Here is a 223319-nt window from a genome sequence, read left to right as displayed (position 1 = left end):
GCTGGCATGCCGGGCCGGGACTGACCACGGCGCTGGCCCGGGTCTTCGCCCTCAGCCAGGGCGGCATACTGCTGGCAGGAGCCCCCTTCGCCGCGGCGGCCGCGGCCTTCGGCTGGCGCGGCGCCTATGCGCTGTCCGGCCTGCTGAGCCTCGGCCTCGCCGGGCTGTGGTGGGTCTGGGTGCGGGACGACCCGCCGGACCGGCCCGCGCCGGTGCGCCCGGCGGAGACCTTGCTGGGCGCGCTGCGCGGCCAACTGACGGTCTGGAAGACCCCCGGCCTGCCGCCGGTGCTGGCGATGCACTTGGTCGGCTATGCCGCCATGGCCACCGTCATCGCGGTCTGGGCCGGCCCCTACCTGTCCGAGGTGCATGGCCTCGCCCCCGGGCCCCGCGGCGCGGTGCTGTTCGGCATGGGGCTGGCGCTGGTCGCCGGGCTGCTCGGCGTCGGGCCGCTGGAGCGGCGGCTGAACACCCGCAAGTGGCTGGTCGCCGGCATGGCCAGCGGCGCCGCGCTCACCCTGGCGGCGCTGGCCTGCTGGCCGCAGCCGCCGCTGGCCGTGGCCGTCACGCTGCTGGTCGGTCTCTGCCTGTTGTCCTGCTACCCGGTGGTGGTGGTGGCGCATGGCCGGTCGCTGTTCCCGGACCACTTGGTCGGGCGCGGCGCGACCACGGTGAACCTGGCGCAGACCCTGGGCAGCGCTGCCTTGCCCGCGCTCACCGGCTGGGCGGTGGCCTTCGCCCCGGCAGGCGCGGCCTGGCCGATCGCCTTCGGCACCCTGGCCCTGGCATTGCTGCTCGGCCTGGCGGGCTACCTCACCGGCCGGGACGCGCCGCCGCGATAGGTGTCATGCCAACGGTCCTTCCCGGTGACCGCCGGCATGGCTCGCCGTGCCCCTGGCGCCGGGCGGCCGCGTCCGTGGTCCCGACGCGCCGCGCCTGCGGCGGGCTTCGCCCCCTGAAGGTCACGCAAGCGGGGCGTTGGTATCATTCCTCCTCCGCCTCGCCGTCCAGCACCCGCTCGATCCGCGGCCAGACCCGGGCGAAGACCTCGGCATGGGCGGCCTGCCGGGCCGGGTCGCCGGCTGGCGCGGCGGTATCGGGATGGAGCTCGCGGGCCAGCAGGCGGCGCAGCGCGGCGATCCGCTCGCGCGGCGCGGTGGCCGCGGCGAGTTGCGCCTCGGCCGCCGCCGCCCGGCGCGTGGCGGCTTCCGCCTCGGCCCGCAGCCGGGCGCACTCGGCCCAGGGGTCGGCCGCGGCCGGTGCCGGTTCGGCCCAGCGCCGTCGCCGCTCGCCCAGCACCGGATGCGCGCCGTCCGCGCCAGCCGGGCCGACCACGCCCTCCGCCTCCAGCCGCCGCAGGAAGCTCGCCGCCGCGGTCGGGGTCGCGTCCAGCCCGCGCACCATGCCTTCGGCCGTCAGCCGTGCCTGGCCGCGCACCCAGGGCAGCGCATCCTCGTAGCGCAGGAAACGGGGCATCGGCGGGCCGGCCTTTCATTGGCAGTCTGGTCAATCCCATGTCCTATAGCGGTCCGATGATGACCTGGACGCGAATCTGGCTGCTTGTTGTTCTGCTGGCGATCGCATCGCCTGGTGCCCGGGCGCAGGATTGGGGCGCCTGCCGCGACGCGGTGGAGGCCGCCGAGCGCGAGGCGTCCTTGCCCACCGGCCTGCTGCACGCCATCGCCCGCACCGAAAGCGGCCGGCGCGACCCGGCCAGCGGCCGGATCGAGCCCTGGCCCTGGGCGCTGAATGCCGCCGGCATGGGCATGCATGCGCCCAGCCGCGCCGAGGCCACCGCCACCGTCGCCGCGCTGCAGGCCCGCGGCATCCGCTCGATCGATGTCGGCTGCCTTCAGGTGAACCTGCTGCACCATCCCGGCGCCTTCGGCTCGCTTGAGGAAGCCTTCGAGCCGGTGGCCAATGCCCGCTACGCGGCCCGCTTCCTGCGTGAATTGCACGGCCGCGCCGGCGGCGAATGGGCCCAGGCGGTGGCCTGGTACCATTCGGCGACGCCGGAGCGGGGCGAGGCCTACCGGCTGCGGGTGATGGCGAATCTCGGGGGCGGCCTGGCGGCGGGGCCGGCTGCCCTGCCGCGCCTGCCGGTCGTGCTGCGGCCGGACCCGGTCGCGCCGCGGCTGTCCCCGGTCGCGCTGCGCATCCCGGTCATCATGCCGCAGGCTTTGGCCCGCCCCGTCGCGGCGCAGGGTGCCGTTGCGCCGCGGCCGGTGCCGCTGCTGGGTACCGGGCCGCGGGTCATCACTCCGCGGGGCGGCTGACCGATACTCGTCATGGTTGATAAAGACATCTCATCACAAGGTGTAAATAGTTAATCACAGTCTCAATTACATAGCCAATGTAGAAAAAAGTACGACCTTCCCAGGCTCCTGGTTGATCCACCAGGGCCGGACGGCCCGGGCATCCGCCGGGCCGCCATCCAGCCGAAGGAAGGTCCCATGTCCCTGACGTCCCTGTATCTCTCCGCCCGTGCCCTGGTCACCGACCGCAAGGGCGTCACCGCGCTGGAATACGGCCTGATCGCGGCGCTGATCGCCACCGTCATCATCGGTGCCGTCACCGCGCTCGGGACCAATGCCTCCGCCATGTTCCAGAACATCGCCGACAAGATCGCCGGCAAATGAGCCCGTCCGCCGGCGGGGCCCCAAGCCCCGCCGGCGTCCCGGCACGCCGCGCATGATCCTGGTCCTGGCCGGCCTCACGCTGGCGGCGGCGGCGCTGCACGACATCGCCGCGCGCACCATCCCGAACCGGCTCAGCCTCGGCATCGCCGGCCTCGGCCTGCTGGCGCGGGTGCTGGCGGATGAGGCGCTGGCCGGCCTGCTCGCCGGCTGCCTGGTCTTCCTGCTGGCCTGCTTCGCCTGGCGCTGCCGGGTGATGGGGGGCGGCGACGTCAAGCTGCTGGCGGCCTGCGCCCTGCTGCCGCCACCCGCCGCGGTGCCCGGGCTGGTCCTGGCCGTGGCGCTGGCCGGCGGGGCGCTGGCCCTGACCTATCTCGCGCTGCAGCCGCTGCTGCCCGCCCCGGCTTTGGCGCGGCCCGGCGCCCTGCCCGCCCGGGCGCTGCGCGCCGAGGCCTGGCGCATCCGCCGCCGCGGACCGCTGCCCTACGGCGTCGCCATCGCCCTTGGGACTTTCTTCACGCTCCTCGGCTGAAGGTGCCGCCCATGGTCCTGCGCATCCTCCTCTTCGGCCTTCTCCTGCTCGGCCTCGCCGGCTTCGGCGGCGTGGCCTGGTACAGCCTGCAACCCGGCCAGGCCCCGGTGGCCGAGGCGCCGCCGCCGCCCGCCCGCGCCACCTTCCTGGTCGCCGCCCGGCCCTTGCGCGCCGGCACCCTGATCAAGCCCGAGGATTTCGCCGGCCAGGAGCTGGAAATCGATGCCGCCCCCGCCGGCGCCCGCCGCGACACGCGGGAGGCGCGGGCCGAGATCTTCGGCGCCATGGTCCGCCGCAGCCTGCCGGTCGGCGACCCGATGCTGGCCGAGGACGTGCTGCGCCCGGGCGACCGCGGCTTCCTCGCCGCCGTGCTGGGGCCCGACATGCGGGCCGTGTCCGTCGGCGTCGATGCGGTCTCCGGGACCGCCGGGCTGATCTGGCCGGGCGACAGGGTCGATGTGGTGCTCACGCAGCAGCTCGCCGACGACAACCTGCCCGCCTATCGCCGCGTGTCGGGGGAAACCGTGCTGCCCGACATCCGCGTCATCGCCATCGACCAGGCCCTGACCCAGGGCGCCATGGGCGAGGGGCCGGAGGGCAATCGCCAGGTTCGCACCGTGACGCTCGAGGTCACGCCGAAACAGGCGGAGCGCGTCGCGGTGGCGACCCGGCTCGGCCGGCTGGCGCTGGTCGTCCGCTCCGCCAGCGGGGCCGAGGCGCCGGTCGACTCCGCTGCGACCATCACCTGGGGCGGCGATGTCTCGCCGGCGCTGCGCGCCGGGCGCGGCGCCGCCGAAGCCCCACCCCAGACCCTGCAGATCTTCCAGGGCGCCGCAAAACGCGAGGAGTTCCGCTTCTGATGCGCATCGCCGGTCTTCTGGCGCTGCTCCTGCCCGCGCTCGCCGCGGCGCAGGACGCACCGCCCCCCCGCCCCGCCGCGCCGCCCATGCGGCAGCTGACGCAGGAGAACAGCGTCACCCTGCGCGCCGGCATGCCGCTCTCGATCGAGGCTGGCGCCGGCCGCATCCTGCAGCTCAACCGCGCCGCCGGCTCGGTCTTCGCCGCCGATCCGCGGGTGGTGGAAGTCAGGCCGGCCAGCCCGACCAGCCTCTTCCTGTTCGGTGTCGCGCCCGGCCGCACCACGATCGCCGCCATCGACGGCCAGGGCGCCGCGGTCGCGCAGTACGAAGTCACGGTCCGCCCCTCCGGCTTCGGCGCGGGAGAGGCGCAGTCCACCCTCTCCCGCCTGCTGCCTGGCCACCGCATCCGCACCGAGCAGCGCGGCAACGGCATCGCCCTGCATGGCGAGGTCGGCACCGCCGCCGAAGCCGAGCAGGCCGCCGCCATCGCCCGCGGCTACCTGGCGGAGGGACAACAGCTCGACAACCGTCTCTCGGTGCTCGGCCAGGTGCAGGTGAACCTGCGCGTCCGCATCGCCGAGGTCTCGCGCGAGGTGACGCGGCAGCTGGGCGTCGACTGGCAGGCAGTCGGGCGGTCGGGCAATTTCGCGCTCGGCCTGCTGACGCGGAATGCGCTGTTCGACGCGATCAACCCGTCCAGCTCGATCGTCGGCGCCTTCAGCGACGGCAAGTCCGACATCAACGGCATCATCGACGCGCTGGCGCAGGACCGGCTGATCACCGTGCTGGCCGAGCCGAACCTGACCGCGATGAGCGGCGAGACCGCCAGCTTCCTGGTCGGCGGCGAATTCCCCATCCCCGTCGCGCTGCGCGACAACGTCGTCACCGTGCAGTTCAAGCAGTACGGCGTCAGCCTGGCCTTCGTGCCGACGGTGATGTCGCAGGGCCGCATCAGCCTGAAGGTCCGCCCCGAGGTCAGCGACCTGACCGAGCAGGGCGCGGTGCGGCTGAGTTCGGGCAATTCCTCCATCCAGATCCCGGCGCTGACGGTGCGGCGGGCGGAGACGGTGGTCGAGCTCGGCAGCGGCCAGTCCTTCGCCATCGCCGGCCTGCTGCAGGACAATGCCCGGACGCTCGGCCGCGCCCTGCCGGGGATCGGCGAGGTGCCGGTGCTCGGCGCGCTGTTCCGCTCCGACCGCTTCCAGCGCAACGAGACCGAGCTGGTGATCATCATCACCCCCTACGTCGTCCGCCCGGCGAACGAGGCCGTGGCGCTGCGCGCGCCGACCGACGGCTACGTCCCGCCCGACGACGCCGACCGCATCCTGCTGTTCCGCCAGATCGCCCGCCAGCGCGGCCTGCCGCCCCGCCTGCCCGGCGCCACCGGCTTCGGCCTGAACTGAGGACGCCGCCATGCGCATCCGCCTATTGCTGGCCCTGCCGCTGCTGGCGGCGACCGCCGGCTGCGAGATCTTCGACCCCTACAAGCGGGCGGGCACCTGGCGTCCCAACGCCGCCAACGAGCAGAACCTGGCGACCATGGCCGTGATCCCGGCCGAGCGGGTGCGCGGCACCGGCGCCTAGGGCGCCCCGGGCTCCACCGCCGCCGGCGCCATCGAACGGTTGCGGGCCGACCGGGTGAAGCCGCTGCCGGATACCGGCATGGCGCGGATCATCACCGTCCCCGGCGGGGGCAACCCCTGATGCCCGACCACGCCTTCCCCGACGCGCCCGAGGAGTCCCAGCACCGGCCGGAACGCAAGCCGCTGGTCTGCTTCGCCGCCGATGCCGAGACCGAGGAGGCGCTCCGCGCGGGCCTGTCGGATGCCGTGCGGCAGGAAGGCGAGTTCCGCCGCGCCGACATCACCCGCGCCATCGCCGCCCTGCGGGAGATGCCGACGCCCTGGACCCTGGTGGTCGACGTCGCCGGCCACAAGCAGCCGCTCGCGGCGCTCGAGGACCTGTCGCAGGTGCTCGAGCCCGATGTGCGCGTGCTGGTGGTGGGGGACCGGGAGGATGTCGGCTTCTACCGGCAGCTGACGCGGGGCCTCGGCGTCGCGGACTACCTCTACAAGCCGCTGACCGCCGCCATGGTGGCGGAGAATTTCGGCCCCGTCGTCACCCGCCGCCGCTTCACCGCGGCACCGGCGCGCGGCGGCAGGCTGCTGAGCGTGACGGGGGTGCGCGGCGGCGTCGGCGCCTCGACCATCGCCGCCAATCTCGCCTGGTACCTGGCCAATGTCGCGCACCGGCACAGCGTGGTGCTGGATGCCGACCTGCATCGCGGCACCCAGGCGCTGCTGCTCGCCGCCCCGGCCGGGCCCGGGCTGCGCAACGCGATCGAGCATCCGGACCGGGTCGACGAGTTGTTCGTCGAGCGCGCCGCGGCGCCGGCCGGCGAGCGGCTGCATTTGCTCGCGGCCGAGGAGGCATTGGGCTCGCCGCTCGCCTATGCCCCGGGTGCGGCGGAACGCCTGGTCGCCATGCTGCGCCGGCGCTACAATTTCATCCTGGCCGACGCGCCCTTCGCCGCGGACGGCATGGGCCGCGAATTGCTCGACTTGGCGCAGCACCGCATCCTGGTGCTGGAACCGACCCTGGCCTGCATCCGCGACACGCTGCGGCTGCTGCAGCTGGAACCCGGCCCGGGCCAGGCCAACCGCCCGCTGCTGGTGCTGAACCGCGCCGGCCGCAAGGGCGGCCTCTCCGCCGGCCAGGTGGGGGAGGCGCTGAAGCTCGACCCCGACATCCTCCTGCCCGACCTGCCGAAGCGGATCGAGGAGGCGGCGACGCTGGGCCAGCCCGCGGCGGCCGCCGGCGGCCCGTTCCGCGCCGCGATCGCCCGGCTGGCCCGCGCCGCCGGCGGCGTCGGCGAGGATGCGCCGGTGCGGCGCGGCCTGCTGGCACGGTTCCGCCGATGAGCAACGCCCTCGTCCCCAGCTTCGGCCGCCGCCGGCCGGAACCGACGCCGAGCCCGGCCGGACCGGTGGTGCGGCAGATGCCGGAGGCTGCGGCGCCGGCCGCGCCCGCCGCACGGCCCAATGCCGGCGCCGGCGCGCCGCTGGCCGAATTGCGCGCGCTTTGCCTCGCCCGGATCGACCCCGCCACCGTCGCCACCATGGCGCCGGACCGCCTGGCCGCCGAGGTCGAGCGGCTGCTAGCCGAGGTGGCGACCGAGCAGCGCCTGCAGCTGAACGCCCGCGAGCAGCGCCAGCTGGCACTCGACCTGGTGGACGACATGCTCGGCCTCGGCCCGCTGGAGCCGCTGCTGGAGGACGAGGGCATCACCGACATCATGGTCAACGGCCATGACAAGGTCTTCGTCGAGCAGCGCGGCAAGGTGGTGCTGTCCGGCATCCGCTTCCGCGACAACCAGCACCTGGCCAATATCGCCCAGCGCATCGCCGCCGCGATCGGCCGCCGGATCGACGAGTCCAGCCCGATGGTCGATGCCCGGCTGGCCGACGGCAGCCGCGTCAACATCGTCTTCCCGCCGCTGGCGATCGACGGGCCGGCGGTCTCCATCCGCAAATTCGCCCGCCGGGTCATCGACTTCGACAAGCTGGTCGAGTTCGGCGCGCTGTCCCGGCCGATGGCCAGGGCGCTGCAGGTCGCCGCCCGCTGCCGGCTGAACATCGTCATCTCCGGCGGCACCGGGTCCGGCAAGACCACCATGCTGAACGCGCTCAGCCGGATGATCGACCTGGGCGAGCGCATCGTCACCGTCGAGGACGCGGCCGAACTGCAATTGCAGCAGCCGCATGTGGTGCGCCTGGAGACGCGGCCACCCAGCCTCGAGGGCCGCGGCGAGGTGACGCAGCGCGACCTCGTCCGCAATGCGCTGCGCATGCGGCCCGACCGCATCATCCTCGGCGAGTGCCGCGGGCCGGAGGCCTTCGACATGCTGCAGGCGATGAACACCGGCCATGACGGCAGCATGAGCACGGTGCACGCGAACACCTCGCGCGATGCGCTGATCCGCATCGAGAACATGGTGATGATGGGCAGCTTCGGCCTGCCGACGCGCGCAATCCGCACGCAGATCGCCAGCGCCGTGGACCTGATCCTGCAGGTGGAGCGCCAGCGCGACGGCTCCCGCCGCCTGGTCCAGGTGACCGAACTCGTCGGGCTGGAAGGCGACGTCTTCACCCTGAACGACATCTTTCAGCTGGAGCACGAGGGCGAGGACCAGGACGGACGGCTCCGCGTCCGCTGGAAGGTCAGTCGGGCCCGGCCGGCCTTCCTGCCGCGCCTCGCCTATTTCGGCCAGGACCGCGCCTGGGCCGCGGCGCTGGAGGAGGCGGAGCGGTGAAAGGGCTGCTCCTCGCCGGCGGGGGACTGCTCGGCCTCGGCCTGCTGGTCGTGCTCGGCCTCGGCGCGGTGCAGCGGCAGGACCGGCGGCAGGCCCGCGTCGCCGCCGTGGTCGGGCCGCACTGGCGGGCGGGCCTGGTCGCGCCGCCGCGGCGGAACTGGCTGCGGGACGCGGCGGAGGGGCCCTGGCTGGCGCGATTGGCCGGGTTCTTCGGCTTGCGGCTGGACCGGGTGGCGGAATACCCCGTCCGCTGGTGGATCATCCCCTTGGTGGCCATGCCCCTGGCACGTGCCGCGGCGGGCCTGGCGGCGCTGCTGGGCGGCGACCTGCTGCTTCTGGCCACGCCTGTCTTCTGGTTCTTATTCTGCCGCTGGGCCTTCGGCTGGCTGGATACGAGGCGGATCGAGACGCTGTTCCGCCAGTTCCCCGACGCGCTCGGCATGGTCACCCGCGCCGTCCGCGTCGGCATCCCGGTCAGCGAGGCGATCCGCAGCGTCGCCCGCGAAGGTCCGAAGGAAACCGCGGCCGAATTCCAGCGCATCGCCGACCAGCTCTCGATCGGCCTGCCCATCGACCAGGCGCTGGCGGAAACGGCGCACCGCAACGGCGTGCCGGAATACCGCTTCTTCGCCACGGCGCTCGCCTTGCAGAACCAGACCGGAGGCGGCCTGGGCGAGACGCTGGAGAACCTGGCCGAGGTCATCCGCAAGCGCGTCGCGTTGAAGGAGCGCGGCTATGCCCTGGCGGCGGAAGCCCGTACCTCGGCCGGCATACTGGCCGCCCTGCCCTTCTTCACGGCCGGCGTGCTGGCGGTGCTCAGCCCCGGCTATGTGGCGATGCTGTTCACCGACCCGGGCGGTCAGCGCGTGCTCGCCGCCGCCATCGGCCTGCTGCTCATCGGCATCCTGGTGATGCGCGGCATGATCAGGCGGTCGCTGTCATGACGCCCGCCCTGCTCGGCGCCGGGGCGGCGGGGCTGCTCGGCTTCGGCCTGGCTGTCGCCTGGCTGCTGCGCGCCATCGGCCGCGAACAGCGGGTGGGCGAACGCCTGCTGGCGGTGCAGCGCAGCGCCGGGATCGACCAGGTGGCGCTGCCCTGGTCGCCGCAGCGGGTGGCGCTGCGCGGGCTCGCCGGCATCGGCCGCCTGCTGACCGGCGGCGGGATCCTGTCCGGCCGGACGGTGGAGGAACTGGAACAGACCCTGATGGCCGCGGGCTTCCGCGGCGACCGGGCGCTGGCCATCTTCGTCGGCGCCAAGGTGGTGCTGCTGCTCGGCCTGCCGCTGGCCGCCGCCGCGGCGCTGCAATTCCTCGGCGCCGGCCAGCAGGCCTGGACACTCGGCCTGCTGGCCGCGGCGATCGGCGGGCTGCTGGCGCCGGACCTCGTCGCCCGCCGCCTGCGCCGCCGCTACCTGCGGGAACTGGAACGCGGCCTGCCCGATGCGCTCGACCTCATGGTCATCTGCTCGGAAGCCGGGCTGGCGCTGGAAGGCGCGGTGGACCGCGTGGCGGTCGAGATCCGTCCCGCCAACCGCGCCGTCGCCGCCGAATTCGCCGTCTGCAGCAGCGAGCTCCGCATCCTGGCGGACCGCCGCACCGCGCTGATGAACATGGCGGACCGCACCCGGCTGGACCTGCTGCGCCGGCTCGGCATGACGCTCGCGCAGACCCTGCAATACGGCACGCCGCTGACCCAGGCGCTGCGCACCCTCTCGGCCGAGATGCGGCAGGACCAGCTCGTGCGGTTCGAAGCCCGCGCGGCGAAGCTGCCGGTGCTGCTGACCGTGCCGATGATCCTCTGCATCCTGCCGACCCTGTTCCTCGTCGTCGCCGGGCCGGCCATGCTGCAGGCGTCGCGGCTGTGGTGAGGCGGCTGCACCGCGACGCGCGCGGCGCCACGGCGGTCGAATTCGCCCTGGTCGGCTCGGCCTTCTTCGCCGTGCTGCTGCTGATGATGGAAGCCTGCTGGCAGGTCGCCATCGGCGCCGCGCTGGATGCCGGGGGCCGGGAGGCCGCGCGCTGGGCGGCCACCGGCCAGGCGCCCCCGGCCGGCTTCACCGTCACCGGCCATGTCGCCGACACCATCCTGAAGACCTCCGGCCTGCCGCTTGATGCCGCCGGGCTCAGCGTGACGGTGGAAAGCTTCGCCGGCTTCGGCGCGCTCGCCAACCCGGCCGCGGCCAGGCCGGGCACCGGCGGGCCGAGCGACGTGGTGCGCTACACCGTGGTCTATCGCGGCCGCGGGCTGACCCCGCTCGGCCGTTCGCTGCTGCCGCTCGGCGTGCAGCAGATCCAATTCGTGATCCTGGCGAAGAATGAGCCTTTCCCGGCGAGCTGACCCCCGGCGCGGCGCGGCGGCGGTGGAGTTCGCCCTGCTCGTGCCGCTGCTCATCCTGCTGTTCGGCGCGACGGCGGAGATCGTCATCCATGTCCGCACCTGGTTCCGGCTGGAACGCACGGCGGCCGAGACGGCGAACGTCGCCACCCAGTTCGATGCGCTGGCTCCGGCCGATGTCGCCGGGCTGTTCGACGCGGCCAAGGCGATCGCGGCCCCCGTGCTGGCCTGGTCGGACGGCGCCGGCACCGGCCGCGCCCGCACCGTCATCGGCGTGGTCAGCGGCACCGCCGGCGGCAATGCCCTGGCCTGGTCCTGCTCGCGCGGCGATGCCGGCCTCGCCACCCAGGTCGCCGGCCGCGCCGCGCTGCCGAACGGCTTCACGGTGCCGAACGGGCAGAGCGTCCTGGTGGTCGAGGTGATCAATGCCGCCACGCCCTGGTCGGTGATGGCGGCGCCGATCTTCTTCGGCACCACGGGGCCGGGCCCGGTGCGCACCTATGCCATCGTGCGGCCGCGCACCGCGGCGCTCACCACCATCGGCGGAGCCTGTCCATGAAGCGCCTCGGCCGCCGCGGCAACATCGCCATGCTGGTGGCGCTGCTGGCGGTGCCGCTGGTCGGCATGGTCGGCATCGCCACGGATGGCGCGCGGGCCTGGCTGCTGCGGTCGCGGATGCACACCGCGCTCGATGCCGCGGCGCTGGCCGGGGCGCGCAACATCGCCCTGCCGGCGGCGCAGCGGGATGCCGAGGTCGCGGCGATGTTCTGGACCAATTACGGCGTGCGCGGCACCGGCTACACCCCGGCCCAGGCCACCGGCCATGCCTGGCGCGGCTTCCTCGATGCCTCGACCACGCTCGACCCGCCCATGGCGGTGGACGCCAGCACCATGCGCGTCTCCGCCCGCGCCGTGCTGGACACAACCTTCGCCCGGGTGATGGGCTTCGGCACCCTGACCGTCGCCGCCTCGGCCGAGGCACGGCGGGCCGACATGGGCATGGAATTGGCGCTGGTGCTCGACGTCACGGGATCGATGGGCTCGAACAAGACGCCCAGCCCGGTCGGCAGCGCCACCACCAACGGCACCAACATCGACGCGCTGCGCCTCGCCGCGTCCGACCTCGTCACCATCCTGTACGGGACGCGGGAGACGGTGCCGAACCTCTGGGTCTCGGTGGTGCCCTACACCACCACGGTGAACATCGCGCCGCAGCGCACCGGCTGGCTCGACCCCGGCAGCCGCGACCTCGCCCGCTACGCGCCGCGCGGCTGGATGGGCTGCGTCGAGGCCCGCGCCGCGACCGGCAACGACCAGACCGACGCACCGCCGGGCGTGGAAGCCTTCAAGCCGTTCTTCTGGGCCTCGACGCTCGGGAAATACACGCTGCGCACCGGCGGGGCGGTGCCGGGCGACAACGACTGGGCGGCGTCGCTGACCGGCACCAACGGCATCACCGAGATGTACCAGGACGTGCGGGAGAACAACACTGCGGGCCCCAACACCGGCTGCCCGCAGGCGCCGATCCTGCCGCTGACCGCGGCCCGGACCAGCGTGCTGAACCGCATCATGGCGCTGCGCTCCACCTTCAAGGGCGGCACCATGCACAACACGGGCATGCAGGCCGGCTGGTTCACCCTCAGCCCGCGCTGGCGCGGGCTGTGGACCACCGGCGCGCTGGATGCCGGCGCCGACAGCAGCCCGGCCACCTTGCCGCTGAACTACGGCACCCAGTACATGCAGAAGGTCGTCGTGCTGATGACCGACGGCCAGGCCAATTGGAACGACTGGAACGGCGGCGCGCCCGGCGATTGCAGCGACACCAGCACGAGCAACGCCGCGACCCCGGCCGGCGCCCCGCCGCTGCGCCCGCTCGGCTGCCCGCGGAACGGCTACCCCGCCAGCGTCACCGTCGCCGCCGGCGCGCCGCCGATCCAGGACGCCGCGGGCAACAACAACTCCGACTATTCGGGCTACGGCAGGCGGCTGGAGAACCGGCTCGGCATCGCGCCGCCGCTGACGGCGGCACGGATGACCACCGAGCTCAACACCCGCATGACCAACCTCTGCACCGCCATGAAGCGGCAGGGCATCGTAGTCTACACCGTCACCTTCAACCTGGCCGATGCCGCCACCCAGGCGCTGTTCCGCGGCTGCGCCAGCCAGCCGGACTACTGGTTCAACAGCCCGACCCAGGCCGACCTGCGCAACGCCTTCCGCCAGATCGGCTCGCAGCTGGCCAACCTGCGGCTGGTGCAGTGAGCCATCTTCACCGCCCGGCAAGACCTGCCGCGGTAATCCAAGGGGGAAAAGGACCCGTGCCGAAAATGGTACCCACCGCCCTGCCGCATCGCCGCGCCGTCGCCGCCCTGCTTCTCCTGCTGCCTCTGCTGGCCGCATGCCAGCCGGCGCGCAAGCCGGACAGCCTCTCGCTCGAAAGCCGGCTGCGGCTGGCAGCGACGCTGGACGGTCCGCGCGGCGGCGCCGCCTCGGCCGAGGTGCTGCGGGAGGCCGTGCGGCTCTCGCCGCAGGACGGCGCGCTGCGCGAGAAGCTCGCCCTGGCCGCCGAACGCGCCGGCCGGGACGGCGAAGCGGCGCAGGCGCTGCGCGAGGCCATCGCGCTGCTCGGGCCGAGCGCGCCGCGGCTGCTGGCGCTCGGCCGGCTCGAACTGCGCGCCGGCAACACCGCCGCGGCGGCCGAGGCCTTCGCCCAGGCCGATGCGCTCGCGCCCGGCAATGCCGCGGCGCTCGGCTTCCTCGGCCTGGCGCAGGACCTCTCGGGCGATCCGGCCCGGGCGCAGGACGCCTACCGCGCCGCGCTCGCCCTGGCGCCGCGGGACTGGGGCATCCGCGCCAACTACGCCATGTCGCTGCTGCTGACCGGTCAGGCCCGCAGCGCGGCGGAGGCCCTGGCGGAGGCCGAATACGCCCCCGACGCGCCACGCCGCGCCCGGCACAACATGGCCCTGGCGCTCGCCGCCACCGCCCAGCCGGACCGCGCCGTGCGGCTGCTGCGGCTCGACATGGGCCCGGCCGAGGCCGCGGCGATGGGCCAGGAGCTCACCGCGATCGCCGCGCAACTCGACCCGATGCCAGTGCCTCCCCTGCCGCCGGTGGCGCGGCGGGCCGCGAGCCGGGTCGCCAAGCCGGCCCACCTCGCCCAGGCCCGTCCCGACATCGTGCGGGAGGAATTGCCGCCCCTGCCCCGCCCGCCGCAGGCCCCGGCGCCTGCGCCGGAAGCCGCCCCCGCGGTGCAGGCGCTGTTCCAGCCCGGCGAGGACCCGCCGGCCTGAAGGTCAGGGGCGGCCGCAGGCGCTGGCGACGATCTCGCAGCTCGTGGTGCGCTCGCGCGCCCGGCATTCCCCCAGGGCGGCGGTCTCCGCCGCCTCCTGGGTCGGGCCGGCGCCGGCGGCGGCGTAGCTGACCGAATAGGTCCGCGGGTCGGCGGTGCGGAACAGCCCCAGCGTCCGCCGCGCCTGGGCCACGGCGCCGCAGCGGTCGGCGAATTCCAGGGCCGGGCGGCAGGCGGCCCCACGCGCCCCGCAGGCCGACTGCGCCTGGGCATGGGCGGCCACCCGGTCGGCAAGGCCCACGGTCAGGCCGAATTCGGTGGCCGGCGACGGCGCCAGATAGGCGGCGCCCCAGCGCCGGCCGGCCGGGACCGCGACCGCGCCGCCAGCCGCCGCGGCCAGTTGCGTCGCCCGGACAGCCGGCGGAACGGCGACAGCAAGTGACGCCGGCGGGACGGCAACGGCGGGCGCCGCCGCCGCAGCGGGATGGGCGGCACCGCGCGACGCAGCCGCCGCGGGCGGCGGCAGCATCGGCGCCTGATAAGGGGCTGGCACGGCCCGGGCCTGCAGCGCCGCGACCCGGCGCGTCTCGGCCTGCACCGCCTGCCGGCTGCGCGTGCGCGGGGCCGGTGACCCATGCTGCACCCGCGGCGCGCCCGTGCTGCGGTCGTATTCCTGGATGGCGTTGCAGCGGATCAGGCAGGACTGGACCTCCGGCCGGTTCGCCCGGACCAGGCGGGAGGCCGCGCCGCATTGCTGGGCGCAGGCCCCGCTCACCTCCAGTGTCTGCGCCCGGGCCGGCGGGCCGCCCGCCGCGATGCCCAGCAGCAGCGCCATGGCCAGCAGGCCGCGGCGGACCTGCCACCGCGCCCAAGCGCCTGCCGAGAGCGATCGCCGCCGTTGCACCATGGCTTCCCCGGGCGGGCCGGGCATGCCGAAGCAGCCCAACCCCGAGTTGATGACGCTTCCATACCGATCACGAGCCCGTGCGGCAAAGCCTCCGGGCGCGAATAGTCACGATATTGTGCGCCAGCGCACGCGATGGCACCGGCGGCGCCTCAGCGCCCGAGCCAGGCCGCCAGCCGCGCCGGCGCCGCCGCCATGTCGGCCTCCGGCCCGCAATAGCTGAAGCGCAGGAAGCGCCCGCCGCGTTCGCGGTCGAAATCCACGCCCGGCGTCGCGGCGACCCCGGCCTCGGCCAGCATGCGCTGGCAGAAGGCCACCGAGTCGTTGGTCAGGTGCCCGACATCGGCCCAGAGGTAGAAGGCGCCATCGGCGCTCGCCAGCCGGTCGAACCCGGCCCCCGGCAGCGCCCGCAGCAGCGTGGCGCGGGACCGCCGGTAGGCGGCGATATTGGCCTCCAGCTCGTCCCGGCAGTCGAAGGCCGCCTCGGCCGCCACCTGGGCGACGTGCGGGGCGGAGATGACCATGTTCTGCGCCAGGCATTCCACCGGCCGGACCAGGTCCTCCGGCAGCACCAGCCAGCCGATCCGCCAGCCGGTCATCGAGAAGTACTTCGAGAAGCTGTTGACCACGATGGCGGAGCCCGAGGCCGCCGCCGCCGTGCTCTCCGCCACCGCCCCGTAGCTCAGCCCGTGGTAGATCTCGTCCGAGATCAGCCGCACCCCGGCCCTGTCGCACCAGGCGGCGATCGCGGCGAATTCGGCCGGCGGCAGCATGGTCCCGGCCGGGTTGCAGGGGCTGGCGAGGATCAGCCCGGCCGGCGGCGGGTCGAGCGCCTCCAGCATCGCCACCGTCGGCTGCCAGCGCGTCTCCGGCCCGCAGGGGATCAGCTGCGGCCGCATGCCCAGCGCGGTCAGGATGTTCGCGTAGGGCGGGTAGAAGGGCGCCGCCATGGCCACCCGGTCGCCGGCGTCGAAGGCCGCCAGGAAGGCCAGCGGGAAGGCCCCGGAGGCCCCGACCGTCACCGCCACACGCTCCATCGGCACCGCGGCGCCGTAGCGCTCGGCATAGTGCCGGGCGATCCGGGCGCGGAGCGAGCGCAGCCCGAAGGCCTCGGTATAGCCCATCGGCGCGCCGGCCCGCAGCGCGCGGATCGCCGCCTCCGCCGCGCCGCGCGGGGCGCCGGTGCCGGGCTGGCCGACCTCCATGCGCAGGATCCCGGGCGCGCCGGGCGGCAGCGCCGCGGCCTGGGCATTGGCGGCGCTGATCACGTCCATCACCAGGAAGGGCGGGGCCGCCGCCCCCCGGCCGGTCTTCAGGGCCATGTCTTCGGCGCCATCCCGCTACTGGTCCATGGCGCCGAGCGCGACGCCGCTGCCGCGCGGGTCGCTGGCCACCAGGCAGCGGTCCGGCCGCCCCGGCAGGTAGCTGGTGCAGGCGGCGAGCTGGGTCCGCGCCATCCCCGGCGCGCCGCCCTCCAGCGCCGCATCCACCGGCAGGGCGCGCAGCAATTGCAGCGCCGCCGGCCCGGCCACGCCGATCGGCGCGGATTGCTGGCCGGAGGCCGCGGCGGCCAGCCGGAAGCCGGACAGGTTCGGGTTGTAGGCGATGGCGGCCGAGAGCAGCGGCGGCTGCACCGCGCCGATCCCCGGCGCCGCGGCCAGCAGGAAGCCCATGCCCGGCACCACGCGCCCGGTGCCGAACAGATTGTTCATGGTGAAGGCGCAGGACACCGCGATGCCCCGCCGGTCGAAGGCGACCAGCCCGGCCGAGGCCGGCAGCGTGGCGAAGCGGCCGGGCGGCAGGTCGGCGGCGGCCAGCACCGCCCTGGGATCGCCGCCGCGGGCGCGCCAGGCGGCCGCCGCGGCCAGGCCGCGCGCATCGCCCTGGGCGATGTCGGCGCCGCCGCGCAGCGCCTCGAAGGCCGCCGCCGCGGCGAGGCCGCCATCGGCCGGCGGCGGCAGGAAGGCGATCCGGTCGCCGCCGCGGCTCGCCACGTCGAGCGGCGCCAGCAGGTCCGGCAGCGCCGCCCGCAGTTCGTCGAGGCTCAGGTTGCCGCCGACGGCGCGGGAGCTCTCCTCCAGCCGCCGCGCCAGCGTCCCCTGGTGGATGTCGCCGACGCCGGCCAGCCGCAGCTGGCCGAGGGTGCCCGCGAGCTCGGCCTGGACCAGGGTCTCCCCCGCCTGCTTCGGGCCGCCGCCCGGGCGGCCGAAGATCGCCTGCGCCGTCGGGTCGGCCAGCAGCGGGCCGGACACCGCGGCGAGGTCGGCGGCAAGCCCCCGGCTGACCTCGGTGCCGAACCGGGCGCGCTGCTCGGCCGGGGCCATCAGCTCCTCGAAGGGCCGGGTCGAGCGGCGGGTGTGCAGGGCGAACAGGCCCCGCGCCAGCAGCGGCACCGCGGCCGGCCGGTCGGCCCCGGCCGGCACGCCGCTGCGCGCGCCGGGCAGGAACATGATGGCCTCGACCGCCGCCTTCTGCGGGTCGAAGACCAGGCAGGCGCCGCCGCCGCCGATCCCGACCCGGGACGGCAGGGTGACGGTCATCATGAAGGCCGCGGCCACCGCCGCATCCACCGCGGTGCCGCCGGCCGAGAGCACCTGCCGGCCGGCCAGGGCCGCGGCCGGGTCCTCGGTGGCGATGCCGCCCAGGAAGCCGCGGACGAAGCCGGGCTGGCCCTCGGCCGGGCCGCCCGGGCCGAACGGGTTCAGGCCGGACAGCGTCTCGCAGCCCGGCAGCGCCAGGGTGCCCATGGCGAGCAGCGCGGCGCGCAGCCGGCGGCGCGTGGCGCCCCGCCCGCTGCCCCCTGGCCCGTTACCCCCTGGGCTCGCCTCGTCGTGCCGGGCTATGACGCCCGGCATGCGGAAGGCGTGGGCCCTGTTCTCGGCGCTGCTGGTCATGCTGGCGTCCCTGGTCCCTTCTCTCGCGCCGGTCGCGGCGCGGGCCCAAAGCGGCGCGACACCGGTGATCACGATCCGCGATGCCGAGACGGAGGCCTTCCTCCGCGGCATCGCGCATCCGCTGTTCCGCGCCGCCGGTGTGGACCCCGCTCTGGTGCGGATCACGCTGGTGCAGGCGCGGCCCATAAACGCCTTCGTCACCACCGGCAACCGCATGTTCATCAACACCGGGCTGATCCAGCAGTCCGACAGCGTCGCCGAGCTCGCCGGGGTGCTGGCACACGAGACCGGCCACATCGCCGGCGGCCATGTCACGCGGCTGCCGGAGGAGATGCGCAACGCCTTCATCCGGTCCATCGCCGGGCTGCTGCTGGGCGGCGCCGCGGCGGTGGGCGGCGGCCGCCAGGTCGGCGGCAATGCCGGCGCCGCCATCATGCTGGGCAGCCAGACCATGGCGATGGGGGAGCTCTATGCCTTCACCCGCGCCCAGGAACAGGCGGCCGACCAAGCCGGCGTCGCCTACCTGGACCGGCTCGGCTGGTCCTCCCGCGGCCTGGAACGCCTGCTGGGCCGGCTGCAGGCGCAGGAGATGCTGGTGGCCGGCCGGCAGGACCCCTATTTCCGCACCCACCCGCTGTCGCGCGACCGGCTGGAATTCGTCGCCGGGCACCTGGCCCGCAGCCGGCTGGCCGAGGCGCCCTGGCCGCCGGCGCTCGAATCCGGCTACCGGATGGTGCGCGCCAAGCTGGACGGCTTCATCGACCCGCCGATGACCACCTGGAAGCGCTACCCCGAATCCGATGCCGGCGCGCCGGCCCGCTATGCCCGGGCGATCGCGCAGTACCGGTCCGGCCGCACCGACCAGGCGGTCGGGCTGCTGGCGCCGCTGCTGGCGGAGCAGCCGGGCAATCCCTGGCTGCGCGAATTGCAGGGCCAGATCCTTTTCGAGGCCGGCCGCCCGCGCGAGGCCCTGGCGCCGCTGCGCGAGGCGGCCCGGCTGGCGCCGTCCGAGGCGCTGATCCGCACCGCGCTAGGCCGGGCGCTGATGGAGGCGGGCGAGCCGGCCCAACTCCACGCCGCGGCGGCGGAATTCGAGGCCAGCCTGCGGCTCGAGCGCGACAATGCCTTCACCTGGCGGCAACTCGGCATCGTCCAGGGTCGGCGGGGCCTGGCGCCGCAGGCCGACCTCGCCTTGGCGGAGGCGGCGATGCTGGCCGGCGACTACCCCGATGCCCGCCGCCTCGCCCGCCGGGCGGAGGAGGCCTTGCCGCCCGGCCCGCTGAAGTTGCGCGCGCAGGATTTGCGCGAGGCGGCGCGGCGGGACAACCTGACCCAGGAACAGCGCGAGCAGGACGACGCGATGCGCAGGAGACAGACCCGGTGATACGCCCCTTCCTGCTGGCTCTCGCGGCCGGCCTTGCCTTCGTCCCGCCGGCCATCTCGCAGGGCTTGTCGCCCGAGCAGCGGCGGGAGGTGGTGGAGGTGCTGCGCGATGCGCTGAAGCAGGACCCGACCATCCTGCGCGACGCGCTGATGGCGCTGGAACAGGCCGAGGCCGCCGCCAAGGCCGGCGCCCAGCAGGCGGCGATCCGGGCCCAGGCGGAGGCGCTGTACCGCACCGCCGGGGACCCGGTGAAGGGCAACCCGCAGGGCGCCGTCACCGTGGTGGAATTCTTCGATGCCCGCTGCGGCTACTGCAAGCAGATGGAACCCGTGGTGGACCAGATGCTGCGCCGGCAGAAGGACGTCCGGCTGGTGCTGAAGGACCTGCCGATTCTCGGCCCCAACAGCGTGCTGGCCAGCCGGGCGCTGCTGGCCGCCCAGCGCCAGGGCAGGTACGCCGAATTGCACGACGCGCTGATGAAGCTGCGCGAGGAACCCGCCGAGCCGGTGCTGAAGCGCGAGGCCGAGAAGCTCGGGCTCGACTGGGCGCGGCTGCGGCGGGACATGGACGACCCCGCGGTCGGCCGCCGGCTGGAGGCGAACAGCCGGCTGGCCGGGGCGCTGCGGATCGAGGGCACGCCGGCGCTGGTCATCGGCGATGCGTTGGTCCCGGGGGCGGTCGACCTCGCCACGCTGGAGAAGCTGGTGGCCGAGGCGCGCGAGAAGCGCGGCGGCTGAGCCATGCCGCATTTCCTCTGCCAGACCTGCGGCATCCAGTTCGCCGACAGCCCGGCGCCGCCGGCCGCCTGCCCGATCTGCACGGACGAGCGGCAATATGTCCCGGCCCGCGGCCAGTCCTGGACCACGCTGGACCGGCTGCGCGGCGGCCATGCCAATACCTGGCGCGCGCTGGAGCCCGACCTGCTGGCGATCCGCAGCGTCCCGGCGGTGGGGATCGACCAGCGGGCGCTGCTGGTGCGGACCCCGGCGGGGAATGTCCTGTGGGATTGCATCGCCCTGCTCGACGAGGCGACCATCACCCTGGTCCGGGCGCTGGGTGGGCTGGCCGGCATCGCGCTGTCCCACCCGCACTACTACTCGACCATGGTCGAATGGGGCCGCGCGTTCGGCGTGCCGGTCTGGCTGCATGCCGCCGACCGGCAGCACGTGACCCGCCCCGATCCCTGCCTGCGCTTCTGGGAGGGCGAGACCCAGACGTTGCTGCCGGACCTCGCCTTGCACCGGCTGGGCGGGCATTTCGCCGGCGGGGCGGTGGCGCACTGGCGCGGCGGCGCCGGCGGCAGGGGGGCTTTGCTGTCCGGCGACATCCTGCAGGTGATGCCCGACCGCAGGCATGTCGGCTTCATGCGCAGCTACCCCTGCCTGATCCCGCTGCCGCCCGCCGAGGTGCGGCGGATGGCGGACTATTGCGCCGGGCTGGACTGGGAGGCGATCTACGGCGCCTTCCATGAGCGGGAGATCACCACGGGCGGCAAGGCCGCGTTGGCGGCAAGCGCCGCGCGCTATTGCGCCTGGGTGGAGCGAATGGTGGAGCCCTGAGTCGGCCCGCCGGAATTTCAGGAATTGAGCCTCAATCCGGCTCAGGACCGCTCAATCCGCCTCAATTTTCCTGAGGCCGATCCGGGCCTTTCCCGGGCTCCGCCAGGATTTCCGCGGCTTTCGGCCGGCGCCGCTTTTGGCTTTCTGGAATTTCGCTTTTAAATTCGGCCTCGCGACGACGCTGCATGCCCGGTGGTTCCACGCCGGCTGATCGCCGGTCCGGCAGGCGGACAAGGCTGCGCCGCTGATTGTTTTCCTATAGCGCGGACCCGCCGGGAAATCCAGCGCCATCCGCGCCGTCACCCGTCCCAGGCCGCCGCCGCATCCAGCGGAAACACCGGCCGCGGCAGCCGCGACCACGAAAAATTCGCGAGGACCGGGCTGGTCAGGCCGGGCGCGTCCACCTCGACGATCCGCGCGTCGGGGAAGTACGCGTCGAAGCCGGCGCGGAAATGCCCGCGGCTCTTCACCACCAGGCAGCGCGCCGCCGCGATGTCGATGCCGTGCAGTTCCAGCATCGCGGGTTCATGCAATTGCCGCCGCAGCGAGCCGACCACCACCCGCAGCCCCGACCCGGCCAGTTCCAGCAGCGCCGAGGGGCCGAGGCCGAAGCGCCGCCCGGCCATCACCCCGCGCCGGCCCAGCCCGGCCCCGTCGCGCAGCGCCAGCACCCGGGCCGGGGCGGCGAAGCCCGCCGAGAATTCCGACGGCACGCGGTTGAACACGGCGTCGAAGGCGGCGCCCTCGCCCAGGGCATGCGCCTCCGCCGCCAGGGCGGGATCGACGAAGACGCCGAGCACCACGCCCTCGGCGCCGGCCGCGTGCAGCGCCCGCAGCAGATATGTGGTGCTGCCGCGCCCGCCGCCGCCCGGGTTGTCGGCGACATCGGCCAGCAGCACCGGCGGCGCCGCGCCCCGCCCGGCCTCGACCGCCAGGGCCACCGCAGCGTCCAGCGCGGTGAGTGCCGGCACGTGCCGCGCCCGCTGGCCCCAGGCATGCCGCGCAAGGCGCTGCGCCGCGGCCTGGGCGAGCGCCGCGTCGCCGCCGCGCGCGGTGACCGTCACCGTCATCCCGCATTTCGGCAGGTCGGAGAAGACGAAGCCGGCGGCGACCGAGGCATTGGCGATGCGCGGGTCGTCCCGCATCAGCGCCTCGGCCTCGGCGATGCGTTCGGCATAGGGGCCGGCGGCGGTCAGCAAGGTGACGGAAGGCGGTACCAGCGGCAGGCGGACGAAGCCGCGCGCCATGCGTTCGCCGGCCAGCAATTCGCGCAGCAGGTCGGCCGACTCGGCGGCGCGCGCCGCCATGTCGACATGCGGGTTGGTGCGGTAGGCCACCAGCGCGTCGACGGAATCGACGAGCCGCTCGGACACGTTGCAGTGAAGGTCATGGCTGCAGACGATCGGCACGGCAGGGCCGACGACCTGGCGCAGCAGCGCCGCGATGGTGCCGTCGCTGTCCTCGTCACCGGTGGCGGAGGACGCGCCGTGGCTGGCGAGATAGATGCCGTCGATCGGCAGCGCGGCGGCCAGGCCGCGCCGCATGGCATCGAGGAGATCGAGGAAGACCGCCTGCTCGATCGGCCCCCCGGGCGGTGCCGCGGCGATCAGCAAAGGCACGGGACACCAGGGGCCGGTCGCATCCATGCGGCGGTAGAAGCCGGGGATCTCGGCCGGCAGGTGGCTGCTCTCGGCGCGCGCCAGCGCGGTGATCGCCGCGCCATTTTCCAGGCATTGCCGCGCGAAATCCTCGCGCCGCGTCGGCGGCGCGAAGGCATTGGCCTCGAGATGCAGGCCGAGCACCGCGATGCGCGGCCCGGCCGGTGTATCGGAAATGCGCATACCGGTCGCGGTTCCCCTTGCACGGATTGCCGCGCTCACCACCCCGTATAGACTGGCGGCGGGAGACAAAGGGAATGATCGAGGCGGCAGTCACGCTGCTGGAGCGCCTGGTGTCCTTCGACACGACCAGCAGCCGCAGCAACCTGCCCCTGATCCGCTGGGTGGAGGCCTGGCTCGCGGCGCAGGGCGTCGAGAGCCGGGTGACGCTCGACGCGTCCGGGGAGAAGGCGAACCTGCATGCGGTGGTCGGCCCCCGCGTGGCGGGCGGCATCGCGCTGTCCGCGCATGTCGACTGCGTGCCGGTCGATGGCCAGGCCTGGCTGGCCGATCCCTTCACCCTGCGGCGGCAGGACGGCAGGCTGATCGGCCGCGGCACCGCCGACATGAAGGGCTTCGCCGCCTGCGCGATCGCCATGCTGCCGCGGATCGCCGCGATGCCGCTGGCCCGGCCGGTGCACCTGTGCCTGACGCATGACGAGGAAACCACCGCGGCCGGCGCCCGGGCGCTGGTGCCGCTGCTGGGCGAAGGCCAGCCGCCGCCGGCCGCCTGCATCGTCGGCGAGCCGACCGGCATGGCGCCGGTCATCGCGCAGAAGGGCTATGCCAGCTGGGAGGTGACCGTCACGGGTCTCTCGGGCCATTCGTCGCGCACCACCGAGACGGCGAATGCGCTGCAGGCCGCGGCCGAGGGCGTCGCCTGGCTGTCGGCGCAGGCGCGCGGCTTCGCCGCGACCGGCCGCCGGGCGGAGGGCTTCGAGCCGCCCTGGACCACGGTGCATGTCGGCCTGTTCCAGGCCGGCACCATCCTCAACATCGTGCCCGACCGCGCCGAGTTCATGTTCGAGGTGCGCAGCGTGCCGGGCGATGATCCCGTCGCGGTGCGCGACGGGCTGGTCGGCTTCATGGAGGCCACGGTGCTGCCGCCGCTGCGCGCAGTGGCGCCCGACGCGCGCATCGTCGTCACCGAACGGTCGCTGCTGCCGGCCTTCGACCTGGCGGAGGATGCGCCGCTGGCCCTGCTGGTGCAGCGGCTGACCGGGCGCAACAGCGTCGCCCGCGTCAGCTACGGGACCGAGGCCGGCTTCTTCGAGGCGGCCGGCATCGCCACCATCGTCTGCGGCCCGGGCCACATCGCCCAGGCGCACCAGCCGGAGGAATGGCTGGCGGAGGACCAGCTCGCGGCCTGCCTCGATGCCCTCGACCGGCTGGCGGACACCCTGGCGGCGCGCTGATGACCGAACAGGATCAGCTCCCCCCCGCGCTCGCCGCGATCCTGGCCGGCGGCACCCTGGCCGGGCCGCCGCGGCTCGACGTGCGGATCGACCGGCCCGACCTGCGCGGCTGGCTCGGCGGCAACGTCATGCCGGGGGTCTGGAGCTTCGCGGCGGGGGCGGCCGGGCCGCATGTCGCGGTGGTCGCGGCGACCCACGGCAACGAGATCGGCGGCGCCGTGGTGCTGGACCGCTGGCTGCGCGCCGGGCTGCGGCCGGTCCAGGGGCGGCTGACCCTGGTGATGGCCAACCTGGATGCGCTGGGCCGGTTCGATCCGGACGACCCGACCGCCAGCCGCTTCATCGACGAGGACCTGAACCGGGTCTGGGACGAGGAGACGCTGTCGGGCGGCCGGCGGTCGCGCGAACTGCACCGGGCCCGGGCGCTGCGGCCGCTGCTGGACCAGGTCGACGTGCTGCTCGACCTGCATTCCATGCTCTGGCCGTCCGACCCGCTGGTGCTGGCCGGGCGCTCGGCCCGTGCCGCGCGGCTGGCCCAGGCGGTCGGCCTGCCGCCGCTGGTGGTGGCGGATGAGGGGCACGAGGCCGGGTTGCGGATGATCGACTACGCACCCTTCGCCGACCCGGCCGGCAGCCGCACCGCGGTGCTGCTGGAGGCGGGCTCGCACTGGGAGACGATGACGGTCGCCACCATGGAGGTGGCGGCGGCGCGGCTGCTGCGGCTGGTCGGGACGGTGGCGGCCGACGACGCGCGGCTGGTGCCGGCCGCCGACCCGCTGCCCGCGTCGCGGCTGGCCCGGGTGACGCGGACGGTGACGGTGCGCAGCCCCGGCTTCGCCTTCCTGCGGCCCTTCCGCGGCGGCCATGTGGTGCCGCAGCGGAACACCCTGATCGCATTGGACGGGGAGGAGGAGATCCGCACCCCGCACGACGACTGCCTGCTGGTGATGCCGAGCCTCAGGGCGATGCCGGGGCAGACGGCGGTGCGGCTGGCGCGGTTCGTCGAAGGGTAAGGCAAGGGAGGAGGTATCCTCCCTGGACCCTCCCCTGTTGCTCCGGGTCGATACTCGCGGCGCGGCAGGTGCCAAGCCCACAGGAAGGAAGGGTGGGGCTTGGGGAGGGAACGCTTTTCCCTCCCCAAGCTTGCCTATTCCGGCGCCGGCTCGCCCTCATGCGCCGTGCCGAACCCGGCGAGCAGCGCGAGGCATTCGGCCGCCGCCTGGTCCACCGCCGCCGCCTCGGTGCCCTTGGCGACGAGTGCCACGCCGCCGCCCTTGCCGCGGTAGTAGGGATAGCTGCCGAGGTCGAGCGCCGGGTACCGCGCCTGGATCGCCGAGAGCCCGGCGGCGATCTGGCCTTCGTAGACATAATCCGCATGCACGGTGTGCGAGAGGATCGGCGCGCCCCCCTGCAGCGTCGGGGCGAGGGCCTCGAACATGCCGCGCATGATGCGCGGGACGCCGGCCATCACATGGACATTCTCCATCGAGAAACCGGGCGCCATGGTTTCCGCCGAGACGATCGGCACCGCGCCCTCCGGCAGGGTGGCCATGCGCAGCCGGGCGGCGTTGAATTCGACCGGCGGGTCGCGCCGGGCATATTCGGCGGCCATGGATGTGCGGGTGGGCTCGTGCACGGCCCAGGCCACGCCGAAGGCCCGCGCCACGCATTCGCTGGTGATGTCGTCGTGCGTCGGGCCGATGCCGCCGGTGGTGAAGACATGGGTGAACTTCGCTCGGCATTCGTTGACCGCGGCGATGATGGTCTCCGGCACGTCGGGGATGACGCGGGCCTCGCGCAGCGGGATGCCGATCTCGCCCAGCCGGGTGGCGAGGAATTGCAGGTTGGCGTCGCGGGTGCGGCCCGAGAGGACCTCGTTGCCGATCACCAGCAGGCAGGCGGTGGGATTGCTTGTCATGGCAGTTCCTGGACGCGGTCGGGGGACCAGAGCGGGATGGCGAGGCTTTCCGCCAGGGCAGCGAGGCGGAGGTCGAAGGTGGCGAGCGGCAGGCCGCGGCGCTGCGCGACGAGGAGGTAGAGGCAATCGTAGATCGGGTGGCGGCGCTGCAGCGAGAGCGCGGCGGCCTCCCGCAGCAGGGGCCCGTGCGGCACCGCTTCCACCCGCAGCGCGGCCAGCATGCCGAGCGCCTGGGCGGGGAGCCCGTCGGCCACCTCCCGCCGGCGGTGCTTGCGCAGCAGGGCGCCCATCGTCTCCAGAGCCAGGATGTCGGGCGCCACCATGGCGAGGTCGAGCGCCAGCAGGCGGCGGGCGGCGGGCCAGTCCGCCTCGGGCACGAACCACTTCACCGCCACGCTGGCATCGACCACGACCATCAGTCGTCGTCGCGCTCGCCGTCCCGCCAGCGCCGGATGAGATCGGTGGAGTCGGAGGTCTGCGGCGGCTGGGCGGCGCGCAGCGCATCGAGTTCGGCCAGCAGCGCCGCGCGGTCGTCCTGCGCGTCGCGGTTCAGCAGGTCGCGCACATAGCCCTCGAGCGAGGCGCCGCGCGCCGCGGCCTTCCGCTTCAGCCGTTCGACCACGCCCTCGTCGAGCTGCCGTACCAGGACCTGCGCCATGGCCGCCTCCGGTGCTATCAGCCAGTGATAGCACGCCGTCCCCTCACAGGAAATCCCGCAGCATCGCCACCAGCGGCTTGTCCGCCGGCGGCATGGCATAGCCGCCCAGCTGCTGGGGCCGCACCCAGGCCAAGGCCTGGCCCTCAACCGGCCGCACCGCGCCCTCCCAGCGGCGGCACAGGTACAGCGGCATCAGCAGGTGGAATTTCTCGTAGGCGTGGGAGGCGAAGGTGAAGGGGCCGAGGCAGGCGGCCGAGACGTCGATGTCCAGCTCCTCCTTCAGCTCGCGGATCAGCGCCGCCTCCGGCGTCTCGCCCGGCTTCACCTTGCCGCCGGGGAATTCCCACAGCCCCGCCAGCGGCTTGCCCTCCGGCCGGCGGGCCAGCAGCACGCGGCCGTCGGCGTCCACCAGGGCGACGGCCGCGACCAGCAGCACCGGCAGGCCGCCGGCCGGCGCTGCGACGGGGACCGGCACGGCGTCGCCGGTGATCGCCTCCCGCCCGCCCTCGAAGAGCAGCACGGGCATCTGGCCGCCGCGCGACAGGAAGGTCTGCACCCCCTCCCCCGCCGGCCGCAGCCCGATGCGCGCCAGCACCGCCTGGGACCGCGGGTTGTCCTTCAGCGCACTGGCCCGGATCGCCGCGATGTCCAGGTTGGCCAGGGCCCAGCGGCAGAGCCGCGCGGCGGCCTCCGGCGCCATGCCCCGGCCCCAGAAGCGGCGGCCGAGCCAGTAGCCGAGCTCCGCCGTCCGGCCGTCCCGCGCCATGGTCAGGCCGATGCAGCCGACCAGGTGCTCGGCGCCGTTCTCCTCGCCGATGATCGCCAGGTGCCAGGCCTCCCCGGCGGCGATCTGCGCCCAGGTCGAGGCGATCCAGGTGTCCGCCAGCTCGCGCGGATAGGGGAAGGGCACGCGCGCTAGGGTCTTCGCCACCTCCCAGTCGTTGACCAGGCGATGCAGCGCGGCGGCATCCTCCGGCGCCAGGGGACGCAGCGTCAGCCGCTCGGTGCGGAGCGGGGCGAAATCGGGCGGGGGCAGGGTCACGGGGGGCGGCAACTCGTCGAGGAGGGACCGCCAGGAACGGCCAGCGGCGGCCCGCTGTCAACGCATCGCGGATCGGCACGGCAGGGCCGGGGAGGAGATCCCCATCCCCTCCCAACCTTCCTACCCCGGCCTGCGCGCCACCAGCATGACGTCGATCGGCGCCGCCCCCCGCGGCAGCCCGGCCACCGCCGCCGCCAGCCCCGCCGCCTTGAAGCCGAGCCAGACCGCCGCCAGGGTGAGCCAGCCGCGCCGCACATGCCGCCCCGGCCGCGGCAGCGGGCAGAGCCGCGCCATCCACTGCATCCGCGCATGCATGCGCGAGCTCGGCACCGGGCCGATCGACACCGGCTCCAGCCCCAATGCCTCGCACAGCGCGGCGCAGGCGCCTTCGGTCCACCAGCTCAGGTGGTGCGGCGGCAGGTTCAGCAGGTTGTTCGGGAAGGCCGTCAGCGGCGAGGGATGGAGCGGCATCGCCGCCACCAGCAGCCCGCCCGGCGCCAGGCAGCGCAGCATCGCCCGGGCCAGGGCCAGCGGGTCGGCGACATGTTCCAGCACCTGGAAGCCGGCGACCAGGTCATAGGCCGCCGGGTGGCTTTCGGCATGCGCCTCGATGGTCTCGGCCAGGATGGGCGGGCCGCCGGGCCGCCGCAGCGGGTGCAGGTCGAGCCCCTGATAGGCCGCCTGCGGCACCAGCGCGGCGAAGCCGCCGTCGCCGCAGCCGACATCCAGCACCCGGTCGCCCGGCCGGACCAGCGCCGCCGCGGCGCGGAAGTCGCCGCGCTCCGCGGCATGCGCCGAGAAGTACTCCCGCGCCCGGTGGCGGCCGTAGAAGGCGCCGTAGAAGGCGGCATCGCCGGGGATGGCCGGGTGGAAGAAGCGCAGCCCGCAGGGCGAGCGGTACAGGCCGAGCGGGCCCGCGCCGCGGTGCAGCGGCGTCGGCGCCACCCCGGCGCCGAAGCGCCAGAGATCCGTCAGCAGCTTGGAAGAGACCGCCTCGAGCCGCTCCGCCGCCGCCTCCCCGGTGATGGGGCACGCGGGCAGCGGGGGCGGCAGCGCCGGCTCAGCTGCGGTAGGAGCCGTTGATGTCGATGTAGCCATGCGTCAGGTCGCAGGTCCAAACCCGGGCGCGGCCGCGGCCGAGGCCGATATCCACCGTGATCTCGACCTCGCGGCCCTTCATGTGGGCGACCACCGGGGTCTCGTCGTAGCCGGGGATGACGCCGCCGTCCTTGGCCATCCAGGTGCCGCCGACGGCCACGCTGAGCAGGTCGCGGTCGGCCGGCTCCCCCGCCTTGCCCACCGCCATGACGATGCGGCCCCAATTGGCGTCCTCGCCGGCGATCGCGGTCTTGACCAGCGGCGAGTTGGCGATGGTCATGGCGATGCGGTGGGCCGACTTGGCGCTGACCGCGCCGGTGACGTTGATCTCGATCAGCTTCTGCGCGCCCTCGCCGTCGCGGGCGACCATCAAGGCGAGGTCGTGCAGCACCTCCTCCAGCGCCCGGGCGAAGTCCTTCAGCACCGCGCCGCCCTCCTTCGGCACCCGCGGGTGCTTCGCCTGCCCCGTGGCGAAGACCAGGACCGTGTCGCTGGTCGAGGTGTCGCTGTCCACCGTGATGCAGTTGAAGGTCTTCGCCGTGCCCTTGGACAGCAGCGCCTGCAGCGCCTCGGCCGGGATCTTCGCATCCGTGGCGACGAAGCTCAGCATGGTCGCCATGTCCGGGGCGATCATGCCGCTGCCCTTGGCGATGCCGGCGACGGTCACCGTCGCGTCGCCGATGGTCGCGGTCCGCACCGCCGCCTTGGGGAAGGTGTCGGTGGTCATGATGCCGCGGGCGGCCTCGGCCCAGCCTTCCGGCGCCAGCGCCGCGTGCAGCCCGGGCAACGCCGCGGTCAGCTTCTCGTGCGGCAGGGTCTCGCCGATCACGCCGGTCGAGCAGAGGAAGACGTCGGCGGGCTTGCAGCCGACCAGCCCGGCGGCGGCCGCGGCGGTCGCCCTGGTCGCCTCCCGCCCCGCCTTGCCGGTGAAGACGTTGGCATTGCCGGCATTGACCACCAGCGCCCGGGCGCGGCCCCCCTTCAGCGCCTGGCGGCACCAGTCGACCGGCGCGCCGGGGCATTTGTTGCGGGTGAAGACACCAGCCACCGTGGTGCCCGGGGCGAATTCCATCATGGTCAGGTCGGCCCGGCCGACATAGCGGATGCCGGCGGCGACCACGCCGAGCCGGACGCCATCGATCGGCGGCAGCTCCGGCAGCGGCCGGGCGAGCGGGGAGACGGGGATATCCTTGCCGGCCATGCGGCGTTCCTCCTGGGGCGGACGCGCCCGTCCCCGCGCCGGCTGACCCGGCGCGGGCGGCGCGCGAAGTCTCTAGCGGCGCGGCTGGGCGGGGCGGGCGCCACCCGGCGAGGCGGCGGGCGGCGCGGCGTTGTCCAACAGCGAGCCGCCGGCGGCCGGCTGGTCCAGCCGCTCCACCTTGGCGGTGGCGCGGACCCGCTGCACCACCGCGTCCACCTGCTCCTGCAGCATCTGCTGGCGGAGCTGCTGGCGGCTCTCCTCGAAGCTCGGCACCGGCGCGGCGCGGCGCTCCTCGGCGCGGATGACGTGCCAGCCGAAGGGGCTCTTCACCGGCTCGCTCAGCTCGCCCGGCTTCATCGCGAAGGCGGCCTCGGCGAATTCGGGCACCATGTCGCTGCGCTTGAAGAAGCCCAGGTCGCCGCCGTCCTTGGCGCCGGGGTCGATCGACAGGCGCCTGGCCACCGCGGCGAAATCCTCGCCGCCGCGGATCGCGGCCAGCGCCGCCTTCGCCTCCGGCTCGGTGCGGAGCAGGATGTGGCGGGCATGCACCTCCTCGCCACCCTGCCGCTTGCCGCTTTCCTGGTCGTAGCGGGCGCGGAGCGCGCTGTCGGTGACCCCGGCGGCGACTTCCCGCGCCAGGAAGACCTGCTGCAGCTCCTGCTCCTCGGCGCGCTGGATGCGGCGGCGCACCGCTTCCTCCTTGTCGAGGCCGGCGGCCCGGGCGGCACCGGTCAGGGCGCGCTCGGTGATGGTGCGCTCGACCAGCTGGCGGCGGACATCGGCGGGGATGACCTGCATCAGCATGCCCGGCGGCAGGTCGCGCATGTCGGCCGGCAGCACGTCCTGGGCGGTGGCCAGCACGTCGGACAGGCGGACCGGCTGGCCATCGACCCGGGCGAGGACCGGGTCCTCCGCCGGGACGGCAGCCGGGGCCGGGGTCGGGGTCGGGGCCGGCGCCTGGGCCAGGGCCGCGGCAGGGGCCAGCGGCAGCAACAGGGCAGCGGCCAGGGTCATGGAACGGACGCGCATGCGGAACGGTAACCTTCGGACGGCGCCGGACAATGGCGGAAGCCCCTCGCGGGGGCAACCGGCGCGACCCGGGGGGGGCGCCCGGGGCAACCCGGGAGGGCGCGACGTTGACCTGACCGCGGCGCTTGCCTATCTCTCGCGGCGCGCCGGGGTCGCGCAGAACCCGCCGCCCGGATCGGGTGCGGGGCCTTGCCTGGCTCCTCCCGCTCCCGTTACGACCCCGCCTCGCCTGCGGCACCGATGCGCCCGCGGCCCGCGCGGGGGCCGGCGCCACCCCGGAGTAGCAAGGCCCGCATGTTCGGACGCATCGCCCGCGCCATCCTCGGCACCGCCAACGACCGGGCGCTCAAGCGCCTGCAAGGCCGCGTGCCGCAGGTCAACGCGCTGGAACAGCAGACCGCGGCACTCGACGACGCGGCGCTGCAGGCCCGCACCGCCCAGTTCCGCGAACGCCTGGCCAAGGGCGAGACGCTCGACGACCTGATGCCCGAGGCCTTCGCCACGGTGCGGGAGGCGGCGAAGCGCGTCCTGGGCCTGCGCCACTTCGACGTCCAGCTGGTCGGCGGCATGGTGCTGCACGACGGCAAGATCGCCGAGATGAAGACCGGCGAGGGCAAGACCCTGGTGGCGACGCTGCCGGTCTACCTGAACGCGCTGTCGGGGAAGGGCGTCCACGTCGTCACGGTGAACGACTACCTGGCCAGCCGCGACGCCGAATGGATGGGGCGGATCTACCGCTTCCTCGGCCTGACCACCGGCGTGATCGTCCACGGCCTGTCGGACGAGGAGCGCCGCGCCGCCTATGCGGCGGACGTCACCTACGGCACCAACAACGAATTCGGCTTCGACTACCTGCGCGACAACATGAAGTACCGGCTGGAGGAGATGGTCCAGCGCGACTTCAACTACGCCATCGTCGACGAGGTCGACAGCATCCTGATCGACGAGGCCCGCACCCCGCTGATCATCAGCGGCCCGTCGGAGGACAGCTCCGACCTCTACCGCCGGGTGGACGAGGTCGTGAAGCGGCTGGTCGAGGACAAGTCGACCTTCGACAAGGACGAGAAGCAGCGCACCGCCAACCTGACCGACACGGGCTCCGAGACGGTCGAGGAGATGCTGCGCGCCGAGGGGATGCTGGAGGAAGGCAACCTCTACGACTTCCACAACGTGACGCTGGTCCACCACGTCAACCAGTCGCTGCGGGCGCATGTGCTGTTCGCCCGCGACGTCGACTACATCACCCGCGACGACAAGGTCGTCATCATCGACGAGTTCACCGGCCGCATGATGGAGGGCCGGCGGTATTCCGACGGCCTGCACCAGGCGCTGGAGGCGAAGGAGCACGTGACGGTCCAGCCCGAGAACCAGACGCTGGCCAGCATCACCTTCCAGAACTACTTCCGGCTCTACCCGAAGCTGGCCGGCATGACCGGCACGGCCTCGACCGAGGCGGACGAGTTCGCCGAGATCTACAAGCTGGAAGTGGTCGAGATCCCGACCAACGTCCCGGTCGCCCGCAAGGACAGCGACGACGAGGTCTACCGCTCCGCCACCGAGAAATACGCCGCCGTCGCCACCCTGATCGACGAGGCCCGCACCCGCGGCCAGCCGGTCCTGGTCGGCACCACCAGCATCGAGAAGTCGGAGCTGATCTCGGCGCTGATGAAGCAGCGCGGCATCCCGCACAACGTGCTGAACGCCCGCTACCATGAACAGGAAGCGCTGATCATCTCCCAGGCCGGGCGGCCCGGCTCGGTCACCATCGCCACCAACATGGCCGGGCGGGGGACCGACATCCAGCTCGGCGGCAACATCGAGATGCTGGCCCGCCAGGAAGCGGGCGGCCAGGGCGAGGGCCCGGAATTCGAGGCCGCGCTCGCCCGCCACAAGCCGGAGGTCGAGGCCGGCCGCGCCACCGCCAAGGCGGCCGGCGGGCTCTTCGTCATCGGCACCGAACGGCACGAGAGCCGGCGCATCGACAACCAGCTGCGCGGCCGCTCCGGCCGCCAGGGCGACCCGGGCGCCTCGCGCTTCTTCCTGTCCCTCGAAGACGACCTGATGCGCATCTTCGGCAGCGACCGCATGGGCGGCATGCTGCAGAAGCTCGGCCTCAAGGACGGCGAGGCGATCGTCCATCCCTGGATCAACAAGGCGCTGGAGAAGGCGCAGAAGAAGGTCGAGGCGCGCAACTTCGACACCCGCAAGAACCTGCTGAAATACGACGACGTCATGAACGACCAGCGCAAGGAGGTCTACGCCCAGCGGCGGACCTTCATGCAGGCGGCCGAGGTGGCGGAGACGGTCGCCGAGATGCGCCGCGAATGCATCGGCGACATGGTCGACAAGGCGATCCCCGAGAACGCCTACCCCGAGCAGTGGGACCTCGAAGGGCTCGAGGCCAAGGTGCGCGACCAGCTCGGCCTCGACCTGCCGGTGGCGGCCTGGGCCAAGGAAGAAGGCATCGACGAGACCCAGGTGCGCGAGCGCATCGAGGCCGCGGCCGAGCAGCATCTCGCCGCCAAGTCGGCCAATATCGGCCCCGACCTCATGCGCATGGTCGAGAAGTCGCTGCTGCTGCAGATCTTCGACGCGGTGTGGAAGGAGCACCTCCTCGCGCTCGACCACCTGCGCCAGGGCATCGGCCTGCGCGCCTATGGCCAGCGCGACCCGCTGAACGAGTACAAGTCCGAGGCCTTCGGCCTGTTCAACGGCATGCTGTCCGAGCTGCGCGAGCGGGTGACCAGCATGCTGATGCGGATCGAGCTGCGCCCCGATGCGCCGCCGCCCTCGCCCGACCCGGTGCGGGTGATGGACATGCGCCACCCCGACCCGGCGATGGCCGAGCTGGAAATGGCCGGCGCGGCCGGCGGCTACGAACCGGTGCCGATGGGCCTGCCGGATGCGGCCCGGCGGGCCGAGGCGGTGGATCCGAACGATCCCGCCACCTGGTCGCGCACCGCGCGCAACGCGCCCTGCCCCTGCGGCTCGGGCAAGAAGTACAAGCACTGCCACGGCCGGGGCTGAGGCAAGGCCGGGGAGAGGGCATCCCTCCCGGCCCCCTGCCCCGTTGGTTCGGGTCGGCACCCGCCGCGCGGCGAATGCCGGCCGGCGACAGACATGGCCGGGGGGTGGGGGCGAGCGGCCCTTTCCGGGCCAGCCGTGCCGCCGTCCCTGGGCCCGGGCCGTGGTAGCGCAGCGCGCCCCCCGCCCCGCGGCCGCCGCGGACCCCGACCCGCTCGCCCGGCTGCTGCACCAGGACGGCGAGATGCTGATCCTCGACAAGCCCGCCGGCCTGCCGGTGCATCGCGGCCCGCGCGGCGGTGCCTCCCTGGAGGACTGGCTGCCGGCCCTGGCCCTGGGCAAGCACCGGCTGCCGCAGCCGGCCCACCGGCTGGACACCGACACCGCCGGTTGCCTGGTGCTGGGCCGGACCAGGCCCATGCTGGCCGAATTGGGCGCGCTGTTTGCCGCCGGCCGGGCGGCGAAGACCTACTGGGCGGTGGTCCGCGGCGCCCCGCCGCGGCCCTCGGGCACCGTCGATGCCCCGCTCCTCAAGCGCAGCACGGCGAAGGAGGGCTGGTGGATGGCGGTGGACCCCGCCGGCCAGCCGGCCCGCACCACCTGGCGGGTGCTGGGCAAGGCCGCCGGGCTGACCTGGCTGGAATTGCGCCCGAAGACCGGCCGGACCCACCAGATCCGGGTGCATTGCGCCCATCTCGGCTGCCCGATCCTGGGCGATGCGCGCTACGGCGGCGGCGAGGGCCGGCTGCACCTGCTGGCCCGCGCCATCGCCCTGCCGCTCGACCCGCCCCGCGGCGCCACGGCACCGCCGCCGCCGCATATGCGGGACGCCCTGGCGGCCTGCGGCTGGGCATGATCCGGCGGATCGCCCTGGCCTTGCTGCTGGCCGCGCCGGCCTTGGCGCAATCCCCGCGCTGCGGCTTCGGCTTGGGGCTGGAAGCGCTGCGCGGCGCCGAACGGCCGCTGCAGGCCGGCATCGCGGCGGCCGACCTGCTGCCCGGCCGCGACGCCGCCGAGGCCGCGGCGGCCGCCCTGGCCGAGGCCGCCGGCCGCTTCGAGGGCTGCGGCTGCCGCCAGGCCGCCGAACTGGTGCGGGAGGCGACGGGCCTCGCCGAACAGGCCCGGTCCGAGACCGGCCTCGACCGCCTGCGCCGGGTGCTGGAGCGGGCGCGGTTTTCGGCCGGCCGCGCGCGGGACGGGCTGGGCCGGCGCGGCTGCGGATAAGCGAAGGCCAGGGAAGAAGTATCCTCCCTGGACCCTCCTCTATTTCTGTGGGTCGGCACCTGCCGCGCGGCCGGTGCCAAGCCTCCTACGCGAAGCTGACCCACGCCCGCGGCGGCGGCCCTGCCTTGTCGCGCTTCGCCGCAGCGATCTCGGCATCCAGCGCCGAGAGGAAGCGCGACCGGTCGGCCGGGGTCAGCGGCGCCGGGCCGCCGGTCTGCATGCCGCGCTCCCGCATCTCGGCCGAGACCGCCCGCCCGGCCAGCGCCCCGCCGATATTGTCCGGCGTCCAGGGCCGCCCCTTGAAGCCCAGCGCCCGCGCGCCCTTGGCCAGGCAGCGGGAGGCCAGCGGGATGTCGGCGGTGATGCAGACATCGCCGCGCTCCGCCCGCTCGGCGATCCAGTCGTCGGCGGCGTCGGCGCCCTCCCGGACCAGCACCATCTCGACATTCGGCAGGCCGGGCGGGCGCACCGGGCGGCTGCCGTTGCTGACCACCTTGACCGGCAGGTCGAGCCGGGTGGCGACGCGGAAAACCTCCTCCCGCACCGGGCAGGCATCGCCGTCGACATAGAGGATCGTCATCGCACCCTGACCTCCGCCCGCGCCGCGGCACCCGCCGCGTCCAGCACCGTCACCCGATAGAAGCCCGGGCCGGGTGGCGTCCAGGCCGCCTCGCGCCGGGACGGCTCGGTCGCGACAGGCATGCCGTCCACCAGGAAGGTCAGCGGCCGGCGCCCGCCGGCGGCGCGGAGCGTCACATGGCCGGCACCCTCGCCCAGCACCGCCCCGGGCGGCGGGAAGGTCAGCCGCAGCCGGTCGAGCGCCTCGGCCCCGGCCATGGCGGTGGCGCGGACCGGCAGCGCCTCGCGCGGGGCGGCGGGCAGGCGTTCGAAGACCCGCGCCAGGATCGGCAGGGCGGTCCGCGCCCCGGTCGCCCCCGGCAGCGGCGTGCCGTCCGGCCGGCCGACCCAGACGCCGACGACGTGCCGGGCATCCAGTCCCATCGCCCAGGCATCCCGGCCGCCCCAACTCGTGCCGGTCTTCCAGGCGATGCCGCCCGGCCCGCCGGCGGGGAAGGGCTGCACCAGCACGGCGGTGGTCAGCGCCGCCGCGCGCGGCTGGAAGGCCGGGCGGCGCGCCTCGGCCGGGCCGGGGGTGAGCCGCAGCGCCGCCCCCGCCCCGCCATCGCCGAGCGCGGCATAGAGCGCCGCCATCTCCCGCAGCGTCGTCCCCATCCCGCCCAGCGCCAGCGGCAGCGAGGGATCGGCCCCCGGCGGCAGCCGCGGCGGGCTGCCGGCCAACTTCAAGGCCGCGGCGAAGCGGAAGGGGCCGAGCTCGGCCAGCAACGCCACCGCCGGCAGGTTCAGCGACTGCCGCAGCGCATCCGCCACCGTGATCCGCCCGGCGAAGCCGCGGTCGAAATTCTCCGGCGCATAGGCGCCGAAGCGCTGCGGCAGGTCGGCCAGCAGGGTCTCGGGCGCCGCCAGCCCGGCCTCGAAGGCCAGGGCATAGAGCGCAGGCTTCAACGCCGAGCCGGGCGAGCGCACCGCCCGCGTCAGGTCGAGCGACCCGGCCCGCCCCGCCGCGCCGAATTCGCCGCCGACCAAAGCGCGCATCTCCCGCCCGCGCAGTTCGGCCACCACCAGCGCGAGCGAGGCACGGTCCGGCAGGTCGCGCAGCGCCGCGGCGGCGATCTCCTCCGCCGCGCGCTGCAGGGGCAGGTCGAGGGTGGAGGCGATCCGCGTCCCTTCCGCCCCGCGCGCCAATTCGCGCACCAGATGCGGCGCCCAGCGGGGCATCGGCCGCCGGGCGCGCGGCACCGGCGCGGCGGCGGCGAGGTCGCCGGGGCCAATTACCCCGGCGGCGCGGCGGGCCAGCATGGCGTCGCGCGCGGCGCGGGCGGCCGCCGGGTGGCGGTCGGGCCGCAGCGTCTCCGGCCGGCGCGGGATGGCGACCAGCAGCGCCGCCTCGGCCGCATCGAGCCGCGCCGCCGGCCGGCCGAACCAGGCGAGCGCGCCGGCGCGGACGCCTTCGAGGTTGCCGCCCATCGGCGCGAGGGTGAGCCAGATGCCGGCGATCTCGTCCTTCGAGAAGCGCGCTTCCAATTGCAGCGCGCGGAGGATCTCGATCGCCTTGCTGCGGAGGGTGCGCGGCCGCGGCTCCAGCAGCCGCGCCGCCTGCATCGTCAGCGTCGAGCCGCCGGAGACGACGCGGCCGGTACGCGCCCATTGCAGCGCGGCGCGGCCGAGGGCGAGCGGATCGACGCCGGGATGCCGGCGGAAGCGGCGGTCCTCGGCGGCGATCAGCATCTCCAGCAGGTGCGGCGGCACGTCGGCGGTGGTGGTCGCCAGCCGCCAGGTGCCGCCCAGGGCGGGCAGGACCGAGAGGGTGCGGCCCTCGCGGTCGAGGATCTCGGTGCCCACCGCGTGCAGGCGCGACAGGTCGGGCGGGTTCAGCCGGTCGAGGACCAGGACCCCGAGCGCGCCGAGGCCGGCGGCGGCCAGCACCGCCCGCCACCGGCGGCGGGGCGCCGCCGCCGAGGTTCCGGCGGACCGGAGCGTCGGCACCGGCCCCGCCTCAATCCACCGGCAGCACGGCGACCCGCCCGCCGTTCTGCCGCGCGAAGATCGCCGGCCGGTACATGTCCTCGACCTGCGCACCCGGCAGCTCGAACCGCCCCGCGGTCACCGCGCGCAGCCGCACCGCGAGGCGGAAGTCGGGCGCCTCCGGCGTCAGCTCCAGCGCCGCGGCGAAGCGGTCGTCGAGCGCCGGCGTGGCCAGGGTCTCGGTCAGCGTGCCGAGCCAGGGCATCCCGGCCACCTCGCCGGCCGCCAGCCGGCCGACGATCTCCCAGCCCGCCGGCAGCCCCTGCTGGACGAGGGCCCGCTGCGCCTGGCCGCTCTCGGCCCGGCCTTCCAGCAGCAGGACGAAGACTTGGTTCTGCCGCAGCGTATCCAGCTTCACCGGCTGGCCGGACAGGTCGAGGAACTTGCGGCCGACCCGCATCCCCGCCCGCCCGGCCGGGGCCGGCTGGGCCGGGATGCCGGTGACCGAGACGCTGGCCCATAGCGGCGCATCCCCCAGGTTCCGCGCCGTCCCCGCCGCGGCCAGCGCCACGGCGAGTTGCGGCGCCGGCGGCGCCTCCTGGCCGTTCACCGCGACCCGCACCGGGCGGCCGTCGCGGCCGAGCGTCGCGGCGGCGGCCACTGCCCAGGCCTGTTCCTGGGTATTGGCCAGGGCCGGCGTCAGCTCCGCCCCCGGCAGCCGGCCGAGCGCTTCCGGCAGCCGCTCGGCCAGCAGGCCGCTCTCCTTCAGCAGCACGGCCACCGCCAGCGCATCCCGCGCCGCGCTGCCGTAGTCGTACAGCCAGGCCTGCCGCGCCGGGGCGGCCAGCGCACCCGAGAAAGCCTGCTCGGCCCGCGGCCGGTCGCCGGCCCGGGCGAAGGCGGCGCCAAGCTGGGCGCGTGCCAGCGGGGTCGGCAGCTCGTCCAGCTGTTCCACCAGCCGCCGCGCCGCGCCCAGCCGCGGCTTGCCCGCCAGCGACAGCACGTGCAGCCGGTAGGCCTGGGCGGCGAATTCCTCCGCCCGCTCGGGCGAGACGTCCTCCGCCTGCTCGGCGATCGCCTGCAGCGCCTGGTCGAGCGCCGCGTCCGGGATGGCCGCGCCGGCGCCGCGGGCGCGCAGCAGGGCCTCGGTCGCATAGGCGCCGGTCCACCACTCCGGCTCGCCCTGCGCCGACCAGAGGCCGAAGGTCCCGTCGTAGCGCTGCTTGCCCAGCACCGCCTCCGCCGCCCGTTGCAGCCGGGCGGCGCGCGCCTCGGCGACCTCGCCGAAACCCGGCATCAGCGCGAGGGCGAGCAGCTGGGAGGCCGACTGCTCCAGGCAGCCGAAGGGGTAGAGCTCAAGCTGCCGCAGCATCCCCTGGGCGTCGAACCGCACCGGCGCGCCGAAGCCGGCCGAGGCCAGCCAGGTGCCGGCGACCCAGCGCGCCGGGTCGAGCGGCAGCGGCCGCTCCGCCCCGGCGGGGATCTCCTGCGCCGCGACCTCGGTGGTGACGGGGCGGGAGGAGCGCACGGTGATCCGCGCCTCCCGCGTCGCGCTGAACCCGTCCGGCCCGGTGATGGCCAGCCGCAGCACGCCCTGGCCGGCGCCGGTGGCGCGGATGGCGCTGGCGGGCAGGACGCGCGCGCCCGGCGCCAGGGTGGCCGCCAGCCGCGCCGGGCCGGCCAGCGCGATGGCGCCTTCGGCCGAGAGGGTGGCGCCGACCTCGCCAGCCGGCAAATCGAGGTTGTGCAGCAGCACCGGCAGCCGCGCCTCGTCGCCCGGGGCGAGGAAGCGCGGCAGCAGCGCCTCGGCCACCACCGGGTCGCGCACCGTGAGCGGCTTGCGCGCGGCGCCGACCCGGTCGCCGGCCCAGGCCACCGCCATCAGCCGCAATTCCCCGGCGAAGTCGGGCAGGTCGAGCGTGACCGTCGCCGTCCCGTCCGCCGCCACCGCGACCGGGCCGGAGAACAGCGCGAGGGTGCGCTGCGGGATGTCGATGGCGGCCATGGCGAGGTCGTCGCCGCCCTGGCGCAGCACCGCGGCATCGCCCTCCGGCGGCGGGATCAGCCGGCCGTAGTCGTCGCGGATATCCGCGCCGAGCCGGCGCTTGCCCATGAAATGCCCGACCGGGTCGGGCGAGGCGAAGCGGGTCAGCCGGAGGATGCCCTCATCCACCGCGGCAAGGGTCAGGGTCGCGCCCTCCCCCGCATTGGCCAGCCTGATCGGCACCTCCAGCCGGCGCGACGACCGGACCCGGTCCGGCGTGCCGATCGCCACCTCGATCCGGCGCGAGCCGGGATCGACCTGCAGCCAGGCGAGGCCGAGCGCCCGGCCGGGATGGCCCTGGCGCGCCTCGCCCGGGCGGAAGGCGGTGACGGCGACATAGGCGCCCGGGCCCCAGGCGGCCTCCACCGGGACCTCGACCTCGGTGCCGCCCTCGGCGACCTCGATCTCGCGGATCGAGACCAGCCTATCGGTCAGCACGGCCAGGCTGGCCGGGCCCGAGAAGGGCGGGGTGATGCGCAGCGTCGCGCTCTCGCCCGGCGCATAGGCGCGGCGGTCGGCGGCGACGTCCACCTTGTCCGGCACCTCCGCCGTCTCGCCCCCGGCCCAGCCCGAGCGGAAACGGAGGGAGGTGATCGCCATGCCGCCGGGCTCGGCGACTTCCAGCCGGTAGCGGCCGAAGGGCAGCGCGCGGGCGAAGCGGGCGGGGCCGGCGGCGGTGACGGCGAGGTCCGCGCTGTCCACCGCCTCGTCGCGCCAGACCGTCTTGTAGCGCGCCTGGCCGCCGCGGGTGACGATGCGCCAGTCGGGGCGCTCGCGCACCAGCCGGGCGCGCAGCCGGGCGGCGACCGGGTTGGCATCGCCATCCAGCGCGATGACCTCGAAGGCGGCTTCCGCCCCGGCATCCACCGCCAGGTCGGCGAACAGCGGCTTCACCCCGATCAGCCGGCCGGCGGCCCGCACCGGCAGGGTCAGCGTGGCGCGGGAGGCGCGGCCGCCCGGCTCGTCGATGGCGACGGCAAGCTCCGCGGTCAGCGGCCGGGTGGTGTCGGGCGCCTGCGGCAGGACCAGGGTGAGGCTGCCCTGGCCCTTGGCGTCCAGCGGCTCGATCTCGAAGGGGAGCAGGTCGGGGGCGAATTCCTCGTCCACCAGGCCGAAGACGGTGTCCTTGTACTGGGCGAAGGGGGCGCGCTGCGCCTGCAGGCGAAGTTCCGCGCTGCCGGTCAGCCCGGCGCCGGGCGCGCCATAGAGGAAGCGCGCCGCCACCAGCACCGCCAGCGGCTGGCCGGGCACCAGCGGCCCGGGGGCGGGGCCGGCGGTGACCTCCAGCCGTTCGGGGAGGAAGGCATCGACGCGGAACTCCGCCCTGCCGATCGGCGGCGCGGCCGGGTCGGCCAGCACCTCCAGCGTCCAGACCCCGGCCGGGGCGCTGCCGGGCAGCGGGATCGGCCAGAGCACTGCGGCGCCGCGTTCCCGCGCCGGGACGGCCTCGGCGAAGGTGCTGCCGTTCGGCCGCTTCACCCGCAGCCGCGCCGGGATGTCGACCGGCGCGCCGCCGCCGTCGCGCAGCAGGACGGCGGCCTGCACCGTCTCGCCGGGGCGGTAGATGCCGCGGTCGAGCCAGGCGAAGGCGTCCAGCGGCCCCGGATGCGGCGCGCCGGTGGCGCCGCGGTCGGACAGGTCGAAGGCGGTGGCGTCGAGGTCGAGCGAGACCAGGTCGTCGCCCAGCGTCGCATGCAGGGCGCGCGGCGCCATCGGCCCCTGGCCGTGCAGCAGCGGGGCGGCGAAGCGGACGGTGCCGTCGGCCGCGGTCACCGCCTCGGCCAGGATGTCGTTCGAGGTCGCCAGCAGCCGGACCTGGACCCCGGCCAGCGGGCGGCCTGCGCCGAAGCCGCGCGCCTGCACCGCCAGCCCCTGCGGCCCGCGCCAGGCGGTCAGGCCGAGGTCGGTGACGATGATGGGCAGCGCCGCCGCCACGCCCTTGCTGCCATCGGCCGGCCGGGCGATCAGCGCATAGAGGCCGGGGCCGGCGCCCTTCAGCACCTCGGGCAGCGGCAGGGCGCTGCGCTGGACGCGGTTGGCCTGCAGGGCCGGCAGGTCCACCGGGCCCTCCCAGACCGTGCGGCCCCAGCTTTCCGGCAGGTCCTCGGCCGCCCAGCCGGAGATCGCCTCCCCCACCGTCCAGGTGTTGCGGACGAAGGGGACCAGGTTGCGCTCGGTCACCCGCACCACCCGCAGCGCCAGGGCGGAGAGGTTGACGGTGGCGAGGCCGACCTGCTGGGCCTGGCCGCGCGGCAGCAGGAAGCGGCTGGCGTCGAAGACGATCCGCGCCGCGCGGTCCGGCATGGCGACGCGCAGCACCGCCTCCCGGTTCAGCCGCAGCCCGTCCTCCCCCGGCAGGCCGGCGCGCAGCACCAGCCGGGTGGCCTGGCCATGCGGCAGGCCGGCGACGCAGAGCTGCTCGCCCTCCCGCAGCACCGCCAGGCCGGGGACGGGTGGGTCGGCCCGCACCCAGTCCTGCGGCTGCCAGTCGGTGCGCTGCGCCAGGGGAACGGTGAAGCGCAGGCAGGCGCGGGCCGGCTCGGCCTCCGGTTCGGTGTTGATGCCGGCGACCAGCAGGCCGGCGGCGCGACGCGCCTCGGTCAGCATCTGGCGGTAGCGCAGGTTGTCGGGCGCCCGCTGCAGCACCGCCTGCAGGGCCTGCAGCTGCTGCGCCGGGCGGTCGAGCCGCTGCAGGGCGTCCGCGATCAGCAGCAGCCCGGCGATCTCGGGCGGGCCGGCGGGGACCGACTGGAAATTCACCCAGGCCGCCTGCAGCGCCCGGGCGGCGTCCGGCGGGGTCTTCTGCAGCAGCGCCCGGGCCAGGGCCAGCCAGTGCTCCGGCCGCGCCTCGCCGCCGCCGACCCGTTCCTCCCAGGCCTGCGCGGCGGCCGCCCAGTTCTGCTGCCGCTCGGCCTGGACGGCGCGGGCCTCGGCGGTCGCGCGCTGCTGCGGCGTGGCGCCGGCGGGGAAGCGGCGGCCGAGGTCGCGCTGGTAGCCGGCGGCCTCCCCGGCCAGGCCGGGCAGGTCGAATTCCTGGGCCCGCGCCTGCGGCAGGGCGAGCAGGAGGCCGAGGAGGAGGAGGAGCAGGCGCATGGGCGGGCAGCCTCGGGACAGGAGTCGCCGGGCAGGATGCCACAGGAGCGTCAATGGGGAGATGACATCCCGCCGGTCGACGACCCTTGCAGGAGCAGGATAAAGAAATATTTTGGCATGGTCGTTGCAGTGATCAGACGGTCGCGGCTTATCGTTTTGCCACGCCACCGATCGCATGGGACGCTCCGGCGTCTTGCGTATGAAATGGGATGCCGGCCCCACGACATGGGCGGGCCAGGGTCGGCCTTTTGGGAACGGAACGGATGATGCCAAGCCTGCCGCCGCGGTTGCGGCGCATCCTGTGTGCCGCCGTGCTGGCCGTGCTGCCGGCCACCGCGGCCCTGGCCCAGGGCGGCGTGCCCGTGACCACCGATCCGGTCCGCATCGGCCCGGTGCCGATCGAGATCCTGGCCAACGGCATCGTCGCCTCCGAATCCGTCATCACCATCCGCGCCCGGGTCGATGGGCAGATCGAGCAGGTGCTGGTCGAGGAAGGCCAGCTGGTGAAGAAGGGCCAGCCGCTCTTCGTCCAGGACAGCCGCTTCAACCGCGCCCTGCTGGCGCAGTTCGAGGCGACCCTGACCAAGAACCGGGCGCTGCTGACCCGCTACACCGCCGACCTGCTGCGCTACCAGCAGCTGGGCCGGGAAAGCGTGGCGTCGCAGCAGCGGTTCGAGCAGGCGCAGTCGGATGCTGCCTCGGCCGCCGCCCAGGTCAAGGCGGACGAGGCCCTGGTCGAGCAGGCCCGCGTGAATGTCGGCTTCTCCACCATCGTCGCCGAGATCGACGGCCAGCTCGGCGCCATCCCGCTGCGCGCCGGCAATTTCGTCCGCCAGGCGGAGAACACCGCGATCACCACCCTGACCCAGCTCGATCCCATCCTGGTGCAGTTCTCGGTGCCGGAACGCTGGCTGGGCGAGATCCGCGGCGCGATGCGGCGCGGCACCGCTTCGGTGCGGGCTCGGGTGGAGGGCGACGGCCAGCCGCCGGCCCAGGGCAAGCTGGTCTTCGTCGACAGCGCGGTCGATGTCGCCACCGGCACCATCTCGCTCAAGGCGCGGTTCGAGAATGCCGACCACCGGCTCTGGCCCGGCCAGTATGTCCAGGTGGCCATGGTGCCGCGCGACGAGGACAACGCCATCTCGGTCGCCGGCCCGGCGCTGCAGACCGGGCAGGACAGCCGCTACGTCTTCGTGCTCGGCGCCGACGGCGCGGCGCACCGGCGGAACGTGACGCTGGTCCGTATCGTCGGCGACCGCGCCGTGGTGAAGGGCGAGCTCGCGGCCGGGGAGAAGGTGATCGTCGACGGCGCCCAGCGGGTCACCGAGGGCACCAAGGCGATCGAGCGCGCGCCGCAGCAACGCGTCTCGAGCAATTGAGCCGGCACGGGGCAGCGCGATGAACATCTCCGAACTCTGCATCCGCCGCCCGGTGATGACCGGGCTGCTCTCGATCGCCGCGATCGTCGCCGGCCTGCTGGCCTATACCAGGCTGCCGGTCGCCGCGGTGCCGCGGGTCGACTTCCCGGTCATCACCATCTTCGCCAATTTCCCCGGCGCCAGCCCGGAGACCATGGCCACCAGCGTCGCCCTGCCGCTGGAACGCGAGCTGAGTACCATCGCCGGCGTGGACAGCATGTCCTCGATCAACGGCCAGGACACCTCGCAGATCACCGTGCAGTTCCAGCTCAACAAGAACATCGACGCCGCGGCGCAGGACGTGCAGGCGGCGCTCACCCGGGCGCAGCGCCGGCTGCCGGTCGACATGCTGGTGCCGCCCAGCTACCGCAAGGTGAACCCGGCGGATGCGCCGGTGGTGCTGCTGACCCTGTCGGGCGGCGACAAGCCCTTGTACTACCTGAACGACATCGTCAGCACGATCATCAGCCCGGCGCTGTCGCGCGTCATCGGCGTGGCGCAGGTGCAGGTGTTCGGCGAGCAGCTCTATGCCGTGCGGGTGCGGCTCGACCCCGACCGCATCGCCGCCATGGGCCTGGCCTTCGACACCACGCTGCAGACCATCGCCCAGGCGAATTCCTCGACCCCGGTCGGCGTGCTGAACGGCCAGCGCCAGCAATTGACGCTGCGGGCCAACGACCAGCCGCAGGATGCCGCGGCCTTCGGCAACCTGGTCGTCGCCGGCAAGCCGCAATCGCCGGTCCGGCTGAACGAGATCGCCAGCGTCGCCGACGGCGTCGCCAATACCCGCATCGCCGCCTGGCGGAACGAGGACCGCGCCCTGGTGCTGGCGGTGCTGCGCCAGCCGGACGCCAACACGGTCGACGTGGTGGACGGGGTGCGGGCCAGCCTCGACGGGCTGCGCGCCGCGCTGCCGCCGGGCGCCAAGCTGGAGGTCTTCCTCGACCGGTCCAAGTCGATCCGCGCCGCGGTGCACGACGTGCAGGAATCGCTGGCGATCGCCATCGGCCTGGTGGTGCTGGTCTGCTTCCTGTTCCTGCGGCGGATCAGCGCCACGCTGATCCCGACCATCGCCGTGCCGATCAGCCTCTGCGTCGCCTTCGGGCTGATGTACCTGCTGGGCTACGGCATCGACAACGTCACCCTGCTGGGCCTGACCATCGCGGTCGGCCTGGTGGTGGACGACGCCATCGTCGTGCTGGAGGCCATCGTCCGGCATATCGAGGAGGGCATGGCGCCGATCCCGGCGGCGATCCGCGGCGCCAAGGAAATCGGCTTCACCGTCCTCTCGATCACCCTGTCGCTGGTCGCCGTGTTCCTGCCGATCCTGCTGATGGGCGGGGTGGTCGGCCGGGTGTTCAACGCCTTCGCCGCGACCGTCACCCTGGCCGTCGTCGCCTCCTGCGTCGTCTCGCTCACCCTGACGCCGCTGATGGCCTCCCGCCTGCCGGCCCATGCCAAGCCCTCCTGGCTGGAGCGGGTGCTGGAGCGGGGTTTCGTCGCGGTCGAGCGCGGCTATGCCTGGCTGCTCGACCTCGGCCTGAAATTCCGCCTCGTCGTCTGGGTGCTGTTCTTCGCCTCGCTGGGCGCCGCCGGCTACATGGCGGTGGTCATCCCCAAGGGGTTCTTCCCGGTCGAGGATACCGGGCTGCTGGTGATCAACACCGAGGGGCCGCGCGGCGCCTCCTTCGAGGCCATGGGACAGATGCAGGGCCGGCTGACCGAGATCCTGCGCGAGAGCCCCCATGTCGCCAACGTCGTCTCGAACATCGGCGCCGGCGGGCCCAGCATCTCGATCAACCAGGGCCGCGCCTTCGTCGAGCTGAAGGAACGCAACGAACGGCCGGCCATCCAGCAGGTGATCCAGGGCCTGCGGCGCGACGCCAGCCGCATCCCCGGCCTGCGGGTCTTCATCAACCCGATCCAGAACCTGAATTTCGGCAGCCGCATCACCCGGACGCTCTATCTCTACACCCTGCAGGGGCTGCGGCTGGACGAGCTGTACGACTGGGCGCAGCGGCTGGAGAAGAAGCTGGTCGAGCTGCCGCAGCTGCAGGACGTCAACACCGACCTGCAGATCGACGCGCCGGTGGTCCAGGTCAACGTCGACCGCGACCGCGCCACCTCGCTCGGCGTCTCGGTCGACAATGTCCGGCAGGCGCTGTTCTCCGCCTTCGGCAGCCGGCAGATCTCGACGCTCTATGGCCAGGCCAATGCCTACCAGGTGATCCTGGAAGCCCTGCCGGAGGACCAGCGGGACGAGACGGGGCTGGCCAAGCTCTACCTGCGGTCGGTCACCGGGAAGCTGGTGCCGCTCTCGGCCGTGGCGCGGATCGAGCGCACCACCGGCCCGCTGAACGTCAGCCACCAGGGCCAACTGCCGGCCGTGGTCATCGGCTTCAACACCCCGCCGGGCGTGGCGCTGGGCGATGCGGTGAACGCGATCCGCGCGGTGGAGCGCGAGATGGGCCTGCCGCCGACGGTCGTCACCGGCTTCTCCGGCGCGGCGCAGGTCTTCCAGCAGGCGCTGGCCGGCCAGGGCGCCCTGGTGCTGGCGGCCATCCTGATCGTCTACGTCGTGCTGGGCGTGCTGTACGAGAGCCTGATCCACCCGCTGACCATCCTGTCAGGCCTGCCGGCCGCGGCGCTCGGCGCCTTCGCCACGCTCTGGCTCTTCGGGCTGGACCTGTCGGTGATCGCGGTGATCGGCGTGCTGCTGCTGCTCGGGCTGGTGAAGAAGAACGCCATCATGATCGTCGACGTGGCGTTGCAACGACAGCGCGGCGGGGAGGACCCCTTCACCGCCGTCCGCACCGCCTGCCTGGTGCGGTTCCGGCCGATCCTGATGACGACGCTGGCCGCCGGCGCCGGCGCGGTGCCGATCGCCGCCGGCTGGGGCGCCGCGGCCGAGCTGCGGCAGCCGCTCGGCCTCGCGGTCATCGGCGGGCTGGTGGTGTCGCAGATGCTGACGCTGTTCGTGACCCCGGTGCTGTACCTGGGCTTCGAGGGGCTGGCGCGCCGCTTCACCCGGCAGCGCGCCGTGCCGCCGCATGCGGCGCCGGCGGAATGAGGATCCCCCCGCTTCCCTTCACCGTCACCGACTGGTCGGGCGTGCCGGAAACCCGGCATCCCGGCGAGACCGGGGAGGCGGTGTGGCGCACGCTGACCATCGGCGACCTGCGGGTGCGGATGGTGGACTACTCGCCGGGCTATCTGGCGGACCACTGGTGCGACCGCGGCCATGTCCTGCTGGTGCTGGAAGGCGAGCTCGAGACCGAGCTGCGCGACGGCCGGCGCTTCACCCTGGTGCCGGGCGTCAGCTATCAGGTCTCCGACTTCGGCGATGCGGCGCATCGCTCCTCGACCCGGACCGGGGCGAAGCTGTTCATCGTGGATTGAGAGGAAAGGCCGGGGGAAGGCACGCCGCCGGACCCCCATCCATTTCTGGGAGTCGGCACTCGCTGCGCGGCGGGTGCGGGACTCACAAAAGACAATGGAGGGGTTGGACCCATGCGTCCAACGGGAGGAAATGCTTTCCTCCCCAAGCTTCCTCACTCCGCCGGCACCCGCTTCACGGGACTGACCCCGTGCCCGCTCACCGCCTCCCCCGCATCGGGCGCCAGCCGGGTGAAGAAGGGGGCGGAGGCGGCGACCACCGCGGCCGCCACCAGGAAGGCCATGGCGAAGTCGTGCACCTGCGGGGTGGGATGCCCGGCCAGCAGCGCGCTCGTCTCCAGCGTGGTCGTCGCCAGCACCACGCCGAGCGCCGGGGCCAGCTGCTGCGCCGTGCCGGCGAAGCTGGTCGCGGCGGATAGCCGCGCCGGCGGCACGTCGGCGAAGGCGAGCGTGTTCAACGCGGTGAATTGCAGGCTGCGGAACAACCCGCCCAAGGCGAGGACGGCGAAGATCAGCGGCAGCGGCCAGGCCGGGGTGAAGGCCGCCGGCAGGGCGACGCCCACCGCCGCGACCAGGGACGCCCCGATCAGCGCCCGGCGGAAGCCGAAGCGCCGCAGCAGCGGCCGCGCCAGCGGCTTCATCGCCAGCGCGCCGAGCGCCGTGGCGAAGGAGACCAGCCCGGCCTCGGAGGCCGACTTGCCGAACCCCACCTGCAGCAGCATCGGCACCAGGAAGGGCGAGGTGCCGGCGCCGACCCGGAACAGCGTCCCCGCCAAGGTGGACTGGCTGAAGGTGGGTATCTTCAGCAAGGAAAAGTCGAGCGCCGGGCGCCTGGCCCGCAGGCAGTGCCGGATCGCCGCCCAGCCGAACATCGCGCCGAGCACCAGCCCGGCCTGCGGCATCCCCTGCGGCACCACGCCGCGGCCGATCGTCTCGAGCCCGAACATGAACAGCGCCAGGGCGGCGCCGATCAGGAAGAGCCCGACCCGGTCGGGCGGGCCGGGATCGCCGGGCGGGATGGCGGGGATCTTCCACGCCACCAGCGCCAGGCCCAGCGCGCCGATCGGGACGTTGATCAGGAACACGGATTGCCAGCCGAAGGCATCCGTGAGGAAGCCGCCCAGCGGCGGGCCGCTGATCGGGCCGATCATCGCCGGCATGGTCAGCCAGGCCATGGCCGACAGCATCTCCTCCTTCCTCACCTGGCGCAGCAGCAGCAGCCGGGCGACGGGGACCATCATCGCCCCGCCGACGCCCTGCAGCACGCGGGCGGCGATCAGTTCCGGCACGCCGGTGGCCCGGCCGCACAGCACGGAGGCCAGGGTGAAGACCACGATCGCCAGCATGAAGACCCGCTTGGCGCCGAAGCGGTCGGCCACCCAGCCCGAGACCGGGATGAAGACGGTGAGTGCGACGAGGTACGACGTGATGGCGGCGCCGAGCCGGGCGGGCTCCACCGCCAGGTCCCGCGCCATGGCCGGCAGCGCGGTGGCGACCGCGCTGCTGTCGAGGTTCTGCATGAACAGCGCGCTGGCGACGATGGCCGCGATCATGCGCGGATCGGCCGTCTTCGCGGGCAAGGCCGGGGCGGTCGGGGGCGCGGGGGGCGGCCCGCCGGTATCGCTCATCCCGGCAGGCTAGGCCTCGCCCGGCCGCAGCACCACCCGGCCCACGGCATTGCGGCCGCGCACCTCGGCCATGGCCGCGCGGAATTGTCCGAGCGGAAAGCTGGCATGCACTTCCGGCCGCAGGGCGCCGGCGGCCCACCAGTCGATCAGCTGCTGCCAGAGCGCACGGGCGCGCGGTGCATGGGCATGCCGGTTGTCGCCCGGCGACCAGCCGACATAGGTGCCCCAGTTCAGCCCGGCGACCGCGATGTTCTTCAGCAACAGCAGGTTGATCGGCAGGGTCGGGATGCCGCCGGCGGCGAAGCCGATGGTCACCAGCATGCCGCCATCGCCGAGGCAGCGCAGGTTGTCGTCGAAGACCGGCCCGCCCAGCGTGTCCAGCACGGCCGCGACGCCGGCGCCGCCCGTGGCCTCCCGCACCGCCTCGCGGAAGGGCAGCGCGCTGTCCAGCACCCGGTCGGCGCCGCGGGCCTGGGGGACGTGCCGCTTGGCCGCGCCGCAGCGGGCGATGACCCGGGCGCCGAGCGCCTTGGCGATCTCGACGCCGGCCAGGCCGACGCCGGCCGCGGCGCCGTGCACCAGCACCCATTGCCCCGGCTCCAGCCGCGCCCGCCACAGCAGGGCGGCACCCGCGGTCGGGTAGCTGATCGGCATGGCGACGGCGGCGTCCGGCGGCAGCCCCGGGGGGATCGGCATGACATGGATGCTGTCCGCCACCGCTTCCTCCGCCAGCCCGCCCCAGTCGAGCACGGCGAAGACCCGCGTCCCCGGCGGCAGCGGGTCGGCCACGTCGGGCGCCGATTCCAGCACCGTGCCGGCGATCTCGGTGCCGGGGACGAAGGGCAGCGGCGGCTTGCGCTGGTACTTGCCGGCGACGACCAGTTGCGTGGCGAAGCTGACGCCCGAGGCCTCGACCCGGATGCGCACCCCGCCCGGCCGCATCGGCGGGGCCGGGATGTCCTTCACCTCCAGCGCGTCGAATTCGCGCCAGCTCTCGCAGACCAGGGCACGCATCAGCGTCTCTCTCGGCAGGGGATCGGTCGGGATGGCAAGGCCGCGCCGCGGGCGCTCAATCCAGGGTCACGCGCGCGTCGCGCACGAGCCTGCCCCAGCGGTCGTATTCGCGGGCGCAGAACTGGGCGAATTCCGCCGGCGCATCGGCCACCGGCTCGGCGCCGAGCGTGGCCAGCTTCTCCCGCACCTCCGGCGCCGCGACGGCGGCGGCGACCGCCTGCTGCAGCCGGGCGACGATGGGCGCGGGCGTCTTCGGCGGCGCCCAGATGGCATACCAGGTGGCGATGTCGAAGCCGGGCACCCCGGCCTCGGCCACCGTCGGCAGGTCCGGATAGGCGGCGACGCGCTTCGCGGTGGTGACGGCCAGCGGCCGCAGCAGCCCGGCCCGCACCGCGCCGGCGCTGCTGGGGATGCTGTCGAACATCAGCTGGATGTTGCCGGCGATCAGGTCCTGCACCGCCGGCCCGGCGCCGCGATAGGGCACGTGCACCATCTCGGTCCCGGTCATCAGCTTGAACATCTCCCCCGCCAGGTGCAGCGCCGAGGCATTGCCGGACGACGCGTAGGAGACCTTCCCGGGATTGGCCTTCAGGTAGGCGACCAGCTCGGCGATGCTGCGCACCGGCAGGCTCGGGTTCACCACCGCCACCAGCGGCACCGTGGCCATGTTGGTCACCGGGGTGAAGTCGGCCAGCGCATCGAAGGGCATCGCCCGGTTGAGATGCGGGATGATGACATGGATCGAGGCGTTCATCAGGAAGGCCTGCCCATCCGGCGCCGCCCGGGCGATGACCTCCGAGCCAATGACGCCGGAGGCGCCGGCGCGGTTCTCGATCACCATCGATTGCCCGAGATCCTGCGCCAGCCGGGCGGCGACCACGCGGCCGAGGATGTCGGTCGGCCCGCCCGGCGGGTAGGGCACGACGAAGCGGACCGGGCGGCCGGGCCAGTCGGTGCCCTGGGCAAACGCCGCCGGCGCGGCCAGCATCCCGCCCAAGGCGAGCCGCCGTGTCACTCCCCTGCCGGTCATCCCTTCCCATCCGCGCGGTTCCGGGCAGGATAGGGGCGGAACCGTCCGGGGGAAACGCCATGGCCGACAGCTTGCAGCCCTATCGGGGCCTCTTCGTGCTGGATGCAAGCCAGGGCATCGCCGGGCCCTATTGCGCCAGCCTGCTCGCCGCCTGCGGCGCCACGGTGGTGAAGATCGAGCCGCCCGCCGGCGACTGGTCGCGCGGCCTTTCCACCCGCGAAGGCACGCAGAGCGTCATGCATGTCAGCTTCAACCGCGGCAAGCGCAGCGTCATGCTCGATTTGCAGGAGGAGACCGGGCGGGCGGCGATGCGCAAGCTCGCGGCCAGGGCCGACGTGATGCTGGAGGCCTTCCGCCCCGGCGTGGCCAAGCGGCTCGGCATCGTGCCGGAGGCCGGCAAGCCGGACGTGGTCTTCCTGTCCATCTCCGGCTTCGGCCAGCAGGGCCCGAACGCCGAACGGCCGGCGACCGACGGCGTGGTGCAGGCCTATAGCGGCATGGTCTCGCTCAACATCGGCGCCGACGGCATCCCGCACCGCACCGGCCAGATCATGGCGGTGGACATGACCACCGGCCTCTCGGCGATGATCGCGGTGCAGGCCGCGCTGGCCGGCCAGGCGCAGGACCGGGCGGCGGGCACGCCGCCGCAGCGGCGGGTGCTGGACGTCTCCCTGATGCAGAGCGCCGCGGCGCTGATGGCCTTCAACGTCGCCGAGGCCGGGCTGCTCGGCGGGGTGCCGCCGATCGCCAACACGCCGTCCGGCACCTACCAGGGCAGCGACGGCCGCTGGTTCATGATCGCCATGCTGCGGGAGCCGGAATTCCACCAGTTCTGCGGCATCATCGGCCGGCCCGACCTGGCGGAGGACCCGCGCTTCGCCGGCTTCGCCGCCCGGCACGAACACCGCGAGGCGCTGCTGCCGGCGATCCGCGCCGCCATCGCCACGGCGCCGGCGGCGGAGTGGGTGCGGCGCTGCCAGGCCGGCCGGATGCTCTGCGACCTGGTGAACACGCCGCTCGACTGGCTGGCCGACCCGCATGCCCAGGCGGTCGGCGCCGCGGTGCCGCTGGACCAGCCGGGGCTGGGCACCCTGCCCTTCCCCCGGCTGCCCGGCCTCGGCTCCTGGAGCGTGCCGGCACCCGGCCTCGGCGAGCATACCGAGGAGGTGCTGCGGGAGATCGGGCTGTGAGCCGCGTCCTCGCCGAGGCCGTCGCGGCGCAGGCGCCGCTGTTGCAGCGCCTGCTGGACGGCCTCGCCGCCATCGGCGCCGACCCGCCCGGCATCACCCGCGACGCCTATGGCCGGGGCGAGAACGAGGCCCAGGCGCTGATCGCCGCTGCCGGCGCGGCGCTGGGGCTGGAGGCGCGGACCGATGCCGGGGCGAACCTCACGCTGCGCTGGGCCGGCCGGGATGCGGGGGCGCCGCCGATCCTGATCGGCTCGCATCTCGACAGCGTGGTGCAGGGCGGCAATTTCGACGGCGCGGCGGGGGTGGTCGCCGGCATCGCCACCATCGCCGCCTTGCAGGCCGCCGGCATCCGGCCGCGCATGGATATCGAGGTGCTGGCGCTGCGCTGCGAGGAGGCGGTGTGGTTCGGCCTCGGCCTGATCGGCAGCCGCTGCCTGCTGGCCCGGCTGCCGCCCGGGGCGCTCGACCTGCCGCATGCCCGTACGGGGCTCACCCTGGCGGAGAGCATCGCCGGCTGCGGCGGCGACCCGGCGGCGCTGGGCGTGCCGCTGCGCGACCCGGCGCGGCTCGGCGCCTACCTGGAAGTCCATATCGAGCAGGCGCCGCAGCTGGTGGAGGCCGGCGCGCCGGTCGCCATCTGCCTCGCCAATCCCGGCAATGTCCGCCACCCCTTCATCCGCATCACCGGGGAAGACGCGCATACCGGCCTGCCGCACCGCTTCCGCCGCGACGCGGCGCTGGCCGCCGCCGATTTGGCGTTGTCGCTGGAAGCCATGTGGCTGGCGGAGGAGGCCGAGGGCCGGCCCATGGCGGTGACCATCGGCCGCTTCCACACGCCGGCGGAGCGGCACAGCCTGACCATGGTCTCCGGCCGGTTCGAACTCAGCCTCGACCTGCGGGCCTATTCGGCGGCGCATCTGCAGGCGCTGGAGGCAAAGCTGGGCGCGGTCGTCGCTGCGGTCGCGGCGCGGCGCGGCGTGCGGATCGACCTCGGCGAGCGCAGCGCCGCGGCGCCGGGCCTGATGGACCCCGGCATCACCGAGGCGCTGGCCGCCGCCGCGGCCCGGGCCGGGCTGCCGGCGCCGCGGCTGAACAGCCCCGGCAGCCATGACGCCAACAACTTCGCGGCAGCGGGCGTGCCGACGGGCATGCTGCTGGTGAGGAACCGCAACGGCAGCCACAACCCGGACGAAGCGATGGAAACTGCGGACCTGATGGCGGCCGTCGCGGTGCTGACGCAGTGGCTGGCGGAGCGCGCCGGGGCCTGAAGGCTGGGGAGAAAAAGCATTTCCTCCCCAGACCCCACCTTTGCTTTTTCCGGGTCTGGCATTCGCCGCGCGGCCGGTGCCAAGCTCGGAGAAATAGAGGCGGGTCCAGGGAGGATACATCCTCCCTGGCCTTCTTCACGCAGGAGGAAGCATCCCATGCAGCAGGACGCCCAGGGCAACGCCCTTTCGACCGCCGGCGCCGATTCCGCCCGTGCCTTCGACCATGTCGTCGCCGGCTATCTCGGCTACCGCTTCGACACCGCGCAGCGCATGCAGGCGCTGCTGGCGGCGGACCCGGATTGCGGCATGGCGCATGCGCTGAAGGCCGCCTTCCTGCTGCTCGGCTACAAGCAGGGCTTCGTGCCGATGGCGAAGGAGGCGATCGCCACCGCTGGCCGGCTGACGGCGCGCGCCACGCCGCGCGAGCAGGCGCATGTCGCCGCGCTGACCGCCTGGTCGGAGAACGAGATGGACCGGGCGATCGCGGCCTGGGAGGGCATCCTGGCCGACCACCCGCGCGACATCCTGGCCTTCCGCCTGCATCACTTCTGTTCGTTCTGGCTGGGCCGGCCGGAGACGATGCTGGCCTCGGTCGAGAAGGTCCTGCCGGCCTGGAGCGCGGCGGTGCCCGGCTATCCCAGCGTGCTCGCCTGCCGCAGCTTCGCCAACGAGGAGGCCGGCAACTACGTCGTCGCCGAGGCGGCCGGCCGCGCCGCCATCGCGCTCGACCCCGGCGACCTCTGGGCGGCGCATGCGGTGGCACATGTGCTGGAGATGCAGGGGCGGCGCAGCGAGGGCATCGCCTGGATCGCCGGCCTCGAGCCGCACTGGGAGGGCGGCAACAACATCATGCACCACCTCTGGTGGCACCGCGCGATGTACCACCTGGAGCAGCGCGATTTCGATGCGGTGCTGGCGCTGTACGACACCCGCTTCCGCAACCTGGAAAGCGCCGTCACCCAGGCGCAGCCCGATCTCTACATCGACGTGCAGAATGCGGCGTCCATGCTGTTCCGGCTGTCGCTGCACGGCGTGCCGGCCGGCAAGCGGTGGGAGGAACTGGCCGACAAGGCCGAGGCGCGGATCGGCGACACGCTGTCCGCCTTCACCCTGCCGCACTGGATGATGGCGTTGTGCGGCGCCGGGCGCTGGGCCGCGGCGGACCGCCTGCTGGCGGCGCTGCGCGACGCGGCGCGCAGCAATGCCGGCACCAACGGGCCGCTGATCGCCCGCTATGCGCTGCCGGTGGCCGAGGCCGTGCTGAAGCATGCGCGGGGCGACCATGCCGGCGCGGTCGCGGTGATGCGGCCGGCGCTGCAAGGGATGTACCGGCTCGGCGGCAGCCATGCGCAACAGGATGTCTTCGAGCAGCTGTTCCTGCATGCGGCGATGAAGGCCGGCCAAGCCGGCGATGCGCGGATGCTGCTGGAACGCGTCGCCGGCCGGCATCCGGTGCCGCCGGAGCGGCGCGTGGGCTATGCCGAGGCGGCGCGCGGCGTGGCGCATTGAAGGCAAGGTTGGGGAGGGAAAAGTATTCCCTCCCCAAGCCCCTCCCTTCCCTTTTGTGAGTATGGCAGCCGCCGCGCAGCAAGTGCCGAACTCACAGAAATAGATGAGGGGTTCGGGGAGAATACCTTCTCCCCGATCTTCCTTACTTCCGCCCGGCGGCCCAGGGATAGAGCGTCGGCAGCACCAGCAGCGTCAGCAGCGTCGCGCTCACCAGCCCGCCGATCACCACGGTGGCCAGCGGCCGCCGCACCTCCGCCCCCGCGCTGGTCGAGATCGCCATCGGCAGGAAGCCGAGGCTGGCGACCGTCGCCGTCATCAGCACCGGGCGCAGCCGCAGCATCGCCGCGTCGCGCGCCGCCTGCATCGGCGATTTGCCCTCGATCCGCTGCTTGACGATGGTGCTGACCAGCACCACCCCGTTCAGCACGGCGATGCCGAACAGCGCGATGAAGCCGACCGCCGCCGAGATGCTGAAGGGCAGGTCGCGCAGCCAGAGCGCGAGCACGCCCCCCGTGGCGGCGAAGGGCACGTTGACGAAGATCAGCGCGGAGAGCCTGAGGCTGCGGAACATCACGAAGAGCAGGCCGAAGATCAGCGCCAGTGCCGCCGGCACCACCACGGTCAGCCGCGCGGTGGCCTCCTGCAGGTTCTGGAACTGGCCGCCCCATTCCATGGAATAGCCGGGCGGCAGGCGGACCTGGCGCTGCACCGCGGCCTGTGCCTCGCCGACGAAGGAGGCGATGTCGCGGCCGCGCACATTGGCCTCCACGGTGATGCGGCGGCGGCCCTTCTCGCGGCTGACCTGGGCCGGGCCGTCCTCCATCACCACCCGCGCCAGCTGGGTCAGCGGCACGGCGCGGCCATGCGCGTCGGCGATGCGCAAGGCGCGGATGCGGTCGGGATCGGCGCGGTCCTCCGGCCGCAGGCGGACGCGGATGTCGAAGCGGGCATTGCCCTCGACCAGCGTGCCGACGGTCCGCCCGCCCAGCGCTTCCACCACGTCCAGCACGTCGGACGCATTGAGGCCGTAGCGGGCCACCGCCTCGCGGTCGATGATGATGCGGAGATAGGGCTGGCCGGCGGTCTGTTCCGCCTTCACGTCGGCCGCACCCGGCACGCGGGCCACCGCCTGCACCATGGCCTCGGCCGCCTGCCGCAGCGTCGCCGGGTCGTCGCCGTAGATGATGACGGCGACGTCGGAGCGCACGCCCTGCAGCAGGTCCTGCATGCGCATCTCGATCGGCTGCGACCAGGAGAGCTGCAGCCCGGGCACCTCGCGGTCGAGCGCCGCGGCATAGGCGGCGATCAGGCCCTCGCGGTCGGGTGCCGTCGTCCATTCCTCGCGCGGCGTCAGGATGATGAAGCTGTCGGACTGCTCGACGCCCATCGGGTCGGTCGGGATCTCCGAGCTGCCGGACAGGCTGACGACGGTCTTCACCTCGGGGAAGCCCAGCAGGGTCCGCTCCACCAGCGTGGTGGTCTCGATGGCGGTCGAGAGGCCGATGCTCGGCAGCTTGGTGATCGTGACGGCCAGCGCGCCCTCGTCCAGCCGGGGGATGAATTCGGCGCCGAGCCGGGTCGCCAGGATGCCGCTGCCGACCAGCAGCGCGAGGGCGATGCCGATGGCCGGCACCGGATGCCGCTCGGACCGCTCCAGCAGCGGGGCATAGGCGCGGCGGAGATGGGCGATGACCCAGCTGTCGTGCTCCGAGATCTTCCCGCGCAAGGCGAAGGTCGCCAGCACCGGCATCAGCACCAAAGTCAGGACCAGGGAGGCGACGAGCGCGAAGATCACCGTCAGCGCCATGGGACGGAACAGCTTGCCCTCGACCCCCTGCAGGCTGAGCAGCGGCAGGTAGACCACGGTAATGATGGTGACGGCGAAGAGGATCGGCCGGCCGACCTCGTGCGCCGCCTCCCGCACCACCTGCTCGACCGGGCGCTGCGGCGCCTCGCCGCGGCGGCGGACGACGTTCTCGATCATCACCACCGCGCCGTCGACGATCAGGCCGAAATCGATGGCGCCGAGGCTCATCAGGTTGCCGGAGATCCCGGCATGGACCATGGCCGTGGCGGCGGCCAGCATGGAGAGCGGGATCGCCAGCGCCACCACCAGCCCGGCGCGGATGTTGCCGAGCAGCACCAGCAGCACCACCACGACCAGGACGGCGCCCTCGATCAGGTTCTTCGCCACGGTATGGATGGTGCGGGTGATCAGGTCGGCGCGGTCGTAATAGGGCGCGATCTCGACGCCCGGCGGCAGGCTCCGGCCGATCGTCCCGACCGCCGCCCTCACCCGCTCCCCCACCTCCCGCGTATTCTCGCCGAGCAGCATCAGGGCGACGCCGACCACCGCCTCGCCGCGCCCGTCGCGCGTCACCGCGCCGAGCCGCGGACGCGGCGCCTGGGTGACCTGCGCGATGTCGCGGACATAGAGCGGCACGCCGCCCTCCCCGGTCCGCAGCACCACGCGGCCGATATCCTCGGGGTCGGCGATCAGCCCCTCGCCGCGGATCACCGCCTGCTCGCCGTTGCGCTCCAGCGTCGCGCCGCCGCGGGCACCGTTGTTGCGCTCGATCGCGGCGAAGACCTCGGCGAGCGACAGGCCGTAGCGGGTCAGCGAATCGGCGGCGACCTGGACCTCATACGTCTTCAGCTCGCCGCCATTGGCATTGACGTCGATGACGCCCGGCACCTGGCGCAGCCGGGGGGCGATCTGCCAGTCGAGGAGGGTGCGCAGCTCCATCAGGCTGCGGCCGGCGCCGCGCACCTCGAACTGGAAGATCTCGCCGAGGCCGGTCGAGACCGGCCCCATCTGCGGCGTGCCCGCCCCGGGCGGCACCTGCACCGCGGGCAGGCGGGAGAAGACCAGGTTGCGCGCGGCATAGATGTCCATCTCGTCGGCGAAGCGGACATAGACGACCGAGAGCCCGTAGCGGGAGACCGAGCGCAGGGTCTCCATCCGCGGCAGGCCCTGCAGGGCGAGCTCGACGGGGAAGGTGATGAAGCGCTCGACCTCCAGCGGGCCGAGGCCGGGCGCCTGGGTGATGACCAGCACCTGGCGCGGCGAGATGTCGGGCTGCGCGTCGATCGGCAGCCGCCGCAGGTCATAGAGGCCCATCGCCGCCAGCAGGCCGACCAGCATCAGCACGACCGCGCGGTTGGCCAGCGCCGCGTCGACCAGGCGGGCGATCACCGCCGGTCAGTCCTTGGCATCGACGCGGCTCTGCAGCAGCAGGGCCTTGAGGCGGAAGCTGCCCGCGGCGGCGACGACGTCGCCGGCCGCCAGCCCCTCGGTGATCTCGGTCATGCCGTCCTGCCGCAGGCCGGGCCGCACCGGGCGGGGGGCGAAGCGCGTCGCGTCCAGCGCCAGGAAGACCACGGGCTGGTCGTCCACCGATTGCAGCGCCGCATCCGGCACCAGCAGCCCGTCGCGTCCCAGGGGTGCCGCGATCTCGACGATGGCGAACATGTTGATCTTCAGCGCGCCGTCGGGGTTGGGGATCTCGCAGCGCACCCTGGCGGTGCCGGTGCGGACATCGAGCTGGTCGGCGACATAGGCGACCCGGCCGGGGAAGCGCCGGCCGGGCCAGGCCTCGACCGCGATGGCGACCGTGGCGCCCGGCGTCACCGCAGCCAATTCACGTTCGGGCACATCCGCCATGACCCAGACCACGGAGAGGTCGGCGAGGGTGAAGATCTCCCGGTTGGTGTCGACCAGCTCGCCGGGCGTCGCGCCGATCGCCAGCACGGCGCCGTCGAAGGGCGCCAGGATGCCGCCGCGGGCATCGCTCGGCGTCGGCGCCGAGAGCCGCACGGCATCGGCCGGGTCCTGCGCCATCGGTCCGGCCGGGCTGTAGCGGGACAGCATCTCCCGCCAGTGCTCCACCTCGGTCGCCTTCGTCTGCACCGCGGCATCCGCCCGGGCCAGGTCGGCGCGGCGGCGTTCCAGCTCGCTCTGCGCGACGGAGCCGGCGCGGACCAGCTCCGCCGCGCGGTTCAGCGCGGCGCGGGCGGTCTGGGTCTCCGCCTGGGCCTGGCGCAGCGCCGCCTCGCCGCTGGCCAATTGGTGCCGCGCCTCGGCGAGGTCGAGCGCGTCGAGGATCGCCAGCCGCTGGCCGGTGCGGACCCGCTCGCCGATCGCCACCTCGATCGCCTGCACCCGGCCGCGGGCGAGCGGCTGGATATGCGCCAGGCGCAGCTCGTTGAAGCCGACGCTGCCGGTGACGCGGACGGTCCGGACCAGCGGCCTGCGCTCCACCGGGGCGGTGCGCAGGCCGAAATTGCGCGCGGCCTCGGGGGAGAGCGTCACCTCCTGCGGCAGCGGCTGGTCCGGCGCGGCAGCCGCGGTCTCGGGCGGCGACGGCGCGGTACCCTGGCCCAGCAGCCAGCCGCCGGCGCCGGCCAGGATCCCCGTGCCGCCGAGCAGCATCCATTCACGCCGCGTCATGGCGCGCCGGCCGTCCTGCCCGTCATGCTCGAACCCCTCCGCGGCGCGCCCGGGCGGCGACGCGCGCCTTCGGCATCCTGCACCCCTGGCAAGTGCGGCCGCGCTGTCCTATATCAAGCGCGTCGTCCGGGAGCGATCCCGACCGACTATGGTGATAAACACGGTTCGGGATAAGCGTTGCGGACCCGGGGGCAGTGCCCGGCGCCTCCACCATCCTCCTGCGGGAGTTATGGGGGCGAAACAGGCTCGACGCGCGTGGTAAGGGGACCGTTTTTGCCCGGCATGGTTCCGCCGTCATCGGGCCATTGATAAGTGCGAACGATAACGACGCACTCGCTGTTGCTGCGTAAGCAGTAAACAAGCGCGGTTCGGGGGGCACCGGGCAACAGAAGCCCCCCACTCACCGATTCCGCCGCGGGCGTTAACAAACCCTCCCACTTCCGTGAGTTGATGTCCTCGCCTATTTATAGGGGATAGGGTTGGACCATGAACGAGACCACAGCGCCCGTTGACAGCCTGCTGCCCTACGCCGATTGGGCCGAGGAAGCGTTGCGCGCCGTCGCGGTCGAGGCGCTGGAGCATGCGGCCCGCCGGGGCCTGCCGGGCGACCACCATTTCTACATCACCTTCCGCACGGAAGCGCCCGGGGTCGCCATCCCAGGCCACCTGAAGGCACGCTACCCGCAGGAGATGACCATCGTCCTGCAGCATAAATTCTGGGACCTGAAGGTGGACCGCGCTGCCGGCAGCTTCTCGGTCGGGCTGTCCTTCGGCGGCGTGCCGGCGATGCTGGTGGTGCCGTTCAAGGCGCTGACCGCCTTCGCCGACCCCGAAGCCCGCTTCGGCCTGCGCTTCCCGGCACCCGAGTCCGCCGCCGCGGCGCCCCTGCCGGTCGCCGAGGCACCGGCCGCGCCATCGGCCGATTCCAAGCCGCAGGTCGTCAGCCTGGACGCCTTCCGCCGCAAACGCGACTGAGCCACGCCGGCGCCGGTTGGCTTGACGCCCATGCTGGGGTAAGCGGGCCGAGGATTGACGGCGTCGCCCGGCCGCCCCTGCACCCGGCAGGGGCCCCGCGGCGCCAGCGCGCGGAGACCGCCCGTGACCCCACCCCTCGACGTCGATGCCGGCCCGGTGACGCAGCCCAGCCGGCCCTCCGGCTTCCTCTACAGCCCGATGTTCCCGCTGGCCGAGGACACCACCCCCTATCGCCGCCTGCCCATCGAGGGCGTCTCGACCATCCAGGTCGAGGGCAAGACGGTGCTGAAGGTCTCGCCCCAGGCGCTGGAGCAGCTGGCCTTCCAGGCCTGCCGCGACGTCTCCCACCTGCTGCGCCCCGGCCACCTGCAGCAGCTGGCGAACATCCTGAAGGACCCCGAGGCCTCGGCGAACGACCGCTTCGTGGCGCTCGACCTGCTGAAGAACGCCTCCATCGCCGCCGGCGGCAAGCTGCCGATGTGCCAGGACACCGGCACCGCCATCGTCTTCGGCAAGAAGGGCCAGCGGGTCTGGGTCGAGGGCGACGAGGAGGAGGCGATCAGCTACGGCGTCGCCCGCACCTATACCGAGACCAACCTGCGCTATTCGCAGATGGCCCCCTTGAGCATGTTCGAGGAGGTCAACACCGGCAACAACCTGCCCGTCGACTTCTCGATCATGGCGGCGCCCGGCGAGCACCACGCCGACGAGCTGCATTTGATGTTCGTGCTCAAGGGCGGCGGCTCGGCCAACAAGACGTTCCTGTACCAGCAGACCCGCGCGGTGCTGAACAAGCCGAAGCTGCTGGCCTTCATCGAGGAGAAGGTGAAGACGCTGGGGACCAGCGCCTGCCCGCCCTACCACCTGGCGGTCGTCATCGGCGGCACCACCGCCGAGACGGCGCTGAAGGCGGTGAAGCTGGCCAGCACGCGCTACCTGGACGGGCTGCCGACCGAGGGCGACCGCTCCGGCCACGCCATCCGCGACACGGCGCTGGAGGCCGAGGTCCACAAGCTGACGCAGAATCTCGGCATCGGCGCGCAGTTCGGCGGCAAGTATTTCTGCCACGACGTGCGCATCGTGCGGCTGCCGCGGCACGGCGCCTCGCTGCCCATCGCCATCGGCGTGAGCTGCTCGGCCGACCGGCAGATCAAGGCGAAGATCACGCCGGAAGGCGTCTTCCTCGAGGAGCTCGAACACGACCCCGCCCGCTACCTGCCGGAGACCACCGCCGACATCCTGGGCGGCGAGGTGGTCAGGATCGACCTCAACCGACCGATGGCGGAGATCCGCGCCGAGCTGTCGAAGCACCCGGTGAAGACGCGCGTATCCTTGACCGGCACCGTGGTGGTGGCGCGCGACATCGCCCATGCCAAGCTGCAGGAACGGATTGACGCCGGCCTCGGCCTGCCCGACTACATCAAGGACCACCCGGTCTACTACGCCGGCCCGGCCAAGACGCCGGAGGGCATGCCGACCGGCAGCTTCGGCCCGACCACGGCCGGGCGCATGGACAGCTACGTCCAGGGCTTCCAGGCGGCGGGCGGCAGCCTGGTGATGCTGGCCAAGGGCAACCGCAGCAAGGCGGTGCTGAACGCCTGCAAGGCGCATGGCGGGTTCTACCTGGGCAGCATCGGCGGCCCGGCCGCCCGGCTGGCGCAGGACTGCATCCGCAAGGTCGAGGTGCTGGAATACCCCGAGCTCGGCATGGAGGCGGTCTGGCGGATCGAGGTCGAGGACTTCCCGGCCTTCATCGTCATGGACGACAAGGGGAATGATTTCTACGAGGGTCTGGAATAGGCCCCCACATGGGGAGAGGCGGCGATGGCAGGATTTCGCGTGCGCGTCTGGTTCGATCCCGACGGTCTCGATGTCGGGCAGCCCGCCAAGGATGATGGCCTGATCGAACTGCCCGCCATCCCGCAGCCGGGGATGGAATTGGCGGACGATACCGGACGGGTGGCGATGATCCGCCGCGTCGTCCTGCTGCATTCGCCCGGCCCGGACGGCGCCGTTGCCGTCCTGGTCTGCACGCCATCCTGAGGGGTATCGCATGACCGAGCGCCGCCTGATCTCCTCCGGCTCCCGCTTCGAGGACGAGATCGGCTACAGCCGCGCCGTGGTGGATGGCGACCATGTCTGGGTCTCCGGCACCACCGGCTACGACTACGCCGCGATGACCATCGCGGACGACGTCGTCGCCCAGGCCGGCCAGTGCTTCGAGAACATCGCCGCCGCTCTGGCCCAGGCCGGCGCCAGCCTCGACGACGTGGTGCGCGTGCTGTTCATCGTGCCGCGGCGGGAGGATTGGGAGCCCTGCTGGCCGGTGGTCAAGCGCTACCTCGGCAAGGCGAAGCCCGCCTCCACCCTGATCCATGCCGGTTTGCAGACCGATGCGATGCGCATCGAAATCGAAGTGACGGCCCGTCTGCCAAAAGGAACCGCCGCCCGATGACCGGAGCGGCGAAGCTGCACAGGTCTGAATCGGTCGGCTGCGACCACAGGGAGCAACAGTGACATGCGCTTCGCCGTCGATCGCCTCGACCACCTGGTCATCAATTGCCGCGACATCGAGACCATGGCGAGCTGGTACCAGCGCGTCCTTGGCATGGAGCGGGAGGATTTCGGCAGCCCGTCCCGCGTCGCGCTGAAATTCGGCGGGCAGAAGCTCAACCTGCGGCCGCATGACCACCCCAAGGAGGACTGGCTGGCCGCCGAGGTCTGCACCCCCGGCACGCAGGACCTCTGCTTCATCGTCGCCGTCGCGGTGGACGACATCATCGGCCAGTTCCACAGCTGCGGCGTGATGATCGAGCTCGGCCCGGTGACGCGGCAGGGCGCGCTCGGCGCCATGGGCTCGGTCTATTGCCGCGACCCCGAAGGCAACCTGATCGAGGTCTCCTCCTACTCCCCCTGATCGCCGCGCACCTTCCCGGCCGCCGGGCGTTCTGCCGCCGACCACCTTGCAGGAGGGCGCCATGGCCGACGAGACCCGCACCGAAACCGACAGCCTCGGCAGCATCGACATCCCGGCCGGGCGCTACTGGGGGCCGCAGACGGAGCGCGCCCGGCTGCTGTTCCGTATCGGGACGGAGCGTTTCTCGCCCGGGCTGATCCGCGCCGTCGGCCTGCACAAATGGGCCTGCGCCGAGGCCAATGGGCGCCTCGGCGAGCTGCCGGCCGAACTGGTCGGGCCGATCCAGCAGGCGGCGCAGGAGATCGCCGACGGCACCCGCGACGCCGACTTCCCGCTGCCGGTCTGGCAGACCGGATCGGGCACCCAGACCAACATGAACGCCAACGAGGTGATCTCGAACCGCGCCAACGAAATCCTCGGCCAGCCCTTGGGCACGCGGAAGCCGGTGCATCCGAACGACCACGTCAACCGCGGCCAGTCCTCCAACGACAACTTCCCGACGATGATGCACATCGCCGCCGCCGAGGCGGTGGAGGGGCGTTTGCTTCCAGCCCTGGGCCGGCTGCATGCGGCGCTGTGGCGGCGGTCGGAGGAATGGGCGGACATCATCAAGATCGGCCGCACCCATATGATGGATGCGGTGCCGGTCACGCTCGGCCAGGAATTCGCCGCCTGGGCGCGGCAGGTGGAACTCGGCCAGGAACGGCTGCGCGGCGTCATGCCGCGGCTGCTCTCGGTGCCGCAGGGCGGCACGGCGGTCGGCACCGGGCTCAACCGGCACCCGGAATTCGACGTGGTGTTCTGCGGGATTCTCGCCGCGCGCAGCGGGCTCGCCTTCACCCCCAACCCGAACAAGTTCGAAGGCATGGGCGCGCACGACGTCTTCGTCGAGCTGCAGGGGGCGATGAACGTCATCGCGGTGTCGCTGACCAAGCTCGGCAACGACATCCGCCTGCTGGGCAGCGGCCCGCGCTCGGGCCTGGCCGAGCTGATCGTGCCGGCGGACGGGTTGTCGAGCAGCATCATGCCGGGCAAGACCAACCCGACCCAGGCCGAGGCGCTGACCATGGTCTGCGCCCAGGTGATGGGCAACACCACCACGGTGACCATAGGCGGCGCGCAGAGCTTCCTCGAGCTCAATGTCTTCAAGCCGGTGATCATCCAGGCGGTGCTGCAATCGGCGGCCCTGCTGGCCGATGCCGCCGAGTCCTTCGCCGAGCACATGGTGGCCAAGCTTGAGCCGAACCACGAGAAGCTGGCCGAGAACCTGGCCAAGTCGCTGATGCTGGTGACCGCGCTGAACCCGCATATCGGCTACGACAAGGCGGTGCGGATCGGCAAGAAGGCGCTGGCGGAGAACCTGACGCTGCGCGACGCGGCGCAGCAGCTCGGCCTGGTCAGCGGCGAGGACTTCGACCGCTGGGTGCGGCCGGAACACATGGTGGCGCCCGGCGCCTCGCTCGGCGATTGAGGTGGCGGCGGCCCGGCATCTGCGGAAGCGCAGCTTCCAGTTGGCGGGCCACCGCACCTCCGTCGCGCTGGAACCCGAATTCTGGACGGTGCTGGACGCCGCGGCGCGGCGGCAGGGACTGAGCCTCGCGGCGCTGGTCACGGCGATCGACACCACGCGCGAAGCGGCAGCGCATCCGCTCGCCAGCGCGTTGCGGTTGCACGCGCTGGCGGAGGCAAGCCGCCGCTGATCTGGAAGACTGATTATTATCGCGCCACACCCTGCATTCAAAGCGCGGAAATAAAGCATTAAAAATGGCTTGCCGTACAACTGCCTATGTGGTGTTCAATTGCTGCGCTGCGCAAGGACGTGGCGTGGAGCAGGAGCCCCCATGCAGATCGGCGTCTTCATCCCCATCGGCAACAACGGCTGGCTGATCTCCACGACGTCGCCGCAATACAAGCCGAGCTTCGACCTGAACCGCGCGGTGACCCAGGCGGCGGAGCGCTACGGCTTCGATTTCGCCCTGTCGATGATCAAGCTGCGCGGCTTCGGCGGACCGAGCCGCTACTGGGACTACAACCTGGAAAGCTTCACCCTGATGGCCGGCCTCGCCGCCGTCACCACGCGGATCAAGCTCTTCGCCTCGGTCGCCGTGCTGTCGATCCCGCCGGCGCTGATCGCCCGCATGGCGGTGACCTGCGACAGCATCAGCCATGGCCGCTTCGGGGTGAACATCGTCTCCGGCTGGCAGAAGGCCGAATACACCCAGATGGGGCTCTGGCCGGGCGAGGAGCATTTCGCCCGCCGCTACGAGTACTGCGAGGAATACGTCACCGTCATGCGCGACCTCTGGTCGACCGGGGTGTCGAACCACCAGGGCCCCTATTTCAGGATGCACGACTGCCGGCTGGACCCGCAGCCGGAGGCACCGATCGAGATCATCGCCGCCGGCCAGTCCAACCGCGGCATGCGCTTCGCCGCCGAACATGCCGACTACAACTTCCTGTCGGGCGGCGGCATCAACACGCCGCAGTCGTTGGCCCCGCATGTGGAACGCCTGCGCGCGGCGACCGCCGCATCGGGCCGCAGATGCGGCGCGCTCGCGCTGACCATGATCATCGCCGACGAGACCGACGCGCTGGCGATGAAGAAGTGGGAACACTACGTCGCCGGCACCGACCTGGAAGCACTGGCCTGGCGCGACGGGCAGGCGGCGCAGGATGTGCAGGCCGAGGCGCATTCGACCGTCGGCCGCATGGTGCGGTCCGACCGGGTGCCGACCAACATGCTCCGCCTCATCGGGTCGTATGAGACGGTGGCGCGACTGCTGGATGAATGCGCCGAAATCGACGGCCTGCAGGGCGTCATGCTGACCTTCGACGATTTCCTCATTGGCATCGAGCAATTCGGCACCCGCATCCAGCCCTTGATGAAGAGCCGGGCCAACCTCTCCATCGCGGCCTGACCGCGATGGAACGCCTGCCGCAGCTCGACCTCGAGATCCGCGGCCTGCGGAAGCGCTACGGCGGCTTCACCGCGGTGGACGACGTCTCCCTGCAGGTCGGCCAGGGGCAGTTCGTCTGCCTGCTCGGCCCCTCCGGCTGCGGCAAGACCACCACGCTGCGTTGCGTCGCCGGGCTGGAAGACCCCGACGACGGCGACATCCTGATCGGCGGGCGGGAGGTGACGCGCGACCCGCCCTGGCAGCGCGACATCGCCATGATGTTCCAGGATTTCGCGCTGTTCCCGCACATGACGATCGCCAGGCAGGTCGGCTTCGGGCTGGAGATGCAGAAGCAGCCCAAGGCGGTGATCGCCCAGCGGGTGCGGGAGGTGCTGGCGGCCTTCGAGATCACCGCGCTGGCCGACCGCAAGCCGGCCAGCCTGTCCGGCGGCCAGCGGCAGCGCGTGGCATTGGCCCGCGCCATGATCACCGAGCCGCGCATCCTGCTGCTGGACGAGCCGATCGGCGCGCTGGACTACGCGTTGCGCGAGACGGTGATGATCGAGCTGAAGCAGCTGCAGCGCCGCACCGGCATCTCCTTCATCTGGGTCACGCACGACCAGAACGAGGCCTTCTCGCTGGGCGACCTCGTGGTGGTGATGAACCATGCGCGGATCGAGCAGCAGGGCCCGCCGGAGGCGATCCTGCAGCGCCCGCGCACGCCCTTCGTCGCCGGCTTCGTCCAGGGCAACAACGTCTTCCACGGCACGCTCGCCGGACAGCGGGACGGCATGGCGCGGATCGAGACGAAGCTCGGCGCCTTCCTGGTCCCCGCCCCGGCGCCGCGCGCAACGGGCGCGCCCGCATCCTTCTCCATCCGCGCCGAGCGCATGGGCCAGGCGCGCGCCCAGGACAGCCGGATCGAGGCGCGCTGCGTCACGGTGGAGTATTTCGGCTCGATCCGCCGCTATATCCTGGAACGCGGGGATGGCGAGGTGCTCAAGCTCGACCAGTTCGGCGCCGAGCCGGGCTGGCTGCAGGCCGGCGAGACGGCGACCATCGGCTGGGACAGTGCCGATGCCGTGCTGCACGACGACCCCGCCGCCGCGCGCGTGCTGCAGCCGGCATGAGCACCATCCGGCCCCGGTCCGCTGCCGCCTACTGGCTCGCGCTGCCGGCGGCCTTGTGGATGCTGGCGGCGGTGGTGGTGCCGGTGGGCATGATCGTCTGGGTGTCCTTCTGGGGCGGCCGCGCCTTCTCCCCCGACAGCCCGCTGACCTTCGCCAACTACACGCGCTTCTTCTCGAACCAGACCTACCTGGCCCTGGTGGGCGAGACGCTGCGGCACGCCGCGACGATGATGGCGATCTGCGGCGTGCTCGGCTACTGCATCGCCTATTTCCTGGTGGTGAAGCTGCGCAGCCCCGCCTGGCGCACCGCGCTGTTCCTCGCCTTCGTCATCCCCTTCTGGACCAGCGCGCTGATCCGCGCGATCGCCTGGGTGCCCTTTCTCGGCGTGAATGGCGTGATCAACCAGGTGCTGCTGGCGCTGGGGCTGGCGGATAAGCCGGTGGAGGCCTTCCTCTATTCCCGCGCCGGGATCTCGATGGCGCAGGTCTCGCTCTACACGCTGATGGCGAGCGGCCCGGTGGTCTACATGCTGGCGCAGATCCCGCCCGCGCTGCGCGAAGCGGCGATGACCCTGAAGGCGCCGCCGATCACGGTGTTCCGCCGCGTCATCTTCCCGCTGACCCTGCCCGGCGTGGTGATCGGCCAGGTGCTGGTCTTCCTCAACGTCATGGCCGACTTCGCCACGGTGCAGACCATCGGCGGCAACAAGATCGCGCTGCTGCCCAACCTGGTGATGAATTTCTACGAAGGCTCGCAGATCCGCGCCGCCGCGGTGGTGGCGGTGCTGCTGATGCTCTGCATGCTGGCCGGCGTCGCCATCGCTATGCGCGTGGTCGACGTGCGGCGGCTGGGGACCAACTGAGATGGACGGGTCCGCCGGCATCCCCTGGGCCCCGGCGACCACGCGGCGCCGCCGCTTCGGCCACCGCGCCCGCTCGCGCATCACCGCCTGGGTGCTGGGCACGCTGACCGTCATCTTCCTGCTGTATCAGTGGCTGCCGATCTTCACGCTGTCCGTGCTGTCCTTCAGCGGCGAGAATGGCGGCACCACCTTCCCGATGAACGGCGTCTCGCTCCACTGGTACCGGGAGCTGTGGGAGGCCTCGGTCATGGGCGACTTCAAGCCGCCGCTCGGCCGGTCCTTCCTGCTGGCGGTGGCCTGCGCGGTGACCACTTGCTTGCTCTCGGTCGCCGCGGCGCAGGCGATGCGCGGGCGCTTCCGCGGCCACGACGCATTCTTCTACCTGATCCTGCTGGGCATCATGGCGCCGGGCCTGCTGGTCGGCTTCGGCTTCGCCCTGTTGTGCCGCATCCTGGGCATCGAGACGGCCTGGAACACCACCGCCTATCTCGTGCATGTCTCCTGGGCGCTGCCCTTCGGCTTCCTGACCATGCTGGCGATCTTCAACCGCTTCGACCCCAGGCTGGAGGAAGCGGCGCTGACCCTCGGCGCCAGCCGCTGGACCGCCTTCCGCCGCATCACCCTGCCCATCGTGCTGCCGGGGGTGATCGGCACGCTGCTCTTCGGCTTCTCGCTCTCATACGACGAATTCGCCCGCAGCATGTTCACCACGGGCGCCGACATCACCCTGCCGCTGGCGGTGATGGCGCAGCTCGATAGGCAACTGACGCCGGAGCTCTACGCCATCGGCACGGCGACCACCGCCGCCTCCCTGCTGGCGATCCTCGGCACCACCGCCACGCTCTGGCTGCTCCGCCGCCGCTGACCTGAGAAGGGAGACCGGGACCATGCCGATCCGCCGCCGCCACCTGCTGGGAGCCGCGGGCCTTGCCGCGCCCGGCCTGATCCTGCCCCCCGCCGTGGCGCAATCCCGCGCGCTGAACCTGGCCGGCGCCAGCTTCGACATGCGCGAGCCGATCCTGAAGGAATTCCAGAAGCGCAGCAGCGGCACGCCGCGCCCCTGGGTCAATCCCTCCACCCAGGCGCGGGTGGACCGGCTGCGCGTGGCACAGGTGGATTGCGTCACCATCGACGCGCCCTTCGCCGCCTTCGCCGCCGAGGAGAAGCTGATCCAGCCGATCGACACCAGGCGCCTCAAGCACTGGGACAGGCTGCACCCGCTGCTGCGCGAGGGCCGCGCTTCGGCCACCGCGCCGCTCGGCCTCGGCGCCAATCCGGGGAAGATGATGTACCTGGACGAAGGGCGCACCAGGACCAGCTTCGCGCCGATGTTCTTCCAGATGGATTCCATCGGCTACAACAGCAGGCATGTGCAGGCCGAGGACAACACGCTCTCCTGGGGCGAGCTGTTCAACCCGAAATACCGCGGCCGCGTCGCGCTCTTCGGCATCGACTGGCTCGGCATGCTGGATGCGGCGCTGGGGATGAAGGCGCTCGGCCTGCTGCCGCCGGAGACCGACCCGACCGGGCTGACCGACAAGGAGGTCGATACCGTCGTCCGTTTCCTCAAGGAGAAGAAGAAGGAAGGCCATTTCCGCGCGCTCTGGAAGGCCTATGGCGAGCTGGTCAACCTCATGGCCTCGGAGGAGGTCTGGATCGCCGATGCCTGGTGGCCGGTGGTGGTGGAGGTCGCCGGCAAGGGCATCCCCGTGCGCTATGCGGTCGCCCGGGAAGGCTATCGCGCCTGGTGCGTCGGCCAGGCGATCTCGGCGAACTGTCGCGATCTCGACCTGGCCTATGACTGGCTGAATTTCTGGATGGAGGGCTTCCCCGGGGCGCGGCAGTCGGAGATCGGCTATTTCTCCGCCGTCGACACCTATGGCCAGTACCTCGCGCCGGATCTGGTCAGGTCGGTCTATGGCGGCGAGGGCCGCGACGGCGGCTCGCTCGAGGAGCGTGCGGCCAAGGTCTATGTCTGGAACACCCGGCCGAAGAACCTGGAATACTACACCGAGAAATGGAACGAGTTCCTGGCGGCGTAGGAACGATCGTTCGAGGCTGGAAGCCGAAGAACGTGGATCGCCCGACCGGAGATGGAGGGACGCGGCCGATGATCGAAAGCCCGCTCACCGCGCGGCAGCTCTGGGCCGCGTTGCAGGCTGCCCCCCCACGACGGCGCTTCGGCTTCGGCCGGCGTGCCGCGCTGGTCAATGTCGACCTGCAGCGCGCCTATACCGACCTCGCCGCCTTCCCCGCCTCGGCCTACGAGACCGACCCGCGCCAGGCGGAACACGTCAACCGCCTCGCCGCGCTCTGCCGCGCCCGCGGCTTCCCCGTGGTCTGGACCCATGTCGCCTACCTGGCGGACGGCTCGGATTGCGGCGTCTGGGGGACGCGCAGCGACACGCCGGACAGCCTGCAGAACATCAAGGAAGGCTCGCCCCGTGCCGAGCTCGACCCGCGGCTGGAGGTCGCCGCGGGCGATGTCCGGCTTCGCAAGCGCATGGCCTCCGCCTTCTTCGAGACCAATCTGCGCTCCCTGCTGACCTTCCACGGCGTCGACACCATCGTGGTCACCGGCGGCTCGACCTCAGGCTGCGTCCGCGCCACGGCGGTGGAGGGCCTGTCCTGCGGCTTCCGCGTCGTCGTCCCGGTGGAATGCACCGCGGACCGGCACGAAGGCCCGCATTTCGCCAATCTCTACGACATGGCCGTGAAGTACGCGGATGTCCTGCCGGTGGAGGAGGTGCTCGCCGGCCTTGCCGCCATGCCCGCCGCCTGAGGAGGAAAGCCCATGGAACCCTGGCAACTCACTGCGTCGGCGGCGGCCGCGAGGCTGCGCGACGGCACGCTGACGGCGGAGGCGCTGACGCGGTCCTGCCTTGAGCGCATCGCCGAGCGCGAGCCCGTCACCAAGGCCTTCAGCTACATCGACCCGGTGCTGGCGCTGTCCAACGCCCGCAAGGTGGACAAGGCCTATGCCAAGGGCATCCTCCACGGCCTGCCCTTCGGCGTGAAGGACATGATCGACACCGCCGACATGCCGACCAGCCACAACTCGCCGATCTACGAGGGCCTGCGGCAGGGGCGCGACGCCGCCTGCGTGGCGGTGGCGCGCGGCGAGGGTGCGGTGATCCTCGGCAAGACGGATACCGTGGAATTCGCCGCCGGCGGCCGCCGTGCCCTCACCCGCAACCCGCACGACCCGGCGCGGACGCCGGGCGGCTCCTCCTCCGGCTCGGGCGCGGCCGTCGCCGACGGCATGCTGCCGTTGGCCTTCGGCACCCAGACCGGCGGCAGCCTGATCCGCCCGGCCTCCTTCAACGGCTGCTACGGGATGAAGCCGACGCATGGCGTGGTGAACTCCGAAGGCGCCAAGCGCTATTCCCATACGCTCGACACCATCGGTTGGTATGGCCGCGCGCCGGAGGACCTGCGGCTGGTGGCCGAGGCCTTCCGGCTCTTCGGCCTCGACATCCCGCTCGGCAAGCCGCTGCGGCAATTGCGCATCGGCCTTTGCCGCGGGCCGAACTGGGACGTTGCCGCGGCGGAATCGCAAGCCGCCCTGCTGCTGGCCGGCCAGCGCCTGGACGCCGCCGGCGTGGCGGTGGAGGCGCTGGAACTTCCCGCCCCGTTCCGGGACATCACCGAGGCGCAGCGCATCATCCTGCTCGGCGAGGGCCGCGGCGCCTTCCTGGGCGAATACCTGGCCGCCCACGGCCTCCTGCACCAGGACTTCCGCGAGCGGGTGGAGAATTTTGCCGGCATCACCCCGGCGGCCCAGGTCGCCGCCTACGACCTGGCCGGCGAATGCCGCAAGCTGTTCGACGGGCTCTTCCCCGGCCTCGACGCCGTGCTGACCCCGGCGGCGAAGGGCGAGGCGCCGGTCGGCCGGCAGGATACCGGCGACCCGGTCTTCAACAGCATGTGGACCCTGCTGCACGTGCCCTGCATCGGCATCCCTTGCACCACCGGGCCGAACGGCATGCCGGTCGGCGTGCAGATCGTCGGCCCGCGCTTCGGCGATGCGGCGCTGCTGGACGTGGCGGCGCTGGTCGCGCCGGTGATCGATCCCGCACGCTGACGTGTAAGCGCGGCGCCTCGCGCGCCCCCACGCCGCGGCCCATCATCCGGCAGCCGTCCCTGCCGAATGCCGGCGATCGCGTCCGTTCAGCCAATGGGCGGGTCGTTGCGTGATTTTCGGTTGTGGGGCAAGCTTCGACCACCCGAAAGGGTGTGGGAGGAACGTAACGCCATTCGGGGTCACCTGGTCCGTCCTGGGCCAGGCACCCAAGCTGCGGCTTACGTCCACGCTGCAAACGATCCCCGTAATGAGGGAAGATTCCGCTTGAAGCCGACCGACATCCGCGATCCGGACTACTTCCACAAGGTCGTCGATTGCCAGTGGGCCTGCCCCGCCCACACCCCGGTCCCCGAATACATTCGGATGATCGCCGCGGGACGGTACAGCGACGCCTACATGGTCAACTGGCACTCCAACGTCTTCCCCGGGATCCTCGGCCGCACCTGCGACCGGCCCTGCGAGCCTGCCTGCCGCCGCAGCCGGGTGGAGGACGAGCCGGTGGCGATCTGCCGGCTGAAGCGCGTGGCGGCCGACAACAAGGCCGATATCCGCGGCCGGCTGACCCCCATCCCGGCCGTCGGCAACGGCAAGCGGGTCGCCTGCATCGGCGCCGGCCCGTCCAGCCTGACCGTCGCCCGCGACCTCGCCCCGCTGGGCTACGAGGTGCATGTCTATGACGGGGAGCAGCAGGGCGGCGGCTTCATCCGCAGCCAGATCCCCCGCTTCCGCCTGCCCTCCGAGGTGATCGACGAGGAGGTCGGCTACATCACCGACCGCGGCGGCGTCACCACCCATTACGGCCAGCGGGTCGAAAGCCTGAAGGGGCTGCTGGCCGAGGGCTACGACGCGGTCTTCGTCGGCTCCGGCGCCCCGCGCGGGCGGGACCTCGACGTGCCCGGCCGGGCCGAGGCGGCGGCCAACATCCATATCGGCATCGACTGGCTCTCCTCGGTCTCCTTCGGCCATATCAAGGAGGTGGGGAAGCGCGTCATCGTCCTCGGCGGCGGCAACACGGCGATGGATTGCTGCCGTTCCGCCCGCCGCCTCGGCGGCGAGCAGGTCTCGGTCGTCGTCCGCTCCGGCTTCGAGGAGATGAAGGCCTCCCCCTGGGAGAAGGAGGATGCGCTGCGCGAGGGCATCCCGATCCGCAACTTCCTGGTGCCCAAGGAAGTGCTGCACCAGGATGGCCGGCTGACCGGCATGGTCTTCGGCAAGGTGCGCGCCGAATACGACGCCCGCGGCCGCCGCCAGCTGGTCCCGTCCGGCGAGCCGGACGAGGTGATCGAGGCCGACGAGGTGCTGGTGGCGATCGGCCAGGAGAATTCCTTCCCCTGGATCGAGCGCGACATCGGGCTGGAATTCGACAAGTGGGGCCTGCCGCAACTGAATGCGGAGACCCACCAGTCCACCATCCCGAACGTCTTCTTCGGCGGCGATGCCGCCTTCGGCCCGAAGAACATCATCTGGGCCGTCGCGCATGGCCATGCCGCCGCGATCTCGATCGACCTGTTCTGCCGCGGGGAGGACGTGGCGCAGCGCCCGCCGCCGGAGACCGCGCTCATCAGCCAGAAGATGGGCATCCACGAATGGAGCTATGACAACGACGTCTCGCTCGACCTGCGGTTCAAGGTGCCGCATGCCGAGGACGAGACGGCGCTGCGCGACATCACGCTGGAGGTCGAGCTCGGCTACGACCGCGAGATGGCCTTCAAGGAGGCCGAGCGCTGCCTGAACTGCGACGTGCAGACCGTGTTCAGCGCCAGCCTCTGCATCGAATGCGACGCCTGCGTCGACATCTGCCCGGTCGACTGCATCACCTTCACCCCGGATGGGGAGGAGGCCGAGCTGCGCGGCCGGCTGAAGGCGCCGGCGCAGAACCTGACCCAGGATCTCTATGTCCAGGACGGGCTGAAGACCGGCCGCGTCATGGTCAAGGACGAGGATGTCTGCCTGCATTGCGGCATGTGCGCCGAGCGCTGTCCGACCGGCGCCTGGGACATGCAGAAATTCCTGCTGGAAGCCGCCAAGGCCACGACGAGGGTGCACGCATGCGCAGCGGAGTAGGGTCTTCCCCGGGGGCGACGAACGACTTCGTCGTCAAATTCGCCAATGTCAACGGCTCCGGCTCGGCCAGCGCCAACCAGCTGTTCGCCAAGTCGATCCTGCGCATGGGCATTCCCATCGCCTCGCGCAACATCTTCCCCAGCAACATCCAGGGCCTGCCGACCTGGTTCGAGGTGCGGGTGAGCGGCGAGGGCCATCTGGGCCGGCGCGGCGGCGTGGATCTCATGGTCGCCATGAACCCGCAGACCTGGGACCGCGACATCGCCGAGATCGATCCCGGTGGCTACCTGGTCTATGACAGCACGCGGCCGATGCCGGCGTCGCGCTTCCGCAGCGACATCAACGTCATCGGCGTGCCGCTGACGCAGATCTGCAACGCCGCCTTCACCGATGCGCGGCAGCGCCAGCTGCTGAAGAACATCATGTATGTCGGAGCGCTCTCCGCCCTGCTGAACATCGAGCCGCCGGTGGTCGAGCAGCTGCTGGCCGAGCAGTACAAGGGCAAGGAGAAGCTGGCCAAGCCGAACCGCGACGCCTTCCACATGGGCCGCGACTGGGCGCTGAAGAACCTCGACTGCCCGCTCGGCCTGACCCTGGAACGGTCGGACGCGGTCGGCGACCGCATCTATGTCGAAGGCAATGCCGCGGCTGCGCTCGGCGCGGTCTATGGCGGCGCGACGGTCTGCGCCTGGTACCCGATCACGCCCTCCACCTCGCTGGCCGAGGCCTTCGAGCGCCAGTGCAAGCGCTTCCGCACCGAGCCGGAGACGGGGAAGAAGCGCTACGCCATCGTGCAGGCGGAGGACGAGCTCGCCTCGATCGGCATCGTCATCGGCGCCGCCTGGAACGGCGCCCGGGCCTTCACCGCGACCTCCGGCCCGGGGATCTCCCTGATGCAGGAATTCGTCGGCCTGGCCTATTTCGCCGAGATCCCGGCCGTCATCTTCGATGTCCAGCGGGCCGGGCCCAGCACCGGCATGCCGACCCGCACCCAGCAATCGGACGTGCTGTCGGCCGCCTATGCCAGCCATGGCGACACCAAGCAGGTCGTGCTGCTGCCGGAAGACCCGCGCGAATGCTTCGACTTCGGCGCCAGCGCCTTCGACCTGGCTGATAGGCTGCAGACCCCGGTCTTCGTGCTGCTCGACCTCGACATCGGCATGAACGACTGGCTCTGCGAGCCCTTCGCCTGGGACGACACGAAGCAGCTCGACCGCGGCAAGGTGATGACCGCCGAGGAGCTGGAGGCCGGCCGCACCTTCGGCCGCTACCTCGATGCCGACGGCGACGGCATCCCCTTCCGCACCTATCCCGGCACCCATCCGCAGAAGGGCGCCTTCTTCACCCGCGGCACCTCGCGCGACCGCTTCGCCAAGTACACCGAGGTCGGCAGCGCCTATGTCGACAACATGGAACGGCTGCTGCGGAAATTCGACACGGCGAAGCAGATCGTCCCCCACCCGGTCGAGCGCCGCGCCGCCGAGCCGACCCGCACCGGGGTGATCTACTACGGCAGTTCCTCGGCGGCGATGAAGGAAGCGCTGGGGCAGCTGGAGGCCGACGGCATCCACCTCGATGCGCTCCGCATCCGCGCCTTCCCCTTCCATGACGACGTGCTGGACTTCATCGCCCGGCACGACAAGGTCTTCGTGGTCGAGCAGAACCGCGACGCCCAGCTGCGCACCCTGATCATGACGGAGGGCAATGTCGATGCCTCCCGCCTGATCCCTGTCCTCCACTACGACGGCACGCCGATCACCGCGCGCTTCATCCGGGCGGCCATCGCCGACCGCGCCGCGGCGCTGAAGGTCGTGCCCTTTGCCGGAGCCGCCGCGGAATGAGCTTCCTCCCCAAGCCCAAGCTGCACCACCCGAAGCTGCCGGTGAACGCGCTTGGCTTCACCCGCCGCGACTACGAGGGCGCGATCAGCACGCTCTGTGCCGGCTGCGGCCATGACAGCATCTCGGCCGCGATCATCCAGGCCTGCTTCGAACTGGACATCGAGCCGCACCGCGTCGCCAAGATGTCCGGCATCGGCTGTTCGTCGAAGACGCCGGACTATTTCCTCGGCGCCAGCCACGGGTTCAATTCCGTGCACGGCCGGATGCCGAGCGTGCTGACCGGCGCCAACCTGGCGAACCGGGAGCTGACCTATCTCGGCGTCTCCGGCGATGGTGATTCCGCCTCGATCGGCTTCGGCCAGTTCGCGCACAGCATCCGCCGCGCCGTGAACATGACCTACATCGTCGAGAACAACGGGGTCTACGGCCTGACCAAGGGCCAGTTCTCCGCCACCTCCGACAAGGGCTCCAAGGCCAAGAAGGGCGCCATCAACAACGACGAGCCGATCGACCTGGTCGGCATCGCGCTGCAGCTCGGCGCCACCTTCGTCGCCCGCAGCTTCTCCGGCGACAAGACCCAGCTGGTGCCGCTGATCAAGGCGGCGCTGCGCCACCCCGGGCCGGCCTTCATCGACTGCATCAGCCCCTGCGTCGCCTTCAACAACCACGAAGGCTCGACCAAGAGCTACGACTTCGTCCGCGAGCACAACGAGGCGATGAACCAGCTCGACGTCATCCTCGGCCGCGACCCGATCAGTGCCGAATACGCACCTGGAGAGATGCGGGAGGTGACGCAGCACGACGGCAGCATCCTCCGCCTGCGCAAGCTGCACGAGGAGTACGACCCGACCGACCGCGTCGCCGCCATGCACCACCTGCACGAACGCAAGGCGGCCGGCGAGATCGTCACCGGCCTGCTCTACATCGACCCGGACCCCGAGGACCTGCACGACCACCTCGACACCGTCGCCCTGCCGCTGAACCGGCTGGACGACGCGTCGCTGGTGCCGGGCTCGACGGCGCTCGCCAAGGTCAACGCCGCGCTGCGCTGACCCGGCCGGGGGAGCCGCCGCCTCCCTTAGCGCCGCGTGGCGCAGCCGTTGCGCACATGCGCCTGTTCGGCTGGCGACAGCGGCAATCCCTGCTGGAAGCGGAACACCGCCTGGGTGCAGGCGCGGTCGATGCGCTCGGGTGGCCGCGCGGCGCGCTGCACCGGCGCCTTGGGGGCTTCCGGCGGCAGCGGCAGGCCGAGCGAGGCGACTTCCATCGGCTCGCCGGTATCGGCACCGGTGGTGGCCTCGGCCATGGCGGGCGGCTCCGGCTCGGCCGCGGGCGGCAGCGGCGTCACCATGGCCACCGGCGGCGGCGCGGGTGGCACGACGACCGGTTCCACCGACCGCGGGGCGATGGCGGCCACCACGGGGACTGGTGCGGCGGCCTCGCGCACCGGCTCCGGTTGCGCCAATACCGGCTGTGGCGCCGCCGCCGGCGGCAGGGCTGCCAAGTTGACCAGCGGCGCGGCGACCGGCGCGGGCGGCTCATCCGAAAGCAGCAGCACCCCGCTCGCCAGCCCCACCGCGAAGGTCGCCACGAAACCCAGCACCAGGCCGAGCCGCCCCTGCCAGGGCCGCCGCCCGACGGGGTCGGGCCCGTCGTCATCCGGATCGTCCAGCAGGGCGGCCACCGGCATCGCGCGCGCCCCGCGTGGCGCGCCGGGCACGTCCCAGGCGCCATCCTCGGCCAGCGCGTCCCGGGCGGCGGCGATCCAGGCGCCCTTGCCCGGCACGGTCAGCGGCGGCAACTCGGAAAACCCCTCGGCCATGATGCCGGGCAGCGACCGCCAGGCGGCCAGCTCGATCCGCCCGTGCCAGACCGGCAGGTAGCCGGGGAAGGCCGGCCAGAAATTCGCCGCCCCCAAAGCCCGGCGCAGCCGCGCCTCGGCATTCGGCGTGGCATCGGGTGCCACGTCGACCAGCGCCACCCCGGTGGTCGGATGCGCCAGCGCCCAGCAGCCGGTTGGATAGCCGACCGGGCCGGCCGTGCCGGTGCGGCAGCGGCCCAGCATCGCCCAGCCTTCCGGCAGCGCCCCGAGCAGGCCGGATGCGGCATCCTCGGCCGCGGCGGTCGGCCAGGCCCCGGTGGGGTGCAGTCCCGTTCCTTGGTTCACTATGGGCTCCCCGTTTCCCGTCCCTGTGCTTTAGGGAACGAAACCGCGAAGCGGGGGTTGCAATCTCGTGATGGTGGGCCTTTCCACGTCGATTACAGATCGGCGCGCCAAATCCACAACCCGGTTAGCGCACCCACCACGGCACCACTCACCAAAGACGCGAAATATCCAAGCCCGAGATCGCGCGCCAAGGCCTGCCACAGCACGAAGACGCCGATTGCCACGGCGATCCCGCCGATCAGCGAGGCCCGCGACGTCTTGATACCGCCGCCATCGAGCGGCGTGAGCGCGGCCATCGCCGCTATTCCGCCGCGACCGCTTGCGGCCGCGGCAGGCCGGCGCGCGGATCGTCCAGCGTGTGCCGTACCCGCTTGAGGTCGCCGCGCACGAAGCGTGCGTCATACCCGTTCAGCAGATGCCCGAGCAGCCCGCGCTTCAGGTCGCTGGTGCCGAAGAACCAGTCGGCGATCGGGTAGGTCAGGTTGAAATTCCGCTCCATCATGATGGCCGTGTTGTGGTGCGCGGCATGGTGGCGGCGGATGGTGTTGATGAAGGGGACGTGGCGGACCAGCCGGTCGTCCTTCACATGGCAGCAGAAGTGGAAGAATTCGTAGTTCAGGTACAGTGCCGTGTTGGTCATCAGCAGCAGCCAGCCGGCATCCGGGAAGCCCAGCCCCTGCAGCAGCAGGGCCGGCACCAGCGACATCGCCAGGAAGGTGATCAGCGCATAGGGCGGGAAGAAGACGATGCGGAAGTCCCGCGCATCGTCGATGGTGTACTCGTTCTCGGTGAAGAACTGGTGGTGCGCCAGGGTGTGCCGCTTGTAGATCCCCATCAGCCCCTTCAGCGGCCGATGCATGACATACTTGTGGATCCACCACTCGAAGACATTGGCGCCGAGGAAGGCCGCCGGCACCACAAGCCATTCATACCAGGCGGGGGCGCCGAGCTGCCGCGCGCAATACCAGATCGCCGCGCCGCCGATGGCGTAGATCAGCGCGACATGCGCCCAGCCATGGTACAGCCGGCCGATCCTGGCACGGAAATCCGCCCGGAAGGCCTGCTGCCGGCGGGACAGGCGTTCGCGCTTGAGTGCCGCCGTCGCGGTGCCGTCCATGGCGCATCTCCCCGGGAAGCCTGACGGCTGATATATCAGCGCGCTGCGCGCAGGGTCAAGGTTGGGCCAGCGTACGCCTGGTGAAGGCTTCGATGAAGTCGACCAGCGCGTCGGAGGCCGCAGCGGCGCGCGCCGCATCGCCCTCGGCGATGGCCCGCGCCAGGGCCGCATGGACGGCGGCCGAGGCCTCGAGCCCGGTCGCCTGGCGCCAGTGCAGGAACCAGAAGCGGCGCGACAGGCCGTGCATCAGCGCCATGGTCGCGGTGGCGAATTCGTTCCTCGCCGCCTCCAGCACCAACAGGTTCAGCGCCCGGTCGAGCCGGAGGAAGCCGGTCTCGTCGCCTTCGGCGGCGACCTGCTCCATCCCCGCCGCGATCTCGCGGAACCGCGCCCGCTGCGCCGCATCGGCGCGCCGGGCCGCGGTCCGGGCGACCAGCCGTTCGATCTCCCGCCGCACCTCCAGCAGGCGCAGCTGCTCCCCCACATCCACCGCGGCGACGACGATGCCGCGCCGCGGCAGGATGCGCACCAGCCGTTCCCGCGCCAGGCGCTGCAGCGCTTCCCGCACCGGGGTCCGGCCGAAGCCAAGCTTCGTCGCCAGCTGCGCTTCGCTCACCACCTTGCCCGGCGCGACATCGAGCGTGACGATGGCTTCCTCGATCGCGCGGTAGGCCTGCTCGGTCAGCGTCGCGTCGGCGTCCGCCACGGGGCGGCGGCGAACAGGTGTGGTGTCAGGCATGCTGCGGCTTCCACGGGAGAGTTCGATTTGTGTACCCGTCATGGATTGACAGGCGACGGGCCATGCGACACCTTTGCCGGGCGGGAGATATATCACGCCCGCCAGAAAATGCCGAGTTTGGGGAGGTAGGTGGCGGGCTGCGCAAGCGGGGTCTGACGGGGAATTCTGTTCCCGTACCGCCGGCATGTGCAGTCCGTTCGTCCCCTCAGCGCTGGTTCGCCAGCGCCGCGTCGATCTCCTCGGTCGTCAGCACCCAGGCATTGTCCAGGTCCGCCACGACGTCGCGCATGAAGCCTTCGGTCAGCGCCAGCGCGCGCACCGGGTCGCCGAGATGGTCACACAGCAACGCCAGCGCCAGTTGCCGCGGCCCGTCGCCCTCATAGGTCCACTCGAACCCCATCGGCGAGAAGCTCCGCACCTCGAAACGCGGGTCGAGCGGTTCGCCGTCCACCGTCACCTGCGCCCCGGCCAGGCCGCGGCCACCCTCGTAGATCTTCATGCGAACATCACCACGCTGCGGATCGCCGCGCCCCGCTTCAGCGCGGCGAAGCCCTCGTTGACCTGGTCCAGCGATATCCGCTCGGTGATCAGGCTGTCGAGGTCCAGCCTGCCGTCCAGCCAGGCCCGTGCCATCGCCGGGAAATCCTCCGCCGGACGGGCGCCGCCATAGCTGCTGCGGGTGATGCGCTTCTCCTGCATCAGCGCGCCCCAGCGGAAGGCCACCTCCTCCTGCACCCCCACCTTGCCGAGCCAGACCACCTGGCCGCCGGCCCGCACCGCCTCGACGCTGGTGCGGAAGCCGGCGGGGACGCCGGCCGCCTCGATCACCACGTCGGCGCCGCGGCCGGCGGTCAGCGACCGCGCCAGCGCCGCCGGGTCCTCCGCCCTGGGGTCGCACAGCACCGCCGCGCCGGCGCGTTCCGCCATCGCCCGCCGCGCCGGGTTGGGATCCACCGCGATGACCCGCCCGGCGCCGGCCAGCCTGGCGCCCTGCACCGCGGCGAGGCCCACGGCACCGGTGCCGATCACCATCACCGTCATGCCCCACTCGATCCGCGCGACATGCGTCGCCCCGCCGAAGCCGGTCATCACCGCGCAGCCGAGCAGGCAGGCGCGGTCCGGCGGGATGGCGGCGGGCACGCGGATCGCCTGCTGCGCCGGGACCACGACATATTCGGAGAAGCCGCCGAGATACATCAGCTGGTGCAGCGTCCCGCCATCGTCGCAGGCCAGCCGCGGGCGGCCGTCGAAATGCAGCGCCTTCGGCCCGTTCGCCAGGAAGGGCTCGCAGAGGATCGGCTGGCCCCGCGCGCAGTGGAAGCACTGGCCGCAATGCGGGTTCCAGGACAGCACCACCGGGTCGCCAACCGTAAGCGAGGTGACGCCCTCCCCGACCGCGGCGACGTGCCCGGCGGTCTCGTGGCCGAGCACCGCCGGAAGCTGCAAGGCAAGCTGGCCCTCGATCACCTCGAGGTCGGTGTGGCAGAGCGAGGCCGCGGTGACCCGCACCAGCACGTCGCCAGGCTGCAAGGGGCCGATCGCGATGCGCTCGATCGCCATGGGGCGGCCAATCTCGCGCAGGACGGCGGCGCGGGCTTGCAGCATGATCCGCTCTCCAGGGAAGCAAGCAGCGGGTGGAGGTATCCACCCGCACCCTCCTCTATTTCTCCGGGTCTAGTCCGCGCACTTGATCAGGCCGTCGACCGCGAGGCAGCCCCAGTCGCCGGCGATCAACGGGTTCACCTCGGCTTCCTCGATGCGGCCGTCGGCGGCGGCCAGCAGCACCGAGAAAGCCGAGACGGCGGCGGCCACCGCCGCCACATCCGCCTTCGGCGCGCCACGGAAGCCGTCGAGCAGGGCGAATCCCTTCAGGCCGCGCAGCATCGCCTCGGCCCGCGCCGGGCTGACCGGGGCGATGTCGAGCGCCACGTCCTTCCACAGCTCCGCCTGCACGCCGCCGCTGCCGACCAGCACCATCGGGCCGAACTGCCCGTCCTGCCGCCCGCCGAGGATCAGCTCCACCCCCTTCCGCGACATCCGCTGCACCAGCACGCCGTCGATCCGCGCCGTCGGCGCATGGTGCTTGGCGGAGGCCGTGATCTCGGCGAAGGCCGACCGCACCGCGCCGGCATCGCCGAGGTTCAGCTTCACCCCGCCCACCTCGGTCTTGTGCGCGATGTCCGGGCTGTCGAGCTTGAGCACCACCGGGAAGCCGGTCGCCGCCGCCGCCTCGGCCGCGGCTTCCGCGGTCGTTGCCCGGCGTTCCTCCACCACCGGCACGCCGACCTTGGCGAAGAGCAGCTTCGCCTCCGCCTCGGTCAGTACCGCGCCGCCGCCGGGCAGCGCCGCCAGCGCCGCCTCCAGCCCGGCCGGCCGCGCCACCGCGGCATCCTCGCGCTCGGCGTAGTATTGCAGCCAGAGCCGGATCGCGTTCATCAGCCGCCGCATCGACCGGAACAGCGGCACCACCGGGGAGGCATCTGCGGCGATGGTACCGGGCGCCTCGAGCTGCTCCGGGATCCAGGCGACGATGATCGGCTTGCCGCCCTGCTCGGCCAGCTCGGCGATCTCCTTGATCCGCCCCGGCGTCGTCTGGAAATGCGAATAGACCTGCGGATAGACGATCACCCCGTATTGCGGGTCCGCCATCATCGCCAGGACGCATTTGCCGAAGCTGGCCGGATTGCCGGCCGCCTGGGCGGTCAGGTCGCAGGGGTTGCGCGCCGCGCCGAAATCCGGGATCGCCGCTTCCAGCACCGCCCGCGCCGCATCGCATGGCTGCGGCATGTCGAGCCCCAGCGCCTCGGCATGGTCGGCCGCCATGATGCCGGCGCCGCCCGAGGCGGTGACGATGGCGACGCCCGGCGCCTTGGGTTTGCCGGCCTTGGCGAACAGCGCCGCGGTCTCCAGCAGCGCGTCGAAATCCTCGACCTCGACCATCCCGGCGCGCTTGAAGGCGGCCGACCAGGCGAGCGCCGAGCCGGCGAGCGAGCCGGTATGCGAGGCCGCCGCCGCCGCCCCGGCAGCACCTCGGCCGAGCTTCAAGGCGACGATCGGCTTGCCCGCGCGGCGCGCCGCCTCGCCCAGCAGCAGCAGCCGGCGGCCGTCGCGCAGGCCCTCCACCGCCAGCGCCACCGCGCGGCATTCCGGCATCGACAGCTGGTAGGCCGCCAGGTCGCAGACATCGAGGTCGGTGGCATTGCCCGCCGTCGTCATGTGGCAGACCGAATAGCCGCGCTCCGCCGCCTGCATCAGCGCATAGCCCAGCGCGCCGGACTGCGAGGTGATCGCCACGCCGCCCGCCGGCGCGGTCATGCGGACATATTCCGGCATGAAGGTCACGCCGGCCTTCAGCACATGGTCGACGATGCCGAGGCAGTTGACGCCCACCAGCGGCAGCCCCGCCGCGCGGCAGCGGTCGCGCAGCCGCGCCTCCTCCGCCAAGCGGTCGGCCAGGCCGGTCTCCCCGTAGCCCGAGGCGAAGGCGATGATGCCGCCGGCCCCCTTGGCGATGCAGGCCTCGACCGCCGGCATCATCTGCTCCCGCGGCAGGGCGATCAGCACGCAGTCGGGGCTCTCTGGCAGCTCGTCCAGGCTGGCGTAGCAAAGCCGGCCGTGCAGCTCCTGGCCGGCATATTTGGGGTTCACGCCCCAGACCGGGCCGGCGAAATTCACCAGGTTGGTCACGGTCCGGCCGCCGAAGCGGGTGGCCTCGGCCGAGACGCCGATGACGGCGACGCTGCCCGGCGAGAGCAGGCGCCGCAGCGATGCGGGATCGCGCAGCGGTTCCGGTCCTGGCCTGCCGGACCCGTGCCCAGTGCTGCGTGGCTGCTGCAATCGCCCCTCCCACCCCCGCGCTTCGGCGCGGCGTTCTTTCCCAAAGCGTCAGCCTAGACGCGGTACCCCGGCGGTCAACCCGTTGCCGAAGGTCGGCGCCGGCGGCACATCTGCGGCAAAGCGGGAGGGACGCGATGCAGGACCAGGGCTGGCCGGTGGCGGATGCGCCGGGCTTCCTCGCCGCCTGGCAGGCCGCGACGGCGGGGGATGCGCGGCTGCGCCACGCCGCCCGGCATGCCGCGGTGCGCTTCCGCTTCGAGAGCGGCGGCGGCGTGGCCGACTTCGCCTTCGACGCCCCGCCGGGCGAGCCCGCCTTCACCCTCGCGGCGCCGGCCGCGGCCTGGGCCAAGGCGCTGCAGGCGGTCCCGCCGCGGCACCACCACAGCCTGTTTGCCATGCGCATGCGCGTGCCGGGCTTCGCCCTGCGCGGGGCGGAGCTGGCCTTCGTCCAACACTGCCACTTGGCCCGGCGGGTGCTGGAGATCGGCCGCTGGGTTGCCGCGGGACATGGCACGCCGGTGCCCGACAGCCTGCGCCCGGCCCTGGCCGAGCCCGAGCCGGCCGGGATCACCGGGCGATACCTGCCGGTGGTGGCGGACGGCACCGCCTACCGGATCCATGCCGAGCAGGCCGGCGAGGGCCTCGACCTGCTCTGCCTGCACACCGCCGGCGCCGACGGGCGGCAATTCCACCGGCTGATGGCCGACCGCGGCATCACCGACCAGTGGCGGCTGACCGCCTTCGACCTGCCCTGGCACGGCAAGTCCCCGCCCCCGCCCGGTGCGCTGCCCGGCGACTGGGCGCTGACCACGGACCGTTACGTCCAGCTCGTCATGGGCGTCATCGCCGCGGCCGGTCTGCGCCGGCCGGTGGTGCTCGGCGCCTCGATGTCCGGCGAGATCTGCCTGGAACTGGCCCTGCGCCACCCGGAGGCCTTCCGCGGCATCGTCGCCTGCGAGGCCAGCGACCATGTCGAGGGCCGCAAGACCCCCTGGGCCGACCACCCGCAGGTCAACCAGGCGATCTTCGTGCCGGAGTGGATCGAGGGGCTGATGGCGCCGCAGTCGCCGGCCGCCTGCGCCGCCGATGTCTGGTGGGGCTACAGCCAGGGCGGCCAGGCGACCTTCGCCCGCGACATCGACTTCTACTCGGGCGAATGGGATGCGCGGGACCGGGTGCACCGGATCGACACCGCCCGCTGCCCGCTCTTCATGCTGACCGGCGAATACGACTATTCCTGCACCGCCGAGCATTCCGCCGCGACCGCCGCCCGCATCCCCGGCGCCCATTTCGCCATGATGCCCGGCATCGGCCATTTCCCCTTCGCCGAGAACCCGCCGCTGTTCGCCCAGCACCTGCGGCCGATCCTCGATTCGCTGCGCGCCCGGCCGTAACGCCGGTTGACAGGCCGGCCCCTGTCATGCGCCGATATAGATAGCTAGCAATCAATGGCCCGAAGCGGCCCGGAGACCCGGAATGCCCGAGACCAAGACCCTGCCCGAGACGCTCGATGCGGTGATCGTCGGCGCCGGCTTCGGCGGGATGTACATGCTGCACCGTCTGCGCGGCCTGGGCCTGACTGCCCGCATCCTGGAACAGGCGGACGGCGTCGGCGGCACCTGGTACTGGAACCGCTACCCCGGCGCCCGCTGCGACGTCGAGAGCATGCAGTACAGCTTCTCCTTCGACGAGGGCCTGCAGCAGGAATGGCAGTGGTCCGAGCGCTTCGCCGCCCAGCCGGAGCTGCTGCGCTACGCCAACCACCTGGCCGACCGCTACGACCTGCGCCGCGACATCCATTTCGAGACCAGGGTCGCCAGCGCGAGATTCGACGAGGCCACGGAGCGCTGGACCGTCGCCACCGACAAGGGCGAAGTGGTCTCCGCCCGCCACTGCGTCATGGCGACGGGGTGCCTCTCGGCTGCCCGGCTGCCCGACATCAAGGGCATCGGCGACTTCCGGGGCGAGACCTACCACACCGGCTACTGGCCGCACGAGAAGGTGGATTTCACCGGCAAGCGCGTCGCCGTCATCGGCACCGGGTCTTCCGCCATCCAGGCCATCCCGGTGATCGCCGCCGAGGCCGCGCAGGTCACGGTGTTCCAGCGGACGCCCAATTTCTCCATCCCGTCCCGCAACGCGCCGATGGACGAGGCCTACGAGCGGTCCTGGAAGTCGGACTATGCGGCCAGGCGGCAGCAGGCGCGGATGATGCGGACCGGCATCCTCTATGCGATCAACCCGGCCTCGGCGCTCGAGGTCGACGCGGCGACGCGGACGGCGGAATACGAGCGCCGCTGGGCGAATGGCGGCACCGCCTTCATGGGCGCCTTCAGCGACCTGATTCTCAACAAGGCGTCGAACGACACCGCCGCCGAATTCGTCCGCGACAAGATCCGCGGCATCGTCAAGGACCCCGTGACCGCCGAGGCCCTGGCGCCGAAGGACCACCCGATCGGCACCAAGCGCATCTGCGTCGATACCAACTACTACGAGACCTACAACCGGCCGAACGTCGCCCTGGTCAACCTGCGCGAGACGCCGATCGAGACCATCACCGCCGGCGGCATCCGCACCAGCGCGCGGGAGTTCGACTTCGACGTCATCGTCTTCGCCACCGGCTTCGACGCGATGACCGGCGCGCTGCTGAAGATCGACTTCGAGGGCCGCGGCGGCCGGCGCCTCTCGGCCGAATGGGAGCACGGGCCGCGCAGCCAGCTCGGCCTGATGGTCGCCGGCTTCCCCAACCTGTTCATGATCACCGGGCCGGGCAGCCCCTCGGTGCTGTCCAACATGATCGTCTCGATCGAGCAGCACGTGGACTGGATCGCCGGCCTGCTCGGGCACCTGCAGGCGCGTGGTCTCACCTGCGTGGAGGCGACGGAGGAGGCCCAGGCCGAGTGGGTGCGGCACGGCATGGAGGTGGCGCAGAAGACGCTCTATCCCTCCGCCGCCTCCTGGTACATGGGCGCCAACATCCCCGGCAAGCCGCGCGTGTTCATGCCCTATATCGGCGGCGTCGGGGTATACCGCGAGACCTGCGACGCGGTCGCGGCGAAGGGCTACGAAGGCTTCCGGCTGGCCGGGCCCCGGGTGCGGGCCGCCGCCGAATAGCGGTTCAGAAGCGGATGCGCCCGGCGGCCTGCAGCGCCAGCAGCAGGCCGCCGAGTTGCACCGCATGGGCAAACATTCCGCGCACCACACCGGCGATCGCCTCGGCGACCGGCATGGTCAGCGTCTCCAGCTCCTCGCCGTCATCGCGGTCATGCGCACTGGTCGGCACCGCATCCTCGGCCAGCACGACATGGACGCGGTTGGTGTTGTGCGCCGGGTCGGACCAGAGCGAGCCGACCAGGCGCAGCCGCGCGGCGGCATAGCCGGTCTCCTCCTGCAGCTCGCGCGCCGCGGTGGTGCAAGGGTCGGCATCCTCCGGGTCCATCACCCCACCGGGCGGCTCCAGCACCCAGGCCTTGGCGCCCTGGCGCCATTGCCGCACCAGCACCAACCGGTCGTCCGGCGTCAGCGCCACCACCAGCACCCAATCCGCATAGTCCATCACCCAGTAGGGGTCGAGCACCGCGCCGGCGCCGGTCCGCACCGCCTCGGCATCCAGGTTGAGGTGGCGGTTGCGCACCACCTCCCGGCGCGAGAGGACCGTCCAGGGCCGCTCCGCCTCGGGCAACGGACCCGCAGGCCAGGATGCCCGGTCGCCGGATGCACGCCCTTCGGCCGAAGCAGCCTCGGGCGATCCTGCTAGCCGCTGGTCGCCGGATTCACGCCCTTCGGCCGGAGCGGCCTCGGGCGATCCTGCTCCGCTCACTCCGCCGCCTGCAACTGCATCGCCTGGGCGTATTCCTCCAGCGGCGCGCAGCTGCAGATCAGGTTGCGGTCGCCGTGGACGTTGTCCACCCGCTTCACCGGCGGCCAGTACTTGTGCGCGCGGACGAAGGGCAGCGGGAAGGCGGCTTCCTCCCGCGTATAGGCATGCCGCCACTCGGTCGCCATGACCTCGGCCGCGGTATGCGGCGCGTGCTTCAGCGGGTTGTCGGCGCGGTCGGCACGGCCCTGCTCCACCGCGCGGATCTCGGCGCGGATGGCGATCATGGCGTCGCAGAAGCGGTCCAGCTCCTCCTTCGGCTCGCTCTCGGTCGGCTCCACCATCAGCGTGCCTGCGACCGGCCAGGACATGGTCGGCGCGTGATACCCGTAGTCCTGCAGGCGCTTGGCGATGTCCTCGACCAGCACGCCGCCGCCCTGCTGGAAGCCGCGGCAATCGAGGATGCACTCATGCGCCACCATGCCGCGCACCCCGCGGTAGAGCACGGGGTAATGCGCCGCCAGCCGCTTCGCCACGTAGTTGGCGTTGAGGATGGCGACCTGCGTCGCCCGCGTCAGCCCCTCGGCGCCCATCATGCGGATATAGGCATAGGAGATCGGCAGGATCGCGGCGCTGCCGAAGGGCGCGGCGGAAACCGGCCCATAGCCCGTCGCCGGCCCGGCGCCTGGATGCAGCGGATGGTTGGGCAAATGCGGCGCCAGATGCGCCGCGACGCCGATCGGCCCGACGCCCGGCCCCCCGCCGCCATGCGGGATGCAGAAGGTCTTGTGCAGGTTCAGGTGGCAGACATCCGCGCCGATGGCGGCGGGGCTGGTGAGGCCGACCTGCGCATTCATGTTGGCGCCGTCCATGTAGACCTGGCCGCCATGCGCATGCACCAGGTCGCAGATCGCGCGAATTTCCTCCTCGAACACGCCGTGCGTGCTGGGATAGGTGATCATCAGCGCCGCCAGCCGGTCGGCGAACTGCCCGGCCTTGGCCTTGAGGTCGGCGAGGTCGACATTGCCGTCGCGGTCGCAGCCGACCACCACCACCTTCATCCCCGCCATCACCGCGCTGGCCGGGTTGGTGCCATGGGCCGAGGACGGGATCAGGCAGACGTCGCGGCCCTCCTCGCCGCGCGCCCGGTGCCAGGCGCGGATCGCCAGCAGCCCGGCATATTCGCCCTGGCTGCCGGCATTCGGCTGCAGCGAGGCCGCGGCGAAGCCGGTGACGGCGCAGAGCCAGCCCTCCAGCCGCCTGATCATCTCCAGGTACCCCTCCGCCTGGTCGGCCGGCGCGAAGGGGTGGATCTCGGCGAAGCCGGGGAAGGTGATCGGGATCATCTCCGCCGTCGCGTTCAGCTTCATCGTGCAGGACCCCAGCGGGATCATGCTGCGGTTCAGCGCGACGTCCTTGTCCTCCAGCCGCTTGAGGTAGCGGAGCATGGCGTGCTCGGAATGGTGAGTGTTGAACACCTCCGCCGTGCAGAAGCCGCTGCGCCGCGCCAGCGCCGCGGGGATGCCGCCGCGCGGGGCAAGGCCCGCCAGCTCGCCGCCACCCAGCAGCTCGGCCAGCGACGCCAGCTCGGCCCGCGTCACCGTCTCGTCGAGCGCGATGCAGACCACATCGCCCTCCCGCCGCAGGTTGAACCCGCGCGCCAGGGCGCCGGCCACCAGCGCCCCGGCGCGGTCGCCGGCCTCCAGCGCGATGGTGTCGAAGAAGCCCTCGTGCCGCAGCGCGAAGCCGCCCCGCCGCGCCGCATCGGCCAGCAGCCGCGCCTGCAGCGCCACCCGCCCGGCGATACGCCGCAGCCCGTCCGGCCCGTGCCACACCGCATACATGCCGGCCATCACCGCCAGCAGCACCTGCGCGGTGCAGATGTTGCTCGTCGCCTTCTCGCGGCGGATATGCTGCTCGCGCGTCTGCAAGGCGAGCCGCATCGCCGGGCTGCCCGCCGCGTCGATCGAAACACCCACCAGCCGGCCCGGCAGCAGCCGCTTCAACCCGTCCTTCACCGCCATATAGGCCGCATGCGGCCCGCCATAGCCGAGCGGCACGCCGAAGCGCTGGGTGCTGCCCACGCAGACATCGGCCCCCATCTCGCCCGGCGGCGTCAGCAGGCACAGCGACAGCGGATCGGCGGCGACGATCGCCAGGCCGCCGGCCGCCTGCACCGCGGCGATCTCGGGCGCCAGGTCGCGCACCTCCCCGGTGGTGCCGGGATATTGCAGCAGCGCCGCGAAGGGCTTGTCCGCCGTGGCCGTGGCGGCGATCTCGGCCGGCGGCACCACCAGCACGCGGATGCCGACCGGCTCCGCCCGCACCCGCACCACCGCGAGGGTCTGCGGATGCAGGTCGGCGGCAACCAGCAGCGTGTCGCCCTTGGCCTTGTGCGCCGCATGCGCCAGCGTCACCGCCTCGGCCGCCGCCGTCGCCTCGTCGAGCAGCGAGGCATTGGCCACCGCCAGGCCGCACAGGTCGGCGACCATGGTCTGGAAATTGACCAGCGCCTCGAGCCGCCCTTGGGCAATCTCCGCCTGGTAGGGCGTGTAGGCGGTGTACCAGCCCGGGTTCTCCAGCACGTTGCGCAGGATCACCGGCGGCACATGGGTGCCGTGATAGCCCAGGCCCAGCAGCGACTTCACCCGGACATTGCGCTCGGACAGGGCACGCAGCTCGGCGATCGCCTCGGCCTCGGTCGCCGGCGGCGGCAGGGCGGAGAGGTCGGCGCCGGCAATGGCGGCCGGCACGGTGCGCGCCGCCATCTCGTCGAGGCTCTTCGCGCCAACCACCTGCAGCATCGCCGCGATGTCGTCGGGGCCCGGGCCGATATGCCGGCGGCTGAATTCGGCCTGGTCCTCCAGGGCCGTGAGCTGGTCCAGCACGCTCACGCCTCGCTCTCCACCAGCGCGGCATAGGCCGCCTCGTCCAGCAGCGCGGCGAAGGCGGCGGGATCCTTCGGCTCGATCCGGAAGAACCAGCCCTCGACGGTCGGCGCGCTGTTGATCAGAGCGGGGTTCTCCGCCAGGTCGGCATTGACCTCGACCACGCGGCCGGCGATGGGCGCATAGACGTCGGAGGCCGCCTTGACGCTCTCGACCACGGCGCAGGCCTCGCCCTCGGCGACCTCGCGGCCGACCTCCGGCAGGTCGACGAAGACCACGTCGCCCAGCGCGTTCTGCGCATGGTCGGTGATGCCGATGACCAGGGTATCGCCGTCCTGGCGGACCCATTCATGGTCCTTGGTGAACCGCAGCTCGGGCATGGGTCGGGCTCCTGGATCAGCGCTTGTAGCGATGGGGGACGAAGGGGGTCGGGGCGACGCGGGCGGCCAGCGCCTTGCCGCGCACCAGCAGCGCCAATGCGGTGCCGTCCGCGGCATGGGGATGGGCGACGTAGCCCATGGCCAGCGGGCCGCCCAAGGAGGGGCCGAAGCCGCCCGAGGTGACCTCGCCGATCGGCGTCCCGTCGGCCGCCTGGATCGGGGTATGGCCGCGGGCCGGCTGGCGGCCCTCCGGCAGCAGGCCGACGCGCAGTCGCTTCGGGCCGTTGGCCAGTTCCTCGCGCACCCGCTCGGCGCCCTGGAAGTCCCAGGCCATGCGGCGGCGCTTGCCGATCGACCAGACCAGGGCGGCCTCGACCGGGCTCGTCGTCTCGTCGATGTCGTTGCCGTAGAGGCAAAGCCCGGCCTCCAGCCGCAGCGAGTCGCGGGCGCCGAGGCCGGCCGGCAACACGCCGGGCTGGGCGAGCAGCAGCTTCGCCAGCGCCTCGGCCTGCCCGGCGGCGACGCTGATCTCGAAGCCGTCCTCGCCGGTATAGCCGCTGCGGCTGGCCAGCACCGGGATGCCGCCGATCTCGGCCTGCGCCACGCCCATGAACGACAGCGCGGCGAGGCCGGGCGCCAAGGCCCCGGCCAGCGCCGCGACGCCGGGGCCCTGGAAGGCCAGCAGCGCGCGGTCCGGCAGCGGCCGCAGCGTGACGCCGGCGGGCAAAGCCTGCTCGATCAGCGGGAAGTCGAGGTGCTTGCGGCTGGCATTGGCCACCAGGAACAGCCGGTCGCCCAGATTGGCGACCATGAAGTCGTCGAAGATGCCGCCGTCCGGGGTCATCAGCAGCCCGTAGCGCTGCCGCCCCGGCTTCAGCCCCTGGACATCGGCCGGCGTCACCCGTTCCAGCGCCGCGGCGGCGCCCTCACCCACCAGTTCGGCCTGTCCCATGTGGGAGACGTCGAACAGCGCGGCGGCGGTGCGGCAATGCAGGTGCTCGGCCATGATGCCGGCCGGGTACTGCACCGGCATGGCATAGCCGGCGAAGCCCACCATGCGCCCGCCGAGCGAACGGTGCAGCCCGCCAAGCGGGGTCTCAGACAGCGATTCGGTTTCGGCCACGGGTCCCCCGGCCACGGAACCGTGGCGTGAGTTGATAGTCCGTGGCCCCCCTCTGTCCGGTGACCTGAGAGATTCAGCCGGGGCGTTGCCGGCCTTACTCCGTCGGTGCCGCGGCCTCGCGGCCGCAGGCTTTCCAGAGGTCCCTTCTCCGCGCGGCCCTTTTGCCTGAGCGTTTCCGGGGGCCGGTTGCGCCTTCGGCGGGGACGGCCCCGGATGGGGGTCGTCCCTCTCTCCCGCGCGGTATCAGCGGGTACACCGGTCTACCGCGGACCGCTCGTCCAGCGCAACCGCTGCGCCGCACAAGGCGGTCGTCGCACCGCCTCCTTGTTCCGGGCGGGCCGGTCCGGACCTGCGCCCGGCGGGACGCCTCAGCGTGGCCCGCGGCGGATATTGAAGGCCAAATCCTCCGGGCTCAGGTCGAAGGACACGTAGATCCGGTAGTCGCTGGCGCGGCGCTGCTCGCCAACCGGCAGGGACAGGCTGATCGGCCCGCTCTCGACATTCGTGCGGGTCTCGTTCCGGGCGAAGGTCACCCGTTCGGAGAAGGCCCGCCGGTTCAGGATGCGCTCGTCCCGGTTGTCCACCACCGCCACGAACCAGGGCAGGTCGATGACCCGCCCCTCGGTCCCGGCACCGCGCTCGATGCTGAAGCTGGCCGTCAGCGTCACGTCGATGCTGGCATTCCTGCGGCCAGGGTTGCAGCCGCCGTTGATGCCGGCGATCCGGGCATCCCATTCCAACGTCGTGAGATCCCGCACCGCGCCGGGCCGGTAGCGGGTCAGATCCGCCCCCTCCGCCAGGATGCCGGGCCGCGGGCAGGCCACCGGAAGCCGGGTATTGGTCGTGTTGCTGCACGCCGCCAGCGCCAAAAGCGGCAGCGTGACCAGGACAAACCTCCAACGCATCCCCATCTTCCCCCTTGAGCCCGAAGCCGCGGCGGCTAGTGTGCGCGCTTGCGCACCCTGCCCGCCGGCCGGCCGGCACGGCAACCCGCGGCCTGCGAGCGAATCCGAACGATGAACCAGATCACCAGCCCAGCCGGCGGCGGGAAAGCCCGCCTGAATGTCCTGCTGGCCGGCCCCCGCGGCTTCTGCGCCGGCGTGGACCGCGCCATCAAGATCGTCGAGGAGGCGATTCGCCGCTACGGCGCGCCTGTGTATGTCCGGCACGAGATCGTGCACAACCGCTTCGTGGTCGAAAGCCTGGAACGCCAGGGCGCCATCTTCGTCGAGGAGCTGGACGAGGTGCCGGACGATGCCCCGGTGGTCTTCTCGGCCCATGGCGTGCCGAAATCGGTCCCGACCGAGGCGACCCGGCGCAACCTCTTCTACCTGGACGCCACCTGCCCCCTGGTCAGCAAGGTGCACCGGGAGGCCGAGCAGCATTTCGCCCGCGGCCGGCACATCCTGCTGATCGGCCATGCCGGGCACCCGGAGGTGGTCGGCACCATGGGCCAGCTGCCGGAGGGCACCGTGACCCTGGTGGAGGACGAGGCCCAGGCCAGGCTGGTCGCCGTGCCGACCGAGCGGCCGCTGGCCTTCATCACCCAGACCACGCTGTCGGTGGACGACACGGCCGGGATCGTCGCCGTGCTGCGCGACCGCTTCCCGGCGATCCATGCCCCGGCGAAGGAGGACATCTGCTACGCCACCACCAACCGCCAGGCGGCGGTCAAGGCGATCGCCCAGCGGGTCGAGCTGATGGTGGTGGTGGGGGCGCCGAACTCCTCCAATTCCCTCCGCCTGGTCGAGGTGGCGGAGCGCGCCGGCTGCCCCAAGGCGGTGATGGTGCAGCGCGGCCGCGACCTCGACCTTGGGCTGACCGCCGGGCTGGCCAGCGTCGGCATCACCGCCGGCGCCAGCGCGCCCGAGGTGCTGGTCGAGGAGGTGCTGGCCCGGCTGGCCGAGCATTTCGACATCACCATCGAGGAGGTGGTGGTGGCCGAGGAGCGGATCACCTTCAAGCTGCCGGCGGGCCTGCAGCAGGCCTGATCCGGCACCAGAGGGCATGGGCGCGGACGCAACACCGCGTTAGAAGCGCCGCATGGCCGTCTACACCGAAGTGACCGACGAGGCGCTGCGCGCCTTCCTGGCCGACTACCCGCTCGGCGGGCTGCGGGCCTTCCGCGGCATCGCCGAGGGTGTCGAGAATTCGAACTACGCGCTGAAGACCGCCTCGGGCGACTTCATTCTCACGCTCTACGAGAAGCGGGTGGACCCGCAGGAACTGCCCTGGTTCCTAGCCCTGATGGAGCACCTGGCGGCGCAGGGCATCGACTGCCCGCTGCCGGTCAAGGCGACGGACGGCATGGCCTTGCGGACGCTCGCGGGGCGGCCGGCGGCGATCTGTACCTTCCTGCCCGGCGTCTGGCCGCGTCGGGTCCGCCCGGAACACTGCGCGCCGCTGGGCGCGGCGCTGGCCCGGCTGCACTCGGCCGGCGCCGGCTTCACGGCGGTGCGGCCGAACGGGCTCGGCCCGCCGGCCTGGGCGCCGCTGCTCGACCGCTGCCGCGCGGGCGGCGACGCGGTGCAGCCGGGCCTGGTCGCCGAGTTGGACTCGGCGCTGGCCGGCATCCTGGCGGCCTGGCCGGCGGCGGGCAGCCTGCCGACCGGGCAGATCCATGCCGACCTCTTCCCCGACAACGTCTTCTTCCTGGATGCCACGGGCGGGCCGCGGGTCTCGGGGCTGATCGACTTCTACTTCGCCTGCACCGACCTGCTGGCCTATGACCTCGCGGTCTGCCTGAACGCCTGGTGCTTCGAGACGGACGGCGCCTACAACGTGACCAAGGCGCATGCCCTGCTGGCGGCCTACCAGCGGTTGCGGCCGATGGCGGCGGCGGAATGGGCAGCGCTGCCCGTGCTCTGCCGCGGTGCGGCGATCCGCTTCCTGCTGACCCGGCTGTACGACTGGATGATGACCCCGCCCGGGGCGCTGGTGACGCGGAAGGACCCGCTGGAATACCTGCGCAAGCTGCGCTTCTTCGCCAGGGCGGAAGGGCCCGCCTCCCTTGGCCTCTGACGAGACCCTGTTCGTCGAGATCTGGACCGACGGCGGCTGCAAGCCGAATCCCGGCCCGGGCGGCTGGGCGGCGGTGCTGAAATACGGCGAGGTGCTGCGCGAGCTGTCCGGCGCCGACCCGGCCACCACCAACAACCGGATGGAGCTGATGGCGGCGATCAGCGCGCTGGAGGCGCTGAAGCGCCCCTGCAAGGTGGTGCTGAACACCGACAGCGAATATGTCCGCAACGGCATCAGCCGCTGGATCAACGGCTGGGTGCGCAACAACTGGCGCAACGCGGCGAAGGACCCGGTGGCGAACATGGAGCTCTGGCAGCGGCTGCTGGCCGCGGCCAAGCCGCACACGGTGGATTGGCGCTGGGTGCGCGGACATTCCGGCGACCCGATGAACGAGCGGGCGGACGTGCTGGCGACCGAGGCGCGGCGCAGCCTGGGGTAAAGGCTGGCGCGCCGCTTGCTTGCCACCCGGCGTGCCTCGTCTCCTCCTCGAACGCGTCGGGATGGCCCATCCCGGCGACGTCTCCGCCATCGCCGCCCTGCTCGATTCCGGCCGCCTGGCGCCGGGCGAGATCCGCGCCGTGGTCGGCAAGACCGAGGGCAACGGCGGGTTGAACGACTTCACCCGCGGCTATTTCCTGCAATCCCTGCTGCATTTGCTGGCCGCGCGCACCGGCGAGCCACCCGCCGCCCTGGCCGCGCGAATCCCCTGCCTGCTGTCCGGCGGGACGGAAGGCGTGCTCAGCCCGCACGCCGTGCTCTTCGCGGTGCGCGAGGAGCCGGCGGCCGGCCGCGGCCTCGCCCTCGGCACCGGCTTCGGCCCGCGCCTGCCGCCCGGGGCGGCGGGGACCGAGGCGCATATCGCCGCCGTCGAGGCCACGGTGCGCGCCGCCATGGCGGCCTCCGGCATCGCCGATCCAGGCCTGGTCTTCGTCAAGACCCCGGCCGGCAGCCTGGCCGGCATGGCCCGCGCCCGGGCCGCCGCCGCGCTCGGCGCCGCCCGCGCGCTGGGCGACGTGCCGCAGGCGCAGGCAAGCCAGGCCGCGCTGCTGCGCGACCTGTCGCTGTTCTCCGACCGCGTCGCCGTTTCCGCCGGCATCGAGGTGCCCTGCGACGAGGTGATCCTGCTGGGCGAGGCGCCGGGCTGGGCGCCGGGCCTCGCCCTCGCGGTGCGGCCGATGCGGGACGTGCTGGACATCGCCGCGGTGCAGGGGCTGGCCGCGGCGCTCGGCGGCCCGGCCCGGCTGCGCGCGGTCTTCGCCAAGGGCGAGCCCGACGTCACCGGCCATATCCGCGGCCAGCGCCACACCATGCTGGGCGATACCGACCTCGACGCGCAGCGGCACCTGCGGGCGGCGCTCGGCGCGGTGGTCGCCGCCGTCGCCGGGGACGGCCGGGTCTTCGTCTCGGGCGGCGCCGAGCACCAGGGGCCGGCCGGCGGCGGCCTGGTCGCCGCCATCGCGGAGCAGGACGCACCATGAGGATCGGCATCATCGGCACCGGCGTCGCCGGCAGCGTGCTGGCGGAGATGCTGGCCGGCGCCCCCGGCATCACGGTGCAGGCCTTCGACCGGATGAGCGAGGGCGAGGCGGCCGAGGCCGGCACCGGACTGAATGTCGGGCCGAATGCGATGCAGGCGCTGCGCATCGGCCTGCCGGCGCGGCATGCGGCGGTGCGGGCGGCCTCGCTGCCCTGGTCGCTCTGGTTCATCGACACCGCCTGGGGCGAACGGCTCTTCGACCTGGACATGCTGGACGTGGCGGCGGAACCGGGCATCCGACTGCGCTGGTCGGAGCTCTATGGCGTGCTGCGCGCGCCGGTGGCCGGCGTCACCCGGCGCGGCCTGGTGCTGGAGGCGCTGGAGGAGGATGCCGCCGGCCGGCTGGCGCCGGTGCTGCGCGACGCGGCGGGCGGGCTACACCGGCCGGGCGGCTTCGACCTGCTGGTCGCCGGCGACGGCCGCTATTCCCGGCTGCGGCAGCTTGCCGCCGGCGTGCCGGTGCCGCGCCTGCACGGCGTGGCGCTGACCCGGCTGCTGGTGCCGGATGCGGCCGACTGCCCCTATGACGACTACGGCCAATGGTTCAACGGCCATGCCCGGCTGCTGTCCTACCGGTTGCCGGGCGGCGCCGCCTATATCGCCGGCGGGGTGCCGCTGGCGGATGCGGCGGCCGAGGTGCCGGAGGCGGCGAGGACCGCCGACTACCAGGCGGCGCTCTATCTGCCCGCCGACCGCCCGGCCTGCCCCGCCGTCGCCTGGATGGTGGGGTGCATCCGCCGGCAGATCGGCGAGCTGCACTGGGCCAGGCTGCAGGATTCGCCGCTGCTGCGCGGCGCGCTGGACGGGCGGGTGCTGTTCCTCGGCGATGCGGCGCATGCGATGGTGCCGACCCTCGGCCAGGGCGCGACCCAGGCGATCGAGGATGGCGTGGTCGCCGGCGCCGTGCTGCGGCGCGGCGGCGGCGTGGCCGAGATCGGCGCGCTGCGCGACGCGCGGGTGGAATTCGTCCGCGAATTCAGCCTGGATTCGACGGATACGATGCTGCCGGGCAGCGACCCGATCGGGGATTCACGCGGCAAGATGGCGGCGGAATACCTGGCCAAGCTGCGCCGGCTCTACACCGAGATCCCCGGCCTTTAGCGCCCGGCCCAGTGCACGAAGCGCTTCTCCAGGATCAGGAAGCTCAGGTTCAGCAGGTAGCCGACCGCGCCGGCGAGGAAGATGACGCCGTACATCAGCCCGCTCTCGAACAGCGACTGCGCCACGATCACCCGCTGGCCGAGCCCATCCGTGCTGCCGATGAACATCTCCGCCACCACGACGATGACCAGCGCGAGCGAGATGCCGGCGCGCATCCCCACCAGGATCTGCGGCAGGGCCTCCCACAGCAGCACGTCCCAGAGGATGCGCGTCTCCCCCGCGCCCATGACGCGGGCCGCCAGCACCCGGGTGCGGCGGGCGTTGATCACGCCATAGGCGGCGTTGAACAGGATCACCAGCGCCGCGCCGAAGGCGGCGACCGCGATCTTGGTCCCCTCCCCGACCCCGAACAGGATCAGGAACAGCGGGAACAGCGCCGAGGCCGGGGTGGAGCGGAAGAAGTCCACCACGAATTCCACCGCGCGATAGATGCGCTCGCGCGCGCCGAGGGCGATGCCGAGCGGCACGCCGATGGCGGTGGCGATGACGAAGGCCTGCACCGTGCGCAGCACCGTGCGGACCAGGTCGTGCAGCAGCGGCCCCTGGGCGAAGCCCTCCCGGGTCGCCAGCAGCGTCTCCCAGGGCGAGGGCAGCAGCACCGGGTCGGCCAGCCGCAGCACCGTGGCCAGCCACCACAGCAGCACGAAGCCGGCGGCGCCGGCGGCGGGGGCGACCAGCGCCCTCATGCCGCCACCGCCGCCTCGAAGACCTCGAGGCAGCGGCGCTTCAGCGCGACGAAGGCCGGGTCGGACAAGGTCGCCGTGTCGCGCGGCCAGGGCAGCGCCACGGCGATGTCGTCGGCCACCGTGGTCGGCCGCCGGGTCAGCATCAGCAGCCTGTCGGCCAGCGCGATGCTCTCCTCCAGGTCGTGCGAGACCAGCAGCGTGGTGACGCCCAGCCGCTTCAGCACGGATTGCAGCAGCGCCCTGAGGTCGAGCGTCGTCTCGAAGTCGAGCGCCGAGAAGGGCTCGTCGAGGAACAGCACCTCCGGCTCCACCGCCAGCGACCGCATGACCGAGACCAGCTGCTGCTGTCCGCCCGAAAGCTCGTAGGGGTAGCGCGCCAGGTCGAAGCGGACGCGGAAATCGGCCGAGAGGCGTTCCAGCCGCGCTTCGATCTCCCGCTTCGGCAGGCCCATGCGGCGCAGCGGGTAGCGGATGTTGTCGGCCGCGCGCAGCCAGGGGAACAGCGCCTCCCGGTAGTTCTGGAAGACGTAGCCGATGCGGATCTCGCGCACCTCCCGCCCGTCGTACAGGATGCTGCCGCCATCCACGGCCAGCAGCCCGGCGGCCATGTTGATCAGGGTGGACTTGCCGCAGCCGTTCGGGCCGAAGATCGCCAGGATGTCGCCGCGCCGGACATCGAGGTCAAAGCCGGAATAGACCGGCTGGCCGCCGAAGGCCTTGCGCAGCCCGCGCACCGACATCGCCGCGTCGCGCGGCGCGATCGCGGCATCCAGCGCCACCTAGAGCGCCTTCAGGAAGCGCTCGACATCGATCCTCTCGCGCACCACGCCCTGCTGCACGGCGAGGTCGACGAAGCGCTGCATGTCGGCGCGGTCGGTCAGTGTCAGTTCCTTCACCAAGGTGAAGGCCTGCAGCGGCATGATGGCGGCGAGCTCAGCCGGGGTGTTGAGATGGCTGGTCAGCACCTGCCGCGTCGAGGGATCGCTGCGGATCGCCTGCACCGCGCGGCCCCAGGCCTCGGCATAGCGCTTCGCCACGTCGGGGCGGGCTTCGAGGAATTTGCCGGAGAAGCCGGCGCCGGACGCAAACGCCTTGGCCTCGGTGCGGCCGAGCATGTGGGTGGCGATGACGCCGGCCTCCAGCCGCTGCATGGTGCCGGCGCGCTCGCCGATGGTGGCCACCGGCTCCAGCGTGTAGGCGGCGTCGAACTGGCCGGACTGCATGGCGCCGACATGCATGCCCATGGGCTGCTCGACCAGCGTGTAGTCGGCCCCCTCCTTCAGCCCGACCGCGCCCAGCACGCCGCGCGCCGCGGCCATGTTGCCGGGCCCGGGGGCGGAGACGATGCGGGCGCCCTTGAGGTCGGGCAGCGCCTTCGCCGTGCTGCCCGGCCGCACCACGAACTGCTCCATCCGGTGCTGCGCATTCTGCCCGTTGACCGAGAAGAACAGCACCGTGTTGGCCCGGCGCACGTTGATGTTGGCGGCTTCGAGCGTGACCAGGTTGGTGCAGGCCTCGGCATCGCCGGTGACCAGCGACTGCACGATCAGCGGATGGGTGGTCAGCGGGAAGCCCTGCGGCGCGATCCCGGCATCGGCGAAGAAGCCGCGCGTGACCGCGACGAAGTAGGGCAGCGTGGACGCGGCATCGAAGGTGGCGACCTTCACCGTGTCGGCGGCGCGCGCCGTGCCGATGACGAAGGGCGCGGCCACGCTGCCGAGCAGCAGGGAACGACGGTGCATCGACGGTGCCTCAGGCCAGGGTCGGGTAGGTGGCGGGATCGAAGAAGCTTCTGCCGGCGACATAGGCGCGGCCGGGCGACATGTCGGGGGCCGGGCCGCTCTCGCCCGTCCCCTCGAAGGTCAGCTCGCATTGCAGGCCGGATGGGTCGTAGACGAACAACTGCCAGAGCGTGGTGCCGGGCACCAGGAATTCGCGCCAGTCCAGCCCGGCCGCCCTGAAGCGCGCCACGTAGCCCTGGAAGCCGCGGCAGGCGAGCGAGAGGTGGTCGATCGCCGCGGTGCCGACCGGGGCGCGGCCCTCGGCGCCCAGCGCCGGGCCGCCGGCATAGACGTGCATGATGGCCGGCCCGCCCGCGACCGGCACATAGAGCCAGGCGCCGGGGAAGCCGAAATCCGGGCGGAAGCCGTTTCGCAGGCCGAGGATGCCCGTATAGAAGGCGACCGTCGCCGCCAGGTCGTTGGTCTTCACTGCGACATGGAAGAGCCCGGCGACCATCGGCTCGGTAGGTGGCGTTTCTGGCATCGCGGCGTCTCCCTGGGCGCTCCCGGGGCTAGCAACTCACATGCCATTCCCCGCCTGGTGCTGGCGGCCCTGCCCGGCCAGCCAGCGGGCCGTCCGCGGCAGCGACATCCGCCGGTCGGCGAGCAGCGCCGGATGGTCCGCCCCGGGCGGCAGACGGGCCCGATGCGCGGCGGCCGCGGCCAGGGCGCGCGCCGGGTCGAGGGCCAGCAGCTCCGCGCAGAAGGCGTCCGGCCGCAACGCCCGCAACCCGAGCGGCGCCAGCAGCCGGCGCGGGAAATCGGCGGTGTTGTCGGTGACGATCCAGCGTGCCTCCGCCGCCAGCGCGGTGGCGACGACATGCGCATCCTTGCGCTGCGCCGCGCTGCGGCAGAGCGCCAGGACCGCCTCGGTCCGCGCCGCATCGGGTTCGCATGTGGCGCCGGGGAAAGCGCGGTCCAGCAGCCGCTGCCGCGCCTCCACCACCTCCCGGGCGATGCCGCGCCGACGCTGCAGGCCGCGCATCCACTCCGCCGCGATCGCCGCCGACCATGCCGGGTCGAACAGCCCGGCCTCGGCCAGGCGGAGCAGCAGGTCGGTCAGCCGGCCGCGGAACAGCACGCAGGCGTCGAGCACGGCGATGCCGGCCGAGGCGGGGTCAGAGGTCATGCGACTCGGACAGCTGCGCGAGCTCGGCCAGGGCGCCGCGCCGGAGCCCGGCCTGCCGGTCGCGGTAGGCGATGAGCGCGGCATACGGGACCTGCATGGCGCCGGCCGGCCCGTGGGCCGGCAGTTCGCCGCGCCTGAGCAGGCGACGCAGGGTCGGCCGGGCAATGCCGAGCAGCCGGGCGGCCGCCTCGGACGGGAGGGCGACGGGCTCCGCCGTCATCGCGGTCTGGCACCCGCGGCGCGGCGCCCGCGTTGGCACTGCGGCAAGAGGAGAATGCACATGGCCGAACCACCCAAGGGCAGCAGCGAACGGATGAATTCCGCCGATCCGGCCGCCAAGACCACAACCGAGATGGTGCAGGACGGCAAGACGACGCACAACCCGCAGGCCAAGGTCCCGTCCGACCTCTACCCGGACCCGCCGGGGGTCACGGACCGGACGCCAAGCCCGCCGGACGATTGATCCGGGACTTTCGCGGCTGCTGCGTGGATACCGGCCGGGGCGGAATGGTGCTGCCAGAGAGGATTGAACTCTCGACCTCTCCCTTACCAAGGGAGTGCTCTACCACTGAGCTACGGCAGCCACCGGCCCGGAAGCCCGCGCTGTCTAACGGGTCGCCCCCCGCCGCGCAACCCCTTCCCAGGCGGCTCCAGCACACCCCGCGGCACGGCGTTTCGTCGCCGGAGCAACCAGCCAGTAAGGATTTCTCGGCCATCTTCCGCCCCCTGGATGGATGGCACCGCGCCGCCCATGGAGCAGGAGCCAATACGGCCCATGGCCCAACGATCCGCGCCGCGGCGCAGCCACGCATACGCGATGTGTGACCGGTCAGCCGCCGCGCAGCTGGCGCACCACCGTGGTCAGGCGCGACACGCAGCTCAGGCGTCCGTCGCCGCGGCGGATCTCGACCTGCCAGACCTGCACGCTGCGCCCGAGTTGCAGCGGCCGGCAGATTGCCTCGACCGCGTCGCCCTTCGGCACGGCCGCCAGATGGTTGGCGTTCACCTCCAGCCCCACCACCGTCCAGCCCTCCTCCAGCGCCATCACGCCGCAGATCGACCCGATGGTCTCGGCCAGCACCACGCTGGCGCCGCCGTGCAGGATGCCGGCCGGCTGGATATGGCGGTCGTCCACCGGCATGGTCGCCCGGGCGAAATCCTCGCCCACCTCGGCGATCCGGATGCCGAGCAGCGCCGGCAGGGTCGCCGCATGCCGTTCGACCAAGCCGTCGGGCGACCAGGCCCGTTTCCAGATTCCCATGCGGCTGCGCTCCATCCATCGCCGGGGCCAGGATGGCGGCCCGCCCCATTGTGTCAAATCGCGCAGTCCGGCCAAGCCGACCATCGCCTTATGGTTGACTTGGACAATGCTGCTGCGCACATAAACCCGTGAGGCGCTCGGAAGGTCAGGGCGGGCCGGGGGCAACGAACCCGCCCCGCACGCCGCCCGGGTGGACCGACGCAACCTTGCCGAGCGGCGCACACCCTGGGGGCCAAGTGCACGTCATCCTGGACGTTTCGCGCCTGCTCAGCTGCGTCCACCGCACCTCCCCCTCGGGGATCGAGCGGGTGGAGATGGCCTATGCCCGCCATTGGCTCGCCCGTCCGGACAGCGCGGCCACCTTCACCGCGCAAAGCCTCTGGGGCTGGTTCGCCGCCCTGCCGCGGGACCGCGTCGCCGCCCTGCTCGACGCGTTGGAGGAGGTCTGGGACCAGGGCGTGCCAGCCGGCCGTGGCCTGCGCCGGGCGCAGCGGATCGCGCTGTCGCTGCAGGCGGGGCTGGCCCATGGCGCCGGGCGCGCCGCCCTGCGCGGCCGCCTGCGCGGCCCCCGCCAGGCGGTCTTCCTGCTGGTCTCGCACCGCTCGCTCGACCGGCACGGGCCGATCCAGGCGCTACGCCGCGCCGGCGCACGGTTCGTCCCGCTGATCCACGACCTGATCCCGCTCACCCATCCGGAATATACCAGGGTGCCGCAGGTCGGCCGCCATGCGGCGCGGATCGCCACCACCGCCGCCCTCGCCGACGGCATCATCGTCAATTCCGCAGCCACCGAAGCGGTGCTGCTCGAACACCTCGCGCCGCATGGCCGGGTGCCGCCGATCACCGTCGCACCGCTCGGCACCCGGCCGATGCACGGCCCCGCCGCCGCCCTGCCGACCGAGCCCTACTTCCTCTGCCTCGGCACGGTGGAACCCCGCAAGAACCACCAATTGCTGCTGCATCTCTGGCGCGACATGGCGACCGAAGGCCGCGACGGCCCCCGCCTGCTGCTCTGCGGCCGCCGCGGCTGGGAGAACGGGAGCGTCCTCGAGCTGCTGGAACGCTGCGCGGCGCTGCGCGGCCTGGTGCTCGATCTCGGCACCCTGCCGGACACCCGGGTCACCGAATTGCTGGCCGGCGCCCGTGCGCTGCTGTTTCCCAGCTTCGCCGAAGGCTACGGCCTGCCGGTCGCCGAGGCCCTCTCGCTCGGCGTGCCGGTGCTGTGCAGCGACCTGCCGGCGCTGCGCGAGGTGGGCGGCGACGTCCCCGAATATCTCGGCCCGCTCGACGGCCCCGGCTGGCGGCGCGCCATCCTCGATTACGCCAGGCCGGACAGCCCGGCCCGCGCGGCGCAGCTCGACCGCCTGCGCCACTGGCACACCCCGGGCTGGGAGGCGCATTTCGCCGCGGTGGATACCCTGCTCACCCAGGTGACCGGCGCCCCCATCGAGGTCCCGGTGCCGGGCCTCCGCAAGCTGCCCGCCCCGGCCCGTGGCGCCCGCGCGGCGCAGCCGGCGCCGGCGGGCGCCACCCCGGCATGACGGTGGCCGCACGCCGCCGCCCCAGGCGGCGGCCGGAACGGGCGATCGCCATCGTCGGGGCCGCCTGCCGCTTTCCCGGCGCGCCCGACCTCGACGCCTATTGGCAACTGCTGGCGGAAGGCCGCGATGCGGTCACCACCCTGCCGGCGGATCGCTTCTCGCAGCCCTACTACGCCCATCCGCGGCGCGGCGAGCCGGGCAAGTCCTACAGCTTCGCCGCCGGCACGCTGGGCGACGTCGGCGGCTTCGACCCCGGCGCCTTCGGCATCTCCCCGCGTGAGGCGGTGGAGATGGACCCGCAGCAGCGCCTGCTGCTGGAAGTGGCGGCCGAGGCGCTGGAGGATGCCGGCCTGCCGCCGGGGGCGCTCGCCGGCAGCGCCACCGGCGTCTTCGTCGGCGGCTCGTTGACCGACTACAACGACCTGCGGCTGGGCGACATCGCCTCGGGCGACCGCTACTTCATGACCGGGGGCGCGCTGTCGATCCTGGCCAACCGGATCGGCAACGTCTTCGACCTGCGCGGCCCGGCCCAGACCATCGACACCGCCTGCTCCTCCTCGCTCGTCGCCCTGCACTATGCGTGCGAGGCGCTGCGCGCCGGCCGCATCCCGGCGGCGCTGGTCGGCGGGGTGAACATGCTGCTGTCGCCCTATCCCTTCATCGGCTTCGCCCGGGCCGGGATGCTCTCCCCCAGCGGCCGCTGCCACGCCTTCGACGCGCGGGCGGACGGCTATGTCCGGGCCGAGGGCGCGGGGATGGTCCTGCTCAAGCCGTTCGAGGACGCGCTGGCCGCGGGCGACGCCATCCGCGGCGTCATCCTGGCCAGCGGCGTCAATGCCGCCGGCCGGACCATGGGCCTCTCGCTGCCCAGCCAGGCGGCGCAGCAGGCGCTGCTGGAACAGGTGCTGGCAGAAGCATCGATCGATGCCGACCGCATCGGCTACTTCGAGGCGCATGGCACCGGCACCGCCGCCGGGGACCCGATCGAGGCCGCCGCGATCGGCCAGGCGATCGGCCGGCACCGGACCGGCGCGGCGCTGCCGATCGGCTCGGCCAAGACCAATATCGGCCATGCCGAACCGGCCTCCGGCATGGTCGGACTGCTCAAGGCCATGCTGGTGCTGCAGGAAGGCAAGGTGCCGCCCTCGCTGCACCATGCGACGCCCAACCCGGCCATCGACTTCGCCGGGCTCGGCCTGCGGGTGCCCACGAGGCTGGAAGGGCTGCCGCAGCGCCGCCGCGCCGTCGCCGGGGTCAACAGCTTCGGCTTCGGCGGCACCAATGCCAGCGTCCTGCTCGGCGCCGCCCCGGCGGCGCGGCCGTTGCCCGAGGCCGGCGGCCCGCTGCCGCCGTTGCTGCTCTCGGCGCGCAGCGCGCCCGGCCTGGCGGCGCTGGCCGCCCGCTGGCAGGCGACGCTCGCCGCCACGCCGGCACCCGCCCTGCCGGCGCTGCTGCGCGGTGCGGCCAGCCATCGCGGCCCCTGGCCGCACCGCCTGGCGCTGCGCGGCGGCGATGCCGCGACGCTGGCCGCCGGCCTCGCCGGCGGGCCGGCCGGCGCGACCCAGGCCTCCTCGGGTCAGGGCGTCGCCTTCGTCTTCAGCGGCAATGGCGCGCCCTTCGCCGGCATGGCGCAGGCACAACTGGCCGCCAATGCCGACTTCGCCGCCGGGGTGGCCGAAGCCGATGCCGCCCTTGCCCCGCTGCTGGGCTGGTCGACCAAGGCCCGCCTCGCCGCCGGCGTGACCGCCGCCGAACTGGCCGCCAGCGACATCGCCCAGCCGCTGCTCTTCGCCGTGCAGCACGGCATCGTCGCGGCGCTCGCCGCCCAGGGCATCCGGCCCGCGCTCTGCCTCGGCCATTCGGTCGGCGAGGTCGCCGCCGCCGCCGCCACCGGCATGCTGGACCTCGGCGCCGCCGCCCGGCTGGTGGTCGCCCGCAGCCGCCACCAGGCGGCCACCGCCGGGCAGGGCCGCATGGCCGCGCTCGGCGCGACGGCAGAGGCCGCGCGCCCGGTGCTGGCGGCGCTCGGCACGATCGAGGGGCTCGGCGTCGAGATCGCCGCGATCAACGCGCCGGAAAGCCTGACCGTCGCGGGCCCGGCGGCGCTGCTCGCCCGGCTGGAAGCGGTCGCCGCCGGGCAGCGCTGGAGCTTCCTCGCCCTCGACCTCGACTATGCCTTCCACAGCGCCGCGATGGACGGTTTGCGGGACGGGCTGCTCGCCGACCTCGAAGGCCTCGCCGGCCAGGCGCCCCAGGTGCCGCTGGTCTCCAGCGTCACCGGCGCGCCGCTCGCCCCGGCGGCGTGCGGCCCGGCGCATTGGTGGCGCAACCTGCGCGAACCCGTGCAATTCCAGGCCGCCGTGCAGTGCGCCGCCGGCCTCGGCCCCTGTCTCTTCCTCGAGATCGGCCCGACCCCCGTGCTGCAGGGCTACCTGCGCGACACGCTGCGCGCCGCCGGGACGGAGGCGGCGATCCTGCCCAGCCTGTCGCGCCGCGACCCCACCGCCGACCCCTTCCCCGGCATCGCCGACCGCGCCTGGACGGCCGGCGCCGATCCGCGCGGCGGCCCTGCCTTCGCCGGCCCGGCCCGCCGCCGCGGCCTGCCGCACACGCCCTTCGACCGCCAACCCATCTGGTACAGCGAGACCTCCGAAGCCAACACGATCGTCACCCCGGTCGAGCAGCACCCGCTGCTCGGCTTCCGTCACGGCGCCGAGCCGGGGCTCTGGTCGCGCCACGTCGACACCGCGATGGAGCCCTGGCTGGCCGACCACCGCCTGGCCGGGGAGCCGGTGCTGCCGGCCGCCGCGATGTGGGAGATCGCGCTGGCCGCCGGCCTCGCCCGCCACCCGGATGCGGCGGCGATCGAGTTGCGGGAGGCGGCGATCCACCAGGCCCTGCCGCTGGAGGAGGGCCATGCGCGGGAGTTGCGCGCCAGGCTCGACGGCGCCGGGCAATTCACCCTGGAATCCCGCCGCCGCCTGGCGCAGGAGCCCTGGACCCTGCACCTGGAGGCGACCGTCGCCACCCTGCCGGCGCTGCCGGAGGCCACCCCCTTCGCGCCGCTGCGCGGCACCCCGCTGGAGGGCGAGGCGATCCGCGCCCTCGCACGATCGGCCGGCCTGCATTACGGCCCGGCCTTCGAATCGCTCGACCATGCGGTGATCGAGGGCGCCTCCGGCCGTGCCGCGGTGCGGCTGCGCCGGCCCGAGGCAGCGCCCGGCGATGCCGGCTTCCTGCTGCATCCGGTGCGGCTGGACGGCGCGCTGCAGGGGCTGGTCGGCCTGCTGGCGGACGTGCCGGCCGAACCCGGCACCGGCCTGGTGCCGGTGCGCGTCGCCCGCCTGGCCTGCCGCATCGGCGCCGCCCCGGCCGCGCATGCCGAGATCCGCCTGGCCAGCCGCGGCGAACGCAGCGCCAGCGCCGACCTGCTGCTGCGCGACTCCGCCGGCCGCGGCGTGGCGGTGCTGGAGGGCTGCACCCTGCAGCGCATCCGCCTGCCCGGCCGGACCGACCCGGCCGAGGGCGCGTTCCATGTCGCGCTGGTCCCCGCCGCCCCGCTGCCGGGCCAGGGCAGCGTGACCAGGCCCGGCCTCGCCACCTGCCTGGATGCCGCGCGGCGGCAGGATGAATCGCTCGATCTTGGCGATGCCGCCATCCTGCTCGAAGGCTATTGCGCCGCCGCGGCGCATGCCGCGCTGTCCGCCACGCCCGGCGCCGGGCCGCAGGCCCGCGCCCTGCTGGAGGAATTGGCCAAGGGCGGCCTCGCCGCGCCGAGCCCGGCCGGCCTCCGCCCGATGCCCACCGCGGACCTGCCCCCGGCGGTCGAGATCTGGCGCCAGGTGCTGCTGGAACAGCCCGCCCTCGCGCCCGACCTCGCCTGGGTCGCGCTCGCCGCCGAACGGCTGCCGCAGGCGCTGCTCGACTGGCAGGCGCCGGCCGAGCCCGGCCTGGTCGCCGGGCCGCCCGCCGGCAGCGCCGGCCAGGCCCGGCTCGGCGGCGTCCTGGCCGAGGCGGTCGCCGCCTTCGCCGCCGCCTGGCCCCGCTTCCTGCCGCTGCGGGTGCTGGAGGTCGGCGCCGGCCCCGGCCCGCTGACCGCACGGCTGGCCGCGTCGCTCGCCGCCTCCGGCCGGCAGGTCCGGTTCACCGCAGCCGCCCTGCCCGGCCGGCCCGGCCCCGCCTCGCCGGCCGCGGCCGCGGCGCTCGACTATGCCGTCGCCAGCTGGGACCCGCTGGGGACCGAACCGCCGCCGGTGGCCGCCGACCTGGTGGTCGGGCTCGGCCTCGGCGCCCGGCTGCGCGCCGGCGCGCTGCTGCCGCAGGCGCTGCGCCAGGCCGCCGCCCCCGGCGCCGCATTGCTGCTGGCCGAGCCGCTGCCCGGCCCGCTGCTGGACTTCTGCTGCGGCCAGGATGCCGCCTGGTGGGCGGCGCCCGGCGGCGCCTCGCCGCTGCCGGGGCCGGAGGCCTGGGAGGCCGCGCTCGCCGCCGCCGGCTGGTCGGAGGCGCGGACCGCACCGCTCTCGGCCGCGCCCTGGCCGGCGCTGCTGCTGGCCGCCCGGGCGTCGGAAGGCGCCGCGGTGCTGGCGGCGCCGAAGCTGCGGCGCATGGCGATCTTCGCCGATGCCGCGGCGGGCCCCTTGCCGCCGACCCTGGCCGCGGTGCTGCAGGCGCGCGGGGCGAGCGTCGCCCGGCACGACCTGGCCGAGGCGGCCCGCACCCCGCCCGCGGCGCTGCAGGGCTGCCTGGTGGTGGCGCTCGCCGGCGGCGGCACCGACCTTGCGGCGACGCTGACCGCGCTCGGCCGGCTGGCCGCGGCGGCGGACGGCGCGGCGGCCGGCTTCCGCCTGGTCACCCAGGGCGGCCAGCAGCCGGACGCGGGCCGGCACGACCCCGCCGCCGCCGCCTGCTTTGCGCTCGGCCGCGTGCTGGCCAACGAGCATCCGGGCCTCAAGCCGCGCCGCATCGACCTCGACCCCGGCCTGGCGCCGGAAGCCGCGGCACATCGCCTGGCGGCCGAATTGCTGGCCGAAGGCGATGCCGAGGCCGAGGTGACGCTGACCCGCGCGGCGCGGCTGGTGCCGCGGCTGCGGCCCGGCCTGCCGCCGGCCGCGCCGCCGGCCGGGCCGGCCCGGCTGCAGGTCGGCCAGCCCGGCCAGCTCGGCAGCCTGCACTGGGCGCCCTTGGCCCTGCCGGCGCCCGGCCCGGGCGAGGTGCTGCTGCGGATCGAGGCGGCGGGGGTGAATTTCCGCGACCTGATGTGGGCCCAGGGGCTGCTGCCCGAGGAGGCGCTGCTGCCCGGCTTTGCCGGCCCCGGCCTCGGCATGGAATGCGCCGGGGTGGTCGAGGCGGCCGGCGAAGGGACCGAATTCCGCCCCGGCGACCGCGTCTTCGGCGTCGCCCCGCGGGCCCTGGCGACGCAGGCCCTGACCCGGGCCGAGGCACTGGCCCCGCTGCCGGCGGGGATCGACCCCGCCGCCGCGGCGACGGTCCCGGTCGCCTTCCTGACCGCGGTGCATGCGCTGGAGGAATTGGCGCGGATCGAGCCCGGCGAGCGGGTGCTGGTGCATGGCGGTGCCGGCGCGGTGGGCCTGGCCGCGCTGCAGGTGGCGCTGGCCGCCGGCGCCCGGGTCGCCGCCACCGCCGGCACCGCCGCCAAGCGCGCCTTCCTGCGCGCCGCCGGGGCCGAGCTGGTGCTCGACAGCCGCGATGCCGGCTTCGCCGACGCGCTGCGGGCAGAGTGGGGCGGGCCGGGCGCAAGCGAAGGTTGCGTCGACGTCGTGCTGAACTCGCTGGCCGGGGAGGCGATGGAACGCTCCATGGCCCTGCTGCGCCCCTTCGGCCGCTTCCTCGAGCTCGGCAAGCGCGACTTCGCCGAGAACCGCCGCGTCGCGCTGCGGCCGATGCGGCGCAACGTCACCTGGTTCGCGGTGGATGTGGACGAGTTGCCGCGGGCCCGGCCGGCGGTCGCTGCCCGGCTGCTGCGCTCGATCGCCGAGCGGCTGGGCGACGGCCGCTTCCGGCCGCTGCCGGCCACCGAATACGCGGCGACGGAGGTCGAGACCGCCTTCCGGACGCTGCAGGCGAGCGGCCATATCGGCAAGCTGGTGGTCCGGCCGCCGCCGCCGGCCGCCACGCCGCAGCGGCTGCCGGCCCTGCGGCAGGCGGCGCGCGGCACGGTGCTGGTCGTCGGCGGCACCCAGGGCTTCGGCCTGGCCACGGCGCGCTGGCTGGCCGACCAGGGGGTGCGGCACCTGGCGCTGCTCTCGCGCCGCGGGGCGGCGTCGCCGGGGGCCGAGGCGGCGGTCCGTGACCTCGCGGCGCGCGGCGCCACCGCGACGCTGATCGCCTGCGACGCGACCGATGCCGCGGCACTGGGCCAGGCGCTGCGCGGCATCCGGGCCGCGCTGCCGCCGCTGCGCGGCGTGGTGCATGCCGCCGCGGTGATGGCCGATGGCGCCGCCGGCGCGCTGGAGACGCCGCGGGTCGCGCGCGTCCTGGCGGCCAAGCTGGCGGTGGCGGAGAACCTGGACGCGCTGACCGCGGAAGACAGCCTGGCGCTGTTCCTGCTGTTCGGCTCGGCGGTGGTCGCGGTCGGCAATCCCGGCCAGACCGCCTATGTCGCCGCCAATGCCGGGCTGGAAGCATTGGCCAGGCGCCGCCGGGTGGAAGGCCGGCCGGCCATGGTCGCCGCCTGGGGGCCGATCGCCGATGCCGGCATGCTGGCCGGCGATGCCGGGACGGCGGAGATCCTCCGCCGCCGGCTCGGCGCCGCGCCGCTCTCGGCCGAGGCGGCGCTGGCGGCCCTGCCGGCACTGCTGGAGGCCGGCCCGGCGGTCATGGGCCATGCCAGGCTGGCCTGGGGCGAGGCGCGGGCGGCGCTCGCGGTGCTGGCCGAGCCCTGCTTCGACGCGGTCCGCAGCGCCGCCCCCCCGGCCGGCGACGGCGCCGGGCTGCGCGCCCGGCTGCGCGAGGTCTCCGAGGCCGAGGCGCTGGCCCTGCTGCGGGAGGCGCTCGCGGCCGAGCTCGGCCGCATCCTGCGGCTGCCGCCGGCCGCGGTGCCGCTGGAGGCGCCGCTCGCCGGGCTCGGCCTCGACAGCCTGGGCGGGATGGAGTTGCGGCTCGGGCTGGAACAGCGGCTGGGCATGACGGTGCCGCTCTCGGCGGTGACCGATACGCTGACCGTGGACAGCCTGGCCCGGCGCCTGGCCGAGTCGCTGCACAGCGCCCCGGTGCCGGAGGACGCCGTGGTCGCGGCGCTGCTCGCGGCGCATGAGCCGGCCGCCCCGGTCCAACAGGCGGTGCGGGCGGCATGACCCAGGGCTTCGGGCTTTCGGTCGCCGCCCGGGCGGCGCTGCTGCAGCGCCTGTCGCGCCGGCGCGGCGAGGCGGAGGCGCCCGGCCCGGCCGAGAGCCCGGGCCGCGACCTGACCACCCTGCCCGGCCTGCGCGACATCGAGATGGTGCGCGAGGCGGGCCAGGCGCTCGGCTTCGAGAACCCCTTCTTCCGCCAGCATGAGGGCGTGGCCGGCGCCCGCACGGTGATCGGCGGCAAGCCCTACGTGAATTTCGCCTCCTACAATTACCTCGGGCTGAACGGCGACCCGCGCATCGCCGCGGCGGCCAAGGCGGCGATCGACCGGCACGGCGTCTCCGCCTCGGCCTCCCGCCTCGCCTCCGGCGAGCGGCCGGTGCATGGCGCGCTGGAGGCGGCGCTGGCGGCGAATTACGAGGCCGAGGCCTGCCTCGCCTTCGTCAGCGGCCATGCCACCAACGTCACGGTCATCGGCCACCTGCTGGGGCCGCGCGACCTGGTGCTGCACGACCAGCTCATCCACAACAGCGTCGCCGAGGGGGCGCGGCTGTCGGGGGCGCGGCGGATCGCCTTCCCGCACAACGACTGGCAGGCGGCGGAGCGCGAACTGGCGGCGCACCGGCGCCGGCACGGCCGGGCGCTGCTGGTGCTGGAAGGCCATTACAGCATGGATGGCGATGCGCCTGAACTCGCACCCTTCGCCGCGATGGCCCGGCGGCACGACGCGTTGCTGATGGTCGATGAGGCGCATGCGCTGGGCGTGCTCGGCGCCACCGGCCGCGGCAGCTTCGAGCATTGCGGCGTCGCGGCCGGCGCGGTCGATATCTGGATGGGCACGCTGTCGAAGACGCTGTCCGCCTGCGGCGGCTACATCGCGGCCCGCCGGCCGCTGGTCGACCTGCTGCGGCATTCGGCGCCGGGCTTCGTCTATTCGGTCGGGCTGGCCCCGCCCCTGGCCGCCGCGGCGCTGGAATCGCTGGCGGTGATGCAGGCGGAACCCTGGCGGGTGACGCGGCTGCAGGCCAATGCGGCGCTGTTCCTCGGCCTGGCGCGGGAAGCCGGGTTCGATGTCGGCAGCTCGGCCGGCATCGGCATCGTGCCGGTGATCCTCGGCAGCTCGGTGGCGGCGGCGCGGATGGCGGCGGCCTTGTTCGAGGCCGGGGTGAATGTCCAGCCGATCCTGTTCCCCGTGGTGCCGGAGCGCGCCGCGCGGCTGCGCTTCTTCCTCTCGGCCAAGCATGCCGAGGGCGAGATCCGCCAGACGGTCGCGGCGATGGCCGCGGCGCGCGACGGGATGGCGCCGGCCCGGGTGGCCTGACCACCGGTGCGGCCCGGCACGACGCAGGACCCGCTGACCCGCCCGGCCCTGCGCATCGCCCTGTTCACCCTGGAGGCGGCGCCGAGCGGGGAGGCCGTCGCCGGCTTCCTGCGGCGGCATGCGGCGGAGGTGGTGCTGATCGGCCGCTCCGACCCCTACCGGCCCGGCGCCGGCGGGGCGCTGCGGCAGGGCTGGCGGCACTGGCGGCGGTCCGGGCCGCGGCTGCTGCCCTATCTCTTCGCCAATTATGGCCTGCCGGGGCTGCGGCCCGGGCCGACCCGGCTGGCCCGGCTCGCCGCCGCGCGAGGCATCCCGCTGCACGCGGTGCGCGACGTGAACGGGAAGGAGACCGCGGCGGCGCTGCGCGCGGCACGGCCCGACCTGATCCTGTCCTGCCATTTCGACCAGATCTTCACGGCCGGAACACTGGCCCTGGCGCCGCGCGGCGGGATCAACCTGCATCCCTCCCTGCTGCCGCGGCAGCGCGGCCCGGTGCCGACGATCTGGGCCCTGGCCGAGGACGCCCCGCGCTTCGGGGTGACGGTGCACCGCCTGGTACCGCGCATCGATGCCGGCGGCATCCTCGGCCAGCGGGAGGTCGCGTTGCCCGCCGGCACCACCGCCAGCGCCGCCGCCCGCGCCCTGCACCTGGCCGGCCTGCCGCTGCTGGACGAGGTGCTGGCGGCGATCGCGGCCGGCACGGCGCGGGAGACCGCGCCGGGCCTGCTGCCCTATTGCCCCTTCCCGCCGGCCGCGCTGCTGCGCGCCATCGCCGCCCGCGGCCGCAGGCTGGTCGACACCGCGGACCTGCGCGCGGCCTGGCGCAGCCTCGGCGCGGCTTGACCGCCACCGGCCGGACCGGCCATCAACCCGGCATAAAGGCGCGCCGGACCATACGATACGCATGCCGCTCCTCCCGCCCGCGCCGCCGCGCCGGTTCCTCTTCCTGCAGGGTCCGATCAGCCCCTTCTTCGCCGAGCTGGCCGCGGGACTGCGGGCGCTCGGCCATGCGACGCGGCGGATCAACCTCTGCCTCGGCGACCGGCTGTTCTGGGACGGCAGCGGGGCGACCGACTATCGCGGCCGGGTCGCGGACTGGCCGGATTTCGTCGCCCGCTATCTGGAGCGGGAACGGATCACCGACCTGGTCCTGCTGGGCGAGCAGCGGCCCTACCACAAGGCGGCCATTGCCGCGGCCCAGGCGCGCGGCGTCGCGGTGACGGTGACCGACTACGGCTACCTGCGGCCGGACTGGATCGTGCTGGAACGCGACGGCATGGGGGCCGAGAGCCGCTTCCCGCGCGACCCCGCCGCCATCCTGGCCCTGGGGCGGGACTGCCCGGAGCCCGACCTGGCGCAGTACCACGGCGATGATTTCTCGCTGCAGGCGCGCTGGGACGTAGCCCACCACCTGGCCTCGCTGCTGCCCTGGCCCTTCCCGCATTACCAAAGCTACCTGCTGCACCATCCCATTCCGGCCTATCTCGGCACCGGGCTGCGGCTGCTGCGGCGGCGGGCGGACACCGCCCGGGCGGCGGCGGTGCTGGCGGGGCTCGCGCCGCGCGGGCCGCTCTATCTCTTCGCCATGCAGATGGAGAACGACTACTCCATCCGCGCCTATTCCGACTTCCCCGACAACGACGCGGCGCTTCGCGTGGTGCTGGGCAGCTTCGCCCGCGGCGCGCCGGCCGGGGCGCGGCTGCTGGTGAAGGTGCATCCGTTGGATCCCGGGCTGAAGCGCTGGGGCGCCCGGCTGGCACGGCTGGCGGCGGAAGCCGGGGTCGCCGGGCGGGTGCACCTGCTGGACGGGGCACTGCCGGCCGACCCGGTGATCCTCGGCTGCCAGGGGGTGGTCACCATCAACAGCACGCTCGCGGTGCAGGCGATCGTGCTGGGCCGGCCGGTGCTGGCGCTCGGGCGGGCGATCTACCAGGTGCCGGGGCTGGCCTGGCAGGGCGCGCCGGACGCGTTCTGGCAGCAGGCGCCGCCGCCCGACCCGCTGCTGGCGGCGGCCTTCCTGCGCGGCATCGCCGCCTGCCTGCATGTCCGCGGCCGGTTCTACGGCCGGCCGGGGCTGGACGCGGCGGTGGCCGGGGCGGTGCGGCGGCTGCACCTGAACCTGATCAACCAGCCGCTGCCGGACCCGCCGGGGTGACCGGCCGGCTGGCCGCGGTGCTCTTCGTGCCGCTCTGGAGCTCCGGCATCCTCGGCGGGGCGATGGCGATCCGGCATGGGCCGCCCTTCGCGGTCACCGGGCTGCGCATGGCGCTGGCCGCGCTGGTGCTGGCGCTGCTGGCGCTGGCCTGGCGGGCGGACTGGCCGCGTGGCGCGGCGCTGGGCCATGCCGTGGTGGTCGGGCTGCTGCTGCAGGGCGCGCATTACGCCGGGATCTATGCCGGCTTCGCGCTGGGGATGCCGGTCGGCGTCGCCGGGCTGGTGGTCGGGCTGATTCCGGTGGCGACGGCGCTCGGCGCGGCGCCGCTGCTGGGGGAGCCCTTCACCCGGCAGCGGCTGGCGGCGGCGGGGCTCGGGCTCGGCGCGGTGCTGCTGGTGGTGGGCGGGACGCTGGCGGGCGGTGCCGGCGGGGCGGCGCCCCTGGCGTTGGCGGCGGTCGCGCTGGCCGGCGGGGCGGGCGCGGCGCTGTGGCAGAAGCGGTTCGGCGGCGGCGGCCAGGGGCTGGGCGCGGCGGCGGTGCAACTGGCCGCGGGCACCGCGGTGATGGGGCTGTGCTGGGCGCTGCTGGAAGCCGGCGTGGCGCGCGGGATCGACTGGAGCCCGGGCTTCCTCGCGCCCTTCCTCTGGACGGTCCTGGCGAATTCGGTGGGGGCGACGCTGCTGCTGCTCTGGCTGCTCGGCCGCGGCGCGGCGGGCCAGGTGACCGGCCTGTTCTTCCTGGTACCGCCGGTCACCGCGCTGGGCGCGGCGCTGCTGCTGGGGGAGGCCCCGAGCCCCCGGCTGTTGGCCGCCATCCTGCTGGGCGCGGCGGCGCTGTGGGTGCTGCGCGAGCCTACTGGTCGTCGAAGCCGCGCCGCTGGCTGAAGCGCATCAGCCAGACCAGCACCCCGGTGATGCCCAGCGTGAAGAAGATGCCGAGCAGCAGGGCGACGACGCCGTGGAAGCCGATCTCGGCCCCGGCGATCGCGTGCCAGCCGGTCCAGGCGGCGTAGGCCGCCAGGCCGAGCACGAGCAGCAGCAGGCCAATGGTAAGGGCGCGGGCCATGCCGGCTACAGCATCGCCAGCCCGCGCTTGCGTTTCGGCGGCGGGAAGGCGGCATCCAGCGCGGCCAGGTCCTCGGGCGTGAGGCGCAGGTCGCGCGCCGCGGCATTCTCCCGCAGGTGCCCGGGATTGGACGCCTTGGGGATGCTGATCACCCCGGGCTCGCGCAGCGTCCAGGCCAGCGCGACCTGGGCCGGGGTCACCCCGTGCCGCGCCGCCACCCGCGTCAGCGTCGCATCGCGCAGCAGCGCGCCGCCCTGGCCAACCGGCGAATAGGCCATCACCGGCATGCCCCGCTTGCGGCAGAAGGACAGCAGGTCGTATTCGATCCCCCGCGTCCCCAGGTTGTAGAGCACCTGGTCGGTGGCGCAGTCGGCCAGCGCCGGGCCGAGTTCCTCCAGGTCGTCCACATCCAGGTTGGAGACGCCCCAGCGGCGGATCTTTCCGGCCGTGCGCATCCGTTCCATCGCCTCGACCGTATCCTCCAGCGGGACGGAGCCACGCCAGTGCAGCAGATAGAGATCCAGCGACTCGACCCGCAGCCGCTTCAGGCTGCGGCCCAGCGCGGCGTCCAGCTTCCGGCCCCCGGCATTGTGCGGATAGACCTTGGAGACCAGGAAGACCTCGTCCCGCCGCCCGGCGATGGCCTCGGCCACCACCTCCTCGGCGCCGCCCTCGGCATACATCTCCGCGGTGTCGATCAAGGTCATCCCGAGGTCGAGGCCGAGCCGCAGGGCCGCGGCCTCCCGCGCCCGGTCGGCGCCGCGTTCCCCCATGTGCCAAGTGCCCTGGCCGAGCGCGGGGACTTCCCCGCCATCCGGCAACCGCACAAGTGTCATTCCGCCACCTCCCGTCCTGCCGGTATCATCCGGTCCATGCTCCGCACCGCAACCCTCGTCCTCGCCCTGCTTCCCATCGCCGGCCTGGCGCAATCCCCGGCCCCGGCCGACCAGGATATCGGCACCTGGCGCCTCGGCTGCATCCAGGACCGGATGACCGACCGCGCCGCCTGCGCGCTGCGGCACCGCGACTGGGTGGACAAGCCGGCCGCCGGCACGCCGGGCCTGGCGCTGGAGGTCATCGACCGGCGGGGCCGGCTGGTTCCCGCGGTCACCGCGCGCGACCTGACGATCGAGGGCGCCGGGCGCGGCCTGCTGGCGCTGACCGGCACGGCGCAGCTCCGCTTCCCCCCCAACAAGCTGTTCGAGCTGCCCTGCGGGTTGGAAGGCCGCAGCGTGGTCTGCGCCCCGCGGCCTGAGGATGCGGCGCGGGCCGAGCAGGAATTGCTCGCCGCCGACCGCGCTTTGGTCCGCATCGTCGGCGGCACCGGCCAGAGCAGCACGGCCGAGCCGGTGGAGCTGCGCCTGGCCGGGACCCGGGACGCGCTGGCCCGCTTCGCCCGGGAGGCCCCGCCGGATGCGACGCGGGAGCCCGAAGGGTTCGATGGGCGCGAGATGATGCAGCGGCTGTTCCGCTTCTTCGGGACCAATTAGGCGGTGCGGGCCGAACCCACCTTGGCCACGCTGCTGGTCGCGGTCGCCGGCGGCGACCGCGGCGCGCTGCGCGCGGTCTACGACCGGCAATCGGTGCGGCTGTTCGGCGTCGCCAACGCCATCCTGCGCGACCGCGACGCCGCCGCCGATGCCCTGCAGGACGCCTTCCTGCGGGTCAGCGAGCGGGCCGGCCAGTTCGACGCCTCGCGCGGCGAGGCCTCGGCCTGGCTGGCCGGCATCGTCCGCCATGCGGCGCTGGACCTGGCGCGGAAGCGCGGCCGCGAATTGCCCACCGACGACCCGGCGCTGGGCGACATCCCCGTCGCACCCGAGGCGCTGGAGGCGGTGGCGGCCAGCGCCGAGGGGCGGCGGCTGCGCGACTGCCTGGCGGCGCTGGAGGAGAAGAACCGGCGTGGCATCGTGCTGGCCTTCGTGCATGGGCTGTCGCATGCCCAGGTGGCAGCAAGGCTGGAATTGCCGCTCGGCACGGTGAAGGCCTGGATCCGCCGCGGCCTGGCCCAGTTGCGGGAGTGCCTGGCATGATCCCGACCGATCCCGTGGAGCGCGAGGCGCTGGCCGCGGAATACGTGCTGGGCACGCTGGATGCGCGCATGGCCGCGGAGATGGCGGCCGCCCTGCCGAGCCAGGCCGACCTGCGCGCCGCGGTCGAGGCCTGGGAGGCGCGGCTCGCGCCGTTGACCGAACTCGCCGTGCCCGAGGCGCCGCCACCCGACCTGTGGCGGCGGATCGAGGCGGCGCTGCCGGGCGCCGAGCCCGAGGAAGAGCCCGCGCCGCGGCGGCGCTTCGGCCTCTGGCAGGGCTGGGCGATCGGGGCGAGCGCGGTGGCGGCCGGCCTCGCCACCTTCATCCTGCTGCAGCCGGCGCCGGAGCCGCCGCTGATGACCGTGCTGCTGACCAGCCGCGACCAGCCTGCCTGGGTGGTGGAGGCGGAGCGCGGCGGCACGCTGCGGCTCGCCTCGCTCAACCCCCAGCCGGTGGATGCGGACCGGGTGCTGCAGCTGTGGGCGCTGCCGGAGGGGGCGACGGCGCCGACCTCGCTGGGGCTGATCCCGGCCTCCGGGCGGATCACGGTGACGCCGGAGACGATCCGGCCGCAGCCGGGGATGCTCATCGAGATCAGCCTCGAGCCGCCGGGGGGGTCCACCACCGGGCGGCCGACTGGGCCGGTGCTGTTCATCGGTCGATTGAGCGCGGCCGGGGCGAGTTGATCGCCATGCTGTGACCGGCCGGCCGCATCCGCTGGCGCCGGCGCTCCGTAAAGCCGGCAGCGGGGCCGAGACGGTCCCGTTCGCCGAACGGAGAGACCTATGCTTCGCACCATCCTGCTTGCCGGCGCCGCCTGCCTGGCGCTCGGCGCGACCGCCCGCGCCACCACGCTGGTCAGCCTGACCGCCGACAACCACCTGGTCCGCTTCGACAGCGAGACCCGCCGCGCCATGCCGGCGGTGAGGGTCAGCGGGGCGGAGGGAAGGCTGCTGGGCATCGACGTGCGGCCGGCCGACGGCAAGCTCTACGGGCTGACCGATACGGGGCAGATCGTGACCATCGACGCCGCGACCGGCCGCGCCATGGCGGTAAGCCGGCTGGGCGAGAGGTTCGAGAGCGGCGGCCGCGCCACCATCGACTTCAACCCGGTCGCCGACCGCCTGCGGGTGATGGGCATGAATGGCACGAACCTGCGGGTGAATGTCGAGACCGGCGCGGCGACCAAGGACGGCACGCTGAAATATGCCGCCGGCGGGCCGATGGCCGAGACCGCGCCGCGCATCGTCGCCGGTGCCTATACAAACAGCATGGCCGGCGCGAAGGAGACCATGCTGTTCACGGTGGACTCGCTGTCCCGCTCGCTGAACCTGCAGGCGCCGCCGAACGACGGCGTGCAGCAGCCGAAAGGCGAGATCGCGGCGAGCCTGCCGGCCGGCGTGGCCTTCGACATCCTGAGCGACGGGCAGGGCGGCAACGCCGCCTGGCTGCTGGCCGGCGGGATGCTGCACACGCTCGACCTGGCGAGCGGCAAGGCGATGCCGGGGATGGTGGTGACGGGCCTGCCGCAGGCCGAGGTGATCGACATCGCCGCGATGCGGTAGCCGAAGCGCGCCCCGGCGCGGCCAGGGTCGAGATGCGGGCCGGCCGCGCCCCCCACCGCCGGCCTGCGTCGCCGTGCCGGGGAAAGCGGGGGGCGGGGATCGCCATCCCCGCCCCTTCCGCCTCAGAACTTCACGCGGTCGCCGCCCTTCAGCGCCAGCATCTCCCGCGCCTCCTTCGGCGTGGCGATCTCCAGGCTGAGGTCTTCCAGGATGCGGCGGATCTTCGTCACCTGCTCGGCATTGCTCTTCGCCTGCACGCCCTTGCCGAGCCAGAGCGAATCCTCGAGCCCGACCCGCACGTTGCCGCCGAGGATGCCGGCCATGGTGGTGAAGGGCATCTGGTTGCGACCCGCCGCCAGCACCGACCAGACATAGTCCTTGCCGAAGAGCCGGTCCGCCGTCTCCCGCATGAACAGGAGGTTGCGGTGCTCGGCGCCGAGGCCGCCGAGGATGCCGAAGATGGTCTGGGTGAACAGCGGCGGCTCGACGATCTTTTTGTCCAGCATATGGGCCAGGTTGTACAAATGGCCGACGTCGTAGCATTCGAATTCGAAGCGGGTGCCGTGGCCCTTGCCCAGCTTCTCGACGATCTGCTCGATATCCTTGAAGGTGTTACGGAAGATGAAGTCCGTCGTGCCCTCCAGGTAGGGCCGCTCCCACTCGTACTTGAATTTCGGGATGCGCGCCGCGCTGCCGGAGATGTTGAAATTCATGCTGCCCATGTTGAGCGAGCACATCTCCGGGCTGGCCTGCAGCGGCGCGGCGAGGCGCTCGTCCACCGTCATGCCGAGCCCGCCGCCGGTGGTGATGTTGATCACCGCGTCGGTCGACTGCTTGATCACCGGCAGGAACTGCATGAACACCGCCGGGTCGGGCGTCGGGCGGCCGTCGTTCGGGTCGCGGGCATGCAGGTGGATGATGGCGGCGCCGGCCTCGGCCGCGGCGATCGACTGCTCGGCGATCTCGGCCGGGGTGATGGGCAGGTAGTCCGACATGCTGGGCGTATGGATCGCCCCGGTGACGGCGACGCTGATGATGACCTTGGCCATGGCCGGTCTCCTCCGATTCAGGCGGGGAATCTGCCCCGGCGGCGGGGCGGCGTCCAGGTATCGCCGGCCTGGACGCCGCGGCAGGACGCGTGGCCTTTCCGCCCGGGCCGGCACGGGCGAGGATGCCGGCGATGGATATCGCCCTCGCGCTGCCGGTCGGCCCCGCGCTTGCTTGGCTGCTGGGCGCGGCGCTGGCGGGCGGGCTGGCGCGCGGCTTCTCCGGCTTCGGCGCGGCGCTGATCTTCGTGCCGCTGGCCGCGGTGGCGCTCGGCCCGCAGCGGGCGGCGCCGCTGATGCTGGCGCTGGAGGTGCTGGCGATCGCCGCGCTGACGCCGGCCGCCTGGCGCATCGCCGACCGGCGGGAGGTCGGCTGGCTGGCGGCGGGCGCCGCGGCGGGCACGCCGCTCGGCGCCGCGGTGCTGGCGCTGGCGGACCCGCTGGCGCTGCGCTGGGGCGTCGCGCTGACGATCCTCGCGCTGCTCGGGCTGCTGGTCTCCGGCTGGCGGTTCCGCGGCGTGCCGTCGCGCCCGGTGACGCTGGGCTTCGGCCTGGCGGGCGGCGTGCTGGGCGGCATCGCCATGGTCAGCGGGCCGCCGGCGATGGCCTACCTGATGGGCCGCGACGGGCCGGCGCGGCAGCTGCGGGCGGATTTCGCGCTGTACCTGGCGGCCGGCGCGGTCTTCGCCGGCATCGCCTATGCGGCGGCCGGATTGCTGGATGCGGCGCTGCTCGGGCCCTTCCTGGTGGCGGCGCCGGCCTATGGCCTCGGCATCTGGGGCGGTGCCAGGATGTTCGGCCTGGCCAGCGAGCGGGTGTTCCGCCACGCCTGCTTCGGCATGATCGCGCTGGCGGCGCTGCTGAGCCTGCCGGCCTGGGACGGCGTGCTGCGATAGGAGGGGACGATGGGGACCTATGCACCGGGCAGGTTCCGCGCGCTGACCTGGCACGACGCCGCGCCGGCCTTCCGCGACGGCACCGACACGCCGCGCGCCTGGCTTGAACGCTGCCTGGAGACGATCGCGGCGCGCGAGCCGGTGGTGCGCGCCTGGGTGGTGCGGAACGAGGCCGGGGCGCGCGCCGTGGCGGATGCGAGCACGGCGCGCTGGCGGGCCGGGCGGCCGCTCTCGCCGATCGACGGGATGCCTGTCGGCATCAAGGATTTGCTCGAGACGCGCGACATGCCGACCGAGATGGGCTGCGTCGGCTACAAGGGGAATTTCCCGCGGCGCGACAATGCCGCGGTGACGGCGCTGCGCGCGGCCGGCGCGGTGGTGCTCGGCAAGACGGTGACGACGGAACTGGGCGGGGCGCATCCGGGGCCGACGACCAACCCCTTCGATCCAGGGCGCACGCCGGGCGGGTCGTCCTCGGGCTCGGCGGCGGCGGTGGCGGCGCGGATGGTGCCGGCGGCGATCGGCACGCAGGTGGGCGGCAGCATCATCCGGCCGGCGGCCTATTGCGGCAACGTGGCACTGAAGCCGAGCCAGGGTGCGATCAACCGCGGCGAGAGGCAGGCGACGAGCCAGAGCACGCACGGCGTCCATGCCGGCTGCATCGAGGACATGTGGCTGGTGGCGGTGGCGATCGCATCGCGGGTCGGCGGCGATCCCGGGCGGGCGCCGCTCTCGGGCCCCGCGGCGCCGCCGGCAGCGCGCCGGCCGGAACGGCTGGTGGTGATGGAGACGGAGGGTTGGGCCGAGTTGGACGCGGCCAGCAGGGCGGCCTTCGGCGCGCTGCTGGCGCGGCTGGAGGCGGCGGGCGTGACACTGGTCCGCCGCGGCGACCATCCGCTGGTGGAGCGCTTCGAGCAGGGCATCGCGGAGGGCCGCAGCATCTGCGGCGCGGTCACGGCCTGGGAGAACCGCTGGAACACCCGCAACCTGCTCGACCAGAACCCGGACGGCATCAGCGCCCGGGCCAAGGCGGTGCTGGCGCGGGCGGAGGCGATGACGGTCGGCGACTACCAGGCGGCGCTGGCGATGCGGGAGGAAGCGCAGGCGCGCCATGCGCGGATCGCGCCGCTGGCCGATGCGGTGATCGCGCTGGCCTGCCCCGGCCCGGCGCCGCTCTGGAACGGCGAGACCGACACGCCGCGCCCGACCGGCGACATCGCCTTCAACGCGCCGTCGAGCATGCTGTTCGCACCCGCCGTGACGGTGCCGCTGCTGGCGGTGGACGGCATGCCGGTGGGCGTACAGGTCATGGCCCAACCCGGCCAGGATGCCGGCGCGGCCGCCATCGCACGGTGGCTGCAAGACTCGGGAAAATAGAGACCGCGCAGGGGGTTGCCCCCCCTGCCCTGGCGGCCCGCCGGCCGGCTTCGCCGTGCCCGCAGCCGCACCATTCCGCATCCCAGCCGCTTCGCCATCGAACCGCAAGCGATGTCGGGTGTTCGAAGCGATGGTCTCGGAAACGGATGGAGAAGAATACGCCATGGGTCGCACGAGGTCATGGGTGGCGCCGCTGCTGGTGGCGGCCTGCCTGTCCACGCCCGCCTGGTCGCAGCAGGCGCCGGCGCTGCTCTACACCCAGCCGCTGGCGCCGGCCGCGGTGACGGCAGTGCAGGAGAAGCTGCGCCAGGCCGGCGCCTATACCGGCCGCGCCGACGGCGTCTGGGGGCCGGACAGCCAGGCGGCGCTGGAGCGCTTCCAGTCGACGCGTGGCCTGGTCACCTCTACCCAGCTCAACCCCGCCACCGCGGCGACGCTGGGGCTGAGCCCGAGTGAACTGCTGGCGGCAGGGCCGGGCGCCGGCCCGGCCCCGGGCACGCCGGCGGCGATCGCGACCGAGCCGCTGAACCCGGCCGCGGTGCGCAACATCCAGACCCGGCTGAAGGCGCTGGATTTCTATCGCGGCGAGGTGGACGGCATCTGGGGCGCCAGCACGCAATCGGCAATCGAACGCTTCCAGCAGGGCCGCGGGCTGCAGGCGACCGGGCAGATGAACCCCGTCACGGCGCGGGAGATGGGGCTGGACGCTGCCAACCTGGCGGCGCCGATCCGCTAGGGCATGATGCGTCGGGCTTTGCTCACGCATCGTGATCTAGCGCCTGTTCGGTCGCGCGATTCAGGCTTTTCGGCGATGCCGCCCCATGCCATCGCGCTCCAGCGTCTGTCCGGCCGCGCGATTCAGGCTTTTAGGCGATGTCGCCGCAAGCCATCGCGCTCTAGTCGGCCGGGCGCACGCCCATGGCGATGGTGCGCTCGTCCATCCGCGGGTCGTGCTTCAGGCCGCGGCGATGCGCCCAGGTGTTCACGTATTGCAGGAGCTGGATCATCGGCTCCTGCCGCGCGTAGGTGGCCACCGCCTCGCGCCAGATCGCCTCGCGCGCCTCGTCGTCCATGCTGGCGGCGCCGCGGGCGAGGAGATCGTCGATCACCGGGTCGGAGTGCCGCGTCATGTTGGACGCGCCGGTCAGCTTCGCGCGGTCGTAGGTCGAGACGATGGCGAGCAGGTAGTTCGAGGCCTCCCCGGTGCTGCTGCCCCAGGCGCCCAATTGCATCGCGTGCTCCTGCCGGGTGCGGCGGGGGACGAAGGCGGCGAAGGGCATGGCATCCACCTGGGTCCGCACGCCGATCCGCGTCCACATCTGCGCCACCGCCTGGGACAGCCGCGCATCGTTCGGCCAGCGGTCGTTGGGCGTGGCGAGCGTCAGGCGGAAGCCCTCGGGGTAGCCGGCCTCGGCCAGCAGGCGCCGGGCGGCGTCGGGGTCAAAGGGCGCGGGGCGTACCTCCGGATTGTAGCCGAAGGCGCCGCGCGGCAGCCATTGCGCGGTCGCCTCCGCCGCACCGTCCATGGCGCGTTCCACCAGCGCATCGCGGTTGATCGCCTGCGACAAAGCCTTGCGGACCCGCGGGTCGAGGAAGGGATTGCGCGGCAGCGGCGTGCCGGCGTTGTCGGTGACCAGGGGCGTCGCGCCGCTGCGGGAATAGTCGGGCGACAGGAACACGGTGCGCAGCGAGGCGATCTCGGTGACCACCAGCTTCGGCTCCCGCTTCAGCCGGGCCAGGTCGGTGGTGGGGATCTGCTCGATCAGGTCGACGTCGTCGGCCAGCAGCGCCGCGGTGCGGGCGCCGTCGTTCAGCAGGAAGCGGAGGGTGACGCGCGACCAGGGCTCGCGCTCGCCCCAGTAGGCGTCGTTCCGCGCCAGCTCGACGCGGTCGCCGGAGCGGTAGGCCGCGAGCCGGTAGGGGCCGGTGCCGACCGACGCGCGGCCGCTGTTGTAGTCCTCGGGCTGCGCGCCTTCCGCCGCATGGCGGGCGATGATGTTGACCGAGGCGAGGTCGAGCGGCAGCAGCGGGTGCGGCTGCCTGGTATGGATGCGCAGAGTATGGGCATCCACCACCTCGGTCCGGGCGATCGACCGCAGGAAGCCGCCGAAGCCGCCCGGGCTGTTCGGCACGTTCGGGGCGCGCTCGAAGGTGAAGACCACGTCGTCGGCGGTGAAGGGGCGGCCGTCATGCCAGGTGACGCCCTGGCGCAGCCGAAACTCCCAGACGGTGTCCGAGACGGCGCGGTAGCTCTCGGCCAGCGAGGGGTGCGGCCGGGCGCGCGAATCGCGTTCCACCAGGCGGTCGAAGATGTGCTGCCCCAGCGCGTTGTTGGGGCCGAGGTTGTGGTAGTGCGGGTCGACCGTGGTGACCGCCGCGGCATTGCCGACGACGAGCGTGTCAGCCGGGCGCTGGGCGGCGGCGGGCAGCGCCGCGAACAGCAGGGCGAAGGCGGCGTGGCGAAGGCGTGGCATCGTCTGTCTCCCGGCGGCCTTTTCGGCTTCGGGAAAAGGTTAGGGAAGCGCCGCGCGCCTGCCAAAGAAAAACCCCGCCGGGCTCGCGCCTGGCGGGGCTTTCAGGGATGGCGGCGGGGGATCAGGTTTCCCGCTCGACCAGCATCTGCTTGATCTTGCCGATGGCCGCCGCCGGGTTCAGCCCCTTCGGGCAGGTCCGGGCGCAGTTCATGATGGTGTGGCAGCGGTAGAGCCGGAACGGGTCCTGCAGGTCGTCGAGCCGCGCGCCGGTCGCCTCGTCGCGGCTGTCGGCGATCCAGCGATAGGCCTGCAGCAGCACGGCCGGGCCGAGGTAGCGGTCGCCGTTCCACCAGTAGGACGGGCAGGCGGTGGAGCAGCAGAAGCACAGGATGCACTCCCACATGCCGTCGAGCTTGGCGCGCTCCTCCTTGCTCTGGCGGCGCTCGGCATCCGGCGGCGGCGGCGTGTCGGACTTCAGCCAGGGCTCGATGCTGCGCAGCTGCGCGTAGAGCTGCGACAGGTCCGGGACGAGGTCCTTCACCACCGGCAGGTGCGGCAGCGGGCTGATCTTCACGTCGCCCCGCACGTCATCGATCGGCTTGAGGCAGGCGAGGGTGTTCAGCCCGTCGATGTTCATCGAACACGACCCGCAGATGCCCTCCCGGCAGGAGCGCCGGAAGGTCAGCGTGCTGTCGACCTCGTTCTTGATCTTGATGATCGCGTCGAGCACCATCGGGCCGCACTTGTCGAGGTCGATCTCGAAGGTGTCGGTGCGCGGGTTCTCGCCGCTGTCGGGATCGAAGCGGTAGATCCTGAAGGACTTGACGTTCTTCGCGCCCGGCTCGGCCTTGTAGGTCTTGCCCTGCTGGATCGTCGAGTTCTTCGGCAGCGTAAAGGTAGCCATGGGGGCGTGCTTCCTTAGTAGACCCGCGCCTTGGGCGGGAAGACCTGGACCTCGTTGGTCAGGGTGCGCATCTTGACGTCGCGGTAGTCGAGCTTGACCGCGCCCTTGTCGTCGACCCAGGCGAGGGTGTGCTTCATCCAGTTGACGTCGTCGCGCTCGGGGTAGTCTTCCTGCGCATGGGCGCCGCGGCTTTCCTTGCGCGCCTCGGCGCCGACGATCGTGGTCAGCGCGTTGCCGATCAGGTTGTCCAGCTCCAGCGCCTCGACCAGGTCGCTGTTCCAGATCAGCGAACGGTCGGCGATCCTGATGTCGCCATAGCCGGCATGGACCTTGTCCATCTTCGCCACGCCCTCCTTGAGCAGGTCGGAGGTGCGGAACACCGCGGCATGCGTCTGCATGGTCCGCTGCATGTTCAGCCGCAGCTCGCCGACCGGGGTGGAGCCCTTCGAGTTGCGGACGCGGTCGAGCCGATCGAGCGCCGCCTGGCCGGCATTGGCCGGCAGGGCCGGCTGGGAGGCACCCGGCTTGATCGTCTCGGCGGCGCGGTGCGCCGCGGCGCGGCCGAACACCACCAGGTCGAGCAGCGAGTTGGTGCCCAGCCGGTTGGCGCCGTGCACGGACACGCAGGCCGCCTCGCCCACCGCCATCAGGCCGCGCACCACGCGGTCCTGGTCCTTCGCCGTCGGGTTCAGGACCTCGGTGTGGATGTTGGTCGGGATGCCGCCCATGTTGTAGTGGACGGTCGGGAGCATCGGGATCGGCTCCTTGGTCACGTCGACGCCGGCGAAGATCTTCGCGGTCTCGCTGATGCCCGGCAGCCGCTCGTGCAGGATCTCGGCGCCCAGGTGTTCCAGGTGAAGGTGGATATGGTCCTTCTCCGGCCCGACGCCGCGGCCTTCGCGGATCTCCACCGACATGGCGCGCGAGACGACGTCGCGCGAGGCGAGGTCCTTCGCGGTCGGCGCGTAGCGCTCCATGAAGCGCTCGCCCGCCGAATTCGTCAGGTAGCCGCCCTCGCCGCGGGCGCCTTCGGTGACCAGGCAGCCCGAGCCGTAGATGCCGGTCGGGTGGAACTGGACGAACTCGTTGTCCTGCAGCGGCAGGCCGGCGCGCAGCACCATCCCGCCGCCGTCGCCGGTGCAGGTATGCGCCGAGGTGCAGGAGAAGTAGGCGCGGCCGTAGCCGCCGGTCGCCAGCACCACGGACTGCGCGCGGAACCGGTGGATGGAGCCGTCCTCCAGGTTCCAGGCGGTGACGCCGCGGCAGACGCCGTCCTCGTCCATGATGAGGTCGAGCGCGATATACTCGACGAAGAACTCGCAGTTATGCTTCAGGCTCTGCTGGTACAGCGTATGCAGGATGGCGTGGCCGGTGCGGTCCGCCGCGGCGCAGGCGCGCATCGCCGGGGTCTTGCCGTAGTCCTGCATGTGGCCGCCGAAGGGGCGCTGGTAGATGCGCCCGTCCTCGGTGCGGCTGAACGGCACGCCGTAGTGCTCCAGCTCGATGATCGCCGGGATCGCCTCGCGGCACATGTACTCGATCGCATCCTGGTCGCCCAGCCAGTCCGACCCCTTCACGGTGTCGTACATGTGCCAGCGCCAGTCGTCCTCCCCCATGTTGCCCAACGCGGCGCCGATGCCGCCCTGCGCCGCGACGGTGTGGCTGCGGGTCGGGAAGACCTTGGTGATGCAGGCCGTCTTCAGGCCCGATGCGCCCATGCCGAAGGTGGCGCGCAGCCCGGCACCGCCGGCCCCCACGACGACGACGTCATAGGTGTGGTCGACGATGCGGTAGGCACCGCGGGAGGGTGAGGTGATCGCGTTCATGGTCCGTATCCCTATCCGCGTCAGACCGCGATCCTGAGGACCGCGAGCGCCGAGGCGATGGCAAGCAACCAACAGATGGCCTTGATCGCCAGAATGGAACCCATCTTGACCCATTCCTGATTCGCATAGTCCTCGACGATCACCTGCATGCCTGCCGCCGTGTGGTGGAAGGCAAGCGCGATCGCGGCCAGCAGCAGCACCGCATTGACCGGATGGGCGATCCAGGCGCGGGTTTCCACATACGGCGCGCCGGCGAGCGAGGCGGCCGAGAGGGCGAACCAGAGGGTCAGCGGCAGCAGGGCGGCGGAGGTGACGCGCTGCATCCACCAGTGATGCGTGCCGCCCTTGGCGGAGCCGAGCCCGCGCACCCGGCCGAGCGGCGAGCGGAGCACGGTGTTCTTGGCATATTCATTGGCCATGGGTGTGGTTCCTCAGCTCGCCCAGGCGATGATGGCGACCAGCCAGGTCAGCACCGTCATCACGGCGGTGGCGATCAGCACGGCACGGCCGGACTTGTAGGTGGACGGCAGGTCGTAGCCATAGCCGGCATCCCAGGCGAGGTGCCGGACGCCGTTCAGCGTGTGGTACCAGGCCGCGGCGGTCAGCCCGACCATGCCCAGCACGCCGAGCCAGGAGGTGAGGAACCACGAGACGGCGTCATAGGCGCCCGGCCCGGCGGCGGTCGCCACCAGCCACCAGACCAGGATCACCATCCCCACGGTCCAGACCACGCCGGTGATCCGGCCGGCGATCGACATGGCGCTGGTCAGCTGCATCATGTCGTACACCTGCAGGTGCGGCGACAGGGGCCGGCGGATGGGCGTGCCATCCGTTCGGCGACCTTCCATGGTCGCCTCGCGCGAGTCCTGCATGATGGACATGGATGTATTTTCACTCCTGGGATCGGCCGCCCGCGGCGCGGCTTCCATGTGACCGGTCTTCTATTGTGCCCTGCGGCAAAGCGTCAATTGCAGCTGGGCATGCAAGCAATCGTAGACAAGGGGGTATTAGGAATAATATCCTTGCAGCATGTCCCATCCCTCCCCGCCGGACCCGCCCCCGCCGCCGCGCCCGCCCTGGCTGCAGAAGCTGCGCCCCTGGGCGGAGCTGCTGCACCGGCTGCTGGCGGCGGTTGCCGCGGCGATCGCCATCTGGAAGGGACTGGGATAAGGCCACGAGCCTGCTTGACGAGACCCTAAGGCCGCGACGGGCGCGGCGGTTCATTGCCCCGCCGGTCTTCCATCGGCGATGGGGGCCGCCGGTCGGCCTCGGGAAAAAGTTCCGCATGGCGGAAAGGTCGGTGCGACAGGGTTCCGGGCCGTGCCGACTCCGGCATCGTCACCCCGCCAGCTTCAGCCCGGCCACCCCGGCGAGGATCAGCGCAAGGCAAAGCACCCGCGCGGCGGTGGCCGGGTCACCCTCCATCCCCATGCCCCAGAGCGCGGTGCCCAGGGCGCCGATGCCGACCCAGACGGCATAGACCGTGCCCATCGGCAGGACCTGCAGGGCGCGCGACATGCAATAGAAGCTGACCGCCATGGCGCCCACCGTGGCGGCGCTCGGCCCCAGCCGGGTGAAGCCTTCGGTATACTTCAGCAACACGGCCCAGACGATCTCGAAGCAGCCGGCAACACCCAACCAGACCCAGGCCATTCGGTACTCTCCCGGCTTGACAGCGGCGGGTTTCCCCGGCGCGGTGACGGTCAGGGAACGCAGCCAAGGGCCGGATGACCAGCGCCATTCTCTTCGCCCTGCTCTGCAACCTGCTCTATGCGGTCGGCTATGCCCTGGCGAAGCTGCTCTCCGGCAGCCTCGACCCGCTGGAGATCACCTTCCTCCGCAGCGTGCTGGTGCTGGTCGCGGCGATGGGCGTGACCGGCCTGCGCCCCGGCACGGCGGCGGCCTGGGGGCATGCGCTGGCGCCGCCGCGGGCCCGGGACCAGCGGCTGGCGGCCCTGGCCCTGGTCGCCTCCACCACCATCAGCGTCTTCGGCTATGCGCTGCTGCCGGTGACCGAGGCCTCGGCGCTGGGCTTCACCGGCCCGATCATCCTGACCGCCTGCGGCGCGCTGCTGCTGCGGGAGAGGGTCGATGGCCGGCGTTGGGCCGCGCTATGCTGCGGCTTCGCGGGGATGCTGGTGATGCTGCGGCCGGGCGGCGGGCTGTTCGCCCTCACCTCTCTGGTGCCCATCGCCGCGGCGCTGGCCTATGCGCTGTACCAGGTGCTGGTGCGGCGGCTGCGCGGCGTGGCGGATGCCAAGGATGCGCTGGTGCAGGGTGCCTTGTGCGGGACGCTGCTGCTGGCGCTGCCGGCGCTGGTGGTGTGGCGGATGCCCTCGCCCGCCGTGCTGGCGCTGGTGCTGCTGTTCACCGCGGTGCAGACCGCGGCGCTGGCGGCGCTCGCCGCCGCGGTGCGGCGGGCGGAGGTCTCGGCGATCGCGCCCTGGCACTACTCGCGGCTGGTCTTCGCGCTGGCGATGGACGCGCTGCTGTTCGGCCGGGTGCCGCCGCCCGAGGCACTGGCCGGCGCGCTGCTCATCGCGGCAGGGGGGCTTGTGCTGCTGCGGCGGCCGCCAGGCTGACGCCGAGCGCCGCCAGCGCCACCAGCGAGGCGCCGAGGAAGCCCACCGCCGCCAGGATCGGCGTCGCCGGCGCCCCGGTCACGTCGCGCAGCAGCCCGGCCAGCGCCGGCAGCACCGCCATCCCGGCATAGAACATCATGTAGTGGATGCCGACGCCGAAGGGCCGGCTGCCGGGCGACAGCACGCGGCCGAGGCAGGCCATGATCAGGCTCGCCGGCGGCGCCGAGAGCAGGCCGCAGGCGACCAGCATCGGCACGGCCGGCCAGCCTGCCACCAATCCCAGCAGCGCCGCCGCCATCCCGAGGATGCAGCCGGCGCAGGCCAGCAGCGGCCGGCCCAGGCGCTCGACCAGCGCGCCGCCCAGCGGCAGCAGCGGCAGGATCGCCCAGCCGACCAGGGAGGCGACGGCGCCTGCCTCGGCCGGGCTGGCGCCCTGCGCCACCAGGAAGGCCGGGGCGAAGCCGAGCAGCACGGCGAAGGCGGCGTTGTAGAACGCCCAGAGCGCGCCGACCGCGAGCAGCCCGCCCCATTCGCCGGGCAGCAGCCGCGCCATGCGGGCGACCGGGCCGCGCTGCCCCTCCGGGTCCGCTCCCTTCGGCACCGCCCAGGCCAGCAGCGGCAGGGCCAGGCCACAGAGCGCGGCGGAGCCGGCCAGGCCGAGGCGGAAATCCTCCCCCGCCAATGGCAGCAGCAGCAGCGCCGCGGCGATGCCGACCGGCCAGGCCGAGAGCATGACGCCCATCGCCGGCGCCAGGGCCGGGCCGGCGAAGCGGTCCAGCACCCGCTTGGCACAGGCGATCGTCAGCAGGGCCGAGCCGCCGCCGGCGACCAGCCGCCCGAGCAGCGCCATGCCGAAACCCGGCGCCAGCGCCACCACCACCCCGCCCAGCGTCATCAGCGCCACGCCGGCCAGCAGGATCCGCCGGTCGCCGAAGCGGGCCAGCAGCCAGCCGGCCGGCAGCGCCACCGCGACGCCGGCCAGCGAATAGGCACCGATCAGCGTCCCCAGCGCGGTCCAGTCGGGCACCAGATTGCCCACCAGCAGCGGGCCGAGCGCACCCACCGCCTGGAACTGCACCCCCATGGCGATGCGCGCCACGCCGATCAGCAGCAATTCGAGCCAGCGGTTGCGCGGGGTCATCGGCAGGCTGCGTCCCGGCGGGCGCGGTCGGCGGCGTCAGGCAGCGACCGTGTCCGCGCCGCCGAAAGCCTGGGTCCGGACCAGCCGCGCATAGAGCCCGTCCTCGGCCATCAGCGCCGCATGCGTCCCCTGCTCCACCGCCCGGCCATCCTGCATCACCACGATCCGGTCGGCCTCCCGCACCGTCGCCAGCCGGTGGGCGATGACCAGCGTGGTCCGGCCCTGCCGCAGCCGGGCCAGCGCCGCCTGCACCAGCGCCTCGTTCTCGGCATCGAGCGCGCTCGTCGCCTCGTCCAGCAGCAGCACCCGCGGGTCGCGCAGCAGGGCGCGGGCCAGCGCCACGCGCTGCTTCTGTCCGCCCGAGAGCCGCCCCCCGCCGGTGCCGAGCGGCGTTCGGTAGCCCTCCGGCAGCGCCGCGATGAAGTCGTGCGCGGCGGCCGCCCGGGCGGCGGCCTCGACCTCGGCCGCGGTCGCGCCGGGCCGGCCGCAGGCGATGTTGGCGAAGGCGGTGTCGTCGAACATCACCGCATCCTGGCCGACATAGGCGATGGCGTCGCGCACCGAGGCCAGCGTCGCCGTGCGCAGGTCGGCGCCGTCGATCCGCACCGCGCCCGCGGTCGCGTCGTACAGCCGCGGCACCAGCGCCAGCGCGGTGGACTTGCCGGCGCCGGAGGGGCCGACCAGCGCCACGGTCTGCCCCGGCTCGGCGGTGAAGCTCAACCCCTCCAGGGCCGCATCCGGCGTGCCGTCGTAGTGGAAGCCCACATCGGCGAACTCCACCCGGCCCTGGCCCGGCGGCAGCGGCGCGGCCCCCGGCGCATCCTGCACCCGGCGCGGCACGTCGATCACCGCGAAGACGCGCGAGAGGCCCGACAGCCCCTCCTGCAAGGCGGCGTTCAGCGAGCCCAGCGAGCGCACCGGTCGCGCCGCGATCAGCACCGCGGCGACGAAGCCGGTGAACTCGCCGACCGTGCCCTGGCCCTGGGATATGCGCCAGCCGACGAAGCCCAGCACCGCGGCAACGGCCAGGCCGCCCAACGCCTCCAGCGTCGGGTCCAGGCTGGCGCGGGTGCGGGCGATGGAGAACAGGCTCTCGCGCAGCCGGGCGAAGGCGCGTTCGGCCCGCGCCTCCTCCTGGCCCTCCAGCCGGTAGGCGCGGACCACGCGGGCGGCGGCGAAGCTTTCGGTCAGTTGCGCCGCGGTCTCGCCCATCCGTTCCTGCATCCCGCCCGAGGCGCGGCGGATCCGCTTGCCGAGGCGGAGGATCGGCACCACCGCGATCGGGTAGAGCGCCACCGCGATCAGCGACATCTGCCAATCCAGCCAGACCATCGAGCCGACCAGGCCGATCACGGTCAGCACGTCGGCGGCACCGTTGATGGATTTGGTCAGCGCCTCGCGGATGGCGGCGGCGTCCACGGTGAATCGCGTCGCGTGCCGGGCCGGGGCATCGCGCACCACGGCGGCCAGGTCGGCCCGGGTCAGGGCGCGGAAGAGATCTCCCTGCAAGGCCTCGATCACCCGCAGCACGATGGACTGCACCGCGACCGCCTGGCCGTATTGCGCCAGGGCCTTGGCGCAGGTCACGCCGATGATCACCAGCGGCAGCAGCCAGGCGAGGTTCTGGTCGCCCTTGCTGAAGCGGTCGAAGCCCTGCTGGATCACCACCGGGTACAGCGCGGTGAGCCCGGCCAGCGCCAGGGTGGAGAGCACGGCGAGCACGATGCCGCGGCGATGCCGCGCCAGGTAGTCGCGCAGCAGGCGGCGGATCAGCACCTGGGAGGACGGATCGACGGGAAGGGCAGCCATGGCGCCGGGGGGTATCAGATCGTCGGGCCTGCGGCCAATTCCCGCAGGCGGGCCCGGCAGGCCGCGGCATCGTCGGTGCAGCCGCGCGCCAGCCACCAGGCGCGGACCTGCTCCAGCACCGCGCCGATGCGGGGGCCCGGCTCCAGCCCGGCCTCGATGGCGTCGCGGCCCTTGAGCGGGAAGACCGGCGGCTGGGTCGCGCGGATGCGGGCGCGCAGGGCGGCCCAGTCGCCGGGCAGGCCGCGCGCCTCGGCGATCCAGGCGGCATCTACCAGGTCGGCGGGCGGGGCCTGGGCCAGGGCCCGCCACAGGTCGGCGCCGTCCGGCTGGCCGCGGATGGGATCGAGCCGCCGCGCCGCGCCGTATCGGCTGGCCTCGGCGGCCGACCAGCGCAGGCGTTCCGGCAACGCGGCGTCCGTGGCGTCCGGCCCGACCAGCGCGGCGCAACGCAGCAGCGGATCGGCCGGCGCGCCGGCCGCGACCAGGGCGCCGAGCACGCCGAGGTCGGCGCCTTCCGGCAGCACCGCCGCCAGCACCCCGGTCTCCGCCATCAGCGCCAGGGCCGCGCGCGGGTCGGGCGCCGCCAGCAGGCGCTTGAGCTCCATCCAGACCCGCTCGGCCGAAAGCCGCGCCAGGCCGGGGACCGCGGCGCGGATCGCGGCCAGCGCCGCCGCATCGGGCGCGCCCTGCCCGTAGCGCGCCTGGAAGCGGAAGAAGCGCAGCGCGCGGAGGTAGTCCTCGGCCAGCCGCGTCGCCGGGTCGCCGACGAAGCGCACCCGCCCCGCCGCCAGGTCGGCCCGGCCGCCGAAATAGTCCCACACCACGCCGTCTGCGCCCATCGACATGGCGTTGATGGTGAAGTCGCGCCGCGCCGCGTCCTCGCGCCAGTCGGTGGTCCATTCGACCGCGGCGTGGCGGCCGTCGGTGGCGACGTCGCGGCGCAGGCTGGTGACCTCGACCGGCGCCTGGTCCAGCACGGCGGTGACGGTGCCGTGCGCCAAGCCGGTCTCGAACACCTTGAGCCCGGCCTCGCGCAGCCGGGCGATGATCGCCTCGGGCGGCCAGGGCGCGCCGAGATCGACATCCTGCACCGGCCGCCCCGCCAGCAGGTCCCGCACCGCCCCGCCGACCACCCGCGCCCCGGGCAGCGCCGCCAGCACCGCCGCCGCGGCGCCGCCCCGCAGGAGGCTGGGTGGGTCCTGGCTCACGGCGCCCGCTGCCCCGGGATCACCCGGCCATCCGGGCCGAGCTGCGCCGGCACGTAGACCTCGTGCGGCGGCATGGAGACCGAGAGCCCGTACCAGACCGCGACGCCGAACATGAGCAGCACCCCGAGCACCGCCGCCAGGATGAAGCGCGAGCCGGGCTCGATCCCCGGGTTGAACCGGCGCCACAGCGCGAAGGCGATGAAAGGCAGCAGAAAGAGGATGAATTCGATCAGATAGGGCATCAGTGCGCCATCAGGGGGTTGGCATCATGGCATGGCAACGCGGCCCGTGCTCGTTCCACCACTCCCGACCGTCAATGGCCGCGCAGCACCTTGGCCAGGTTGACCAGGATCGCCGCCGTCGCCCCCCAGATATAGTGCCGCTCATGCGGCCAGACCCAGAATTCCCGGGTCATCCCCTGCCATTCCCGGCTCCGCCGCTCCGGCGCCTGCGGGTCGAGGATGAGGGAGAGCGGCACCTCGAAGGGCTCCTCCACCTCGCGCGGGTCGGCCACCAGGTTCAGCGGCGGCGGCACCAGGGCGACCACCGGGGTGATGTGGAAGCCGGTGCCGGTCTGGTGGTCCGGCAGCCGCCCCAGCAATTCCGGCAGCCGCGGGTCGAGCCCGACCTCCTCCGCCGCCTCCCGCACCGCCGCGGCCTCGGGCGTCTCGCCGGCCTCGATCCGGCCGCCGGGGAAGCTGACCTGGCCGGCATGGGCCGACATCTTGGCCGCCCGCAGGGTCAGCAGGATGCTGGGCCGCGGATGCAGCACGATCGGCACCAGGACGGCGGCGAATTTCATCGCGCCGACCCGGAAACCCTCGGAATCGTTGAACTTGGTCGTGCCGACCAGGGCAAGCGCCGCCGGGTCGGCCATGCGCGCGGCAATCTCCGCAGCTGTCACGCCGGTGCAGTCCCCCTCAGCATGCCACCCCGGCAGCCTGCATCATTCCGCCGCGACGTCCAGCGCGCCGATCTCGTCGATCGGGAAGAAGACGCCCTCGCTCCAGACCCCGAGCACCTCGCGCCCGTCCAGCGTCTCGGTCTGGCCCAGCGCGACCAGCTCGTAGAAGACGGCGCGGTTGATCTTCGCCTCCAGCCCCGGCCGCACCGTCACGTAGGGCCGCGGCTCGCGGGTCTTGGGGCACAAGTGGACCCGGATCGGGTGCTCGGCATCGGCGGTGACCAGCTGGTCGAGGTTGGTGCGGAAGGTCAGGCATTGCCGCGGCCTGCCGTCGCCGCAGTCGCAATCCTTCCACCACAGCTCGACCGCGACGAAGGGGGCGTCCTCGACCTCGATCCGGCCGCGCTCGACCGGCGTCTCCAGCCAGTAGCTGCCGTCCGGCTCGCGCCGCAGCACGCTGGCGAACAGGCAGACCAGCTCCTTGCGGCCGATCAGGCCGCCCTCGTGGTACCAGGCGCCGTTGCGGTCGATGCGGATCTTGTAATGGCCGGCCTCGTGTTTCGGCCGCAGGCCACCGCCCGCATGCCCGGCGGCGCCCTTGGGCGGGCCATCCACGGGCCTCATCTGGTTCTGCACGACCGCCTCCCCATTCACCGCTTTGTCTGCGACGCCGCTGGCCATAGGCTTGCCTATCCACATCTCTGGCACACGTCCGGGTGACGCCAAGTCGCCAGGGCGTCGCCAAGGACGCACCGCCGCCAATATAGGGATCGGGTCGGGGATGATTGAAGTGGCCGGCACCACGAAGGACAGCATGAACGGGAACTCCTCCCCCAGCAGCGACCCCGTGGCCCTGGTGGCGGAGGTCGAGGCGCTCGGCGAACGCCTGCAGCGGGTTCGTGATTCGGTCGGCCGCGTCATCTTCGGGCAGGAGGAGGTGGTCGAGCACACGCTCATCACCCTGCTTTCCGGCGGGCATGCGCTGCTGGTCGGCGTGCCCGGCCTGGGCAAGACCAAGCTGGTGGAAACACTGGGCTCGGTGCTCGGCCTCGATGCCCGGCGGGTGCAGTTCACCCCGGATTTGATGCCGGCCGACATCATCGGCTCGGAGGTCCTGGAGGAGGCCGCGGACGGCCGCCGCGCCTTCCGCTTCCTGCCCGGCCCGGTCTTCTGCCAGCTGCTGATGGCGGACGAGATAAACCGTGCGAGCCCGCGCACCCAATCGGCCCTGCTGCAGGCGATGCAGGAGCACAAGGTGGCGGTCGCCGGCCATGTCCACCCGCTGCCCATGCCCTTCCACGTGCTGGCCACGCAGAACCCGATCGAGCAGGAAGGCACCTACCCGTTGCCGGAGGCCCAGCTCGACCGCTTCCTGCTGGAAGTCGAGATCACCTACCCGGACGAGGCCGCCGAGCGCGCCATGCTGCTGGCGACCACCGGCGCACAGGATGCCCGGCCGGTGCCGGCGCTGACCGCGGCCGAGCTGATGGCCGCCCAGGCGCTGATCCGCCGCATCCCGGTCGGCGAGGGCGTGCTCGACGCCATCCTCCGCCTGGTCCGCGGCGCCCGGCCGGAGCATGCCGACGACCCGATGATCAGGAAGCAGCTCGCCTGGGGGCCGGGCCCGCGCGCGGCGCAGGCGCTGATGCTGGCGACCCGGGCCCGGGCGGTGCTGGATGGCCGGCTGGCCCCCTCGGTCGACGACGTGCTCGCCTTGGCCCAGCCGGTGCTGCGGCACCGCATGGCGCTGAATTTCTCCGCCCGCGCCGAAGGCATCCAGGTGTCCGACGTGATCGAGACGCTGAAGGCCAAGCTTGGCTGAGCCGGGCAAGCCCCCTCCCGTCGGCGCCGCGGCGCTGCGCGCCGAGGCGCCCAAGGGAGGAAACCCCAGCGCCGCGGCGCTGCGCGCCGAGGCGCTGGGCGCCCGCCTGCCGCCTTTGGTGGTCGCCGCCGACCGCGTCGCCGCCACCGTGCTGCAGGGCGTCCATGGCCGCCGCCGGGCCGGCCAGGGCGACGCCTTCTGGCAGTTCCGCCCCTTCCTGGCCGGCGACACGGTCGGCCGGATCGACTGGCGGCAGAGCGCCAAGTCGGACCGGCTGTTCATCCGCGAAACGGAATGGGAGGCGGCGCAGACCATCGCGCTGTGGTCGGACGCCTCGCGTTCGATGGAATGGGTCTTCTCCCCCGACCGCCCGACCAAGCGGGACCGGGCCGACCTGCTGACCGCGGCGCTCGGCGCGCTTGCCCTGCGCGGCGGCGAGCGGGTGCGGCTGATCGGCGGCGCCGGGCGCAGCCATGCCGGCCGGGCCGGGCTGACCTCGCTGGTCGAGACCATGACCACCGTCACCAAGTCCCGCGCCCTGCCCTCGCCCGACCACAGCCTGCCGCGCCACGCCCGGGCGGTGCTGATCGGCGACTTCATGGCGCCGCTGCCGGAGATCCATGCCGCGGTCGCCGCCCTGGCCGCCTGGCCGGTGCGGGGCCATATCCTGCAGGTGCTGGACCCCGAGGAGGAAACGCTGGGCGAAGGCAACCGCGCCTATGCCGGGCGCGTCCTGTTCGAATGGGGCGACGCTGGACAGGGTGGCGGCCAGGCCATTCTGGTGCCCCGGGTCGAGGAGGCCCGCCCGGTCTATGTCGAGCGCCTGCGCCACCACCGCGAGGGGATCGCCGCCATCGCCGCCGCCGCCGGCTGGGGTTTCATGACCCATCATATCGATCAGCCGCCACAGACGGCTTTGCTGGCCTTGTGGCAGGCCCTGGCGCCACAATAGGGGCTGACCGCATGGGCACCCCCGTCATGCCGCTGGGCTTCCAGGCGCCGCCTTCCCCGGCGGCCGGCGCATCCGCCGGCTGCGTCCCGGCCTGCCGATGCTGAGCCTCGGCCCCGTCGCCTTCGCCGCGCCCTGGCTGCTGCTGGCTCTGCCCGCGCTGCCCGTCCTCTGGTGGCTGCTGCGGGTCACCCCGCCGGCGCCGCGCCGCATCGCCTTCCCGGCGCTGCGCCTGCTGCGCGACCTGCCGCTCGCCCAGGAGACCCCGGCTCGCACCCCCTGGTGGCTGCTGCTGCTGCGCATGGCCGCCGCCGCGCTGCTGATCCTGGGGCTGGCCCAGCCGGTGCTCGGCCCCGGCGTCGGCGGCGCGGCCGGCCAGGGGATGCTGCTGCTGGCGGTGGACGATGGCTGGGCCGCCGCGGCCGATTGGCCGGCCCGCATGGCCGCCGCCGGCGGCGCGCTGGACCGCGCCGGGCGGGAGGGCCGCCGCGCCGCCCTGCTGGCCACGGCGCCTGCCGAGACCGGCGACCCGCCCCGGGTCCTCGGCCCGATGCCGGCCGAGGACCTGCGCGCCCGGCTGGCCGCGCTGCGGCCGAAGCCCTGGGCGCCCGACCGCGCCGCGGCGCTGGCCGCCTTCCAGGCCTGGCGCGGCGGCAATCCCGGCGCGCTCTCGACCCTGCTGGTCAGCGACGGCGTCGAGCACGGCGACACGGCGGCCGGTCCCTTCCAGGCCGCCCTGGCCGAGGCCGGGGGCCTCACCGTCGCCCGCGCCGAGGCCAGCCCGGTCCGCCTGCTGCCGCCCCCGATCGCCGAGGCCGACCGGCTGCGCCTGCGGGTCCAGCAGGCGCCGCTGCCGACCGCGACCGAGGCGGTGGTCCTGGCCCGCACCGGCGACGGCCGCGCCATCGCCCAGGCCAGCGTCGCCCTTCCGGCCGGCGCCACCGAGGGCGAAGGGGTCCTCGAACTGCCGGTCGAGCTGCGCAATCAGGTGGTGCGCCTCGAGATCGAGGGCGAGACCGGCGCCGGCGGCGTCGCCCTGCTGGACGAACGCTTCCGCCGCCGCCCCGTCGGCCTGCTGCCGCCGCAGGAGGAAAGCGCCGACGCGCCGCTGATCGGCGACCTCTTCTACCTCGACCGGGCGCTCGCCCCCTTCGTCGAGCTGCGCCGCGGGCCGCTCGACCGGCTGCTGGCCCGGCCGATCGCGGTGCTGGCCCTGGCCGACCGGCCGGTCGCCGAGGGCGCCGAGCGCGAGGCGCTGACCCGCTGGGTGGAGCGTGGCGGCACGCTGATCCGCTTCGCCGGCCCGCGCATCGCCGAACGGCCGGACCCGCTGCTGCCGGTGCCGCTACGGGCGGAACGCCAGCTCGGCGGATCGCTGTCCTGGGAGCAGCCGCAGCGCCTGGCGCCCTTCCCGGAGAATTCGCCCTTCCTCGGGCTGCCGGTGCCGGAGGAGGTGACGGTGGAGCGCCAGGTCCTGGCCGAGCCCTCCTCCCGCCTGACCGAGCGGACCTGGGCGCGGCTGGGCGACGGCACGCCGCTGGTCACCGCGGAATCCCGTGGCCAGGGCCGCGTGGTGCTGTTCCACGTCACCGCCAATGCCGAATGGTCGAACCTGCCGCTGTCGGGGCTCTTCGTGCAGATGCTGCGGCGGATCGTGGCGCTCTCGGCCGGCATCCAGGGCAACGAGGGCGATGCGCCGCTGGCGCCGCTGGAGGTGCTGGACGGCTTCGGGCGGCTCGGCGCGGCGCCGCCGGCGGCGGCCCCGGTGGCCGCCTCGGCGATCGAGACCACGGTGCCCTCCCCGCGCAACCCGCCGGGCTGGTACGGCACGCCGGGCCAAAGGGACAGGGATGATGCCGCCAATGCCGCCTATCGCCGGGCGCTGAACCTCGGCGGCGCCATCCCCGGGCCGCGCGCCGCGCCGCCGCCGCCGCCGGGCGCCGCATTGCTCGCCATCGGCGGGGTGCCGGCGGAGCGCGACCTCGGCCCCTGGCTGCTGGCCGCGGCGCTGCTGCTGCTGGCGGCCGACCTGGTGATCGGGCTGGTGCTGCGCGGGCTGCTGGCCCTGCCGCGGCTGGCCCGGGCCGGCGCGGTGGCGCTGGCGCTGCTCGCCGCGGCGCCGGCGCAGGCCCAGCGGGCGCCGGCGGCCGAGAGCGACCCGGCGCTGGCCACGCGGCTCGCCTATGTCGTCACCGGCGATTCCTCCATCGACGAGACCCAGCGGATGGGCCTCGTGGGGCTGTCCGACTTCGTCAACCGCCGCACCGCCGCGGCGCTGGCCGATCCGGCCGCGGTGACGCCGGGGCAGGACGACCTCTCGCTCTTCCCGCTGCTCTATTGGGTGGTGACGCCGGATGCGCCGCAGCCCGAGCCGCAGGCGGTGACCGCGCTGAACGACTTCATGCGCCACGGCGGCATCATCCTGTTCGACACGCGGGACGAGGGCAGCGGCGAGGGCTTCGCCGCCGGCGCCAGGCCGGCGCTGCGGCGGGTGACGCGCGACCTGGCCATTCCGCCCTTGGCCCCGCTGTCCGAGGACCATGTCCTCAAGCGGTCCTTCTACCTGCTGCCGGACCTGCCCGGCCGTTTCGCCGGCGGCCAGGTCTGGGTGGCGCGCGATCAGGACCGGGCCAACGACAGCGTCTCCCCGGTCATCCTCGGCGGGCATGACTGGGCGGCGGCCTGGGCGGTGGATGCGCGCGGCAACAACCCCTTCGCCGTCATCCCCGGCGGCACGCGGCAGCGCAGCCTCGCCTACCGCTTCGGCGTCAACCTCGTGATGTACGCCCTGACCGGCAACTACAAGGGCGACCAGGTCCATGTGCCGGCCATCCTCGAACGGCTGGGGAACTAGATGCAGCAGGCCTTCGCCGGGATCGACCTCTCGCCCATCATCCCGCTCTGGCTGCTCGCGGCGCTTGGGGTGGTGGCGGTGCTGGCGCTGGCCCCGGCCTTCTGGAGGCGGGCGCGTGGGGCGCCGCTGCGGGCGCTGGTCTTCGCCTTAATCCTGCTGGCCCTGGCCAATCCGCGCCTGGTGGAGGAGACGCGGGAGACCCGCCCCGACATCGCCCTGGTGGTGGTCGACCGCTCCGACAGTGCCCGCATCGGCACCCGCGCGGCCCAGGTCGAGGCGGCGCGGACCGTGCTGGAAGACCGGCTCGGCCGGCTGCCGGAGCTGGAGGTGCGCACCGTCGAGGTGCCGGAAGGCGGCAACCAGGGCACCAGGCTCTTCGGCGCGATGGAACAGGCGCTGGCGGAGATCCCCCGCGCCCGGCTGGCCGGCGTCATCGCCCTGACCGACGGCCAGGTGCACGACGTGCCCGGCGCCTCCCCGATCGAGGCGCCGTTCCACGCCCTGCTGCCCGGCCGGCCGGGCGAGACCGACCGCCGCCTCCGGGTCATCGAGGCGCCCGGCTTCGGCATCGTCGGCCGCAGCGTCGAGCTCCGCGTCGCGGTCGACGACCTCGGCGTGCCGAACGCGACCGGGGCGGCCCGGCTCACGGTCCGCCGCGACGGCGCGCCGCCGCGGATCGAGAGCGTCCCCGTCGGCCGCGAGCACCGGATCGAGATCCCCATCGAGCGCGGCGGCCCGACCGTGGTCGAGCTCGCCGCCGAAGCCCGCCCCGGGGAGGTCTCCGAACTCAACAACCGCGCCGTCGTCACCGTCACCGGCGTGCGCGACCGGCTGCGCGTGCTGCTGGTGAGCGGCGAGCCGCATGCCGGCGAGCGCACCTGGCGGCGCCTGCTGAAGGCCGACCCGGGCGTCGACCTCGTGCACTTCACCATCCTCCGCCCGCCGGAGAAGGACGACCTGACGCCGCTGAACGAGCTGGCGCTGATCGCCTTCCCAGTGCGCGAGTTGTTCCAGGTGAAGCTGCGCGAATTCGACCTGGTGGTGTTCGACCGCTTCGCCAATCGCGGCATCCTGCCGCCCGCCTACTTGCGCAACATCGCCGACTATGTCCGCGGCGGCGGCGCCCTGCTGATGTCGGTCGGGCCGGAATTCGCCGGCCCGGTCAGCCTGGCCGCGACGCCGCTCGGCGCCGTGCTGCCGGCGCGGCCGGCGGCGGGCGGCCAGTCCGGCGCGGCGGAAGGCGCCTTCCGGCCGATGGTCACCACGCTCGGCGCCCGCCATCCGGTGACGGAGGGCCTGACCGGCGCCAATCCGGACGACCAGCGCGAGGCCACATGGGGCCGCTGGTACCGCAGCATCCGGGCCGACCAGCGCGGCGGCACCGCGGTGATGGAAGCCGCCGGCGGCGCCCCGCTGCTGGTGCTGGACCGGGTCGGCGAGGGCCGCGTCGCTTTGCTGCTGTCCGACCATATCTGGCTCTGGTCGCGCGGCCATGACGGCGGCGGCCCGCAGGCGGAACTGCTGCGCCGCGCCGCGCACTGGCTGATGCGCGAGCCGGAACTGGAGGAGGAGGACCTGACCGCCCGGATCGAGGCCGGCCGGCTGCAGGTCCAGCGCCGCAGCGTCGAGACCGTACCGCCGCCCGAGGTCACCGTCACCGCCCCCGACGGCAGCACCCGCCGCGCCCCGCTGCAGCCCGGCCCGGGCGGCCGCGCCACGGCGGAGCTGGCGGCCGACCAGCCCGGCGTCTGGCAGGTCTCGGACGGGCGGCGCAGCGCCTTCGTCGCCGCGGTGTCGGCCAACCCGCTGGAGGTCGCCGACCTGCGCGCCGACCCAGGGCGGCTGGCGCCCATCCTGGCCGCGACCGGCGGCGCCGCGCGCTGGCTGGGCGCAGCGGCCGAGCCGGCGCTGCCGGAGCTGCGCCGCGTCGCCCCCGGCCGCGACGCCCAGGGGGGCGGCTGGATCGGCCTCCGCCGCAACGGCGACCACACGGTGACCGGCATCGCCGCCATGCCGCTGCTGCCGCCCTGGCTGGCACTGCCGCTCGTGCTGGGCGTTGCGGTGCTCGCCTGGCGACGAGAGGGACGTTGATGCGCCACCTGCTGCTTTTCCTGCCGCTGCTGCTCGCGGCCTGCGCGACCGAGCCGCCGCTCGAGGTCCGGCTGCAGCCGCTGGTCGGCAAGACCGAGGCCGAGCTGGTCCAGGCGCTCGGCGTGCCGAACGCGACCTACGAGGTCGACGGCAACCGCTTCCTGCAATACGAGGACCAGACCAGCACGGTCTATCCGGGCGACCCCTTCTGGGGCGGCCGCTACCGCCGCTTCGGCGGGCCGATCTATTCGCCGCCCCTGGTGGTCACCCGCACCTGCGCCATCACCTTCGCCCTGGCCGGCCAGAAGGGGGAGCACCGCGTCGGCAGCTTCACCTTCCGCGGGAATGGTTGCCGGTAGCTGGCGGCGAGCCCGGACCCGGGGTAAGCAGGCGGGATGCGCGCCCTGATCCGTCTGTTCACCCTTGCTCTGCTCGCCTGGATCGCCCTGCCGGTCGGCGAGGCCGCGGCCCAGTTCGGCCGCGGCAGCACGACAAGCCGGGTCCCGCGCGACCAGGGCACCGCGGTCCGGCCGCCGCCGCCGGCCTTGCCGGGCCTGCAGAACCGCCGCGCGCCGGACCCGATCCCGGCCGACCCCAACCAGATGCTGTCGCCCAATGCGGCGCTGTTCGATGCCATCAACCGCGGTGACCTGCCGGCGGCGCGCGACGCGGTGGCGCGCGGCGCCGACCTCGAATCGCGCAACGTGCTCGGCCTGACGCCAACCGATGCGGCGGTCGACCAGGGCCGCAACGAGATCATGTTCTACCTGCTGTCGGTGCGCGGCGGGACCCGCGTCGCCGGGCCGCCGCCCGAGGCGCCGCCGGCCGCCAGGCCAGGCAGGCGCGGCGCCGCGGACACCGCGCGGCCGGCCGCGGGCGAGATCGACCGCAGCGTGCCGATGCCGGCGCCGACGGTGCGCAACGCCCGGCTCTGGGCCGGGGATGGCGGGGCGCCGCTGCCGGATATCGGCTTCCTCGGCTTCGATGCCGGCCGGCCGGCGGGGGCGGTGGCGCCCGCCTCGGCATCGCCGCGGCCGACGCCGGCGAGGCGTGGCCGGGGCTGAGATGCCAGGCAGGAAGTAAGCCTGGGGAGGAAGTATTCTCCCCAGGCCCCTCTTCCATTTCCCTGGGCTTGGCACCTGCCGCGCGGCGAGTGCCGAGCCCACCAGAAGCAAAGGTGGGGTTCGGGGAGGAAATGCCTTTTCCTTCCTAGCCGCCGAGCGCGGCCAGGTCCGCCGCGGTATCCACATCCCTCAGCCGCCGCAGCAGCGCCACCCGGTGGCGCCGGCAATTTCCCAGCGTATCGGCCAGCGCATGCTCGCTTGACCAGCGCACCCCGACGAAGGGCGCCGCCGGCCGGCGCGGGCCTAAGCCCACCAGCCAGTAGCCGCCATCCTCCGCCGGGCCGAACACCGCATCCGCCCGGCCGAGCGCCCGGAAGGCCGCGGCGATGTCGGCCCGGCCGAGACCGGGGATGTCGCAGCCGACCAGCACCGCTCGGCGATGCCGTGCCAGGGCCCGCCCCATGCGTCGGCCGAGGTCGCCGCCGCCCTGCGGCCGCATCGCCAGTCCTCGGGGATGTCCGGTCGGCCAGCGGATGCGGTCCGGCGTCACCACCAGCTCGGTCCGCCAGCGGCGGTCCCGCCCGGCCTCCCGCAGCAGCCGGCCCAGCTGGCCGCGGTAGAAGCGCAGCGCCGCGAGCGGGCCGATGCCCGCCGCCAGCCGCCGCTTGACGGTGCCGAGCCGCGGCGCCCGGCAGAAGACGATGAGCGTATCGCCCCTCATGAATAGAGCCTGGCGATCAGCCGCGGCGGGACGCCGAGGAACCACAGGGAAAGGCAGGCCAGGTTGCGGGCGGACCGCCGGCGCCAGCCATCCCGCCGCCAGCGCTCGGCCGAGGTGAGGGCGGCCACCGGCAGAACAGAGAGGCGATGCCGGCCGATCCGGCGGACCAGGTCGACATCCTCCATCAGCGGGATCGGCCGGTAGCCGCCCAGGGCGTCGTGGAAGGCGTGCGACAGCAGCAGCCCCTGGTCGCCATAGGGCAGCGCCAGCACGCGGCAACGCCAGGCGACCCGGCGTTCCAGCCGGCGCGCCGCGGGCGCGGCATCGTCCAGCGCGAAGCCGAAATGCGCCGCCCAGCCGGCATTCCCGGGCACCGCCATGAAGCCCCGCACCGCCGCGGCCCAGCCGGGCGCCGGCCTGGTATCGGCATGCAGGAAGAGCAGCCAGTCGCCGCCGGCCGCCGCGGCGCCGGCCGCCAGCTGCGAGCCGCGGCCACGCGGCGCCGCGACCAGCCGCGCCCCGGCCGCCCGGGCGAGTTCCGCCGTGCCGTCCGTGCTGCCGCCATCCGCCACCACGACCTCGGCCCCCGCCTCGGCGCAGGCCGCCAGCACGCCGCCCAGGCTGCGGGCGGCGTTCAGCGTCGGGATGATGATGGTCAGGCTCTGTTCCAAAGGTTTCCTTAACCTTCTGTTCCCATCCTGTTCTTGACAGCGCCCCGCCGCACCCGGCAAGGTGGCGACGAACAGAATGGGAACTCCGCCATGCCGGATGGTCTCGACTTTTCTGCCGGGATGCTGGCCCCGCGCAAGGGCCGCGGCGCGGTCTCGAACCCCGCGGTGCGGTTCGTGAGCACGGCGCGCGATGCCTTCGACGATGGCTGGGGGACGCTGGCCGATCTCGCCGACCTGCCGCCGCTGCCGACGACCCTGATCCGGGAGGCGGCGAAAAGCGCCATGGCCTGGAACGACAGCCCGGATATCGGCTTCGACCGCGCGATCAACCCCTACCGCGGCTGCGAGCATGGCTGCGTCTACTGCTATGCCCGGCCGAGCCACGCCTATGTCGGCTATTCGCCCGGCCTGGATTTCGAGACCAAGCTGCTGTTCAAGCCCGACCTGCCGGCGCTGCTGGAGAAGGAGCTGAGCCGCCCGGGCTACGTGGCGCGGCCGGTGGCGCTCGGCGCCAATACCGACCCCTACCAGCCGGTCGAGCGCAGCCTGATGATCACCCGCCAGGTGCTGGAGGTGCTGGAACGCTTCGGCCATCCGGTCACCATCGTCACCAAGTCGGCAGGCGTCCTGCGCGACCTCGACATCCTGCGGCGGATGGCGGCGCGCAACCTGGTGCATGTCTGCCTGTCCGTCACCACGCTGGATGCCAGCCTGGCGCGGCGGATGGAGCCCCGCGCGGCCTCCCCGCTGCGGCGGCTGGAGGCGATGCGGGTGCTGGCGGCGGCGGGCGTGCCGGTGGGCGTCCTGGCGGCGCCGATGATCCCCGGGCTGAACGACGCGGAGCTCGAGCGGATTTTGTCCGAGAGCTGCAAGGCCGGCGCCAGCCGCGCCGGCTACGTGCTGCTGCGCCTGCCGCTGGAGATCCGCCAATTGTTCGAGGAATGGGCCCAGGCGCATTTCCCCGACCGCGCGGCGCGGATCATGGCCCTGGTACGGGAGACCCGCGGCGGCCGCGCCTATGACAGCCGCTTCGGCATCCGCCAGACCGGCACCGGCGCCTATGCCGACATGCTGGCGCGGCGCTTCCAGCTGGCGGCGACGCGCCTCGGCCTCGGCGGGACCAATGCCCGCAGCCAGCCACTGGATTGCACGCAATTCGCCCCGCCGCCCGGCGCGCGTACGGCGGGGCGGCAGCTGGAGCTGCTATAGGCCATGCCCGCCGCCCCGGCCTTTTGTCCGAAAACCGCGCGACGGCATGCTCAAGGTGTCCAACGGCCTTTCGGCCTTTGGCGGGAAGGTCAGGAAGGGCAGCGCCCTTCCTGGGTGCCCCTCCCCCTTTGTCCGAAAGCCGCTTGAGCCCGGCGCTGGCCGGGTCAGGCCTTGTCCTGGGTGAAGAAGGGCCTCCCATCGGCGAAGATGTTCGGCTTCAGGAAGATGCCGAGGATGGTCGCGCCTTCCTTCCCGGCCCAGGCGACATGGGTATTACCCTCCGGCCGCCAGACGAACTGGCCGGGCAGGCACTCGCCCTCCTCGTCGACGAAATGTCCGGCCAGCACGTAGGTCTGCTCGATCGCGGTATGCTCGTGCAGCGGCACCTCGGCGCCCGGCTCCAGCTCCATCAGCAGCGTCGCCATGCCGCTCCCGTCCGAATAGAGCGTCTTGCACCTGATGCCGGCGAATTTCGTGGTTTCCCACGGCATGTTCGGCACGTCGAGGAAGACCGAGCGGGGCGAGACCTCGTCCGCCGTCAGCCGCTTGCGCATGGTTTTCTGGGCACCATCGGGCATGGGACGCCTCCTGTTTTCTTCTTGGCGCAAGGAGACTAGGACGGGCGGGCCACAGCTGGGAACCACGATCCTTCGGCCGGCTTGCCGCGCCGCCCGTTGCGGACCTAGGGTTGCACATCACACACGACCTCAGGGCGGACGATCGTCATGGCATCACGTCGCGGATTCCTCGCCTGCGCCATCTGCAGCGCCATCGGGCTGGTGGCGACCGGCGTCGATGCGCCGGCCCTGGCGCAAGGGGCCCCCGCGCCGGGGGGCGTGGTGCGCAAGATGCTGAGCACCATCGACTATCCGGGCGACGGCAAGGTCTCCATCCTGATGACGCTGGAGGCGCCGGAGGGCACCGTCATCGCCCGCCACACCCATCCGGGGATCGAATCCTCGGTGGTGACGGAAGGCGAACTGGAGCTCGAGGTGCAGGGCCAGGCAGCGAAGCGTTTCGTCGCCGGCGAGGGCTTCCAGGTGCCGGCCGGCCTGCCGCATGGCGGCAAGGTGCTGAAGAAGGCCAGGCTCGCCATCACCTATGTGGTCGAGAAGGACAAGCCGCTCGCCTCCCCCGCCTGAATGCCCGACTTCGCGCTGGAGACGGCGGCGGGCGGCCGCGTCGCCGGGGTGGACGAGGCCGGGCGCGGGCCGCTGGCCGGCCCGGTGCTTGCCGCCGCGGTGGTCTTCCCGCGCGGCGTGCCCGCGGCGCTGGCCGTGCTGCTCGACGACAGCAAGCGGCTGAGCCCGGCACGGCGCGACCTCGCCCTCGCCGCGCTGCTGGCCGCCGCGGCGCGGGGCGAGGCGGAATACGGCATCGCCGCCGCCTCCGCCGCCGAGATCGGCCGGCTGAACATCCTGCACGCCACCCATCTGGCCATGGCCCGCGCCGTGGCCCGGCTGCGTGCCCTGCCCGACCTGGCGCTGGTCGACGGCAACCGGCCGCCGGCCCTGCCCTGCCCGGTGCGCTGCGTTGTGGGCGGCGACGGGCTCAGCCTGTCGATCGCCGCGGCCTCCATCCTGGCCAAGGTGACGCGGGACCGGGCGATGGCCCGGCTCGACCCGCGCTGGCCGGCCTATGGCTTCGCCGGCCATGCCGGCTACCCGACGCTGCGGCACCGCGCCGCGCTGGCCACGCACGGCGCCTGCCCGCACCACCGCCGCGGCTTCGGCCCGGTCGACCGGGCCACCGTTGCCACCCGGCCATAAGCCACACTCGGGCAGGTATGCACCGTCCCCGCCCAGGCTTCGGTTGACCCCGCGACTCGGCACGGCGATTGTGGCGACTCAAGGGGATTCGCGCCCCGAACGCATCGATCCGGGCATCCCGGCGGCAGCGGAGGCCAGCGCGCAGCAGCGGGATGAGGGATAGCGTGGGGACCGGTCTCGATCTGCCGCTCGACCAGATCATGGTCGGGGACTGCATCGAACTGATGCGCCGGCTGCCGCCGGCCTCGGTGCATGCCATCTTCGCCGACCCGCCCTACAACCTTCAGCTCAAGGGCGACCTGCGGCGGCCGGACGACAGCCTGGTGGACGGCGTCGACGATGCCTGGGACCGCTTCGACGACCTGCCGAGCTACGACGCCTTCACCCGCGCCTGGCTGACGGAGGCCCGCCGCGTCCTGCGCAAGGACGGCACCATCTGGGTGATGGGCAGCTACCACAACGTCTTCCGCCTGGGCACCGCGCTGCAGGACCTGGGCTATTGGGTGCTGAACGACGTCATCTGGCGCAAGTCGAACCCGATGCCGAATTTCCGCGGCCGCCGCTTCACCAACGCGCATGAGACGCTGATCTGGGCGGCACGCGGGCCGGAGAGCCGCTACCGCTTCAACTACGCCGCCATGAAGTCGCTGAACGACGACCTGCAGATGCGCAGCGACTGGCTGATCCCGCTCTGCACCGGCACCGAACGCCTGCGCGACGCCAAGGGCGCCAAGCTGCACCCGACGCAGAAGCCGGAGGCCCTGCTGCACCGGGTGATCCTGGCCTGCACCATGCCGGGGGAGGTCATCCTCGATCCCTTCCACGGCACCGGCACCACCGGCGCCGTCGCCCGCCGGCTCGGCCGCCGCTTCATCGGCCTCGAACGCGACCCCGGCTATGCCGAGGCCGCGGCGGCGCGGATCGCGGCGATCCAGCCGATCTCCGAGAGCGCCGCCCTGGTCACCGCCGGCAAGCGGGAACAGCCGCGGCTGCCCTTCGGCACCCTGGTCGAGCGCGGCCTGATCCCGCCCGGCTCGATCCTGACCGACCGCGCCCGGCGCTGGAGCGCGACCGTCGCGGCCGATGGCTCGATCCGCTGCGGCCGGGCGCAGGGCTCGATCCACCAGGTGGGCTCGGCGGTGCAGGAGGCGCCGTCCTGCAACGGCTGGGCCTTCTGGCATGTCGAATTGCCGGGCGGCAGGCTGCGGCTGCTGGACGAGTACCGCAGCGAGGTGCTCGGCGGGGCCTGACCCGGCCGGGGCGATCCCACGCTTGTCGGTGGTTCCAGCACCAGGTGGCCTGACGGGTCAGGGGCGAAAAGCAACCTTGCGGCTCCGCCGGATGGCGGGGGAAAGGCTGAAAGCCGCCGACGCCGGCGCCATCTGCCACGCGGACCGGGCCGCCTGGTGCGGCGCGGGCAATCGCTGCCTTGTCCGGAGCACCCACCGCATGATCGAGATCACCGTCAACGGCCGCACCCAACGCGTGGACGCCGAGCCCGACACGCCCCTGCTCTGGGTGTTGCGCGACTGGCTGGGCATGACCGGCACGAAATACGGCTGCGGCATCGCCCAGTGCGGCGCCTGCTCGGTCCTCGTCGATGGCCAGGCGATGCGAAGCTGCCAGGTGCCGGTCGAGAGCGTCGCCGGCCAGCAGGTCCTGACCATCGAGGCGATGGCCGACCATCCCGTGGGCAGCAAGGTCGTCGAGGCCTGGATCGCCGCGCAGGCGCCGCAATGCGGCTACTGCCAGTCCGGCCAGGTCATCGCCGCGACGGGGATGCTGCTGCAGACGCCGAAGCCGACCGAGGACGACATCGCCGGCGCGATGACCAACCTCTGCCGCTGCGGCACCTATCTCGACATCGCCGCCGCGGTGAAGCGCGCGGCCGGGACGGCCTGAGGGAAGACGCGCCATGAACCGCATCACACCGGTCGCCCCGCCGCGGAGCGGCAGCGCCGAAAAGCCTGCGCGGAGCGGCATCGCCGAACAGCCTGCGCGGAGCGGCAGCGCCAGCCTCCCCGCCGGCGGCATCGCCAACCTCTCCCGCCGCGGCCTGCTCGGCGCCGCCGGGATCGGCACCCTGCTGCTCGGCTTCGGCCTGCCGACCGCGGCCCGCGCCCAGAAGGGCCCGCAGATCTCGCGGCATGCGACGGCGGTCGCCGCCTACCTGCAGATCCGCGCCGATGGCTCGATCCGGCTGCTGAGCCCCTTCGTCGAGGGCGGCCAGGGGATTTCCACCTCCTCCGCCCAGATCATCGCCGAGGAGCTGGACGCCGACCCCGCCATGTTCGTGGTCGAATGCGCCCCGGCCGGGGCCGAGTACCAGATCATGTTCGGCGACCAGGTCCGCTTCACCGGCGGCAGCTTCTCGACCCGCGCCAGCTACACGACCTTCCGCAAGCTGGGCGCGACGGCGCGCGCCATGCTGGTGCAGGCCGCGGCGCAGCGCTGGGGCGTGCCGACCGCCGAGGTGACGACCTCGCCCGGCCAGGCGCTGCATGCCGCCAGCGGCCGCAGCCTGGCCTATGGCGCGCTGGCCGAGGCGGCGGCGAAGCTGCCGGTGCCGGCCGATGCCTCGCTGAAGGATGCGGCGCAGTTCCGCGTCATCGGCAAGTCGGTGCCCCGCCTCGACATCCGCGCCAAGTCCACCGGCGCGGCCAAGTACGGCATCGACTCCGCCGCGCCCGGGATGCTGCAGGCGGCGATCGCCCATGCCCCGCGCCTCGGCCAGGAGTCGGCGGCGCTCGGCAACGAGGCCGCGGTCCGCGCCATGCCGGGCGTGCATTCGATCCATAAGCTGCCCGGCGCCGTCGCGGTGCTGGCGGATCGCTGGTGGCGGGCCCGCAAGGCCGTGGAAGCGCTGGAGATCGGCTGGACCGGCGGCACGGTGGCCGAGGATTTCTCCTCCGCCGGCCAGCTCGCCGCCTTCAAGGCGGCGGCCGGCGGCGCGGCGCAGGTGGCCGAGACCCGCGGCGACCTCGATGCCGGGCTGCGCGGCGCGGCGAAGGTCGTCGAGGCCGAGTACGACGCGCCCTACCTGGCGCATGCGCAGCTGGAGCCGCCCTCGGCGCTGGCCGCCTTCGCGCCGGACGGCACGCTCGACCTGACCATGCCGAACCAGGCGCCGGAGATGTACCGCGAGGTCGCGGCGAAGCTCGCGGGGCTGGAACCCGGGCAGGTGCGGATCCACTCGCCGCTGCTCGGCGGCTTCTTCGGCCGGCACTTCCTCTATGACACCGCCAATGTCTTCCCGCAGGCGATCGCGCTCGCCAAGGCTGCCGGCCGGCCGGTCAAGGTGATCTGGAGCCGGGAGGAGGAATTCCGCCGCGACGCCTACCGGCCGCTCTCCTACACGAAGCTGCGCGCCGGGCTGGATGCGCAGGGGATGCCGGTGGCGCTGCAGGCGGTCGCCGTCGGCGAAGGGCCGCTCGGCCGGCACATGGCGGGGTTCCTGGCGAACCCCAAGGTCGACGACAGCGTGGTCGAGGGGCTGACCGAGAAGCCCTACGGCATCGCCCATCACCGGGTCGACTACGTCTTTGCCAAGCAGCCGGTGAACATCGGCTTCTGGCGCTCGGTCGCGCATTCGATGAACGACTTCTTCTACGAGTCCTTCCTCGACGAACTGGCGACGACCGCCGGGCGCGACCCCTTCGAGTACCGCATGGCGCTGCTGTCCGGCAGCCCGCGCCATGCGACACTGCTGCGGGCCGCGGCCGAGTTGTCCGGCGGCTGGAAGCGCGGCCCCTACCAGGCGGCGGACGGCACGCAGCGGGCGCGCGGCTGCGCCATGGCCTCGCCCTTCGGCTCGGAGGTCGCGACCATCGCCGAGGTCTCGCTGAAGGATGGCGAGGTGGTGGTGCATCACCTGTGGGTGGCGATCGACCCGGGGCAGATCGTCAACCCGGCGATCGTCGCGGCGCAGGTGCGCTCGGCCGCCGCCATCGGCCTGTCCTCCGCGCTGCTGGAGGAGGTGGTCTTCGAGAAGGGCGAGCCGCAGGCGCTGAACTTCGACGCCTATCCGATCCTGCCGCCGTCGCGCATGCCGCAGATCAGCGTCCGCATCGTCGAGAGCGGCGCGCCGATGGGCGGCGTGGGCGAGCCCGGGACGCCGGGCGTGCCGCCGGCGGTGGCGAACGCGGTGGCGGCGCTGACCGGCCAGCGCGTCCGCAGCCTGCCGCTGGCGCGCGCGCGGCTGGGCACCACCTGAACGCGGCCGGGGAAGGGCCTCGCCCTTCCCCGCGCTCCGGTCAGCGCACCACGTCGACGGTGACGCTCTCGACCACCGCCACCTGCACCTGGTCGCCGGAGCGCAGGCGGCGGGCGAAGTCGCGCATCTTCTGGTCGCGCAGCGTGACGGTGCGCCGGTTGCCGGCCGGGCCGGTGAAGGTGACGGTATTGGCGCGGCGGTCGACCGCGTCGATCGTCACCAGCATCCGCACGCCGCGCATGTAGGCGGCCCCGGGCATGCTGCCCTTCGGCGCCACCGCGGCCGCCTCGCCGGCCGCGACCGGGGCGCGCCCATCCGGCCTGTCCATCGCCACGGCCACCGCCTCGGTCACCCGCAGCACCACGCGGTCGCCGGCCTTCACCTGCGGCAGGTTCCTGACGCGGTCGCCGAGGAACAATGTCGTCAGCTTGCCGTCCTCGCCGCGCAGGATCACCGACCGCTCGCGCTGGTCCACCGCCTCGATGATGGCGGTGGCGGCTTCCGTGCGGGTGACCTCGGCGGGCTGCGGCTGCGCCGCGGCAAGACCGGATAGACCTGACGTTGCAAATACAGCGAGCAGTACCGCCTTATGGGCGAAGCGCATGGTGAATTCCTCCGTTCATGCCACGGCGCGCACGCCTTGGCTGGCGGCACCGCGCCGCCATTGTCGCAGCCGGGCAGCGGCGGCGCCAGCGCAAGCCGCAGGCCGAACGGGCGGCTTGACCACGCGCCTGCGCACAGCCGATTTTCGGCCTTCCCCGGAAAGGCCAGGCCATGCCCCAGCGCATCCTCGTGCTGCTCGCCCATCCCGCGCATCGGCGGTCCCGCGCCAATGCGGCGTTGCGCGACGCGGCCGCCGCAACGGACGGCGTGACGCTGCACGACCTGTATGAAGCCTACCCGGATTTCCTCATCGACGTGGACCATGAACAGGCGCTGCTGCTGCGGCACGACGTCGTGGTCTTCCAGCACCCGGTCTACTGGTATTCCTCGCCCGCCATCCTGAAGGAATGGCAGGACCTGGTGCTGGAACACGGCTTCGCCTATGGCCGCGCCGGCACCGCGCTGGCGGGCAAGGGGTTGCTCTCGGCGGTGACCGCCGGCGGCAGCGAGACATCCTACGGGCCGGACGGCCTGAACCAGCATTCCATCGGCGAATTCCTGCGGCCCTTCGAGGCGACGGCGCGGCTCTGCCGGATGCGCTGGCTGCCGCCCTTCATCCTGCACGGCACGCATCTGCTGGACGGGGCCGGCTTGGCGCGTCACGGCGCGCGCTACCGCGCCCTGCTGGAGCGGCTGCGCGATGCGCCCGCCGCGGCGCATCCCGAGCATCGCCCGCATGCCGCGGGAGGCCTCTGAGCCATGGATGGCGGCTTCCTGGCGCAGGCCTTCGTCTATCTCGCCGCCGCGGTGCTGGCGGTGCCGATCGCCAAGCGGCTCGGCCTCGGCTCGGTGCTCGGCTACCTGCTGGCCGGCGTGGCGATCGGCCCCTTCGGCCTGGCGCTGGCGGGCGATGCCGAGGCGGCGATGCATTTCGCCGAGTTCGGCGTGGTGATGATGCTCTTCCTGGTCGGGCTGGAACTGCAGCCGGCGCGGCTCTGGGCGATGCGCGGGCCGGTGCTGGGCGTGGGCGGGCTGCAGGTGGGGCTGACGGCGGCGGCGGTCACCGGCATCGGCCTTGCCTTCGGCTTCGACTGGCGCATGGCGCTGGCCGCGGGGCTGATCCTGGCGATGTCCTCGACCGCCATCGCGCTGCAGATCCTGGCCGAGCGCGGGCTGCTGAAGACCGGCGGGGGCGAGACCTCCTTCGCGGTGCTGCTGTTCCAGGATGTCGCGGTCATCCCGATCCTGACCGTGCTGCCGCTGCTGGCCCTGGCACCGGCGGCGGACCATGGCGATGCGGCGCATGGCGCCAGCCTGATAGGGGCGCTGCCCCCCTGGGCGCAGGCGCTGGCGGTGCTGGCGGCCGTCGCCGCGGTGGTGCTGGGCGGCCGGCTGCTGACCCGGCCGGTCTTCCGGCTGATCGCCGAGACGCGGCTGCGGGAGATCTTCACCGCCTCGGCCCTGCTGCTGGTGATCGGCATCGCGCTGCTGATGCAGGCGGTCGGGCTGTCCCCCGCGCTCGGCGCCTTCCTCGCCGGCGTGGTCCTGGCGGACAGCGAATTCCGCCATGAGCTCGAAGGCGACATCGAGCCCTTCAAGGGGCTGCTGCTGGGGCTGTTCTTCCTCTCGGTCGGGGCGGGGATCGACTTCGCCCAGGTGGCCGGCGCGCCGCTGACGGTGGCCGGGCTGGTGCTGCTGCTGGTGGCGGTGAAGGCGGCGGTGCTGGTGGGGTTGGGGCTGGCGGCGCGGCGGCCGCGGCCGGAGATCCTGCTGACCGCGATGGTGCTGTCGCAGGGCGGCGAGTTCTGCTTCGTGCTGCTGGCCTTCTCGGTGCAGAACGGCGTGCTGCCGCCGGCCGAGGCCGGGCTGCTGGTCTCGGTCGTTGCCCTGTCCATGCCGATCACGCCGCTGCTGATGATGGCCTATGGCAGGCTGGCCAACCGGCTGGCGACCACCGACCTGCCGCCCGAGCCCGACGCGATCGAGCCGCAGGGCAGCGTGGTGATCGCCGGCTTCGGCCGCTTCGGGCAGATCGTCGGCCGGCTGCTGCTGGCGCATGGCCATGCGGTGACCGTGCTGGACCACGACATGGAGACGATCGAGCAGCTGCGCCGCTACGGCTTCCGGGTCTTCTACGGCGATGCCTCGCGCATCGACCTGCTGCAGGCGGCAGGTGCCGCCGAAGCAGCGGTGATCGTGGTGGCGACGGATGCGAAGGAGACCACCGACGGGATCGTCGAGACGGCGCGGCGGCATTTCCCCCAGGCCCAGGTGCTGGCCCGCGCCACCGACCGCGGCCATGCCTACGACCTGATGGCGGCCGGTGCGCACCTGGTGGTGCGGGAGACCTTCGGCTCGGCGCTGGAGACCGGGGTGGAGGCGCTGCGGCGGCTCGGCATGCCGGCCTATGAGGCGCAGCGCGCCGGCCGGCTGTTCCGCCGCCACGATGCGCGGATGATGCAGCGCCTGGCGCCGATACGCGGCGACGACGGGCGTTACAGCACGGCGGTGCGGGAGGCTTCGGCGCAGCTGCTGCAGGTGCTGGAACGCGACCGGGTGCGCGGCCGCGCCGGCTTCGACGAAGGCTGGGACACCACCAGCCTGGCCGAGGAGACGCGGCGGGCAGCGCTGGAGCGGGACGCGGCGGCGTCGGGGGATTAGCAGGGAAGGCCGGGGAGAAGGTATTCTCCCCGGACCCCCCATCCATTTCTGTGGGTTGCTACCTGCCGTCCGGCGGGACCCGACTCTGCTTCAGGCCTTGCGGCGCGCGGCCACCTGCGTGCGGTAATCGAGGATGCGTTGCTTCAGGCCGGGCCGCGCCGCGCTGCGCACCAGGGCGGCGAGGTCGGCATCGGCTTCGGCCTGCCCGGTGCGGCGGTGCAGCGCGGCGACGGTGTCCGGGTCCAGCCGCGCGGCGTCGGCCGCGGCGCGGGCGATCTCGGCCGGGATCGCCTCGGCCGGCAGGACGGCGGTGGCGAGGCCGGCCATGACCGCGGCCTCCGCCGTCAGCTCGCGGCCGGCCAGCAGGACCTCCCGCGCCCGGTCGCGGCCGACCATCGCCGCCAGCCGCGCGGTGCCGAGCACCAGGCCGAAGGCCGGGCCGGGGAAGGCGAAGCTGGCGCCCACCGCGGCGATGCGCCGGTCGCAGGCGGCGAACAGGTCGGCGCCGGCGCCGAAGGTGCGGCCGGTGGCGACCGCCAGCGTCGTCACCGGCGCGGCATGGATGCGCTGCAGCAGCTGCTCGATCCGCACCGCCCGCAGCAGCAGGTCGCCGTCGGACAGCGTTTCGAGATCGGTCAGGTCGAAGCCGGTGCAGAAGTGCCGTCCCTCGCCGCGCAGCACGACGAGCCGCGCGCCGTGCGAGACGGCGCGGTCGAAGGCCTCGGCCAGCGCCTCGACCAGCTCGGGGCCGAGCGCATTGCCGCGGTCCGGCCGGTTGAGGCCGAGCGTCGCCACGCCATCGGCGCGGCTGGCGAGCACCAGGGTCATAGGGGGATATCGACATCCAGCAGCGGCGCATGCTGCTGCGCGCCGTAGACGTCGGTGTCGCCGATCTCGCCCGCCGCGACCAGCCGCGGCAAGGTCGCCTTGAAGGCCCGGCCGGCGGGATAGGGGGTGAACAGCACGTCGGACTCGGCCACGCCATACAGCCGGGCGAACAGCGCCGGGCAGAGCACGCCGGTCGCCTGCACGCGGTCGAACGTCGCGTCGTCCCCGAAGACGACGTCGATGGTCAGGTCGAAGGGGCCGGCGTTCTTGCTCTTGCAGACCTTGGCGATGTCCTTGATCAGCGCCATGGCTCAAACCCGCTCATGTTCAATGGGGAACATCTCGTAGGGATCGTCGGGCATGACGACATGCGACATGCTGAAGCGGAAGACCTCCCCCGCCGCCAGGTCGCTCGGCGAGAAGGGGATCGCCATGTTGCCTTCCTTGCACAGCCGCCCGGGGAAGTCGCTGTGCAGCATCGAGGTCCGGGCGAGGGCGACGACGGCCGAGGCGATTTCCGCATCCTTGCCGACCACGTCGATCAGGAAGCCGATCTCGTGGCTGCGGGCATCGCGCAGCGGCTCCCGCGCCGCCATCACGCCGTTGGCGCCGTAGCTGTGGATGGTCAGCACGAAGTCGTCCGCCCCGATGTCGAGGTCGCGCGCCTTGCCCACCACCAGCCCCCGCACCAGGCCGAGGAAATGGTCGAGCTGGGAGATCAGCACCGGGTCGCGCGTGCCGGCGAAGCTGATGGCGCGGTGGCCGAGCCGCTCCGCCGCCTCGATCTTCACCGTATAGGTCTCGGCCGGCAGCCAGCGCATGCCGGTGACCAGCGTCGCCTTGGGCGAGAGCGCCTCGAACCGGCATTCGGAGGTGTCCAGCACGCCGCCCGGCTCGACATGGCGGATGGGGGAGGGGTTCTCGTGCAGCGAGTGGTTGGCGACCGACATCGGCGTGCAGGCGCGCTCGCCCATCGGCTCGCAGATCACGCCGTCCTCGCGCACCGTCACATGGAGGCAATCCGGCCCCTTCGGCAGCGCCGGCGCGGCGCCGCATTCCAGCATCTTGCCGGCATACCAGGCCTGGGCGGGGGGCAACTGCGCCCGCATGGCATGCGCGGCGAAGGGCGCGGGGTCGCTGCTGCGGCCGCCGAGCACCACCTGCGCGCCCTGGTCCAGCGCGCGCATGTAGGGCTCCGGCCCGCACATGCCGACGATACGGGTGGCGCGGTCCACGGTGCCCTCATCCAGCGGCGCCATGCGGCCGAGCGGCGCGGTGCGGCCTTCGCGGATCCGGCGGCGGATCAGGTCCTTCTCCTGCTCCGCATGGATCAGCGCCATGGGGAAGTGCAGGCCTTCCTCCCGGGCGATGTCGCGGACCATCTGCGCCACGAGTTGCAGGTGCGGCTCGCCGCCGGCGCCGCCGCAGGTGCCGACCACCATCGGCACCCGGTGCCGCACCGCCGCCAGCAGCATCAGCCGCAGGTCGCGCCTCATCGCCCGCAGGGATACGAAGGGCTTGCCGCTGCCGAGGTAGTAGGGGCCGGGATCGGTGCTGCCGCCGTCGCAGCCGATCATGTCGACGCCACGGTCCAGCGCCGCGTTCAGCGAGGATTCCGGGTAGCCGTAGCCGAGGATGCCGGCCACCGAGACCATGCGGTATTCGCGCATCGCGCGCTGCCCTCCCTTGCCGGCACAGGGCCTCGCCCCAGCCGCCGGACCGGCAGGATGCGACCCATGCGCGCCTCGGGCAATATCTAGCTTCCTCATTATTCGCGGGCGTCCTAGTCTCCCGGGATGCGGGACGGCTCCACCCTCGCCCATACCCAGTGGCGGCTCGGCATCACCATCGCGCAGATCGCGCGGCGGTGGCGCGCGCGGCTGGACCAGCGGATCGCCGAATACGGGTTGACCGAGGCGCGCTGGCTCGCCCTGCTGGCGATCTCCCGCGGCGGCGAGGGCATGACCCAGAAGGACCTCGCCGGACGGCTGCTGATCGAGGGCCCGACCCTGGTCCGCACGCTGGACTGGCTGGAGGGCGAGGGCCTGGTCGAGCGCCGCGAGGCGCCGCACGACCGCCGCGCCAAGACCCTGCACCTGACCACCAAGGCCCGCCCGCTGATCCACCGGATCGAGGCGGCGGCGACCGGCGTCCGGGCGGAGATCCTGGCCGGCATCCCGGAAACCGAGCTCGCCACCTGCCTCGCGGTGCTTGAGAGGGTGGCGATCGGCCTGGCCGCGCCGGCGACGCCGCCCCCGGCGAAGGAAGCCGAGGATGGATGTCGGCCAGACCAGCGGTAACGCCCGCCTCCTCCCGCCGCCGCGCAGCACGGCACGGCGGCTGCGGCTGGCCGGCCTGGCCGGGCTGCTGATCACGGTCCTCGGTGCCGGCGCCTGGTTCACGCATCGCTTCCTCACCCTGGTCACCGTCGACGATGCCCGGGTCGCGGCGGACATGATCACCATCTCCTCCCGCGTGCCGGGCTGGGTGGCGGAGGTGCGGGTGATCGCCGGCGACAGCGTCGCGGCCGGCGGGCTGCTGGTCCGCATCGACGACCGCGATTCGACCCTGATGCTGCACGAGATCGAGGCGCGGCTGGCCAGCCTTGGCGCCCGGCGCGGGGAGCTTGAGGCGCGGCTCGAGATGGTCGACCGGCAGACCGCCAGCCTGCAGGCCGTCAGCCGCGCCAGGCTGGACGTGGCCCGCGCCACCCTGCCGGCCGCCGAGGCGGAGCGGATCTTCGCCGAGGGCGAGTTCGGCCGCGCCATGCAGCTGATGTCGAGCGGCAGCGGCACCCGCCAGCGGCACGACCAGGCGCGCAGCCTGCTGGACGGGGCGCGGCAGCGGGTGCTGGGCGCGGTGGCGGAGATCCAGACCGCCGAGGCGCAGATCGTCGCCGCCGAGGCGGCCCGCGCCGAGCTGCTGGTGCTGCACCGCCAGCTCGACGCGCTGGAGCCGCAGGCGCGCGAGCTGGCGGCGCAGCGCGACCGCGCCGCGCTCGACCTGCGCGACCGCAGCATCCTGATGCCCTTCGACGGGATGGTGGACCGCGTCTTCATCGATGCGGGCGAATACGTGGCGGCCGGCCAGCGCGTGCTGATGCTGCACGACCCGGCCCGGGTAAGGATCGAGGGCAACGTCAAGGAGACCGAGATCCGCTTCCTGCCGCCGGGGACGAAGGTGGCGGTGGCGGTGGACGCCCTGCCGGGCCAGCGCTTCGACGGCGTGGTGGAAAGGGTCGGCGGCGCCGCCACCAGCGAATTCGCCCTGCTGCCCAGCCCGAACCCGTCCGGCAACTTCACCAAGATCACCCAGCGCCTGCCGATCCGCGTCGCGCTGCAGCCGCCGCCCGCGCCGGGCCTGCTGCGGCCGGGCATGATGGTGGAGATCGAGGCGAGGCGTGCCCAGGGACGGGAATGAACGGACGCTGGAGGCGCTCGGGCAGCGCTTCGGGCCGTCCTACCACTGGCTGGTGACCATCACCGCGATCATCGGCACCGTCGCCTCGATCCTGTCCTCGACCATCGTCAACGTCGCGCTGCCCGACATCATGGGCGCCTTCGGCATCGGCCAGGACCATGCGCAGCTGCTGTCCACCGGCTTCCTCGCCGCCGTCACCGGCACCATGCTGCTGAATGCCTGGCTGGTGGAGAGCTTCGGCTTCCGCGCCACCTATGCCGCCGCGGTCGGGCTGTTCCTGTTCGGCTCGGTCGTCGCCGGCCTCGCGCCGAACGAGGGGCTGCTGATCCTCGGCCGCATCCTGCAGGGCGCATCGGCGGGGATGCTGCAGCCGCTGATGACGCAGATCGTCTTCCAGGTCTTCCCGGCGGAGCGGCGCGGCAGCGCCATGGGCATCGCCGCCATCGGCGTGGTGCTGGCGCCCGCCTTGGGACCGGCCGTGGGCGGGCTGCTGGTCGACAATTACGGCTGGCGCAGCGTCTTCTTCCTGGCCATGCCGGTCGCGCTGATCGGCCTGGCGATGGGCTGGGTCTTCATGCCGAGCGCCGTCGCGGCGCAGCGCCGGCGCTTCGACCTGCCCGGCTTCCTGCTGCTGATCGCCGGCCTGCTGGCGCTGTTCATGGGCCTGTCGAGCGGCCAGCGCGACGGCTGGGGGGCCAGCCGCGTGGTCTTCGAGCTCGGCCTCGCCGCGCTCGCCGCGATCGGCTTCGTGCTTTGGGAACTGCACACCGCGGCGCCGCTGCTGAACCCGCGGGTCTTCGGCAACATCGGCTTCGCCGGCGCCTTCTGCGTCGCGCTGATCTACGGCGCCAGCATCTTCGGCAGCACCTACCTGGTGCCGTTGTTCGTGCAGACCATCCAGGGCTACACCGCGACCCGCGCCGGGCTGGTGCTGATGCCGGCCGGGCTGGTCCTGGTGGTGGTCTTCCCCATCGCCGGCCGGCTGGCGGACCGGCTGCCGGCCTGGCAGCCGATCGTGGCCGGCCTGGTGCTGTTCGCCTGGTCCACCTGGCTGCTGCGCGGCGTCGATACCGACGTGCCCTTCTGGACCCTGGCGCTGTGGATCATGCTCGGCCGCGTCGGGCTCGGCCTGACCATGCCGAGCATGAATGCCGGCGCGCTGCGCGCGCTGCCGCCGCGCTTCCTCGGCCAGGGGGCGGGGGCGATCAATTTCGCCCGGCAGTTCGGCGGCGCGCTGGGGGTCAACCTGCTGTCGATCCTGCTGGAGCAAAAGACCGAGTTGCATGCCCAGATGCTGACGCCGACGCAGGACGGCGGCAACGCGGCGACGCTGGAATTCCTCCGGCTGACGCAGGGGCTGCTGCGGCAGGACGGGGTGCCCGAGACCGAATTGCTGGCCGGGTCCTACGACTACCTGGCCCGCGTCCTGGCGGCGCAGGCCGGGATGCTGGGATTCCGCGACAGCTTCCTGGCGGTGACCATCGCCTGCCTGATGGCGGTGCTGCCGGCGATGGCGCTGCGGCGGCGGCGCGTCAGCGCGGCGTGACGGGGACCACCGCCTCGTTCCGCCGCAGCGGCGGCAGGGTCCAGGGCGGGTCGTAGTACCAGTCCTCCGCCGCGCCGGCGGGCTGCCAGGGGCCGTCCCGCAGCGCGGCCAGCAGTGCGGCGCGGTGCGCGGCGGCGGCGGAGGCGCCGGGCACGCCGCTGTAGCGGAGCACGGCCATGGTCGCGCCCGGCATCCCGACGATCGCGACCCGCGCATCCTCGGGCTGCGGCAGGGTGTCGCGCGTGTAGCGGGCCGGCATGAAGAAGCGGATGGTCCAGCCCTCCGCCGCGGCCTCCTGCACCACCGGGGCGGTCATGGCGATGCGCTCGGAGGCCTGGGCCACCGGCGCGGTCATGGCGATCTTCGCCTGGCCGCGGTTCGCCCCGAAGATGTAGCCCGCCAGCCGGCGGAAGCCCTCCTTGCGCGCGGCGTCTGCGGTGGCGGCGGCGACGGTGGTCTCGGCGGCCAGGCGCGGCGCATAGCGGCGGATCTCCACCGCGCCCTGCCGGCCGATCACCTCGAAGCGCGGCTCCTCCGTCCCCGACCGCACGCCGATCACCGAACAGGCGCCGAGCAACAGGCCCGAGGCGGCCGATAGCACTCGTCCGAGCATCCGGGGTCATCCTCCATCGCCGGCAGAGATGGGTCGGCCCGCTCCCGCTACCAGGGTCGCCCTCCCCGGGCCGCGCGGCCATGGCCGCTTGACGCCGGCCTTGCGGCGCGCAGGACTGCCGCCCAAGCCACACGGGAAACGCCATGACCGCCGCCGCGACCATCGCCCGCATCCTCGCCGATCCACGCTTCCGCGACGCCGTCGCCACCATGACGCGGGAGCACGACCGCACCGTCGCCGACATCGTGACGCTGACCGAGATCCCCGCCCCGCCCTTCGCCGAGGAACGCCGCGCCGCCGCCTATCTGGAGATGCTCCGCGCGCATGGGCTCGAGGAGGTGGAGCAGGACGCGATCGGCAACGTCATGGGCCGCCGCCGCGGCACCGGCAACGGCCGGACCGTGGTGGTCGCAGCCCATCTCGACACCGTCTTCCCCGCCGGCACGGATGTGCGGGTGCGGCGGGAGGGGACGAAGCTGTTCGCGCCGGGCGTCGGCGACGACACCCGCAGCCTGGCGGTCAACCTCGCCTTCCTGCGCGCCATGGATGCCGCCGGCATCCGCACCAGCCGCGACATCCTCTTCGTTGGCGACGTGGGGGAAGAAGGCCTGGGCGACCTGCGCGGCGTGCGGCACCTGTTCCTCGAAGGCCGCCACCGCGACCGGATCGACGCCTTCTTCACGGTGGACAGCCCGGAGGTGGACCGCATCGTCACCGGCGGCATCGGCAGCAAGCGCTACCGCGTCGCCTTCCGTGGCCCGGGCGGCCACAGCTTCGCCGCCTTCGGCCTGGTCAACCCGGCCTATGCCATGGCCCGCGCCATGCTGACCCTGTCGGCGCTGGCCGCACCCGACGCGCCGCAGACCACGCATTGCGCCAGCGTGCTGGGCGGCGGCACCTCGGTGAACGCCATCCCGAACGAGGTCTGGATGGAGGTGGACCTGCGCAGCCAGTCGGCCGCGGAACTCGCCCGGCTGGAGGCCGAATTCCTCGCCGGCGTCGAAGCCGCCGTGGCCGCCGAGAATGCCGCCCGTTCCACGCGGGAAGGCGCCATCACCGCGGAAGCCCTGCCGATCGGCGACCGCCCGGCCGGCCATACCGCGCCGGATGCCGATATCGTCCGCCTGGCCAGCGCCGCCGTCGCGGCGCATGGCTTCACCCCACGGCTCTCCTATTCCTCGACCGATGCCAACATTCCGATGAGCCTCGGCATCCCGGCGATCAAGATCGGCTCCGGCGGGTGCGGCGGCCGCGCCCATTCGCTGGAGGAGTGGATCGACGTCGAGCCGGTCGAGAGCCTGCGCGGCATGTCGGCCAGCCTGGCGACGATCCTGGCCGTGGCGGGGATGGAGGAGGCCTGAGAGATCTTTCCCGCCCCCTGCCATCGATCGGCCCGGCGGATGCGCTAGCGCCGCAGCGCCTGCAGCAGGGCCAGCGCCAGGCCGGACTTCACCAGCGTGCCCGGGACGAACAGCAGGAAGCCGGCCATCCAGGCGCGCTCCAGCCCGACGAACCCGGCCAGCCAGGCGAGGCCCGGGAGGAACACCGCCAGATGCGCGGCAAGCAGCAGCGCTGCCTGTGCGACAGGCCCCCGCCCTGCCGCCTGTCCGGCGATCCAGGCCGCCGGCAGGAAGCCCAGCAGGTAGCCCGCGGTCGGTCCCGCCAGCACCGCCGGCCCGCCGGTCCCGCCGGCGAAGACCGGCAGTCCCAGCGCCCCTTCCGCCAGATAGAGGGCGACCGCGGCGACCCCGGCCGGGGCGCCGCCCAGCGCGCCCAGCAGCAGCACCGCCAGGCTCTGCAAGGTCGCCGGCACGGGCCAGAAAGGCAGGCTCACCTGGGCGCTCGCGGCCAGCACGGCGGAGCCGAGCAGGGCCGTGGCGGCAAGGCGCACCAGGCGCGGCCGGGACAAGGCGGATTCGGACATTGCGGCAACTCCGGGAAAGGGGCGCGGCCTCTCCCATGCCGGCCTTCTCCACGGCAAGCCGTTGGCCGCTACCGCATCAATGCGCGCCGTCCCAGACCAGCACCGTCAGCATGGCGTGACTTCGGTCGAGCCGCGGCACCCGCCCCGGCACCAGGCCCATCGCCTGCTGCGTCAGCAGGTCGCCGTCGCGCGGGTTCAGCACCAGCCAGACCCGCCGGCCCTGCCCGACCCAGGCCGCGATCTGCGCATCCGGCACGCGCACGGCCTCGGGCATCCCCTCGGGCGCGAAGGGCGCCAGCGGGATCAGCGGCGCGCCATCCGGCTGCCAGCGTTCCTGCCTGAGCCCGTCAAGGTAGTAGCCGAGGCCGAGCATGTTGGTGCGCGGCCCGATCGCCACGACATCGCCGGCACCGAGCTGCGGCCCCAGCGCGGCGCCGAGCCCGCGCCAATTCTCCTTGATCTGCGGCGTCACCGTCAGGATGCCCTGCAGGCCGAGCCCGGTCGCCACCAGCAGCGCCAGCGCGAAGCCGCCGCGCAGCCAGATGGGCGGCCGCGCGGAGACGAGCGCCATCGCCGCCAGGATGGCCAGCGGTACCGCGACGAAGATGGCGATGCGCGCGATGAAGAAGGGCGAGGCGACCAGGCTCATGCCCAGCGTCATCGCCAGGAACAGCACGGCCGGCGCCGCCAGGAAGACCCAGGCCAGCCGCCCCGGCCGCGCCTGCCACAGTACCAGCGCCAACAACGCCAGGACGATGGTGGAGATGATGCTGGCGATGCGGAAGCGCAGCGCGAAGATCGGGTCGACCACCAGCGTGTTGGCCAGGTTGAACAGGGCGACCAAATCGGGCTTCTCGATCCAGGCGATGTCGTAGCGCCCGGTCTGCGCCAGGATGGCGAGGATCTCGGGGATCGCCAGCACGACCACCGCCGCATCCACCACCGCCAGCCGCAGCAGCGGCGGCCAGCCGGCCCGCCCGCGCAGCAGCCAGAAGCCGGCGCAGAGGTTCAAGGCCGCCAGGGTGAAGGCGGAGGTCGCATGGGTATAGACCAGCCCCAGCGCGGCGATGCCGTAGAGCGCCAGCGCCCCGTCCCGTCGCGCCGGCGCCGCGCGGCAGAACCGCACCAGGCCGAGCAGCGCGAGGATGTAGAGCGGCGGGATCAGCGCATAGGCCCGCGCCTCCTGCGCGAACTGCATCTGCATCGGATTGAGCGCGAAGATCGCCGCCGCCAGCAGCGCCGTGCCCGGCCCGGTGAACTCCCGCGCCAGCCGCCAGACCAGCGGGACCGTCGCCGCCGACAGCACGGCGGAGAAGGACCGGATGGCGAGCTCGCTCGACCCGAAGGCCGCCGCCCAGGGCTTCAGCAAGGTGTAGTAGAGCGGCGGCGTCGTCTCGATCTCGAAGGCCTCGGCGCTCCAGAGGAAGCCGAGGCTCTCGCGCACCCAGAAGACGCTGAACAGCTCGTCCGCCCAGTAGGACGCGGCATCGATGCGGAACAGGCGCAGCGCCAGCGCCGCCAGGGTCAGCAGCGCCAGCGCGACATAGGTGCCGCGCTCACCGATCGCGGATGTCGATTCCGCGGCAAATCCGCCGCGCCCCACCACGCGCCCGCTCATGGCGCCGTCTCGCCTTGTGCCACGCCACCATGTCGCCAGGGCTCACCAGCCATGCCGCTCCGCTCCGATTGCCGGGCGCACCATGCCGTCGCGGCGCTGCGGCGGCGAATGAACGGATCGTCGGCACGGCGTGGCTCGCGCAACGGTGTCTTGCCCTCGAGGGCGGGCTTTGCGTTCACGGGCATGCCATTGATCCCACCTTTCACCCAGTCCGGCAACTTGAGGCATCGATTCAACGCCATCGTGTCTCCGCCTCAAGCGCAAAGCGCTGCATCCTGTCGTGACTGAACCGGAGAGTTGCGTGTCCCCCGCCAACCAGGAAGCACCGGGTGCCCAGCATTGGGCAGCGCTGGTGATCGCCATCGTCGCGTCTCAGGCGGGACAGGTGTTGCTGAAACTTGGCGCCAGCGGACTGCCGCCGATGGAGCATGACATGATCACCAGCCTGCTGGCGCAGTTGCTGCGCTGGCAGACGCTGGTCGGGCTGTGCTGCTACGGCAGCGGCACGCTGTTCTATGTGGTGGCCTTGCGCCGCATCCCGATGTCGGTCGCCGCCCCCTGCACCGCGGTGTCCTACGTTTCCGCCACCATCTTCGGGCTGCTGCTGTTCGGTGAAACGCTTGCGCCGGCGAAGCTTGCCGGGCTCGCGCTGGTCTGCCTCGGCGTGCTGCTGCTGGCGGATATCGGCGGCCAGCGCGACGGCGCCAAGCAGCGGGCCCGCGACGATGCCAAGCGCTTGGCCGCCGAGGCCGAGCTCAATGCGCGAGTTCCAGCAGTTTCCGCATCACGGTAGGCAGCGCGCCGCCGGCCTCGGCCAGCGGGCGTGCCTCCATCCCCTCGGGCGGCGCGATCCGCGGCACGCTGGCGGACAGCAGCAGCATCTCCAGCTCGAAATGGGTGAAGCCGTGCCGGGCGATGCCGGGCACGCGGCGCCAGTCCAGCCCGGGCAGCGGGGCGAAGCCCTCGGCCTCCGCCGCCGTCCAGGGCGCCTCGCGCCAGGGCGTGCCGGGCACTTCCAGCATCCCGCCCAGCAGGCCGCGCGGCGGGCGGCGCCGTAGCAGCACCTGGCCGGCGGCGTCGGTCAGCAGGAAATGCAGGCCGAACCGCCGCGGCCGCGCCCGCTTCGCCGACTTGGCCGGCAATGCCTCCTGGATCCCCTGCTTCTGCGCCAGGCAGCCGTCGCGCCAGGGACACAGCGCGCAGGCCGGGGCCCGTGGGGTGCAGAGGGTGGCGCCAAGGTCGAACAGCGCCTGGGCGAAGTCGCCGGGCCGTGCCCGGGCCGCCGCATCCGCCATGAAGCCCGCGGCCAGCGCCGCCAGCCGAGGCCTGGAGCCCGGCAGCGGCGCCGCCTCGGCCGCCAGCCGCGCCACCACCCGTTCCACGTTGCCGTCGACCGGCACCACCGGCTGGTCGAAGGCGATCGCCGCGACGGCGGCGGCGGTATAGGCGCCGATCCCCGGCAATGCGCGCAAGCCCTCGACCGTTTCGGGGAAGCCGCCGCTCGCCGCCACCAGCCGGGCGCAGGCATGCAGGTTGCGGGCCCTGGCGTAGTAGCCAAGCCCGGCCCATTCCTCCATCACCGCGGCCTCCGCGGCGGCGGCCAGGGCCTCCACCGTCGGGAAGCGGGCCAGGAAGCGGTCGAAACGCGGCCCGACCGCGGCGACCGTGGTCTGCTGCAGCATGACCTCGGACAGCCAGACCTGATAAGGATCGGGCCGGTTGCCGCGGCTGCGGAAGGGCAGCACGCGGCGATGGCGGTCGTACCAGGTCAGCAGCGCGGCTGCGGGGGGCAATGGGGGCATATGGCCAAGGATAGCGCGAAGTCCGCCGGGTTCACCCCCGCCCGCTCGCCCTATGGGCCAAGGCCGCTCGGCGCCCTGATCCCCGCCCTGACCAAGCCGGTCTTCCGCAGGCGCAGCCCGGCCGGCGCGCAGTTGATGGCCGACTGGGCCGGGGTGGTCGGGCCGGCCCTGGCCCTGGTCACCAGCCCGATCCGCTTCACCGCCGGGACGCTCACCATCGGCTGCGCCGGCCCGGTGGCGATGGAGCTGACCCACCTGGCGCCGCAGCTCATCGCCCGGATCAACGCGCATCTGGGCAAGCCGATGGTCGAACGGCTGCGCTTCGTCCAGCAGGCACCGGCCCGCCCGGCCCAGGCCGCCAAACCGTTGCCCGACGCCCCCCTTCCGGCCCCGGTGGAAGCCGCCGTCGGCACGGTTCCGGGCGAGGACCTGCGCGCGGCGCTGGCAAAGCTCGGCCGGGGCGTCTATCGGAATCGAACCTGACCGCCCGCTGCGGGCGGAGTCGAGGCCAGACCCCAAACGGAGGCCGCATGCGCCTGCCCCGCCGAGCCCTGCTCGCCACCGCCGCCCTCGCCGCGGCGCCGCTCGTTGCGCGCGCCCAAGGGGCCGATCCGCGCCTGTCGGAACGCGGCATCGGCAACCCGGACGCCCCGGTGAAGGTGATCGAGTTCTTCTCGCTCACCTGCAGCCACTGCGCCGCGTTCCACAAGGAAACCTATCCGCGGGTGAAGAAGGAGCTGGTCGAGACCGGCGCCATCCGCCTGATCTGGCGCGACTTCCCGCTCGACCAGGTGGGGCTCACCGCCGCGGCGGTCGCCCGCACCCTGCCGGCCGAACGCTATGAAGGCTTCATCGGCGCGTTGCTCTCCAGCCAGGACCGCTGGGCCTTCACCCGCGGCGATCCCTTCACCGAGCTGGCGAAGATGGCGGCCCTGGCCGGCATGCCGAAGGCCCAATTCGATCAGGTGCAGCAGGACGAGGTGCTGAAGCGCGCCATCCTCGAGCAGCGCATGGCGGCCGAGAAGGAATTCAGCGTGCAGGCCACGCCGAGCTTCTCCTTCCAGGGCGGCGGCACCGTCCGCAACCAGTCCGGCAACATGCCCTTCGAGCGCTTCCGGACCTTGGTCCAGGAAGTGAAGCCGGTTTGAGCGACGAAGCCGCCGCCGCGCCCGAGCCGGCGCAGGAGGCACGCGCCAGCCTGCGCGCGACGCTCGCCCGGCTGCGGATCGCCGGCTTCAAGAGCTTCGCCGAATCGACGGTGGTCGAGGTCCTGCCCGGCCTGACCGGCATCGTCGGCCCGAACGGCTGCGGCAAGTCGAACGTCGTGGAAGCCCTGCGCTGGGCGATGGGCGAGACCTCGGCCCGCTCGATGCGCGGCGGCGAGATGGAGGACGTGATCTTCGCCGGCACCGCGACCCGCCCGGGCCGCAACCTGGCCGAGGTCACGCTGTACCTGGAGGAAGCCGCCGGCCTGGCGCCGCCGCCGCATGCCGAGGCCGAGGACCTCGAGGTCTCCCGCAAGATCGCCCGCGGCGAGGGTTCGTCCTTCCGGGTGAACGGGCGGGAGGTCCGGGCGCGCGACGTCCAGACCATGTTCGCCGATATCGGCTCCGGCGCCCGGGCCTCGGCCATGGTCAGCCAGGGCAAGGTCGCCGCCATGATCGGCGCCAAGCCGGAGGAACGCCGGCAGGTGCTGGAGGAGGCGGCCGGCATCAGCGGCCTGCGCGCCCGCCGGCACGAGGCCGAACTCAAGCTGCGCCAGGCCGAGGCCAACCTGACCCGGGCCGAGGACCTGCTCGGCCAGCTCGACGTCCAGCGCGGCTCGCTGCAGCGCCAGGCGCGGCAGGCCAACCGCTACCGCAACCTCTCCGGCCTGGTCCGCGCCGCCGAGGCCGAGTGGCTGTCGCTGCTGCGCGCCCGGGCCGAGACGGCGCTGGCCATCGCCCGCGCCGCCTTCGATGCCGCCGCCGCCGCCACGCGGCGGGCCGAGGCGGAGGCCGAGGCCGCCGCCATCCGCAGCTTCGAGGCCGAGAAGGCCCTGGCCACCGGCCCCATGGGGCTGCGCGAGACGGAGGCGCGGACCCGCACCGCCCTGGAACGCCGCCGCGTCGAGTCGGAGGGGCTGGAGGCCGAGGAGCGCCGCGCCCGCGAGGCGCTGGAAGCCGCCGCGGCGCGGCTGGCCGAGATCGAACGCGACCTGGCGCATGCCGAGGGGGTCGAGGCCGATGCCGCCGCCGCCGAGCGCCGGCTGGCCGCCGAGCAGGCCGGGCTGGCGACGGCCACGGCCAGCCTGCCCGGGCGGCTGCAAGCCGCCGAGGCCGCCCTGCAGGAGGCGACCGAGAGCGCGCGCAGCGCCGAGCGCGCCGCCAACCTGGCGACCGAGGAGGCCGCCTCGCTGGCCGCCCGGGTGAATGCGGCCGGACAGGAATTGGAGGCAGCCGGGCAGCGCGCCCGCCGGCTCGGCGCGCAACGGACCGCACTGGCCGCCGAGCACGCCGCGGCGCTCGCCACCCGGGTGACCGCGGACCGGCTGGACGCGGCAAAGGCCGCGGTCGCCGTGGCGGAGCAGGAATCCACGGCCGCCCGCGCGGCGCTGGCCGAGGCGGAGGCGGCCCGCGCCGCCGCCCAGGAAACCCAGGCCGCCGCCCGGCGCGAGGCCAGCGGCGCCGAGGCCGAGGCCGGCCGCGTCGGCGCCGCCCTGGCCGAGGCCGGGCAGCGCGCCGCCCGCATCGCCGCCCAGCATGCCGCGATCGCCCGCGATCATGCCGCGGCGCTGGCGGCGCAGGTGCCGGCGGACCAGCTGGACGCCGCGCAGGCCACCGCCGCTGCCGCGGAAGCCGAACTCGCCACCCGCCGCGCCGCCCTGGAGGCGGCTGAGGCGGCCCGTGCCACGGCGCGCGAGGCGCATGCCGCCGCCCGCCGCCGGATCGCCGAGGCCGAGGCGGCGCGCCAGCGCGCCGCCGCCGAAGCGACCGCCTCGGCGCAGCGCGCCGAGCAGGCGCGCGCCCAGCATGGCCGGCTGGCGGCGCAGCTCGAGGCGGCCCGCGCCGCCCTGCTGCCCACCGAATCCGTCGCCGCCGCCCAAACGGAGGCCGCCGCCGCCGAGGCGGCGCTGGCCGCCGCGCTGGCGCAGGTGACCGCGGCCGAGGCCGCCCGCGCCGCCGCCGCCGCCGGGCACGGCACCGCCCGCACCGTCGCCGCCGAGGCCGAGGGCGCCGCCGCCCGCGCCGCCGCCGAGGTGCAGGCGCTGGGCGAGACGCTCGCCGCCGGCGAGCAGGCCGGCGGCACCGCGCCGCCGGTGCTGGATGCGGTCTCGGTCCCCGCCGGACTGGAAGCCGCGCTCGGCGCCGCGCTGGGCGAGGCGCTCGACAGCCCGGCCGACCCCGCCGCCGCCCGCCATTGGCGGCTGCTGCCACCCTTCGCCGCGCCACCCGCCCTGCCCGCCGGCCTGACGCCGCTGGCCAGCCTGGTCGAGGCGCCGCTGGCGCTGGCCCGCGCCCTGGCCCAGGTCGGCCTGCTGCCCGAGGGCGGCGACGGCGCTGCCCTGCAAGCCGCGCTGGCCGCCGGCCAGGCGGTGGTGACGCGCGACGGCGCGGTCTGGCGCTGGGACGGCCATACCGCCCGGGCCGATGCGCCGAATCCCGGCGCGGTCCGGCTGCAGCAGCGCAACCGGCTGCGCGCCGCCGAGGCGCGGCTGGCGGCCGCCCGCATTGCGACCGAGGCCGCCCAGGCCGACCGCGCCGCGGCGGACTCCGCCGAGGCCGCGGCGACCGCCACCGAGGCCGCCGCGCGCGACACCCGCCGCATCGCCGAAGCCAGGCTCACCGCCGCGCGGGCCGAGGCCAGCCGCCTTGCCGCCGCCGCCGCCGAGGCGGAAAGCCGGCTCGGCGCGTTGGAGCCGCAGTTGCGCGGGCTCGACGCCGAATGCGCCGAAGCCGATGCCGCCGCCGCCAGCGCGGCCGAGGCGCTTGCCGCCCTGCCCGGCCCGGAGGCGGCGATCGCCGAGTACGACGCCGCCGCCCTGGCCGAAACCGCCGCCGCCGCGGCCGAGGCGGAGGCGCGCGACGCCCGCGCCGAGGCCGAGATGGGGCTGCAGCGGAGCCGCGGCACCGCCGCCAGCCAGGCCGCCGCCGCGGCCCAGGCCGAAAGCCGGCTGGGCGCCCTGGCGCCGCAGCTCGAACGGCTGCGCGCCGAACAAAGCGAGGCGGAAGCCCGGCTGGAGGCCGCCCGGGCAGCCATGGCCGCACTGCCCGACCTGGAGGCGCTGAAGGCTACGGCGCGCGATGCGGCGGTACGCGAGACGGCCGCCCTGGCTGCCGAGGCCGCCGCCCGCACCGCCCGGGCCGCAGCCGAGGCGGCGCAGGACGCCGCGCGCGCCGAGGCCGCCCGGCTCGCCACCGCCGCGGCCCAGGCGGAGAACCGCATCGCCGCGCTGGCGCCGCAGCTCGCCCGGTTGGAGACGGAGGCGGCGGAGGCCGAGGCGGCGCTCTCCCAGGCCCGTGCCGCCCAGGCGGAACTGCCGGACCTGGCGGCGATCCGTGCCGGGGTGGAGCAGGCCCGCGCCGCGCTCTCGGCCGCGCGGGTCGGCGAGGTGGCAGCGCTGGAGGCCATGGCCGGGCTGCGGGCCGAGCGCGACCGCATCACCGCCCGCCGCGAGGCCGCCCTGGCCGAGCAGGCCGACTGGACCGCCCGCCGCGCCGATGCCGCCGCCAGGCGCGAGGGCCTGGCCGCCCGTGCGGCCGAGGCGCGGGCGGAGCGCGACGCGCTGGCGGAACTGCCCGATGCCGCCGCCGCCCGGGGCCGCCAGGCCGGCGCGGCGCTGGCCGAGGTCGAGGCGGCGCATGCCGCCGCCGCCCGGGCGCTTGCCGCCGCCGAGGCCGAGCGCCAGGCCGCCGGCGAGGCGCGCCGCGCGGCCGATGCCGGCTTTGCCGCGGCGCGCGAGGCGCAGCTCCGCGCCGAGGGCGCCGCCGAGCAGGCGACCACGGCGGCCGAGGCGGTGCGGGACCGCGTGGTGGAACGGCTGGGCGAGGATGCCGAGCTGCCGCCGCCCGAGGAACTGACCGACGCCGCCGAGGACAAGGCCAGGCGCAAGCTGGAACGCCTGGCGAAGGAGCGGGAGGAGATGGGCCCGGTCAATCTCCGCGCCGATGTCGAGATGGCGGAGATCGAGGCCCGCATCGCCGACATCACCCGCGAGCGCGAGGAGATCGGCGCCGCCATCGCCAAGCTGCGCGGCTCGATCGGTCATCTGAACCGGGAGGGCCGCGAGCGGCTGCGTGCGGTCTTCGACCGGGTGGACACCGAATTCCGTGCCCTGTTCGGCCGGCTGTTCGGCGGCGGCCGGGCGCACCTGGCGCTGGTCGGCAGCGACGACGCGCTGGAGGCCGGGCTCGAGATCTATGCCGAGCCGCCGGGGAAGAAGCTCGCGGCGCTGAGCCTGCTGTCGGGCGGCGAGCAGGCGTTGACCGCGCTTTCCTTGATCTTCGCGGTGTTCCGCTGCCACCCGGCGCCGGTCTGCGTGCTGGACGAGGTGGATGCGCCGCTGGACGACGCCAATGTCGAGCGGCTGTGCGACCTGCTGGACGGCATGGCGGCCGAGAGCGGCACCCGGTTCCTGGTGGTGACGCACCACCCGCTGACCATGGCGCGGATGCACCGGCTGTACGGCGTGACGATGCAGGAACGCGGGGTGAGCCGGCTGCTCAGCGTCGACCTCGGCCGGGCGGTGGAGCTGGTCGAGGGCCCCGCGGCGGCCGAGTGACGCCGGCTAGAAGCGGTGGAAAAGCCGCAGCACGGCGAGCGCCGCCACCGCGGTGAACAGGCCCTGCGCCAGCATCATCGGCAGGGCCCCCGGGCCGCTGACCCGCAGATGCGCCGCGGTCCTTGCCCGGCCGCGGGCCGCCTCCATCAAGCAGGCGGCGAACAGGGCGGCGGTGCGGTTCGCGGGATCGGACGGTTCGCGCATGCTGGGGATTCCTGAGCGTTGCACTCGGCGTGGTACGGGCAAATCCTGAATTCAGGGTTGGCCTGGCGAGTTCCCGGCCGGATCGCCGCTTCGTCACGGGATTTCGCTTGATCCCCGGCGGCGCAGGGAGGTTGCTGCTGCATGCTCCCCCGCCCCTTCCGATTCTTCGAACGCCTGATCGACCCCGTCGCGCCGCCCGGCGAAGCCGCCGGCCGCCTGCTCGGCAGCCCGGTGCCGGAGACGGCGCCGCCGCACACCCTGCCCGGCTTCTACTGGCATTTCCTGCGGCAGACCCGGGCGCTGTTCCTTGCCCTGTTCGTCGCCGGCCTGCTTGTGGCGCTGATGGATGCCGCCATCCCGACGATCATCGGCAAGCTGATCGGGCTGCTGACCACCCACGCACCGGACCGGTTGTGGGCGGAGGCCTGGCCGATGCTGGTCGGCATGGGCGCGCTGGTGCTGATCGGCCGTCCCTCTGCCCTGCTGCTGCAGAACCTGATCACCCAGCAGGGCATCAACGGCAACGTCACCTCGATGATCCGCTGGCAGAGCCATTGGCAGGTGGTTCGCCAGGGCCTGCCCTTCTTCCAGGAGGACTTCGCCGGCCGCATCGCCAACCGGGTGATGCAGGCCGGCCCCGCTTTGCGGGAAAGCGTGGTGCAGGTCATCAACGCGGTCTGGTACATCCTGGTCTATGGCACCGCGGCGGTGCTGCTGCTGGCGCAGACCGACTGGCGGCTGGCCCTGCCGATCCTCGCCTGGTTCCCGCTCTACGCCCTGCTGCTGCGCTTCCTGGTGCCGCGGATGCGCGACCGCTCGCGCGAGGCCTCGGCCCAGCGCAGCCTGCTGACCGGGCGGATCGTCGACAGCTACACCAATATCCAGACGGTCAAGCTGTTCGCCCGGGCGCGGGAGGAGGACGCCTTCATCCGCGACGGGCTGCTCGGCCTGACGGCGGCCTTCCAGCGGCAGATGCGCCTCGTCACCTTCAACGGCTTCGCGCTCGCCACGCTGAATGCGGCGATGATCACCGCCATGGCCGCGGTCGCCGTCTGGCTCTGGACCCAGGGGCGGATCGAGGTGGCGGCGGTGGCGACGGCGCTGCCCATGGCCTGGCAGATCGCCAACATCTCCGGCTGGGTCGCCTTCAACGTCACCTCGATCTTCGAGAACCTGGGCGTGGTGCAGGAGAGCATGAACTCCATCGCGGTGCCGCCGACCGCGCCCGACCCGCCCGGCGCCGTCGCGCTGGTGGTGCCGCGCGGGGAGATCCGCTTCGACCGGGTGCGCTTCGCCTATGGCCGGGATACCGGCGTCATCCAGGGGCTGGAGTTGCGCGTGGCGCCCGGCGAACGGGTCGGGCTGGTCGGCCATTCGGGCGCCGGCAAATCCACGCTGGTGAACCTGCTGCTCGGCTTCTTCCGGCCGGAGGAAGGACGGATCAGCATCGACGGCCAGGACATCACCGGCGTGACGCTGGAAAGCCTGCGCGCCGCGATCGGCGTGGTGACGCAGGACACCGCGCTGCTGCACCGCTCGATCCGCGACAACATCCGCTACGGCCGGCCGGAGGCGACGACCGCCGAGATCGAGGCGGCGGCTGGCCGCGCCCATGCCGATACCTTCATCCGTGCCCTGGCCGACTGGCGCGGTCGCACCGGCTACGACGCGCATGTCGGCGAACGCGGGGTGAAGCTGTCCGGCGGCCAGCGGCAGCGCGTCGCCATCGCCCGGGTGCTGCTGAAGGACGCGCCGATCCTGGTGCTGGACGAGGCCACAAGCGCGCTGGATTCGGAGGTGGAGGCGGCGATCCAGGAACAGCTGGAGACGCTGATGGCCGGCAAGACGGTGATCGCCATCGCCCACCGGCTGTCCACGCTGTCGCGCATGGACCGGCTGGTGGTGATGGAACATGGCCGGATCGCGGAGCAAGGGACCCATGCCGGGCTGCTGCGGCAGGACGGCGTCTATGCCCGGCTCTGGCGACAGCAGAGCGGCGCCTTCGCCGCTGTCTGATGCCGGGAATGGGCGCGGATCCGTTGCGCGGCAAGGCACTTCCGCGCAATGTGCCGCCGCCCCAACCCCAGGGAGAAATTTCCAGAATGAATCGCCGACGCCTCATCGCCAGTGGTGCCGCGGGCGCCGCCGGCGCCGCGACGCTCGTCTCGCCGAACCTGGCCTCGGCCCAGCCGCGGGTCCGCTGGCGCTGCCCGGGCAGCTTCCCCAAGTCGCTCGACACCCTGTTCGGCACCCAGGAATACATCGCCAAGCGGGTGTCCGAGATGACCGACGGCGCCTTCCAGATCCAGATCTTCGGCCCGGGCGAACTGGTCCCCGCCTTGCAGGTGATGGACGCGGTCGGCGCCGGCAACGTCGAATGCGGCTATACTTCCGCCTACTACTACCTTGGCAAGGACCCGTCGCTGGCGATCGCCACCTGCCTGCCCTTCGGCCTGTCGTCCCGCCAGCACTGGGCCTGGCTGACCCACGGCGGCGGGCGTGACCTGTACAAGGAGGTCTATGCCGACCAGGGCGTCGTCGCGATTCCCGCCGGCAACACCGCGGCGCAGATGGGCGGCTGGTTCCGAAAGGAGATCAAGACCGTCGACGACCTGAAGGGGCTGAAGTTCCGCATCGCCGGCTATGGCGGCAACGTGCTGACCAAGCTCGGCGTCGTGCCGCAGCAGATCGGCGGCACCGACATCTATCCGGCGCTGGAGCGCGGCGTGATCGACGGCGCCGAGTGGGTCGGGCCCTACGACGACGAGAAGCTCGGCTTCAACCGCGTCGCCCAGTACTACTACTACCCGGGCTGGTGGGAGTATTCGCCCTCCATCGACTTCATGATCAACATGAAGGCGTACGAGGAACTGCCGGCGCAGTACAAGGCGGTGCTGCAGGCCGCCTGCACCGAAGCCTGGCACTGGATGGCTGCGCGCTACGACGTGCTGAACCCGCAGGCGCTGCGCCGGCTGATCGCCTCCGGCACCCAGCTTCGCGCCTTCCCGCGCGAGGTCATGGCCGCCTGCTACCGCGCCAGCCAGGAATTCTACGCCGAGGTCGGCGCCGGCAACGCCCGCTTCAAGCGCATCCATGACAAGTGGGATGCCTTCCGGATCGAGCAGACCCAATGGCTGCGGGTGGCGGAGGACTCCTTGGGCAATTTCCTGGCGGTGCAGACCGCGCAGCGCTGACGACGGACTGCGGCTGCAGACTTCGCCGGCTGCGGACGTTCCGCAGCCGGTGGATGCCCGACCGAAGCCGCCCGCCGCAGGGCACACACGCCCGGCATTGTGAATCGGCTGCCAGAACAACGGTCTGCAGCGGTGCCGCGTTCGCTTCCGGACGCAAGCTGCGGCAGACTATGCGGGGTCGCCGACCGGTGCGGCCCGCGTGACCGATGGGAGCGAACGATGTCCATGAAACGCCGCGGCCTGCTGGCCGCCGGGGCGGCCGCACCTGCGCTGGCCACGCCCATGCTGGCCAATGCCCAGCCGCAGGTGCTGTGGCGCTGCACCGGCAGCTTCCCCAAATCCACCGACGTGCTCTGGGGCGTGCAGGAGCTCTTTGCCCGGCGCGTCGGGGAACTGACCGGCGGCGCCTTCCAGATCCGCAATTTCGCCCCGGGCGAGATCGTCCCCGCGCTGCAGGTGCTGGATGCGGTCGGCGCCGGCACGGTCGAGTGCGGCTATACCGCCGCCTACTACTACATCGGCAAGGACCCGACGCTCGGCTTCGGCACGGTCATGCCCTTCGGCATGAATGCCCGGCAGCAGCTCGCCTGGCTGCACCAGGGCGGCGGCCGGGAGATCATGGAGGAGGTCTATCGCGACCAGGGCGTCGTCGCCCTTCCCTGCTCGAACACCGGTGCGCAGATGGGCGGCTGGCTGCGCAAGGAGATCAAGTCGGTCGACGACCTGAAGGGGCTGAAATTCCGTATCGCCGGCATCGCCGGGACGGTGCTGACCAGGCTCGGCGTGGTGGCGCAGCAGCTCGGCGCCGCCGACATCTACCCGGCGCTGGAGCGTGGGGTGGTGGACGGCGCCGAATGGGTCGGGCCGCATGACGACGAGAAGCTCGGCTTCCACCGCGTCGCGCCCTACTACTACTACCCCGGCTGGTGGGAGGCCTGCTCGCAGGCCGAGATCCAGGTGAACATCAAGGCCTGGGACGCGCTGCCGAAGCAGTACCAGCAGGTGGTCGAGGTGGTGACCGGCGAGATGCAGGTCTGGAGCACCTCCCGCTACGACATGCTGAACATGCAGGCGCTGCGGCGGCTGGTGGGGGCCGGGACGCAGCTCCGCGCCTACCCGCGGGAGGTCCTGCAGGCCTGCTACAAGGCGGCCCAGGACACCTACGGGGAGCTGGGCGAGCGCAACCCGCGCTTCAGGAAAGTGCACACGCAGTGGGACCGCTTCCGCCGCGACACCCAGGGCTGGTTCCGGGTGGCGGAGGACAGCCAGGCCAACTTCCTGGCGCTGATCGAGCGCGGCTGACCCTCCCCGACCGCCCGCGACGACGGCACGGCCGGGCCGCTTGGCCCGGCCGTGACGGACAGCCACGTCGCCTGCGTCAGCGCGGGTTCACCCGGACATGCCGCAGCTGGAAGTAGTTGTCGGCGGTCTGCACCACCTCGGTGCCGGTGCGCGCCGCCCAGACGATCTGCTGCTGGTGCAGCGGGATGTACAGCGCCTCGTCGCGCACCACGCGGCCGACCTCGGTGATCATCGCCTGGCGCTTCGCCGCATCGGTCTCGACGGCGATGAGGCCGGTCAACTCGTCGATCCTGGCATTGGTCGCACCGCCGTTGTTGAACACGCCGCGCGACTTGCCGTCGCGGGACGCGATCAGGTTGTAGATGGCGTTGTGCGCGTCGCCGGTCGCCGGGGTCCAGCCCAGCATGTAGAAGCTGGTGTTGTAGCGCGGGCCGTTCACCTCGGCGAAGAAGCGGGCGCGGGTCTGGGCGTTCAGCGTGACCCGCACGCCGATGCGCGCCAGCATGGACACCGCCGCGGTGCAGATCGCCTCGTCGTTCACGTAGCGGTCGTTCGGGCAATCCAGCGTCACGCCGAAGCCGTTCGGGTAGCCGGCCTCGGCCAGCAGCTTCTTGGCGCCCTCGATGTCGACCGGCAGGCGGGTGTCCTCGGCCGCCACGTAGCCGTTGACGCCCGGGCCCCACATCAGCCCGGTCGGCTTGGACTGGCCGCGCATGACGGTGCGCTGGATCGCGGCGACGTCGATTGCCTGGTAGACCGCGCGGCGGACGCGGACGTCCTGGAAGGGGTTCTTGCCCTTCACGTCCGACTTCAGCAGCTCCGGCCGCAGCTGGTCCATGCCGAGATAGATGGTCCGCAGCTCCGGCCCCTGGATGATCCGCACGCCGGCGGTGTTGCCGATGCGCGTCACGTCCTGCGGCGGCACGGTATAGACGAAGTCGACCTCACCCGAGAGCAGGGCTGCGACACGCGTGGCGTCGTTGGCGACGATGTTCAGCTCGGCGCGCTCGATGTTGTGGGTCGGCTTGTCCCACCAGTCGGGGTTGCGCTCGAGCACCGTCTTGCGGTCGGGCTCGCGGCTGACCAGGCGGAAGGGCCCGGTGCCCATGGCGTTGCGGGTGGCGAAGCTTTCCTCCTTGGAGGTCAGGTCGGCCGGCTTGGTGGCGTTGTTCTTCTCCGCCCAGGCCTTGGACATGATGCCCCAGGTGGTCAATTCCTGCAGCAGGATCGGGTTGGGGGCATTGGTCTCGATCTCGACGGTGGCGTCGTCGACCTTGCGGACCTCCTTCACCGAGGCGAGCACCGCCTGCAGGTTGGACCCCTGGGCGCGCACACGCTGGGCGCTGAAGACCACGTCCTCGGCGGTGAAGGGCGTACCGTCGGTGAACTTCACGCCCTGGCGGAGATGGAACCGCCAGACGGTCGGGGACGGCTGCTCCCAGCGCGCGGCCAGGGCCGGCTCGACCACCATCTCCTTGTTCCGCCGCACCAGCGGCTCGTAGATGTTGGCGTTGAAGGACAGCAGGAAGGTCTCGTTCCGGCCGTAGGGATCCATCGAATTGACGTCGCCGTCGTTGGCCCAGCGGAAGACCTGGGCGCCAGCGGGCGCGGGGATGGCGAGGGACGTGCCGCAGAGCAGCGCGGCGGCAAGGGCAAGGCGTCGCATTTTGGATAGATCTCCCAGCACCGAAGGGCACCGGAGGGTATCGCGACCGGCGCAATTCACAAAGTCCGTCAGCCGCCGAAACGCAGAACGGGGGCCGCGAGGCCCCCGTTCAGTCCCCGGCCGAAGCCAGGTCGCAGATGGTCTGATGTCAGGCGCGCAGGGCGCGCGGCAGATCAGCGACGGCGGAGTCGATCAGCTTCGCATCCGCCTCCGCCGTCATGCCCTGGGCAATGACGTTGCGCGCTGCCGCGGTGGCGATCTCCGCTGCCGCCTGGCGCACTTCGGCAACCGCCCCGGCCTCAGCGGCAGCGATGCGGTCCATCGCCATCCGCTCGCGCCGCGTGGCCGAAGCCTCGGCCTCGGCGGCAGCGGCCTCGGCGACCCGGATTGCCTCGGCATGTGCCCGGCGCAGCATCTCCCTGGCTTCCTCGGCCGCCGCGGTCCGATCGGCCTCGGCCTGCTTCAGCATGGCCTCGGCTTCCTCGCGCAGGCGCGCGGCTTCCGCGAGCTCTGCCCGCACCCGCTCGGCGCGGGCGTCGAGCATGCTGGTCGCCTGCGACCAGGCCTTGCGACCCACCAGCAACACGAAGACGATGAAGCTGATGCCGACCCAGAATTTGGGGTCGAGCCAGAAATGTTCGTAGTGATGCATCAGGCCCGCCCCCGCGCTGCCAATTCGGCGCCGACCGCCCGTTCGACCGCGGCGCGATCGGCAAGGCCGGTCAGCCGGGTCACCAGCGCTTCCGCGGTATCGGCGGCAACGCTGCGCAGCGCGCCCATCGCGCTGTCGCGGGACGCGGTGATGCGTTCCTCGGCGGCGGCGATCTGCGCATTGAGTCGGGCGTTCAGCGCCTCGGCCTTGGCCGCGGCTTCGGACTGCGCCTGCTGCGTGGCATTGGCGACGGAGGCCTGGGCCTCGGCCCGTGCCTTCGCGGTGCCGGCCTGATGGTCGGCCATGGCAGCATCGGCCTGCAGCTTCGCGGCCTGCGCCTGTTCGAGGTCGCCCTCGATACGGGCACGCCGCGCCTCCAGCACGCTGCCCACCGCCGGCAGCGCGTAATGCGCCATGACGTAGTAGAGCACGCCGAAGAGGATGAAGAGCCAGACGACATTGGCGACCAGGTAGCGCCCCTGCTCGGGGTGCCCGAAGGCCAGCTGCGGCATGCCCACCACCGGCTCGCCGGCATGCGGGTCGGCCGCGGCGGCCAGGCGGGGTGCCAGCGCCAGCAACGCCACCGACGCGGTCAGGACCCAAGGCTTCAAGGCCCGAGGGCTCACGGCATATCTCCTCGCCTGAGTGGACACGGGAACGCGCCCGCCGGGTGCGGCGGGCGCGCCATCCGGCCGTCTCAGGTGAACAGGATGAGGAAGGCGATGAGCAGGGCGAAGAGCGCGACGGCTTCCGTCAGCGCGAAGCCCAGGATGCCGATCGGAAACACGACGTCGCGGGCGCCCGGGTTGCGGGCCACGCTGGAGATCAGCGACGAGAAGATGTTCCCGATGCCGAGACCAACGCCGAACAGCGCGATGACGGCGATGCCGGCCCCAAGGGCCTTCGCGGCGGCGACTTCCATGGAGATATCCTTCCTTGATGTCCTGAAGGGTGATGGAACAGCCCGACGGGCTCAGTGCAGGTGCACTGCGTCGTGCAGGTAGATGCTGGTCAGGATCGCAAACACGTAGGCCTGCAGGAAGGCTACGAGGATCTCGAACCCGACAAGGACGACATTGACCGAGAGCGCGAACCCGGCGCCAAGAACCCCGGCGATGCCCAGGCCACCGAGCATCACGACGAAGGTGGCGAACACCTTCAGCATGACGTGGCCGGCGACCATGTTGGCGAAAAGCCGGACCGCGAGGCTGAGCGGCCGCGAGAGATAGGAGATGATCTCGATCGGGATGATCAGCGGCGCCAATGCCTTCGGCGCGCCCTCGGGAAAGAAGTAGCCGAAGAAATGCGTGCCGTGGATCGACAGCGCGATGACCGTCACCACGACGAAGACCATCGCCGCGAGCCCGAAGGTGACCGCGATGTGACTGGTGAAGGTGAAGCCGTAGGGCAGCATACCCAGCAGGTTGCCGAACAGCACGAACATGAAAAGCGAGAAGACGAAGGGGAAGTACTTCTTGCCCTGGTCGCCGACCTGGCCGACGACGATCTCATGCACGAACTCGTAGCTGCTCTCGGCGAGGGCCTGCAGGCGGCCCGGCACGATGGCGCGGCGGGAGACGCCCCACAGCATCAGGGCAGTCACCAGGCCGACGGCCAGGAGCATGTGCGCGGTCGATTGCGTGAAACCCACCGAGTCGCCGACGAACCCGAATACGGGCGTCAGCTCGAACTGGCTCAGCGCGTCGATCGATTTGCCTTCGGCTGCCACTATCGGCTCCCAGCACCCGTTTGTGCCGCGCGGTCAGGCACGGCCCGTCATCCACCAGCACCGCGGCCCGGCCTGAACAAGCGAAAGACGTTCAGTATCCCGGCGGCACTGCCCAGGACGAAGAACAGCAGAAAGAGCCACGGCCAGGTCCCGAGCCAGCGGTCCAGCACGATCCCGAGGAACACGCCAACCCCAAGGGCCGACACCACCTCGACACCGGCGCGGAAACCGACGCCCCATGGTCCTGCGGAAGACGAGCCTTGGGTGGTCTGCGGCTTGTCCATTCCCTGACGGGATCTGGCCTCGCGCAACCGGTCCTCGAACCCGCCTTTATCGCTCACCGCGCTCCTCCTCCGGCTCCCCGTCGGAAGGCACGTGGCTGCTACGGCACACCCCGCTACCTGTCAAGCAAGCGCGACCCGCAACCACGGCCATCCGCACCGCATGTGGCATCGCGGACAGGCCTGGAAAAGCCGCGTGGATCAGGCCACGGCGCGTGCGGCCAGGGCAGGCGATTTCGGCCAGCACCGGCCCCTTTTGCGTGGTCGCCAACCCGTCGCGGCGGCCAGGGGCGTGGGGCGATGCGCAGCATCCGGCGCCGTTCGCGCCCCCCTCCGGCGGCGCGGTCCTGGCCTGGCGGATGCGCCGCGTCCCTGGTCAGCGGCAGCGCCGCCGGGTCCTGGATACGACGCGACCGCAACGGGCAAGGCGTTGACGAAGGCGCCCCGGGCGGCGATCCCTGGGCTATGGCGCAGCCGCCCGACCCACCGCCGAAGCCCACCCCGGACCCCAAGGCCGAACGCGAGGCGCGGCTGGCCGCGGCGCTGCGGGCGAACCTGCGGAAGCGGAAGGCCCAGGCCCGGGCGCGGGAGTCCCCGCCCGACAAGCCGGACGGCCAGGGTTGAGCGTGGTTCCGATTGCCGCTGCCGGGTGGCTGGGCTAAGGGGGCGGCCCATTCCGGGGTGCCCGGGCCAGTTCGGGGCCGTGCAGTCCCCCCACCCCGAAGGCCCGTTGCCATGTCCATCATGCCCGACCACTGGATCCGCCGCATGGCGGCCGAGCACGGCATGATCGAGCCCTTCGTCGAGGCGCAGCGGCGCGAGGGCATGATCTCCTTCGGCCTGTCCTCCTACGGCTACGACGCCCGCGTGGCCGACGAATTCAAGGTCTTCACCAATGTCGACAACGCCCTGGTCGACCCGAAGGACTTCGCCGAGGACAGCTTCGTCACCCGCCGTGGGGAGACCTGCATCGTCCCGCCCAATTCCTTCGTCCTTGCCCACACGGTCGAATATTTCCGCATCCCGCGCGACGTGCTGGTGATCTGCCTCGGCAAGTCCACCTATGCCCGCTGCGGGCTGATCGTGAACGTCACCCCGCTGGAGCCCGAATGGGAAGGCCAGGTGACGATCGAGATCAGCAACACCACGCCGCTGCCCGCCCGCATCTACGCGAACGAGGGCATCTGCCAGTTCCTCTTCCTGCAGGGCTCGGCGCCGCCCGATGTCAGCTATGCCGACCGCGCCGGCAAGTACATGCACCAGCGCGGCGTCGCGCTGCCGAAGCTGTAAGGACGCCGCCCATGGACCGCATCCGCATCCGCGGCGGCCGGCCGCTGGAGGGACGCATCCCGATCAGCGGCGCCAAGAACGCGGCCCTGCCGCTGATGGCCGCCGGCATGCTCTCGGACGGGCCGCTGCGGCTGCTGAACGCGCCGGACCTGGCCGACATCGCCACCATGGCCGGTCTGCTGCGGCAGCACGGCCTGGCGGTGGAGCACGACAAGGCGGCACGGACCATCACCCTGTCGGGCGCCGCCACCAGCCTCGAAGCTCCCTATGACCTGGTGCGCAAGATGCGCGCCTCGGTCCTCGTGCTCGGCCCGCTGCTGGCCCGGTACGGGGAGGCCAAGGTCTCGCTGCCCGGCGGCTGCGCCATCGGCACGCGGCCCGTCGACCTCCACCTCAAGGGGCTGGAGCAGATGGGGGCGGAGATCGAGATCGAGGCCGGCTACATCCTGGCCCGCGCCCCGCGCGGCCTGAAGGGTACCCGCATCATCTTCCCGCAGGTCTCGGTCGGCGCCACGGAGAACCTGATAATGGCGGCCTGCCTGGCCGATGGCGAGACCGAGCTGGTCAATGCGGCGCGCGAGCCGGAGATCGGCGACCTCGCCGAATGCCTGATGCGGATGGGCGCGCGGATCGAGGGCATCGGCACCGATCGGCTGCGGATCGAGGGCAGCACCAGCCTGGCCGGCGCCACGCACCGCGTGGTGCCGGACCGGATCGAGGCCGGCACCTTCGCCATCGCCGCCGCCATCACCGGCGGGAAGCTGCTGCTGGAAGGCGCCCGGCTGGACCACCTCGGCGCCACCGCCCGCATCCTGCGCGAAGCGGGCGTCGAGGTGACCGAGCGGCCCGAGGGCCTGCGGGTCTCCCGGATGAACGGGCTTTCCGGCGTCGACGTGATGACCGAGCCCTTCCCCGGCTTCGCCACCGACATGCAGGCGCAGTTCATGGCGCTGATGTGCGTGGCGGAAGGCGCCGCGATGATCACCGAGACGATCTTCGAGAACCGCTTCATGCACGTGCCCGAACTGATGCGCATGGGCGCCCGGATCAACTACCACGGCCATTCCGCCATCGTCCGCGGCGTGCCGAAGCTGTCCGGCGCCCCGGTCATGGCGACCGACCTGCGCGCCTCGGTCTCCCTCATCCTCGCCGGCCTGGCCGCCGAGGGCGAGACCATTGTCAACCGCGTCTACCACCTCGACCGCGGCTACGAACGGGTGGAGGCGAAGCTCGCCGCCGTCGGCGCCGACATCGTCCGCGACGCGGCCTGACACAAAGATGTCTCGCCGCCCCACCCCGCCGCAGTGCTAGGCTCTTCCATGGACCTGCCCGTCACCCACACCGCAGCGCTGGCCACGGACGATTCCGGCCCGCTGATCCTTGCGGTCCCCAAGGGCCGCATCCTGACCGAGCTCGGCCCGGTCTTCGGCCGCGCCGGGGTCGTCCCGGCGCAGGACCTGATCGACGAGGACAGCCGGCGCCTCCGCTTCGAGAGTTCGGACCCCGGGCTCGACATGGTCCGCGTCCGGCCCTTCGACGTCGCCACCTTCGTCGCCTTCGGCGCGGCGCATATCGGCATCTGCGGCGCCGACGTGCTGATGGAATTCGACTACGACCAGATCTACGCGCCGCTCGACCTCGGCATCGCCAAGTGCCGGGTCAGCGTGGCCGAGCCGGTGGCGACGGCGGGCAAGGACGATGCCAGCCGCTGGTCGCGGGTGACGGTCGCCACCAAATACCCGAACATCACGGGGCGCCACTTCGCCGCCCGCGGCGTGCAGGCGGAGATCGTCTCGCTCTCGGGTGCGATGGAACTGGCCCCCTCTCTCGGCCTGTCGCGGCTGATCGTCGACCTGGTCGCCACCGGCTCCACGCTGAGGGCCAACGGGCTGGTGGAGACCGAGGTGATCGCCCAGGTGACCTCGCGCCTCATCGTCAACCGCACCGCCCTGAAGACCCAGCCGGAACGCATCGGCGCCTGGATCGCCCGCTTCCGCAACGCCCTGGTCGCCGCCGCATGATCCGGCTCGACACGCGCGAGGCCGGCTTCGCGCCCGCCTTCGAAGCCCTGCTCGACAGCGCGCGGGAGACCACCGCCCGCGTCGATGCCGCGGTCGGCGAGATCATCGGCGCGGTGCGGCGCGACGGCGATGCCGCTTTGCTGAACCTGACCGCCCGCTTCGACGGCTGGCAGCCCCCCGACGCCGCCGCCCTGCGGGTGACCGCGGCCGAGATCGACGCGGCGACCGCCGGGATCGAGCCCGGGCTGATGGCCGCCCTCGACCTCGCCGCCACGCGGATCGAGCGCTTCCACCAGGCGCAACTGCCGCGCGACCTGGAACTGCCGGATCCGGCCGGGCTGACCTTGGGGATGCGCTGGAACGCGCTCGACGCGGTCGGCCTCTATGTCCCGGGCGGCAAGGCGGCCTACCCCTCCTCGGTCCTGATGAACGCCCTGCCGGCCCGGGTCGCCGGCGTCGCGCGCATCGCCATGGTGGTGCCGACCCCGGGCGGCCAGCTCAACCCGCTGGTCCTCGCCGCCGCCCGCCGCGCCGGCGTGACCGAGGTCTACCGCATTGGCGGCGCCCAGGCCGTGGCGGCGCTGGCCTGGGGCACCGCCTCGATCGCCCCGGTCGACCGCGTGGTCGGCCCCGGCAATGCCTATGTGGCGGAGGCCAAGCGCCAGGTCTTCGGCCGCGTGGGGATCGACTCCATCGCCGGGCCCTCCGAGGTCGTGATCCTGGCCGATGCATCGAACGACCCGCGCCATGTCGCGGTCGACCTGCTGGCCCAGGCCGAGCACGACGAGAGCGCCCAGGCGATCCTCATCACCGACGATGCCGGCTTCGCCGAGGCCGTCGCCGCCGCGGTCGAGGCCGAGCTCGGCACCCTGCCGCGCGGCGCCATCGCCGGAGAGAGCTGGCGGCGGCACGGTGCGATCATCCTGGCGGCGGACTGGACCGAGGCCTTCGCCCTGGCCAACCGCCTGGCGCCCGAGCACCTTCAGCTCATGCTGCCCGACCCGCGCGCGGCGCTCGCCCAGGTGCGCCATGCCGGCGCCGCCTTCCTCGGCCGGTATTGCCCGGAGGCGCTGGGCGATTATGTCGCCGGGCCGAACCACGTGCTGCCCACCGGCCGCACCGCCCGTTTCGCCTCCGGCCTCTCGGTCTACGACTTCCTCAAGCGGACCACCTGGGTGGAAGCGTCCGCGGCCGGGCTGGCCGCCATCGGCCCCGCTGCCGTCGCTTTGGCCGAGGCCGAAGGGCTGCAGGCGCATGGCCGGAGCGTCGCGCTCCGCTTGACCTGACACCACGCTTTGATCGGCTCGCCTTGACCCGCCTTCCCCCGGCGATCATGTTGCGGGCTGCCAGTCAATCCCCCCGGCGCGTCCCGCCGGCCTCCCGCCGCCTTTTCCGGCCCGCGGGAGCCGACGCGGCGGGCCACGCCGTGCGCATATAAGGTTTCGAATGTCGAAAGAGGATATGATCGAGTTCAGTGGCACCGTTCAGGAGCTGCTGCCCAATGCGATGTTCCGCGTGAAGCTGGACAACGAGCATCTGGTCCTGGCCCACACCAGCGGGAAGATGCGCAAGAACCGCATCCGCGTGCTGGCCGGCGACCGGGTGAACGTCGAGATGACGCCCTACGACCTCAGCAAGGGCCGCATCACCTTCCGCTTCAAGTAAGCCGTTGCACGCGCCGCGGCCGCCCTTGGTGCTGGCCTCGGCCAGCCCGCGGCGGCTGGACCTGCTGGCCCGGATCGGGGTGGTCCCCGACCGCGTCCTGCCCACCGACATCGACGAATCGCCCCGAAAGGAGGAGCTGCCGCGCCAGCTCGCCGCCCGCTTGGCTGTGGGGAAAGCCGCGGCCGCCGCGGCTTTGGCGCCGGACGCGCTGGTGCTGGCGGCCGATACCGTCGTCGGCCTCGGCCGCCGCATCCTGGGCAAGCCGGCCGATGCGGCGGAAGCCCGCCGCTTCCTCGGCCTGCTCGCGGGCCGGCGGCACCATGTCTATACGGGCGTCGCGCTGCGCAGCCCGGACGGGACGCTCCGCACCCGGCTGGTGGATACCGCGCTGGCCTTCCAGCGCCTGACCGAGGCGCAGATCGAGGCCTTCATCGCCACCGGCGAATGGCAGGGCGTCGCCGGCGGCTACCAGATCCAGATGCGGGCCGAGGTCTTCGTGCGCTTCCTGTCGGGGTCGCATTCCAACGTCGTCGGGCTGCCGTTGTTCGAGACGGCGCAGTTGCTCAGGGGCGTGGGGTGGCTGCGGCCGTGAAGGCTGGGGGGAGGTATCCCCCCAGACCCCCTTCCGTTTTTCCGGGTTTGGCAGGCGCCGGGTGAAGACCATTTTGGCCTCCGTGTCGCCGGGGGAGGTGCGGGTCGCGCTGCTCGACGACGAGGCGCTCATCGAGGCTTGGATCGAGCGGCCGGGGCGGCCGGACGGCGTCGGCGACCTGCACCGGGCGCGCGTCTCCGCGCTTGCGCCGGCGATGGCGGGGGCCTTCCTCGCCATGGCCGGCGGCGAGACCGGCTTCCTGCCGGAATCTGCCATCGGTGCGGCGAAGCAGCCGATCGCCAAGTCGGTCAACGAAGGCCAGTCGGTGGCCGTCCGCACCATCCGCGCCGCCCAGGGCGGCAAGGGGCCGCGCCTGACTGCCCGCCTGACGCCGCGAGAGGCTGCCCTCGCCGCGGCCGCGCCGCCCGGTGGCCCGGCCTTGCTCGCCCGCGGCCCGGAGGCCGCGCTGCGCTTGGCCCGCGCGCATCCGCAGGCAGAGATCCATACCGACGGCGCGGCGCTGGCCACCCGCCTGCGCGCCGCCCTCGGCCCTGCGCGGGTGATGCTCAGCCACACCCCGGTCTTCGACGATGCGCTGGAGGCCGAATTCGACCAACTTGCCGGACCAGAAGTGCCGCTGCCCGGCGGTGGCCGGTTGCTGCTGCACCCGACGCCGGCGCTCACCGCCATCGATGTCGATGCCGGCAGCGCCGCCGGTGCCCGCGACCCGCAGGCGCAGCTCCGCCTCAACCACGCCGCGGTGACCGAGGCGGCGCGGCAGATCCGCCTGCGCAACCTGGCCGGGCCGATCCTGCTCGACCTGGCGGGGCTGACGACGAAGCGGCGGGAAGCCCTGACCGAACCCTTGGCCAAGGCGCTCGCCCCCGACCCGCTGGCGCGGCTGTTGGGCCTCGGTCCGCTCGGCCTGTTCGAGATCCTGCGCCAGCGCATCCACCCGCCGCTGCACGAGGTGCTGGGCTGGCCGCCCGCCGCGCTGACGCATGGCCTGGCCGTGCTGCGGCGCGCGGTGCGGGAGGCCGCGCTGCGCCCCGGCCGCCGCTGGGCGCTGCGCGCGCCGCCCGCGGTCATCGCCGCATTGCGCGACCTGCCGGGCGCCCTGGCCGAGGCAGAAGCCGCCATCGGCACGCCGCTGCAGCTTCACCCCGACCCGGCGCTTTCGCCTGCCCGGTCCGAGATTGAGGAAGCCGAGCATGGCTGACCCCGCCCCGCCGCCGCCACCGCGACCGGCCCGCCCCTGCGCCGTCTGCCGCAAGCGCGTGGTCCCCGACAACCCGTTCCGCCCCTTCTGTTCGGAGCGTTGCCGGCAGGTGGATCTCGGCCGCTGGCTGGCCGGGGATTATGCCATCCCGGTCAAGCCGGACGACCAGGACGGCGACGACGTCTGAACGACAAAACCGCACGAAGCCGGGTGGACAGGCCCCGCACCTTCGGCTATTTCCCGCGGCCTCTGCCGACGGCCCTTGCCAAGGGCCGGTCGCTTGGGCCCAGGTAGCTCAGTTGGTAGAGCATGCGACTGAAAATCGCAGTGTCGGTGGTTCGATTCCGCCCCTGGGCACCATTCCCCCCTCCTAAGGCCTTTCTCAATCAGTCGGCCGGATAGTCCCGTCTTTGCAACGGGACAGTCGACCCATGCCTTCGTCCACCGCCAAACCGCTGCCGCCCTGGCCTCGTCGCAGCGCCCATGCCGTCTGGGCGGCGCTGACGGGGATGGCGCTTGGCGTGTCGGGCGGGTTCGGTCTGGCGGGCGCCATACCAGGCCTGCCAGACGCTTTCGCCCTGCCCTTCCTGGGCTTGGCCGTGCTGCTCGCCCTGCCCCTGCTGCGCCGGCGGGCGCTGGCGGTGCGGCCGGACCCGCTGACCGGCTTGGCCGATGGCACGGTCTTCCGCGCCGCGCTGACCACCACCCTGGCCGAGGCCCGGCAGGACCGCCCGCCCGCCATCATCACCCTGGAACTCGACGGCTTCGCCGCCATTCGCGACACCCTGGGGCCCGGGGGCGGCGACACCCTCCTGCGCCAGGCCGCTGCCCGGCTGGTCGCCACCGCCCGTGCCGAAGACCTCGTCGCCCGCACCGGCCAGGCCGAATTCGCGGTCCTGCAAAGGGTCGGCCTGCAGCCTGACGCTGCCGCCCGGTTCGCCGGCCGCCTGGTGCGCGAACTCTCCCGCCCCTATGCGCTGGAAGGCCGACCGTTGATCTGCGGCGCTGTCGCCGGCATCGCCGTCGCCCGTGCCGGCCTCGGGGTGGACGACCTGCTGGACCAATCCGGCATGGCGCTGCGCCGCGCCCGGGCGGAGGGCCAGGGCACCGCCCGCTTCTTCGAGCCCGGCATGGACACCGCGCTGACCGCCCGCCACGCGCTGGAAGGCGCCCTGCGCCAAGCCGCGGCAGCCGAGGAATTCCTGCTGCACTACCAACCGGTTTTCGATGTCCAGACCCGCCGCCTGCTGGGCTTCGAGGCGCTGCTGCGCTGGAGCCACCCGGACCGCGGCCCGGTCTCGCCGGCCGAATTCGTCCCCTTGCTGGAGGAAACCGGGCTGATCCTGCCGGTCGGCGACTGGGTGTTGCGCACCGCCTGCCGGGAAGCGGCGCGCTGGCCGGACCCGATCGGCGTCGCGGTCAACCTCTCCCCGGTGCAGTTCCGCCGGGGGAAGGTACTGGGTGCCGTCCGCGCGGCGCTGGAGGAAAGCGGCCTGGCGCCGCGCCGCCTGACAGTGGAAATCACCGAAGGCCTGTTGCTGGAGCACACCGACGCCGTGCTCGACATGTTGGAGCAGTTGCACGGGCTCGGCGTCGGCATCGCGCTCGATGATTTCGGCAGCGGCTATTCCAGCCTGGCCTATCTCTGGCGCTTCCGCTTCGACACGCTGAAGATCGACCGGGCTTTCGTGAAGGAGGTCCGCCGCGACGGCAAGGCGGCGATGATCATCGAATCCATCATCGGCCTCGGCCACAGCCTCGATCTCCGCATCACCGCCGAGGGCGTGGAGACCGAGGAACAGCTCGCCGCCCTGACCGGCGTCGGCTACGACGAGGTGCAGGGCTTCCTGCTCGGCCGGCCGATGCCGGCCGAGCAGGCCTCGGCGCTGGCCGAGGGAAGCGGACTGGCCGTACCGAAGGTCGCGGCCTGAGGGGCCGGATCGCTACCGCTTCAGGATCTCCGCCGTGTGCTCGCCGAGCTTCGGCGCCGAGGTCGCGGACCAGGGCCGCTTGCGGTCGAAATTGATCGGCAGGCCGACCACCCGCACGCCGCTCCCCGGCAGGGTCTGCACCATATCGACCGCGGCGAATTGCGCGCTCGCCGCCACCTCGCCGATATCGTTCACCGGGGCGCAGGGCACGCCCACCGCCTCCAGCCCCTCGATCCAATGCGCCCGGGTGTTGCCGCGCAGCACCTCGGCGATCAGCGGCACCAGCACGGCCCGGTTGGCGACGCGCTGGCGGCTTTTCGCAAACCTCTCATCCGTCGCCCAATCCGGCCGGCCCAGCACCTTGGCGCAGCGGGCCCAGAGCCGGTCGTTGCCGGCGGCCAGGCAGATCGGACGGTCGGCGGTCTCGAAGACCTGATAGGGGACGATCACCGCGGCGCCGGTGCCGTGGCGCTTGGGGACGTCGCCGGTCGCCAGATGCTGGTTCACCTGACCCTCGACCCAGAAGACCGAGGTCTCGAACAGCGAGGTATCGACCAGGCACCCCCGCCCGGTCTGGTCACGCTGCCGAAGTGCGGCCAGCGCGCCGATGACGCAGAACAGCCCGGTCGCCTTGTCGTTGATCGAGGCACCGCAGAAGGTCGGCGGATCGTCCGGCCGCCCGGTCATGCTCATCATGCCGCCATAGGCCTGCAGCAGCGGGTCGAAGCCGGGGTTCAGCCGCATCGGCCCCTGGTAGCCGAAGGCCCAGATCGAGCAGTAGACAAGCCGCGGGTGGCGCTCGAGCATCGCCTCCGGCCCGATGCCGATCTCGTCCACCACGCCGGGGCGGAGGTTCTGGATCAGGATGTCGGCCGTCTCGCACAGCCGGTGCAGCGCCGCGATGTCCTCGGGCGATTTCAGGTCCAGCACCACGCTGCGCTTGTTGCGGTTCTGGCTGTAGAAATAGAGGCTGGTCTCGCCGTCCGGCCCGAAGGGCGGGCCCCAGATCCGGGCATCGTCGCCGCCCTCCGGTTTCTCGATCTTGATGACCTCGGCGCCCATGTCGGCCAGGACCACCCCGGCCAGGGGGCCGGCCAGCGCCTGGCCCACCTCGATCACCCGCACGCCGTCCAAGGGCAGGCCCATCGCTTCCTCCATGCTTTGGCGGCCAGGATAGGGGCGGCTGGCACGGGGTGGCGAGAGGGGTAAGCTCGGCTCCGGGAAACGTCCTGGGGAACCGCCCGCATGAGCAGCACCGCCTTCCAGCACTACGTGCCTGTCCGCGAGGACTGGCTGGCCCGCCGCACCGAGGCGGCGCTCGATCCGGCGCTGCCGATCGTCGACCCGCACCATCATCTCTGGGACCGGCCGGACTGGCGGTACCTGCTACCGGACCTGCTGGCCGACACCAACCAGGGCCACAATATCGTCTCGACCGTCTTCGTGCAGTGCCGCGCCATGCACCGCGCCAGCGGGCCGGAGGCCTACAGGCCGGTCGGCGAGACCGAGTTCGTCAACGGCATCGCGGCGATGAGCGCCTCCGGCGGCTACGGCCCGACCCGCGTCTGCGAGGGCATCGTCGGCCACGTGAACATGCAGATCGGCGCCGAGGCCAAGGATGTGCTGGAAGCGCATATCCAGGCCGGCGGCGGCCGCTTCCGCGGCATCCGTCACATCACCGCCTGGGACCCCGACCCGGCGATCATGAACCCGGCCTATACCCCGCCGCAGGACATCCTGTTCCGCGACGACTTCCGCGCCGGCTTCGCCCAGCTCGCGCCGCTCGGCCTCAGCTTCGATGCCTGGCTGTACCACCCGCAGATCCCCGACCTGACGGCGCTGGCGCGGGCCTTCCCGGAGACGCCGATCGTCCTCGATCATGTCGGCGGCCCGCTCGGCATCCGTGGCTATGCCAGCCAGAAGGAGGATGTCTTCCGATCCTGGCGCGCCGCCATGGCCGAGCTCGCCACCTGCCCGAATGTCTGCATCAAGCTTGGGGGCCTCGGGATGCGCATCAACGGCATGGGCTTCGAGGAACGGGCCGACCCGCCGTCCTCCGACGACCTCGCCGCCGCCTGGAAGCCCTGGATCGACACCACGATCGGCCTGTTCGGCGCCGACCGCTGCATGTTCGAGAGCAACTTCCCCGTCGACAAGGGCAGCTACGGCTACGGCGTCTTCTGGAATGCCTGCAAGAAACTGGCGGCGGGCGCCTCGGCCGCCGAGCGCACCGCGCTCTTCAGCGGCACGGCCAGCCGGTTCTACCGGTTGGGGTAGCAGGCGCGGGGGCGGCGCGTGCCGCCCCCCCGGACCGTTCAGCCGAGCACCTTGGCCAGCAGCTCCGCCGTGCGGCCATTGGCGATGGCCGCGGCGCGGGCATCCCAGGAATGCCCGCCCATGCGAGCGAAGGCGTGGTCGACGCCCGGATAGACATGGACGCTGACCTGGGCATGGCCCTGCAGGCCATCCCGGATCTTCGCCTGGGCCTCGGGCGGGACGAACTTGTCCTTCTCGGCGATATGCAGGATCAGCGGCGCCTTGATGGCGCCGGCCTCGCCCAGCAGGCCTTCGATGCCGACGCCGTAGTAGCTGACATTGGCATCCGCATCGGTGCGCGCCGCGGCCATGAAGGCCAGCCGGCCGCCGAGGCAGAAGCCCATGGTCGCGACCTTGCCGTTGGCGCCGTCCATCCTGCGGGCATGGGCGATGGTGGACTTGAGGTCGTCGATCGCCTTGTCCTGGTCCATCCCCTTCATCAGCGCGAAGGCCTTGTCCCATTCCGCCTGGCCGGCATCGGGGTCGAGCCGCACGCCCTTCTCCTGGCGCCAGAACAGGTCCGGGCTGATGGCGATGAAGCCCATCTCGGCGACCCAGTCGGACAGCGAACGCATCGCCGCGTTCACCCCGAAGATCTCCTGGATCATCACCACCGCGCCCGCGGGCCTCGCCTTCGGCATGGCGACATAGGCGCCGAACTTGCCGCTGCCATCGGCCGCGGCGATCTCGATCTCGGGCATGCTTCCCTCCTCATCCGGGCGTTATGGACGGCATCTAACCACCGCCGCCGCGGCTTGCCACGCCCCGGGCGGTGACAGGTTGGTGGCGCCCGGCCGGCACTGTCCCGCCCGGTGGATTCGGGCCGCAGCGCGCGGAATGCCGCAGCACCGGTCGGAACCACCCGCCATCGGCTGCGCTGCCGCCTGCGGCATGGCAACGCGCGGGCCGCCCGCTGCTTTCCTTGCCTGGGGAGAACGCCGCATGCGCGACACGCCGGGCCCGGCCACGGGCGAACGCTTCGAGACCGACGTGCCCGCCCGGCTCGACCGGCTGCCCTGGAGCGGCTTCCACTGGCGCGTGGTGATCGCGCTCGGCATCACCTGGGTGCTGGACGGGCTGGAGGTGACGCTGGTCGGCAGCCTGGCCGCCGCCATCCACGAAAGCCCGAGCCTCGCCCTGACCCCGACCCAGATCGGCCTCACCGCCTCTGCCTATCTCATCGGGGCGGTGGTCGGCGCGCTGGGCTTCGGCTGGCTGGCCGACCGGATCGGCCGGCGGCGGCTCTTCTTCATCACGCTGTTCGTCTACATGCTGTCCAGCATCGCCACCGGCTTCGCCTGGGACTTCTGGTCCTTCGCCTTCTTCCGGGCGCTGACCGGGGCCGGCATCGGCGGCGAGTACGCCGCGGTGAACTCGGCGATCCAGGAACTGATCCCGGCGCGCTACCGCGGCACCACCGACCTCTGCGTCAACGGCACCTTCTGGGGCGGGGCGGCGATCGGCGCGGTGGTGGCGCTGGTGGTGCTGGACCCGGCCTTTATCGACCCCGAGATCGGCTGGCGCGCCGCCTTCGTGGTCGGCGGGGCGCTGTCGCTGGTGGTGCTGCTGCTCCGCCGCCACATCCCGGAAAGCCCGCGCTGGCTGATGCTGCACGGCAAGCCGGAGGAGGCCGGGCGAATCGTCGGCGACATCGAGCGTGACGTGGTCGCGGCCAGCGGCCCCTTGCCGCCGCCCTCCTACGGCAACGTGGTGCTGCACCGGCGCGGCGCGGCATCCCTCGCCGAGGTCTGGCGGACGATGTTCCACACCCACCGGGACCGGGCGGTCCTCGGACTGACGCTGATGTCCTGCCAGGCCTTCTTCTACAACGCGGTCTTCTTCACCTATGCCCTGGTGCTGACGAAGTTCTACGGCATCCCGGCGCGGGAGATCGGCTGGTTCATGCTGCCCTTCGCGCTTGGCAACCTGGCCGGCCCGCTGCTGCTGGGGCGGTTCTTCGATACCATCGGGCGCAGGCCGATGATCACCGGCACCTATGCCATCTCCGGCATCCTGATGGCCGGGACCGGCGCCGCCTTCGCCGCCGGCTGGCTCACCGCCTGGGAGCAAACCGCGGCCTGGACGGTGATCTTCTTCTTCGCCTCGGCCGCCGCCTCGGCCGCCTACCTGACGGTGGGGGAGAGCTTCCCGCTGGAGATGCGGGCGATGGCCATTGCGCTGTTCTATGCCATCGGCACCGCGGTGGGCGGGGTGGTCGGGCCGACGTTGTTCGGCTGGCTGATCGAGAGCGGGGAACGCAGCGACCTCATGTGGGGGTATTTCGCCGCTGCGGCGCTGATGCTGGTGGCGGCGGCGACCGAATGGCGGCTCGGCTTCGCCGCCGAGGGGCGGTCGCTGGAGGATGTCTCGGCGCCGCTTTCGGCCCGGGGACAAGCGAAGGGATAAGCCCCGGCCGGGTTGTCGGCGCTGCGGCGGCAAGGCTTTCGCGGTGGTGCCGACAGGCAATGCGCCTACAAACGACATCACGAAAACGTGATATCTCGCGCCGATCTAACGGCTTACTCCGATTTACGTCCTGACATGCGAGTCCTATATGGATCGTAACAACCAATAGTTGCCGATTGATGGATCGGGAGTCGCCTGAGATGCGGACCGCCACCAAGAACGCCGAATGGGACGGAATCTGGGCCAGGTACGACCTGAGCACGCCCCCGACACCGACCCGTCGCCAGGCGCCGGCGATCCCGCAGGCCGGCAACCGGAGCGCGAGGTGGGGATTCCTGCTCGCCCTGGTTGCCCTCGGCATCCCCTTTCCGACCCCGCTGCTGTCCGATGAGGACGTCACCGGCGGCCTGCCGCGCGAGGCGGTCACCTCTTTCTCGCCGGTCGAGGCGGTGCTGCCGCCGGTCGGCCTCGCCGTGGCACGGCTCGCCGCCGAATCCGCCACCGCAGCCTGCTGGGTACTGCAATTGCAGCCACAGGGCGGCGGTTGCGGGGCAGCGCCCTAGGCAGGGTGAATCGTGGCGCGACACGCCGCGTTCCGCCTCCCCGGTTCCCATACGCCCGGCCCGTGCTTAACTCGCTGGCAAGCAGCGAGGCCGCATTTACGATGACCGTCACCCGCCAGGAATTCCGCGACGCCATGGCTCGATTGGGCGCCGCGGTGAACATCATCACCACCGACGGGCCGGCCGGGCGCGGCGGCTTCACCGCCAGCGCCGTCTGCAGCGTGACCGACGAACCGCCTACCCTTCTGCTCTGCATGAACCGCAACGCCACTGCTGCGCCGCTGCTGAAGGCGAACGGCACGGTCTGCGTCAACGTGGTTGCCGCGGCGCAGAAGGAGACCGCCATGGTCTTCGCCGGGATGACCCGGTGCGCGATGGAGGAGCGCTTCCTGGCCGGCCATTGGGAGACCGGGAAGGCCGGTGACCCGATGCTGGACGGTGCGGTGGCGGCCTTCGACTGCCGGGTGACCGAGATCCTGGAGAAGGGCACCCACCTGGTGGTCTTCGCCGAGGTGGAGCAGATCCGTCAGGGCAGCGATGCCGATCACGGGCTGATCTACTTCGGCCGGGACTATCACCCGGTCGGGGTGTCCAGCGGCGGCTGAACCGCGCAGCAGGGCGCGGCGGCCGGAATCGGCGCGCCCGGCCGAGACAGCCAGGGGAAGCGTGTAGAGGTTGCTTCCGATTGGTATTTTGTATACCTCCGATTGATGTACGTGCAATGCAGCACGGCTCATCGGATGAGTTGCTCTTATTCATGATTGAAACCGTATTCCAGGCCACCGCTGCCGGCGGCACGCTCGATGCCTCAACCCATGCGACCCCCACCGTGCTGCGCGGCTCGATCGGCGACGACCGGCTGATCGGCAGCGCTGGCGATGACCGCCTCAGCGGCGATTTCGGCCACAACGACATTTTCGCCGGCGCCGGCGCCGACCAGATCCACAGCCTGCTCTCCCCCCTCGCCTTCGACAGCATCGATGGCGGGGCCGGGATCGATTCGCTCTACATCGCGCTGACCAGCGAGGACTACACGCCGGCCGTCCGGCTCGGGCTCTCGGCGCTGAAGACCTTCATCACCGGCACGGTCGTCACCGACCCTGCGGCGCATTTCAGCAATGCCACCCTGCAGCTCGACATGACGGGCGTCGAGCGGGCCTTCATCCGGCTCGACGGCGTGGTGACCGACCTGGCCTATTTCGACCTGCCGCCGGCCGGGCCGCCGAGCGGCGACGTGACGGTGCGGGCCACCGATGCGCTCTACGACTATGCCTCGAACGTCTCCGGCCTTGGCGCGACCACGCCGCCAGGCTTCGACCTCGGCAGCGGGACGGGCCGGTCGGTGACCATCTCGAACGTCGCCGGCGGCTTCTTGTTCGGCGAGGACATGATGGCGACCGGGCCGGACGGGTCTGACCTGTTCGCCGGCGCCGGCACCGCGATCAACCCGACCGATGGCCTGGCCGGTCTGGTGGCGCCGAGCAACGGCATGCTGGTCGGCGTCTTCCTCGACGGGCATGAGCATGACCCGGGCCACGTCGCCCCGGCCACGCTGGATTTCCGCAGCCTCGGCGAGGGCTTCACCAGCCTGGCGCCGGCGGTCGACCAGCCCTTCTTCATCGGCGACGGGTTGGACGCGGCCGGCGCGGCGCAGCAATTCCTGGTGCCGGACGCGGCGCGGATGCTGGTGCTGGGCGTGATCGACGGCACCGGCTTCCACGACAGCCCCGGCGCCTATGCCGACAACTCGGGTACGGTCACCGCCCATGTCGCGGTGCAGGACAACGTCTGGGGCGTCTAGCGCGTTGGCCCGCCGGGAGCCCCCCGGCGGGCTGTCACCACTCGCCGAGGAATACCCCGGCCTTCTTGTGGCTGTCGGTGCGCTGCTCGGCTTCCGCCCAGGTGATGGTGGTGCGCGACTTCAGCCGGGTGAACCATTGCAGCAGCCGGTGCCGCATGGCGTCGCGCACGCCGACCAGCGTCCTGTCGTCGCCGAGGTCGAAGAACTCGTCAGGGTCCTGGTGCAGGTCGAACAGCTGCGGCCGCAGCCCGCCGGTCCAATGGACATATTTCCAGCGGTCGGTGCGGACCATCCAGGCCATGTGCTGGCCGGTGGCGAAGCCCTGCCGTCGGCGCGCCCCACGGAAGGTCCAGTCCAGCTCGCTGACCGCGCAGTCGCGCCAGTCGTCGCCTTGGCTGCCGCGCAGGGCCGGGACCAGCGAGCGGCCCTCCACGACATGGCTGGCCGGATCGAGGCCCAGCGCCTCGAGGATGGTCGGCATGCAATCCACCGCCTCGACCAGCCGGGGGTCCTCGGTCCCGCGCGTCGCATCCGCCGCTGCGGTCGGGTCGTAGACCAGGAAGGGCACCCGCTGGACGCAGTCGTGGAACAGCTCCTTCTCGCCCAGCCAGTGGTCGCCCAGGTAGTCGCCATGGTCGGCGGTGAAGATCACCAGCGTGTCCTGCCAGCGGCCCAGCCGCTCCAGGGTCGCCCAGACCCGGCCCAGATGCGCGTCGACCTGGGCGATCAGCCCTTGGTAGGCCGGCCGCACCGTGGCGATCGCCGCATCCTGCCGGAAGCTCTCGGACACCTCCTCGTCCTGCCAGGCGCGGAACATCGGGTGGGCGTCGGGGCCGCGTTCCCCCGGATGGCGCTTGACGGGCAGGCATTGCTCTGGCCCGTACATGGCATGGTAAGGCGCCGGCGCGATGTAGGGCCAATGCGGCTTCACATAGGACAGATGCAGCACGAAGGGCGCGTCGCCCTGGCGCTCCAGGAATTCGATGGCGCGGTCGGTGGTGTAGGCGGTCTCGCTATGCGCCTCGGCCACCCGGGCGGGGTAGCGGGCGTTGCGCATCTTCCAGCCCGACAGCGGCCTGCCGTCCGGGCCGTCGACCGCAATGACGAAATCGGTCCAGGGGTCGCGGCTGTCGTAGCCCTTCGAGCGCAGCCAGTGCGCATAGGCGCTGTCCGGTTCGCCGTGGTGGCCGTCGTGCCGGTCGACCAGCTGGAACCAGCCCTCCTTCAGCAGGGTGGACAGGTCGGTCTGGCCGTCCAGTTCCAGCCGCCGCATGCCGTGCGCATCCGGCAGCACATGGGTCTTGCCGGCCAGCGCCAGGGTGCGGCCGCTTTCCCGCAGGTGCCAGCCCAGCGTCACCTCGCCGACCGAAAGCGGCACCCGGTTATGCGTCGAGCCATGCGAGGAGACGTAGCGGCCGGTGTAGAAGGACATCCGCGACGGGCCGCAGATGCCCGACTGCACGAAGGCATTCGGGAAGCGCACGCCGCGTTTGGCCAGCGCGTCGATGTTGGGCGTCCGCAGGTGCGGGTGACCGGCGCAGGACAGGTGGTCCCAGCGCAGCTGGTCGCACATGACGAACAACACGTTGCGGATCATGGCTTTCCCCTGGCGCGATCAGCGGCGGCGCAGTCTGCCCGCCCAGCGCGCGGCTGGCGAGGCTGAGCGTGATGGTGGCCGAGGACGCGCTGCTGGCGGCGCTGGACCTGGAGCGCCCGCCGCCGATGCCGGCCCCGCTTGCCCGGCTGCTGCTGCGGCACAGCACGGAAGCGGTGGACCGCCGCTTCGCCGCCGCGGCGCTGACCATGGCCGAGGCGGCCGAGATGATCGCCGCGCTGGCCCACCACGTGCCGGCCGCGGCGCTGGCACCGGCCCGGGCCTGGGCGCTGGCCCGGCTGGAGCAGCATGGCGCCATCGGCGTCCCGCCCGCCTTGCCGCGGGCGCTGCTGCGCGGCCTGGGCGGGACGGACGCGGCGGGGCCGGAGACGGCACTCGGTCGCGCCCAGGCCCGCCAGGCCTTCCGCGAATCGGTCTGGTCCGCCGGCCTGGCCCGGGTGCCGCTGCTGCCGCTGGGCCTGCATTGCCTGCCCTGGAACCTGCCGGCCCGCTGGGGTTTCCGCAGCACGCCGCAGGCGATGGAGGCGTTGAACCCCTTCGCCCTGGCCGCCCATCACCTGCCGGTGGTGCTGGCGGCGCTGGAGGAAGGCTGGGCCGGCTATGCCCCGCCCGCCGCCATCCATGCCGTCACCACGCCGAGCGGCCGGCGGCTGCTGCGGCGCCAGGATGGCGGCGCGGTCTGGAACCACCATACCGGCCCGGATTGGGAGGCGGACGGGCTGGCCCCGCTTCGCCTCGACCTCGAGATCCTTGCCCGCCGCTTCGAACGCGGCTGCGCCGCGCCGGGCGTGCCGCTCCGGGTGTTCTTCCTGGTCACCGAAGCGGCGCCGGATGCGGCGCTGGCGGCGCGGCTGATCGCGCCCTTGCGGCGCCGGGTGCGGGAGGGCCGGCTCGGCCTGTTCCTGCTGCACAACCCGGTGGCCGGCGAGCCCGGGGCGGCGGAGGCGCTGACGCCGGAGGCCGTCATGCTGCGCCTGCCGCGGCCAAGCCCGGGCTACGAGTGGCACATCCCGGCCCAGTTCGACACGCCGGCCGGCTTCGCCTTCGAGCACCGCATCGCCGCGGCGCTGCGCGACGCCATCGTCGGATGGCAGGGCTGAAATTGCGAAGGGCCCCGGCGGTCACCCGCCGAGGCCCTTCCATTGTGTCGGGCGTTACCGCCCCGCGTGGCTCAGGAAGCCATCCCCGCAGTGGCGGAGACGATGATCCAGGCCGCGGCTGCGGCGTCCACCTGCGAACAATGAGACACTGGATCACCTCCTTTCGGTTGTTGACGATGGCAGGAAGCTGGGCCTTTCGCGGCCCGGCTTCAAGTCAGATTTCGACGTAGTTGCCGTTCTTCCACACGTAGAACACATAGTCCGCAACGGTCGTGTCGCCCTTCTTGTCGAAGCTGATCGGACCCAGCACGGTCTGCCAGGGGCCGGAGGCCTTCATCGCCTCGGCGATCTTCTTCGGATCGATCGACTTCAGCTTCTCCGCCGCGGCGGCCCAGATCTGTATGGCGGCGTAGGTGTAGAGGACATAGCCCTCGGGATCGATGTTCTTGGCCTTGAAGCTCTGCACCACCTTGGCGGCCGAGGGACGGTTGCGCGGGTCGCTGGGGAAGGTCATCAGCGCGCCTTCGCCGGTGGCACCGGTGATCTGCCAGAAATCCTTGGTGACCAGCGCGTCGCCGCCGATCATGGTCACCGCCATGCCCTGTTCCTTGGCCTGGCGCAGGATCAGGCCGGCCTCGGTATAGTAACCGCCGATATACATGATCTCGACGCCGGCCCCCTTCATGCGGGAGACCAGGGCGCTGTAGTCGCGCTCACCGGGCGTGTAGGCGCTGAACAGCACCTCGGTCTGGCCGGCGGCGTTCAGCGACTTCTTGGTCTCCTCGGCCAGGCCCTTCCCGTAGGCCTGGTTGTCGTGGAGGATCGCCACCTTCTTGCCGGGATAGGTCTTGGCGATATAGGCGCCGGCCACCTGGCCCTGCTGGTCGTCCCGGCCGCAGACGCGGAAGGTGTTCCAGCTGCCCTCGTCGGTATATTTCGGGTTGGTGCTGGCCGGGCTGATCTGCAGCACGCCTTCCTCGGCATAGACCTTGCTGGCCGGGATCGAGCTGCCCGAGCAGTAGTGCCCGGCGACCATCGCCACCTTGCGGCCGGCCATCTGGTTGGCGACCGAGACCGCCTGGCGCGGGTCGCAGGCATCGTCGCCCAATTCGAGGATCAGCTGCCGGCCGAGCACGCCGCCGGCGGCGTTGAAGTCGGCCACCGCCTGCTGCGCGCCGATCTTCATCTGGTCGCCCGCCGCGGCGTTGGAGCCGGTGAGCGGCCCGGCGCAGGCGATGCGGATCGGCCCCGACCCTTGGGCGAAGGCATCGGTGGAAGCAATGACCGCCGGCAGCGCCGTGGCGGCCTGGAGTAGCGTCCTGCGCTTGAGCATCCCTGTTTCTCCTTTTGGTTGCCGGCCTTGCCCAGTTCCGGATCAGGCCGCTTGCGGCAGGGTAACGGACCCGGCGGCGTATTGTCAGCCGTGCCCGCCGCCGAGATAGGCGTCGCGGATCTCCGGCCGGGCCAGCAGCGCCCGGCCCGGGCCCTCCATGGTGATCCGGCCGTTCACCAGCACATAGCCCCGGTGCGCCAGCCGCAGCGCCTGGTTGGCATTCTGCTCGACCAGCAGCACGGTCAGCCCGGTCCGGGTGTTCAGCAGGCGGATGGCGTCGAAGATCTGCTTCACCACCAGGGGTGCCAGGCCGAGCGAGGGCTCGTCCAGCAGCAGCAGCTTGGGCTTCGACATCAGCGCCCGGCCGATGGCCAGCATCTGCTGCTCGCCGCCCGATAGCGTGCCGCCGCGCTGCCAGAGCCGTTCCTTCAGGCGGGGGAACAGGGCGAAGGCCTGCTCCATCTGCGGCCCGGGGTCGTCCTTCGTGAGCGCCTCGGCACCCATCAGCAGGTTCTCCCGCACCGTCATGCGCGGGAAGATGCGGCGGCCTTCCGGGGATTGGGCGACGCCGCGCCGCATGATGGCGTGGGTCGGCTGGCCGGTGATGTCCTCCCCGGCCAGGCGGACCTGGCCGCTGCGCGGCTTGGGCTGGCCGCAGATGGTCATCAGCAGGGTGGACTTGCCGGCGCCGTTGGCGCCGATCAGCGTGACGATCTCGCCCGGCTGGACCTGCAGCGAGACCGAGTCCAGCGCCTGCACCGCGCCGTAGCCGGCGGAAACGCGATCGACGTCGAGCAGGGGCGCGCTCATGGCACGGCCTCCTCGTCCTCGTCGCCCTCACCCAGGTAGGCGGCGATCACCCGGGGATCGGCCCGCACCGCGGCGGGCGCCGCATCGGCGATCAGCTTGCCATGGTCCAGCACCACCACCCGGTCGGAGATGCGCATCACCACGCCCATGTCGTGCTCGATCAGCAGCAGGGAGGTGCCCTGGCCGCGGATCTCCATGAGCAGCCGGGCCAGCTCGTCCGATTCGCGGGGGTTGAGGCCGGCGGCGGGCTCATCGAGGCAGAGCAGCGCCGGTTCGGTGCACATGGCGCGCGCGATCTCCAGCCGCCGCTGCGCGCCGTAGGGCAAGGCGCCTGCCGGGTCGTCGGCGCGATCGAGCAGGTTGGTGGCGACCAGCCATTGCCGCGCCAGCGCCACCGCCTCGCGTTCCGCCTTCGGGTAGCGCGACAGGCCGAGCACCGCGCCGATGCCGAAGCCGGTCGCCGCCATCAGCTTGACGTGCTGCGCCACCAGCAGGTTCTCCAGCGCGGTCATGCCGGGGAAGAGCCGGATGTTCTGGAAGGTGCGCGCCACGCCCGACCGCGCGATGCGGTGGCCGGCCAGCAGATGCAGGTCGACCGGCAGCTCGGCCGGGCGGTGCAGCCGGATGGCGCCGCCGGAGGGCCGGTAGAAGCCGGTGATGCAGTTGAACAGCGTGGTCTTGCCGGCGCCGTTCGGGCCGATGACGGCGGTGATCTCGCCGCGATAGGCGGCGAAGGACACCGCCGAGACGGCGGTCAGCCCGCCGAACCGCATGGTCAGGTTGGCGACTTCGAGGATCATCTCGCGATGCAGGCGGCGGTCGCCCGTCATCGGCCGGGCGAGGCCGTCATCCTCGATCCGCTGCGGTACCTCGGCCGGCATCACCCGCGCCCCTCGCCCACGAGGTCGCCGCCGATGGCACGTTTCTCCCCCAGCGCGATGGAGGGCGTCCGGGTCCCGACCAGGCCGCGCGGCCGCAGCACCATGATCACCACCATGGCGGCGCCGAAGACCAGCATCCGCCACTCGTCCAGGCCGCGGAACACCTCGAAGCCACCGATCATCACGAGCGCCGCGATGGCGACGCCGACCTGGCTGCCGAGGCCGCCGAGCACGACGATGGCCAGGATGATGGCGCTCTCGATGAAGGTGAAGCTTTCCGGGCTGATGAAGGCCTGCCGGGTGGCGAAGAAGGCGCCGGCGAAGCCGCCGAACATCGCCCCCAGCGCGAAGGCGGTCAGCTTCGTCGTGGTGATGTTGATCCCCAGCGCCCGGCAGGCGATCTCGTCCTCCCGCAGGGCCTCCCAGGCCCGGCCGAGCGGCTGGCGGCGCAGCCGGATGGTGACCCAGTTGGTCAGCAAGGCGAGCGCGAAGATGACGTAGTAGAGGAAGATGACCCGGTGGCTGGGCGAGGGCTCGATGCCGAAGAAGCCGGCGAAGCTCCCCTCCCCGCCCGCCATGCTGAAGGGCAGGCCGAAGAAGCTCGGGCGCGGGATGCCGCTGATGCCGTTCGGCCCGCCGGTCAGCTCGGTCCAGTTCAGCAGGACGACGCGGATGATCTCGCCGAAGGCAAGGGTCACGATGGCCAGATAGTCGCCGCGCAGCCGCAGCACGGGGAAGCCCAGCAGCACGCCCCAGAAGGCTGCCAGGATACCGGCCAGCGGCAGGCAGATCCAGAAGGACAGGCCGAAGAACTGCGCCAGGAGGGCGTAGGAATAGGCGCCGATGGCGTAGAAGGCGACGTAGCCGAGGTCGAGCAGCCCGGCCAGGCCGACCACGATGTTCAGCCCCCAGCCCAGCATGACGTAGGTCAGCACCAGGATGCCGATGTCGAGCTCGTAGCGGCCGATGCCGGGGATGAAGGGCAACACCAGCGCCGCCGCCAGCAACGCCGGGGCGACCAGCCTGCCGGCCCGCTGCAGCCGGTCGGTCCAGGGGCCGGGCGCGGTGCTGGGCTGCAAGGCGCGGCGGCCGGCCAGCGTGGTGATCGCCAGCCGCCCGGCGAAGACGATGCCGCAGAGCAGCGCCACCTGCCCCCAGCGCTGCCGCAGGATCAGCCCGCCCTCCGGCCCGACCTCGGTCCGCAGCCCGACCAGCATGACGAAGAGCCCGAAGGCGACGGCGGCGGCGACCAGCGCGTCGCGGATGGCCTGTGCCGGGGTCATACCTTCTCGACCTCCTGCCGGCCGAGCAGCCCGGTGGGCAGGAAGATCAGCGTGATCACCAGGATGGAGAAGGCGGCGACGTCCTTGTACTGGGCGCTGAAATAGGCCGACCAGAAGGTCTCGATCAGGCCGATCAGCAAGCCGCCCAGCACCGCCCCCGGCAGCGACCCGATGCCGCCCAGCACCGCGGCGGTGAAGGCTTTCACCCCGGCCAGGAAGCCGATGTAGAAGTCGATGACGCCATAGCGGACCATGTACAGCGTGCCCGCCACGGCGGCGAGCGCGGCGCCGATGACGAAGGTCAGGCTGATCGTGCGGTTGGTGTCGATCCCCAGCAGCGCCGCCATCTTCTGGTCCTGCTCGCAGGCCCGCATGGCGCGGCCGAGCGGGGTGCGGGTGACCAGGATGGTGAAGACCGCGAGCACGCCGAGGGTGACGGCGATGATCAGCATCTGGATATAGGAGAACTGCACAACGAAGGGGCCGTCGCGCATCACCTCGACCCCGCCCGGCACCAGGGTGCCGATCGGCTTGACCCGGGCGCCCTGGCTGACCTGGACATAGTTCTGCAGCACGATGGAGATGCCGATGGCGCTGATCAGCGGCGCCAGGCGGAAGCTGCCGCGCAGCGGCCGGTAGGCGACGCGCTCGACCGACCAGCCATAGAGCGCGGTGAAGGCCATGGAGACCAGCAGCACCAGCAGGATCGCCGCCGGGCCGTCCATCATCCCGCCCGCCTGCAGCAGCAGGACGGTGATCAGCGCGATGAAGGCGCCGATCATGAACACGTCACCATGGGCAAAATTGATCATGCCGATGATGCCGTAGACCATGGTGTAGCCCACGGCGATCAGGCCGTAGATCATCCCCAGGCTGATCCCGTTGATCAGCTGCTGCAGCGCATAGGCCATTCTGTCTCCCGGCCGAGAAGCCCCTGTGACGGCCACGCTAGGGCAGCCGTCGCCTCGTGCGAAGGGGGCCAGCGAGATGCATGCCACCGCCTCTGGTGGGGGGTGTTGCCGCCCGGCGCCGGCCGGGGCGACACTGCCGGCACGAAGACGGGAGGAAACCCATGCCCAGCGATACATCCCTGCCGGCTGATGACGGCCGGGCCGGCCGGCTGCCGCCCCTGGCGCCGGAGGCCATGACGCCTGAGCAGAAGCGGATCGTCGACGGGATCGTCGCCGGCCCCCGCGGTGGCCTGCGCGGCCCCTTCCCGGCCATGCTCCGCAGCCCAGAGGTGGCGGAACGCTTCCAGAAGCTCGGCGAGTATTTGCGCTTCGACAGCTCCATTCCCGCCGCGTTGAACGAGCTGGCCATCCTCGTCACCGCCCGGGAATGGTCGGCCCAGTACGAATGGTATGCGCACCACCTGCTGGCGATGAAGGCCGGCCTGCCGCCGGCGATCGCCGAGGCGGTGGCGGAGGGCCAGAAGCCCGACGGCATGGACGCCGACCAGGCGCTGGTCTGGCAATTCTGCACCGAACTGCACAAGACGAAGCAGGTCTCGGACGCAACCTACGCCGCGACGAAGGACCGCTTCGGCGAGCGCGGCGTCATCGATCTGATCGCGGTCAGCGGCTACTACGTGGCGGTGGCGATGACCCTGAACGTCGCCCAGGTGCCGCTGCCGCCCGGGGTCCCGGTGCCGCTCAAGCCGCTCTGAGCGACCCGGGGGCCGGCCGCGTCGTCAGACGAAGGCCGGCTTCTCGCCGCTGCCCAGCAGGAAGCGCCCCACCGTCTCCAGGTGCCAGGGCGTCGCCTGCAGGTGCTGGGAGACGCTCATCGCGTCACGGAATCGGCGCTCGAAGGCGTTGGCTTCCAGCACCGCGGTGGTGCCGGCGGCGCGATAGCAGGCAATCGAGACATCGGTCGCCTGGCGCATCACGGTGGTGGTCGCCAGGCGCAGCGCGACCCGCGTCTCCATCGCCAGCGCGCCCTGCGCCACCGCCTCGTCCCAGGCCTGCCGCACAGTGCCGAGCAGGTACATCCGGCAGCCGCGCAGCGTCGCCTCGAGCTGGGCGATCTCCGACTGCACGCAGTGGTTCTCCGCCATCGGCTGCGCCCCGGCGCGGGCCGTCTTGCCGCGGGCCAGGGTGACGTAGCGGCTCAGCAGGCCGCGGGCGACGCCGAGCGCGGTGGCCGAGAAGCCGGTCGCGTAGCAGAGGTGGGAGGTGATGGCGGTGACAGGCCGGTGGTCGCGCCGAAGCTCGAACCGGTCGCGCACGCAGGCATGGGTATCCGGGACGAAGAGGTCGTGGACCTCGTAGATGTCGCTGCCGGTGCCGCGCAGGCCGAGCGAGTTCCATTCCGGCGTGACCTTCGCCTGCCCGCGCGGGAAGAGCACCGTGACGTCCTCCGGCTTGCCCTCCGGCGAAAGGCGGGGCGAGCCGTCCGGGTAGCATGCCGGCAGGTGCGCGCCGAGCAGGGTGCAGTGCCGGTTGCCACTGGCGAAGTCCCAGGCGCCGGTGACGCGGTAGCCGCCGTCCACGATCACCGCCTTGGCGCGGCCGTGCCGGGCGCCCCAGGCCAGTGCGGCGCGGCGGTCGCCGAAGCAGGACTTCACCACCTCCGGCGCCAAGTAGGCCGAGGCGGTCATGGCCGAGACATTGCCCTGGCAGACGCCCCAGGCGGTGCTGGCATCGCCGATGGCGATCGCCTCGCAGACCTCGGCGAAATCGGGCAGCGGGATGTCGCCGCCGCCGATCGAGCGCGGCAGCAGCAGCCGCAGGAAGCCGTTGTCGAGCAGCGCCGCGACCACCTCCGGCACCAATTCCTTGCCCTGCTCGATGGCCGGGCCGCAGGCTTCCAGCATTGGGATCATCGCCCGGGCGCGGGCGACCGGGTCGGCACCCGACAAGGCCGTGGGACGTTCCAATTGCACGGTGCCGAGTTCGGCTGCGGCCATGATCGAGGACCTTCCCTGGGTTTGAGCGGACGCTAAGCAGGCACTCGGCCAGGGTCAAGGCAATCGACCGACCAAGACATCCCGAAGGACGCAGCCGGCGGCACCGCGGGCTTATCGCCGCAGCCGGGCGAGGGTATCGGCCTCGGCCGCCGCGACGATGGCGGCCGCGTCCTGCGGCAGCAGCAGGCGCTCGGCCACCAGCCGCGTCGCCGCAGCCTGCACCGCGGCGACATAGGCGGCAGGCGCCGCATAGCGCTCATCAATCGAGGGCCGCGGGTCGTCGGCCGCCAGCCGCTCCGCCCTGCTGGCGGCGAAGGGCAGCACCGCGCCGGTATTGTAGCAGAGCGCGCCCTCGGCGAAGCCGGCGGTGCGGGGGTTCCAGCCGGTATAGGTCGCCCTCGGCGCCTCGATCACCGGAGCGCGGACGCCGCCGATGGCATTGCCGTCGGCATCCACCCGGGGCAGCAGCACGGCGTATTCGCCCTTGACCACGGGCGGGACGACGCCGTTGTCCACCAGTTGCGCCGGGCCGAAGGTGCCGCGGTATCCCAGCGCCGGGATCGCCGGGTAGAGGCCGGCGGCGGGCAGCAGGGTGCCGGCGGCGCGGTTCGGGTAGCGGCTGGCGGGCGGCTCGACGCCCTCGCGCTGCCAGGCCTCCAACGCCGCCAGCAGGGCCCGCATCGGCGCGCCGGCCTGCAGCGGGTTCACCGGCAGGGCGCAGCGGTCGATCGGCTGCGCCACCGCCTGGGCCGCGGCGTAATGCGGGTGGCCCGTCATCATGTAGGCGCGCACCTCGGGCGGCAGGTCGAGGTGGTTGCCCTTCGTGTCGGTGACCAGCAAGGACGCGCGGGCGCCCCAGAATTCGTATTCGCTGTCGGTCTGCATGATGCGCGGGCAGGTATTGGTGGTCCGGCAGCGGGCGAGCAGGCCGTCGCGCCGGCCGGTCAGGTGGTCCTCGCTGGTCGCATAGGTGAAGGGGAACTGGTCGGCCGGGTAGTGCCGGTCGCCATGCGGCGTCGGGTTGCGGCCGGGCTGGGCGAAGCGGGCATTGGTGAAGCTCCGCCGCGTGCCAGGGATGTGGGCCAGCATGGCGCCATAGACCTGGCGGCCGCGCTCGTCCTCGTTGAAGCCCTGATACAGGTAGTCCCGCACGAAACGGCCGGACTGGGAAACGCCGGTCAGCACCGCCTGGTCCACCGTGCCGCGCTGCCCTTCGGCCAGCGGGTTGGCCGGCCCCTTCTCCCGGCGCAGGAAGGCGCCGATGTCGCGGAAGGCGGCGAAGGCCATGCCCTGCACCACCGGGTCCTTCGCGGTGTAGATCATCTCGTACAGCGCGCCGGCGTCGAAGCCAGCGGGGCGGGTGATCTCGACGCGCTGCGGGTCGAGGAACCGGAAGGACAGGCCGGCCGGGGTCTGTCGCGCATCATCCGCCTGGGCGCGGACGGTCAGCGTCGCGCCGTCGGCGGCCGCGGCCGGGTAGGTCAGCGGCACGGTCACCGGGCTGCGGGCATGGTCGAACAGGAATTCCTCGCGCGACAGGCCGGTGACGCCCGGCACCACCGGCGCCGCCAGCCGCAACCCCTGCCCCGCCGCGACATCCGCCTGCCAGCCGATCCAGGCGAGGGTATAGCCCTGCCGCATCAGATGGCCGTTGCCCGGGTCGGTCCCGCCGGACAGGAGATTGGCCCCCGGCGTGTCGTTCATCAGCTGGCCGATGATCTCCCGCCCCCGGTTGGGCACTTCCAGCAGCAGCGTGCCGTTTCCGCGGACGGCCTCGGCCGGACGGAGGATGACGACATCCGCGATCGCCTCCACCTTGCCCGCGGCATTGCGCGGGGCGAGCGCGAGATCGGCGATGACGGCGTTGCGGGGCTCGCCCGGGTCGAGCGTGATGGTCGCCTTGGCCAGGATCCGCTCGTAACGCCCGGCCGCGCCGAATTCCTGGCCACCGAAGGCCGCGGTGGCATTGCCCTGCAATTCGAACCGGGTCACCTCGGCGTGCACCGGCGCGATGGCGAGCAGCCCGGCGGTCAATAGGCCAGCGGTCCTAATAGCCATAGATGCTTCCTCCTGGACCGCCAGCCTAGCCCAGCCCGGACGTTACGTCAGGCGGTCGCGGCTGGACGGATTCGCCCCCCGGGCGTTTCCCCCAAGGGTCCGCTGCTCTAGGGTGCGGCCCCGGAGGAACGCCGATGACCACCCCGATCAGCCTGGAGGCGATGGCCGCGAGCGTGCCGGATGGCGCCCTCATTGCCCTGCCGCCCGATAATTCCTTGCCATCCGTGGCCCTGGCCAAGGCCTTGGTTCGCCGCGGTGCCCGCCGGCTGCGGCTGTTGGGCGTCCCGGTCGCCGGCTTCGCCGCCGACCTGCTGATCGGCGCCGGCTGCGTCGCCGAGATCGAGACCAGCGCCGTCTCGCTCGGCGAGGCCGGCTTCGCGCCGCGCTTCTCGGCGGCCGTCCGTGCCGGCACGCTGGTGGTGCGCGACTGCACCTGCCCGGCCGTGCACACCATGCTGCAGGCGGCCGAGAAGGGCGTGCCCTTCATGCCGCTGCGCGGGGTGATCGGCAGCGACATCCTGGCGCACCGGCCAGACTGGAAGGTGATCGCCAACCCCTACAGCGAGGCCGGCGAGGACCCGATCGTGCTGCTGCCGGCCATCTCGCCCGACTTCGCCATCTTCCACGCCGCGATGGCCGATGCCGAGGGCAATGTGTGGCTCGGCCGCCGCCGCGAATGCGCCACCATCGCGCATGCCTCGAAACAGGCACTGGTGACGGTGGAGCGCGTGGTCCCCGGCAATTTCCTGGAAGATGAGCGGCTGGCCGCCGGCACCATCAACGCGACCTACGTGACCGGGATCGCCATCGCCGAGCGCGGCGCGCATCCGGTGGCGCTGCTCGACGAATACGGCAGCGATGCCGCCTATGTCGCCGACTATGCGCGGATGGCGAAGACCGAGGCCGGCTTCGCCGAATGGCTGGCGCGCGAGGTCTTCGGGCAGCAGGCCGCGGCGGAATGAGCGACATCCGCCCCGAGGAACGCCTCGCCGCCGCGCTCGCCCGGCTGATCCTGGCGCCCGATGCGCCGCCGGCCCGGCATATCGCGGTCGGCGCGGCCTCCCCGCTGCCGGCCGCGGCCTGCTGGCTGGTGAAGAAGCTCGGCCATCCGGTCCGCCTGTCGCTGCTGCACAAGCGCAGCGGCAACCCCTTCACGGAAGGTACGCGGGAGCTGTTCGACCTGACCGGCCAGGGCCGGATCGACCTGTTCTTCCTCGGCGGCGGGCAGATCGACGGCCGCGCCAACCTCAACCTGGTGGGGACCGGCGCATGGCCCGGCCAGGCGGTGCGCTTTCCGGGGTCGTTCGGCTCGGCCTTCATGTATATGATGGCACACCGGACCATCCTGTTCCGTGAGGAACACTCGCCCCGCGTATTGGTCGAGCAGGTGGACAATATCTCCGCCAGCGGCGTGAACGAGCCCGGCGTCTACCGCCGTGGCCATGCCCAGGCGCTGGTGACGGGGAAGTGCGTCTTCGCCTTTCACCCGGACCGGGCGCGGTTCTCGCTGCTGAGCCTGCATCCGGGCGAGACGGTCGAGAGCATCCGCGCCGCCACCGGCTTCGGCTTCGACGTGCCCGACGACGTGCCGCAGACGCCCGATCCGACCGACCAGGAGCTCACGCTGCTGCGCGGTGCGGTCTGCGACGAGATGCTTGAAACCTACCCGGAATTCTGTGCCCGCGTGTTCGACAGGAAGATTGCCGCATGACCGACTCCCCGCCCATGATCGAAGGCAAAGGCCTGGCGCGCTCCGCCGGCGCCCTCGCGGGGCTGCGCGTCATCGACCTGACCCGCGTGCTCGGCGGCCCCTATTGCACCATGGTGCTGTCCGACCACGGCGCCGAGGTGGTGAAGCTCGAACCGCCGCAGGGCGACGAGGTGCGCGACTGGGGCCCGCCCTTCGACGATGCCGGCGACGCCAGCTACTTCGTCGGCGTCAACCGCAACAAGCGGTCCGTGGGCCTGGACCTGTCCAAGCCCGCCGGCCGCGACGTGCTGCTGCGCCTGCTCGAAGGCGCCGATGTGCTGGTCGAGAATTTCAAGCCCGGCTCGATGGAGAAATGGGGCCTTGGCTATGATGCGGTGCTGAAGGTGCAATTCCCGCGCCTGGTGCATTGCCGCGTCTCCGGCTTCGGCGCCACCGGCCCGCTGGGCGGCTTCCCGGGCTATGACGCCGTGTTGCAGGCCATGGTCGGCCTGATGTCGATCAACGGCACCGAGACCTCCGGCCCGACCCGGCTCGGCAACCCGATCGTCGACATCGCCACCGGCCTGTTCAGCACCATCGCCATCCTGATGGCGCTGCAGGAGCGCGAGCGCAGCGGGCTGGGCCAGTATTGCGACATGACGCTGCACGACTGCGGCATGGCGCTGCTGCACCCGCATGCCGCCAATTTCTTCCTGAACGGCAACCGGCCGAAGCCGACCGGCAACCCGCACCCGAATCTGGCGCCCTACTCCAAGTTCCGTACCCGGACCTGCGAGATCTTCGTCGCCGCCGGCAACGACCCGGCATTCCGGAAGTTCTGTGAGTTCCTCGGCTTCCCGGAGATGGCGAAGGACCCGCGTTTCGCCAGCAACGGCGCCCGCGTGATCAACCGTGACGCGCTGACCGAGGTGCTGGAGAAGCGCTTCGCCGAGGAGGACGGGCACGACCTGACCCGGCGCATGCTGGCCGCCGGCCTGCCGGCCGGCCCGGTGCTGCATGTGGACGAAGCGATGGCGGCGGAGCATACCGCCCATCGTGCCATGGTGACGGAGCTCGGCGGCTATCGCGGCCTCGGCACCCCCATCAAGCTGTCCCGTACCCCGGGCGGCACGCGGGCGGCGCCCCCACGTTATGCAGAGCACACCGATGCGGTGCTGTCGGCGCGGGGTTTCTCGACGGAAGAACTGAAGGCGCTGCGCGCGAGTGGTGTCCTGGTGGAGCAACGACGCAAGTGAGTGACACCATGACCATGACCATGACCGAACGGCCGCAGACCATCCCCCTGCTGCGGCTGATCCCCGTCGAATCCCGCGCCGCGGTGCGGACCTTGTTCCGCACCTGGCACGCCGCGCTGGCGACCGACCAGCGCTTCTCCTCGCTGCGCAAGGCGGCGGCGGCGGATGTGGCCGAGGCGGCCGAGGCGGTGCGCGACGGCTTCGAATGGCGCGCAACGCTGCGCCCCACCGGCCTGCCGGCCGGGCTCGACTTCAAGATCCGCCTGCTCGACAAGTCGGCCTCCTACACGCCGCTCGACCGCAACAACCCGGCGGCCTTCGGGCGCGACCCGACCAATGGCGACACCTACGTCCTGCGCCAGTGGTACGACACCAAGCGGATCGGCAGCCGGGCGCTGAATGCCGAGATCCTCGCCGGGCTCGACGCGCCGCCGACCGCCGAGCTGGTGCATGCGCCGTCGCAGCCCAACCCGGGGCGTGGCCGGCTGTATCTGATCGTCGCCCGGCTGACCGACCCGCCGGCGGAGATCGCCCAGCAGACCTTCGACGCGCTGGCCGGCTTCCACCGGGTCGCTGCCGTGGCGCGTGAGACCCTGATCTGACGCCATCGGGTCCAGCCGGGTCGGGGCGGGCAGCACGGGACGGCTGACCCGATACCCCACCCCAATTCCCCGGATCCGCAGCCCCGTTCCGCACAGGTTTGGTGGCTTGCGCCGCGCGCGCCGGCCCGGTCTAATGCCTCCCAGTCCAGGAACGAAAGCCGCCGGAGACCCGCAAAGGGCTCATGACGTGGCTCAGGGAGGTTGCATGCTTCGCCCCCATGGGCCGCTCGCGCGGCCCCTATCCGTCGCCGCGCCCCGGCGCGGCGGTTCGACCTGAACGGCCGCCGCATGGCGTTGCTCGAGGTCCAGGACATCGTCATCCGCTTCGGCGGCGTGACGGCCGTCGCCGGCGTCTCCTTCGATGTGGCGGAACGGCAGATCTGCGGGTTGATCGGCCCCAACGGTGCCGGCAAGACCACCACCTTCAACTGCATCAGCGGCATCTACCGGCCGAATTCGGGTGCCGTCCGCTTCAACGGGCAGGACATCACCGGCGAGCCGAAGCACCGCATGACCGGCTTCGGCATCGGCCGCACCTTCCAGAACCTGGCGCTGTTCCGCAGCATGACGGTGCGGGAGAACGTGCTCGCGGGCGCCCATTCCTCCGGCCATACCGGATTCATCGCCAGCGCCTTCGGCCTGCCGCAGGTGCGGCGCGAGGCCGCGGACGCCGCGGCGCATGCGCGCGAGTTGCTGGCGCTGCTGGACCTGGAACGCGTCGCCGACGCGCCGGTGGCCGCCCTGCCCTTCGGCTGGCAGAAGCGCGTCGAGATGGCGCGCGCCTTGATCAGCCGGCCGAAGCTGCTGCTGCTGGACGAGCCCGCCGGTGGCCTCAACCACGGCGAGGTCGACGAGCTGGCGGTGCTGCTGGGCGAGATCCGGCGCAACTTCGACCTCTCGATCCTGCTGGTCGAGCATCACATGAGCCTGGTCATGCGCGTCTCCGACAAGGTCGTCGCGCTCGACTTCGGCAAGAAGATCGCCGACGGCACGCCGCAGGAGGTGCGCAGCGACCCCGAGGTGATCCGGGCCTATCTGGGTGGCGGGGACACGCATGCCGACGCTGCTTGAGGTCAAGGGCCTGAAGGCCGGCTACGGCCATGCGCATGTGCTGCATGGCCTCGATTTCCGGGTGGAGGAGGGCGGCGTCACCGCGCTGCTCGGCGCCAATGGTGCGGGCAAGACCACCACGCTGCGCGCCATCTGCGGCATGGTCCGCACCGAGGGCGAGATCCGCTTCCAGGGCGATTCGCTGGCCGGCAAGGCGACCGAGGACATCGTCCGCCGCGGCATCGCGCATGTGCCGGATGGCCGCGGCACCTTCATGGAGCTGACGGTCGAGGAGAATTTCCGCCTCGGCGCCTATATCCGCAACGACGACAAGGTGCAGGCGGATTTCGACCGACTGTGCGAGTGGTTCCCCCGGCTGCAGCAGCGCTGGAAGCAGCAGGCCGGCACGCTATCGGGCGGCGAGCAGCAGATGCTGGCGATCGCCCGCGCGCTGCTGCTGCGGCCGAAATTGCTGTTGCTCGACGAGCCAAGCTTCGGTCTTGCCCCGCTGATCGTGCAGGAGATCTTCGGCATCATGCGTCGCATCCGCGCCGAAAGCGGCGTCGGCATCCTGCTGGTCGAGCAGAACGCCAACCTGGCGCTGGAACTCGCCGACCTCGCCTACCTGCTGGAGACCGGCAACATCGTCATGTCCGGCATCGCCGCCGAGATCCGGCAGGACGAGGCCATCCGTCGCTCGTACCTGGGGTACTGACACCATGGATGGATTTGCGCACCAGATCGTCGCCGGCATCGCCACAGGTGGCATCTACGCCTCCGTCGCGCTGGCGATCGTCATGATCTACCAGGCGACGCATCATGTGAATTTCGCGCAAGGCGAAATGGCGACGCTCTCGACCTTCATCGCCTGGTCCATGGTGCAGGCCGGCATGCCCTATTGGGTCGCCTTCTTCGGCACCGTGGTGGTGTCCTTCGGCATCGGCGTGGTGGTGGAGCGCATCCTGATCCGCCCGGTCTCCAATGCGCCGGTGCTGACCCTGGTCGGCGTCTTCATCGGCTTGCTGCTGATCGTCGGCAATGCCACCGGCTGGATCTTCGGCTACACGACGAAGGTCTTCCCCACCCCCTTCACCAGCGACAAGCCGCTGTTCGGCGGCCTGGTCTCGGCGCATGAGCTGGGCAGCACGGTGGTGACGCTGACCGTGCTGACCCTGGTCTGGGCCTTCTTCCGCTTCACCAAGCTGGGCCTCGGGATGCGCGCCGCGGCCTACAACCCGCGCTCGGCGCGGCTGGTCGGCATCCGCGTCGGCTGGATGCTGGCGCTGGGCTGGGGCATGGCGGCGGCGATCGGCGCGGTGGCGGGAATGATGGTGGCGCCGGTGGTCTTCCTCGACCCCACCATGATGCTCGGCATTCTACTATACGCCTTCGCCGGCGCGCTGATGGGCGGCATCGACAACCCGGCGGGCGCCGTGCTGGGCGGCTTCTCGGTCGGCGTGCTCGAGAATCTAGCCGGAGCCTATGTGGTCGGCACCGAGCTCAAGCTGACGGTGGCGCTGGCCATCATCATCGGCGTGCTGGTCGTGCGTCCCTCCGGCCTGTTCGGCCGCGTCGTCTTCAGCCGGGTGTGAGACCGTCATGAGCGCAAGCAAGGGCCTCGACTCCGCGGTCGAACTCGGCGCGATCGCCGCCCCGGCCGCCACCCCTGCCTGGCAGCGGGCGCTGCTGGTCCTGCTGGGCTTGGTTGCCGCCATCGCGCCGATGTTCATGCTGGAGAGCTTCCATCTCTTCCAGCTGACGATGGCGGTGATCATGGCGCTGGCGGTGCTCGGGCTGAACATCGTCTCGGGCTACAACGGCCAGATCAGTCTCGGCCACGGCGCCTTCTTCGCCGTCGGCGCCTATATCACCGCCATCCTGATGTCGCATTGGGATTGGTCGTTCTGGGCGACGCTGCCCTTCTCCGCGGCGATCTGCGCCGCGGTGGGCTTCGCCATCGGCTTTCCGGCGCTGCGGCTGGCCGGGCATTACCTGGCGCTGACCACCTTCTCGCTCGCGGTAGCCGTGCCGCAGATCCTCAAGCACAAGTCGATCGAGGACTGGACCGGCGGCGTGCAGGGGCTGTTCCTGGTGAAGCCCGAAGCCCCGGCCGGCATCGCGCTGTCGCCCGACCAGTGGATGTACCTGGTCACGGTCATCGTGGCCGGTGCCTGCTTCCTGCTGGTCGCCAACCTCATCCGCAGCCGCATCGGCCGCGCCCTGATGGCGACCCGCGACCACCCGACCGCGGCCGAGGCGATGGGCATGGATATCGGCTCGCTGAAGACCAAGGCCTTCGCGGTGAGCGCGATGATCACCGGCATCGCCGGCTCGCTCTCGGCCGTCGCCATCGAATTCGTGGCGCCCGACAGCTTCGGCTTCGGCGTCTCGATCACGCTCTTCGTCGGCATGGTGGTGGGCGGCGTCGCCTCGATCCTCGGGTCGCTGTTCGGCGGCCTGTTCGTGCTGTTCGTGCCGAACATCGCCGAAGCCATCAGCAAGGCGGCGCCGGGCGTGATCTACGGCATCATCCTCATCGCCTTCCTCTTCCTGCTGCCGGACGGCTTCGCCGGCCTGCTGCGGCGCGTCGCCAACCGGCTGCGCGGCCGCGCCTGATCCCTGGAGTGACTGCATGACCACCACACGTCGCATCGTCCTCGGCGGGGCCGCCGGTGCGCTGGCCCTGCCCGGCATCGTCCGGGCGCAGGAAAGCCCCGGCGTCACCGCGACCGAATTGCGCATCGGCACGACCTATGCGCTGTCCGGCCCGGCCTCCTCCTATTCGCTGATCCCGAAATGCCTGACCGCGATGTTCAAGCGGCTGAACGAGCAGGGCGGGATCGCCGGGCGCCAGGTGAACTTCACCGTGCTCGACGACGCCTACAGCCCACCGAAGACGCTGGAGCAGGCGCGCCGGCTGGTGGAACAGGACAAGGTCGCCTTCCTGTTCAACAATCTCGGCACGCCGACCAACAGCGCCATCCACCGCTACATGAATGCCCGCAAGGTGCCGCACCTGTTCCTGGCGACCGGCGCCGACAAATGGGCCAACCCGAAAGACTATCCCTGGACCATCGGCTGGCAGCCCAGCTACCGGACCGAGGCGCAGATCTACGCCAAGTACATCCTGGAGCAGAAGCCGAACGCCAAGATCGGCCTGATCTTCCAAAACGACGACTTCGGCAAGGACTACGTCAACGGCACGCGCGACGTGTTGGGCGCGCGGTTCGATTCGATGGTGAAGCTGGTCTCGCATGAAGCCACCGACGCCACCATCGACAGCCAGATCGTCTCGCTGCAGGCGGCCGGCTGCGACGCGCTGATCTGCGGCATCATCCCGCGCTTCGCCTCGCAGGCCATCCGCCGGGTCTTCGACCTGGGATGGAAGCCGCTGATGTTCATGAGCAACGTCTCTGTCTCCGGCTCCGTCGTCATCGAGCCGGCGGGCAAGGAGAAGGCGGTCGGCCTGATCACCTCGGACTACCGCAAGGACCAGTCCGACCCGTCCTGGGCCGACGACCCCGGCATGAAGGAATGGCGCGACTTCATGGCGCGCTACATCCCGGACGGCGACATGGGGGACAACAACTACACCTATGCCTATGGCGTCGGCCTGACCCTGTTGCAGGCGCTGAAGCAGTGCGGCAACGACTTCTCGCGCGAGAATATATTGAAGCAGGCGACCAGCATCGCGCCGCTGGAACTGCCGACCCTGCTGCCCGGCGTGAAGGTCGGCACCAGCCCGAACAACTACCACCCGATCCGCCACATGCAGCTGCAGCGCTGGGACGGCAAGGGTTGGGTCCGCTTCGGCAATGTCATCGAGGGCGCCAACGTGTAGCGACACGCGCGCCCCCAGAGGGAGTGGGGGAGAAACGAGATGCTCGGAAGAAGGCATGTGTTGATGGCGGCGGGGGCCCTGGCGGCGCCGGCGGTGGCGCGTGCGCAGGAGACGCCGGGCGTCACCGCGACGGAGATCCGCATCGGCAGCACCAACTCGCTGTCCGGACCGGCATCCGCCTATAGCGTGATCTCCCGCCTGCTGACCGGCATGTTCAAGCGGCTGAACGACCAGGGCGGCGTGGCCGGGCGGCAGGTCAACTTCATCGTCTACGACGATGCCTACAGCCCGCCGAAGACGCTCGAGCAGACCCGGCGGCTGATCGAGCAGGACAAGGTCGCCTTCCTGTTCAACAGCCTCGGCACGCCCACGAACAGCGCCATCCACCGCTACGTCAATCAGCGCAAGGTGCCGCATCTGTTCCTGGCGACCGGCGGCGACAAGTGGGCCAACCCGAAGGACTATCCCTGGACCATCGGCTGGCAACCCAGCTACCGGATCGAGGCGCAGATCTACGCCAAGTACTTCACCGAGCAGAAGCCTGGCGGCAAGGTCGCGCTGCTCCACCAGAACGACGACTTCGGCAAGGACTACTTGAACGGGCTGAAGGACGTGCTCGGTTCGCGCTTCGACCAGCTGGTCCGGATCGCAACCTATGAGGCGACCGACCCGACCGTCGATAGTCAGGTGGTGCAGCTGCAGGGCGCCGATATCCTGGTGATCGCCGCTGCGCCGCGCTTCGCCGCGCAGGCGCTCCGGCGGGTCTACGAGATCGGCTGGAAGCCGATGACCTTCGTCACCAATGTCTCGGTCTCCTCCGCGGCGGTGATGGTGCCGGCCGGGGCCGATCGCGCCATCGGCGCCATTACCTCGGATTTCCGCAAGGACCAGATGGATCCGGCCTGGGCCGACGATCCCGGCATGAACGAGTGGCGCGGCTTCATGCGGCAATACCTTCCGGATGCCGACCTGACCGACAACAACTACACCCTGGCCTATGGCTTCGGCACGACCATGATCCGGACGCTGCAGCAATGCGGCAAGGATTTCAGCCGGGAGAACGTGATGCGCCAGGCGACCAGCCTGGCCCCCTTCGAGGTCGGCACGCTGCTGCCCGGCATCACCGTCTCGACCGCGCCGGACAACTACCATCCGGTCCGGCAGATGCAGCTCACCCGCTGGGACGGCAAGGGCTGGGTCCGCTTCGGCAATATCATCGAGGGCGCGAATGTCTGACGCCGGGAGGAACGCGGCCATGTTGACCAGACGCCACCTGCTGGGCGCGGCCGGCGCTGCGCTTGCCGCACCCGCCGTCGCGCGGGCCGAGGACGCACCCGGCGTCACCGCCACCGAGATCCGCATCGGCAACACCATGCCCTATAGCGGACCGAACAGCGCCTATGGCGTCATCGGCCGCACCGAGCAGGCCTTCATCCGCATGCTGAACGAGCAGGGCGGCTTCAAGGGCCGCAAGATCAATTTCGTCACCTATGACGACGCCTTCAGCCCGCCCAAGGCGGTCGAGCAGATCCGCCGCCTGGTCGAGCAGGACAAGGTCGCCTTCCTGTTCAACACGCTCGGCACGCCGACCAACAACGCCGTGCTGCGCTACGTCAACCAGCGCAAGGTGCCGCACCTGTTCCTGGCGACCGGCGCCGACAAGTGGGGCAACCATCAGGACACGCCCTGGACCATGGGCTGGCAGCCCAGCTACCGGACCGAGGCGCAGATCTACGCCAAGCACCTGCTGGCCGAGCGGAAGGAGTTCAAGCTGGCGATCGTCTACCAGAACGACGATTTCGGGAAGGACTACCTCGCCGGGATGCGCGACGTGCTCGGCGCCGCACGGTTCGATACGACCGTCAAGGCGGTCTCCTTCGAGATCACCGACCCGACCCCGGACAGCCAGATCCTGTCGCTGCAGTCGACCGGCGCCGATGTGCTGATGATCGCGCTCGGCCCCAAGGCGGCGGCGCAGGCGATCCGCAAGGTGCACGACATCGGCTGGCAGGCGCAGCGCTACCTGACCAACGTCTCGCTGTCGGTCGCCGCGGTGATGCAGCCGGCGGGCGTCGAGAAAGGCATCGGCATCATCACTTCAGGCTACCTGAAGGACCAGGGGGATGCCGCCTGGCGCGACGACCCTGGGATGAACGAGCTGCGCGCTTTCACGAAGCAATGGATGCCGGAGGCCGACCTGAACGATGCCAACGTCGTCTACGGCTACGCACTCGGGCGGACCCTGCAGCAGTTGCTGGGCCAATGCGACGGCAATTTCTCGCGGGAGAACGTGATGCGGCAGGCGGCCAGCTTCAAGGATGTGGCGATCCCGGTCCTGCTGCCGGGCATCACCTTGAATACCGGCCCGCAGGACTACCGGCCGATCCAGAAGATGCAACTCCAGCGCTGGGACGGTGCATCCTGGGTGCGGTTCGGCGGCCTGATCGAAGGTGCGGACGTCTGACCAACAGGGAGAAGGAACCATGATGCCGACCCGCCGCCATCTGCTTGCCGCCGGTGCCGCCTCCTTGGCATTGCCGGCCATCGCCCGCGCCCAGGAAACGCCTGGCGTCACCGCGACCGAGATCCGCATCGGCAACACCATGCCCTATAGCGGCCCGGCCAGCGCCTATGGCGTCATCGGCCGCTCGCACGGCCACTTCTTCAGGATGATCAACGAGCGGGGCGGCATCGCCGGGCGCAAGATCAACTTCATCTCCTACGACGACAACTACAGCCCGCCGAAGACGGTCGAGCAGGTCCGCCGCCTGGTCGAGCAGGACAAGGTCGCCTTCCTGTTCAACACGCTCGGCACGCCGACCAACAGCGCCATCGTGCGCTACGTCAACCAGCGCAAGGTGCCGCACCTGTTCCTGTCCACCGGGGCGGACAAATGGGGCAACTTCCAGGAAACGCCCTGGACCATCGGCTGGCAGCCCAGCTACCGGACCGAGGCGCAGATCTACACCAAGCACATGCTGGAGCAGAAGCCGAACGCCAAGCTTGCGCTGCTGTACCAGAACGACGATTTCGGCAAGGACTACGTCACCGGCGTGCGCGACGTGCTCGGTGCGAAATTCGACAGCACCGTCCGCCTCGCCAGCCACGAGGTCACCGACCCGACCATCGACAGCCAGGTCGTCTCCCTGCAGGGCAGCGGCGCCGACGTCCTGCTGACCGCGACCACGCCGAAATTCGCCGCCCAGACCATCAAGAAGGTCTTCGATGTCGGCTGGCGCCCGCTGCATTACCTGACCAACGTCTCGATCTCGGTCGGCACGGTGATGGAACCCGCGGGGCCGGAGCGCGGCATCGGCATCATCACCTCGGCCTATCTGAAGGACCCGACCGATCCGGGCTGGGGCAATGATGCCGGGATGAACGAGTGGCGAGCCTTCATGACCAAATACGTCCCGGACGGCGACCTGAAGGACGGCAGCTACCCCTTCGCCTATGGGATAGCGCAGACCCTGATAAAGGTGCTGGAACAGTGCGGCGGCAATTTCTCGCGCGAGAGCGTGATGAAGCAAGCGGCCAGCCTCAATGACTTCATCCCGGCCACCACCCTGCCGGGCATCAAGGTCAGCACCTCCGCCACCAATTTCCACCCGATCAAGCAGATGCAGTTGCAGCGCTGGACCGGTGCCACCTGGGAACGCTTCGGCGGGGTGATCGAGGGCGCCAACGCCTGATCGCAACCGCGCGGGGGACGGATATCAGGATGGGGCCGGACGAAGGCCCCACCCTGTCCCCCCGCCTTCGCGGCCGCTGTATCGGCTTTCCTACGTCCTAC

At 72.6% G+C, this 223319-nt stretch carries 206 protein-coding genes, 2 tRNA genes, 1 other RNA gene and 2 riboswitches (1 of these 211 cut by a window edge); of the genes, 125 read left to right on the top strand and 84 right to left on the bottom strand.

Translation table 11 applies throughout. The features are described 5' to 3' along the window. On the top strand, nucleotides 1–842 hold the 3' portion of the coding sequence (locus ACFQS7_RS01855; RefSeq protein ID WP_380065317.1) for an MFS transporter. 367 nt of this gene lie to the left of the window's left edge; 842 of the gene's 1209 nt are visible here — the last part of the coding sequence; the start codon falls outside the window, past its left edge; it ends in the stop codon at nucleotides 840–842. A gap of 142 nt (nucleotides 843–984) precedes the next feature. Here ACFQS7_RS01855 and ACFQS7_RS01850 read toward each other — a convergent pair whose 3' ends face one another. After that, nucleotides 985–1476, bottom strand: a complete 492-nt coding sequence (locus ACFQS7_RS01850) for a hypothetical protein (RefSeq protein ID WP_380065316.1) — start codon at nucleotides 1474–1476, stop codon at nucleotides 985–987. A gap of 59 nt (nucleotides 1477–1535) precedes the next feature. Between ACFQS7_RS01850 and ACFQS7_RS01845 the strand changes: the two genes are divergently transcribed. The 14 genes from ACFQS7_RS01845 (at nucleotide 1536) to ACFQS7_RS01780 (ending at nucleotide 13967) form a co-directional block, all read left to right on the top strand. Next, a complete protein-coding gene (locus ACFQS7_RS01845) occupies nucleotides 1536–2276 on the top strand; it encodes a transglycosylase SLT domain-containing protein (RefSeq protein WP_380065315.1) in 741 nt (246 codons plus the stop codon). A 177-nt stretch (nucleotides 2277–2453) separates the two neighbouring features. Continuing rightward, the gene (locus ACFQS7_RS01840) at nucleotides 2454–2639 is read left to right on the top strand and encodes a Flp family type IVb pilin (RefSeq protein WP_380065314.1); all 186 of its coding nucleotides are present in this window, start codon (nucleotides 2454–2456) and stop codon (nucleotides 2637–2639) included. A gap of 52 nt (nucleotides 2640–2691) precedes the next feature. Continuing rightward, complete coding sequence (locus ACFQS7_RS01835) at nucleotides 2692–3168, top strand: prepilin peptidase (RefSeq protein ID WP_380065313.1); 477 nt, start codon at nucleotides 2692–2694, stop codon at nucleotides 3166–3168. Nucleotides 3169–3179: 11 nt separating this feature from the next. Next, a complete protein-coding gene (gene cpaB, locus ACFQS7_RS01830) occupies nucleotides 3180–4028 on the top strand; it encodes a Flp pilus assembly protein CpaB (protein ID WP_380065312.1) in 849 nt (282 codons plus the stop codon). After that, entirely contained in the window at nucleotides 4028–5431 is a 1404-nt protein-coding gene (locus tag ACFQS7_RS01825) for a type II and III secretion system protein family protein (protein WP_380065311.1), read from the top strand. Before cpaB ends, ACFQS7_RS01825 begins: the two co-directional genes overlap by 1 nt. A gap of 10 nt (nucleotides 5432–5441) precedes the next feature. Continuing rightward, on the top strand, nucleotides 5442–5612 hold the full coding sequence (locus ACFQS7_RS01820) for a hypothetical protein (protein ID WP_380065310.1): 171 nt from the start codon (nucleotides 5442–5444) through the stop codon (nucleotides 5610–5612). Between the two features lie 119 nt (nucleotides 5613–5731). Continuing rightward, the gene (locus ACFQS7_RS01815) at nucleotides 5732–6949 is read left to right on the top strand and encodes a CpaE family protein (RefSeq protein ID WP_380065309.1); all 1218 of its coding nucleotides are present in this window, start codon (nucleotides 5732–5734) and stop codon (nucleotides 6947–6949) included. Beyond that, nucleotides 6946–8340, top strand: a complete 1395-nt coding sequence (locus ACFQS7_RS01810) for a CpaF family protein (protein ID WP_380065308.1) — start codon at nucleotides 6946–6948, stop codon at nucleotides 8338–8340. Before ACFQS7_RS01815 ends, ACFQS7_RS01810 begins: the two co-directional genes overlap by 4 nt. Then, entirely contained in the window at nucleotides 8337–9284 is a 948-nt protein-coding gene (locus ACFQS7_RS01805; RefSeq protein ID WP_380065307.1) for a type II secretion system F family protein, read from the top strand. Before ACFQS7_RS01810 ends, ACFQS7_RS01805 begins: the two co-directional genes overlap by 4 nt. Next, complete coding sequence (locus ACFQS7_RS01800; protein WP_380065306.1) at nucleotides 9281–10207, top strand: type II secretion system F family protein; 927 nt, start codon at nucleotides 9281–9283, stop codon at nucleotides 10205–10207. Before ACFQS7_RS01805 ends, ACFQS7_RS01800 begins: the two co-directional genes overlap by 4 nt. Next, nucleotides 10204–10677: a TadE/TadG family type IV pilus assembly protein gene (locus ACFQS7_RS01795; RefSeq protein ID WP_380065305.1), complete on the top strand. Its 474-nt coding sequence runs from the start codon at nucleotides 10204–10206 to the stop codon at nucleotides 10675–10677. Before ACFQS7_RS01800 ends, ACFQS7_RS01795 begins: the two co-directional genes overlap by 4 nt. Then, nucleotides 10655–11233: a TadE/TadG family type IV pilus assembly protein gene (locus ACFQS7_RS01790; RefSeq protein WP_380065304.1), complete on the top strand. Its 579-nt coding sequence runs from the start codon at nucleotides 10655–10657 to the stop codon at nucleotides 11231–11233. The genes ACFQS7_RS01795 and ACFQS7_RS01790 overlap by 23 nt, the downstream gene beginning before the upstream one ends. After that, complete coding sequence (locus ACFQS7_RS01785) at nucleotides 11230–12936, top strand: pilus assembly protein TadG-related protein (protein WP_380065303.1); 1707 nt, start codon at nucleotides 11230–11232, stop codon at nucleotides 12934–12936. Before ACFQS7_RS01790 ends, ACFQS7_RS01785 begins: the two co-directional genes overlap by 4 nt. 65 nt (nucleotides 12937–13001) lie before the next feature. Then, on the top strand, nucleotides 13002–13967 hold the full coding sequence (locus tag ACFQS7_RS01780) for a tetratricopeptide repeat protein (protein WP_380065302.1): 966 nt from the start codon (nucleotides 13002–13004) through the stop codon (nucleotides 13965–13967). A gap of 3 nt (nucleotides 13968–13970) precedes the next feature. On the opposite strand, the gene ACFQS7_RS01775 is transcribed toward ACFQS7_RS01780, so the two are convergent. From ACFQS7_RS01775 to ACFQS7_RS01765, 3 genes are all read right to left on the bottom strand, one after another. After that, nucleotides 13971–14897, bottom strand: coding sequence for a DUF4189 domain-containing protein (locus ACFQS7_RS01775; protein WP_380065301.1), 927 nt, complete (start codon nucleotides 14895–14897; stop codon nucleotides 13971–13973). A 125-nt stretch (nucleotides 14898–15022) separates the two neighbouring features. Further along, the gene (locus ACFQS7_RS01770) at nucleotides 15023–16192 is read right to left on the bottom strand and encodes a pyridoxal phosphate-dependent aminotransferase (RefSeq protein ID WP_380065300.1); all 1170 of its coding nucleotides are present in this window, start codon (nucleotides 16190–16192) and stop codon (nucleotides 15023–15025) included. Nucleotides 16193–16210: 18 nt separating this feature from the next. After that, a complete protein-coding gene (locus tag ACFQS7_RS01765) occupies nucleotides 16211–17764 on the bottom strand; it encodes a gamma-glutamyltransferase (protein WP_380065299.1) in 1554 nt (517 codons plus the stop codon). On the opposite strand from ACFQS7_RS01765, the gene ACFQS7_RS01760 reads away from it, so the two are divergent. From ACFQS7_RS01760 to ACFQS7_RS01750, 3 genes are read left to right on the top strand one after another with little or no spacing between them, the layout of a single operon-like run. After that, on the top strand, nucleotides 17724–19148 hold the full coding sequence (locus tag ACFQS7_RS01760) for a M48 family metalloprotease (protein WP_380065298.1): 1425 nt from the start codon (nucleotides 17724–17726) through the stop codon (nucleotides 19146–19148). The two genes, ACFQS7_RS01765 and ACFQS7_RS01760, sit on opposite strands and share 41 nt — an antisense overlap. Then, a complete protein-coding gene (locus ACFQS7_RS01755; RefSeq protein ID WP_380065297.1) occupies nucleotides 19145–19885 on the top strand; it encodes a DsbA family protein in 741 nt (246 codons plus the stop codon). The genes ACFQS7_RS01760 and ACFQS7_RS01755 overlap by 4 nt, the downstream gene beginning before the upstream one ends. 3 nt (nucleotides 19886–19888) lie before the next feature. Next, the gene (locus ACFQS7_RS01750) at nucleotides 19889–20707 is read left to right on the top strand and encodes an MBL fold metallo-hydrolase (RefSeq protein ID WP_380065296.1); all 819 of its coding nucleotides are present in this window, start codon (nucleotides 19889–19891) and stop codon (nucleotides 20705–20707) included. 51 nt (nucleotides 20708–20758) lie between these two features. Here the strand turns inward: ACFQS7_RS01750 and ACFQS7_RS01745 are convergent, their stop codons facing one another. After that, nucleotides 20759–20998, bottom strand: coding sequence for a hypothetical protein (locus ACFQS7_RS01745; RefSeq protein ID WP_380065295.1), 240 nt, complete (start codon nucleotides 20996–20998; stop codon nucleotides 20759–20761). A gap of 8 nt (nucleotides 20999–21006) precedes the next feature. Continuing rightward, nucleotides 21007–22548, bottom strand: coding sequence for a M81 family metallopeptidase (locus ACFQS7_RS01740; protein WP_380065294.1), 1542 nt, complete (start codon nucleotides 22546–22548; stop codon nucleotides 21007–21009). A gap of 74 nt (nucleotides 22549–22622) precedes the next feature. Here ACFQS7_RS01740 and argE point away from each other — a divergent pair, with 74 nt between their 5' ends. Then, nucleotides 22623–23780 carry an acetylornithine deacetylase gene (argE, locus tag ACFQS7_RS01735; RefSeq protein WP_380065293.1) on the top strand — a complete coding sequence of 386 codons (1158 nt, stop codon included), beginning with the start codon at nucleotides 22623–22625 and terminating at the stop codon, nucleotides 23778–23780. Beyond that, complete coding sequence (locus tag ACFQS7_RS01730) at nucleotides 23780–24793, top strand: succinylglutamate desuccinylase/aspartoacylase family protein (protein ID WP_380065292.1); 1014 nt, start codon at nucleotides 23780–23782, stop codon at nucleotides 24791–24793. Before argE ends, ACFQS7_RS01730 begins: the two co-directional genes overlap by 1 nt. Nucleotides 24794–24927: 134 nt before the next feature. Here the strand turns inward: ACFQS7_RS01730 and ACFQS7_RS01725 are convergent, their stop codons facing one another. The 7 genes from ACFQS7_RS01725 to ACFQS7_RS01695 all read right to left on the bottom strand — a co-directional run bounded on the left by ACFQS7_RS01725 (nucleotide 24928) and on the right by ACFQS7_RS01695 (nucleotide 30726). Beyond that, nucleotides 24928–25698 carry a competence/damage-inducible protein A gene (locus ACFQS7_RS01725; protein WP_380065291.1) on the bottom strand — a complete coding sequence of 257 codons (771 nt, stop codon included), beginning with the start codon at nucleotides 25696–25698 and terminating at the stop codon, nucleotides 24928–24930. Then, nucleotides 25695–26114 carry a type II toxin-antitoxin system VapC family toxin gene (locus ACFQS7_RS01720; RefSeq protein WP_380065290.1) on the bottom strand — a complete coding sequence of 140 codons (420 nt, stop codon included), beginning with the start codon at nucleotides 26112–26114 and terminating at the stop codon, nucleotides 25695–25697. The genes ACFQS7_RS01725 and ACFQS7_RS01720 overlap by 4 nt, the downstream gene beginning before the upstream one ends. Continuing rightward, the gene (locus ACFQS7_RS01715; RefSeq protein WP_380065289.1) at nucleotides 26114–26356 is read right to left on the bottom strand and encodes a FitA-like ribbon-helix-helix domain-containing protein; all 243 of its coding nucleotides are present in this window, start codon (nucleotides 26354–26356) and stop codon (nucleotides 26114–26116) included. Before ACFQS7_RS01715 ends, ACFQS7_RS01720 begins: the two co-directional genes overlap by 1 nt. A gap of 43 nt (nucleotides 26357–26399) precedes the next feature. Beyond that, complete coding sequence (locus tag ACFQS7_RS01710; RefSeq protein ID WP_380065288.1) at nucleotides 26400–27398, bottom strand: bifunctional GNAT family N-acetyltransferase/(deoxy)nucleoside triphosphate pyrophosphohydrolase; 999 nt, start codon at nucleotides 27396–27398, stop codon at nucleotides 26400–26402. A 120-nt stretch (nucleotides 27399–27518) separates the two neighbouring features. Next, a complete protein-coding gene (locus ACFQS7_RS01705) occupies nucleotides 27519–28496 on the bottom strand; it encodes a class I SAM-dependent methyltransferase (protein WP_380065287.1) in 978 nt (325 codons plus the stop codon). Beyond that, complete coding sequence (gene argJ, locus ACFQS7_RS01700) at nucleotides 28459–29697, bottom strand: bifunctional glutamate N-acetyltransferase/amino-acid acetyltransferase ArgJ (protein WP_380065286.1); 1239 nt, start codon at nucleotides 29695–29697, stop codon at nucleotides 28459–28461. Before argJ ends, ACFQS7_RS01705 begins: the two co-directional genes overlap by 38 nt. A 72-nt stretch (nucleotides 29698–29769) precedes the next feature. Then, nucleotides 29770–30726 (bottom strand): peptidylprolyl isomerase, encoded by a 957-nt coding sequence (locus ACFQS7_RS01695; protein ID WP_380065285.1) that lies wholly within the window; start codon nucleotides 30724–30726, stop codon nucleotides 29770–29772. Between the two features lie 240 nt (nucleotides 30727–30966). Here ACFQS7_RS01695 and secA point away from each other — a divergent pair, with 240 nt between their 5' ends. The 3 genes from secA to ACFQS7_RS01680 all read left to right on the top strand — a co-directional run bounded on the left by secA (nucleotide 30967) and on the right by ACFQS7_RS01680 (nucleotide 34974). After that, a complete protein-coding gene (secA, locus tag ACFQS7_RS01690) occupies nucleotides 30967–33753 on the top strand; it encodes a preprotein translocase subunit SecA (protein WP_380065284.1) in 2787 nt (928 codons plus the stop codon). Nucleotides 33754–33994: 241 nt separating this feature from the next. Further along, the gene (locus tag ACFQS7_RS01685; RefSeq protein ID WP_380066184.1) at nucleotides 33995–34606 is read left to right on the top strand and encodes an RluA family pseudouridine synthase; all 612 of its coding nucleotides are present in this window, start codon (nucleotides 33995–33997) and stop codon (nucleotides 34604–34606) included. Beyond that, a complete protein-coding gene (locus ACFQS7_RS01680) occupies nucleotides 34603–34974 on the top strand; it encodes a hypothetical protein (protein WP_380065283.1) in 372 nt (123 codons plus the stop codon). The genes ACFQS7_RS01685 and ACFQS7_RS01680 overlap by 4 nt, the downstream gene beginning before the upstream one ends. Before the next feature lie 85 nt (nucleotides 34975–35059). Here the strand turns inward: ACFQS7_RS01680 and ACFQS7_RS01675 are convergent, their stop codons facing one another. Genes ACFQS7_RS01675 through ACFQS7_RS01665 form a run of 3 tightly spaced genes read right to left on the bottom strand, consistent with a single transcriptional unit; the run spans nucleotide 35060 to nucleotide 42655 of the window. Next, entirely contained in the window at nucleotides 35060–35554 is a 495-nt protein-coding gene (locus tag ACFQS7_RS01675; protein WP_380065282.1) for a YaiI/YqxD family protein, read from the bottom strand. Then, a complete protein-coding gene (gene pbpC, locus ACFQS7_RS01670; RefSeq protein ID WP_380065281.1) occupies nucleotides 35551–37539 on the bottom strand; it encodes a penicillin-binding protein 1C in 1989 nt (662 codons plus the stop codon). The genes ACFQS7_RS01675 and pbpC overlap by 4 nt, the downstream gene beginning before the upstream one ends. 10 nt (nucleotides 37540–37549) lie before the next feature. Next, nucleotides 37550–42655: an alpha-2-macroglobulin gene (locus tag ACFQS7_RS01665; protein ID WP_380065280.1), complete on the bottom strand. Its 5106-nt coding sequence runs from the start codon at nucleotides 42653–42655 to the stop codon at nucleotides 37550–37552. Between the two features lie 263 nt (nucleotides 42656–42918). On the opposite strand from ACFQS7_RS01665, the gene ACFQS7_RS01660 reads away from it, so the two are divergent. Genes ACFQS7_RS01660 through ACFQS7_RS01650 form a run of 3 tightly spaced genes read left to right on the top strand, consistent with a single transcriptional unit; the run spans nucleotide 42919 to nucleotide 47472 of the window. Beyond that, nucleotides 42919–44034 carry an efflux RND transporter periplasmic adaptor subunit gene (locus ACFQS7_RS01660; protein WP_380065279.1) on the top strand — a complete coding sequence of 372 codons (1116 nt, stop codon included), beginning with the start codon at nucleotides 42919–42921 and terminating at the stop codon, nucleotides 44032–44034. Between the two features lie 19 nt (nucleotides 44035–44053). After that, on the top strand, nucleotides 44054–47143 hold the full coding sequence (locus ACFQS7_RS01655) for an efflux RND transporter permease subunit (RefSeq protein WP_380065278.1): 3090 nt from the start codon (nucleotides 44054–44056) through the stop codon (nucleotides 47141–47143). Then, nucleotides 47140–47472, top strand: coding sequence for a DHCW motif cupin fold protein (locus ACFQS7_RS01650; protein ID WP_380065277.1), 333 nt, complete (start codon nucleotides 47140–47142; stop codon nucleotides 47470–47472). Before ACFQS7_RS01655 ends, ACFQS7_RS01650 begins: the two co-directional genes overlap by 4 nt. Nucleotides 47473–47624: 152 nt before the next feature. On the opposite strand, the gene ACFQS7_RS01645 is transcribed toward ACFQS7_RS01650, so the two are convergent. Genes ACFQS7_RS01645 through ACFQS7_RS01635 form a run of 3 tightly spaced genes read right to left on the bottom strand, consistent with a single transcriptional unit; the run spans nucleotide 47625 to nucleotide 51141 of the window. After that, nucleotides 47625–49097 carry an MDR family MFS transporter gene (locus tag ACFQS7_RS01645; RefSeq protein ID WP_380065276.1) on the bottom strand — a complete coding sequence of 491 codons (1473 nt, stop codon included), beginning with the start codon at nucleotides 49095–49097 and terminating at the stop codon, nucleotides 47625–47627. A gap of 9 nt (nucleotides 49098–49106) precedes the next feature. Continuing rightward, nucleotides 49107–50111, bottom strand: coding sequence for an NADPH:quinone oxidoreductase family protein (locus tag ACFQS7_RS01640; protein ID WP_380065275.1), 1005 nt, complete (start codon nucleotides 50109–50111; stop codon nucleotides 49107–49109). A 55-nt stretch (nucleotides 50112–50166) separates the two neighbouring features. After that, nucleotides 50167–51141: a Bug family tripartite tricarboxylate transporter substrate binding protein gene (locus ACFQS7_RS01635; protein WP_380065274.1), complete on the bottom strand. Its 975-nt coding sequence runs from the start codon at nucleotides 51139–51141 to the stop codon at nucleotides 50167–50169. 59 nt (nucleotides 51142–51200) lie between these two features. Here ACFQS7_RS01635 and ACFQS7_RS01630 point away from each other — a divergent pair, with 59 nt between their 5' ends. From ACFQS7_RS01630 to ACFQS7_RS01620, 3 genes are all read left to right on the top strand, one after another. Then, complete coding sequence (locus ACFQS7_RS01630) at nucleotides 51201–52331, top strand: CaiB/BaiF CoA transferase family protein (RefSeq protein WP_380065273.1); 1131 nt, start codon at nucleotides 51201–51203, stop codon at nucleotides 52329–52331. Beyond that, nucleotides 52328–53599: a hydantoinase/carbamoylase family amidase gene (locus ACFQS7_RS01625; protein WP_380065272.1), complete on the top strand. Its 1272-nt coding sequence runs from the start codon at nucleotides 52328–52330 to the stop codon at nucleotides 53597–53599. Before ACFQS7_RS01630 ends, ACFQS7_RS01625 begins: the two co-directional genes overlap by 4 nt. Nucleotides 53600–53755: 156 nt before the next feature. Next, complete coding sequence (locus tag ACFQS7_RS01620; RefSeq protein ID WP_380065271.1) at nucleotides 53756–55108, top strand: tetratricopeptide repeat protein; 1353 nt, start codon at nucleotides 53756–53758, stop codon at nucleotides 55106–55108. 142 nt (nucleotides 55109–55250) lie between these two features. Here the strand turns inward: ACFQS7_RS01620 and ACFQS7_RS01615 are convergent, their stop codons facing one another. Continuing rightward, nucleotides 55251–58304: an efflux RND transporter permease subunit gene (locus ACFQS7_RS01615; RefSeq protein WP_380065270.1), complete on the bottom strand. Its 3054-nt coding sequence runs from the start codon at nucleotides 58302–58304 to the stop codon at nucleotides 55251–55253. 6 nt (nucleotides 58305–58310) lie between these two features. After that, nucleotides 58311–59558: an efflux RND transporter periplasmic adaptor subunit gene (locus ACFQS7_RS01610; RefSeq protein WP_380065269.1), complete on the bottom strand. Its 1248-nt coding sequence runs from the start codon at nucleotides 59556–59558 to the stop codon at nucleotides 58311–58313. A gap of 82 nt (nucleotides 59559–59640) precedes the next feature. On the opposite strand from ACFQS7_RS01610, the gene ssrA reads away from it, so the two are divergent. The 18 genes from ssrA to ACFQS7_RS01520 all read left to right on the top strand — a co-directional run bounded on the left by ssrA (nucleotide 59641) and on the right by ACFQS7_RS01520 (nucleotide 77381). Beyond that, nucleotides 59641–59959: a transfer-messenger RNA gene (gene ssrA, locus ACFQS7_RS01605) on the top strand. Between the two features lie 85 nt (nucleotides 59960–60044). After that, complete coding sequence (locus tag ACFQS7_RS01600) at nucleotides 60045–60533, top strand: SspB family protein (RefSeq protein ID WP_380065268.1); 489 nt, start codon at nucleotides 60045–60047, stop codon at nucleotides 60531–60533. A gap of 198 nt (nucleotides 60534–60731) precedes the next feature. Continuing rightward, the gene (locus ACFQS7_RS01595; protein ID WP_380066183.1) at nucleotides 60732–62333 is read left to right on the top strand and encodes a fumarate hydratase; all 1602 of its coding nucleotides are present in this window, start codon (nucleotides 60732–60734) and stop codon (nucleotides 62331–62333) included. 24 nt (nucleotides 62334–62357) lie between these two features. Further along, nucleotides 62358–62576 carry a hypothetical protein gene (locus ACFQS7_RS01590; RefSeq protein ID WP_380065267.1) on the top strand — a complete coding sequence of 73 codons (219 nt, stop codon included), beginning with the start codon at nucleotides 62358–62360 and terminating at the stop codon, nucleotides 62574–62576. A gap of 10 nt (nucleotides 62577–62586) precedes the next feature. Further along, nucleotides 62587–62988: a RidA family protein gene (locus ACFQS7_RS01585; RefSeq protein ID WP_380065266.1), complete on the top strand. Its 402-nt coding sequence runs from the start codon at nucleotides 62587–62589 to the stop codon at nucleotides 62986–62988. Nucleotides 62989–63051: 63 nt separating this feature from the next. After that, the gene (locus tag ACFQS7_RS01580) at nucleotides 63052–63450 is read left to right on the top strand and encodes a VOC family protein (protein ID WP_380065265.1); all 399 of its coding nucleotides are present in this window, start codon (nucleotides 63052–63054) and stop codon (nucleotides 63448–63450) included. Nucleotides 63451–63511: 61 nt separating this feature from the next. Then, nucleotides 63512–64921 (top strand): class II fumarate hydratase, encoded by a 1410-nt coding sequence (locus tag ACFQS7_RS01575; protein ID WP_380065264.1) that lies wholly within the window; start codon nucleotides 63512–63514, stop codon nucleotides 64919–64921. 1 nt (nucleotide 64922) lies between these two features. Continuing rightward, nucleotides 64923–65150 (top strand): ribbon-helix-helix domain-containing protein, encoded by a 228-nt coding sequence (locus ACFQS7_RS01570; protein ID WP_380065263.1) that lies wholly within the window; start codon nucleotides 64923–64925, stop codon nucleotides 65148–65150. 141 nt (nucleotides 65151–65291) lie between these two features. Continuing rightward, complete coding sequence (gene rutA, locus ACFQS7_RS01565) at nucleotides 65292–66368, top strand: pyrimidine utilization protein A (protein ID WP_380065262.1); 1077 nt, start codon at nucleotides 65292–65294, stop codon at nucleotides 66366–66368. Nucleotides 66369–66373: 5 nt separating this feature from the next. Beyond that, the gene (locus ACFQS7_RS01560) at nucleotides 66374–67477 is read left to right on the top strand and encodes an ABC transporter ATP-binding protein (RefSeq protein ID WP_380065261.1); all 1104 of its coding nucleotides are present in this window, start codon (nucleotides 66374–66376) and stop codon (nucleotides 67475–67477) included. After that, nucleotides 67474–68340 (top strand): ABC transporter permease, encoded by an 867-nt coding sequence (locus ACFQS7_RS01555; RefSeq protein WP_380065260.1) that lies wholly within the window; start codon nucleotides 67474–67476, stop codon nucleotides 68338–68340. The genes ACFQS7_RS01560 and ACFQS7_RS01555 overlap by 4 nt, the downstream gene beginning before the upstream one ends. 1 nt (nucleotide 68341) lies before the next feature. Beyond that, entirely contained in the window at nucleotides 68342–69205 is an 864-nt protein-coding gene (locus tag ACFQS7_RS01550; RefSeq protein WP_380065259.1) for an ABC transporter permease, read from the top strand. Between the two features lie 22 nt (nucleotides 69206–69227). Then, complete coding sequence (locus tag ACFQS7_RS01545; RefSeq protein ID WP_380065258.1) at nucleotides 69228–70382, top strand: PotD/PotF family extracellular solute-binding protein; 1155 nt, start codon at nucleotides 69228–69230, stop codon at nucleotides 70380–70382. Nucleotides 70383–70450: 68 nt separating this feature from the next. After that, nucleotides 70451–71122 (top strand): isochorismatase family protein, encoded by a 672-nt coding sequence (locus ACFQS7_RS01540; protein ID WP_380065257.1) that lies wholly within the window; start codon nucleotides 70451–70453, stop codon nucleotides 71120–71122. A 12-nt stretch (nucleotides 71123–71134) separates the two neighbouring features. Then, the gene (locus ACFQS7_RS01535) at nucleotides 71135–72424 is read left to right on the top strand and encodes an amidase (RefSeq protein WP_380065256.1); all 1290 of its coding nucleotides are present in this window, start codon (nucleotides 71135–71137) and stop codon (nucleotides 72422–72424) included. A gap of 264 nt (nucleotides 72425–72688) precedes the next feature. Further along, entirely contained in the window at nucleotides 72689–74488 is a 1800-nt protein-coding gene (locus ACFQS7_RS01530) for an FAD-dependent oxidoreductase (RefSeq protein ID WP_380065255.1), read from the top strand. Beyond that, entirely contained in the window at nucleotides 74473–76329 is a 1857-nt protein-coding gene (locus tag ACFQS7_RS01525) for a 2-oxoacid:acceptor oxidoreductase subunit alpha (RefSeq protein WP_380065254.1), read from the top strand. Before ACFQS7_RS01530 ends, ACFQS7_RS01525 begins: the two co-directional genes overlap by 16 nt. Continuing rightward, on the top strand, nucleotides 76326–77381 hold the full coding sequence (locus tag ACFQS7_RS01520) for a 2-oxoacid:ferredoxin oxidoreductase subunit beta (protein ID WP_380065253.1): 1056 nt from the start codon (nucleotides 76326–76328) through the stop codon (nucleotides 77379–77381). Before ACFQS7_RS01525 ends, ACFQS7_RS01520 begins: the two co-directional genes overlap by 4 nt. Before the next feature lie 26 nt (nucleotides 77382–77407). Here ACFQS7_RS01520 and ACFQS7_RS01515 read toward each other — a convergent pair whose 3' ends face one another. The 7 genes from ACFQS7_RS01515 to ACFQS7_RS01485 all read right to left on the bottom strand — a co-directional run bounded on the left by ACFQS7_RS01515 (nucleotide 77408) and on the right by ACFQS7_RS01485 (nucleotide 84189). Further along, nucleotides 77408–78496 carry a hypothetical protein gene (locus ACFQS7_RS01515; protein WP_380065252.1) on the bottom strand — a complete coding sequence of 363 codons (1089 nt, stop codon included), beginning with the start codon at nucleotides 78494–78496 and terminating at the stop codon, nucleotides 77408–77410. A 92-nt stretch (nucleotides 78497–78588) separates the two neighbouring features. Then, on the bottom strand, nucleotides 78589–78792 hold the full coding sequence (locus ACFQS7_RS01510) for a hypothetical protein (RefSeq protein WP_380065251.1): 204 nt from the start codon (nucleotides 78790–78792) through the stop codon (nucleotides 78589–78591). A gap of 5 nt (nucleotides 78793–78797) precedes the next feature. Continuing rightward, nucleotides 78798–79613: a sterol desaturase family protein gene (locus tag ACFQS7_RS01505; RefSeq protein ID WP_380065250.1), complete on the bottom strand. Its 816-nt coding sequence runs from the start codon at nucleotides 79611–79613 to the stop codon at nucleotides 78798–78800. A 55-nt stretch (nucleotides 79614–79668) separates the two neighbouring features. Continuing rightward, on the bottom strand, nucleotides 79669–80352 hold the full coding sequence (locus ACFQS7_RS01500) for a GntR family transcriptional regulator (RefSeq protein WP_380065249.1): 684 nt from the start codon (nucleotides 80350–80352) through the stop codon (nucleotides 79669–79671). A 205-nt stretch (nucleotides 80353–80557) separates the two neighbouring features. Beyond that, nucleotides 80558–80851 carry a DUF6166 domain-containing protein gene (locus ACFQS7_RS01495; RefSeq protein WP_380065248.1) on the bottom strand — a complete coding sequence of 98 codons (294 nt, stop codon included), beginning with the start codon at nucleotides 80849–80851 and terminating at the stop codon, nucleotides 80558–80560. Then, on the bottom strand, nucleotides 80848–81957 hold the full coding sequence (locus ACFQS7_RS01490) for a Zn-dependent alcohol dehydrogenase (protein WP_380065247.1): 1110 nt from the start codon (nucleotides 81955–81957) through the stop codon (nucleotides 80848–80850). The genes ACFQS7_RS01495 and ACFQS7_RS01490 overlap by 4 nt, the downstream gene beginning before the upstream one ends. Before the next feature lie 69 nt (nucleotides 81958–82026). Then, nucleotides 82027–84189, bottom strand: coding sequence for an acetate--CoA ligase family protein (locus ACFQS7_RS01485; protein WP_380065246.1), 2163 nt, complete (start codon nucleotides 84187–84189; stop codon nucleotides 82027–82029). A 134-nt stretch (nucleotides 84190–84323) separates the two neighbouring features. On the opposite strand from ACFQS7_RS01485, the gene ACFQS7_RS01480 reads away from it, so the two are divergent. Together ACFQS7_RS01480 and ACFQS7_RS01475 are read left to right on the top strand one after the other, a co-directional pair. Continuing rightward, nucleotides 84324–85583, top strand: a complete 1260-nt coding sequence (locus tag ACFQS7_RS01480; protein ID WP_380065245.1) for an alpha/beta fold hydrolase — start codon at nucleotides 84324–84326, stop codon at nucleotides 85581–85583. Between the two features lie 82 nt (nucleotides 85584–85665). Beyond that, nucleotides 85666–87303: a flavin-containing monooxygenase gene (locus tag ACFQS7_RS01475; protein WP_380065244.1), complete on the top strand. Its 1638-nt coding sequence runs from the start codon at nucleotides 85666–85668 to the stop codon at nucleotides 87301–87303. A 4-nt stretch (nucleotides 87304–87307) separates the two neighbouring features. Here ACFQS7_RS01475 and ACFQS7_RS01470 read toward each other — a convergent pair whose 3' ends face one another. The 5 genes from ACFQS7_RS01470 to ACFQS7_RS01450 form a co-directional block, all read right to left on the bottom strand. After that, a complete protein-coding gene (locus ACFQS7_RS01470) occupies nucleotides 87308–87871 on the bottom strand; it encodes an NUDIX hydrolase (protein ID WP_380065243.1) in 564 nt (187 codons plus the stop codon). 134 nt (nucleotides 87872–88005) lie between these two features. Further along, nucleotides 88006–90900: an aminomethyl-transferring glycine dehydrogenase gene (gene gcvP, locus ACFQS7_RS01465; RefSeq protein WP_380065242.1), complete on the bottom strand. Its 2895-nt coding sequence runs from the start codon at nucleotides 90898–90900 to the stop codon at nucleotides 88006–88008. After that, a complete protein-coding gene (gcvH, locus tag ACFQS7_RS01460) occupies nucleotides 90897–91274 on the bottom strand; it encodes a glycine cleavage system protein GcvH (protein WP_380065241.1) in 378 nt (125 codons plus the stop codon). The genes gcvP and gcvH overlap by 4 nt, the downstream gene beginning before the upstream one ends. A gap of 16 nt (nucleotides 91275–91290) precedes the next feature. Further along, entirely contained in the window at nucleotides 91291–92397 is a 1107-nt protein-coding gene (gene gcvT / locus ACFQS7_RS01455) for a glycine cleavage system aminomethyltransferase GcvT (RefSeq protein WP_380065240.1), read from the bottom strand. Nucleotides 92398–92446: 49 nt separating this feature from the next. Then, a riboswitch (glycine riboswitch) is annotated at nucleotides 92447–92537 on the bottom strand. 3 nt (nucleotides 92538–92540) lie between these two features. After that, nucleotides 92541–92643: riboswitch (glycine riboswitch) on the bottom strand. A gap of 122 nt (nucleotides 92644–92765) precedes the next feature. Next, nucleotides 92766–93302: a hypothetical protein gene (locus ACFQS7_RS01450; RefSeq protein WP_380065239.1), complete on the bottom strand. Its 537-nt coding sequence runs from the start codon at nucleotides 93300–93302 to the stop codon at nucleotides 92766–92768. A gap of 111 nt (nucleotides 93303–93413) precedes the next feature. Between ACFQS7_RS01450 and ispH the strand changes: the two genes are divergently transcribed. The 5 genes from ispH to ACFQS7_RS01425 are packed head-to-tail and all read left to right on the top strand — an operon-like array spanning nucleotide 93414 to nucleotide 98056. Beyond that, nucleotides 93414–94388, top strand: coding sequence for a 4-hydroxy-3-methylbut-2-enyl diphosphate reductase (gene ispH / locus ACFQS7_RS01445; protein ID WP_380065238.1), 975 nt, complete (start codon nucleotides 93414–93416; stop codon nucleotides 94386–94388). A 52-nt stretch (nucleotides 94389–94440) separates the two neighbouring features. Further along, nucleotides 94441–95418 carry a homoserine kinase gene (locus ACFQS7_RS01440; RefSeq protein WP_380065237.1) on the top strand — a complete coding sequence of 326 codons (978 nt, stop codon included), beginning with the start codon at nucleotides 94441–94443 and terminating at the stop codon, nucleotides 95416–95418. Further along, a complete protein-coding gene (gene rnhA / locus ACFQS7_RS01435; RefSeq protein ID WP_380065236.1) occupies nucleotides 95408–95857 on the top strand; it encodes a ribonuclease HI in 450 nt (149 codons plus the stop codon). Before ACFQS7_RS01440 ends, rnhA begins: the two co-directional genes overlap by 11 nt. A gap of 31 nt (nucleotides 95858–95888) precedes the next feature. Further along, the gene (locus ACFQS7_RS01430) at nucleotides 95889–96896 is read left to right on the top strand and encodes a ring-opening amidohydrolase (protein WP_380065235.1); all 1008 of its coding nucleotides are present in this window, start codon (nucleotides 95889–95891) and stop codon (nucleotides 96894–96896) included. Beyond that, nucleotides 96893–98056 (top strand): FAD-dependent oxidoreductase, encoded by a 1164-nt coding sequence (locus ACFQS7_RS01425; protein ID WP_380065234.1) that lies wholly within the window; start codon nucleotides 96893–96895, stop codon nucleotides 98054–98056. Before ACFQS7_RS01430 ends, ACFQS7_RS01425 begins: the two co-directional genes overlap by 4 nt. On the opposite strand, the gene ACFQS7_RS01420 is transcribed toward ACFQS7_RS01425, so the two are convergent. From ACFQS7_RS01420 to ACFQS7_RS01395, 6 genes are read right to left on the bottom strand one after another with little or no spacing between them, the layout of a single operon-like run. After that, nucleotides 98053–98802 carry an ABC transporter permease gene (locus tag ACFQS7_RS01420; protein ID WP_380065233.1) on the bottom strand — a complete coding sequence of 250 codons (750 nt, stop codon included), beginning with the start codon at nucleotides 98800–98802 and terminating at the stop codon, nucleotides 98053–98055. The genes ACFQS7_RS01425 and ACFQS7_RS01420 overlap by 4 nt on opposite strands. Continuing rightward, nucleotides 98799–99581 (bottom strand): ABC transporter ATP-binding protein, encoded by a 783-nt coding sequence (locus ACFQS7_RS01415; protein WP_380065232.1) that lies wholly within the window; start codon nucleotides 99579–99581, stop codon nucleotides 98799–98801. The genes ACFQS7_RS01420 and ACFQS7_RS01415 overlap by 4 nt, the downstream gene beginning before the upstream one ends. Next, nucleotides 99582–100544: an ABC transporter substrate-binding protein gene (locus ACFQS7_RS01410; protein ID WP_380065231.1), complete on the bottom strand. Its 963-nt coding sequence runs from the start codon at nucleotides 100542–100544 to the stop codon at nucleotides 99582–99584. 10 nt (nucleotides 100545–100554) lie between these two features. Further along, entirely contained in the window at nucleotides 100555–101067 is a 513-nt protein-coding gene (locus ACFQS7_RS01405; RefSeq protein WP_380065230.1) for a VOC family protein, read from the bottom strand. 36 nt (nucleotides 101068–101103) lie between these two features. Next, the gene (locus ACFQS7_RS01400; protein WP_380065229.1) at nucleotides 101104–101712 is read right to left on the bottom strand and encodes a PIN domain-containing protein; all 609 of its coding nucleotides are present in this window, start codon (nucleotides 101710–101712) and stop codon (nucleotides 101104–101106) included. Further along, nucleotides 101702–101932 carry a helix-turn-helix domain-containing protein gene (locus tag ACFQS7_RS01395; protein ID WP_380065228.1) on the bottom strand — a complete coding sequence of 77 codons (231 nt, stop codon included), beginning with the start codon at nucleotides 101930–101932 and terminating at the stop codon, nucleotides 101702–101704. The genes ACFQS7_RS01400 and ACFQS7_RS01395 overlap by 11 nt, the downstream gene beginning before the upstream one ends. 60 nt (nucleotides 101933–101992) lie before the next feature. Between ACFQS7_RS01395 and ACFQS7_RS01390 the strand changes: the two genes are divergently transcribed. Then, nucleotides 101993–102175, top strand: coding sequence for a hypothetical protein (locus ACFQS7_RS01390; protein WP_380065227.1), 183 nt, complete (start codon nucleotides 101993–101995; stop codon nucleotides 102173–102175). Between the two features lie 45 nt (nucleotides 102176–102220). Here ACFQS7_RS01390 and ACFQS7_RS01385 read toward each other — a convergent pair. Both ACFQS7_RS01385 and ACFQS7_RS01380 read right to left on the bottom strand, forming a co-directional pair. Beyond that, nucleotides 102221–102295: transfer RNA gene (locus ACFQS7_RS01385), tRNA-Thr, on the bottom strand. A 246-nt stretch (nucleotides 102296–102541) separates the two neighbouring features. Beyond that, a complete protein-coding gene (locus ACFQS7_RS01380; protein ID WP_380065226.1) occupies nucleotides 102542–102973 on the bottom strand; it encodes a hotdog fold thioesterase in 432 nt (143 codons plus the stop codon). 236 nt (nucleotides 102974–103209) lie between these two features. Between ACFQS7_RS01380 and ACFQS7_RS01375 the strand changes: the two genes are divergently transcribed. The 6 genes from ACFQS7_RS01375 to ACFQS7_RS01350 all read left to right on the top strand — a co-directional run bounded on the left by ACFQS7_RS01375 (nucleotide 103210) and on the right by ACFQS7_RS01350 (nucleotide 116182). Further along, nucleotides 103210–104514 (top strand): glycosyltransferase family 4 protein, encoded by a 1305-nt coding sequence (locus ACFQS7_RS01375; protein WP_380065225.1) that lies wholly within the window; start codon nucleotides 103210–103212, stop codon nucleotides 104512–104514. Next, nucleotides 104511–111827: an SDR family NAD(P)-dependent oxidoreductase gene (locus tag ACFQS7_RS01370; RefSeq protein WP_380065224.1), complete on the top strand. Its 7317-nt coding sequence runs from the start codon at nucleotides 104511–104513 to the stop codon at nucleotides 111825–111827. The genes ACFQS7_RS01375 and ACFQS7_RS01370 overlap by 4 nt, the downstream gene beginning before the upstream one ends. After that, entirely contained in the window at nucleotides 111824–113143 is a 1320-nt protein-coding gene (locus ACFQS7_RS01365) for an aminotransferase class I/II-fold pyridoxal phosphate-dependent enzyme (protein WP_380065223.1), read from the top strand. The genes ACFQS7_RS01370 and ACFQS7_RS01365 overlap by 4 nt, the downstream gene beginning before the upstream one ends. Before the next feature lie 6 nt (nucleotides 113144–113149). After that, on the top strand, nucleotides 113150–113986 hold the full coding sequence (locus ACFQS7_RS01360) for a formyltransferase family protein (RefSeq protein ID WP_380065222.1): 837 nt from the start codon (nucleotides 113150–113152) through the stop codon (nucleotides 113984–113986). Nucleotides 113987–114047: 61 nt separating this feature from the next. Beyond that, on the top strand, nucleotides 114048–115298 hold the full coding sequence (locus ACFQS7_RS01355) for a capsule biosynthesis protein (RefSeq protein WP_380065221.1): 1251 nt from the start codon (nucleotides 114048–114050) through the stop codon (nucleotides 115296–115298). Continuing rightward, entirely contained in the window at nucleotides 115295–116182 is an 888-nt protein-coding gene (locus tag ACFQS7_RS01350; RefSeq protein WP_380065220.1) for an EamA family transporter, read from the top strand. The genes ACFQS7_RS01355 and ACFQS7_RS01350 overlap by 4 nt, the downstream gene beginning before the upstream one ends. Here the strand turns inward: ACFQS7_RS01350 and ACFQS7_RS01345 are convergent. After that, entirely contained in the window at nucleotides 116151–116363 is a 213-nt protein-coding gene (locus tag ACFQS7_RS01345; protein WP_380065219.1) for a hypothetical protein, read from the bottom strand. The genes ACFQS7_RS01350 and ACFQS7_RS01345 overlap by 32 nt on opposite strands. 5 nt (nucleotides 116364–116368) lie before the next feature. Next, nucleotides 116369–117199, bottom strand: a complete 831-nt coding sequence (locus ACFQS7_RS01340) for an aldo/keto reductase (RefSeq protein WP_380065218.1) — start codon at nucleotides 117197–117199, stop codon at nucleotides 116369–116371. Between the two features lie 36 nt (nucleotides 117200–117235). Between ACFQS7_RS01340 and ACFQS7_RS01335 the strand changes: the two genes are divergently transcribed. The 4 genes from ACFQS7_RS01335 to ACFQS7_RS01320 all read left to right on the top strand — a co-directional run bounded on the left by ACFQS7_RS01335 (nucleotide 117236) and on the right by ACFQS7_RS01320 (nucleotide 119961). Beyond that, nucleotides 117236–117853 (top strand): hypothetical protein, encoded by a 618-nt coding sequence (locus tag ACFQS7_RS01335; RefSeq protein ID WP_380065217.1) that lies wholly within the window; start codon nucleotides 117236–117238, stop codon nucleotides 117851–117853. A 3-nt stretch (nucleotides 117854–117856) separates the two neighbouring features. After that, nucleotides 117857–118396: a sigma-70 family RNA polymerase sigma factor gene (locus ACFQS7_RS01330; protein ID WP_380065216.1), complete on the top strand. Its 540-nt coding sequence runs from the start codon at nucleotides 117857–117859 to the stop codon at nucleotides 118394–118396. Beyond that, nucleotides 118393–119082, top strand: coding sequence for an anti-sigma factor domain-containing protein (locus ACFQS7_RS01325; RefSeq protein ID WP_380065215.1), 690 nt, complete (start codon nucleotides 118393–118395; stop codon nucleotides 119080–119082). The genes ACFQS7_RS01330 and ACFQS7_RS01325 overlap by 4 nt, the downstream gene beginning before the upstream one ends. A gap of 99 nt (nucleotides 119083–119181) precedes the next feature. After that, the gene (locus ACFQS7_RS01320) at nucleotides 119182–119961 is read left to right on the top strand and encodes a DUF4394 domain-containing protein (RefSeq protein ID WP_380065214.1); all 780 of its coding nucleotides are present in this window, start codon (nucleotides 119182–119184) and stop codon (nucleotides 119959–119961) included. A 122-nt stretch (nucleotides 119962–120083) separates the two neighbouring features. Here the strand turns inward: ACFQS7_RS01320 and ACFQS7_RS01315 are convergent, their stop codons facing one another. Then, the gene (locus ACFQS7_RS01315) at nucleotides 120084–121010 is read right to left on the bottom strand and encodes a 3-keto-5-aminohexanoate cleavage protein (protein ID WP_380065213.1); all 927 of its coding nucleotides are present in this window, start codon (nucleotides 121008–121010) and stop codon (nucleotides 120084–120086) included. Between the two features lie 131 nt (nucleotides 121011–121141). On the opposite strand from ACFQS7_RS01315, the gene ACFQS7_RS01310 reads away from it, so the two are divergent. The 3 genes from ACFQS7_RS01310 (at nucleotide 121142) to ACFQS7_RS01300 (ending at nucleotide 124016) form a co-directional block, all read left to right on the top strand. After that, the gene (locus tag ACFQS7_RS01310) at nucleotides 121142–121903 is read left to right on the top strand and encodes a TSUP family transporter (protein WP_380065212.1); all 762 of its coding nucleotides are present in this window, start codon (nucleotides 121142–121144) and stop codon (nucleotides 121901–121903) included. A 9-nt stretch (nucleotides 121904–121912) separates the two neighbouring features. Then, nucleotides 121913–123280 (top strand): amidase, encoded by a 1368-nt coding sequence (locus ACFQS7_RS01305; protein WP_380065211.1) that lies wholly within the window; start codon nucleotides 121913–121915, stop codon nucleotides 123278–123280. 163 nt (nucleotides 123281–123443) lie between these two features. Further along, nucleotides 123444–124016, top strand: a complete 573-nt coding sequence (locus tag ACFQS7_RS01300; RefSeq protein WP_380065210.1) for a peptidoglycan-binding protein — start codon at nucleotides 123444–123446, stop codon at nucleotides 124014–124016. Between the two features lie 160 nt (nucleotides 124017–124176). On the opposite strand, the gene ACFQS7_RS01295 is transcribed toward ACFQS7_RS01300, so the two are convergent. The 5 genes from ACFQS7_RS01295 to sdhC all read right to left on the bottom strand — a co-directional run bounded on the left by ACFQS7_RS01295 (nucleotide 124177) and on the right by sdhC (nucleotide 129365). After that, nucleotides 124177–125754, bottom strand: a complete 1578-nt coding sequence (locus ACFQS7_RS01295) for an ABC transporter substrate-binding protein (RefSeq protein WP_380065209.1) — start codon at nucleotides 125752–125754, stop codon at nucleotides 124177–124179. Nucleotides 125755–125875: 121 nt separating this feature from the next. Further along, a complete protein-coding gene (locus ACFQS7_RS01290) occupies nucleotides 125876–126658 on the bottom strand; it encodes a succinate dehydrogenase iron-sulfur subunit (protein WP_380065208.1) in 783 nt (260 codons plus the stop codon). A gap of 14 nt (nucleotides 126659–126672) precedes the next feature. Continuing rightward, nucleotides 126673–128484 (bottom strand): succinate dehydrogenase flavoprotein subunit, encoded by a 1812-nt coding sequence (sdhA, locus tag ACFQS7_RS01285; protein ID WP_380065207.1) that lies wholly within the window; start codon nucleotides 128482–128484, stop codon nucleotides 126673–126675. Between the two features lie 20 nt (nucleotides 128485–128504). Next, nucleotides 128505–128903, bottom strand: a complete 399-nt coding sequence (sdhD, locus tag ACFQS7_RS01280; protein WP_380065206.1) for a succinate dehydrogenase, hydrophobic membrane anchor protein — start codon at nucleotides 128901–128903, stop codon at nucleotides 128505–128507. 12 nt (nucleotides 128904–128915) lie between these two features. Further along, on the bottom strand, nucleotides 128916–129365 hold the full coding sequence (gene sdhC / locus ACFQS7_RS01275) for a succinate dehydrogenase, cytochrome b556 subunit (RefSeq protein ID WP_380065205.1): 450 nt from the start codon (nucleotides 129363–129365) through the stop codon (nucleotides 128916–128918). A 148-nt stretch (nucleotides 129366–129513) separates the two neighbouring features. On the opposite strand from sdhC, the gene ACFQS7_RS01270 reads away from it, so the two are divergent. Further along, a complete protein-coding gene (locus ACFQS7_RS01270; RefSeq protein ID WP_380065204.1) occupies nucleotides 129514–129654 on the top strand; it encodes a hypothetical protein in 141 nt (46 codons plus the stop codon). Nucleotides 129655–129822: 168 nt separating this feature from the next. Here ACFQS7_RS01270 and ACFQS7_RS01265 read toward each other — a convergent pair whose 3' ends face one another. Next, the gene (locus tag ACFQS7_RS01265; protein ID WP_380065203.1) at nucleotides 129823–130137 is read right to left on the bottom strand and encodes a DMT family transporter; all 315 of its coding nucleotides are present in this window, start codon (nucleotides 130135–130137) and stop codon (nucleotides 129823–129825) included. Between the two features lie 74 nt (nucleotides 130138–130211). On the opposite strand from ACFQS7_RS01265, the gene ACFQS7_RS01260 reads away from it, so the two are divergent. Then, complete coding sequence (locus ACFQS7_RS01260; RefSeq protein ID WP_380065202.1) at nucleotides 130212–131066, top strand: DMT family transporter; 855 nt, start codon at nucleotides 130212–130214, stop codon at nucleotides 131064–131066. Here ACFQS7_RS01260 and ACFQS7_RS01255 read toward each other — a convergent pair. From ACFQS7_RS01255 to ACFQS7_RS01230, 6 genes are all read right to left on the bottom strand, one after another. Beyond that, the gene (locus ACFQS7_RS01255) at nucleotides 131020–132207 is read right to left on the bottom strand and encodes an MFS transporter (protein ID WP_380065201.1); all 1188 of its coding nucleotides are present in this window, start codon (nucleotides 132205–132207) and stop codon (nucleotides 131020–131022) included. The genes ACFQS7_RS01260 and ACFQS7_RS01255 overlap by 47 nt on opposite strands. A gap of 36 nt (nucleotides 132208–132243) precedes the next feature. Then, nucleotides 132244–134016: an ABC transporter ATP-binding protein gene (locus tag ACFQS7_RS01250; protein WP_380065200.1), complete on the bottom strand. Its 1773-nt coding sequence runs from the start codon at nucleotides 134014–134016 to the stop codon at nucleotides 132244–132246. A 14-nt stretch (nucleotides 134017–134030) separates the two neighbouring features. Further along, complete coding sequence (locus ACFQS7_RS01245) at nucleotides 134031–135224, bottom strand: CCA tRNA nucleotidyltransferase (RefSeq protein ID WP_380065199.1); 1194 nt, start codon at nucleotides 135222–135224, stop codon at nucleotides 134031–134033. Then, the gene (locus ACFQS7_RS01240; protein ID WP_380065198.1) at nucleotides 135221–135466 is read right to left on the bottom strand and encodes a hypothetical protein; all 246 of its coding nucleotides are present in this window, start codon (nucleotides 135464–135466) and stop codon (nucleotides 135221–135223) included. Before ACFQS7_RS01240 ends, ACFQS7_RS01245 begins: the two co-directional genes overlap by 4 nt. A 71-nt stretch (nucleotides 135467–135537) precedes the next feature. Beyond that, entirely contained in the window at nucleotides 135538–136101 is a 564-nt protein-coding gene (locus ACFQS7_RS01235) for a CoA pyrophosphatase (RefSeq protein WP_380065197.1), read from the bottom strand. Between the two features lie 69 nt (nucleotides 136102–136170). Next, nucleotides 136171–136752 (bottom strand): DUF1285 domain-containing protein, encoded by a 582-nt coding sequence (locus ACFQS7_RS01230; protein WP_380066182.1) that lies wholly within the window; start codon nucleotides 136750–136752, stop codon nucleotides 136171–136173. 157 nt (nucleotides 136753–136909) lie between these two features. On the opposite strand from ACFQS7_RS01230, the gene ACFQS7_RS01225 reads away from it, so the two are divergent. From ACFQS7_RS01225 to ACFQS7_RS01200, 6 genes are all read left to right on the top strand, one after another. After that, nucleotides 136910–137950 (top strand): AAA family ATPase, encoded by a 1041-nt coding sequence (locus ACFQS7_RS01225; protein ID WP_380065196.1) that lies wholly within the window; start codon nucleotides 136910–136912, stop codon nucleotides 137948–137950. Then, on the top strand, nucleotides 137943–138902 hold the full coding sequence (locus ACFQS7_RS01220; protein WP_380065195.1) for a DUF58 domain-containing protein: 960 nt from the start codon (nucleotides 137943–137945) through the stop codon (nucleotides 138900–138902). Before ACFQS7_RS01225 ends, ACFQS7_RS01220 begins: the two co-directional genes overlap by 8 nt. A 97-nt stretch (nucleotides 138903–138999) precedes the next feature. Next, entirely contained in the window at nucleotides 139000–141753 is a 2754-nt protein-coding gene (locus tag ACFQS7_RS01215; protein WP_380065194.1) for a DUF4159 domain-containing protein, read from the top strand. Further along, complete coding sequence (locus ACFQS7_RS01210; RefSeq protein WP_380065193.1) at nucleotides 141754–143844, top strand: hypothetical protein; 2091 nt, start codon at nucleotides 141754–141756, stop codon at nucleotides 143842–143844. Beyond that, on the top strand, nucleotides 143844–144203 hold the full coding sequence (locus ACFQS7_RS01205; RefSeq protein WP_380065192.1) for a hypothetical protein: 360 nt from the start codon (nucleotides 143844–143846) through the stop codon (nucleotides 144201–144203). The genes ACFQS7_RS01210 and ACFQS7_RS01205 overlap by 1 nt, the downstream gene beginning before the upstream one ends. A gap of 36 nt (nucleotides 144204–144239) precedes the next feature. Then, nucleotides 144240–144908 carry a hypothetical protein gene (locus ACFQS7_RS01200; protein WP_380065191.1) on the top strand — a complete coding sequence of 223 codons (669 nt, stop codon included), beginning with the start codon at nucleotides 144240–144242 and terminating at the stop codon, nucleotides 144906–144908. A 145-nt stretch (nucleotides 144909–145053) separates the two neighbouring features. Here ACFQS7_RS01200 and ACFQS7_RS01195 read toward each other — a convergent pair whose 3' ends face one another. Together ACFQS7_RS01195 and ACFQS7_RS01190 are read right to left on the bottom strand one after the other, a co-directional pair. Then, nucleotides 145054–145629 carry a TIGR04282 family arsenosugar biosynthesis glycosyltransferase gene (locus tag ACFQS7_RS01195; protein WP_380065190.1) on the bottom strand — a complete coding sequence of 192 codons (576 nt, stop codon included), beginning with the start codon at nucleotides 145627–145629 and terminating at the stop codon, nucleotides 145054–145056. Continuing rightward, nucleotides 145626–146300 (bottom strand): TIGR04283 family arsenosugar biosynthesis glycosyltransferase, encoded by a 675-nt coding sequence (locus ACFQS7_RS01190; protein ID WP_380065189.1) that lies wholly within the window; start codon nucleotides 146298–146300, stop codon nucleotides 145626–145628. Before ACFQS7_RS01190 ends, ACFQS7_RS01195 begins: the two co-directional genes overlap by 4 nt. A 90-nt stretch (nucleotides 146301–146390) precedes the next feature. On the opposite strand from ACFQS7_RS01190, the gene ACFQS7_RS01185 reads away from it, so the two are divergent. Further along, the gene (locus ACFQS7_RS01185) at nucleotides 146391–147509 is read left to right on the top strand and encodes a PA0069 family radical SAM protein (protein ID WP_380065188.1); all 1119 of its coding nucleotides are present in this window, start codon (nucleotides 146391–146393) and stop codon (nucleotides 147507–147509) included. Nucleotides 147510–147673: 164 nt separating this feature from the next. Here the strand turns inward: ACFQS7_RS01185 and ACFQS7_RS01180 are convergent, their stop codons facing one another. Then, entirely contained in the window at nucleotides 147674–148087 is a 414-nt protein-coding gene (locus ACFQS7_RS01180) for a cupin domain-containing protein (RefSeq protein ID WP_380065187.1), read from the bottom strand. Between the two features lie 147 nt (nucleotides 148088–148234). Between ACFQS7_RS01180 and ACFQS7_RS01175 the strand changes: the two genes are divergently transcribed. From ACFQS7_RS01175 to ACFQS7_RS01155, 5 genes are all read left to right on the top strand, one after another. Beyond that, entirely contained in the window at nucleotides 148235–148651 is a 417-nt protein-coding gene (locus ACFQS7_RS01175; RefSeq protein ID WP_380065186.1) for a cupin domain-containing protein, read from the top strand. After that, nucleotides 148652–149278, top strand: a complete 627-nt coding sequence (locus tag ACFQS7_RS01170; RefSeq protein ID WP_380065185.1) for a ribonuclease HII — start codon at nucleotides 148652–148654, stop codon at nucleotides 149276–149278. Nucleotides 149279–149430: 152 nt separating this feature from the next. Then, complete coding sequence (locus tag ACFQS7_RS01165) at nucleotides 149431–150528, top strand: site-specific DNA-methyltransferase (protein WP_380065184.1); 1098 nt, start codon at nucleotides 149431–149433, stop codon at nucleotides 150526–150528. A 199-nt stretch (nucleotides 150529–150727) separates the two neighbouring features. Further along, nucleotides 150728–151180 carry a (2Fe-2S)-binding protein gene (locus ACFQS7_RS01160; RefSeq protein ID WP_380065183.1) on the top strand — a complete coding sequence of 151 codons (453 nt, stop codon included), beginning with the start codon at nucleotides 150728–150730 and terminating at the stop codon, nucleotides 151178–151180. Between the two features lie 13 nt (nucleotides 151181–151193). Next, nucleotides 151194–153491, top strand: coding sequence for a molybdopterin cofactor-binding domain-containing protein (locus tag ACFQS7_RS01155; protein WP_380065182.1), 2298 nt, complete (start codon nucleotides 151194–151196; stop codon nucleotides 153489–153491). 40 nt (nucleotides 153492–153531) lie between these two features. Here ACFQS7_RS01155 and ACFQS7_RS01150 read toward each other — a convergent pair whose 3' ends face one another. Then, nucleotides 153532–154095, bottom strand: a complete 564-nt coding sequence (locus ACFQS7_RS01150) for a hypothetical protein (RefSeq protein WP_380065181.1) — start codon at nucleotides 154093–154095, stop codon at nucleotides 153532–153534. 170 nt (nucleotides 154096–154265) lie between these two features. Between ACFQS7_RS01150 and ACFQS7_RS01145 the strand changes: the two genes are divergently transcribed. Both ACFQS7_RS01145 and ACFQS7_RS01140 read left to right on the top strand, forming a co-directional pair. After that, entirely contained in the window at nucleotides 154266–154850 is a 585-nt protein-coding gene (locus tag ACFQS7_RS01145) for an NAD(P)H-dependent oxidoreductase (protein ID WP_380065180.1), read from the top strand. Nucleotides 154851–154853: 3 nt separating this feature from the next. Next, nucleotides 154854–156755 (top strand): monovalent cation:proton antiporter-2 (CPA2) family protein, encoded by a 1902-nt coding sequence (locus ACFQS7_RS01140; RefSeq protein WP_380065179.1) that lies wholly within the window; start codon nucleotides 154854–154856, stop codon nucleotides 156753–156755. Nucleotides 156756–156845: 90 nt separating this feature from the next. On the opposite strand, the gene ACFQS7_RS01135 is transcribed toward ACFQS7_RS01140, so the two are convergent. From ACFQS7_RS01135 to ACFQS7_RS01125, 3 genes are read right to left on the bottom strand one after another with little or no spacing between them, the layout of a single operon-like run. Then, the gene (locus ACFQS7_RS01135; protein WP_380065178.1) at nucleotides 156846–157583 is read right to left on the bottom strand and encodes an enoyl-CoA hydratase/isomerase family protein; all 738 of its coding nucleotides are present in this window, start codon (nucleotides 157581–157583) and stop codon (nucleotides 156846–156848) included. Continuing rightward, on the bottom strand, nucleotides 157580–157891 hold the full coding sequence (locus tag ACFQS7_RS01130; protein WP_380065177.1) for a DUF4387 domain-containing protein: 312 nt from the start codon (nucleotides 157889–157891) through the stop codon (nucleotides 157580–157582). Before ACFQS7_RS01130 ends, ACFQS7_RS01135 begins: the two co-directional genes overlap by 4 nt. Before the next feature lie 3 nt (nucleotides 157892–157894). Continuing rightward, entirely contained in the window at nucleotides 157895–159253 is a 1359-nt protein-coding gene (locus ACFQS7_RS01125) for an acyclic terpene utilization AtuA family protein (protein WP_380065176.1), read from the bottom strand. 126 nt (nucleotides 159254–159379) lie between these two features. Here ACFQS7_RS01125 and ACFQS7_RS01120 point away from each other — a divergent pair, with 126 nt between their 5' ends. The 3 genes from ACFQS7_RS01120 to ACFQS7_RS01110 are packed head-to-tail and all read left to right on the top strand — an operon-like array spanning nucleotide 159380 to nucleotide 162549. Next, nucleotides 159380–159883 (top strand): MarR family transcriptional regulator, encoded by a 504-nt coding sequence (locus ACFQS7_RS01120; protein WP_380065175.1) that lies wholly within the window; start codon nucleotides 159380–159382, stop codon nucleotides 159881–159883. Beyond that, nucleotides 159858–161003, top strand: coding sequence for an HlyD family secretion protein (locus ACFQS7_RS01115; protein WP_380065174.1), 1146 nt, complete (start codon nucleotides 159858–159860; stop codon nucleotides 161001–161003). The genes ACFQS7_RS01120 and ACFQS7_RS01115 overlap by 26 nt, the downstream gene beginning before the upstream one ends. Beyond that, nucleotides 160984–162549, top strand: coding sequence for a DHA2 family efflux MFS transporter permease subunit (locus tag ACFQS7_RS01110; protein ID WP_380065173.1), 1566 nt, complete (start codon nucleotides 160984–160986; stop codon nucleotides 162547–162549). Before ACFQS7_RS01115 ends, ACFQS7_RS01110 begins: the two co-directional genes overlap by 20 nt. Here the strand turns inward: ACFQS7_RS01110 and ACFQS7_RS01105 are convergent. Then, nucleotides 162536–163162, bottom strand: a complete 627-nt coding sequence (locus ACFQS7_RS01105) for an SOUL family heme-binding protein (RefSeq protein ID WP_380065172.1) — start codon at nucleotides 163160–163162, stop codon at nucleotides 162536–162538. The genes ACFQS7_RS01110 and ACFQS7_RS01105 overlap by 14 nt on opposite strands. Nucleotides 163163–163305: 143 nt before the next feature. Between ACFQS7_RS01105 and ACFQS7_RS01100 the strand changes: the two genes are divergently transcribed. Beyond that, nucleotides 163306–164523 carry a M20/M25/M40 family metallo-hydrolase gene (locus ACFQS7_RS01100; protein WP_380065171.1) on the top strand — a complete coding sequence of 406 codons (1218 nt, stop codon included), beginning with the start codon at nucleotides 163306–163308 and terminating at the stop codon, nucleotides 164521–164523. Nucleotides 164524–164567: 44 nt separating this feature from the next. Here the strand turns inward: ACFQS7_RS01100 and ACFQS7_RS01095 are convergent, their stop codons facing one another. Both ACFQS7_RS01095 and ACFQS7_RS01090 read right to left on the bottom strand, forming a co-directional pair. Next, nucleotides 164568–165086 (bottom strand): biotin transporter BioY, encoded by a 519-nt coding sequence (locus ACFQS7_RS01095; protein ID WP_380065170.1) that lies wholly within the window; start codon nucleotides 165084–165086, stop codon nucleotides 164568–164570. A gap of 76 nt (nucleotides 165087–165162) precedes the next feature. After that, on the bottom strand, nucleotides 165163–166704 hold the full coding sequence (locus ACFQS7_RS01090) for a glycosyltransferase family 39 protein (RefSeq protein ID WP_380065169.1): 1542 nt from the start codon (nucleotides 166702–166704) through the stop codon (nucleotides 165163–165165). A 301-nt stretch (nucleotides 166705–167005) separates the two neighbouring features. Between ACFQS7_RS01090 and ACFQS7_RS01085 the strand changes: the two genes are divergently transcribed. Beyond that, complete coding sequence (locus ACFQS7_RS01085) at nucleotides 167006–167497, top strand: DMT family transporter (RefSeq protein WP_380065168.1); 492 nt, start codon at nucleotides 167006–167008, stop codon at nucleotides 167495–167497. Here the strand turns inward: ACFQS7_RS01085 and ACFQS7_RS01080 are convergent. Then, complete coding sequence (locus ACFQS7_RS01080) at nucleotides 167460–168506, bottom strand: A/G-specific adenine glycosylase (RefSeq protein ID WP_380065167.1); 1047 nt, start codon at nucleotides 168504–168506, stop codon at nucleotides 167460–167462. The genes ACFQS7_RS01085 and ACFQS7_RS01080 overlap by 38 nt on opposite strands. On the opposite strand from ACFQS7_RS01080, the gene ACFQS7_RS01075 reads away from it, so the two are divergent. The 3 genes from ACFQS7_RS01075 to ACFQS7_RS01065 are packed head-to-tail and all read left to right on the top strand — an operon-like array spanning nucleotide 168507 to nucleotide 174267. Further along, nucleotides 168507–168989 carry a DUF721 domain-containing protein gene (locus ACFQS7_RS01075; RefSeq protein WP_380065166.1) on the top strand — a complete coding sequence of 161 codons (483 nt, stop codon included), beginning with the start codon at nucleotides 168507–168509 and terminating at the stop codon, nucleotides 168987–168989. Nucleotides 168990–169036: 47 nt separating this feature from the next. Beyond that, complete coding sequence (locus tag ACFQS7_RS01070; RefSeq protein WP_380065165.1) at nucleotides 169037–169654, top strand: thioredoxin domain-containing protein; 618 nt, start codon at nucleotides 169037–169039, stop codon at nucleotides 169652–169654. A gap of 50 nt (nucleotides 169655–169704) precedes the next feature. Next, nucleotides 169705–174267 (top strand): AAA family ATPase, encoded by a 4563-nt coding sequence (locus ACFQS7_RS01065; RefSeq protein ID WP_408880102.1) that lies wholly within the window; start codon nucleotides 169705–169707, stop codon nucleotides 174265–174267. 6 nt (nucleotides 174268–174273) lie between these two features. Here ACFQS7_RS01065 and ACFQS7_RS01060 read toward each other — a convergent pair whose 3' ends face one another. Next, nucleotides 174274–174471, bottom strand: coding sequence for a hypothetical protein (locus tag ACFQS7_RS01060; protein WP_380065163.1), 198 nt, complete (start codon nucleotides 174469–174471; stop codon nucleotides 174274–174276). 141 nt (nucleotides 174472–174612) lie between these two features. On the opposite strand from ACFQS7_RS01060, the gene ACFQS7_RS01055 reads away from it, so the two are divergent. The 3 genes from ACFQS7_RS01055 to ACFQS7_RS01045 all read left to right on the top strand — a co-directional run bounded on the left by ACFQS7_RS01055 (nucleotide 174613) and on the right by ACFQS7_RS01045 (nucleotide 178967). Then, the gene (locus ACFQS7_RS01055) at nucleotides 174613–176487 is read left to right on the top strand and encodes an ABC transporter ATP-binding protein (RefSeq protein ID WP_380065162.1); all 1875 of its coding nucleotides are present in this window, start codon (nucleotides 174613–174615) and stop codon (nucleotides 176485–176487) included. An 86-nt stretch (nucleotides 176488–176573) separates the two neighbouring features. Beyond that, entirely contained in the window at nucleotides 176574–177665 is a 1092-nt protein-coding gene (locus ACFQS7_RS01050; protein WP_380065161.1) for a TRAP transporter substrate-binding protein, read from the top strand. A gap of 219 nt (nucleotides 177666–177884) precedes the next feature. Next, nucleotides 177885–178967, top strand: a complete 1083-nt coding sequence (locus tag ACFQS7_RS01045) for a TRAP transporter substrate-binding protein (RefSeq protein ID WP_380065160.1) — start codon at nucleotides 177885–177887, stop codon at nucleotides 178965–178967. 76 nt (nucleotides 178968–179043) lie between these two features. On the opposite strand, the gene ACFQS7_RS01040 is transcribed toward ACFQS7_RS01045, so the two are convergent. The 6 genes from ACFQS7_RS01040 to ACFQS7_RS01015 form a co-directional block, all read right to left on the bottom strand. Next, entirely contained in the window at nucleotides 179044–180633 is a 1590-nt protein-coding gene (locus tag ACFQS7_RS01040; protein WP_380065159.1) for an ABC transporter substrate-binding protein, read from the bottom strand. A 148-nt stretch (nucleotides 180634–180781) separates the two neighbouring features. Continuing rightward, a complete protein-coding gene (locus tag ACFQS7_RS01035; protein WP_380065158.1) occupies nucleotides 180782–181285 on the bottom strand; it encodes a F0F1 ATP synthase subunit B in 504 nt (167 codons plus the stop codon). Next, nucleotides 181285–181911: a F0F1 ATP synthase subunit B' gene (locus ACFQS7_RS01030; RefSeq protein ID WP_380065157.1), complete on the bottom strand. Its 627-nt coding sequence runs from the start codon at nucleotides 181909–181911 to the stop codon at nucleotides 181285–181287. Before ACFQS7_RS01030 ends, ACFQS7_RS01035 begins: the two co-directional genes overlap by 1 nt. Before the next feature lie 71 nt (nucleotides 181912–181982). Beyond that, nucleotides 181983–182207, bottom strand: coding sequence for an ATP synthase subunit C family protein (locus tag ACFQS7_RS01025; protein ID WP_290315176.1), 225 nt, complete (start codon nucleotides 182205–182207; stop codon nucleotides 181983–181985). A gap of 51 nt (nucleotides 182208–182258) precedes the next feature. Further along, complete coding sequence (locus tag ACFQS7_RS01020) at nucleotides 182259–183014, bottom strand: F0F1 ATP synthase subunit A (RefSeq protein ID WP_380065156.1); 756 nt, start codon at nucleotides 183012–183014, stop codon at nucleotides 182259–182261. A gap of 47 nt (nucleotides 183015–183061) precedes the next feature. Then, on the bottom strand, nucleotides 183062–183355 hold the full coding sequence (locus tag ACFQS7_RS01015; protein ID WP_380065155.1) for an AtpZ/AtpI family protein: 294 nt from the start codon (nucleotides 183353–183355) through the stop codon (nucleotides 183062–183064). A 405-nt stretch (nucleotides 183356–183760) separates the two neighbouring features. Here ACFQS7_RS01015 and ACFQS7_RS01010 point away from each other — a divergent pair, with 405 nt between their 5' ends. The 11 genes from ACFQS7_RS01010 to ACFQS7_RS00960 all read left to right on the top strand — a co-directional run bounded on the left by ACFQS7_RS01010 (nucleotide 183761) and on the right by ACFQS7_RS00960 (nucleotide 192013). Continuing rightward, complete coding sequence (locus ACFQS7_RS01010) at nucleotides 183761–183919, top strand: hypothetical protein (protein WP_380065154.1); 159 nt, start codon at nucleotides 183761–183763, stop codon at nucleotides 183917–183919. Nucleotides 183920–184030: 111 nt separating this feature from the next. Then, nucleotides 184031–184585, top strand: coding sequence for a dCTP deaminase (gene dcd / locus ACFQS7_RS01005; protein ID WP_380065153.1), 555 nt, complete (start codon nucleotides 184031–184033; stop codon nucleotides 184583–184585). 11 nt (nucleotides 184586–184596) lie between these two features. Beyond that, nucleotides 184597–185856: a UDP-N-acetylglucosamine 1-carboxyvinyltransferase gene (gene murA, locus ACFQS7_RS01000; protein ID WP_380065152.1), complete on the top strand. Its 1260-nt coding sequence runs from the start codon at nucleotides 184597–184599 to the stop codon at nucleotides 185854–185856. Between the two features lie 48 nt (nucleotides 185857–185904). Continuing rightward, nucleotides 185905–186606, top strand: coding sequence for an ATP phosphoribosyltransferase (gene hisG, locus ACFQS7_RS00995; RefSeq protein ID WP_380065151.1), 702 nt, complete (start codon nucleotides 185905–185907; stop codon nucleotides 186604–186606). Next, a complete protein-coding gene (gene hisD / locus ACFQS7_RS00990) occupies nucleotides 186603–187892 on the top strand; it encodes a histidinol dehydrogenase (RefSeq protein ID WP_380065150.1) in 1290 nt (429 codons plus the stop codon). The genes hisG and hisD overlap by 4 nt, the downstream gene beginning before the upstream one ends. Before the next feature lie 160 nt (nucleotides 187893–188052). Continuing rightward, nucleotides 188053–188271: a translation initiation factor IF-1 gene (gene infA, locus ACFQS7_RS00985; protein WP_290320088.1), complete on the top strand. Its 219-nt coding sequence runs from the start codon at nucleotides 188053–188055 to the stop codon at nucleotides 188269–188271. A gap of 4 nt (nucleotides 188272–188275) precedes the next feature. Beyond that, nucleotides 188276–188863: a Maf family protein gene (locus ACFQS7_RS00980; RefSeq protein WP_380065149.1), complete on the top strand. Its 588-nt coding sequence runs from the start codon at nucleotides 188276–188278 to the stop codon at nucleotides 188861–188863. 61 nt (nucleotides 188864–188924) lie between these two features. Further along, a complete protein-coding gene (locus ACFQS7_RS00975) occupies nucleotides 188925–190082 on the top strand; it encodes a ribonuclease E/G (RefSeq protein WP_380065148.1) in 1158 nt (385 codons plus the stop codon). Then, nucleotides 190075–190269 carry a DNA gyrase inhibitor YacG gene (locus ACFQS7_RS00970; protein WP_380065147.1) on the top strand — a complete coding sequence of 65 codons (195 nt, stop codon included), beginning with the start codon at nucleotides 190075–190077 and terminating at the stop codon, nucleotides 190267–190269. Before ACFQS7_RS00975 ends, ACFQS7_RS00970 begins: the two co-directional genes overlap by 8 nt. A gap of 97 nt (nucleotides 190270–190366) precedes the next feature. Next, nucleotides 190367–190442: transfer RNA gene (locus ACFQS7_RS00965), tRNA-Phe, on the top strand. A 71-nt stretch (nucleotides 190443–190513) separates the two neighbouring features. Then, on the top strand, nucleotides 190514–192013 hold the full coding sequence (locus ACFQS7_RS00960; RefSeq protein ID WP_380065146.1) for a putative bifunctional diguanylate cyclase/phosphodiesterase: 1500 nt from the start codon (nucleotides 190514–190516) through the stop codon (nucleotides 192011–192013). Nucleotides 192014–192025: 12 nt separating this feature from the next. Here ACFQS7_RS00960 and ACFQS7_RS00955 read toward each other — a convergent pair whose 3' ends face one another. Continuing rightward, a complete protein-coding gene (locus tag ACFQS7_RS00955; protein WP_380065145.1) occupies nucleotides 192026–193171 on the bottom strand; it encodes a CaiB/BaiF CoA transferase family protein in 1146 nt (381 codons plus the stop codon). 87 nt (nucleotides 193172–193258) lie between these two features. Here ACFQS7_RS00955 and ACFQS7_RS00950 point away from each other — a divergent pair, with 87 nt between their 5' ends. After that, the gene (locus ACFQS7_RS00950) at nucleotides 193259–194290 is read left to right on the top strand and encodes an amidohydrolase family protein (protein WP_380065144.1); all 1032 of its coding nucleotides are present in this window, start codon (nucleotides 193259–193261) and stop codon (nucleotides 194288–194290) included. Between the two features lie 38 nt (nucleotides 194291–194328). Here the strand turns inward: ACFQS7_RS00950 and ACFQS7_RS00945 are convergent, their stop codons facing one another. Then, on the bottom strand, nucleotides 194329–195030 hold the full coding sequence (locus tag ACFQS7_RS00945; RefSeq protein ID WP_380065143.1) for a dienelactone hydrolase family protein: 702 nt from the start codon (nucleotides 195028–195030) through the stop codon (nucleotides 194329–194331). A 241-nt stretch (nucleotides 195031–195271) separates the two neighbouring features. Between ACFQS7_RS00945 and ACFQS7_RS00940 the strand changes: the two genes are divergently transcribed. The 4 genes from ACFQS7_RS00940 (at nucleotide 195272) to ACFQS7_RS00925 (ending at nucleotide 199099) form a co-directional block, all read left to right on the top strand. Next, a complete protein-coding gene (locus tag ACFQS7_RS00940; protein WP_380065142.1) occupies nucleotides 195272–196735 on the top strand; it encodes an MFS transporter in 1464 nt (487 codons plus the stop codon). 200 nt (nucleotides 196736–196935) lie between these two features. After that, entirely contained in the window at nucleotides 196936–197298 is a 363-nt protein-coding gene (locus ACFQS7_RS00935) for a hypothetical protein (RefSeq protein ID WP_380065141.1), read from the top strand. 101 nt (nucleotides 197299–197399) lie between these two features. After that, nucleotides 197400–197903 (top strand): flavin reductase, encoded by a 504-nt coding sequence (locus ACFQS7_RS00930; protein WP_380065140.1) that lies wholly within the window; start codon nucleotides 197400–197402, stop codon nucleotides 197901–197903. Nucleotides 197904–198055: 152 nt separating this feature from the next. Continuing rightward, nucleotides 198056–199099: a hypothetical protein gene (locus ACFQS7_RS00925; RefSeq protein ID WP_380065139.1), complete on the top strand. Its 1044-nt coding sequence runs from the start codon at nucleotides 198056–198058 to the stop codon at nucleotides 199097–199099. A gap of 34 nt (nucleotides 199100–199133) precedes the next feature. Here ACFQS7_RS00925 and ACFQS7_RS00920 read toward each other — a convergent pair whose 3' ends face one another. Then, complete coding sequence (locus ACFQS7_RS00920; protein WP_380065138.1) at nucleotides 199134–200696, bottom strand: sulfatase-like hydrolase/transferase; 1563 nt, start codon at nucleotides 200694–200696, stop codon at nucleotides 199134–199136. A 71-nt stretch (nucleotides 200697–200767) separates the two neighbouring features. On the opposite strand from ACFQS7_RS00920, the gene ACFQS7_RS00915 reads away from it, so the two are divergent. Continuing rightward, entirely contained in the window at nucleotides 200768–201814 is a 1047-nt protein-coding gene (locus tag ACFQS7_RS00915; RefSeq protein ID WP_380065137.1) for a hypothetical protein, read from the top strand. Between the two features lie 214 nt (nucleotides 201815–202028). Here ACFQS7_RS00915 and ACFQS7_RS00910 read toward each other — a convergent pair whose 3' ends face one another. The 5 genes from ACFQS7_RS00910 to ACFQS7_RS00890 all read right to left on the bottom strand — a co-directional run bounded on the left by ACFQS7_RS00910 (nucleotide 202029) and on the right by ACFQS7_RS00890 (nucleotide 207032). Next, a complete protein-coding gene (locus ACFQS7_RS00910; protein WP_380065136.1) occupies nucleotides 202029–203147 on the bottom strand; it encodes a branched-chain amino acid ABC transporter substrate-binding protein in 1119 nt (372 codons plus the stop codon). Between the two features lie 84 nt (nucleotides 203148–203231). Further along, a complete protein-coding gene (locus tag ACFQS7_RS00905) occupies nucleotides 203232–203945 on the bottom strand; it encodes an ABC transporter ATP-binding protein (protein ID WP_380066181.1) in 714 nt (237 codons plus the stop codon). Nucleotides 203946–203953: 8 nt separating this feature from the next. Continuing rightward, nucleotides 203954–204757 carry an ABC transporter ATP-binding protein gene (locus ACFQS7_RS00900; RefSeq protein WP_380066180.1) on the bottom strand — a complete coding sequence of 268 codons (804 nt, stop codon included), beginning with the start codon at nucleotides 204755–204757 and terminating at the stop codon, nucleotides 203954–203956. Between the two features lie 80 nt (nucleotides 204758–204837). Continuing rightward, the gene (livM, locus tag ACFQS7_RS00895) at nucleotides 204838–206121 is read right to left on the bottom strand and encodes a high-affinity branched-chain amino acid ABC transporter permease LivM (RefSeq protein WP_380065135.1); all 1284 of its coding nucleotides are present in this window, start codon (nucleotides 206119–206121) and stop codon (nucleotides 204838–204840) included. Beyond that, entirely contained in the window at nucleotides 206118–207032 is a 915-nt protein-coding gene (locus ACFQS7_RS00890) for an ABC transporter permease subunit (protein WP_380065134.1), read from the bottom strand. The genes livM and ACFQS7_RS00890 overlap by 4 nt, the downstream gene beginning before the upstream one ends. A 161-nt stretch (nucleotides 207033–207193) precedes the next feature. On the opposite strand from ACFQS7_RS00890, the gene ACFQS7_RS00885 reads away from it, so the two are divergent. Beyond that, nucleotides 207194–207787 (top strand): carboxymuconolactone decarboxylase family protein, encoded by a 594-nt coding sequence (locus ACFQS7_RS00885; RefSeq protein WP_380065133.1) that lies wholly within the window; start codon nucleotides 207194–207196, stop codon nucleotides 207785–207787. 24 nt (nucleotides 207788–207811) lie between these two features. Here ACFQS7_RS00885 and ACFQS7_RS00880 read toward each other — a convergent pair whose 3' ends face one another. Together ACFQS7_RS00880 and ACFQS7_RS00875 are read right to left on the bottom strand one after the other, a co-directional pair. Continuing rightward, nucleotides 207812–209029, bottom strand: a complete 1218-nt coding sequence (locus ACFQS7_RS00880) for a hypothetical protein (RefSeq protein ID WP_380065132.1) — start codon at nucleotides 209027–209029, stop codon at nucleotides 207812–207814. A gap of 111 nt (nucleotides 209030–209140) precedes the next feature. Continuing rightward, complete coding sequence (locus ACFQS7_RS00875) at nucleotides 209141–211087, bottom strand: alpha/beta hydrolase domain-containing protein (protein WP_380065131.1); 1947 nt, start codon at nucleotides 211085–211087, stop codon at nucleotides 209141–209143. Nucleotides 211088–211221: 134 nt separating this feature from the next. On the opposite strand from ACFQS7_RS00875, the gene ACFQS7_RS00870 reads away from it, so the two are divergent. The 12 genes from ACFQS7_RS00870 (at nucleotide 211222) to ACFQS7_RS00815 (ending at nucleotide 223218) form a co-directional block, all read left to right on the top strand. Beyond that, nucleotides 211222–212049, top strand: coding sequence for a CoA transferase subunit A (locus ACFQS7_RS00870; protein ID WP_380065130.1), 828 nt, complete (start codon nucleotides 211222–211224; stop codon nucleotides 212047–212049). Then, nucleotides 212046–212798, top strand: a complete 753-nt coding sequence (locus tag ACFQS7_RS00865) for a CoA-transferase (RefSeq protein ID WP_380065129.1) — start codon at nucleotides 212046–212048, stop codon at nucleotides 212796–212798. The genes ACFQS7_RS00870 and ACFQS7_RS00865 overlap by 4 nt, the downstream gene beginning before the upstream one ends. Beyond that, the gene (locus ACFQS7_RS00860) at nucleotides 212795–214033 is read left to right on the top strand and encodes a CaiB/BaiF CoA transferase family protein (RefSeq protein ID WP_380065128.1); all 1239 of its coding nucleotides are present in this window, start codon (nucleotides 212795–212797) and stop codon (nucleotides 214031–214033) included. Before ACFQS7_RS00865 ends, ACFQS7_RS00860 begins: the two co-directional genes overlap by 4 nt. Next, complete coding sequence (locus ACFQS7_RS00855; RefSeq protein ID WP_380065127.1) at nucleotides 214030–214635, top strand: hypothetical protein; 606 nt, start codon at nucleotides 214030–214032, stop codon at nucleotides 214633–214635. Before ACFQS7_RS00860 ends, ACFQS7_RS00855 begins: the two co-directional genes overlap by 4 nt. Before the next feature lie 288 nt (nucleotides 214636–214923). After that, nucleotides 214924–215706 carry an ABC transporter ATP-binding protein gene (locus ACFQS7_RS00850; RefSeq protein ID WP_380065126.1) on the top strand — a complete coding sequence of 261 codons (783 nt, stop codon included), beginning with the start codon at nucleotides 214924–214926 and terminating at the stop codon, nucleotides 215704–215706. Then, nucleotides 215690–216400, top strand: a complete 711-nt coding sequence (locus ACFQS7_RS00845) for an ABC transporter ATP-binding protein (protein ID WP_380065125.1) — start codon at nucleotides 215690–215692, stop codon at nucleotides 216398–216400. Before ACFQS7_RS00850 ends, ACFQS7_RS00845 begins: the two co-directional genes overlap by 17 nt. 4 nt (nucleotides 216401–216404) lie before the next feature. Then, complete coding sequence (locus ACFQS7_RS00840; protein WP_380065124.1) at nucleotides 216405–217277, top strand: branched-chain amino acid ABC transporter permease; 873 nt, start codon at nucleotides 216405–216407, stop codon at nucleotides 217275–217277. A gap of 7 nt (nucleotides 217278–217284) precedes the next feature. After that, on the top strand, nucleotides 217285–218301 hold the full coding sequence (locus ACFQS7_RS00835; RefSeq protein WP_380065123.1) for a branched-chain amino acid ABC transporter permease: 1017 nt from the start codon (nucleotides 217285–217287) through the stop codon (nucleotides 218299–218301). Between the two features lie 16 nt (nucleotides 218302–218317). Continuing rightward, nucleotides 218318–219526 (top strand): ABC transporter substrate-binding protein, encoded by a 1209-nt coding sequence (locus tag ACFQS7_RS00830; protein ID WP_380065122.1) that lies wholly within the window; start codon nucleotides 218318–218320, stop codon nucleotides 219524–219526. A gap of 39 nt (nucleotides 219527–219565) precedes the next feature. Continuing rightward, complete coding sequence (locus tag ACFQS7_RS00825) at nucleotides 219566–220762, top strand: ABC transporter substrate-binding protein (protein ID WP_380065121.1); 1197 nt, start codon at nucleotides 219566–219568, stop codon at nucleotides 220760–220762. A gap of 19 nt (nucleotides 220763–220781) precedes the next feature. Continuing rightward, nucleotides 220782–221990: an ABC transporter substrate-binding protein gene (locus tag ACFQS7_RS00820; RefSeq protein ID WP_380065120.1), complete on the top strand. Its 1209-nt coding sequence runs from the start codon at nucleotides 220782–220784 to the stop codon at nucleotides 221988–221990. Nucleotides 221991–222009: 19 nt separating this feature from the next. Next, complete coding sequence (locus ACFQS7_RS00815; RefSeq protein WP_380065119.1) at nucleotides 222010–223218, top strand: ABC transporter substrate-binding protein; 1209 nt, start codon at nucleotides 222010–222012, stop codon at nucleotides 223216–223218. Nucleotides 223219–223319: the final 101 nt, after the last annotated feature.

Origin of the sequence: Dankookia sp. GCM10030260 (assembly GCF_042666655.1) — a bacterium.
Lineage (GTDB): Bacteria > Pseudomonadota > Alphaproteobacteria > Acetobacterales > Acetobacteraceae > Paracraurococcus.
The sequence above is the reverse complement of the archived record's forward strand: the minus strand, read 5'-3'. Positions and strand labels throughout refer to the sequence as shown.

Coding starts and splice junctions, on each gene's coding strand:
- ACFQS7_RS01440 (WP_380065237.1), top strand. CDS start 94,441: ATGGCCGTCTACACCGAAGTGACCGACGAGGCGCTGCGCGCCTTCCTG.
- ACFQS7_RS01555 (WP_380065260.1), top strand. CDS start 67,474: ATGAGCACCATCCGGCCCCGGTCCGCTGCCGCCTACTGGCTCGCGCTG.
- ACFQS7_RS00885 (WP_380065133.1), top strand. CDS start 207,194: ATGCCCAGCGATACATCCCTGCCGGCTGATGACGGCCGGGCCGGCCGG.
- ACFQS7_RS00955 (WP_380065145.1), bottom strand. CDS start 193,171: ATGGAGGAAGCGATGGGCCTGCCCTTGGACGGCGTGCGGGTGATCGAG.
- ACFQS7_RS01335 (WP_380065217.1), top strand. CDS start 117,236: ATGCTCCGCACCGCAACCCTCGTCCTCGCCCTGCTTCCCATCGCCGGC.
- ACFQS7_RS01560 (WP_380065261.1), top strand. CDS start 66,374: ATGGAACGCCTGCCGCAGCTCGACCTCGAGATCCGCGGCCTGCGGAAG.
- ACFQS7_RS01655 (WP_380065278.1), top strand. CDS start 44,054: ATGAACATCTCCGAACTCTGCATCCGCCGCCCGGTGATGACCGGGCTG.
- ACFQS7_RS00930 (WP_380065140.1), top strand. CDS start 197,400: ATGACCGTCACCCGCCAGGAATTCCGCGACGCCATGGCTCGATTGGGC.
- ACFQS7_RS00835 (WP_380065123.1), top strand. CDS start 217,285: ATGAGCGCAAGCAAGGGCCTCGACTCCGCGGTCGAACTCGGCGCGATC.
- ACFQS7_RS01480 (WP_380065245.1), top strand. CDS start 84,324: ATGCAGGACCAGGGCTGGCCGGTGGCGGATGCGCCGGGCTTCCTCGCC.
- ACFQS7_RS01055 (WP_380065162.1), top strand. CDS start 174,613: ATGCTCCCCCGCCCCTTCCGATTCTTCGAACGCCTGATCGACCCCGTC.
- ACFQS7_RS01715 (WP_380065289.1), bottom strand. CDS start 26,356: ATGGCGCAGGTCCTGGTACGGCAGCTCGACGAGGGCGTGGTCGAACGG.
- ACFQS7_RS01610 (WP_380065269.1), bottom strand. CDS start 59,558: ATGACGCGGCGTGAATGGATGCTGCTCGGCGGCACGGGGATCCTGGCC.
- ACFQS7_RS00960 (WP_380065146.1), top strand. CDS start 190,514: ATGCCTTCGTCCACCGCCAAACCGCTGCCGCCCTGGCCTCGTCGCAGC.
- ACFQS7_RS01200 (WP_380065191.1), top strand. CDS start 144,240: ATGCGCGCCCTGATCCGTCTGTTCACCCTTGCTCTGCTCGCCTGGATC.
- ACFQS7_RS01050 (WP_380065161.1), top strand. CDS start 176,574: ATGAATCGCCGACGCCTCATCGCCAGTGGTGCCGCGGGCGCCGCCGGC.
- ACFQS7_RS00900 (WP_380066180.1), bottom strand. CDS start 204,757: ATGATCCTCGAAGTCGCCAACCTGACCATGCGGTTCGGCGGGCTGACC.
- ACFQS7_RS01370 (WP_380065224.1), top strand. CDS start 104,511: ATGACGGTGGCCGCACGCCGCCGCCCCAGGCGGCGGCCGGAACGGGCG.
- ACFQS7_RS01185 (WP_380065188.1), top strand. CDS start 146,391: ATGCCGGATGGTCTCGACTTTTCTGCCGGGATGCTGGCCCCGCGCAAG.
- ACFQS7_RS01535 (WP_380065256.1), top strand. CDS start 71,135: ATGGAACCCTGGCAACTCACTGCGTCGGCGGCGGCCGCGAGGCTGCGC.
- dcd (WP_380065153.1), top strand. CDS start 184,031: ATGTCCATCATGCCCGACCACTGGATCCGCCGCATGGCGGCCGAGCAC.
- gcvH (WP_380065241.1), bottom strand. CDS start 91,274: ATGCCCGAGCTGCGGTTCACCAAGGACCATGAATGGGTCCGCCAGGAC.
- ACFQS7_RS01145 (WP_380065180.1), top strand. CDS start 154,266: ATGCCCCAGCGCATCCTCGTGCTGCTCGCCCATCCCGCGCATCGGCGG.
- ACFQS7_RS01100 (WP_380065171.1), top strand. CDS start 163,306: ATGACCGCCGCCGCGACCATCGCCCGCATCCTCGCCGATCCACGCTTC.
- ACFQS7_RS00820 (WP_380065120.1), top strand. CDS start 220,782: ATGTTGACCAGACGCCACCTGCTGGGCGCGGCCGGCGCTGCGCTTGCC.
- argE (WP_380065293.1), top strand. CDS start 22,623: ATGATCGAGGCGGCAGTCACGCTGCTGGAGCGCCTGGTGTCCTTCGAC.
- ACFQS7_RS01180 (WP_380065187.1), bottom strand. CDS start 148,087: ATGCCCGATGGTGCCCAGAAAACCATGCGCAAGCGGCTGACGGCGGAC.
- ACFQS7_RS01225 (WP_380065196.1), top strand. CDS start 136,910: ATGATTGAAGTGGCCGGCACCACGAAGGACAGCATGAACGGGAACTCC.
- ACFQS7_RS01340 (WP_380065218.1), bottom strand. CDS start 117,199: ATGACACTTGTGCGGTTGCCGGATGGCGGGGAAGTCCCCGCGCTCGGC.
- argJ (WP_380065286.1), bottom strand. CDS start 29,697: ATGGCCGGCAAGGATATCCCCGTCTCCCCGCTCGCCCGGCCGCTGCCG.
- ACFQS7_RS00925 (WP_380065139.1), top strand. CDS start 198,056: ATGATTGAAACCGTATTCCAGGCCACCGCTGCCGGCGGCACGCTCGAT.
- ACFQS7_RS01810 (WP_380065308.1), top strand. CDS start 6,946: ATGAGCAACGCCCTCGTCCCCAGCTTCGGCCGCCGCCGGCCGGAACCG.
- ACFQS7_RS01345 (WP_380065219.1), bottom strand. CDS start 116,363: ATGGCCCGCGCCCTTACCATTGGCCTGCTGCTGCTCGTGCTCGGCCTG.
- ACFQS7_RS01140 (WP_380065179.1), top strand. CDS start 154,854: ATGGATGGCGGCTTCCTGGCGCAGGCCTTCGTCTATCTCGCCGCCGCG.
- ACFQS7_RS01580 (WP_380065265.1), top strand. CDS start 63,052: ATGCGCTTCGCCGTCGATCGCCTCGACCACCTGGTCATCAATTGCCGC.
- ACFQS7_RS01505 (WP_380065250.1), bottom strand. CDS start 79,613: ATGGACGGCACCGCGACGGCGGCACTCAAGCGCGAACGCCTGTCCCGC.
- ACFQS7_RS01620 (WP_380065271.1), top strand. CDS start 53,756: ATGCAGCAGGACGCCCAGGGCAACGCCCTTTCGACCGCCGGCGCCGAT.
- ACFQS7_RS00915 (WP_380065137.1), top strand. CDS start 200,768: ATGGTGGCCGAGGACGCGCTGCTGGCGGCGCTGGACCTGGAGCGCCCG.
- ACFQS7_RS01310 (WP_380065212.1), top strand. CDS start 121,142: ATGGATATCGCCCTCGCGCTGCCGGTCGGCCCCGCGCTTGCTTGGCTG.
- ACFQS7_RS01845 (WP_380065315.1), top strand. CDS start 1,536: ATGACCTGGACGCGAATCTGGCTGCTTGTTGTTCTGCTGGCGATCGCA.
- ACFQS7_RS01585 (WP_380065266.1), top strand. CDS start 62,587: ATGACCGAGCGCCGCCTGATCTCCTCCGGCTCCCGCTTCGAGGACGAG.
- ACFQS7_RS01720 (WP_380065290.1), bottom strand. CDS start 26,114: ATGGTCGTGGTCGATGCCAGCGTGGCGGTGAAGTGGTTCGTGCCCGAG.
- ACFQS7_RS00865 (WP_380065129.1), top strand. CDS start 212,046: ATGAGCGACATCCGCCCCGAGGAACGCCTCGCCGCCGCGCTCGCCCGG.
- ACFQS7_RS00815 (WP_380065119.1), top strand. CDS start 222,010: ATGATGCCGACCCGCCGCCATCTGCTTGCCGCCGGTGCCGCCTCCTTG.
- ACFQS7_RS00910 (WP_380065136.1), bottom strand. CDS start 203,147: ATGCTCAAGCGCAGGACGCTACTCCAGGCCGCCACGGCGCTGCCGGCG.
- ACFQS7_RS01820 (WP_380065310.1), top strand. CDS start 5,442: ATGCGCATCCGCCTATTGCTGGCCCTGCCGCTGCTGGCGGCGACCGCC.
- ACFQS7_RS01705 (WP_380065287.1), bottom strand. CDS start 28,496: ATGGCTACATCGACATCAACGGCTCCTACCGCAGCTGAGCCGGCGCTG.
- ACFQS7_RS01425 (WP_380065234.1), top strand. CDS start 96,893: ATGAGGATCGGCATCATCGGCACCGGCGTCGCCGGCAGCGTGCTGGCG.
- ACFQS7_RS01730 (WP_380065292.1), top strand. CDS start 23,780: ATGACCGAACAGGATCAGCTCCCCCCCGCGCTCGCCGCGATCCTGGCC.
- ACFQS7_RS01150 (WP_380065181.1), bottom strand. CDS start 154,095: ATGCGCTTCGCCCATAAGGCGGTACTGCTCGCTGTATTTGCAACGTCA.
- ACFQS7_RS01600 (WP_380065268.1), top strand. CDS start 60,045: ATGAACGAGACCACAGCGCCCGTTGACAGCCTGCTGCCCTACGCCGAT.
- ACFQS7_RS00950 (WP_380065144.1), top strand. CDS start 193,259: ATGAGCAGCACCGCCTTCCAGCACTACGTGCCTGTCCGCGAGGACTGG.
- ACFQS7_RS01750 (WP_380065296.1), top strand. CDS start 19,889: ATGCCGCATTTCCTCTGCCAGACCTGCGGCATCCAGTTCGCCGACAGC.
- ACFQS7_RS00880 (WP_380065132.1), bottom strand. CDS start 209,029: ATGGCCGCAGCCGAACTCGGCACCGTGCAATTGGAACGTCCCACGGCC.
- ACFQS7_RS01045 (WP_380065160.1), top strand. CDS start 177,885: ATGTCCATGAAACGCCGCGGCCTGCTGGCCGCCGGGGCGGCCGCACCT.
- infA (WP_290320088.1), top strand. CDS start 188,053: ATGTCGAAAGAGGATATGATCGAGTTCAGTGGCACCGTTCAGGAGCTG.
- ACFQS7_RS01095 (WP_380065170.1), bottom strand. CDS start 165,086: ATGTCCGAATCCGCCTTGTCCCGGCCGCGCCTGGTGCGCCTTGCCGCC.
- ACFQS7_RS01740 (WP_380065294.1), bottom strand. CDS start 22,548: ATGCGCATTTCCGATACACCGGCCGGGCCGCGCATCGCGGTGCTCGGC.
- ACFQS7_RS01025 (WP_290315176.1), bottom strand. CDS start 182,207: ATGGAAGTCGCCGCCGCGAAGGCCCTTGGGGCCGGCATCGCCGTCATC.
- ACFQS7_RS00875 (WP_380065131.1), bottom strand. CDS start 211,087: ATGGCTATTAGGACCGCTGGCCTATTGACCGCCGGGCTGCTCGCCATC.
- ACFQS7_RS00825 (WP_380065121.1), top strand. CDS start 219,566: ATGCTCGGAAGAAGGCATGTGTTGATGGCGGCGGGGGCCCTGGCGGCG.
- ACFQS7_RS01550 (WP_380065259.1), top strand. CDS start 68,342: ATGGACGGGTCCGCCGGCATCCCCTGGGCCCCGGCGACCACGCGGCGC.
- ACFQS7_RS01645 (WP_380065276.1), bottom strand. CDS start 49,097: ATGAGCGATACCGGCGGGCCGCCCCCCGCGCCCCCGACCGCCCCGGCC.
- ACFQS7_RS01230 (WP_380066182.1), bottom strand. CDS start 136,752: ATGAGGCCCGTGGATGGCCCGCCCAAGGGCGCCGCCGGGCATGCGGGC.
- ACFQS7_RS01105 (WP_380065172.1), bottom strand. CDS start 163,162: ATGCTCGGACGAGTGCTATCGGCCGCCTCGGGCCTGTTGCTCGGCGCC.
- ACFQS7_RS00870 (WP_380065130.1), top strand. CDS start 211,222: ATGACCACCCCGATCAGCCTGGAGGCGATGGCCGCGAGCGTGCCGGAT.
- ACFQS7_RS01400 (WP_380065229.1), bottom strand. CDS start 101,712: ATGACCTCTGACCCCGCCTCGGCCGGCATCGCCGTGCTCGACGCCTGC.
- ACFQS7_RS01520 (WP_380065253.1), top strand. CDS start 76,326: ATGAGCTTCCTCCCCAAGCCCAAGCTGCACCACCCGAAGCTGCCGGTG.
- ACFQS7_RS01525 (WP_380065254.1), top strand. CDS start 74,473: ATGCGCAGCGGAGTAGGGTCTTCCCCGGGGGCGACGAACGACTTCGTC.
- ACFQS7_RS01595 (WP_380066183.1), top strand. CDS start 60,732: ATGTTCCCGCTGGCCGAGGACACCACCCCCTATCGCCGCCTGCCCATC.
- ACFQS7_RS01160 (WP_380065183.1), top strand. CDS start 150,728: ATGATCGAGATCACCGTCAACGGCCGCACCCAACGCGTGGACGCCGAG.
- ACFQS7_RS01500 (WP_380065249.1), bottom strand. CDS start 80,352: ATGCCTGACACCACACCTGTTCGCCGCCGCCCCGTGGCGGACGCCGAC.
- ACFQS7_RS01040 (WP_380065159.1), bottom strand. CDS start 180,633: ATGCGACGCCTTGCCCTTGCCGCCGCGCTGCTCTGCGGCACGTCCCTC.
- rutA (WP_380065262.1), top strand. CDS start 65,292: ATGCAGATCGGCGTCTTCATCCCCATCGGCAACAACGGCTGGCTGATC.
- ACFQS7_RS01660 (WP_380065279.1), top strand. CDS start 42,919: ATGATGCCAAGCCTGCCGCCGCGGTTGCGGCGCATCCTGTGTGCCGCC.
- ACFQS7_RS01035 (WP_380065158.1), bottom strand. CDS start 181,285: ATGCATCACTACGAACATTTCTGGCTCGACCCCAAATTCTGGGTCGGC.
- ACFQS7_RS01635 (WP_380065274.1), bottom strand. CDS start 51,141: ATGACCGGCAGGGGAGTGACACGGCGGCTCGCCTTGGGCGGGATGCTG.
- ispH (WP_380065238.1), top strand. CDS start 93,414: ATGAACCAGATCACCAGCCCAGCCGGCGGCGGGAAAGCCCGCCTGAAT.
- ACFQS7_RS01090 (WP_380065169.1), bottom strand. CDS start 166,704: ATGAGCGGGCGCGTGGTGGGGCGCGGCGGATTTGCCGCGGAATCGACA.
- ACFQS7_RS01070 (WP_380065165.1), top strand. CDS start 169,037: ATGCGCCTGCCCCGCCGAGCCCTGCTCGCCACCGCCGCCCTCGCCGCG.
- hisG (WP_380065151.1), top strand. CDS start 185,905: ATGGACCTGCCCGTCACCCACACCGCAGCGCTGGCCACGGACGATTCC.
- ACFQS7_RS00920 (WP_380065138.1), bottom strand. CDS start 200,696: ATGATCCGCAACGTGTTGTTCGTCATGTGCGACCAGCTGCGCTGGGAC.
- sdhD (WP_380065206.1), bottom strand. CDS start 128,903: ATGGCCAATGAATATGCCAAGAACACCGTGCTCCGCTCGCCGCTCGGC.
- ACFQS7_RS01365 (WP_380065223.1), top strand. CDS start 111,824: ATGACCCAGGGCTTCGGGCTTTCGGTCGCCGCCCGGGCGGCGCTGCTG.
- ACFQS7_RS01075 (WP_380065166.1), top strand. CDS start 168,507: ATGGCCAAGGATAGCGCGAAGTCCGCCGGGTTCACCCCCGCCCGCTCG.
- ACFQS7_RS01540 (WP_380065257.1), top strand. CDS start 70,451: ATGATCGAAAGCCCGCTCACCGCGCGGCAGCTCTGGGCCGCGTTGCAG.
- ACFQS7_RS01255 (WP_380065201.1), bottom strand. CDS start 132,207: ATGACCCCGCGCAACCGCTGGCTCGAATTGCTGCTGATCGGCGTGGCG.
- ACFQS7_RS01680 (WP_380065283.1), top strand. CDS start 34,603: ATGATCCGGCGGATCGCCCTGGCCTTGCTGCTGGCCGCGCCGGCCTTG.
- ACFQS7_RS01165 (WP_380065184.1), top strand. CDS start 149,431: ATGAGGGATAGCGTGGGGACCGGTCTCGATCTGCCGCTCGACCAGATC.
- cpaB (WP_380065312.1), top strand. CDS start 3,180: ATGGTCCTGCGCATCCTCCTCTTCGGCCTTCTCCTGCTCGGCCTCGCC.
- ACFQS7_RS01685 (WP_380066184.1), top strand. CDS start 33,995: ATGCTGATCCTCGACAAGCCCGCCGGCCTGCCGGTGCATCGCGGCCCG.
- ACFQS7_RS01265 (WP_380065203.1), bottom strand. CDS start 130,137: ATGGCCTGGGTCTGGTTGGGTGTTGCCGGCTGCTTCGAGATCGTCTGG.
- ACFQS7_RS01675 (WP_380065282.1), bottom strand. CDS start 35,554: ATGACGATCCTCTATGTCGACGGCGATGCCTGCCCGGTGCGGGAGGAG.
- ACFQS7_RS01305 (WP_380065211.1), top strand. CDS start 121,913: ATGGGGACCTATGCACCGGGCAGGTTCCGCGCGCTGACCTGGCACGAC.
- ACFQS7_RS00860 (WP_380065128.1), top strand. CDS start 212,795: ATGACCGACTCCCCGCCCATGATCGAAGGCAAAGGCCTGGCGCGCTCC.
- ACFQS7_RS01320 (WP_380065214.1), top strand. CDS start 119,182: ATGCTTCGCACCATCCTGCTTGCCGGCGCCGCCTGCCTGGCGCTCGGC.
- ACFQS7_RS01270 (WP_380065204.1), top strand. CDS start 129,514: ATGTCCCATCCCTCCCCGCCGGACCCGCCCCCGCCGCCGCGCCCGCCC.
- ACFQS7_RS00830 (WP_380065122.1), top strand. CDS start 218,318: ATGACCACCACACGTCGCATCGTCCTCGGCGGGGCCGCCGGTGCGCTG.
- ACFQS7_RS01355 (WP_380065221.1), top strand. CDS start 114,048: ATGCCGCTCCTCCCGCCCGCGCCGCCGCGCCGGTTCCTCTTCCTGCAG.
- ACFQS7_RS01380 (WP_380065226.1), bottom strand. CDS start 102,973: ATGGGAATCTGGAAACGGGCCTGGTCGCCCGACGGCTTGGTCGAACGG.
- ACFQS7_RS01775 (WP_380065301.1), bottom strand. CDS start 14,897: ATGCCCGGCCCGCCCGGGGAAGCCATGGTGCAACGGCGGCGATCGCTC.
- hisD (WP_380065150.1), top strand. CDS start 186,603: ATGATCCGGCTCGACACGCGCGAGGCCGGCTTCGCGCCCGCCTTCGAA.
- ACFQS7_RS01785 (WP_380065303.1), top strand. CDS start 11,230: ATGAAGCGCCTCGGCCGCCGCGGCAACATCGCCATGCTGGTGGCGCTG.
- ACFQS7_RS01840 (WP_380065314.1), top strand. CDS start 2,454: ATGTCCCTGACGTCCCTGTATCTCTCCGCCCGTGCCCTGGTCACCGAC.
- ACFQS7_RS01545 (WP_380065258.1), top strand. CDS start 69,228: ATGCCGATCCGCCGCCGCCACCTGCTGGGAGCCGCGGGCCTTGCCGCG.
- ACFQS7_RS01815 (WP_380065309.1), top strand. CDS start 5,732: ATGCCCGACCACGCCTTCCCCGACGCGCCCGAGGAGTCCCAGCACCGG.
- ACFQS7_RS00845 (WP_380065125.1), top strand. CDS start 215,690: ATGCCGACGCTGCTTGAGGTCAAGGGCCTGAAGGCCGGCTACGGCCAT.
- ACFQS7_RS01300 (WP_380065210.1), top strand. CDS start 123,444: ATGGGTCGCACGAGGTCATGGGTGGCGCCGCTGCTGGTGGCGGCCTGC.
- ACFQS7_RS01240 (WP_380065198.1), bottom strand. CDS start 135,466: ATGCCCTATCTGATCGAATTCATCCTCTTTCTGCTGCCTTTCATCGCC.
- ACFQS7_RS01315 (WP_380065213.1), bottom strand. CDS start 121,010: ATGGCCAAGGTCATCATCAGCGTCGCCGTCACCGGGGCGATCCATACG.
- ACFQS7_RS01495 (WP_380065248.1), bottom strand. CDS start 80,851: ATGAAGATCTACGAGGGTGGCCGCGGCCTGGCCGGGGCGCAGGTGACG.
- ACFQS7_RS01590 (WP_380065267.1), top strand. CDS start 62,358: ATGGCAGGATTTCGCGTGCGCGTCTGGTTCGATCCCGACGGTCTCGAT.
- ACFQS7_RS01155 (WP_380065182.1), top strand. CDS start 151,194: ATGAACCGCATCACACCGGTCGCCCCGCCGCGGAGCGGCAGCGCCGAA.
- ACFQS7_RS01575 (WP_380065264.1), top strand. CDS start 63,512: ATGGCCGACGAGACCCGCACCGAAACCGACAGCCTCGGCAGCATCGAC.
- ACFQS7_RS01405 (WP_380065230.1), bottom strand. CDS start 101,067: ATGCCAGAAACGCCACCTACCGAGCCGATGGTCGCCGGGCTCTTCCAT.
- sdhA (WP_380065207.1), bottom strand. CDS start 128,484: ATGAACGCGATCACCTCACCCTCCCGCGGTGCCTACCGCATCGTCGAC.
- ACFQS7_RS01130 (WP_380065177.1), bottom strand. CDS start 157,891: ATGGCGCTGATCAAGGACATCGCCAAGGTCTGCAAGAGCAAGAACGCC.
- ACFQS7_RS01010 (WP_380065154.1), top strand. CDS start 183,761: ATGGCGCAGCCGCCCGACCCACCGCCGAAGCCCACCCCGGACCCCAAG.
- ACFQS7_RS01290 (WP_380065208.1), bottom strand. CDS start 126,658: ATGGCTACCTTTACGCTGCCGAAGAACTCGACGATCCAGCAGGGCAAG.
- ACFQS7_RS01835 (WP_380065313.1), top strand. CDS start 2,692: ATGATCCTGGTCCTGGCCGGCCTCACGCTGGCGGCGGCGGCGCTGCAC.
- ACFQS7_RS01790 (WP_380065304.1), top strand. CDS start 10,655: ATGAGCCTTTCCCGGCGAGCTGACCCCCGGCGCGGCGCGGCGGCGGTG.
- ACFQS7_RS01125 (WP_380065176.1), bottom strand. CDS start 159,253: ATGCGCGAATACCGCATGGTCTCGGTGGCCGGCATCCTCGGCTACGGC.
- ACFQS7_RS01800 (WP_380065306.1), top strand. CDS start 9,281: ATGACGCCCGCCCTGCTCGGCGCCGGGGCGGCGGGGCTGCTCGGCTTC.
- ACFQS7_RS00940 (WP_380065142.1), top strand. CDS start 195,272: ATGCGCGACACGCCGGGCCCGGCCACGGGCGAACGCTTCGAGACCGAC.
- ACFQS7_RS01630 (WP_380065273.1), top strand. CDS start 51,201: ATGGCCGACAGCTTGCAGCCCTATCGGGGCCTCTTCGTGCTGGATGCA.
- ACFQS7_RS01120 (WP_380065175.1), top strand. CDS start 159,380: ATGCGGGACGGCTCCACCCTCGCCCATACCCAGTGGCGGCTCGGCATC.
- ACFQS7_RS01695 (WP_380065285.1), bottom strand. CDS start 30,726: ATGCGCGTCCGTTCCATGACCCTGGCCGCTGCCCTGTTGCTGCCGCTG.
- ACFQS7_RS01205 (WP_380065192.1), top strand. CDS start 143,844: ATGCGCCACCTGCTGCTTTTCCTGCCGCTGCTGCTCGCGGCCTGCGCG.
- ACFQS7_RS01640 (WP_380065275.1), bottom strand. CDS start 50,111: ATGCGTGCCCTGGTCTGCGAGAGCTGGCGCGAATTCGACGCGCTGGAG.
- ACFQS7_RS01825 (WP_380065311.1), top strand. CDS start 4,028: ATGCGCATCGCCGGTCTTCTGGCGCTGCTCCTGCCCGCGCTCGCCGCG.
- ACFQS7_RS00890 (WP_380065134.1), bottom strand. CDS start 207,032: ATGGCCTATGCGCTGCAGCAGCTGATCAACGGGATCAGCCTGGGGATG.
- ACFQS7_RS01080 (WP_380065167.1), bottom strand. CDS start 168,506: ATGCCCCCATTGCCCCCCGCAGCCGCGCTGCTGACCTGGTACGACCGC.
- ACFQS7_RS01390 (WP_380065227.1), top strand. CDS start 101,993: ATGGCCGAACCACCCAAGGGCAGCAGCGAACGGATGAATTCCGCCGAT.
- ACFQS7_RS01780 (WP_380065302.1), top strand. CDS start 13,002: ATGGTACCCACCGCCCTGCCGCATCGCCGCGCCGTCGCCGCCCTGCTT.
- ACFQS7_RS00850 (WP_380065126.1), top strand. CDS start 214,924: ATGGCGTTGCTCGAGGTCCAGGACATCGTCATCCGCTTCGGCGGCGTG.
- ACFQS7_RS01510 (WP_380065251.1), bottom strand. CDS start 78,792: ATGGCCGCGCTCACGCCGCTCGATGGCGGCGGTATCAAGACGTCGCGG.
- ACFQS7_RS01060 (WP_380065163.1), bottom strand. CDS start 174,471: ATGCGCGAACCGTCCGATCCCGCGAACCGCACCGCCGCCCTGTTCGCC.
- ACFQS7_RS01235 (WP_380065197.1), bottom strand. CDS start 136,101: ATGGCCGACCCGGCGGCGCTTGCCCTGGTCGGCACGACCAAGTTCAAC.
- ACFQS7_RS00970 (WP_380065147.1), top strand. CDS start 190,075: ATGGCTGACCCCGCCCCGCCGCCGCCACCGCGACCGGCCCGCCCCTGC.
- ACFQS7_RS00935 (WP_380065141.1), top strand. CDS start 196,936: ATGCGGACCGCCACCAAGAACGCCGAATGGGACGGAATCTGGGCCAGG.
- ACFQS7_RS01650 (WP_380065277.1), top strand. CDS start 47,140: ATGAGGATCCCCCCGCTTCCCTTCACCGTCACCGACTGGTCGGGCGTG.
- ACFQS7_RS01765 (WP_380065299.1), bottom strand. CDS start 17,764: ATGACCAGCAGCGCCGAGAACAGGGCCCACGCCTTCCGCATGCCGGGC.
- ACFQS7_RS01170 (WP_380065185.1), top strand. CDS start 148,652: ATGCCCGACTTCGCGCTGGAGACGGCGGCGGGCGGCCGCGTCGCCGGG.
- livM (WP_380065135.1), bottom strand. CDS start 206,121: ATGACCCCGGCACAGGCCATCCGCGACGCGCTGGTCGCCGCCGCCGTC.
- ACFQS7_RS01770 (WP_380065300.1), bottom strand. CDS start 16,192: ATGGCCCTGAAGACCGGCCGGGGGGCGGCGGCCCCGCCCTTCCTGGTG.
- sdhC (WP_380065205.1), bottom strand. CDS start 129,365: ATGTCCATCATGCAGGACTCGCGCGAGGCGACCATGGAAGGTCGCCGA.
- ACFQS7_RS00840 (WP_380065124.1), top strand. CDS start 216,405: ATGGATGGATTTGCGCACCAGATCGTCGCCGGCATCGCCACAGGTGGC.
- ACFQS7_RS01420 (WP_380065233.1), bottom strand. CDS start 98,802: ATGAGGGCGCTGGTCGCCCCCGCCGCCGGCGCCGCCGGCTTCGTGCTG.
- ACFQS7_RS01295 (WP_380065209.1), bottom strand. CDS start 125,754: ATGCCACGCCTTCGCCACGCCGCCTTCGCCCTGCTGTTCGCGGCGCTG.
- ACFQS7_RS01175 (WP_380065186.1), top strand. CDS start 148,235: ATGGCATCACGTCGCGGATTCCTCGCCTGCGCCATCTGCAGCGCCATC.
- ACFQS7_RS01490 (WP_380065247.1), bottom strand. CDS start 81,957: ATGCTGCAAGCCCGCGCCGCCGTCCTGCGCGAGATTGGCCGCCCCATG.
- ACFQS7_RS01725 (WP_380065291.1), bottom strand. CDS start 25,698: ATGACAAGCAATCCCACCGCCTGCCTGCTGGTGATCGGCAACGAGGTC.
- ACFQS7_RS01760 (WP_380065298.1), top strand. CDS start 17,724: ATGCGGAAGGCGTGGGCCCTGTTCTCGGCGCTGCTGGTCATGCTGGCG.
- secA (WP_380065284.1), top strand. CDS start 30,967: ATGCGCCCGCGGCCCGCGCGGGGGCCGGCGCCACCCCGGAGTAGCAAG.
- ACFQS7_RS01745 (WP_380065295.1), bottom strand. CDS start 20,998: ATGGCGCTGGATTTCCCGGCGGGTCCGCGCTATAGGAAAACAATCAGC.
- ACFQS7_RS01850 (WP_380065316.1), bottom strand. CDS start 1,476: ATGCCCCGTTTCCTGCGCTACGAGGATGCGCTGCCCTGGGTGCGCGGC.
- ACFQS7_RS01215 (WP_380065194.1), top strand. CDS start 139,000: ATGCTGAGCCTCGGCCCCGTCGCCTTCGCCGCGCCCTGGCTGCTGCTG.
- ACFQS7_RS00945 (WP_380065143.1), bottom strand. CDS start 195,030: ATGCCCGAGATCGAGATCGCCGCGGCCGATGGCAGCGGCAAGTTCGGC.
- ACFQS7_RS01475 (WP_380065244.1), top strand. CDS start 85,666: ATGCCCGAGACCAAGACCCTGCCCGAGACGCTCGATGCGGTGATCGTC.
- ACFQS7_RS01135 (WP_380065178.1), bottom strand. CDS start 157,583: ATGACCCTGGTGCTCGCCAGCCGCGCCGATGGCGTGGCGACGCTCGGC.
- ACFQS7_RS01665 (WP_380065280.1), bottom strand. CDS start 42,655: ATGCGCCTGCTCCTCCTCCTCCTCGGCCTCCTGCTCGCCCTGCCGCAG.
- ACFQS7_RS01410 (WP_380065231.1), bottom strand. CDS start 100,544: ATGCACCGTCGTTCCCTGCTGCTCGGCAGCGTGGCCGCGCCCTTCGTC.
- ACFQS7_RS01115 (WP_380065174.1), top strand. CDS start 159,858: ATGGATGTCGGCCAGACCAGCGGTAACGCCCGCCTCCTCCCGCCGCCG.
- ACFQS7_RS01325 (WP_380065215.1), top strand. CDS start 118,393: ATGATCCCGACCGATCCCGTGGAGCGCGAGGCGCTGGCCGCGGAATAC.
- ACFQS7_RS01210 (WP_380065193.1), top strand. CDS start 141,754: ATGCAGCAGGCCTTCGCCGGGATCGACCTCTCGCCCATCATCCCGCTC.
- ACFQS7_RS01260 (WP_380065202.1), top strand. CDS start 130,212: ATGACCAGCGCCATTCTCTTCGCCCTGCTCTGCAACCTGCTCTATGCG.
- ACFQS7_RS01395 (WP_380065228.1), bottom strand. CDS start 101,932: ATGACGGCGGAGCCCGTCGCCCTCCCGTCCGAGGCGGCCGCCCGGCTG.
- murA (WP_380065152.1), top strand. CDS start 184,597: ATGGACCGCATCCGCATCCGCGGCGGCCGGCCGCTGGAGGGACGCATC.
- ACFQS7_RS01450 (WP_380065239.1), bottom strand. CDS start 93,302: ATGCGTTGGAGGTTTGTCCTGGTCACGCTGCCGCTTTTGGCGCTGGCG.
- ACFQS7_RS01250 (WP_380065200.1), bottom strand. CDS start 134,016: ATGGCTGCCCTTCCCGTCGATCCGTCCTCCCAGGTGCTGATCCGCCGC.
- ACFQS7_RS01195 (WP_380065190.1), bottom strand. CDS start 145,629: ATGAGGGGCGATACGCTCATCGTCTTCTGCCGGGCGCCGCGGCTCGGC.